The sequence below is a fragment of the Ruminococcus sp. NK3A76 genome (assembly GCF_000686125.1).
Lineage (GTDB): Bacteria > Bacillota > Clostridia > Oscillospirales > Ruminococcaceae > NK3A76.
The window spans coordinates 2,768,231-2,998,916 of the sequence record NZ_JMMA01000002.1; the positions used below are offsets into that span (position 1 = coordinate 2,768,231).

Below are 230,686 nucleotides of genomic sequence, written 5' to 3' on the forward strand. Positions count from 1 at the left end.
CGCATCGTCCTCGGGCAGCTTTATCAGTATGTCAAGATAAGCCGTTCCCTCCGGGGCATTGTCCCAGCTGACATCGGCCTTGTAAGGGTCAAAGTCAAGCGCTGCGGCCGAAACCGCCAGCAGCACGCTTACAGCAAGCACCGAAAGCAGAGCTAAGACCCGCCTCATCTGTTCACCACGTTTATCGGTACACCGTCACGCCATGCACGCAGGTTCTCAGCGACACGCTCAATAAGGCGCTCTCTTGTTTCCCTCGGTGCCCACGCAACGTGCGGAGTTATAAAGCAGTTATCTACCCCCTGCAAAGCGCAGTCCTCACGCATAGGCTCCAGGGTCAGCGCATCAACGCAGGCAGCGGCTATCACGCCGTCTTTAAGGGCTTTTGCAAGCGCAGGCTCGTCAACGAGCCCTCCCCTTGCGGTGTTCACAAGAAGTGCCGAGGGCTTCATAAGGCTAAGTGTCTCGGCGTTTATCATCTTGTCATTCTCTGCTGTCAACGGACAGTGGAGCGATACGATATCCGAGCGCTTCAGCAGCTCCTCTAAGCTCACACATTCGGTGCCGTCTGTCACCTTCTGCGGAGAACGGGTGTATGTTATCACCTTCATGCCGAAGGCTCTTGCTATGTCTGCGACCTTTCGCCCTATGCTGCCGTAGCCGACTATACCCATAGTCCTGCCCGACACCTCGGCGGTCGGTATGCAAAAATTTGAAAACAGCTTATAATTTATCCAGCCGCCGTCAGCGGTCATTTTTATATACTGCGATATCTTTGAATAGTATTCAAGAATGAACGCAAATGTATGCTGTGCCACCGCGTCACGCGAATAGCTCGGCACGTTGCACACCACAGCGCCGTGCTTTGTGGCAGCAGCGAGGTCGATATTGTTATACCCCGTTGCGAAAAGCCCGACGTATTTTAAGTTCTCACACGCTGAGAACACCTGCTCGGTAATAAGGCACTTGTTGCAGATAACAGCATCTGCATCACCTATCGCCTGCGCTATGTCCTCATTTTTGGTAAAGCCGAAGACCTTCGCCTCGCCGAGTTCGGTTATAGCATCAAGCCTGACATCGTCACGGGTCACTGTCTCGGCATCAAGGATACATATCTTCATATCAGTCATCAAACGCCTTTTCCACAGCGTCTTCCTTCTCCTGTGCAGGAGGTGTATGGTCATCGTCAGCGCCTGATGAAGCCTGCTCCTGAGCCGGCTTATTCTCCTTGCCGGCTCTGAAAGCTATCACGGCTGCTGCTATCAGCATAGCCACCTCGAACACCCCGAGCAGGGCAATAAATATCGAATCGGTATTTATCTGTGTGAGGAATGTGCCGTCTACTGCAAGTGCGAGCAGCAGGTAGTGCGACGAGTGCTTTCTGTAATACTGTGTGCAGTAAACTGCGGTCGCAATTAGGCAGAATATCAGGTGCGGCCCGAAATTGAGCGGCGTATAGACATTCTGCATCTGTGATTCTGCGAATAAAGTTGTCAAAGAGATCATCTCCGGAAAATATAGAATTTATTTGGGTAAACGTAATTAAAATATCAGCCCTGCGGGACTTGGTTTCGCTCGGTTATGAACTTTATAAAGTCCTCTCTCGGCAGCGGCTTTGAGAAATAGTAGCCCTGGATATACTCACAGCCAAGCTGAGAGAACCGCTCCAGCATCTCCTTTGTCTCAACGCCCTCGACGACTATCTTCATCTGCAAGGCCTTTATAAGGTCTATCGAATGCTCAACGACGACAGTCATCTTTTTGTTGTCTTCAAGGCTCGCAAAGGTCTTGTCGAGCTTGGTTATGGTAAGAGGGAGCAGTGCTATGCTCTGCATATTGGAGTAGCCTGTTCCGAAATCATCGAGCGAAAATGTTATCCCGGCCTCGGTGAGCTTTCTTATGTTTGCCTCCATAACGCTCTGCGATTTGGCCGCAAATGTCTCGGTTATCTCCAGGTTTATCCTGTCATGGGATATGCCGAAGCGTTCGAGGGTGCTTATAATATCGTCAGCGAGCGTATCTCTCATACACTCGACGACTGAGAGGTTTATCTCGATGTAATCAAGCCCGAGCTCTGAAAACTCGTCGCTTGCTATCAGGTCGCACACGCTCTCGAACACGAACCTGCCTATCTTGTGTATCTGGCCGTTTTTCTCCGCCTCGGGGATAAACAGGTCAGGCGGCACGAAGCCGTATTTCTCGTCTTTGAGCCTTATCAAAGCCTCGGCCGAGGTAAAGCGCTTTTCGTTTATAGAATATATCGGCTGGTAGTAGACCTCCAGCGTGTTTTCAGACACAGCCCTGCCGATTATCGACTCCATATCTATGAGCATATCGTACCTGCCGGAGCTCAGGATATCCTCAGCCAGTGTCACCTCATCGTCCGCCGGGATAGCCTTGTTGATAAAGTCAAACAGCGCCGTTTTGCTGCCAAGATCCTCCGGGCAGTGTATCAGGCAGACGTAGGTTATCAGGTTTATATGCATACTGCTGACCTTGATAGGCAGCTTCATTTCCTTGTTGAGCGCATGAGCAAGCTCCATCGACTGCTCACGGTATACATCATCAAGTGTGAGCGCAAACACGCCGCCACGCAGGTAATACACCTCGCAGTAAACGCCAGTCTGCTGGCTTAATTTGCTGACATTCTCTATTGTGCGGCGCAGCAGCTTTATCCTCTCCTCGTAGCTGAGCAGGTCGCCGAAGGAGTGGAGGTTGCTCTCTTTGAGGATAATGATATCAAACGCTTTGTGGTTGTCATACGAGCGCTGCATATCCTCAGCAAATGCCGAGCGGCTCTTTGCCCCCGATTCTACGTCCATTATCTCCTCGGGGCGCTGCACCATTGCCGAGATAAACAGCAGACCCACGGCTGTAGCGAACATCTCGACCGGGTATCTCGGGAAGAACATCTGCAAAACGATAGCCCCGAGCATACACACAAGCAGTATCAGCAGCGACACCCACCGTGCCACGCCGACAGAGCGTTTGAACCGGAACAGGAAAAATATAAGATAGCATATATACACCGCAGCCACGACATAAAGCAGCCAGAACCACTCGCCACGGGCGTAGTGCATAGTCTCGTCAAAATAGAACGTCTTCTTGTTTATGGGGTTTATCAGCAGAGCGCCTGCCGCTGCTATCAAGGGCAGCGAGAGCAGATGCCTGAGCACCGGGTGCCGCCTTACAAGATGACGTGTATCCGTAAGCTCGGTCGCATACATACAGAAAAGAGGTGTCGTCACTATATGGAACAGCAGATACACCTCGTGCTCGATCATACGCACGGCGATGTTGTCATAGAGCATATTGTCATGCCTTACGGCGTAGCAGTCAGCAGCCGATGCTATAAACGCCGTTACACTGAGCGCTATGAACAGCAGATTGAGCCTGCCCTTGGTCATCTTTCTCATGACCGTCGAAACAAGTATCATGGCAAGCACTATACAGGCACTGTAGTCAAAATACACGAGCTTCAGAAGCTCGGTTCCGTCGTGAAACACAAGGCAAGCCCCCTTTCGTAAAACAAGATAGTTATACATCTTAAATTATATCATAAAGCCGCACTAAAGTCAAGCAAGAGCATATCATATCCTGAATTGTTATCTTATTTACGATAGGGGGGTTGACAAATATGAAATTATATGGTATGATATCAAATGTCAACGACAATAAAGTTATGAGGTGACATAATAATGAACAGTTCGTCAGCGATAGACAAAAGAAAAGACAAAGGCCGCTTTTCGCCGGAAAGGATAGCCTTTGCGGCGATGTTTGCAGCGCTCATATGCATCTGCTCGTGGATAGCAGTGCCAAACCCCTTCTCCGCCGGGGTGAGCTTTACGTTACAGACCTTCGGCGTTATACTCGCAGGGCTGCTTTTAAGCCCGTTCGAGGCGTTTCTGGTGGGGCTTGTTTATATGATGCTCGGCATTGTCGGGCTGCCTGTCATGTCAGGCTTCGGCACTCTGTATACACGCTTTCCGACAGCAGGCGGCGGATATATCATAGGCTTTTACATCACGCCGGTGCTCATAGCTCTTGCAAGGACAGGTATCTTCAAGATAACAGACCCCCGCTTCACAGGCGCTAAGCGCAAAACGGCACACTTTGCGGTATACCTCACACTTGCGATAGTCATAGGCATACTTGCAGTCGATATCCCCGGTATCATACAAGGCATATACTACACAAAAATGGGGCTTAAGCAAGCGATATTCCCCTTTGCGCTGGCATTTCTGCCGACAGACATAGTCAAATGCGTCCTCGCCGCCCTCACCGCCTCCGCCCTCGAAGAACCGCTTATGAAGATACGGTCAACAACAGGTAACAAGTAACAAGTAACAGGTAACAGGTAAGGTGTGCGCCAAAGGCGCACGGATATAAATAATAATGCCCCTGAGGTTTTGATACATGACCTCAGGGGTGATCTTTATGCCGGTATCAGCCCACCTGTTACCTGTTACCTGTTACCTGAAAACAAGTCTCCCCTCTCCCGTGGCTTAGTCGGGAAAGGGGGGATATCTTGTTTGTGGTAGGTAGTATGCTTAAGGCAACACCGCACAAAGACCGCCTGAAGGCTTTGTACGCAACTTACTTGCATCTTTTCCGTCATATTACACATTTTTTCCTTGAAATACGGTAGTATTCCTTCGGAAAATCTGTGCAATCTGACGAAAAAGCTGACTGCGCAATTTGCGCACAATCTTCGTGCGGTGTTGCCTTAAATATTTTATCCTTTATTGAGGAGGTAGGATATCATATCTTTTTTTAGCTTTTATTGTGTGCTTATCAGACTGCGTCGAGAGCTTCCTTGATGTCAAAGAGTATGTCATCAATGTGCTCTGTGCCTATCGAGAGCCTGATGGTGTTGGGCTTGATGCCCTGGTCTGCGAGCTCCTGCTCGTTGCACTCGGAGTGAGTGGTCGATGCCGGGTGGATAGCAAGGCTCTTAACGTCTGCTACGTTTGCAAGCAGTGAGAACAGCTGGAGGTTGTCGATGAACTTCTGTGCCTCAGCAGCACCGCCCTTTATCTCAAATGTGAAGATAGAGCCGCCGCCGTTCGGGAAATACTTCTTATAAAGCTCCTGCTGTGCAGGGTCTGTGGATACAGAAGGGTGATTTACCTTTTCAACCTTGGGCTGCTCGCTTAAGAACTTGACTACCTTGAGTGCGTTCTCAGCGTGACGCTCAACTCTGAGAGAAAGTGTCTCAAGACCCTGTAAGAACACGAATGCGTGTACCGGGGAAAGTGTCGAGCCTGTGTCACGAAGGAGGATAGCTCTTATATATGTTACGAATGCAGCAGGGCCTACAGCCTTTGTGAAGCTGACACCGTGGTAGCTCACATTGGGCTCTACGAGCCACGGGAACTTGCCGCTTGCTTCCCAGTCGAACTTGCCTGAATCTACGATAACGCCGCCTATTGTCGTGCCGTGGCCGCCTATGAACTTTGTAGCCGAGTGAACAACGATATCAGCGCCGTACTCGATAGGTCTTACAAGGTAAGGAGTAGCAAAGGTGTTGTCAACGATGAGCGGTATCTTATGCTTGTGTGCGATATTTGCGATGCGCTCGATATCGACTACCTCGGAGTTGGGGTTGCCGAGAGTCTCTATTTCTATTGCCTTTGTGTTGTCCTTGATAGCTGCCTCGATGCCGTCATAGTCGAAGGGGTCTACGAATGTCGTGTCAATGCCGTAGTCCTTAAGTGTGTGAGCGAGCAGATTGTATGTGCCGCCGTAGATGTTCTTTGCTGCTATGATGTGGTCGCCTGCGTGAGCTGCTGTCTGGATAGCATATGTGATAGCTGCTGCACCGGAACCGACTGCGAGTGCTGCCACGCCGCCCTCTAAAGCTGCGATACGTCTTTCAAAAACGTCCTGTGTGGGGTTTGTAAGTCTGCCGTAGATGTTGCCTGCATCTCTGAGGCCGAAACGGTCAGCTGCGTGCTGGCTGTTGTGGAACACATAAGACGATGTCAGGTATATCGGAACGGCTCTTGCATCTGTTGTCGGGTCAGGTGACTCCTGGCCTATATGAAGCTGCTTTGTTTCAAACTTTAAATTTCTTTCTGTTATCTTACTCATTTTAAATGACCTCCGTTAATGTACTGAACTTTTCATAAAGGGTGTTTTGTTTCTCTTTCTTTTTTATCTGTATCTTTTATGTATCTGTAGCTTTAACATCAACATCGGTACATTCGTTTGGTCTCGCTTATCTTGTCTGCATATCCGAATCTCATTTCGTTCTCTCCTTGTGCGCATTTTCCGACGGAAATATGGGTGCGTTATAATTCCTATCGGTTTTCTATGTTTTTACTGTGATTACATTCTACCACACATTACCCACAATGTCAAGTAGTTTTGTAGGATTTGTAGGAATAAACAACCGCAGCGCAGCTATTTCCTATCACGATTGTAGGTGTTGAACAAAAAAGGCGGCTGTGACAGCTTATTTCCTCTGTCTCCCCACACAAAAAAAGAGGTACCGACCTGCGGCTGATGATTTTAGATCTCATCAGCGCAGCCGATACCTTGATTATTCTTTATTCTTTTAGCCGGTGAAAGCCGCAGCTCATCACCACTTCCACTCCTCAAACAGCCTGCCCTTTTTTTCGGAGCCCTGCTGCGGGTCATTGCGGTTTTTGAGGTATTCGTTGGTAACGGCTATCGCTATGAGCGTGATGCCGATAACGAGCAGATATACCCACCAGCTGAGGTCTGAGAGGAATTCCTGACAGATGTAGATAGTAAGTCCTACCAGCATACAGGAGGATATCAGGAACCAGCGCTTTCTCTTGATGATGAACGAAACTATCATAACACAGGTCGCAACGCTCATGACTATAAGCGTGTTTGCGAGCGACTGGTGGACGAGTGCATCGCCTATGAGAAGCACCATTGCGAAAACGTGTACCGCAGTAGCGAAATTTTCGGCGGCCATTTTGTTTTTCTTAAGTATGTACTTGGCTGCAAAGCCGAATATCGTTATAGCCACGACTGTGACCTTGAGCTCGACAGTCTCCTGATCCGACACGAGGAAAGGCCTTTCGATAAAGGCGACCAGCAGCGCACCGGCTGATGCGAGCCTGAACACGGTATTCTGCAGCTCGCTGCTTTTCTTTCTTATGAGCATAAAGGCGTAGAAGCCGACTGCAAGGAAGAATACGAACAGCTTTGTCTGGAAATAAGGCTGCCCCGAGCCGTTGTCTGCTATAAGGAATAACCTGTGAAGCGCTGCCAGTGCCGATATTGCGAAGAAATCGGGCACGATAGCGTCCTGCTTCTTTGTATAGAGCATCTCGCTGAATATAAAGCGTGAGAGAATGCACAGGCATACAAACACGATGCCCGACGAAACGAGCAGGCCAAGGCCGTGATTATCCGAGATGAACTTGTTGATAAAGGATATCAGCGAATCGCACACGCCGAGCGATGTGATCGATGCGCCCACAGCAAACACGGTGTTGGCTGTTTTGGGGTTCTTCTCCCTGATAAGCATGACGATAAGAAGTGTCAGGCATACCCACGAAAGCAGAGGAACTGCGAATTCTATCCTGTCGGGGGCTGTCATACCAAAATCAACAGCCCTCTTGTTTGCATAGAGCACATAGTCAGCGCTTATAGCAAACAGCTGAAGCACCGCAGAAGCAGCACCGAATATGAACACGTCTATCCTGAAGGATCTGGTCTTTATCGGTCTCATGCGCTGCATGGGCGAGCCCTGCATATAGACCATTCTTGCCTGCTCCTCGGGGGTGAGGGCTCTGGGCTCGTAGAAATAGACCATTTTCGGGTAATATATCTTAGAGAGCACCACAAATGCCGCATACGCCGCAATCGAGCCTATCAGCTTGCCTGCATAATGGCTGTCTGGTGTCACGCTCTGGCCGCAGAGTGCCACGAGCGCCGTACACATAAATGCCGGAACTGCCGTGAGCGGCTGTATCTTGCCCCTGAACACTGCGACAAGTGCGAATATGCCTGCTGCAAGTGCGAGAGCTCTCTGGGCGACAGAAGCTCCCGAAACATCGACAAGTGCGAATGTACAAAGCGCTGCTGCGACGAGAAATGCGCCGCTTATATAGTGAAGATCGACCTTGCGTGGGGCTTTGCTGAGTGCCGTGAGCCCGAGGGCCGCTGCCGAGTAGATGACTGATACGAGTATTATCATATAGCCGCCGGTGGAAACGTCCTGAACATAAGTAAGGTATGAATCTAAGCACGCACCCATATATGCCACTGTCAAGGGAGCGAGCACGGCATAGATCGGCGAATAGGGCTTTTTTTCGAGTGCATAGATGCAGAAACAGCCTATCATGAATACAGAGCATACAAAGGGAAGAATGCTGTTGTCTGATAAGTCCGCCATGAGTATGAGCGTCAGACCTGATGCTATAGAGAAGATATTGTCAGACACAGATGTGCGCAGTGCCGCAAAGGCTCTGTATATAAGTCCCATGCATATGAATGCAAAGAATGCTGCTGTGAGCTTATCAAGCTCGCTGCCGTCCTCACCGAATATCTGCAATACTACACTTAAGGTGACAGCGAGCATATACACGCTGTGGAAAGCCTGCATGGGCTTTGAGTCACGCTTGAAGGCGTAGAGCGAGATTATCGCAAAGAGTATTATTGCCGTGAAATAATCGGCCACAGCCCAGTCGCCGATATTATAAACAAACGGCGAGAGGACGGATATCACGCCCGAGATGCCTGCGCATACTATAAGCGTGTCGCAAACCCAGTCGGGCTTGCCTTTTGCGATATAGATGACTGCTGCAAGGCAGGCTGACAGACCGACAGAGCCGAGAAGTGAGAATACACTTATGCTGCTGCCCGAGATATCCCTTGCGATGAGCAGGTAGGCCGCAAAGCCGCCTGCGAGCGACATGATCGCAAGGTATTTCTTTTTATAGAGTGAATAGCCCTTATACGCCAGCGCCGAGACGATTGCCGACGCTCCGCCTATAAACAGCCATTGGTGAACGCCGTCAAAGCTGAGGGCTTCACCAAAGAGCTCATAGTAGCCTGCCGTCAGGTAGGTTATGACTGTGAATACCGAGCCGAGCGTATAGAAGGCATTCGATGAATCCTTGATACCGAGCTTTTTATACGAAAACAGTGATATTATAAAGAAGAATACCGCTGCTATGCCTATGATGCCTGTTCTTCCCGAGCCTCCGAGAGACGCCCAAAGAGCAGTCGCAAACACAAGGCCTGCTATTGATACGAGTATAACGCCGACTGTCAGCATGACTGACGACGAGCTTATCTTTGTTTCCTCGTGGGGCGGCGTATAAGGCACGCCCTGAGGCGGCACCATGCCCTGATAGCCGGGACGCTGCGCAAAGTCAGGCTGCATATTCGGCTGAACAGGCATTCCCTGAGGGGGAACGTTCATTGCAGGCTGCGGCTGAACATTTGGCTGAACAGGTACACCCTGCGTTCCCTGCATTCCTTGCAGGGGGATATTCTGTGCAGGCTGCGGCTGGATATTGGGCTGAACAGGTACACCCTGCGTTCCCTGCATTCCTTGCAGGGGGATATTCTGTGCAGGCTGCGGCTGGATATTGGGCTGAACAGGTACACCCTGCATCCCTTGCGGAGGTGTGTTCGGGATAAACTGCGGCTGCATATACGGCGGCACAGGCGCTCCCTGCGGCCCACGAGGGGGAACATCAGGCGCTCCCTGAGGGGGAACGTAAGGCGTTCCCTGCGGAGGCGGCTGCATACCGTTTGCCAGGAAGCTCGGGGGTGTCTTTCCAATAGCACGGAAGTATTCCTGCGCATTTATCCTGCCCTGCCTGTAAAGCTGATTAAAAAAGTGTTCGAGCTTGTTGGCTTTACTGTTCAGGTGGATACACAGCGGTATAAGCAGTATCGGAAGTATCATCCAGATATAGTATAGCTTCATTTTATTTTCCCTTCCCTTTTTCTGCGAGCCGGGCGGCTATCTGTTGTTGCTTATAAAGGAATTTACATATGTCATGAACTGATAGCCGAGATATATTATCATGACAACATTTAAGAATACTGCCCTTGTGCGCTCGCCCGAGGTGAGCAGGAATGTCCTCTCTTCCTTCGGCTTTATCTCGTTCAGATACACAAAAAGCATATACATACCGGCTATGCCGCATATTATAACAACGCTGTAGTAGAGATTATCTGATATCGCATCGCTGACATTGAGCACATCGGTGAAATCGCCGATGCTCGCAACGGTGTTGTTTAGCATATGCATGACTATCGTAGGCACGATAGAGTCATACTTGACGGCTATTGCGGCAAACACAAGACCGCCTGCAAAGGCAGATGCGAACTGTGGTATATTGCCGTGCATATAGCCGAACAGGAATGCCGAGAAGAACACTGCGAGCCCCTTGCCGTAGGGTTTTAGCAGGCTGATTATCAGCCCTCTGTATAACAGCTCCTCGCAGAGAGGCCCCAACACGATAACATACAAAAACTGCATCACCAGCGCACCTGTGCTGTTGTCTGTCAGCGAGAAATCCTGCTCCGGCACGGTAAGGCCTGCTGTACTGAGGATAGATACGATCATAGACACGACTATCGAGACTGCTATATTGACACTCATCGACAGGGTGAACCATTTAGCGCCGCCGAGCGCCTTTTCCTTGCTGGGCTTCAGCATCGGGCGCAGGTCTACCTTGAGCAGCAGCGTGGCGACTGCGATAAGTATACCCATAGACACGAGCACTATAGACAGGTTGCCGAGCATCGTGACAAAGCTCGAATTTGCGAATTCCCTGTGCTTTGAGAAATATTTCCTTATCTCATCAAAGCTGAATGTGAAAGAGCCCGACTTCACATAGTAGAGAATATAGTAATAAACATAGCCGAAAGCCGTTGTAAGCAGCTCATATAGTATCAGCAGAGCGCCGAGCTTTGCTGCGGCTACGAACAGCCCGTGCTTTTCGGCCTTTTTCTGCTCCTGAGCCATCATCATGGGGTCGTTGTTAAACGGCGGGCCGCCGTAATACTGCCCCTGATAAGTACCATACTGTGAAAACTGATCCATTATTATTAAACCTCATTTTATTCCGTAAAATATCTAATCATAAATTATTATAACATAATATAAAGCATTTTTCAAATGCTCTGGTGATGCATCTGTTAATTGTTTGTAAACAAATCATTTATATTGTTTTAAGTCTATTGATTTTTACGGGTGAGGGTGTATAATATATTTAGCACTCAGGTAAAGAGAGTGCTAACAATGTACACGACGGGGGCTCGCCTCCGCTGATCTATATAATAGTAAGGAGATAATGACAATGGGCACAAAACAGTTCAAGGCAGAGAGCAAAAAGCTGCTCGACATGATGATAAACTCTATCTACACGCACAAGGAGATATTCCTGCGTGAGCTGATATCGAACGCTTCCGACGCGCTCGACAAGCTGTATTTCAAATCGCTGACCGACACATCGGTAGGTCTTAACAAGGACGACTTCGCTATCATGATAGAAGCAGACAAAGAGGCACGCACCCTTAAGATAACCGACAACGGCATAGGCATGACCGAAAAGGAGCTCGAACAGAACTTAGGCACTATCGCCAAGTCCGGCTCGCTTGCATTCAAGAAGGAAAACGAGCTCGGCGAGGACGTTGACATCATAGGCCAGTTCGGTGTAGGCTTCTACTCGGCATTCATGGTCGCAAAGGAAGTCAAGGTAAAGTCCAAGGCCTACGGCGAGGAGCAGGCTTTTGAATGGCGCTCGAAGGGTGCCGAGGGCTACACAGTCGAGCCCTGCGATAAGGAGACTGCCGGCACAGAGATAACACTTATCCTCAAAGACAACACCGAGGAGGAGAACTACGACAAGTATCTTGACCAGTATCAGTTACAGATGCTTGTAAAGAAGTATTCCGACTATATCCGCTTCCCTATTAAAATGGAAGTAGAGCACACCCACTACGAGGAAGAGGGCAAAGAGCCGACCGTCACAAAGGAGATAGAAACGCTCAACACCATGACACCTATCTGGAAGCGCTCTAAATCCGAGCTGACAGATGATGATTACAACAACTTCTACATCGAGAAGTTCATGGACTACGAGCCGCCCATAACTCACATTCACGCAAAGAACGAGGGCACAGCCACATATGATGCTCTGCTCTACATTCCGGCAAGAGCGCCTTTTGACTACTATTCAAAGGATTATGAAAAGGGCTTGCAGCTCTATTCGAGCGGCGTTATGATAATGGAGAAGTGCGCAGAGCTGCTTCCTGACTGGTTCAGCTTTGTAAAGGGCGTTGTTGATTCGGAAGACCTCTCGCTCAACATCTCCCGTGAGCTTTTACAGCACGACAGGCAGTTAAAGATCATCGCCAAGAACTTAGAGCGCTCGATAAAGAACGAGCTTGTCAAGCTCTTAAAAAACGACAGAGAGAAGTATGAGAAGTTCTTCTCGGTATTCGGACTTCAGTTCAAGTACGGTATCTATCAGTCATACGGTGCCTGCAAGGACACGCTCAAAGACCTTATCATATTCCCCTCGTCCTTTGAGGGCAAGAACGTAACGCTTGCTGAGTATGTTTCCCGTATGAAGGAAGGCCAGAACGAGATATACTACGCCTGCGGCGAGACAAAGGAGCGCATAGACCTTCTGCCGCAGATGGAGACATTCAAGGACAAGGGCTTTGAGGTGCTCTATTTCACTCAGGAGGTAGACGAGTTCGCTATCAAGGTGCTCATGGAATACGAGGGCAAGAAGTTCGTTTCCATAAGCGACGCAAAGCTCGACCTTGACACCGAGGAAGAAAAGGAAGAAGCAAAGAAGCTTGCAGACGACAGCAAGGAAATGCTTGAATATATGCAGAAAGCGATAGAGGACAAGGTGAAGATAGTACGCCTTTCAAACAAGCTGAAGACACACCCTGTATGCCTTGCATCTGACGGCAACATAACTATAGAAATGGAGAAGGTGCTCAATTCCCTCCCCCAGAACGAGAACAAGGTAAAGGCGCAGAAGGCTCTTGAGATAAACCCCAACCACGCTATCTTCGGAAAGCTCAAAGCCCTTTATGAAAACGACAAGGACAAGCTCTCTGACTACACCAAGCTGCTCTACGCACAGGCACAGCTTATAGAGGGTCTGCCGATAGAGAACCCGGTGGAGTTTGCAAACTTAGTTTGCGACCTTATGGTATAATAATCAGGAGCAAAAGCCGCTCACTAAAGCCAAAAACACCCTTGACAAAACGTCAGGGGTGTGGTATACTTGATTTAAGGGAATAGCCCGAGCCCCGGAGAGAACTGCTACATTACTCTCCGGTGTTATTGGATTCCCCTTGTTGATTTTAGATGCAGTAAGCACCGCCAACCGTGCAAGGTTTTTGGCGGTGCTTTGCTTTTATAATAAGCTCAGCTTACTTCTTTTTACGGAAGATAAGGTAGCATAGCGTAACAACAGCCACGAGCAGTTCCATAAACGAAAACAAGCTCTCGTATGTAACATAGTCCTGCATAGCCACCACCCCCTTGACCTTTTTGGGGGAATACCGCCTATTCCATAGATGAAACTCAGACTGTCTGTATTATAGCATATAAATTCGCAGCTGTCAATATATGCCTTTCCCGTAGCCGCCGGCTACGGCCGATATATTTGAAAATATGACAATATTAACCTGTCATTTAACATATCCCATTGTCCGCCGACAATGGGATATGTATTCTTTTTGCACGAAAAGGTTTTCGTCACTAAATATTTAAACTTTTTGTTCCCGACCCCCTTGTAAAGTTTTGCATAATATGTTAAAATAGACTTGGGCTTTATGCCTTAAAATATGAAACCAATGCAGCAGCTGCTGCAAATATATTTTTAAGGAGAGTGTGTACCAATGAAGTACGGATATTTTGATCTTGAAAACAAGGAATATGTCATCACAAGACCCGATACGCCTGCACCCTGGGCAAACTACTTAGGCTCGCCCGAATACGGCGCTATCGTTTCACAGAGCGGCGGCGGCTACAGCTTTGTAAAGAGCGGCGCTAACGGAAGAATTGCGAGATACCGCTTTAACTCAAACATCGGCCTCCCCGGCAGATATGTCTACATAAGAGACAATGACGCAAAGGACTACTGGGGCGCTACATGGCAGCCTGTAGGCAAGCCGCTTTCAAAGTACAAGACAGAGTGCCACCACGGTACTGCTTATACAACTGTCAAGAGCGAGTATGCAAACATAGCTTCCGAGCTTACATACTATGTTCCGAGAAATGCTACATACGAGGTATGGAGACTCAAAGTCACAAACAATTCCGACAGAGCAAGGAGCCTTTCGACATTCGGCTTTATCGAGTTCACTAACGAGAACAACTACGAGCAGGATCAGGTAAACCTCCAGTACACCCTCTTTATAACAAGAACTTCCTTCGAGGGCAACAAGATAGTTCAGCACATCAATGAGAACAGCGGCAAGGACGAGACAGGCTCCAACCACAGAGAGCGTTTCTTCGGCGTTGTCGGCGCACCTGTTTCGGCATACAACGGCAGCCTTGACAGCTTCATCGGCTCATACAGAGACTACGGCAATCCCGTTGCTGTAGAGAGAGGCTTCTGCGACAACAAGCTAAACTTCAACTCCAACGCCTGCGGCGCACTCCAGAACGAGCTCATGCTCGACCCGGGCGAGACAAAGGAGCTCATCTATGTTCTCGGCCAGAAGGACCCGAAGACATCTGCTGAGATACTTGACAGCTACAAGGCAGCAGGCAAGGTAGATGCAGAGCTCAAGGAGCTTGTTGACTACTGGCACGGCGAGCTTGACAACTTCCAGGTAAAGACTCCTTCCGAGGAATTCAACAACATGGTTGACGTATGGAACGCTTATCAGTGCTTCATCACCTTCATTTGGTCAAGAGCTGCTTCCTTCATCTACTGCGGCCTCAGAAACGGCTACGGCTACAGAGACACAGTTCAGGATATCCAGGGTATTATCCACATCAACCCCGAGCTTGCAGCTGAGAAGATACGCTTCATGCTTTCTGCTCAGGTCTCAAACGGCGGCGGCTTACCGCTCGTTAAGTTCGACCACAACGCAGGACACGAGACCTGCCCCGACGAGAACGACGAGAACAGCGTATACGCTAAGGAAACAGGCCACCCGTCCTACAGAGCTGACGATGCTCTCTGGCTCTTCCCGACAATACTCAAGTACATCGGCGAGACAGGCAACACAGCATTCCTCGATGAGGAGATAGTTTACGCAGAGGAAGGCGGCGGCAGCGCTACAGTTTACGAGCACTTAAAGAACGCTATCCGCTTCTCGCAGGAGAGACTCGGCGCTCACAAGATGCCGGCAGGCCTGCACGCAGACTGGAACGACTGCTTAAGAATGGGCAAGCAGGGCGAGAGCACCTTCGTTGCATTCCAGCTCTACTATGCTATGAGCGTTATCAAGGCATGGGCAGAGGAAAAGAACGACACAGAATACATCGCATACATAGAGAAGGCACAGGCAGAGCTTGGCAAGAGCCTTTCTGACTGCTGGGACGAGGACAGATTCATCAGAGGTATCCGTGACAACGGCGTAGTTGTCGGTGCAAAGAACGACCCCGAGGCTTCAATGTGGCTCAATCCTCAGTCATGGTCAGTTATCTCCGGCTTTGCTACAAAGGAGCAGGCTGAGACTGCTATGGACAAGGTACACGAGATACTCAACACCCCCTACGGCGTCAAGATCATGGAGCCGCCTTATGTAGATCACTACTTTGACGGTGCGCTCATGCACATCTTCAACCCCGACACAAAGGAGAACGGCGGTATCTTCTCGCAGACACAGGGCTGGGCTATACTTGCAGAATCTCTGCTCGGCAGAGGTGACAGAGCATTTGAGTACTTCCTCGAATCCGCTCCGGCTTCCATGAACGACAAGGCAGAGGTCAGGATCATGGAGCCCTACGTTCACGGCCAGTTCACCGAGGCTACACGTTCACCCTATGCAGGACGTTCACACGTTCACTGGCTCACAGGCACAGGCTCTACTGTTATGGTAGGCTGCGTTGAGGGTATCTGCGGTATGAGACCCAACGCCAAGGGTCTTGTTATCAGCCCCTCTATCCCCCACGAGTGGGACGGCTTCTCGATAGAAAAGAACTTCAGAGGCAAGCACCTCTCCATCGAGATCAAGAACCCCGATCACGTTCAGTCCGGCGTTAAGTCGATGACTGTTAACGGCGAAGCAATTGAAGGCAACTTCGTATGCGAGTGCAAGATGACAGAGAACACCAAGATCGAGGTTGTTCTCGGCTGATAGTTTTCAAGGCATGATTAAAGACCAGTCCGGTTCGGGCTGGTCTTTTTGTTATCTGTTCAGGTATTCCGTCGGCGTCAGTGCCGGCACAGGGCTGTTTTTATAATCACGGACATTGCGTGTGACGATATGGTCAGCGCCTATGCGCTTGGCCTGACACATCTGCACAGCATCTTCGTAATCATCCGTATACATAGCTGCGGCGGCTTTAAGGTCACTTTCTTTAAGCTCAACGATTTTAAATATCATTGTTATACGTTCGATAAGCTGACAAGTTTTTTGAGGATCAAGCTCTTTTCTCATAATATATATTATATTTGGAATAGACAAAGCAGAGATATATCCCTCTGTGTTTTTTGCTTCACAAATATCCCATATAGCTGAAGAACTCTGAAAAAAATCTTCTCTGTTAAAAAGGACATCAAGTATCACATTTGTATCAATCAGGATCTTCATATTTTTTCAGCCTTTCCTCACGAATAGCTTTTTCATCACGATCATTTTTTAATATACCTCTTAACTGCTGTGAAAGAAACTCAACACTTTTTTCGTGCGAGATAAGCCTTGCTGTTTCTTTTCCGTTTTTGAGAATTATGACCTCCTCGCCCTCCTGGACTGCTTGCAGATAGCGCCCGAAGTTATTCTGAAAATCCGTTGCATTTGCTATCATCATAAAAAGCACCTCCCTGTATTTTAGCTAAGTTTATTATACCTCATTTTAGCTAAAATGTCAAGAGGTAAAGCCAAAGGGGCTGTTGCAGCCCCTTTTTATATCACTTCTTCTCAAACGTCAGCGCAAAGTACCAGTCCTGCGTGCCGGAGGGGGAATAGTACATCTCTATCGTGTCCCTGGCAACGGGTGTGTCGCCGCCCTGGTCGGTGCCTTCCTTGGCGAACATGAACCACACAGGGCCTTCGTAATCCTTGTGGCAGAACTTTCTGTCGCTGTTGTGCGGCTTTTCGTCGTAGCCGCTGTCCTTGGCGATCACCATGTATGTGTAGTAAAGGTTCTCGCTCTTTTTGGCATTAAGGCTGAAGCTGCTGCCTTCCATTTCGAGCTTGTCGCCCTCGAGCTTTATGGTGCTGCCCTTAAAGCGCTCCTCGACCTCGCTGGGGCGGTAGCCTGCGTCAGAACCGTTGAAGTTGGTGATAACGTCAACGCACTCGTATTCGCCTGCCATATCGTCAAACTTCGACATATCAACACTTGAAGATGAAGACTTGTCCTTTTTGCTCTTTTTCTCGCTGCTGTCATCATCGCCGCAGGAGACGAGCGCTAAGGTCATGGCTGCTGCCAGTATTACAGCAAGTAATCTTTTCATATCACGAGCCCTCCTTTTTGGGATCAGTATTCTTTCTGAACACGAACAGCTTGCTGAGCACATAGTTAGCTATGAATATGAACACCTGGCTTGCAAAGGTTATCACAGTCTGATTCATATCGCATATGTCGCAGCAGATAAAGAATATCAGCCACTCCATAACGAGTGTCGCAAGCCTCGCCCCGAAAAACGATGCCATGACCCTGAAAAACTCAGGCCATGTCTTTGTCTCGTTTTTGAAGACGTATTTCTTGTTTGTGAAAAACGCAAACGTCACAGCGCATATCCACGACACGACAACGCCGCAGGTGTTCTCCCACTTGGGGTTGCCGGGCACAGCGTGGAATATGATCAGCTTTGTGACTATAGAAACAAGGGTCGTCAGCGCACCGAACACGAGGTAGAGCCATTTCTCCTCGTACTTATAGTATATGTCCTGTAACTTTTTCGGCAGCAGCGAGACGAACCATTTGATAAGTGCTTCCATTTATGCTCCCCTCGGGCTGTAGGTAACTGTGAACTCTGCCTTGTGAGGCTCGCCGTCCTTTGTTTCGAGCATAACTGCCTTGTCTATAGTTATCGGGTAAACAGGCGATGCCAGCTCGCCCATAGAGTTTGCCGTTCTCTCGCATTTTAAGAACTCGTCTACCACGTCCATGCCCTCAACTACCTCGCCGAAGGCTGCATATCTGCCGTCAAGAGAAGCGCTCTTGTCTGCAAAGCAGATAAAGAACGAGCTTGAGCCGCTGTCATTTCCCTCGCCTCTTGAAACGCCTACTATGCCTCTCTTGAAGGAAAGGTCGTTCTTTACGCCGTTGCCGGAAAACTCGCCCTTGATAGTGTCTGATGTCTTGCCGTCAACGCCTACGCCGCCCTGAGCCATAAAGCCCTCAACTATCCTGTGGAAAAGCGTTCCGTCATAGAAGCCGTCATTTACGAGCTTTTCAAAGTTCTCGCAGCTTATCGGCGCATATTCGGGGTAGAGCGCAATAACAAACTTGCCTGTCTTCTCATAGCCTGACTTTTTCTGCGATGATGCCGAGCTGTCCGAGTCACCGCACGATGCCATGCAAAGCCCTATAGCCGCTGTAAGCACTATAGCTATTACTTTTCTGAAAAGTTTCATGATAATTCCTCCTTAGTTGTCTCCTATCCTCTTTACCAGCTTTACCGTGCAGAGGATGCCAAGTATCATCACGGCTATCATGCCGAAAAGAAGCGCTGTCCATGTTCCGGAAAGCGTTTGCAGATACTCTGTCTCCGAGCTGCCGCCGATTATCTTCTTTGCAGTCTCAGTCTTTCCAAGCCCCTCAAAGAACATAACAAGGAAAAACTGTAGATTGACTATGTTTATGACAGTAGTCGCCGCAAGCACCACACCGTGACCTACACCTGCAAAATGCTCGGTCTTTCTGTAGTAGTTGAATGCCAGTATCATCTGCACGACTACGAATACAAAGTATGCAAAGAATATCGCCGACATGACTGTTGCAAGCGTTCTGTTCTCAGTCTCTGTCATTTTAGGGAATATCACCGCACCTGCGCCTGCACAGCCTACCGTGTACGCAAAGAGCCCTATTCCCAAGCCCCTGTATGCCTTCTCTGCCCCGGTCAGGGGCTCCTTCTTTATCTTTTTGCCCATTATGTGCTGCCTTCTTTCTCTTTGTCTATTATCCTTACCTTTATGCGGTCTATGCGCTGCTCGCCCTCCATTACGGCGGTGAGCTCGAACCTGCCCGCACAGGTCACTTCGTTGTTGTCAGGCACATGGCCGCAGACCTCCATGAGGTAGCCGCCCATAGAGTTCATATCGCTCTCTATCTCGTCCTCCTCTGCGCCTATGCGTTCAAGGAAGTCGCTGACCGACAGCTCTGCCGATATATCAAAGGTGTCGTCGCCAAGGCGGATAAACGAGGTGTCCTCCTCGTCGCTCTCGTCGTATATCTCGCCGACGAGCTCCTCAATGATGTCTTCAAGGGTGCATATGCCCTCTGTTCCGCCGTACTGGTCAACGACCACCGCCATGTGTACCTTTTTGCGCTGCATCTGCCGCAGTGCCTGCGAGATGAGCTGCATCTCGCTTATGTATATAGGGGCGGTCATGATATCGGATATCGTCTGCCCCTCCTCGTGGTTTATGTAAAACTCGTAGAAGTCGCTTTGCAGGAGAATGCCGACTATCTTGTCTATCGTCTTTTCAAACACGGGTATTCGTGAGAATTTTGATTCTACGAATATCTCCCTGACAGTCTCGGGGTTCTCGCCTGCCTCGACGCCTATTATATTTATCCTCGGCACGAGTATCTGCGAAACGGCTGTCTCGTCAAATTCGAGCGCCGAGCGCACAAGCTCGCTTTCCGACTCCTCTAAAACGCCCTCGTCCTCTATCTCGTCGATGATGTATTTGAGCTCCTCCTCAGTGACGGAGGGCTCGTCGTTTTTAGCGCCGACAAGTGCCGACACGCCGTTTTTTATCATTGTGAATATCCACACAAGCGGCGATAGTATGAGCATTGCTGCTTTTAGCGGCGCTGCCATGAAAAGCGAAAAGCTCTCGGAGTTCTCTTTGGCAAGGCTTTTAGGGATTATCTCGCCGAAGATAAGCACCAGCACTGTCATGACAAGTGTGGCTATACCGACCGAGCCGCTGCCGAACTTATCGGTGAATATCACGGTGGCAAGTGCAGATGAAGCGATGTTCACGACGTTGTTGCCTATGAGTATACAGGTCAGCGCCTTGTCAAAATTCTCGGTTATCTCCAGCGCACGCTTTGCACTTTTATTGCCCTCGGCGGCGTAGTTTTTAAGCCTTATATGGTTTACCGACGAGAACGCCGTCTCAGTCGCCGAGCATATCGCCGACAGTATGAGAAGTATCGCTATAATAAAAATGTCCATTTAAAAACGACCACGACCCCTTTTTTATAATGCATAATGCATAATTAAGAATGCATAATTACGGTATCGCCCTTACGGGCGATGGATCTTTAGCCGCCGCAGGCGCACCTTCATTATGCATTGTGCATTATGCATTTTGCATTCATTTTTGCATATATACATTTATAATAGCACTATTTGTCTTTTTTGTCAATCAATAATTGACAAAAGCTCTGTTTCGTGGTATTATAGAATGGTATTTGATGTTTTTTGACTTAATTGGAGGGTAAAGCTAATGATAACAGTTTCAGACGTGAGCCTGAGCTTCGGCGGACAGGTACTTTTTAAAAACGTTGACCTTAAATTCTCAGAGGGCAACTGCTACGGCGTTATTGGCGCAAACGGCGCAGGCAAATCGACATTCCTTAAAATACTCAACGGCGAGCTTGAACCGACAACAGGCACGGTTTCCATGCCCAAGGACAAGCGTATGTCGGTATTAAAGCAGGATCACTTCGCATTTGACGAGTACACGGTGCTCGACACAGTTATAATGGGCAACAAGCGCCTTTATGACATCATGCGGGAAAAGGACGCACTCTATGCCAAGGAGGATTTCTCCGAGGAGGACGGCGAGAAGGCAGGCGCTTTGGAGAGCGAGTTTGCAGAATTAAACGGCTGGGAGGCTGAGTCTGACGCTTCCAAGCTAATTCAGGGCTTAGGTCTTGATGAGGGGATACTCTATTCTCAGATGTCGGGTCTCTCGGGCAACGAGAAGGTAAAGGTGCTGCTTGCGCAGGCGCTTTTCGGCAACCCTGACGTGATACTCCTTGACGAGCCTACCAACCACCTCGACATAGACGCTATACGCTGGCTGGAGGATTTCTTACAGGAATATTTCGGAACTGTCATCGTTGTATCGCACGACAGACACTTCCTAAATAATGTCTGCACCCACATCGTCGATATCGACTACACCAAGATAAAGATGTATGTCGGCAACTACGAGTTCTGGTACGAGTCGTCACAGATGATGCAGAGACTTATGAAGCAGCAGAACAAGAAGACCGAGGAGAAGATAAAGGAATTACAGGAATTCGTTTCACGCTTCTCGGCCAACAAGTCAAAGTCCAAGCAGGCTACGGCAAGAAGAAAGCTGATAGACAAGCTCAGCGTAGAGGAGATGCCTGCTTCTTCAAGAAAATACCCCTTCATCGGCTTTGACATGGACAGAGAGCCCGGCAAGGACATAGTTCAGGTAGAAGGCATCTCAAAGACAGTTGACGGCGTAAAGCTGTTAAATAACATATCCTTCACCATAGGCCGAAACGACAAGGTGGCTTTCGTAGGTGAATCCGAGCAGGCTATCACGATGCTTTTCAAGATACTCATGGAGGAGGAGCAGCCTGACGAGGGCACATTCCGCTGGGGACAGACTATCACCACATCGTACTTCCCCAAGGACAACAGCGAGTTCTTCAACGGCCACAAGGAGAGCATAGTTGACTGGCTGCGCCCCTATTCAAGGTCGGAGATAACTGACACATATCTGCGTGGCTTCTTAGGGCGTATGCTTTTCTCGGGCGATGACATCTACAAGCCCGTTGAGGTGCTCTCGGGCGGCGAAAAGGTAAGGTGTATGTTCTCACGCATGATGCTTTTCGGCTCTAACTGCCTTATACTTGACAGACCTACAAACCACTTAGACCTTGAATCCATCACCGCTGTAAACAACGGTCTTCGTGACTTCAAGGGCGTTGTGATATTTGCTTCCCACGACCACGAGATAATGCAGACAGTCGCAAACCGTGTCATCGAGATAACCGAGGACGGCTGCATCGACCGTGCAGGCACATACGAGGAATACCTCGAATGGAGACGTGAGAGAGGCATGAAGAGTTTTATAGAGTAATTGAAGATCGATAATTTACTCTTCATGTTATAGCCGAAAGGAAAAAAATATGGAAAACAAGATCGGTGAAATCGAATCTAATATATCTTATGAGGAATATAAACTTGGTGTAAAATGCAGAAACAAGCATTGGGACACGTGTATCATAATAATTGCGATTATTTATATCCTGTCTTCTATTATGATCAAAGTATTGAACCCGGTTTTTAATTCTTGGAGCACTCTGCTTCTGATCATTGGCACATTTATTCTTATGGGATTTATCTTTTTAGCACGAAACATAAAAAAGGCATATAAGGTTTTACAGGAAAACAAAAGCAATATAAACCATTACATTTTTTATGACGATCATATTTTCAGAGATAATGAAACATCCACCTCAAAAATCTACTATAACAAAATAAGCGAAGTATTTGAAGACGGAGAATATATTATTTGTTTTACCGAGATCAATAAGATGATGATCTTCAAAAAGACCGACTGCTCTGAGCCGATCCTTAATAAGTTAAGAGATACTATAACAGAAGAAAAGAGATCTGAACAGAAACAACATAAAAATAAAGGTAATATCGCCTTTATTCTGCTCGGACTAATGCCAATAATCGTTACAGCACTTGCTGCAATTTTGTAAATTCAGTTTGCCTACTGATTTCAAGGAGGAATAACTATGCTTAAAGTCGCTAATATTTTCACAGATAATATGGTGCTCCAGCGTGACAAGAACATAGCCGTTTGGGGGCTTGATGACAAGGGCAGAAAGGTCACTGTCACCCTTAACGGCGTGTCGGTTTCGGCTGCGGCAGACGATAACAACAAGTGGATCTGCACGCTTCCGCCTATGAGCGCAGGCGGCGAGTACGAGATGACCGTTTCTGACGGCTTCAACAGCTTCACCTTCAAGGGGATTATGATAGGCGAAGTATGGCTCTGCGGCGGACAGTCGAACATGGAGCTTGAATTGCAGAACGAGGTACACGGCAAGGACGTGCTCAAAGACCTTGACGAGAGCTGCAACGTGCGCTTTTACTACACACAGAAGCGTGGCTATATTGATGAGATGTTCTATGCTGACGAGGCAAACAACTGCTGGGCAAAGGCAGGCGCTGAGAGCTCGAAGGCGTGGAGCGCTGTGGGCTTTTACTTTGCAAGAAAGCTCGCCAGAGAACTCGGCGTGACTGTAGGCCTTATAGGCTGCAACTGGGGCGGCACATCTGCTTCTGCTTGGGTAGACAGAGCGACCCTTGAGCGTGACAGCGAGCTTAGATCATACCTTGATGAGTACGAAGAAAAGATAGCAGGCAAGAGCCTTTCACAGCAGCTCAAAGAATACCGTGACTACGAGCGCTATGCTGCCGAGTGGGATAAAAAGGCCGGAGAGGTCTACGCTAAAGAGCCGAAGATAGGCTGGGACGAGCTTCAGGAGCGCATAGGCAAGAACCTCTGGCCGGGGCCGATGTGCGAATACAACCCCTTCCGTCCGACAGGGCTTTTTGACACTATGATAATGAGGGTATGCCCCTACACCGTAAAGGGCTTTCTCTACTATCAGGGCGAGAGCGACGACCACAAGCCTGACAGCTATTACAGGCTGCTTTGCTCGCTTATCGGGCTGTGGAGAGAGAAGTGGGGCGACGACGAGCTGCCCTTTATCATAACACAGCTGCCGATGTTCAAATACAAGGCAGACCCCGACTACAAGCACTGGTGCAAGATAAGGGCTGCACAGATGAAGGCCTACAAGACAGTAAAGAACACAGGTATCGCCGTGATACTTGACTGCGGCGAGCTTGACAACATTCACCCGGTAGACAAGATACCCGTCGGCGAGAGGCTTTGTTTGCAGGCAGAGAAGCTGTTCTACGGCATGGACGTGGACGCTTTCGGGCCGATGTACCGCTCGCATATTTTCAAAGACGGCGGCATAGAGCTTAGCTTTGAGCACGCCGAGGGCGGCTTTGACCTGAAGGGCGAAGCGCAGGGCTTTGAGATAGCCGGCGCTGACGGCGAATTCGTTTCTGCCGATGCAAAGATCGACGGTGAGAGGATCTTCATATCCTCCGACAAAGTAGCAGAGCCCAGGAAAGCAAGGTATAACTACTTTAACTACGCCGAGGTGACTATATTCGGCAAGTCGGGCATACCGCTCGCACCGTTTGAGATATGATAACAGCACAAGCCCCCTCACTTTATGACAGGTGAGGGGGCTTGTTGACATATTGGTAAATATATGCTATAATACAAATAGTCTGAGTTTCAACTATGGAATAGGCGGTACTTCCCCAAAAAGGTCAAGGGGGTGGTGGCTATGCAGGACTATGTTACATATGAGAGCTTGTTTTCACTTATGGAACTGCTCGTGGCTGTTGTTACGCTATGCTACCTTATCTTCCGTAAAAAGAAGTAAGCTGAGCTTTTTATAAAAGTAAAGCACCGCCATAAACCTCAGAAGGCTGGCGGTGTTTTACATCGTTCATTCTTAATACAGGGAGGCCAATAACACCGGGGAGCAATGTAGCAGTTCTCTCCGGGGCTCGGGCTATTCCCTTACATAAATTATACCACACCCTTGGCTTTTTGTCAAGGGCTTTTTGCTTGGCAAGACGCTTTGGCAGACGCTCTGAACGGTGTCAATATAAATAAAATCACCACACTAAATTTATAATATATCTACAAAAACCGCCGGCTCGCTCAATTGACAAAACGGGTGAAATATGCTATTATATTAGTGTATGCATTATACTTTACAACGTGTATTCTTTTCTTTCGGGAGGCATTTTAAATGGGTGGATTTTTTGGTGCAGTCTCTAAAACGAACTGCGTGTTCGATCTTTTCTACGGTACGGATTATCATTCTCACCTCGGCACAAGGCGTGCAGGCCTTGCAGTTTACGGTGACAAGGGCTTTGACCGCTCGATACATAATATCGAGAACTCGCCCTTCCGCACGAAATTCCAGGACGAAGTCGATAAAATGGAAGGCTTTATCGGTATCGGCTGTATATCCGACTATGAGCCGCAGCCGCTGATAGTCAGGAGCCACCTCGGCACATATGCTATCACAACTGTCGGCAAGATAAATAATACAGATGAACTCGTTGAGAGCGTTTATAAGGGCGGCACATCGCACTTTTTAGAAATGAGCGGCGGCGATATCAACCCCACCGAGCTCGTGGCTGCACTTATCAATCAGAAAGACAGCATCGCAGAGGGCATCAGGTATGTTCAGGAGAGCGTAGACGGCTCGATGACTCTGCTCGTTATGACAAATAAGGGCATCTATGCTGCCCGTGACAGGCTCGGCAGAACACCCTGCGTGCTCGGCCAGAAGGAGGACGGCTACTGCGTTTCCTTCGAGAGCTTTGCATACCTCAACCTTGGCTACACTCACCTTAAGGAATTAGGCCCTGCTGAGGTAGTGTTCATCACCCCTGAGGGTGTTGAGCAGATATATGCCCCCCAGAAGAAGATGAAGATATGCTCATTCCTGTGGATATACTACGGCTACCCCTGTTCGAGCTATGAGGGTCTTTCCGTTGAGGAGATGCGCTATAACTGCGGCAAGCTGCTCGCAAAGCGTGACGACGTAAAGCCCGACCTCGTTGCAGGCGTTCCCGATTCAGGTACGGCACACGCTATAGGCTACGCTAACGAATCCGGCGTGCCTTTCTCAAGACCGTTTATAAAGTACACCCCCACATGGCCTCGTTCTTTTATGCCGACTAACCAGTCAAAGAGAAACGAGATAGCCAAGATGAAGATGCTCCCCGTTGAGTCACTCATAAAGGACAAGAGCCTGCTGCTGATAGACGACTCTATCGTAAGAGGCACACAGCTTCGTGAGACTACCGAATACCTCTACGCAAGCGGCGCTAAGGAAGTTCATATCCGCCCTGCCTGCCCTCCCCTGCTTTTTGGGTGTAAGTATCTCAATTTCTCACGTTCAAGCTCGGAGATGGACCTTATCACAAGGCGCATAATCAGAGAACGTGAAGGCGACGATGTCTCAATGGAGACACTTAAGGACTACGCAGACCCCGAGAGCCAGAACTACAAGGAAATGCTCGACGAGATATGCAGGCAGCTCAACTTCACATCGCTTCGTTACCACAGACTTGACGATATGATAGAATCTATCGGCATGGACAAGTGCGAGCTCTGCACATATTGCTGGGACGGCGAGGAATAACGCTTACATATGCCCGCTCAGCGGATAGTGAATAAGTAAAAAATCAGCGGGCAGCGAACACGATAAGGACTAATCAATGAGAATAAATATCAGACTGAGAAAGCTTGCAGCAGTGCTCCTTTGCGGAGTGCTGTTTGCAAGTCTTTGCATAAATGCCTGTGCCGATGAGGAAAACGGCGACCCCGACACCGAGCTTATCGCCGAGATAGACGATGAGGTGGTCGATGACGATGAATCGCCCGTGTTCACTGTGGCATTCGGCACACACGAGAAAATGCCCGAGGGCACATCGGCAAAGCTCACCCTCGAAGCTGAGGGCGGCGAGCTTATAACGAGCGAGCTTTTCGGCTACTCGACCATTGCTCTTGACAAATACGTCTGCACCCAGAGCACGAACGGCGGATATTACCCCAAGTACGGCGAAAAGGTGCAGTTCAAAGCAGATGCCGACAAGGGCGTTATCAAGGCGCACCTTGACATCAAAGACAGCAGCGACACAGTTATCCGCCATAAGGACCTGGATGTATGCTTTATCAGGCGTGACGGTGCGATAGCTCTTAGCGACGAGGGGTATGAGACTTGCGAAAAGAGCCTTGACAAGCCGCTTTACAGATTTCTGCTGTTTATGAACACACCTGCCGGCACGGTGACAAAGATATTTCTGATAGTGCTGCTCGGCGGCGGAATGTACTGCCTGCTGCACTATAAGGATATAAAACGGCGCATTCGCTCACGCAAGGCGCTGAAACTTGAAAAGAAGAATAAAGGCGGCAACGCCTGAAAAAAGGAGAGAAGACCCGAATGGATAAGACCGCATTCTTAAAAGAGCTTAACGAGACGCTCAAAAACAAATTTGACAGCAACCTTAAGAACGCCCCCTCGTGGCAGCTGCACGACGCAGTTTCCGAGGCTGTAATGGGGCTTATTGACGACAACTGGGACAAGAGCCGCAAGGCGCACCTTGCAAGCAGACGTGCCTGCTACCTTTCTATGGAGTTTTTGGTGGGCAGGGCTGTTTACAACAATCTGCTATGCCTTGGCATCAAGGACGAGGTGGACGCTGTGCTCAAAGAAAACGGCAGATCCCTTGCCGATATGGAGGACATTCAGGACGCAGCGCTCGGCAACGGCGGACTTGGCCGACTTGCTGCCTGCTTCCTTGACTCGGCAGCAGCACACGACCTGCCGCTCGACGGCTACGGCATAAGATACAAATACGGCCTTTTCAGGCAGACTATAGAAGACGGCTTCCAGCGTGAGTATGCTGACGACTGGCAGAGATACGGCGACCCGTGGAGCAGAAGATGCGACACTCAGGCGGTAAATGTAGTATACAGCGACATGACAGTTAAGGCTGTTCCCTACGATATGCCTATTATCGGCTTCGGCACAAAGAACGTCGGCACTCTGCGCCTGTGGCAGGCTGAGGCTGACGATGAGTTTGACTTCACAGCCTTCAACGACGGCAGGTACGAAGAAGCGGTCAAGGCAAAGACCGCTGCCGAAAACATCTCAAAGGTGCTCTACCCCAACGACAACTTTGACGAGGGCAAGGTGTTAAGGCTCAGGCAGGAATATTTCTTCTCGGCGGCTTCGCTTGCTGATATAACAAACAAGCACAAGGCAAAATTCGGCACGCTCGACAACTTATATGAGTATGTCACCATACAGCTTAATGACACACACCCTGTTATCTCTATCTTAGAGCTTATGAGAATACTTGTTGACTTAAACGGCTACGAGTTTGAAAAGGCATTTGAGATAACGAGGAAGACCTTCAACTATACAAACCACACGGTAATGCAGGAAGCTCTTGAAAAGTGGAGCACCAAGCTCGTTGAGAAGCTGCTGCCGAGAGTGTTCAAGTTTGCCCTTATGATAAACGAGCGCTTCTACTGCGAGATGTACAAACTCGGCAAGGACAAGAAGTTTATCAAGGAGCTTGCGCCTGTTGACGGCGGCCAGCTCAAAATGGCTAATCTTGCTGTATATGCTTCGAGCTATACAAACGGTGTAGCGCAGATACACACAGAGATACTCAAAGCAGACACCCTCAAGGGCTGGTATGAGCTTTATCCCGAGAGGTTCCAGAACAAGACTAACGGCATAACACAGCGCCGCTGGCTCGCACTGTGCAACGAGGAGCTCTCCGCACTTATAACAAGGCTGCTCGGCAGCGATGCTTGGGTAAAGGACTTAAGCCAGCTCAAAGCGCTTGAAAAGTACGCCGACGACGATAAGGTGATAGATGAGTTTATCAGCATCAAGCAGCTCAAAAAGCAGCAGCTTGCAGACTACATCTTCGCTCACGACGGCATAAAGATAGACCCGAACACTATATTTGACACGCAGATAAAGAGACTTCACGAGTACAAGAGACAGCTTTTAAACGCATTCTCTATCCTCTATATCTACTTCGGGCTAAAGGACGGCTCGATAAAGGACTTCACACCCACGACATTCATCTTCGGCGCTAAGTCTGCCCCCGGCTACAGGCGTGCAAAGGCAATAATCAAGCTGATAAACGAGATAGCAAGAGTGGTAGAGAACGACCCTGCCACCAAAGACCTCATAAAGGTAGTGTTCGTTTCAAACTACAATGTCTCCTACGCTGAAAAGCTCGTGGCAGGCTCTGACGTTTCCGAGCAGATATCCACAGCAGGCACAGAAGCATCCGGCACAGGCAACATGAAGCTGATGTTAAACGGCACGGTAACTCTCGGCACATACGACGGCGCAAACATCGAGATAGCCGAGGAAGCAGGAGAGGAAAACAACTACATCTTCGGCGCAAGGGTCGAGGACTTAGAGAAGATAATGCCCGAATACGACCCAAGAAAGCTCGCATTTGAGAACGACAGGATAAACCGTGTCATAAACGTGCTGATAAACGGCCTTGTGACCGACGGCGGCGTTCCCTCAGACGAGGAAGGCAGCTTTGAGGAGCTTTACAAGGCTCTGACAGACGGCGCAAGCTGGCACGTTCCCGACCACTACTACCTGCTGGGCGACCTGGAGGACTATGTTGCAACCAAGCTCAGGGTCAACAAGGACTTCACCGACAAAAAGGCATTTGCAAGAAAATGCTGGCTCAATATGTGCAACGCAGGCAAGTTCTCATCTGACAGAACGATAAAGGATTATGCGGAGAATATCTGGAAGATAAGCCCCGTGACAGTTTAAAACAACACACTCTCTCCCCGAGATATCGGGGAGAGCATCTATATCAGGTAACAGGTAACAGGTAATAGGTAACAGGTAATAGGTAACAGGTAACTGATATGCCCCAAGGAGTAACTATGCCCACCCCCGAACAGATCGAAACTTCAATAGTCAAAAAATACAAAAAGAACATCTGGCACCGCTTTGTCAAGGCAGGGCGTGAGTATTCGCTCGTAAATGACGGCGACAGGATAGCCTGCGTGGTGCGTGGCGATATCTCATCGCTGCTTGTCGCAAAGTGCTATCAGCGGCTGCATAAATACAGCGAGACGCAGTTTGAGCTCAGCTTTGTCGGCAGCGGCGAGCAGCAGGCAAGGGTCTTCGGGCTCGACATCATACCGACAGACGACCCGGCAGCTTATGCCATAGAGCACGGCTTTAACAAGCTCGCACTGCCCGACTGCTTTGATGACTGCATAGAGCATACGCTGAGCTGTCAGCTCTATGACGGCAGGCTGGAGACTCTGCCGCCCTGCGAGCAGGCAGACGGACTTACGCTTATCAGGGCAGGCGTGCTGATAAGGCGTGCGGATATCGAGGCCTTTGCACGCTACAACAGCCTTGAAGCCCTCGCTCCCCTGTCCTCTGAAAGTGAGGATATGCGCACGCTGCGGACAAGGGCGCTTATCGCAGAGCTTGCAAAGGATAATAAAAACTTAGAGATAAATATCCTGCGCTCCTGCGAGGAGGTAAACTTGGAAACAGTCATCTCCTACATTCAGGACGGCGAGGTAAAAAGCGTGCTTGATACTTTCTGAAAGGACAGTCACAACAATGGACATAAGATTTACCCGAACAGAGCTTATCTACGGCGATGCGCTGCAAAAGCTGGCAGCAAAGCGTGTTGCAGTGTTCGGCATAGGCGGTGTAGGCAGCTATGCAGCAGAGGCGCTTGCAAGAAGCGGCATAGGCGCTATAGACCTCATCGACAGCGACACGGTGGATATCACCAACATAAACAGGCAGCTCTACGCCCTGACAAGCACTGTCGGCCGGTATAAAACAGAGGTCGCAAAGGAGCGCATACTCGATATAAACCCCGGCTGCAGGGTCACGGCGCACACGCTGTTTTATAACGCCGGGACGGCAGACAGCATACCGATAGCCGAGTATGACTACATAGTAGACGCTATCGACTCGGTGACTTCAAAGCTGCTGCTGATAGAAAACGCCAAAAAAGCAGGGGTAAACATCATATCCTCAATGGGCACAGGCAACAAGACAGACCCCTCACGTCTGGAGATAGCAGATGTGTTTGAGACAAGCGTCTGCCCCCTTGCGAGAGTCATGCGCCACGAGCTCAAAAAGCGTGGCATAAAAGGGCTGACTGTGTGCTATTCCAGGGAAGAGCCGGTAAAGCCGCATATACTGCTCGATATGGCGGCTGACAGGCGCCCCGTGCCCGGCTCGACATCCTTCGTGCCGCCGGTGGCAGGCATGATGATAGCCGGAAGGGTGATAAACGAGCTTGTGTTCAGCACTTAAATTCAAAACCAAACAGAGCTGCTGCAAATGTGCGGCAGCTTTATTTGCGCAGGCAAAAGCATTATTTGCCTATCAGGAGATGATCAATATGGATAAGCAGCATATTATTCATAAGATATATGACTATTTAATGAGCACGCTGGCAGCGGTGGCTTCGGTGCTGATACTTCTTGACACAATACAGTCGCTCAGAAAATGGGAGTGGGTGCTGTTTATAGTTATATATCTTATCTTCACTGCCGACCTTATAACACGCCTTGCCAAGGCAAAGGACAAAAAGCGCTTTTTAAAGCACAACTATATGGACGTGATAGCGCTTATACCGATACACGGGGTATTCCCGCTGCCCTTCGGCGGCAGGGCTGACAGCGTGCTTCGGGTAATAGGACTTTTGAGGATAATCGCTTTTTTGTCAAGACCATTAAGAAAGCTGCGGCGGTTTTACAACACCAACGGCTTCAAATACGTGGTATTTGCAACGGTCATGACGATAATCACAGGCGGCGTGCTCATACACTACGCCGAGGGCATGGCTTACAACGACGGCATATGGTGGGCATTCGTCACCGCCACCACCGTGGGCTACGGCGACATCTCCCCTCACACCGTTTACGGCAGGATCATAGCAATGGTGCTGATGCTGGTAGGTATAGGGCTGATAGGCTCGCTTACCTCGACTTTGACATCGTTCTTCCTTTCAAGGCACAAAAAGAGCAGCGGCTCGGCAGTCATCGCCACGGTAAAGGACGAGCTTGACCGCTTCGACGAGCTGTCAAGCGATGACGTAGAAAAGCTGTGTGAGGTCCTGAGAGCGCTGAAGAAACAGAAATAATGAATAATGCCCGTTGACGATTTGTCAAGGGCGTTTTTTTCGCCCCTGTCATTCGCCAATATTTTAACAATATGTAAAAAATCCGGCAGATTATTGCAATATGGGCGAAAACGGAGTATAATTAATTTAATGGGGCTTTAATACGGCTGCCCCAAATGTTTGATATGGAGGATATGTAATTATGTTAGTTTCAGCTACAGAAATGCTCAAAAAGGCAAGAGAAGGCAAGTATGCAGTAGGTCAGTTCAACATCAACAACCTTGAGTGGACAAAGGCTATACTCCAGACAGCAGAGGAGCTCAAGTCTCCTGTTATCCTCGGTGTTTCTGAGGGCGCAGGCAAGTATATGTGCGGCTTTGAGACAGTTGCAGCTATGGTAGCAGCAATGGACAAGAGCTTAGGCATCACAGTTCCTGTTGCACTTCACCTTGACCACGGCTCTTACGAGGGCTGCTACAAGTGCATCAAGGCAGGCTTTACATCTATAATGTTCGACGGTTCACACTTCCCGATCGACGAGAACGTTGCTAAGACAACAGAGCTCGTAAACGTAGCTCACGGTCTCGGCCTTTCTATCGAGGCTGAGGTAGGCGCTATCGGCGGCGAAGAGGACGGCGTTATCGGCAAGGGCGAGTGCGCTGATCCCGCAGAGTGCAAGATGATCGCTGACTTAGGCGTTGACTTCCTTGCAGCCGGTATCGGCAACATCCACGGCGTATATCCCGACAACTGGGAAGGTCTCAGCTTCGAGACACTTGAAGCTATCAACAAGACAGTAGGCGATATGCCCCTCGTTCTCCACGGCGGCACAGGTATCCCGGACGATATGATCACAAAGGCTATCTCTCTCGGCGTTGCTAAGATCAACGTTAACACAGAGTGCCAGCTCGTATTTGCTGAGGCTACAAGAGGCTACGTTGAGGCAGGCAAGGACAAGCAGGGCAAGGGCTTTGACCCGAGAAAGCTCCTCGCTCCCGGCGCAGAGGCTATCAAGGCTAAGGTAAAGGAAAAGATGGAGCTCTTCGGTTCTGTAGGCAAGGCATAATTACAAGAATACATAAATACACGAGTGTACACCGGAACACCACTCTAAAAAACACCGGCGCAAATGTTTAGAGTCAGGGTGTGTCTGCTAAAGGCACGCCCTGTTTATCTGTCAGCAAAAGAGGTATTTGCAGCATGGAAAATTTCAGCTCCAGAAGAATAACGAGGATAGGGCTTATCGCCGCCATGTATGCTGTCATGACGATAGCCATAGCGCCAATAGCCTACGGCAGCGTACAGTTTCGTGTATCAGAGGCTCTGATGCTCCTGTGCTTTTACAACAGGGATCACATAGCTTCTCTTTCGATAGGCTGTTTTATTGCGAATATGTTCTCAACTATCGGCATAATAGACACGATAGTCGGCACCTCGGCGACTGTCGCAGCAGGGATATGCATATATCTTTTCCGCAAGGAGGGCAGTTCGACAAGGCTGCTTTTATGCTCGCTGTTCCCTGTGATATTCAACGCTTTATTTGTCGGGGCTGAGATAACGATACTGTCCAAAGAGCCTATATCGTTCTTTATGACGGCCGCCAGTATAGCGTTAGGCGAGCTGATATGCGTAACGGTCATCGGCACGACGCTTTTCAAGATACTCGAACGCAACAAGGCGATAATGACTGCGATAACCGAAAAATACTAAAAGTCAAAGGCACTTTTTGTCAATCTTCTGACAGGAGTGCCTTTTTACTGCATATTATCATAGCATGGCCTCGCCTTTCGGAATCGGCTTACCGCAAAGGCGGTCACCGCCTTCGGCGAGTTCCCTGTTTGCCGCCGGGGTCGGGCTTACGCCCGATATGGAGCTCTGCTCCGTTTCAGTCGAGCTTGCGAGAATGAAACAATCCACGCCGGGGCCAGCCCCGGACCCTGCAAACTTTTTTGAGGAAAAAGTTTGACAAAAACCTTTTTGTCTTTTGGGCTTTACTACTGCTTTTTCTTTTACACATCGAGGTCATACGTTTTTATGACCTTCATTGCTATCTCATATCTTGTCATACGCAGATCCATAGCCTGTTTCTCGATATATCTATGCGCCTGTTCCTCCGAGAATTTAAGGTACTGCATAAGCACCATTTTTGCTCTGTTTACGGCCTTTATCTCATCAAGGCGGCGTTTGAGCTTCTGGTGGTCACGTCTGATACCCTCCAGTCGTCTGCGGCAGGCGTCCACAAGTCTCACCGTCCGGCAGAATTTAGTCTTATCGAGCGGCTTATCGAGCAGGAAGACCCCTGCATCTGCGAGCTTATCCGCCACAGCGTCAGACTGTTCAGGGGCGGCTATTATGAGGCAGCCGGAGTTTGTCTTTTCCGTTATCATCACAGCAAGCTCGAGCACCGGCTCGCCCGGCAGAGTGCCGTCAACGATCACGATATCATATTCACCGGAAAGCACGGCGTTTTTAGCATCAGCGCAGCACAACGAAGCACTGACCGCAACGCCCTGCCCGACGCTGCGCAGCAGCAGCTTCATATCAGCTATAAAGCCCTTATCAGGCGAAACGATGTGCGCTGCACGCATAAAAGCCACTCCTTTCCGTGGTATTGACTTAAGGTTCAGAAGCCCTTTTCCTTAAGCTCGCTTACCAGGCCTACGAAGAATTCTCTCACGTCAAAGCCCTTTATGTTCTCACGGTTGAGGTCGATAACGTCGGCGTGGGTTATCCCTCGCCTGCCCTCAGGCTCCAAGAAGATAAACCTCTCGCCCCACTTCATCGAGTCAGCCGACACGAGCCCGTCGTTCGGCCCGTCAAAGTATTTCACGAAATGATATGACAGGTTGAGCGGAAAGCGCCCTCCGAGCGCCGACACCGAGCACGAGCCCACGCTCTGGTAGTAAACGCCCTCAGCGTCCTTGCAGACCTTGTTTCTCTCCTCGCAGGCCGAGGCTGTAAGGTCGGTGACAGCGGCTATAAAGTCCGGCTGCTTATCGCCGAGCTTTCTGAGCGCTGCGTTATACTTGTTTGCGACTGCATTCTTAAAGCCGTCGGGCGCCTTTGAAAGCAGGAAATCCGCAAACTGACAGCCACGATGCGGCGTATTTATAGTAGTAAGGCTTGCGACCCTCTTATCAGCGCCGAGCATGGCCACAGCATAGCGTGAATCAAGGCCGCCCTTTGAATGGGCTATGATATTGACCTTTTCGCAGCCTTCCTTTTCCACTATCTCGTCAATTTTCGCTTTCAGTTCGGCCGCACACCCTGCCACCGAGTCTGCCGACTGCTGCGAGCCGTAGAATATCTTAGCGCCGTTAGCTTCGAGCGCCTTGGGTATCCTGCCCCAGTAGTTTATCAGCTTGGCATCTCTGAAAAACACCCCGTGTACCATTAGCAGGGGGTATTTCGTAGCGCATATCTGCTTGCTATGGCGTGAGCGGTCAAGCGCTGCCTTGCTGCTTTCAAACAGATACTCCTTACGGCAGAGGCTTATTATCTTTGAGAGCATTATAATATTGAGCGGCGGTATATAAGCGCACAGCAGCCCCAGAACACGCCACCTTATGCCGAGCTGAACAGAGCTTGCATACACTCTGACTATCGACACGGTAAATATGAGCGCCACGCACAAAAACCCCGTCACGCTGTTTATAAGCACCGTTTTCCAGCCGCTGCCTGTTGCCCCGAGGTAGATATCCACAGCCCCGGCTGCCGTTACTGCTATTATGAATATACCGAGCCCGTAATAGCCACGCCTGAGCATTCCCAGCCTGCCGCCCTCCTTCGAGCCGCAGGGGCGTATGCACAGCACGAGCACGGCTATCACGCCTGCCAGTATCGCAAGCACGGTGCCTGCGCCCTCTGTGCAGGAAAGTGCCAGTATATACATATCAGCCGCCGCTGCCGCAATGGCTGCCTTTACTATCAGCGATACCGCACTCATAACTTTCTCCCTCCGTCAGAACAGCTTTGCTATATTCGTGTGGTAAAGATAAAGCCACATTATCACCGAACCCGAGCAAGCAAGCGTGAACAGGACGCTCAGCACCATTCTCGGTATGCGCTTTATAACATACATATTCCTGCCGTCTTCCTTTTTGAGCGATGCTGATTCAAAAAAGCACGAGCCCCAGAATATAACTATCGCCGTAGGCACAGCCATCAGAAAGCCCTGCATATAGGGCATTTTCTCCGTCTTGCACATATATACATATACGCCCTCAGCCGTTATGCCGCCAATGCATACAAGCATAAACAGCACCGAAAACGCAAGGCGTGTATAAAAGCTCCTTTTTGACATCCTGTCACTCCTTTATCTCAGCACAGCCGCAGCAATGCCGGGTGTGATACATACCTATTATTAGCTTACCATTTTCCCCCTTTGTTGTCAAGCAGAGAAAGAAATTTTGAGGTTTTTTGTAAATATGTCTAAAATCCTCTTGACATTTTTCCCGAATTATTATACAATAGTATTATGCATTATAATTTTTTTAATGGCGCTTTGTCGCTTTAAATAAAATCAATTTTGCAACTTGTATCTTTACAATTTAATATCGGCGGAAATAAGAGTGTTTGGCGTCATGAACACGCTTATTTACCGTACTTTCTAAGAAGGAGGAAGGCTATACTATGGAAATAGTAACAGCTATCATTCTGTGCGTGCTGACGTTTGCTATCGGTGCAGCGGTGAGCGGTTTTATCTGCTTTAAGCAAGGCATAAATCACAGAATGAAAACGGCAGAAGCAGCGATAGGCTCGGCAGAGCAAGAAGCCGAAAAGATCGTTGACGAAGCTAAGAAAAATGCAGAAAGTCTGAAGAAAGAAGCCCTCGTTGAAGCTAAAGACGAGATCTACAAGGCAAGGCAGGAATCCGAAAAGGAGATCAAGGACAGACGTGCTGAGGTCTCAAGGCAGGAAAGGCGTATCTCCCAGAAAGAGGAGAACGTTGACAAGAAGCTCGACAACTTAGAAAAGAAAGAGGAGACCCTGCAGCAGAAGCTCAAAGCAGCCGACGAAAAGGTCGAGGAAGCTGACAGGATCAAAAAGAGCCAGCTCGATATGTTAGAGAAGATATCCGAGTTCACGGTCGAGCAGGCAAAGGAATACCTTCTTTCAAGCCTGGATACAGAGCTTATCCACGATAAGGCAGTAAAGATCGCAGCTTATGAAGCCCAGATCAAGGAAGAATGCGAAGCAAAGGCAAGACAGTACATTTCACTGGCAATTTCAAGATGCGCCGCAGATCAGGTATCTGAGACGGCAGTATCGGTCGTTGCACTTCCCGGTGATGAGATGAAGGGAAGAATAATCGGCCGAGAGGGACGAAATATCAGAACTATCGAGACCCTTACAGGTGTCGATTTGATAATAGATGACACTCCCGAGGCAATTACACTCTCATGCTATGACCAGGTAAGACGAGAGATAGCAAGAATAGCTCTCGAAAAGCTCATCCAGGATGGCAGGATACATCCCACAAGGATAGAGGAAATGGTCGATAAGGCAAGACGAGAGGTTGAGTATAAGATCAAGCAGGAAGGCGAAAGGGCAGTCCTTGAAACTAACGTTCACGGGCTTAACCACGAGCTTGTCAAGCTGCTTGGCAGACTGAGGTTTAGGACCTCATATAAACAGAATGTATTAGACCACTCGATAGAGGTGGCACACCTTGCAGGTATGATGGCGTCAGAGCTTGGCGTTGATGCAAACCTTGCAAGACGAGCAGGACTTCTGCACGATATAGGAAAGGCTCTCAGCTACGAGATAGAAGGCTCTCACGTTCAGATAGGCGTTGATGTCTGCAAGAAGTATAAGGAAAGCCCTGAGGTGCTCCATGCAATAGAAGCACACCACGGCGACGTTGAGATAAGAACTGTCGTAGCAGCTCTCGTTCAGGCAGCCGATGCTATCTCGGCAGCAAGACCGGGCGCAAGAAGCGAAAATTATGAAAACTACATAAAGAGACTGCAAAAGCTCGAGGAGATCTGCACGTCGTATGACGGCGTTGAGAAATCCTACGCTATTCAGGCAGGCCGTGAGGTAAGAATAATGATCTCACCCGAGAAGATAAACGACGAGAAGATGACCCTTGTTGCAAGGGAGATCGCAAAGCGTATCGAGGAAGAGATGGATTACCCGGGTCAGATAAAGATAAACCTTATCAGAGAAAGCCGAGTAGTAGAATACGCAAAATAAAAACTTGTTCCCCTGTCGGCAACGGCAGGGGAAATGTATAACTCTTAAGGAGAACCAGTATGGAAGCAAAAAAGCATTTGTTCGGTTCGACCGAAAAATCTGATTTTATACTGAATATGACCAAGGAATCTACCCAGAAGATGATGGGTATGTTTAGTATCATATCTATGTGGGTGCTCGCACTGTGCGCCCTTCCCTACTACCTCACCAAGGACACCATACGGGAGACTGAGGAGGTAAACGGGTTCGTTGTTACGCATTATATGACCGAAAATACCGTAATCATAATGTCAACAGTGCTTATAGCCATAGGCTTCCTTTGCGGGCTGATGTTCCTTATCGCAAAGATGAAGGAGGAAGTCACCCTCAAAAACAAGAAGGGTCTTGTGACACTTGTGCTGTTCGTTGCTATGAGCTTTGTGACCCTTATGTCCGCAGTAAGCCTCAGAGCCGGCTTCTTCGGCCACAGCTACAGAAACGACGGCTTCCTGCAATTCTTAGCCTGCTGCGGCTTCGTGCTCATGGGTATGCTCGTGACAGGCGAGACATGGAGAAGACGCTTCTGCGACAACCTCGTAGCTATAGGCGCATCTCAGGCGCTGTTCGGTATACTCCAGGTAGTATTCCCCAAGCTGCCGAATTACTTTAACGAGCTGTTTTTAGGCTTCCCGGCAGGACTTACCAATGAGAATGTAAACGACAGAGGCTATCTTATGGACGCATACCCCTGCGCTACAGGCCTTCTCTGCTCACCGCAGGCGCTCGCAGCGGTGCTCACAGTGATATTCGCCTTCGCAGCCGCAGGCGTTATGTACGCTAAGGGCGGCAAGAGAAAGGTGCTCTACCTCGCAGCGTGCGGCCTTATGGCAGCAGCAAGCATTCTTACGCATATACTGCCCGGCCTTATCGGTATCCCCTGCGTGCTCGGCGTGCTCCTCGTTATCGAGATAATAAGACTTGCACGCAAGAACGTACTCTGGAGCAAAAAGGCTCTTGAAAACTCTATAGTATGGTGCGTTATCGCTATAGCCATATCGGGCGCTGTATTTTTAGGCTTCAAGCTGGGCGGCGGCATCGAGCTGCGTGATGAGGACGTAATATTCACCGAGACATTTACGAGACTCTCGACAAGCTACCACGTCAGGTCGAACACCGATATGAATATCTATGCCGATTACAGAAACGTCGGCTCCGCAGCTGTTACCTACGAGCTCGACCAGAAGAAATACTTCGGCCTCGGCCAGGATAACCTTGACACAATGTACGGCGTTGTAACAGGCTTCAGAAACGACAGGACATATAACGACTACCTCGATATGATACTTCAGAGAGGTGTCATAACATTTGCGACATACTGCCTGTTCCTGCTGTATGCGCTCTATAACGGCGTGAAAGCTACCGTTGCATTCTACAAAAAGCAGCAGCCCTTCTACGGCGCAGCTGCCCTCGCCGGTATGATAGGCTACCTCGTGGTCATGTTCTGGAACACGAGCGGCCCGACGCTGACATATTACCTCTACCTTTGCATAGGCATGGCGGTAATGTACGGCGAGCAGAAAGCCCTCTCCCCCAAGGAGAAAAAGCAGGCCGCAAGACAAAAGGCCGCAAAGAGCAAGTAAATAAACAAACAACGGCTCCCTTATGCGCAGTGGCGGTAAAGAAGTATTTGCATATCAGGCTATATATGCGACACTGCTAAAAGAATAAAGAAGAAAAAATAAATAAGAAATAAAAATAAAGGTATCGCCTTCGGCGATGATATTTTTGATCATCGACCGCTTACTCGATACCTTTATTATTCATTATTCTTTTTTCTCTATTCTTTCTTCTTTTAGCAGGCGCTGAACAAAGCTCTGCCCATTAAACTTCTTTATTGCGCCTGCGATTAATGGGAGCCGTTAATTGTTTCAAAAGTCTGTATTATTGTGATATATACGAAACAGTTTGCCTTAAAGGGAACTCTCTCACCTTGCTGCGCTGCCCGCCCCTTAGGATATGCGTCTAAATCATTTCGGCTTTATCGACTGCCCCAACAGCTCCCTTTATAGGAGCTGTTTTTATGCGTACTTTTCAATGACCTCTCTGACCTCATCAAGTGTCGGAGGGTTTAATGGCAGAGGAAAGCGTGATATAGCCACCGCCGAGCAGGCGCTCGCAAAGCGCACAAGCTCATCATCTGCCATGCCGTGCAGCACGCCGTATACGCACCCTGCCTTGAATGTGTCGCCTGCGCCGAGAGTGCTCTTTACCTCTGCCGGCAAGGCAGCCATGCGGTGTATCTCGCCGCCCCTGCGGCCGTAGAGCATCTCACCGCCGCCCTGGGTGATCACAGTCAGTCCGTCCGACCAGGCCTGCATAAGAGCCATTACCTCCTCGACAGTCTTGCCGGGGTAGCGCATATCTATGCACTCGTGAGAAATCACATCTACCGCCGCATTGCGGTGCAGGTATGAATCATGCACACAGTCGATAGTCACATAAGGTTTCCCGAGCCTTACGCATATCTCGGCCGCCGAGAGCGATTCGTTATAAAAATACGGGTCTATCGCCGCAGCCTTGCAATGAGCTATGTGCTCCTCCTTAGGTATGCCCCACCAGCGCTCCCCTGTTGAGAAAAGCGTCTGAAATCTGCCCATAGGCGAGCGCACAAGCCCTGCTATCACCACCGTGTCGGTCACACCCGGGTCATCTGTGTATGTCAGCAGCGAGAGGTCAACGCTCTTGTCCTTGTAGAAGTCCTTTATCACGGGGGCTACCTCTGTGCCTATATGCGTGCCGTCCATTATCACGCTCACCCCGAGCGAGCTGAGCACCGTTGCCGCAGTACCTGTTTCACCGCCCGGCAGGAAATACTGCTCGCTTATCTCGGAATACTCATCAGGCTTTAAAAACCCGTCACGCAGCAGTATAGAACGTGTAGCAAGTATCTGCCCGAAAAGATACACCTCAGCGCCTTTGTTCATATCATACACCCCTTTATATATTCATCATCAAGGCAAAGCCTATGCCATATGCTCCCATTATATCAGCACTTGCAGCTTTTGTCAACACCATAAAAAAGAAAAGACCTCACGGCCGTGGATCTTCACGTCGTGAGGTCTTTAGTTTCAAGCGTTTATGCCGTTACTTAACAACTACCTTCTTGGAAGCCGAGTAACCGCTGTAGTACTTAGTACCGCTTACTGTCTTGTAAGAGCGTACCTTGACATAATATGTGCCCTTCTTGAGCTTGCTTATTGTCTTGGAAACCTTCTTTGCACCCTTGACATTAACTGTCTTTGTGCTCTTTGTGTACTTGCTGTTTGTAGAGTAGAGTATCTCATAACCAGTTACGCCTGCAACCTTGGTGTATGTTACCTTAAGCTTCTTAGCCTTGAGGCTTGTTGCGCTCTTGAGAGTTGTCTTCTTGGGGTTGATCTTGAATGCCTTGCTGATCGTGCCCGCATAGTTGCCCTTACCGGTTATAGTTACTGTAGCCTTGCCTATAGCCTTGTTATTCTTGTAAGAAAGAACATAATCAGTGCCCTTGACAAGAGTCTTTGTGCCGAGCTTTACTACAGGAGCCTGGCCTATAGCCTTGCCTGTGTAGTACTTGTTGGCAATACCTGTTACTGTTGCCTTGCTTATAGATGCACCCTTGATAGTGAATTTCTTGGTGATCTTGCCGCTGTACTTAGCCTTACCTGTAACTGTTACAGTTGCAGTACCGGCCTTGGTGTTGTTAGTGTAGGAAACAGTATAGTCTGTGTTGTTCTTAAGTGTTGTCGAGCCGTTCTTTACAGTTACTGTAGGTCTGATAGCAGAGCCTGTAAATGTAGCGGTCGAGCTTGAAAGTGTGCAGGTAAACTTGCTGAGATCAGTCTTGGGGAGCTTAGCTACTGTATCAGTCTTGTAGCTTGCGCCGCACTTTGTACACTTGTGGAGTGTGTAGCCCTCTGCATCATATGTAGCTGCTACCTTAGTCTCCTTGTAGTCGTGGCTGAGCTTTGTCTTAGCGTCAACAACTGTGCCGCAGAGCTCGCACTTGCCGTTCTTGATGCCGCTGCACGGATGCTCGCAGTAGATCTCGAAGGTCACGCTTGTGCTGCCTGTGTAGTTGCCCTTACCCTGGATGGCTATGAGAGCTTCCTTTGTGACCTTGTTGTTGTTTGAATATCTGAGAGTGTAATCAGTATCCTTCTTAAGAGTGATACCGTTGAATGTGATCTTGGGCTCGGGATTGATAGCTGCATTCTTAGCCTGCTGACGGGGTATAGCTGCGATCACGATGTCGCTGTCAGCAAGAGACTTGGCAAGAACAGAGAAAGGCTTTACTACTGTGCCTGTGTAATTGCCAAGACCTGTGATAGTCACCTTGGCGCTGCCGATCTTGGTGTTATCAGAATACTCAACTGTGTAATCTTTGCCCTTTACGAGCTTCTTGCCGCCGATAGATACTACCGGTACAGGTGTATATGTCTTGGAAGTAGGAGAATATACACAGTTTTCAACAGTCACCTCAAAGAGAGTAACAGGAGCCTTGACGATCACCTGAGCCTTTGTGCTCTTGTCGCCGCTTGCAGCAGTGATTATAGCCTCGCCGACGTCAACAGCAGTTACGTTGCCCGACTCGTCAACTGTTGCAACCTTCGGGTTGCTCGATGTCCACTTGACCTTGGAGCCTGCGATAGTCACAGCCTTGGGGTTTGCAGGATTGTTTGCACCCATAACTGTAACAGCAAGTCTTGTTGTACCTGTTGTAGTGCCGTCATTATTCTTTCTGAGGGTTATCTCAGCTGTGGGAAGCGACTGGCCGTCTGTGGAAGCCTTTGTGCCGCTGCTGAAGTAGATATCGCTGGGTATGAAGCCTGTGATATTGATCTTCTGTGTTACGCCCGAGAGAGTTGTGCAGGTGATAAGTGCTGTGCCGTAGCCTACGCACTTGACGCTGCCGTTATCGCTTACTGTAGCGACCTTCTCGTTTGAAGATGTCCAGCTCTTTACTCTGTCATCGTGGTTGTAGGGGAAGTCCTTATTGGTAGTTGTAAGGTCAGCCTCGATGCTTGCTGTCTCGCCTATCCTGAGTGAAGAATAGCCCGTGACGTTCTTAAGTGTCACTCTCTCGCAGGCACGGATAACGCTTACTGTGAACTGCTTCTTGATAGAAGGATTAGCTGTAGAAGAAGCTGTAATAGTTGCAGTACCCTCAGAGAGGCTGTTTACTGTAAGAATGTTGTTGCTCTTCTCGCTGTATGTGATGTAGTTGCCGGAGTTGTTGGTAACTGTCCACTTGATCTTGTCATCAGGTGTTGTACCGTCCTTAGCAGTGAGAACAGCCTTGATATCAACAGATCTGTTGTTGAAGAGGTTTACGTTCTCGCCGTTTGAGATAGGATTGTTTGTAGAATCCTTATCAACGCTGTAGAGGTCTATGCTGTCGGAGTTGATCTTGTCGTTTACAGTTACTGTACACTTAGCCTCAACGCCCGAATACTTAGCTCTTGCTGTGATAGTAACAGTACCCTTCTTTGTGCCGCCTGTAACGATAGCCTTCTGAGTAAGGCTGCCGAACTGGCCGGGCTCTGCCTCAACTGTAGCTATCTCAGGATCAGAGGAAGTCCATACTACCTCGTCCTCTGCGTTGTCAGGTGCAAGAGTAGCTGTAAGGGATACCGGTATACCAAGTCTTGTAGATGCCGGTGAAGGGCTGATCTTGATGCCTGTAGCCTTGGAGTATACTCTGATGATAACAGATGTATATACGCTGGGGTTCTCGCCCTGTGCTGTGATAGTAGCTTCGCCCTTGCCTACTGCTGTGATAAGACCCTTTTCATCGACTGTAACTACCTTCTCGTTTGAAGATGTCCACTCAACAACATCTGTAGCGCCGGTGTATTCTGCACCTGTGTAGCTGGGGGTCATTTCAAGGCTGAGCTGTGCTGTCTCGCCGAGCTGCATTCCTGCGGGCGGGTTCTTGAACTTCATGTTCTTAGCAGGGTTTTCCTTGATGATAGTTACCTGAATGAACTTAGGACCCACATGGTTATCAAGACCCTCTTTATTAGGTCCGTCTATGGTAACGCCAACGGGCTTGCCTGTTTTCTTATCTAATGCCTTGAAACTGAATTTAGTCTTAGGAACATCGATCGAAGTTCTCTTGAACCTCTCTGTATAAGAGTTGTTGTTGTAGGTCTTGCTTGCGATACCCTCTTCTGTATCAGTTTCCTTGCACTGATAAGGAAGTGTAGGCATTGCATCTACCATAATGGTGACTGTGCCGTTCTTCTTAGGTGTGAAAAGGCCGTCACTGTTTATCTCTGCAAGAGTTGTCTCCTTGCCGGAGTTCTCAATGCCGGGGTAATATGCGCCGTCAAATACCTTCCACTGCGGCTTGTCAGTTCCGCCAATGGTAGCAGTGAACTGCTGCTTGTGATTAGCTATAGTAGAGATATAGGACACATAGTCAGACGGAGCGTACTTAGTTGCATAGTAGTTCTCAGCATATTTTCTCTTGAGCATTTCTACAGCAGATATCGTCTTTCCATCTGCGTCCTTTGTTTCCTCATATGGTGTGCCTGGGCCTATCTCTATAAGCTGATTTCCCTCATCAAGAGCAGGAACATACTTTTTAAATGTCAGATCAGCCTTGCTCTTTCCGTATGCCATGCTGACACCGAAATCACCTGACGGCTGGTATACAACTATGAAGACCTTTCTGTATACAGTACCGCTCTTTGTCGAGAACGAAAGAGTAGTAGTGCCGGCTGCACACGACTTACCGTCCGGCATGGCATCGATAGTTACCTTCTTCTCGTTCAACTTATTGCCGACAGAGCTTATTGTGACCTTAGGCTTATTCTTATTGCCGATGTCCTCACTGCAGAAGAGCTCATCATCTGCGCTGTCAGACTTGACTGTGATAAATGTCGATGTCGCACCGCCAGCCAGCGTACTGTTATCAAGGTAGATATAAGCATCCTTGCCGTTCGATATGTCTTTGCCGAGCTCATCATATACGTTGATAGCCTTAGCATCAGCATATACCGACTGTGCAGCGCCCGAGCTTATCACTTCGTTCTGCTCGAAAGCAAGTGCTGAATCAGCGAGCATTGCAGAACACATCGTTACAGCTGCAAGCAATGCAACAAAACGTTTTGCGTTATAACGCATTTTCCTTCCTCCTTTAAAATTTCTAAGGCAATACCACACGAAGATTGTGCGCAGATTGCGCAGTCAGATTTTTCGTCAGATCACCTTAATTCGCCGCAGGAATACTACCGTATTTCAAGGCGAATTGGGGTGATATGGCGGAAAATCTGCAAGCAAGATGTGTACAAAGCCGACAGGCGGTCTTTGTGCGGAATTGTCGTGAATTGGTTGAAAAATATAGCAACCGTTATCGTACTATACTTCAGATTAAGTATAGCACAAGCCATTAAAAAAGTCAATAGAAGTTTTTTATTAAACGGCAACAAACCATTCAAAATGTCCCTGTCAGGGGTTCGTCTTGATTTACGCAAAGGCAGGCGGTTTTATTGGCACTATAGCACAGCTTCAAAGCGCCTGAAATGTGCAGTATAAACAAATCTTTTCTGTTCACAAAAAGTTCATCTCAAATGTTGCATTAAAATATGCAATTTTACCCCGTTTTTGCGCTATTAGTAGAGGGGTATGATCACGATCAGAATGGAGGTGAGCGAAATAAAATACATCATAATGCTGCTGATAGTCATAGGCCTTGCCATAGCCGACCTTGTCACCGGCTGGATAAAGGCCTGCGTGTGCGAAGAGCTGCGCTCGTCAAAAATGCGCCGTGGCGGCCTTGGCAAGCTGGCCGAGGTGGTGGTCATGGCGGCTGCCGTAGGCTCGGAGATAGGCTTTTCTGTCCTCGGCAGATACTACGGGCACGAGCTGCTCGCATCAGTGACAGGCGAGCTTACGGCGTTTTCGGTGTTCGGCTATATCTTTGTCATGGAAGCCGTCTCGATAATCGAGAACTACGCCCGTATAGACCCCAAGGCACGCCGCATAAGAAACATAATAAAAAAACTTGCGATATTCAAGGAGGATAATGATAAAAATGAGTAATTCACCGCTTATAAACTACACCCGGCTCTCGCCAAACTGCAACAAGCCGAGAAACCACAGGATAGACACGATAACCATACACCACATGGCAGGCAATATGTCAGTCGAGCAGTGCGGCGAGCTGTTTGCCGACCCCGGCAGGCAGGTGTCGAGCAACTACGGCATCGGCTCTGACGGCAGGGTAGCACTCTATGTAAACGAAGCCGACCGCAGCTGGTGTTCTTCATCGCCCGAAAACGACAACAGGGCTGTCACGATAGAGGTCGCAAACGACGGCGGCGAGCCCGAATGGCACGTCTCCGACAAAGCGCTTGCTAAACTCATCGAGCTTTGCACCGACATCTGCAAAAGAAACGGCATAAAGAAGCTGATATACACAGGCGACAAGTCAGGCAATATGACTCTCCACAAATGGTTCGCTGCGACAGGCTGCCCGGGGCCGTATCTCAGCAGCAGGCAGTTCTGCATAGCGTCCGAGGTCAACAAGCGCCTTGCCGCAAAGACCGCCACCCTTAAGGTGCTTGACAAGACAGGCTACACAAAGGGCAAAAAGACTATCGGCGTGCTCGCTTTCAAGCAGCTGCTAATCAATGCAAAGGCAAAGGGCATCATCAGACAAAGCGTCAACAACGACGAGGTCTTCGGGCAGGGCACCGAAAAGGCCGTAAACGAGCTGCTCAGCAAATGGGGCTATAAGCAAAACGGCATCGCCGGGGCAAACTTCATCGCCCGGCTCGGCAGGCAGCTTTCAGGCACAAAATAACAGGCAGCCCGAAGACTGCCTGTAAAAGATTATTTTCTTACGGACCTGAAAACATTGCCCTTGTCGTCATCTGACATACCGCTTATGTAATCAAGGTATTTTTGGGTGACGTAGTCGCCCTTGCCCGAGTCGATCATGGCCGTGAGCTCGGCCATGGCTTCGTCTCTGCGCCCGAGGTGGAAAAGCCTTACCGCTTCACGCATCTGCGAGCTGTTGGCTGTGCGCTTTTGACGCTCCTCCTCAGGCAGACAGTCAAGCACCTCGTAGACCGCCTTGACCTCGTTTACGCCTGCTACCTGTATAAGGCCCAAGTAGCGCAGCCCCAGCGAATCAGGGTCAGCGAGCCTGTCAACTGTATCCTTTGATACGAGCATACCCGTCTTGTACTGCTTGGTGAGCGTTTCAAGACGTGAGCTCAGGTTAACAGTCTCGGATATGACCGTTCCCGAGAGTCTTTCGCTCTCGCCTACTATGCCTATCATCGCCATGCCCGTGTGAACGCCTATGCCTATCTTTATGCTGCTGACATTTAGCTCCTTTGCAGTCTCCGGGTCGAGCACTATCGCCTGATAGAGCTCCTGGCCGCATCTTACTGCATCGTCGGGGTCTTCAAACAGCGCCATTACAGCATCGCCTATGTACTTGTCAACAAAGCCGTTGTTCTTTCTGATTATCGGGCCTGCCTTGCCGTAGACCACATTTACGAATGCGAAATTCTCCTTCGCCGTCATTATCTCGGAATTGATAGAGAACGAGCGTATGTCGCAGAAAAGCACAGTCAGCTTCGGCTGCTCGCATCGCCGAGCGACAGGTCGCTAAAGCTTTCCTTGCCGAGCAGCTCCCTGAACTTCTCAGGCACGAACTTGTAGTAGAAGCTCTCGGTCTTGTCCTTCTCCATACAAAGACCCCGACTTCAATCAGGACGTTGACAAGCAGACAGGCTGCCTCACAAAATCGGTGCTCGTTATGCCGGTGTCTGACATCAACGGCGAGTTCATAGGGGCTTTTCAGGCTATAAACAAGCTCAGCATCGACGGCGAGTTCACCGAGGAGGACGTAAGCAGACTGTCTCTGGCTGCTGTTATCTGCGGCATAATCCTTGAATCAGACCTGTTCATGAACGACTCGCAGACGACAAGCTCTACACCGCTAAGGACAGCGGCAGAAATCAGGTAGTATTCTGATGCTCCCCCACCTAATAAAACTAAAAGACCCCTTCATCTGAGATATCTTTCAGATGAAGGGGTGATTTATTTGTTTAGGCAATACCGCACGACCATTGTGTGTCAGATGCGCAAGTAGATGGCACACAAAGGTATCCGCCGGTGGTTGTGCGGTGTTGCCTTTATTTTACCTTTATGCTCCTTACAGCAGAGTAGCCGCTGTAGTACTTAGTGCCGCCTACAGTCTTGTAGCAGCGTATCTTGACGTAGCAGTTCTTGCCGGAGGCAAGACCCTTTATCGTCTTGCTGACTGTCTTGGCGCCTGTCACTGTGGCTGTCTTCTTGGATGCGAACTTCTTGTCGTTCGAGTAAACTATCTGATAGCCTGTGACAGTGGAGTTCTTGTTCCACTTGACAGTGATCCTGCCGGCCTTTGTGCTGGTCAGCTTTGAGATATCCGTCTTCTTGGGGATTATCTTGAAGGACACCGACTTGCTGCCCTTGAAGTTGCCTGTTCCCTTGACTGTCACCTTGGCTGTGCCTATCGCTTTATTTGAGGTGAAGCTGACGGTATACTCAGAGCCTAAGCCCAGTGTTCTTGAAAGAAGCGTTACCTTTACTGCCGGGGTGATGCCCTTGCCTTTGTAGGTGTAGCTCTTTTCAACGCCTGAGAGCACAGCGCCGCTTAAGTCAGCCGCTGTTATAGTGAATGCCTTCTTGACGCTCGATGCGTAGCTGCCCTTGCCCTTTATTGTGACATAGCCTGTGCCGGTGTTAGTGTTGCTCGTATAGGAAAGCGTGTAGTCTGTACCCTTTGTGAGCACCTTTGTGCCGTCCTTGACCGTTACGTCCGGGGTCTTTGCCTTGCCGTCGTAGGTGAAGTTATTCGATGCAAGCGAGATGCTCATCTTTGATATATCCTTCAGCTTCGGCAGAGTCTTTGTGAGCTTCTTGCCGCAGAGGGTGCAGGTATATGTGATGCTGCCCTTTTCTGTCAGGGTGGCTTCCTTTGTGACCTTGCCGCTGTCAAACTTATGCGCAGCGCTCTTGGGAACAACAGTATCTATCTCAAGGCCGCAGCCCGAGCATACATAGTGCTTGAGCCCTGCGTGCGTGCAGTCGGCTTCCTTTATCACCTCGGCCTTGCCGAAGTAGTGGTTGCCTGTTGCAGGTATCTCCTCAGTTCTCTTAAGGCCGCAAACCTCGCAGGTGAAGGTCTTGACACCTGCCTTGCCGCAGGTGGGCTGAGTAGTTACCTCGCCTTCGTTCCACTGGTGGTCTTCGGTCCTGGGCATCTCCTCTTCCTTGGTGGTGCCGCAGAGAGTACAGGTATATGTAGTTATTCCGGGCTCCTTACAGCTGGGCAGCTTTGTCACCTCGCCATCGCCCCACTCGTGAGCGTCAGCGTCAACAGGCAGCTCTCTGTCAAAGGTCGAGCCGCAGAGAGTACAGGTGTATGTGACTATACCCTTCTCGGTGCAGGTGGCCTTTTTCGAGACAACGCCCTCATCGAGCTGGTGCGAAAGCGCCGGTATAGTCTCGGTATAAGACCTGCCGCATATCTTACAGGTATAAACGACCTTGCCCTCAACGCCGCAGGCAGCCTCTGTTATCACCTCGCCCACGCCGTACTTATGCGATGTGGCCTTGGGGATAGTTTCAACGTAGCTGTCGCCGCACTCGCAGGAGTAGACCATCTCGCCCTCCTCGGCACAGGTGGCCTCCTTAGTCACAACGCCGGTATAGGAATGAATATGCTCCTCTGTTATCCCGGTATCCGGCACCTCAGTATCGAGTGCCGTCACAGGCAAAGCCTGCGTGAACACAGCTGCCGCCGCACAGACGAGCGCTGCTAATCTTTGATTTATCTTCAATGCTTTTCACCCTCCAAAATGCGTGAATGATCTCACCGGGTCAGACACGCCCGGTATTGCACATACTATTATATAACATTTCACACGGCCTGTCAATCGGTAGTTTTACCATAATTGCCGCCTATAAATTTACACACCAGCTCGTCATAATGCTCAAAGCATATATCCGCAAGTGCGATCATCTCGCCCCTGTCCTCGGCAACTGCTCCGCAGAGCGCCCCGACGCAGAAAAAACCGCCGGCTTTAGCGCCCCTTATCCCCTCGGGGATATCCTCAAACACGGCGCAGTCTTTTGCTTCAAGGCCGAGCCCTGAAGCTGCGTGCAGGTAAATATCCGGAAAGCCCTTTCCACGCCCGACCTCGCTTGTCTGCGAGAAAAAGTCAAGCAGGTCATAAAGCCCTGTCCTTCTGAGCGCCGGCTCGTAGAACACCCTGTCGGAAGCTGTGGCAAGGGCTGTCTTTATGCCAAGGCTCTTAAGCAGCCGCAGCAGCTTCTCTGCCCCTTCAAAGGGCTGCACGTTGTCACGGTATTCGTGCAGAGCGCTCGATTTCCATTCTTCTATTATATCGTCACAGCTGTCGCTCAGCTTAAAGCGCTCCTTGGTGTAGACCGCCGCCTGTTCGAGGTTCATAGTGCAGATGCTCTTGCAGTAGTCATCGGGCAGCGCAAGCCCACGCCTGCCGAGAAACACCCTGTCCACCTCGCTCCAGACATACGCCGAGTCGAGCAGTGTGCCGTCGAGGTCAAATATTGCGCCTTTAATGGCTGTTATATCCATGTTCTGCTCCTGTTTTGTTTATTATCGTCCTTTTTTATAAACTCCTGTTTCACAAAAGTGTTCCTGCTATAGATCAGGATTTAGGCAACACCGCACGACCATTGTGTGTCAGTATGCGGTTGTTCAGCTTTGCTGAACACTCCGAATTTTCGTCAGAATGCCCATTTTTGCCGCAGTTTTACTGGCGTAAAACAAGGTGAAATTGGGTATTATGACGGAAATTCGGCAAGCAGATGGCACACAAAGGCCAGAGCCGGTGGTCGTGCGGTGTTGCCTTTATAGTTCTAAAACCATAAAAACATCTGAATACTTACTTGAATTGTATTTTTCAGTATCAATAAATCCAATCTTTCGATATAGGGAGATCGCTTTTTTACTTGTTGACAGGGAATCCAAATACATCTTTTTATATCCGTAATTTCTTGCACTATTGATAGCGTGTAAAACCATCATTTTTCCGTATCCCATACCGTGATATTTTTCTAAAAGATATAATGATTTTAATTCACAGTTTTCACTGCTCAGTTCTGAAATTGCCACTGTTCCAATTATTCTGCTGTCATCAAAAACACACCAGAATCCTTTGAAATATTGTCCAATGTTCAAATAATAACTATGCCTGCCGTTTATATCCAAACATCTATGAGATTCAGGCAAGCATCTTTCCAAAAAAGGAATCAAGAGATGTTCATACCCATTTTGGTATTCAATTATTTCAAAGGGTTTTAGGTTCATCTGTTTACACCTCTGAATTCCGATCTATCTTATTAAGGCAACACCGCACGAAGCCTTCAGGCGGTCTTTGTGCGGTGTTGCCTTAGTCTTCGACTGGCTCAGGCTCAGTCTGCACGTCCGCCTGCTCTGTCTGTTCCGTCAGAGCAGCAGTCTCCTGCGGCTCGCTGTCATCGCTGTCGTCATCATCGTCAGTTATCATATCCTTAGTCTCGGTGTAGAAGTTTATTATGATAGATGTAATGAGCGAGACTACTATGATACCGTAAACGCCCAGTATCATCGAGAGTAGCCGCCCGATAAGCGACTCAGCCGTATAATCGCCGAAGCCTATAGTCGTGACTATCGCAAAGCAATACCACACGCCGTCGAAGAAGGTTTCAATGCTTTCCTCCATAGCCCTGAAGACGAACGAGAAAGACACTATAAGCAGCGCAAGGCCTGAAAGTATCTCGACTGCCATTGATTTCTCGACTATGCGCTTGAGTATATCAAAGCGTATCTGCGAGAGCGATATGCCGATTATCCTGATAAGCGACTGGAACATAAACATCAGCAGCAGTATTATCGGCAGAGCCCTTTTGCTGTCATCGTCAAGCTGGTAGTATGAGAGCGGCAGCAGGAAAAGGAACAAAATCATAAAAAACAGTATGATGTTTATGAATACATTGCGCTTTTTATGCTTTTTTATAAGCGAGCAGACACGCCCGACCACAAGTGTCAGGCTATAGGATGTATATGCTGCGAGCATCATGATATGTATACTGCCGGCCGCAGCGGATAATACAAAGCCCACTATATAAAGTATTGCAACGATGATATATTTTACAAAATCAACGCCTGCTTTCTTTCCGATCTTTGCGGCCTTTATGATATCAGCCACCGCCGCTGCACCGAATATCGTCAGTATAGGCTGTTTGAGTACACCGAGCTCATAATCGCAGTCCAAATAAGCGAGTGCGGTTATCATCGTTATCATGATAAGCAGCGACTCAAAGAGGGTATGCCTGCTCTTTTTCTTTTTCTTCTTTTTTACCGGCTTTTCATCGTCTACAACACATACACGGCCGCCGGCCACAAAGGCTTGGGGGCTTTTTTTCTTTTTTTGCTTTTTCATAAGAATGTCACCCTACCATATCTATTCCCCGTAATAATAATTCATGATAACATCGCAGGCAGCCTGGAATGCGCCGTCAAAGTAGATAAGAACTATCAAAACGACTCCTGCCAGGGGGATAATTATATCTATTATAATGCTCTTATGCTTTTTGGTGTATGAGAAGAGCAGCAGCAGCGGTATTATCAAAACAAGCTCTGCCGTATTGCCGATACCCCAGCTCCACGCTCTGTCGAGCGACAGAAATGTTGCTTCCTCACTTGCATCACCGACATTGTTCATTACCATTTCCACAGCTGCGATGAACACCAGAAGTACAAGGTCAAGCACCGCAAAAACGATTATTCTCTTGATGAACATCTTTGACACCTGCATGGCGTTATAGTTGGTCTTAAGATACTCCTGATATTCCTCCTGGGTCTTGCCGTTTTTAAGGAATCTCTTCTCACGCCTTTTGAAAAAGCAGGCGATCGAGATAAACATCAAAAAGCACACAGGCGGCTTTGTAGTGAGCAGCGGGAAAAGGTAAATAGGCAGCCTTATCTCGTCCTCAGTTACGAGTATCTTTACTATGATAGAGCCCACCTCATACGCTATCGGGAAGATGATAAACGAGCGGAAGATGATCACCTTCCTGCCGGTGAAGATCTTCTGCGGAGTGTAGTTTATAAAAAACATAGTAAGCGTACAAAGCAGCAGGTCTATAAAGATGTTGAACGCTAAAAAGCCGTGGTCGGTCTTTTGTGAGACGAACTTTTGCAAAAACATCGCTCCGGCTTCCCTGTCGCCGCCCATTAGTGACGATGCGATACGCATTAAATATCTCTCATAGACAAAAAGTGTGAGCAGGAAAAGCAGCACCGCCAGTCCTGCGTTTTTGACAAGCATACGCTTATAGTTATCATGCCCGTTCATGATTATAGCAAGGCAGGAGATAAGCAGCAGCGGCACAGCGAAGCCGGCAAAAGTGCCCACCACAAACGACACTGCCTTATGTCCGACAGATGATGTACCGTCAGGGTAGAATTTCTCCATGACGAGCCGGAGCTGCGTCAGCACGAGCAGCAGCCACGCTATCAGCTTGAAATGCCTGTAGGAAAGCGGCGGCTTATACCTGATATCGTTTGCCGTCGTGACATTGAACATTCGCTCACGTTTTCTTTTTCGTCTTTCTCTGAAAGACAGCCTGCCGGCAGGGGCTTCATCTGTCTGCGCCTGCTCTGTCTGCGAAACGGCGCTTTCCTCTGCGACTGTTTGCTGCTCTGATATTTCTGTTGTATTTGTTACTTCTTCTATTTCTGATACTTCCGATAATTTAGTCACATATATCCCCCCCGGTCGTGCTTTATTCACATAAAAGGTGTTTTTTCTTTACATATTATTTTAACACATTTTGAAGATAAAGTCAATTATTATTATCGTCATAATACGAAAATACCGGGCAAAAGGTGTATTGAAAAACGGGTGAAGATATGCTATAATAAAAATACCGACAATACCACCAAAAGGAGGACATCACCATGACAGACCATGAGCTTTCAGAGCTTGCAAAGGCGGCATCAAAAAAGGCCTATTCAAGATACTCGGACTTTTCGGTAGGGGCTGCCCTGCTCACAAAGGACGGAAGGGTATTCACAGGCTGCAACATAGAAAACGGCTCATACTCGCTGACCGTTTGCGCCGAGAGGGTGGCGATATTCAAGGCGGTGTCCGAGGGCTGCACAGAGTTTGCGGCGATAGCCATTACAGGCGGTGCCGGCGGCGACACTTCACAGCCCTGCTATCCGTGCGGTGCCTGTCTACAGGTCATGAGCGAATTCTGCGGCGGCGGTTTCCGCATTATCCTCACCGACGGCGTTCACACGCTTGACGAGCTGATGCCCAAGAGGTTTGGGTTGTGAGGGGGAGCAATTTGTTATAGGTATCCGAGGTCGGAGGCGGAGAGGAATGAAGCTGCTTTCATTAAGTGAGGTGTGAAAAATTGGCGAAACTAAGAGGGTTTAAGTTTACTAGTAATGGATATAGAAAGGACAATATAGTTAGACGTTATCTTCTGGATAATGAAAGAAACTATCTGGAGTATGCTATATTATCTGAATCTGACGGCAGATTCTTTATTGACGATTATTATAATGGGACAAATCATCGTTATGATATTACAGATAAAATGGATGTTTTCTACAATGGAATCAAGGATTTGGGGATTGAAAAATGGAATATGAAAACATACGAATCTTCGATGTGTTGGACACCGCCAGCCGACTACTGGACACTCGAAATACATATAGAAGATATATCAGTAATTTGTAAAGGTCAAGGTACAGCTCCGGAAGGCTGGAACGACTTTTGGAAAGCATTTCATCGTATGTGTAACAATGGATAAACAAAAAGAGCTATCCGATTCAAATACGAATCAGATAGCTCTTATCTTTTCAGACAATTATTTTTATACTTTTGCCGATGATAGAGAAATGTTGCCAAATCGTTGCCATGATAACGATTTGATAACGGCATTCGGCGTGTTTACGCCCTATTTTTCGGGGCGTTTATCATTCCCACTCCACCGTTCCCGGCGGTTTTGAAGTGATATCATACACTACTCTGTTAACGTGATCCACCTCGTTGGTGAGGCGGTTGGAGATGCGTGCAAGGATATCATATGGTATCTTAGCCCAGTCGGCGGTCATGAAATCGTCAGTCGTTACCGCACGAATGGCTATCAGATGATCATAGGTGCGGTGGTCGCCCATAACGCCTACTGTCTGTACATCAGGCAGCACTGCAAAGAACTGGCTGAGCTGATCCTCGATGCCGCTCTTCTTTATCTCGTCACGGAATACTGCATCTGCCTCCTGCAGCACCTTGATCTTCTCCTCGGTTATCTCGCCGATGATGCGCACGCCAAGACCCGGGCCCGGGAAGGGCTGTCTCCATACGAGCTCCTTCGGTATGCCGAGCTTCTCGCCGACACGCCTTACCTCGTCCTTGAACAGGTCGCCCAACGGCTCGATGACGCCGTCAAAGGTTATGTCCTCGGGCATCTTTACCTGATTGTGGTGCGTCTTTATAGTTGCAGCGTCGCCCTTGCCGCTCTCTATCCTGTCGGGGTATATGGTACCCTGCGCAAAGAAGCCGCCGTCAGCCTGCTTTCTTATCTCGTCCCAGAAGACCTTGTAGAATTCCGAGCCGATAGTCTTTCTCTTCTGCTCGGGGTCGGTGATGCCCTTTAGCTTGCTTATAAACTGTGCGCCGCAGTTGACACGCACAAAGTTCATATCAAAAAGGCGGGTGAATGTCTCCTCAACAAAGTCGCCCTCGTTCTTTCTCATAAGACCCTGGTCAACAAATACGCAGGTGAGCTGCCTGCCGACTGCACGGCTCAGAAGACCTGCCGCAACAGACGAGTCAACGCCGCCTGAAAGACCGAGCACTACCTTTTTGTCGCCTATCTGCTCACGCAGGCTCTCGACTGTGCGCTCGATGAAGTCGTCCATCACCCAATCGCCCTTGCAGCCGCACACCTCAAAAAGGAAGTTATGCAGAAACTGCTTGCCGAACTGCGAGTGTGTCACCTCAGGGTGGAACTGCACGGCGTAGAGCTTTCTGCCCACATTCTCCATAGATGCGCAGGGGCAGTCTGCCGAATGCGAGGTTATCTCAAACCCCTCGGGCGGAGCGGATATAAAGTCAGTATGGCTCATCCACACGATGCTCTTTTCATCAACGCCCTTGAAAAGCAGGCTGTCACGCTTTGTATTCTCTATCTCTATCTTGCCGTATTCGCTCTTGACGCAGCTTTCCACCTTGCCGCCGCCCATCCATGCCATGAGCTGTGCGCCGTAGCATATGCCGAGCACCGGCACGCCGATATCGAGTATATCCTTTGTATAGTGGGGCGAGCTCTCGTCATAGACCGAGTTGGGGCCGCCGGTGAATATTATTCCCTTATAGCCTGCCGCCTTTATCTCGTCAAGCGGCGTTTCATAGCTTTTTATCTCGGCATACACGCTCTCGTCACGCACACGCCTTGCGATAAGCTGGTTATACTGCCCACCGAAATCGAGGACAAGTATCTTTTCAAAAGACATAGGCTTTATCCTTTCTCAATAAATCAAATCAGCACCCATTCTTTGTCGGGTGCTGATTTCATTATAGCATATTCTCTTGTTATTTGCAAGGGGGTTTACAAATCGTTAAGAGTTAGGGGAGGAGGGTCCGGCCTTACGCCCGAAATACCTGACCTTGTAGTATTTCTGCCCCTTCTTTAAGAACACGCTGCCGATAACGTAAGCAATTATCGCAAGCACGCAGAAGACAACGAACTCCGGCTTTATCATTATAAGCGCACCGGGGTCTACCTTCAGGCCGTCTTCCTTAAGCTCTTCAAGAACGGATATATACGAGCGGTCTATTATCACTGCGAAAATAAGCTGGCTAAGATTTCCAAGAAGCACAAGAGCCGCCGATGACCTTGCACAGCTGTACAGCCTGTTGTCATCGCCGTCATTCGTGACAAGCTGCGCAAAGGCTACCGCAAGTGCTATGAGTGCTGCAAAGTATGAAAGAAGAGTAAGTATATAAAACACCGTTATCACCGTAACGATAGCCGGCGACATATCCACTGACCCAAGATTTGTGTGCGCAAGGTCGATATCGTATTTTTCGCTGAGCCTTTCGGTAGGATAGCTGCTTTTATCATCATCGTCGTCGAGCTCCTTGCTGCCGGTAATGTTTTTGGCAGTTATATCAGAGCCGATATCTGTGATGCCTATAAATGAAAACGCCGGCTGTTTGTCGATGCCAAGCGTAGTAAAGTCAAAATAAAACAGCTTGAAAAACGGTGCTGCTATCATGGCTATACAAAGTATCAGCGTCAGTATAACAGGCTTCTTGTTCTCCTTGTAGTTATAGGCCACAAGCCCGTCGCCCGACTGTTCGAGAAGGTTCTGCTCCCTTCCGCAGTTATGGCAGAACTGCTGTCTCTCGGTGATCGCCTCTCCGCAGAATTTACAGTGTACGGTCGAATTGACAGGATCCATCTGCTGTTCTCTGCCGCATCTGGTACAGAATTTGAGATACGGGTCACGAACAGCGCCGCAGTATTTACAATACATTATACATCCCTCCCGAAAGAAATTATAACACAAATGTATTCAATTGTCAACATATGTATTCATAATTCGGCTCATATTATAGTATCCTAATACTTGAGGTGATAATATGAACGAACCAATGCTTGACCCTGTAATCGTAGGAAACACCATATCACAGATAAGGAAACAAAAAGGTCTCTCTCAGGAGGTAATGAGCGGTCTTGCAGACATCGGCCGGACACATCTGAGTGCCATTGAAAGAGGTGAGCGCAAACCGACGCTTGAAACACTTTACCGTCTCGCCATAGCCCTCGACATGAAGATGAGCGACATTGTAAAACAGATAGAATGCCGCATAGAACAAAAGTAAAAGACACGGCCTTCGGCAAGTATCAACTGCCGGAGGCCATATCTTTTTTAAACCTGTAATACTCATTCACCAAGCTCCTGTACCCGAGCTGTTTGAGCTTTTTGTAGCGCACATCAAAGCGCTTTTTGGTGCGGCGGCCGCTGATGATATAGCGCAGGCAGTCCTGCATATAGGCATCTATCACACGAAGGCTGCTGTCGGTGTTCAGGAGCGGGAAGAACCACATCGCCCAGCACAGCTCGTTGTCGCCGCTCTGTTCAAACAGCTTTGAGTTGAATATGCGTATAAACGCTGCCGCCGCCTTTTCGCTTGGCAGGCCACGGCGCTGCGCCCAGCGTGCGAGGGAATCCGCCTTGCGCTTCATTTTCTTCTTTAGCTTTTTAAGCGTCGCAGGGGCGATGTCCGTCACACCGTCCTTGTAGCAGAAGCCTAAGAACACCCACCCCTCGCCCGGCGAGAAAAACTGCTCCTTGTCGGGGTTTATGCAAAGCCCCATGTCCGACAGGTACTCCTTTATCCTGACAGCGCAGTCTCTTATCTGCCCGGCGCTATGGGCAAATACTATAATATCATCTGAATACCTGACATACAGCGCCCCCTCCTGCTCAAACAGCTTATCGAGCCCGGCGAGGTAAAGGTTTGCATAGAATGCCGACAGCGGCGTGCCTGCCATTATGCCCTTTTGCTCTGCGAGCGGACGACCGTCCTTTATAGCGCACGGCTCGCTCACAAGTGCTGCGAGAAAGCCTGCAAGCTCCTTATCGTCAAGGGCGCTTTCTATCATCGGCAGCAGCTTATCCACAGGCACAGAATTGAAGTAATTGCTGATATCCGCCTTATACGCATACAGCCCGTCTATGCCGCTGTGCCGTGTCAGCAGCCTTACTGCGTCCTTGGCGTTCCTGCCCGGGCGGAAGGAATAAAGCCCCCGTGAGAACAGCCCGTCGTACTTTCGCAGCATAAGGTATGTAAGGAGTTTGAGCACGGTATTCTCAGCGTCGGGGTAGGTATATACCACACGCTTTTTTTGCTTGCCGAGCTTGCTTACCTCGCTTCTTTTTGGCAGAGGGAAAGGCGTGCCGTTTTTTATGTTACGATACACCGGTCTATAGCCCTCGCTGTCGATAAATCTTCTGAGCTCTGCCGGAAACGACTTATCACCGCACAGCGAGAGCTTATATTCATAGAACTTCTCCCAGCACTCTTTATCGCCGAGCTTATCCAAAAGCGTCACGTTATCCCTCCCTATCGCTATTCACTGCATATATGGCAACAAGCTCTCAAAGCAAAACACCCCTCCGTTCCGGGAGGGGATATCACAGCAACAAGAAGATATTAAAACCAAGAAATTCTTGGTTTTACCAGACCGTACAAAGGGCGGCTGTCTGCGAAGCCGTTAGATCGCCCTGTGCCTGATCCGCCGCAGACGCACAGCTTAATGCGCATTCTCATTGCCGTTTTGCAAAGGTCATCAAGGCATTACCTCACGGCCGCTGCCTTATCTCAATGCACTTCTTGTGCGCTCGATGACATAGCTGCGTGTATTCCACCAGCCGGGGTTGTTGTGGTAGAAGCGTGTATAGCCGATACCCTGCGATTTACAGGCGCTGCGCTCCTTATAAGCGCCGGTCGTCCTCGACAAGACCTCGACCTTAAGCGCAACTCTGCCGCCCTGAGTGAATGTAAACAGGCAGTAGCTCTCTCCCCGGGGCATCTCTCTTGTCACGATATAGTCAGGGAATTCCTGGCGGTATATCTTATCAAAATAATCATAGTATTTAAGACCCGAATTAAACTGGTTCTCCTCATCGGGCATAGTTTCGCCCCACGACACGCCCGAGGGCCGGAAATTTACCGCAGCCGCATTCTGCGCCGGTGTCGGAGTGTAGTTTGTATACTGTACCGTTTGCGCATTATCCGCATTATCATTACTGCCGCCGACAAGGCTGTTAAAAAAGCCCTTTGCCTTTCGATCAAGGTCATCGTCGCCGAACAGTTTACCGAGCAGTCCCATTATGATTCCTCCTTTGGCTTTATGTGATTATTATAGCACATTTCAAAAGGGTTGTAAATAGTTTTTGTTTGGATTTTCTTTAGGGGGGCTCTCTTGCTGCCCGGGGGGTACGGGAGGGGCGTTGATGCCCCCCGACCCCTTACACTCCGCCTTCGGCGGCTGCCGCAAAGGCGGTCAACGCCATTGGCGTTTCCCTGTTTGCGGCGTTTGGGCGGCGAACATATTCGTTCCGGAATGGGCTTTATAGCTCAAAGTACTGAGCGTTTCTTTACGTTGTTCGCCGCCAGGGTCGGGCTTACGCCCGATATGGAGCTCTGCTCCGTTTCAGTCGAGCTTGCGAGAATGAAACAATCCACGCCGGGGCCAGCCCCGGACCCTGCAAACTTTTTTAAGGAAAAAGTTTGACAAAAACCTTTTTGCCCTTTTATTCTTTATTACGCTGTTTTTTCTTTTCTTCTTTTTATCTCTTTATCTGTATACTCTTTAATGCCGTGAATTCTTTCAGGCTGACTTCTATCTTACTGTCATTTACATCATCGAGCTTTATCTCATATTCCTCAAAATCATCTGCACTCAGTCCGGGCTTAAGCATCACATCAAAGCTCTTATCCCCCACTCTCACCGTTATCGGGCGCTCGCCATAGCTGCTTACAGCACTTACAACGAGAGCCTTAGCCCCTTCAAGCGGCACGCCATCATAGCTAAGCTCATTCACCCAGCCTGCCGCCTTGACATACTCGGTCCTGAAGCGTTTACTATAGGCAAGCTTTGCACCCTCGCACTTATCAAACATATTCGCCTTTATAAGGTCTCCTCTTTGCGAGAGAGCGAAGCCGCCGACCTTGACATCACCGCTCAGTCTGACATCTGCCGAAGAAGCCGCCGCCATAAAGGTATAAACGCCGCCCTCGACGATCATTCTTTCAGACCTGACATCGAACACACGCAGTATATCGTGAGGTATCTCTATCGTGACCCTTTTGCTCTCGCCGGCAGCAAGGTGGACTCTCTCAAAGGCGCAGAGCTTCTTCTCAGGGCGTGAAACGGCGCTGTTTTTAACTGTAAAATACATCTGCACGACCTCATCGCCGGGGATAGCCGAATCGTTTGTGACGTTAAGCTGTGCGGTGACGCTGTTTTTATCAGCTGTCAGGGTCATATCACTATACTCAAAGTGCGAGTAGGAAAGCCCATGCCCGAAGGGGTAGAGCGGCTCGCCCTTAAAGTACATATATGTAGCACCTGCCGACTCGATATCATACTGCATTATATCCGGCAGGTCGTGCTCTGATTTATACCATGTAAGGGGCGTTCTGCCCGAGGGGTTATTCCTGCCGCTTAAGGTATACGCCACAGCCCTGCCGAGCTCTGCGCCTGCGTGGGAGGTATAGATGACCGCCGCTGCCGCCTTGCTCTCATCAACTACCGAATAGGGATAGCTTGAAATGACGGTCAGCACGGTGTTTTTATTTGCCTTGCAGAGTGTCTGTGTCATGCCCGGCTGGATATTGAGTGCGAGCGTTTTTCTGTCATAGCATTCCTTAGCCGTCTGCACGGGGTAGTTGCCTGTGCAGTATATCACGGTGTCGGCCTTGGCGGCTATGTCGGCTGCCCTGTCTGCACCCTTGCTCACTGTCTCTATCACAAAGCGCATATCATCGCTCACGCCACGCTGTGCGGTAAACTCCAATCTGCCGTCAGCACCGCAGACAAGTCTCTTATGGTGGAGATATTCCTCAATAAGCGTGCAGCCGCAGTAGTCAAAGAGGTTGAATGTCTCTCTTGTGAACCAGTCATAGATACGCCTGTTATGCAGCTTAAGGCTGCCGTCTTCACTCAGGCGAATATACTTTTTATACTTGCATGAGAAAAGGTTCTGCCAGTTCTCGCCCCAGTCCTGAAGCTCAAAGAGTGCGCCGTCCTCGGGGGTGTCGGCATCTGCTCTTACGCTGCCGTCTTCACAGGCGCAGAGATACTTGCCGTTTGGGGCTTTTACTGCTACTATATCCCAAAGCGAGTCATAAAGCACCTCGCCGCCGAATTCCTCCCTGACACCGTCAAGCACGGTATGCTCATACGAGCTGTAGCCTGTATACCAGTCCATAAGGCAGTCATCAGCCAGAGCGCCGACAACTGCGAGCCTTCCCTTTTTATCGGCAAGAGGGAGTATGCCGTTATTTTTGAGCAGCGTTACCCCCTCACAGGCGGCACGAAGGTTCACTTGCTTGCTCTCTTTAGTGTCTATCACGCTCTTGTCGATACCGTCAAACTCGGTCTTGTCGAGCTGGCCAAGGCGAATGCGTGCATAAAGGGTATCCAGTATGCTCTCATCAATATCCGCCCATGTGATGAGCCCGTCAGCAAGCGCTGCTTTGGCGGCGGCCTTTACCATTTTATCCTCGTCGGTCATGGTGTTGCAGCCGGCTTTAAGGCTAAGCTCATAGGCCTCGCTGTGTGTTTCGGTGAATTTATGAGCAAGGACGTTTTGCGAGAAATCTCCGCCGTCGCTGACTGCGAACCACAGCCCCCACTCGTCCTTGAGTATATCACGGATATCGGTGTTCATTATAGCAGGCAGGCCGTTTAGCTCATTATAGGCCGCCATGATGCTTTTGGCACCGCCGTTTCTTATGGCGTTTTCAAATGCGGCGTAGTAGTATTCGTGCCGCTGGCGTGGGGTGAGGTATGCCGAGCAGCTGCCCCTGTCTGCTTCGTTATTGTTGGCGCAAAAGTGCTTAAGGGTGGGTATAGTCTTATAATACCCATCATCATTTACGCCTGCCATGCCTTTAGTGTAGGCAGCAGAAAGCTCGCCTGTCAGGCAGACGTCCTCGCCGTAGGCTTCCTCAGTTCTGCCCCAGAGAGGGTTTCTCACCATATCGACAGTCGGCCCCCAAAGTGCAAGGCCGCCTTTTTTGTCGGCGTTATAGTAAGCCCTCGCCTCGTTGCCGGCTATCTCGCCGAGCTTATACATAAGCTCCTTGTCAAAGGTCGATGCAAGCCCCACCGGCTGCGGGAATACGGTGGACACTTTCTCCCTTTCCCTGCCGACATAGCCTCTTGCGACCTCTGTGCCTATAAAGAATTCCCCGAGCCCGAGCCGCTCGACAGCCTCGTGGTGGGTAGTGAGCAGGCCGAGCTTTTCCTCCTCGGTGAGTTTATCCAAAAGCTCCCTTGCACGGGATAAGAATATATCATTTTCAAGCATAGCAGGTGCCTCCCAATTATTTCTTTCTAACATTTTACCACATTTCGTCACGCATTTGCAATAGCATATCCTATCGTCAGTTTATCAAATCAAAGCCTTATGCGCCGTTGCTAAAAGAATAAAGAAGAAAGAATAAATAAGAAATAAAAATATAGGTATCGGCTACGCCGATGATTTTAAAATATCATCGACCGAAGGTCGATACCTTTATTATTTATTATTTATTATTCATTATTCTTTTTTCTTTATTCTTTATTATTTTAGCGACAGCGCATACAACTGTTCACTGCTTCGAGAGCTTGTCCGAATGCAGGATGATTATATCCCCTGTTCTGACCTTAAGCTCGCCACGAGCGATAAGTGTCAGGTCATCACGCAGCACCATGTATATCCTTGCGCCGTGATCCCTCTCGATGTCGGAAATGAACATACCGTCAAGCCCGCTCTGCTCATCAACAAGTATCTCGCCGAGCTCTCTTATGTCGGTGAAGCCCTTTTCCTTGTTGAGCTCTCTTGAATACCTCTCGACAAATCCGGCGCTGATGATACCTGTGGGTATAGCCACGACCCCCACACCAAGCAGGGCTATTATCATGCCCATTATCCTGCCGGCGACGGTTATCGGGTAAACATCGCCGTAGCCGACGGTGAGCAGCGCTGAGATGCTCCACCACATACCCGAGAATGCATTATCGAACGCCTCGGGCTGCGCTTCGTGCTCGACGCTGTATATGCCGAGTGATGATGCTATCATAAGCACGACGATTATAAACAGCGACGAGAGTATCTGGTTTTTCTTCTCCACCAGGACGCTGAGTATGACCGCAAAGGAATCGCTGCCGGTGTTTATGCGGAACAGGTGGAATATCCTTGCGACCCTGAGTATACGGAAAACGATAAAGCCTGTGAAATACACCGACGGCAATATAGTCAGCAGATCGACCACGCCGTCAAACGACACTAAAAACCGCAGCTTTGCCTTGCCGGGTGAGAGGTCGGGATACAGCAGCTCCGCTGTCCAGATGCGCAGTATATACTCTATCGCAAAGAAGACGACCGTTACTATCTCCACGCCTCTGAAAAGCGAGGAATACTCCTCAAAGCCGTCAAAGGTGCTCAGCAGCATGACTGCTATGTTTGCAAGTATCGTCAGCACTATTATGATGTCAAATGCCAGGCTCGGCAGGTCTTCCCTGCTGCCTATAGAGATTATCTGGAATATTCTCTTTTTTGCCTTGTTCAAGCAGTCACCGCCCTTCTGTTATATTCTGTCGGCTTTAAGGCAATACCGCACGACCATTGTGCGTCAAATGCGTTGTTTCAGCAAAGCTGAAACGTCAGATTTTTCGTCAGATCGCATAGAAAATTCGCAGGCATACTACCGTATGGCAAGAATTTTCTGTGTGATATGACGGAAAATATGCAAGCAGATGGCGTACAAAGGCGTTAGCCGGTGGTCGTGCGGTGTTGCCTTAAGTAAGGCCGCCGTTTACGCTGATATTCTGTGCAGTGATATAAGATGCTGCATCTGACACGAGAAATGCCACGACATCTGCCACCTCATCTGCCTTGCCTGCACGCTGCAGCGGCACGTCTTCAAGAAACGCCTTTCTGTCCTCGGGTGAGATAGATGCATTCATCTTGGTGTCTATAAACCCGGGGGAAACGCAGTTTACTCTGACACCGCTCGGCCCGAGCTCCTTGCCGAGAGCCTTTGTAAAGCCGATAAGCCCTGCCTTTGCGGCAGAATACACCGCCTCGCAGGAAGCCCCCTGCTCGCCCCACACGGAGGATATGAAGATGATGCTGCCCTCCTGCTTGTTTACCATGCGTGAGACAAAAGCCCTCGCTGTGAGTATCGAGCCTGTAAGGTCGGTATCTATCAGCTTTTGTATCCTCGAAACAGACTGCACCGAGAAAACGGATATGTCGGCAGTCCCTGCTGCGCACACTACGACTGACGGTGACGAGAGCTGCTCTTCTATAACTCTTTTTGCTGAGTCTATCGAGCTCTGGTCGGTCACGTCGCACCTGACGCTCATAGCCGTGCCGCCGTGCTGCCTTATAAGCTGTGTTACTATATCTGCGGTGGTCTTGTTGGTGTTATAGCCGACTACCACTGCATAGCCGAGTTCAGCGAGCTTTAAGCACACAGCCTTGCCTATGCCGCCCGAGCCGCCTGTTACGAATGCTGTTTTCATACCCTGTTCAACTCCCCTGTCATGGTCTTTGGTGAAATGATTTTGTAACCCGGTGTTATTATATACAGATATCACATTCATTATATCACAATAACTTCATAATTGCAAGTATATTATTGCTTTATACGCCGCCGTAATCGTTTTACTTTTTAACCGGGTATTAATAAAAGCAAAGCCTTGTAAAAAAACTATTAAATGCAGTATAGGCGCTGTTATCTGTTGATTTTCGGGCGTAAATATGGTATAATATACTTGATGTTATCAACTTTATCTGGGCAGGTGAAAATCATGAATATAAAGCCTCTTGAATATATCAATGCACTTAACAGCTTCAACAGATCTATGGACACAATACAGAATACTTTTCACCCTGACAACAAGACGATATACAAGCCGATAGCCGACGCTCTCGGCATAAGCAGGATAGAAGTCACATTCACCGAGAGTGACAGCAAGCCGCAGAATGGCACTATTTACGGCGCTGAAAACCCGGTGAACAACACGCTTTTCAGGCAGACGGAGCACGCACAGAACGGCTCGGTGGCTGATTACAGGCTCTACAAAGACCCCTCCTTCCCCGAATGGGACGATGAGGACAGGGAGATAATATCGGGCTTTGTAAAGATAATGTTCGTCTACAACGGCAGGGCTGAGATAATAGCTATGGCCAAGAAAATGATGTTCGTTGACTGGGCTATGGAGACAGGCACGATAAAGGCATTCTTCTTCACTTTAGGTGAGATGATAATAAAGAAGGAGCTTGCTGACTACGGCATATGCCGCTTCAACATCAAGCGCTTTTCTGTTGTCAACCGCAACTACGGCCGTGATAAGGGCACAGAGATAATGAAGCGCTATGTCACCGGCTTTATCGAGAAATACCCAGGCAGCTCGGTGTTCAGAATAGGCGGCGACAACTTCATTCTCGTATTCAGAAAATGCGACTATGACAATGTCGTTTCCGGCATGAAGTACACATCAGTCGATGCAGGCATACCCGGCGAGCCGGCGATAAGGATATCGTCAAGTGCAGGCATCTATCTCTGCAGCGGCAGGGAGAAAAACGCCGACGAGATAATGACAAAGATAACCGCAGCCAACGCAATGGCAAAGACTATGAGCAAGGACGGCATATTCTTGTTTGACGAAAAGGCCGAGGAGCGCATAGACCACCGCAAGATGATAGAGGCGCAGTTCGTCGCTGCTCTGGAAAACGGGGAGTTCGCTGCATTCTACCAGCCGAAGGTGGATATAAAGACCGGCAGGGTCGTAGGGACTGAGGCTCTCTGCCGCTGGATAAAGGACGGGCGTGTGATACCGCCTATAGAGTTCATACCTATACTGGAGCAGTCAAACGCCATATGCAAGCTCGATTTCTATATGCTCGACAAGGTGTGCCAAGACATAAGAAACTGGCTCGACAAGGGCAACATGGGCGTGAAGGCTTCCGTAAACCTTTCGAGGATGCACCTTGGCGATGACAGGCTGCTCGAAAAGGTCATAAACATAATCGACCGCAACCGTGTGCCGCACGACCTTATCGAGATAGAGCTCACCGAGACAACGTCTGATGTTGACTTTGACGAGCTGCGTGATATAGTAAACGGCTTCCACAAAAACGGCATAAGCGCATCGGTGGACGATTTCGGCGTGGGCTATTCATCGCTCACACTTATAAAAGACCTCCCCTGGGACGTGCTGAAAATAGACCGCAGCTTCCTGCCGGACGGCAGCGAGAACGACGGGCAGAAGCTCATTATGCTGCGCCATGTCGTATCTATGGCACAGGGGTTAGGCCTTCAGTGCATAATCGAGGGCGTTGAGACTCCCGAGCAGGTGAGCCTGCTTATGGACATAAACTGCTTCCTTGCGCAGGGCTTCTACTTTGACAAGCCGCTCCCGAAAGAGGAGTTTGAGAAAAAGCTCGTATCGCTTTACAACGTATAATACATTCCCGGCTTCTTGATACATTCGACCGACTCTGCGAAGGAGCTTACACTATGGATACATCTACTTTTGAAACGGCACACACGGCGGCTGCAAATATGCACGCCGGCATAAACATCGGCAATTCCTTTGAAGCACACGGCAGCTACACAGGCGACGACATAACACAGTACGAATTGCAGTGGGGCGAGCCGGCTGTCAGGAAAGAGCTCTTTGAAGCTATGGCAGCCGAGGGCTTTGACGCTATTCGCATACCCGTGACCTGGAAGCACCACTTTGATGAGCAGGGCATCATTGACAAAAGGTGGCTCGACCATGTGGCAAAGGCAGTTGACGACGTGCTCTCGCTCGGGCTCTACTGCATAATAAACATTCACCACGACAGCGGCGAGGGCTCGTGGATAGTCGCCTCGAAAAAGGGCTTTGAGCAAAGCGGCGGGCTTTTCGGCAAGCTGTGGGAGCAGATAGCAGAGCGCTTTAAAGACTACGGTGAAAAGCTTCTCTTTGAGGGCGTGAACGAGCCGATAAACGACGCACGCAACTGGACAGCCAACGACCCCGATTCGGTGAGCGGCGTGCTGCTGTATAATCAGCTTTTCGTTGACAAGGTGAGGGCAACAGGCGGCAACAACGCACAGCGAAACCTCATAGTGATGCCATACGCAGGCGCATGGTCATACGGCAGGCTGGAGAGCTTCAAAATGCCCGATGACACCGCACAGGGGCATCTGATGATAGAGATACACAGCTACGACCCCGAAGGATTTTGCTGGTACAAAGCACCCTGGACGACCGTTCGTGACAGCTGGGGCACCCCGGAGGACTACGGTCAGCTTGACACCCTAAAAAGCGCCCTGTCGGCCTTTATCGACAAGTGGGACGTGCCTGCGATAGTCGGTGAATTCGGCTCGCAGGACAAGCAAAACGAAGGCGCAAGAGCCCTGCACGCAATGGAATTTATCAAGGCCATGAGAGAGATAGGTGCCACCTGCTTCTGGTGGGAATGCGGCTCCTACTGTGTATTTGACAGAAAAAACTGCACCGTGCGCTTCCCTGAGATAGTCAGGGCACTGACCGGCAAATCAGGTAACAAGTAACAAGTAACAGGTAACAGGTAAGGTGTGCGCCAAAGGCGCACGGATATTAGAATACAAACAGCCCCCGAGGTTTTATCAAAACCCGGGGGCTGAAACTATTCAGATAATATCGTGTCTTATCGGCGAAAGCCGATAAGACACGATTCATCAACTGTTAACTGTTAACTGTTAACTGATCACTGCGGTACGCCCTTCATAGTCAGGGATATGCGGCCTTTCTGCACGTCAACGGAGAGCACCTTGACCTTGACTATCTGGCCTACCTTGACAACATCGAGGGGGTGCTTGACATATCTGTCTGCAAGCTGCGAAATGTGTACAAGGCCGTCCTCGTGAACGCCGATGTCTACAAAAGCGCCGAAGTCGATGACATTTCTCACTGTGCCGACAAGCTCCATGCCTTCCTTCAAGTCCTTAAGCTCCATAACGTCTGCACTTCTCATGAGCGGAGGGGGCAGCTCGTCACGGGGGTCACGGCCGGGCTTTACAAGCTCGCCGATTATGTCTTCAAGCGTCGGTATGCCTGCGCCTGTCTGCTCCGAGAGGGCTTTAAGGCCTATCTTCTTGGCTTTCTTAGGCAGCTCGGAGAGAGCGCCTATGCCGTCAAGCGTATAGCCGCAGCTTTCAAGCAGACCCTTTGCAGCATCGTAGCTCTCGGGGTGAACGCCTGTGTTATCAAGCGGGTTCTTGCCGTCACGCACACGCAGGAAACCTGCGCACTGCTCGTATGCCTTGGGACCGAGCTTTGCGACCTTTAAAAGCTGCTTGCGGTCGGTAAACGAGCCGTTCTCCTCACGGTATGCGACGATGTTTTTAGCCACCGTCTTGCTGATGCCGGATATGTACGAGAGCAGCGAGTAGGAAGCTGTGTTTAAGTCAACGCCTACAGAGTTTACGCAGTCCTCAACAACGCCGGTGAGCGCTTCGTCCATTCTTGCCTTGGGCATATCGTGCTGATACTGGCCTACACCTATCGCCTTGGGGTCTATCTTTACAAGCTCTGCAAGAGGGTCCTGAAGTCTTCTTGCTATAGACACTGCCGAACGCAGCGATACGTCGTATTCCGGGAACTCCTCAGCTGCGAGCTTTGATGCCGAGTAAACGGAAGCGCCTGCTTCAGACACCACCATGTAAGATACTCCGCCGCCTATCTTGCCAAGCAGCGATGCGGTAAACTGCTCAGTCTCTCTCGAAGCCGTGCCGTTGCCGATAGCTATAGCTGTGACGTGGTGCTTTTGTATCATGCCGCTTATCACACGCTCTGCCCTTGCTGTGTCCTTTCTCGGGGGGGTTATGTAGATTATCGCCGTGTCGAGCACCTTGCCTGTGTCATCGACTACTGCGCACTTGCAGCCGTGTGCATAGCCGGGGTCAAGGCCGAGAGTGACCCTACCCTTTATCGGCGGCTGCATAAGAAGCTGTCGCAGGTTCGATGAGAAGACCTTTATAGCGCCCTCCTGAGCTTTTTCGGAGAGCTCATTCCTTATCTCACGCTCGACCGAGGGGTAGATAAGGCGCTTATAGCTGTCAAGAGCGGCTGTCTCGACATACTCAGAGCACCTGTTCTTTGCATTTACAAAGCGGCTTACTACCGCACGCTCTGCAACGCCCTCAGGAAGCGTCACGCTCACCTTAAGGAAGTTCTCCTTCTCGCCCCTGTCGATAGCAAGTATACGGTGGCCGGCTATCTTTGAAACGCCCTCGGAAAACTCGTAGTAGTTCTCGTAAACGCTTTTCTGTGTCTCGTCTGCCGCTGCGGAAACCACCTTGCCCATGTCGTTAAAGAGCGCACGCAGGTATTTTCTGAGCTCTGCGCTGTCAGAGATATCCTCAGCGATTATATCCATAGCGCCCTGTAAGCAGGCTGCTGTGTCGGCAAGCTCCTTTTCCTCGTCGATGTAGCTCTCAGCTTCCTTTTCGATATCTGTGCTGTCCTGCTGTGCAAGCATCAGCTCTGCCAAAGGTTCAAGACCCTTTTCTCTTGCGACAGATGCCCTTGTCTTGCGCTTCTGCTTATAGGGCAGGTATATATCCTCTACCTCGACAAGCGTCATAGCCTTGTCAATAGCGGCGGCGAGCTCGTCTGTCATCTTGCCCTGCTCGGTGATGGAGTTTGTTATCTCCTCCTTGCGCTTTTGCAGGTTCCTTAAATAACCCAGCCTGTCAAAAAGCTCTCTTAAGGCCGTATCATCAAGCGAGCCTGTGAGCTCCTTACGGTATCTTGCTATAAAGGGTATCGTCATGCCCTCGTCTATCATCGAAACTGCGTTATCCACCTGCTCGGGCTTAAGCGACAGCTCCTGTGCTATTATCCTGTTTATCTCCATATGATTTCTCCTTTTGGTTTGATATATCTTGGGGTAACATATCTATTATACCACATCTGATAAGATTTTACAAGTGCAGCCGGGCGGTGTGGGTATCAGGGGGCGTTATCCGTTATGCAAAGTCTACAGGTTTGCGCCACCTATTTTGTGCAAAATATAAATATTTAAAGTAATACTTTAAATTCTTATTGACAGGCTTGAAAAAGTATGCTATTATACACTTACAGCAGCTGCAAAAGATTTAAAAACTTAAAGTGAGACTTTAAATCAGAGGAGAGGATATTATGAAAAAGACAGACAACAACGAAACACGCTCGACAAGATTTATAAGAACAGTCGGTATATGTATGCTGCCGTTTTTTATAGTCTGCCTGTCGCTCAACATGGTCAAAGACCTTGTAAAAGACATCATTGCAGACAGCAACAGCTACGAGCTGAGATACGAGGAAGTCACCGTGACGGACACTGACGGCAACGAGACAGACATGAGCAACGGCCAGAAGGTATACGCCCTCTACCGCAACGGCGAATACTTTGACGAGGTCGATTACAACGAATTCACTCTCAAAGACGAAAACGGCGACACCGACCTGAGATACTGCGTACTCATAAAAGACGCAAGGAGAGTTGCATACACAGCGATATTTGCAGCCATCACGATAGTTGTGATAATGATAACTATAAGCATCACAAACGGCAGGACTCCCTTCACACCTGCAAATGCAAAGCGCATAAAAGCAATAGGCATACTCCAGCTCTCGCTTGCTATAGTTCCCGGGCTGGTAGTGCTGATAATGAAAATGGCGAGGTATTCATACATCCACTCGACATTTGACATAGGGTCTGTTTATATGTTCATCATCGCCTTTGTCATAATGATAATCGGCATGGTATTTGACTACGGCGTGAAATTACAGCAGGACAATGACCTGATAGCATAAGCGGAGGTTATCAAAATGGCTATAATCGTAAGACTTGACAGAATGATGGCTGACCGCAAGATGTCCTTAAACGAACTTGCCGACAAGGTAGGCATGAGCAATGTCAACCTATCGAACCTAAAGACCGGCAAGATGAAAGGCATACGCTTTGAAACTATGGAAGCGATATGCAAAGTCCTCGACTGTCAGCCGGGGGACTTATTTGAATATATCAAAGAGGAATGAACCGCCGTTTTTCAGTTAAGAGTTAACAGTTAACAGTTAACAGTTGAGGTGCGGCTTACGCCGCTTATGGCCATTCGGCCGTTCCAACCTGACGATTTCAGCTAAATCGTAGGACTTGCACCCGAAGGGGGTGGCGGCAGCTTCGCTGCCGCAGGGGGGGCGCATGAGCTGTCTGCGACAGCTCGAAAGCCCCCCTACAGTAGCGTGAGATAAGTGAGAGACTACCCTTGAAGCTATTCTGTAGGAGAGATTTTCCTTCAAGGCGGCTCTCTCGTTTCCCAGGCGCACCTCAATTATGCATTCTTAATTCTTAATTCTGCATTATAGAAAAAGCCCGGCAGCTAAGAAAGATACTCATATAGAAGTTTTGCCCCTGAGTGTTACAAAGCACTCAGGGGCATTATAAATATTCATGTTGCCTTAATGCTCTATGATTTTAAGGTCAATGCTATTATTTACCGATAAACGAACTCTTCCACCGATAGGAAAAGAGATCATCGGAAATACATGACCGAAATCTACACCAAATACAATTGGAATGTCAGGAGATACTTTGTCCTTGACGATTGCTTTTACAATATCTTCGGTCATTTTGCAGCTTTCATCAAATCTGCCGAACACGATTCCTCTTATCGTGTCTGCTCCGCTGATTTGAAGAAGCGATTGCAGATTACGGTCAAATTCGCACACGAAGTAATCGCCCATGATATTATCATCTTCAAGGAACAATACTCTATTTTCAATCTCAGGCATATAAGGCGTACCCTGCAACAGATTCAACGTACAAAGATTTCCTCCTATTATCTCGCCCTCACATTTTCCTTTCTGAATAACTGTATAACTTTGCGAAGCTACTGACGGTGTGACAGCGAAAGAAGCGTCACTCATTATACATTCCGAAAAGTATTTTTCCGTATATTCACGCTCGTTAAGAAATCCGAGTGCCGCAAGGTGAGGTGCATGGTATGTCACCAAGCCCGTTTTTGCATAAACTGCATTAAGTAAAGCTGTTATATCCGAATATCCGCAAAGTATCTTCGGATTTGCTCTTATCAGCTCATAATCAAGATACGGCAATATTTCATTTGCATTAAATCCACCGATACAAGCCATTACTGCCTTGACGTTTTTATCTGCAAATGCTTCATGTATATCATCGACACGAGAGCGAATAGACGAAGATAAAAACATATTAGTTTCTCTGCAATTTTTGGAAAAGGTTACATTGAAGCCCTTGTCCTTCAGAAAAGTGAATGCGCTGTCATAAATATCAGGACGAACCCTCGTCAAACTGCTTGACGGAGCGATAATGCGAATCTCATCTTCTGGGTTCAATTTTTGGGGTATCATTCTGTCACCGCCTTATTAAGGCAATACCGCACAACCACCGGCGGATACCTTTGTGTGCCATCTACTTGCGCATCTGACACACAATGGTCGTGCGGTATTGCCTTAAATTCCGATTTTCACGAGCAAGCCGTGTGCTTGCTCTTACTTCTTTATTGTACCACACCTCCCCCGAAAAAGCAATACTCATTTTCATCAAACATAAACTTGAACAGTCACACAGCTCCAAATGCTCTGACGAGCGAGAGAGCGACTATAAGAGATCATTCAGAAATATTTTCATAGAAACGATGATAACAAATCATCCCGACCTGAACGGTCGGAAGAATATCAAAATCAAACCCAGCAAGCACGGTATTCATGGGGTACATTTTGAAAAATGACCACCCTGAATACAACAGCTTGTCAGAGGGTTTTGGCTAACCGCCCCGTCCCCTCTGTCTCGTTCCTCGACATCTCCCCGCACTGTGGGGAGTCACCCCTAAGACCCCGCTTGAAAAAGTGATATAATAGACAATGAAAATGGGCGAATACTATTATTTTGGAGGTTTGTCTATGAATGTAAAATCAGACGAGGAACAGAAGTCAAAGGTGCTGAGAGTCCGCTTAAATGACTGTGAGTTTGCCAAGCTGAAACAGTACACGGAGGAAAGCGGAGTGCGTATACATTCAGCTACTTCACTGGCTTGACGAGTGCAGTGATGAGGACGAATAATCAGCAGGGCAAGCTGTTTCGGCAGCTCGCCCTTGCTATGTCCTGTGACGAACGGAAATGCCCATCAACGCCGTTCGAGCCTGCGGAGCGAAACTATACTAAACGCATAAAATCACCCTCAAAACGCTTGTAAACGCTTTGAGGGTGTGCATTGAAATCAATATTAGATATTTTGGGGGTTTCATAATCTTTCGACGATCGGTACTACATTCTTTTCTATGAAATCCACTCGGTCGAATATCCTCGGTTTAAATGTGCCTGTGATACCTACCGATATTCTTTTTTCGGGGTCGGCATAGATGATATTGCCGCCGTCACCGATAGCTGCAAATATCGGTTTATCCTTATACGGTCTGTACCAAAGATAACAATACCCCATATTGCCAAACATCTCACCCAGCTGCAATTTTGGCGAAGTCATCTGCGCTACCCATTCGCCTGACAGCACTTGAATGTCACCGTATCTGCCCCCGTTCACCAACATCCACCCTATCTTCGCCATATCATAAGCCGAGAGTGTCAGCCCCCATCCTGCGGTGACAGTATTCTGTGGATCGGAATACCACTCATTTCCACGGGGGTTCTTATTCATCAGGAAATCAAACTGGTCGTCCTTGTCGCTTGCGCCGTGTATCTTGTGCTTTGGAATATCCATAGGTAAAAAGAGATACTCGTTTGCAAAGTCTATGCACTTCATTCCCGTTGCGTTTTCGATGACACCTGCAAGTATCTGGATACCAAGCGTCGCATACTTAAATTCACCTGTTATTCCCGATCTTCCACCGAGCAGATCAAGTGCCGCCTTCGTCCAGTCGTCTGAGGTGCAGACCTTTGTCCACGGCTCTGAACGATATTTGTATGGTGCGGTCATTGTCAGCAAATGCTCAAGGGTGACATTATAGATAGTTTTTTCTCCTTGTTTAACAGTGTAATCAGGAAAAAAATCCAGCACCTTCTGCTCTGTGCCTTTGATAAAGCCCTTGTCAACGGCTATCCCTGCAAGTATAGCCATTACTCCTTTAGTGACAGACATTACATTTACAGCACTGTCAATATGAAAGCCGTGCCAGTTGTCGCTGTATACAATTTCACCGTTTTTTATAGCACATATCTGACAGATGTTGCTCTCGTTTCCCTTGCTTTCCTCTACATACTTATGAAGCTCGTTCTTTGTCATAACATACCTCCGACAATAAGTTCTGTATATTCGATCGAAGTTTCATACAGTATCTTTATTGTATCAAATCAAATTTTTAATGTCAACAGCTATTTAAAAAAGAATTGACAGGATCCTGCAAATGCCTGTATGAAAAGAGAAAGCTCTCTTAAAACGCTTACGGAGCATTTCCGAGAGCTTGCAGTTATTCGTTCCAATTGGGATTTGAGGGTTTGTGTCCCGATATGATATGAAACTTGTCCACATTATCAATGATATTAGCAGTGCAATCGGAGCCGTTTATCGCAGCGCTTTGCATAGCAAGACCGTATATCTCCTGAATGCTGTCATACTGTTCGATAATATCCTCGACAGCACTCATGTGAACAGCCGTTTTTGCCGAGCCAGCCGTTCATATCAAGCACGATACCGCCGAACACTGTCAGAAACGCCGCTATGAGGCAAACCGCAATATAATGCCGCTTACTGCTCAACAACTCTCTTACCGCAAGAGAAATGGTCAGACGTTTAAGGTCAAGGGTATGCTTTGAAACGGTCTGACGACTGTTTTCTCTGTCAAGTATCGCACTGACAGGCGTTATCCTGTCAAGTCTGCGGCATGGCAGAACTATGATGATTGATATTATGACTATCCAAACAGCCGTAAATATTGCTGCAAACGGCAGGGATATTTCAGCAGGCACAATAATTCCCAGCGAGGTCACAGCATTTGCGGAAACCATCTTAGATACGGGCATTGATATTATTATCCCGAACAGCAGCCCAAGCATTGCCGCTGCACCGTATTCACAAAGATACACACGCTTTATAGATCCGCTCGTGCAGCCGATTGCCTTTAGTATGCCGATATTGCTCTTTTCCTGCCCGATTGTAAATGTGATCGTGTGGGATAGCCTATAATGACATCCGGCTTGAAATTGGAGAGCTTTTTAATAAGCTCATATGTCGGTATCTGAACATCAAGCACCAGTTTTTCAAAGCCGAGATCGTCAAGCCCGTCACCGACAGCCATTGCTCCGCCATACCTGCCGTCTGCTGCGGCTATATAGAGTATCTTTGGCTTCTGCTGCTTGAAACGCAGTATTTCAGGCATTGACATATTCCACAGCGCCGCACGGATAATGCCGATCAGCATTGTATCCCACGCCTTATCATCATAAAGGAAATAGGCAGGCTTTCCCGTACTGCCCGAACTGTGAACGATGTGATATTTACCGCCGAGATTTTTGCCTGCGTTTTTTTCGGTGTCAAAACGGCGCATCTTTTCCTGTGTGATACCCTTGACGGTCACTATATCCTCAAAGCGGTCGATAAGTACCTGCTTGTCGATAGTCGGGAAGCGCTCTATCGGCATTTTGTCAATGTTCTGTCCGGTTATTCCTGCCGCACGAAAAGCCGCCCTGTAATAGCGGGAGTGCTCAAAAGCAAACCTAAGCATTCTGCGAAGCCGCCTTTGCTGTATATCGAGCACCGCTTTTCGTGGCAGCCTTGCAGCTGCCTTTGCCGCTGTCAGCCTTAAAGCGACTTCTGCAAATGTCATAGCTATTCCTCCTGACCATTTATGCTGAATGTGTATTTTTTATCATAGTTTTCTCTGTGGCAGTATACTGCTTCACCTGTCTTCTGATCGAATACTGCGCTCCATTCAGTTGTCTCGCCGTCATTATAGTGGTGCTTTGAAACGCTTTCAAGTGCGCTCATTACACTTTCCGAGTCAAAGCTCTCGGTATCGGAGATCGTCTTCATCAGTATATCGTACCTCTCGTGAGACTGCTGCGTTCCTTTGCCGTTTTTCTCGCCCTCGGCAAAATAGAAATTCGTCACAACGGGAGTGTCAGTAACTATCATCTCATCGTTCAGATATTCGACAGCCACGCATTTTCCGCTGTTATCCGCAACAGCAAAATGCACCGTCATTCCCTTTGAAGCGTGCATATCGTACTGTCCGAGAAGCTGTATCGCTTCATCAACAGTTGCTGCCTTGTCAAGCAGCAGCCGCACCGCTGTAGTCGTAGTTATATCGGGCTTATCTGTATTCTGATCTACCGCTTCATTGTCCTCGATCATGTTGACCGATACGCACAAGCCCTTTTCATTCATTCCGTCGAGGGGCGCATATATAGCTGCTGTAACAAGCGACTTATCAGACAGCAGACCGTCAATGCCGATAAAGTTTGTGTTGGTCGTGCATATCGAGGAATAGCCGCTGTCGTGGTGTGAAATGACAACAAGAGCATCACAGTTATACCAATCAAAATTGCGCCCGAAGTAATATCCGTTTTCACCCTTTGCAGAAAAAGCCGAGCAGCCGAAGTTATCACCGCCAAAGCTGCCTGTGATATCTCCGAGCATATTTTTGCTTAAGAAGGCAATAACGCTCATGTCGCTTTCTGCACCGCCCTCGGATAAGAACTTATCAAACCGGTAGTCGCCTTCAAACTCAGCATAGGACAGACCGCTTTCAAGCTCCGTTATATCACCTGATACAGTTTCTTCAATTTTCACCGTTTCCGCCCCCGAGGAATCCGTTTGGATATCCGTGGTGACGGAGCTGCTGTTTCCGCTTTCTGGTGAGTTACCGCAGGCGGTCAGCATGAGCGTACACACTACCGCAGTAATCATCTCTTTCCTCATTATGTTCTCCTATTCTGCCGAAAAGCGCACCGTAACGCTCCCTGTGCCGACTGCATTTTCAAGCCCCTCAGTGTTTTCTATGTACCCAAGTTTTGTATAGCTGTAAGGTGTTGAAAAGCTGTCATAGAACAGCACTACACAGCTGTCGCCGTACAGCAGAAGCTCGCCCTTGCTGATATATTCTACAGCTTCGGCAGAGGTGGTAAAGCTCGTATCGGTGTAGATGTATTTCTCATTTCCGTTAAGCTCGCTCATCTCAAAAGAAAGCGGAAGCATTGATTTAAACTCCTCTGCTGCGTGTGTGTCGTAGAAACTTGCAGAAAATGGTGTGCCGTTTACGGTTATTATCAGAGCTTCTACCGCAGTAGCTTCCTCGGGAACGGCTGTAGTAGTCGTTTCCGGTGGTACTTCGGTTGTTATTTCAATTTCCTGCGGAGTAGTTATTATATCAGTTTCTGTCTGCACAGCAGAGCTTGATATTGTTTCTGCTATACTGCTTACAGGCTCATCGCCGTCAGTATCTTCCATATTCCCGCAGGCTGTAAGTATCATTGCGGCTGCAAATAAGAGAAATAAATATTTTTTCATACCTGCCTCACTTAGCTTCAAAAGTCATCGTAACGCTGCCGCTCCCGAGGGCTTCTTCAAGACCGTCAGTGTCCTCGATATATCCGATGTTCGTATAGGAATAACCGCTTGTGAAGCTGTCATAGAACAGCACGATGCAGTCATCACCGAACAGCTTTATATCTCCTTTTGAGATATGCCCGGCAGGAGAACTTTTGCTTGGGAGTGATTTATCAAGATCACAATACTTCTCATTGCCGTTGAGTTCACGCATATCAAGCGTCAGCGGAAGCCGGCTATAAAGCTCATCAGCCGTTTTATTATCATACAGTACAGCCGCAAAGGTCTTGTCACCGACAGTAACTGTCATATGCTTGTCGCTCTTTCTATCCTTCGGAATAAACATAAATATCACCACACCTATCAGCAGTACAGCTATAACTGTCAGAACGATCTTTTTCTTTTTGCTCATATCATTCTGCCCATTTCATATGCTTCCTTCAGCTTGCCGCTGCTCTCTATCTCACCTATATTTGTTACTCCTCCGCAGAACAGCGAGCCTGCAAGCCTTGCCTTTTCAAAGCATTCTATCCAGCCCTCGATACCGCTGACTGCACGTTTCGGAACATTCTCATCGTCCTCTGCGGCAGTCGTCAGAACGTAGATGTCTCTGAATGCGTAGTCTGCCGTAAACAGCGGATTACCACGGTCAAGCATTGTCTTTAGCTGACCGCTCATCTCGTAATAATATATCGGCGTTGCGAACACAAGCACATCGGCGGTCAGCATCTTCTCACGGATAGTGTCTGCATCGTCATGTATCACACAGCGCTGCGTTTTCTGACAGGCAAAGCAGCCTTTACAGAATCCGATCTGCTTGTCGTGAAGTGAAACAAACTCGACCTCATTGCCTGCTACCTTTGCGCCCTCTGCAAAACTAAGTGCCAGCCTTGCGGAATTGCCCTTTGCCCTCGGGCTTGACGATATGATAAGTACCTTTTTGCTCATTTAAAACAGCTCCTTTATTACTTTGATATATACTGCTGCTCCGAAGCCGATCATTATCAGTCCGAACAGCCTGTTCATTATTGCAAAGCCTTTCTCTCCGGCTTTTTTCTTTATAAGCTGCGACAGAAATGATAGTGTTATCCACCAGATCTGTGTTCCTGTGACTATACCAACAACAAGCAATGCTCCGTTAGCTGCACCCAGCGTTCCGTTTATCCCGAAATATGAGAATGCAAACAGATATGTTACAACAGCCGCAGGATTAGTGATACAGACTGCAAAGGCTGACAGATACATTCCTGCATATCCGGCTTTGGCATTATCCTCCTGCTGCTTTGGCGCTTTCAGAATCGTCATAACACCCATTGCAATAACAAGTGCTCCGCCGATGATATTTATAACTGTGCTGTGCCGTTCAAGGAATCCCGAGATCACAGTTATCCCGAAAGCCCCAACTATCGAATAGAAAAGTTCGGCAGTTGAAGCACCAAGCCCTGTCACGATACCGCTTTTCACACCATATTGCAGACTTCTTGAAACGCACAGCGTACCCACAGCCCCGACAGGAACGCCGAAGATCAAGCCTATCAGCAGTCCTTTTATAAGGTAGATCATAGTGATAGTGTCCTGACTGCCTTCAACAGCCGTTCAAGTCCGTCCTGCACCATAGCTCTCGGGCAGGCGATATTCATTCTTAAAAAGCATTCCCTGCTGCCGTAGATGTCTCCGCTTGAAAGATAGAGTCCCGTGCTTTTACGGATATGCTTTGCAAGTTCCCTTGATGTGATACCCAGCGATGTGCAGTCCAGCCACATGGGCAGTTCACCTTCGGCAATGTCCCACTTGTAGGAGTTGGTGCCTGTTCTGTCGATCACTTCATCAAAATTATACTTCATATCACACCGCCACACTAACGCTTTTGCTGACAATTTCGGTCTTGCTCACATCGACCTTGTCTTCCTCCATGATAAGCTCACCAATGCCGTCACATTTGATGACACCGCCCGAGGGATTCTTGATACTGTCCACCGTTCCGATAATATCGGCATTTACGGTAGAATACTCAAAGGCAAGGGTCGTATTCACGAGCCTGCAATTTATGAGCGTCAGGTTTTCGCAGAAACAAAGCCCCTGCAAGCTCTCGATCATGCAGTTTATAAGTGTGAGATTTTTGGAGTTCCAGCCAAGATATTCTCCCGAAATATAGCAGTTCTCGGCGGTGATATTTTCAGAGTTCCAGAATGCGTCCTTGCTCATAAGTCTTGAATTACGGATAGTGATGTTTCGTGCTCCGTCAAAGCTGTAATTGCCGTCAAGGTCGAGATGCTCTATCTCCATATCCTCACAGTTCATCGCAAGATAATCGCCCTTTGCAGTCACGTTTTTCATTCTGACGTTTCTGCACTGCCAAAGTGTTTCGGAAGCATTCGGGAAGTTCACATTAGTGATCGTCACACCGTCACATCTGCGGAAGCCCTTTGGTGCGATGTATTCACAGTCGCTTACAGAAATATTTTTTGTGTACCAGATGCCTGCTCTGCCCATTTCAAAGAATGTGCAGTTTTTGACAATAATATCCTCGCTGTACCAGAGGGGGTACTTCCATTTGAACTGTGAACCCTCAACCTCAATATGTTTGCTGTGCTTTAAGGGCGACTCGCCGTCTTCAAACACGCTGTCCTTTATATGCTTATCCTGCGCCATAAAGAGAGCACGCTCACCTGTGAATATCCCTGTTAATATATCTTTCATTTCAAGCCCTCCTTTTTCATCATAAACACCAGATAGTCAAGACAGCTGATGTTGTCCTCTTTTTCGTGTACCTCGTCAAGCAGCTCACGCCTGTGCTGTGCAAGGAGCTTTTCGCATTTGCTCCTGTCGCAGATACAATCCTCGAATCTGCGTATAAAATCCTCATCACAGCCTGCATCTATCAGGTTTTGCCTTATGCTGTCGTTCATTTAAGAACCACCTCTTTTTCTTTGTTGTATCCATTATACCACAGATTCTGTTTAATTACAAATACTTATATTGAATATGCGTTTATGCTTGACAGTAATATGAGCTTGTGGTATAATAGATAAAAAGGGGGCATTACAATGGATATTCGTGTACTCAGATATTTTCTTGCCGTTGCAAGGGAGCAAAGCTATTCGGTCGCAGCGGAGCGGCTTTATCTTTCACAGCCCACGCTATCCCGTCAACTGAAAGAGCTGGAGGAGGAGCTTGGAAAAACTCTGCTGATAAGGTCAAACAAGGGTGTTACGCTCACCGAGGAGGGCATGATACTCCGCAAGCGTGCCGAAGAGATAGTCGAGCTGCTCGACAAGGCAGAACAGGAGGTCAAAAACAGCAGTGACAGTGTGACCGGAAAGGTCTATATCGGTGCAGGAGAGACCTATGCTATAAAGCTCATCGCTGACACCGCAAAGCATTTGCAGGCTGACAATCCCGGAATTTCCTACAACCTTTACAGTGCTGACGGCACTGACGTTCTGGAGCGTCTTGACCGTGGACTTATCGACTTCGGTATCATCTTCCAGCCCTATGACAGCACAAAGTATGAGGGTATAAAAATACCGCTTAAAGACACCTTCGGCGTGCTTATGCGCCGTGATATGCCGCTTGCGGAAAAAGATATCATAAAGCTCTCTGACCTAAAGGGTCAGCCCCTTATCGTTCCGAGACAGCAAAATCACAGCACACAGCTGTCACAAAGGATCGGAATAGCAGAGGAGGATATAAAGATCGCAGCCGAATACAATCTTGTGTATAACGGCTCTGTCATGGCGGCGGAGGGTATGGGCTACTGCCTTTGCTTTGACAGGCTTATAAACACCGAGGGCGGCAATATGTGTTTTAAATCTATAGAACCCAAGATCGAAGCGGAAAGCACTTTTGTCTGGAAGCGCTACACCGTTTTCACAAAAGCCGCAAGCCTGTTCCTGTCGCAGTTCAGGCAGGATATTGATAATTACAGGGAATAAAAAGCAAGCGCCACACCTCATGAAAAAGGTATGGCGCTTATCTTATTTATACTCCTCCCACCAATGCTCGGTGAAGGAAGAAATATCATCATAGCTTACGGTCTGGCCGATTCTCGGAGTTGCAATGTTGGCACCCTGCTCCTTGGCAGCTTTTACTGCAAGCATTAGATCTGTTTCGCCGAAATGCTCATATACCTGTGAAAACACCTCATAATAACCGCTGTCGCCTGTGTAGTAAAAACTGTGCTTGTCGGTCTTTATGTACAAGCCGCCCCATTCAGTTGCATTTTGCTTCATAGGATTTCTGCCTGTGTAGTGCTGTGAGGGAACGACGGTATATGTCACGCCGTCAAGCGTGGTGCTCTCCCACCAGCCGAGTGGGTGGAGCTTGCTTTCATCAACGCCCCAGCCCTTCAGTATCACGTCAATGCCAAGCGGTGTTACATAGTGGCTCACCTTGCTGTCAATGTCCTTGATAGTCTGATAGTCAAGGTGGTCGTAGTGATCGTGGGATATAAACAGCACATCAATATCGGGAACATTTTCGGCATCTAATGCTATATCCGAAAAGCGCTTCGGCCCTGCAAAGCTGACGGGAGAGGAACGTTCGCTGAGCACAGGGTCGATAAAGATGTTTTTCTCGCCCATCTGTACCAGCGACGAGGAGTGACCCAGCCATGTGACCTTCATTTCATCAGCGCCTGCACGGTCTATGCTGTCGATCTTCTGCACAGGGATACGGCTTTCGGGCTCGCTGCGTTCACTTTCCTTGGAGGGAGTGCCTGTCATGACCTCAAAATCCTTCTCGTTATGGAACCGCTTGTCATAGTAAAGCTCCGTCAGCTTTTCATATTCTTTCTGCTTTTCCTTGTTGGGGGTATCTCCGATCGACGGATAAAAGTTCAGAAACAGCAGACCGATGATAAGTATTATAATAACGATGATTACAAGTATCAGCAACACTTTGCCGCATATTTTTAAAGCCTTCATAAGATCACACCTTTCTTTTCTATGATCTTATTATATCACTGGTGCAGCCGAATTACAAATACTTATATCAAATATACTTCTATGCTTAAACAGAATATAAGTGAGAAGCCCTGCTCAAGAAAAGCAGGGCTGTCTATTACATATTTTCCTTGAAAAAGCTCTCCAGTTTATCAAACGGTATCTTATCCACCTGATCGTAGAGGTCGATATGTTCTGCATCGGGGACGGAATACAGCTCCTTTGGTTCGTTTGCAAGGGCATAAGCCTTTTCGCTGAAAGGCTTGGAGTGAGCTTTGTCACCTGTAACAAACAGTATCGGTCTCGGAGATATCTCACTGATATACTGGAGTGCCGAAAACTGCATCATGGCAAGCATCGAGGTATCAGTAAAGCCGCCGCTTCCGCAAATTCCTATAACACCTATTCTTTCACGGTCAACATAGGGAACTTTCGCTCCGACTCCTGTTATTTCAGCATTCCGTAATCCTCGTCCGAAACAGGCTCGCACCACTCGGTGCTACCGTCCTCGCCCTCAATTTCAATTGCAAGGTGAGAAAACCACGAATCAGGTGCGGCACCGTGCCAGTGCTTGACATTTGCAGGGATATTCACCACATCGCCGGGACGGAGCGCTCTTGCTTCTTTGCCCCACTCCTGATAGTAGCCCCGACCTCCTATGCATATAAGCATCTGACCGCCGCCGCTTTTAGCATGATGTATATGCCAGTTATTTCGGCAGGAAGGCTCAAAGGTCACGTTGTAAATCGCAAGCTGTTCGGTCGAAACAGGCGCAAGATAGCTCTGTCCGACAAAGAACTGCCCGAATGGGTTTTTCTCGCCTATGGGGAAGAAGATGGTGTTTTGATACCTGTCTTTGTCGGTAAGCTCCTCGGCCTTTTCGTTCCATACCTCTTTTGCAAGGTTAAACACTGCCCAGGCGTGCGGCCAGCCTGCATAAAAGGCTGTGTGCGTGATGACTGCTGCGATCTCCTTCTGCGAAACGCCGTGATTTTTCGCATTCATCAGGTGGAATTTCAGCGCGTCACTTGTCACGCCCTGCGACATCAGAGCGACCACCGTGATGATGCTCCGAGTTTTCAGGTCAATGTCGGTGTTGTTCCAGTTTTCCCCAAACAAAATATCATCGTTGTAACGGGCGAATTCGGGAGCAAACTCACCGAGGGCATCTCTGCCTGCGGTCTGTACTATCTTTTCTGCCATTGTATATTCCTCCTGTCACATACTTGCTTTCAGTATCTTTATAACTTCGTTTCTGTCAAGCACCTTATACCCGCCGTTTAGGATTAGAGTTGCATCGGCAATCCCCTCTATCATTTCATCGGTCGCTCCAAGCTCGGAAATTTTCATCACAAGACCAAGCTCGTTCATCCAGCTTTCCATAGCCGATAATCCTTCATTTGCAAGCTGTTCATCGGTCTTACCGTCGGGAGAGATGCCCCATACGTTCACTGCAAAGCGTGCAAACTTCTTCAAGCCGTAAGGCATGATATATCTGTAATACGGCAGGGAGACAGCAGCCAATGTCATACCGTGGGTAGCATCGGTGTAAGCGCCCACAGCCTGACCCAGCATATGCACCATCCAGTCTGTGGATTTTCCCCTTGAAACAAGGGTGTTCAGTGCCCATGTTGCCGTCCACATGATGTTTGAACGTGCCTCATAGTCCTGCGGATCAGTGACAGCCTTTCTGCTGGAAACGATAAGCGAGCGCATAAGTCCTTCGCTGATATAGTCGGAAGTGTTGTCGTCCTCGCCCGAGAAATACTGCTCGCAGATGTGGTTCATGATATCGTAGATGCCTGCACACATCTGATACTTCGGCAAAGTCATGGTGTATCTGGGATTGAGTATGGAGAACTTAGGCATTACCTCATCGCCGAAAACGTGCCCGATCTTCAAATGCTGTTCGTGATTGGTGATGACAGCTCCGCCGTTCATCTCCGAGCCTGTTCCTGCCATTGTGAGGATACAGCCCACAGGGATTATCTCGCAGTCAGGCTCCTCAAAGCGTGCGTAATATTTTTTCCACGGGTCATCATCGCAGTGAACGGAAACTGACAAAGCCTTTGAATAATCGCAGACTGAGCCGCCGCCCACAGCAAGGATAAAGTCAGTGTTATGCGCCTTGGCAATTTTTACTCCCTCTCTGAGCTTTTCTGCTGTGGGGTTTGGCATAACGCCCGATACCTCAGCCACGTTTTTTTCGCACTCCGCAAGTACAGCGATTATCTCATCATAAATACCGGTTTTCTTGACAGAACCGCCGCCGTAGACAAGCAGAACGTTTTTGCCGTAATTTGCAAGCTCATCATTCAGATAAGAGAGCGAGCCCTCGCCGAAATAGAGCTTTGTGGGGTTGTGATATGAAAAGTTACCTAACATGGGTGTACCTCCTGATCTTTATTTTCTTTATTATAACACACAAACGAGGCTATGACAAATACTTATTGAGAATAAAGGATTATTACAAATACGCATATAAAAACAGAGCTATGCTTTCCGTATGCGGTCACGGAGGACATAGCCCTTTCCTTATGCTGTGATTATATCAGTCCTTGATCTCCTGCATCATAGTTGCACCGTCCTTGAAGCCTACCTTGTAGGCAGCCCTCATCTCAGCAGCGGCGGTATCGATCACGCAGTCGAGGAGCTTGTGGAAGGATGTGAGATGTACTTTGGTCAGCGACTCCTCGAACGAGATAGCAGTCTTCTCTCACTCATCAGAGAAATGGCAGGTTTTGATAGCACCAAGCCTGCTGTATAGATCTCATTCGGTTACTCTTTGCACCTGCTTTCCTATTCATATTGCCATTATTATAGCATCGAAAGATGAGAGAGAAACACAAAAAAGTCGCACAGCTTCCATTCTCGATACACGAGAAATGATCCGAGCTGAAAAGCTCGGAAATGCAAATCGCCCCAGAGGGGCGAAAGAAGAGTAGCAACGCTGAGCTGATATGTGCGCTTTGCACCGGACTGGTTTTTGAAATTGCTTCGCACTTCACAAAAATGGTTACGATCACTTCGCAGAGCCGGACTCCGGCATGATTTTGGGGCAACACCGCTGGGCCATTGTACGTCAGACACGCAGTCAAATTTTTCGTCAGATTGGCTAAATTTACCGCAGGAATACTAACGTATTTCAAGGTAAATTTGGGTAATATGACGGAAAATTTGCAAGTGGATGGCGTGCAAAGGTATCCGCCGGTGGTTGTGCGGTATTGCCTTAAATGGATAATAGAGGAAAGCTGTGAGAAAGCTCATAGCAGGACACATGATCGTGACGGTCGCACAAATAATGGCAGTCTCAAAAATGAACGGGTGTGTTGTTTTCATATCGAATATCCTGCTTGCGATCTTGAATGAAAAAGGACTTCCTACTGTCACTTCCAGCGTATAGGCAAGGACGAACTCCACAAGCACGACTGCCCATATCGGCAGATCGTGACCGAGCATATACACGCCGCCCATTGCGTCGATCGCTTTTAGCACTCCCGTCTGTTAAGGACGATCTATCCGTGTTTGATTCGATCATTACTGTACAGACTGTCTTTTCTTCATTCTCTGCCAGCTTATAAAGCCGTATATGTCATTGACAAGGAACACGACAAAGCATATTAGAACCGAAATATAATGTATATCTTCTATACTTGCCAAATTCCAAAGTACAATCAGCACTATATCATTTGCTGCGTAAGCGACCGCAAAAAACGGTATCCTGCGAAAAGTAAGATAAACTGCTATAAAACTTGTTGTTACGGATATTGTACTCGGAATGAGATTGGCTGTATGAAAATGTCTCAAGATAAAGTAAAACAGCACAGTAACCGAAGCAGTAAGGAACAGCATAAAAACAGTTTCAGTCTTGCTGATACTCCCGACCTTAACTTCAGATTTCTTCCCATTAAAAGGATTATTGAGCCATGATACCAAAGCAATGACTGCCATAGGCATTGTCATACCGACATAGGTTATCATTTCGCCGTAATATGAGAATGAGTACGAAATGATACCGTAAAGCACGCTGAATGTGACCATTAGAACCTGACCTATAGGATTTCCCTTAGCGTTGAAGATCAATGAAGTCGCACCAATCAATGAAGCAACCAGCGATAAGCAGTTCGTCCTGTCGAAAGCGAAAAAAGCTGTTATAACAAGCAATACTGACGAAAGCCATAATGCTATTTCAAATCTCGAAAAATAGGCAGTTATTCTGTTGAGCATATCGTTTCCTCCCAAAAAAAGCATCCGAACACACATCTTCTAAGACCTAACGATGTGTATCGAATGCTTACGCATACTACCCGGTGGCAGTTTATAGTTATTTTTTTCGCAGTTTTTTGACCGCCTATTCTTTGTTATCCATGTTATTTGCTCCTTAGTCCGAAATCGGATACTGATATTATAGCACAGGGCAGTCGCTATGTCAAGTCATAAGTCCTGCGCCTCCGGAAGTATTGCAAGAAAAAAAGACAGATACCTCTTGGGAAGTATCTGTCTTTCCTTGTTATAGCCTGCTGTATAGGTCTTTACATAATAGTTGCCCTAAAACTTCTATATTAGTACCGACCTTAAGCTGTCGGGCTTGTGTTATTCAAGGTGTATTATTTGCCTCTCTTAACGTATGTTGTGTGAAGGAGCTCGTGTGCCTTGTGTGAACCGGGCTTCTCGAAGTACTCATCATAGAGGAGCTTCATAACAGGGCTCTCGTGAGACTTTCTGAGTGTGTTTGCGCTGTCAGCGTCATAGAGTGCCTTAGCTCTCTCTGTCTTAAGGTCAACGTAATTTCTTACGCTGTCGCTTACTACAGGCTGACCGCCGCCGTTGATGCAGCCGCCGGGGCAAGCCATGATCTCAACAAAGTTGTAATCCTTCTCGCCGCTGATGATGCCGTCAACGATAGTTCTTGCATTAGCAAGACCGGAAGCAACTGCTACCTTGACATCCATGCCGCCTACCTTGTAGGTAGCTTCCTTGATGCCCTCAGTACCACGGACTTCCTTGAACTCTATAGCCTTGCACTCGCCATCGAGCTTGACAGCAGCTGTTCTGAGAGCTGCTTCCATAACACCGCCGGTAGCGCCGAAGATAGTGCCTGCACCGGAAGCGATCTCGAACGGATCGTCAAACTTCTCGTCCTCGAGGTCTGTGAATACGATGCCTGCTCTCTTTATCATTCTGCCGAGCTCTCTTGTTGTGAGTGCTACGTCAACGTCCTCTAAGCCGTCTCTGAACTGCTCTTCTCTTGTTACCTCGAACTTCTTGGCTGTGCAGGGGATAACGGAAACAACGAACAGATCCTTAGGATCGATGTTGTTCTTCTGAGCATAGTAGCTCTTTATAACTGCGCCGAACATCTGCTGAGGTGACTTGCAGCTGGAGAGGTGGGGCAGGAACTCAGGATAGTAATGCTCACAGAACTTTACCCAGCCGGGGCAGCAGGAGGTGAACATAGGAAGTGTGCCGCCGTTCTGTATTCTCTCGATGAGCTCGTTAGCTTCCTCAACGATAGTAAGGTCAGCAGTAACGTCCATGTTGAATACCTCGTCAGCGCCGAGTCTTCTGATAGCGTTTACCATCTTGCCCTCAACGTTTGTACCAACGGGCATACCGAATGCTTCACCGAGCTGTGCTCTTACGGAAGGAGCTGTGAAGAATACTACCTTCTTCTTCTCGTCAGCGATAGCGTCCCATACAGCCTGCTCGCTGCTCTTTATTGTGAGTGCGCCTACGGGGCATACTACTGCGCACTGGCCGCAGCCTACGCAGGGGTTCTCTGCAAGAGGAGTATCGAATGCGCAGCCAACGTGTGCATTGAAGCCTCTCTGTATAGAACCGATAACAGCGATACCCTGTACCTTCTTGCAGACAGCTGTACATCTGCCGCAGTTGATGCACTTGTTGTTATCTCTTACGAGGTATGCAGAAGAATCGTCTATCTCCTTTGTCATTTCCTCGTGCTGGAACTTGTCCTCATCTACGCCGTAAGCTGTGCAGAGCTTCTGGAGCTCGCAGTTCTCAGCTCTTTCGCAGGAAAGGCACTTCTTGTTGTGGTTGGAAAGAAGAAGCTCTAAAGTTGTCTTTCTTGACTTTCTAACCTTAGGTGTGTTTGTCTGAACCTCCATACCCTCAGAAACGGGGTGTGTGCAGGCAGCCACAAGGCCTCTTGCGCCTGTAGCCTCAACAACGCAGATACGGCAAGCGCCGATACAGTTTATATCCTTGAGGTAGCAGAGTGTAGGTATCTCTACCTTAGCCACCTTAGCAGCGTCAAGTATAGTAGAGCCTGCGGGAACCTCAACGGGGATACCGTTTATTTTACAATGAATCATCTGATTTTCCATTAGTTAATAACCCTCCTATACCTTACTTCTTGACAACAGCCTTGAGCTTGCAGTTAGCAACGCAGACGCCGCACTTGATGCACTTGCTCTGGTCGATCTCGTAAGCTGCGAGCTTCTTGCCGGGTGCTACATAATCTGTCTGAGTGATAGCGCCTGCGGGGCAGTTCTTAGCGCACATACCGCAGCCTACGCACTTATCCTTCTCGATCTGATAGCTGAGAAGATCCTTACATACACCGGAAGGACAGCACTTGCCCTCGATATGAGCAAGGTATTCATCCTTGAAGTAATGGAGAGTAGAAAGAACAGGGTTAGGAGCAGACTGACCGAGAGCGCAGAGAGAGGAGCTCTTCATGTGGTTTGCAAGCTCGTCTATTGTGTCGAGGTCTTCCATTGTAGCCTGACCCTTTGTTATCTTTTCAAGAAGCTGGTGGAGCTTTCTTGTACCTATACGGCAGGGAGTACACTTACCGCAGGACTCATCAACTGTGAATTCGAGGTAGAACTTGGAAACGTCAACCATGCAGTTGTCCTCGTCCATTACGATAAGACCGCCCGAGCCCATCATAGAGCCGAGCTTGGAGAGTGACTCATAGTCGATAGGTGTATCTATATGCTCAGCAGGGATACAGCCGCCGGAAGGGCCGCCTGTCTGAGCTGCCTTGAACTTCTTGCCGTTCGGGATACCGCCGCCGATCTCCTCGATGATCTCACGGAGAGTTGTACCCATAGGTATCTCAACGAGACCTACGTTTGTGATCTTACCGCCGAGAGCGAATACCTTAGTACCCTTGGATGTCTCTGTACCCATGGAGTTATACCATGAAGCGCCGTGTCTGATGATCTGTGCGATATTTGCATATGTCTCAACGTTGTTGAGAAGTGTAGGCTTGCCGAAAAGACCCTTGACAGCCGGGAAAGGCGGACGGGGTCTGGGCTCACCTCTGTTACCCTCGATAGATGTAAGGAGAGCTGTTTCCTCACCGCAGACGAAAGCACCTGCGCCGAGTCTTATCTCGATATCGAAGTTAAAGCCCTTGCCGAAGATATTCTCGCCGAGCAGGCCGTATTCTCTTGCCTGGTCTATTGCTACCTGAAGTCTGTGTACAGCAACAGGATACTCAGCACGAACGTAAACGAAGCCCTTCTGAGCGCCTACTGTGTAAGCAGCGATAGCCATAGCCTCGATAACAGCGTGGGGGTCACCCTCAAGGATAGATCTGTCCATGAATGCGCCGGGGTCGCCCTCGTCAGCGTTACAAGCAACATACTTCACATCGCCGGGAGCGTCCTTTGTGAACATCCACTTTCTGCCCGTGGGGAAGCCTGCGCCGCCTCTGCCACGGAGGCCGGAGTCGAGCACTTCCTGAGCCACCTGGTCAGGTGTCATGGAATCGAGTACCTTATAAAGAGCCTGGTAGCCCTCTGTAGCGATATACTCCTCGATATTCTCAGGGTCGATAACGCCGCAGTTACGGAGAGCTATTCTCTTCTGCTTCTTATAGAAGTTTGTCTCATAGAGAGAGATGATAGAGCCGTCTTCCTTAACGGTCTCCTTATAGAGAAGATCCTTGCATACCTCACCCTTTACAAGGTGCTCGTCAACGATCCTCTTAATGCCCTCGGGAGTAGCCTGTGAATAGAAGCTGCCCTCAGGGTAAACGATAACGATCGGGCCAAGTGAGCAAAGGCCGAAGCAGCCTGTTCTTACAACGAGTATCTCGTCCTGAATGCCCTGAGCCTTGAGCTCATCGTTAAGAGCGTCAAGTATCTTCATGCTGCCCGAAGAAGTACAGCCTGTACCGCCGCAGACAAGGATCTGCTTACGGTACTGAGTCTCTTTAGCGAGCTTTTCGCCTTCCTCAGCTATTATAGTTCTTACCTTAACGATATCCGCACGGGAATCTCTTATTTTATTAAGCTGTTCAATTGTCATAGCGCTGTATTCCCTCCCTTATTCCTTGTAGCTGTCGAGTATCTTGCCGACTTCTTTAGCTGTGAGCTTACCGTAAACGTCCTCATCGATGGTCATTACGGGTGCAAGGCCGCAAGCACCTACGCAGCGGCAGGAATCGATAGAGAACAGGCCGTCCTCTGTGCATTCACCGCTCTTGATGCCGAGCTTCTGCTCTACTGCCTCGAGCACCTTATCGGAGCCCTTTACATAGCAGGCAGTACCAAGGCAAACGCTTATCTTATGCTTGCCCTTAGGTGTGAGTGAGAACTGGGAGTAGAATGTAGCTACACCGAATACCTCGGAGAGCGATACTCCAAGACCGTCTGCGATCTTTGACTGTACCTCGACAGGAAGGTAGCCGTAAATGCCCTGTGCCTCCTGAAGTGTAGGCATAAGGCCGCCGGGCTGGTCATGATGCTTAGCGATGACTTCCATCAGCTGCTTTTCCTGCTCGGGTGTACCGTTAAATGGAACCGAGTTCTTTTCTGACATAATATTCCTCCTCAATAAAATAAAATGTACAAAAATGGTATACTTTTATGCCCATACTCAGGCACAATTATATAAATCTATTATATAACAAAATCCGCCGAATTTCAAGCGTTTTTAGGCACTTATTACAGTTTTACAAAAATTTCAGCACTTTGACAAAGTTTTGTCAATATTTTTGTGCAAGACTCTGTTTCGAGTAAGCAGCCGCTAACTGCAAAGCGCCTATCTACGGGCATTTCTATGCTTTATCACCTTAAATCGGTAAACAATATGGATAGAATCAGTCTGCTTTAGAACAGGTAACAGTTAACAGGTAACAGGTAACAGTTGAGGTGTGCGGCGACGCCGCTTATTGCAAGTTTCGCTTTGCGAAACTTGGCTGTGAAGCGCAAGCAGACGAGCCCCATATCGGGCGGAAACGCTGCGCTCAGTGAATAGTGAAGAGTGAAGAGTGAAGAATGAATAATTGAGTGAACCTGTATAATAAAACTACACATTTGAAGTTAATAATGATATAATATAAAAAAAGGAGTTGGCTTCAAATGAGCACACATGGAGAAAACAGTCGGGAATTCAAATTTAAGATCATGGAACTGCACTTCAAAGATAACATATCTGTGAAAGTGTTATCCGAAAAATTCGCAATACCGGAGCAAACGATCTACACATGGCGCAGAGAGTACAGAAAGTACGGCGAGGATGCATTTGTAGGCTGTGGGAAACAGCGTCCGCAGGATGCAGAACTTAGGCGATTGAAGAAAGAAAACGAAAAGCTCAGGATGCAGGTAGAGATCTTAAAAAAAGTTGCGGCATATCAGGCAGAGCAAGAGTCAAAGAAAAGATAGATGACTTGCGGGCGAGAGGATTGGATAAATATCCGATCAATCTGGTATGTCAGACTCTCGGGATAAGTACAAGATCATATTATGACCGAAAGGAAAACCCTCGCAGCAACAAAGAAAAAGAAGATCTGGAGCTTGTAGAGAAAATGCAGACGATCTTCGCTGAAAGCTATGAGGAGTATGGCAGAGTGCGTATGAAAAAAGCACTTGAAGAAGCCGGATACCCGATGAGTGAGGGGAAAGTCGGAAGGCTGATGCGTCAAGGAAATATGTACCCGAAAAAATGCAAAAAATATAGGGCAACGACCAACAGCAGGCACAAGTATCAAGTTGCAGAAAATCTTCTTGACCGCAATTTTAATGCTGATAAGCCAAACCGAAAGTGGTGCGGAGACAGCACTTACATATGGACAGACGAAGGCTGGCTGTACGCAGCAGGGATAATAGACCTATGTGCACGTGATTGTGTCGGATTAAGCTTTAGCAGCAAACACACGCAGGAACTGATGATCGATTCGCTTGATCAGGCATTCAAAAAATACAAGCCGGGCGAAGGACTGCTGTTCCATTCTGACCGAGGCGTGCAATATGCTTCCAATGCATACAAAAACAAGCTTCATAAGTACAAGATGATCCAAAGTATGTCTCGAAGCGGTGTGCCATATGACAATGCACCTATGGAAAGCTTCTGGGCAACGGTCAAAAATGCCTGTGTACATGGCTGTAGGTTCAAAACGAGGAAGGAAGCCGAGCTAAAAATATTTGAATACGTCTTTGGCTTTTACAACACACATCGTTATCACAGCTCAAACGGCTTAAAAACGCCATATGAGCTCAGAAATGAAAAGCTTTCTATTGGCTGATATCAATAGTTTTATTAACTTTATGTGTGCAGAAAACTTGACAGGTTCAGAGGTGCGCCTGACGGCGATTATGCCCATTCGGGCAATATGTGACCGAGGAAAGGTCAGTCCGAAGGGGGTGGCGAAGGCGAAGCCGGAGCAGGGGGGCGACCGGAAAGCCCCCCTACCGTAGCGTAAGAACAGTGAGAGCCTACCCTTGAAGCTATTTTGTAGGAGAGATTTTCCTTCAAGGCGGCTCTCTCGCTCCCAAGGGGTACACGAGGGGCTTTCCGGTCGCCCCTCGACCCTTCGGAAGCACGTCCTGCGGTTTTAACAATACCGTCAGGTCTGCACGCCCGAATGGGCATAAGCGGCGCAGCCGCTCCTCACCTGTTACCTGTTACCTGTAACCTGTTACCTGAAAAAAACCTCCCCCGAGGAAAGCCTCAGGGGAAGAATAACTGTTTTATATCCATGCACCGTAAGGCGCATATCTTTGAACCTGTCAAGTTTTCTGCACACATAAAGTTAATAAAACTATTGATATCAGCCAATAGAAAGCTTTTCATTTCTGAGCTCATATGGCGTTTTTAAGCCGTTTGAGCTGTGATAACGATGTGTGTTGTAAAAGCCAAAGACGTATTCAAATATTTTTAGCTCGGCTTCCTTCCTCGTTTTGAACCTACAGCCATGTACACAGGCATTTTTGACCGTTGCCCAGAAGCTTTCCATAGGTGCATTGTCATATGGCACACCGCTTCGAGACATACTTTGGATCATCTTGTACTTATGAAGCTTGTTTTTGTATGCATTGGAAGCATATTGCACGCCTCGGTCAGAATGGAACAGCAGTCCTTCGCCCGGCTTGTATTTTTTGAATGCCTGATCAAGCGAATCGATCATCAGTTCCTGCGTGTGTTTGCTGCTAAAGCTTAATCCGACACAATCACGTGCACATAGGTCTATTATCCCTGCTGCGTACAGCCAGCCTTCGTCTGTCCATATGTAAGTGCTGTCTCCGCACCACTTTCGGTTTGGCTTATCAGCATTAAAATTGCGGTCAAGAAGATTTTCTGCAACTTGATACTTGTGCCTGCTGTTGGTCGTTGCCCTATATTTTTTGCATTTTTTCGGGTACATATTTCCTTGACGCATCAGCCTTCCGACTTTCCCCTCACTCATCGGGTATCCGGCTTCTTCAAGTGCTTTTTTCATACGCACTCTGCCATACTCCTCATAGCTTTCAGCGAAGATCGTCTGCATTTTCTCTACAAGCTCCAGATCTTCTTTTTCTTTGTTGCTGCGAGGGTTTTCCTTTCGGTCATAATATGATCTTGTACTTATCCCGAGAGTCTGACATACCAGATTGATCGGATATTTATCCAATCCTCTCGCCCGCAAGTCATCTATCTTTTCTTTGACTCTTGCTCTGCCTGATATGCCGCAACTTTTTTTAGGATCTCTACCTGCATCCTGAGCTTTTCGTTTTCTTTCTTCAATCGCCTAAGTTCTGCATCCTGCGGACGCTGTTTCCCACAGCCTACAAATGCATCCTCGCCGTACTTTCTGTACTCTCTGCGCCATGTGTAGATCGTTTGCTCCGGTATTGCGAATTTTTCGGATAACACTTTCACAGATATGTTATCTTTGAAGTGCAGTTCCATGATCTTAAATTTGAATTCCCGACTGTTTTCTCCATGTGTGCTCATTTGAAGCCAACTCCTTTTTTTATATTATATCATTATTAACTTCAAATGTGTAGTTTTATTATACAGGTTCACACAATTATGCATTATGCATTCTTAATCTGCAAAGTACTCATTGTACCATACAAGGAATGTGTATATCGTCCAGATCTTTCTCCACAGGTCGGAGTTGCCGCCGACGTATTCGTCCCAGATCTTCTTTACTTCATCAGCATTGAAGAACTTGTCGGCTGTCTCGGAAAAGAGCATATTCTTTACCGGGGCATTGTATTTCTCGTCGGACATCCAGTATCTTATCGGAACGACAAAGCCCAGCTTCTTGCGGAATGCTATCTCCTCGGGGAGCACCTTTGCGGCAGCTGTTCTGAATGCGACCTTGTTCTGCTCCTCGTTTACCTTGAAGCGTGAGGGCATACGGGAGGCTATGTCAAATATGCGCCTGTCGGTAAGGGGCATTCTTATCTCTAAGCCTGCGGCCTCGCTCATCTTGTCAACGTTTAAGTAAATGTCGCCTTCGAGCCATATCTGTATGTCAACATCGCTCATCTTGGTAAGCGGGTCAAGACCCTCTGTCTCCTCGTAGATATTCTTGACAAGGTCTATCGGGAGCACGCCCTCGACATAGTTTTTGAGCAGTGCCTTCTTCTCGTCTTCCTTCATGATGTTGGTGTTGCCGACATAGAAGGTCTTTAGATTGTCGCCGTAGCGCTCGGCGTTGCGGTACATATTGTAGCCGCCGAAGAATTCATCAGAGCCCTCGCCCGAGTAGCAGAGCTTTGTGTGCTTTGCTGTCTCCTTGCAGCCTATAGCGAAAACTATGGCCGAAGCATCGCCCAAAGGCTGCTCCATGCCCTTCATAACGTAAGGCACTGCATCAAAGTACATCTCAGGTGTTATGCGGCAGCGTGAGAAGCCACGGCCAAGCAGCTCGGCTGTCTTTGCTGCGAGGGGGGATTCGTCAAAGCGCTCGTCGTCATAGCCGCACGAGTCGGTCATCTGAGCGTCGCTCATAGCAAGCACATAGGAAGAATCAACACCGCCCGAAAGGAAGCTCTCGGCAGTCTCCTCAGGGAGCTTTACCTGCGGCATGATAGATGCAAGGGTGTTGTGTATCTCGTCAGCCCAGTCTTCAAGCGACTTGCTCTCATCGGGCTTGAAGGTAGGTGTCCAGTAGCGTGTTACTGTAAGCTTTCCGTTTACAAATTCAAGATAGTGGCCGGGCATGAGCTTTTTAACGCCCTCGAAGAAGGTCTCCTCGCCTGCCACATAGGTGAGTGTCATATAGAGCTGGAGCGACTTAGGGTTCAGCTTTTTCTCAAAGCCCTCACCCTCCAAGATGCTCTTGATAAATGTACCGTAGAGCAGCTTATTATCCTTAGTCACATAGTAATAGAAGGGCTTAGTGCCGAAGTGGTCACGAACAGCAAAGAGCTTATCGCCGTCCTCGATAGCGAATGCGAACATACCGTAGAGGTGGTCTGCGATATCCCTGCCCCACTTCTCATAAGCTGCGACTATAATAGCCTTTTCTCTGTCCTTAGGTGCGAGTTCCTTAGAAACGCCGAGCTCCTCACAAAGCTCCGCCCAGTTTCTGATATGACCTCTGTATTCCTTTAATATGATAGCCATAAAATATCCTCCGTTCAGGTGTGATTTTGTACCTTTATTATTATAGCAAAAAAAGTATATGCTGTCAACAACATAAAAATGCACCTTTGTCAGGTAACAGGAGAAACGCTGCGCTCAGTGAATAGTGAAGAGTTACCGCCCGAATGGGCATCTCGTCGGCGTAAGCCAAGTTATGCGAAGCGAAACTTGCGTCCTTTAAGCCTTTGGCTTAAAGACAATACACCACAACTGTTACCTGTTACCTGTTAACTGTTAACTAAAAAAAGCTCGCCCCCGGCAGATGCTCGGGGGCGGTGTGTGGTACTGATGTCAGTACACAGAGGTGTTTTATTATGGGGCTGCCGCAGCGTCTGCCTGTGCCTGTGAAGCAGGCGAGATAGTGCCGTGCTGCTGCTGCCTTGCTATCCTCTCGGCTTCCTTGAAGGTCTTGCCGAGGTCGGATATCATGGGTATGACCTCTTTGATGAGGCTCACGTCCTTGTGAATGTTGCCTGTGGTTATACGCCAGATGAAGTAATCATAAAGCCTTGCATAATCCATTGCTATCTCGTACTGCATATCAAGCGTGCTGTCAAGATAACGGATTATCCGCTCTGCTTTTTGCAGGCTCTCGTTTGCCTTGGCGTAATCCTTCTCCTCGATGTATATAACGCCCTCATTAAGACGCTTTACACAGGTCTCGAACAGCAGGACGAGCATCTCACCCTGCGTCATTGTGTTTATTGACTGTTCACGGTACTTCTTGTATGGGTTTTCAGCCATAGCCTAAACACTTCCTTTTATAGTTTTTTAGAAGCCCATCATCTGACCGAGATATGTGCTTGTAGAATTCATGTTTGCAAGTGCTGTCTCCATCGAGTTGAACTGCTTCCAGTATCTGTCCTTGTTGGAGTCGTACTTTGCCTGAAGACGCTTGATGTACTCGTTTATCGTGTCCATCTGCTTCTTCATGTTGTTGGTCTGCTCGCTTACCTTGCCCTTGACACCTGCCATCTGAACAAGTGTACCGGGTGAAGCCAGCGACGTGCTCGCCGTGTTCTTGCAGGCGGTGTTGAGCTTTGTGGCAACGTTTGTGAAGGTGGATATAACGTCATCACCGTTCTCCTCTATCGCCTTTCTGAGCTTATCCTCGTCTATTTCGAGCTTGCCGTAGTCCTTCCAGTCGCTTGAAGAATCTATGCCGAACATCGAAAGCGAGAAGCCGTTGTCAGCCTTTGAGTAGAGCACCTTTCTCATGTTGGTGAGGAAGGAATTTATATCGCTGTCGCCGCTTAAAAGACCTGTCTTGGATTTCTCCTCCCACTTCTTTATCTCGCTCTCGCTCATCTCGTCCTTCTGATCGTCGGTAAGCGGTGCGTAGTCCTTGTAGGACTTTGACTCGTGGGTGAGCTTGTTGAGGTCTCCGATAAGGGTGTTATAATCATCCACGAAGCTCTTTATCGTCTTGACTATCTCGTCGGTGTTCTTTGAAGCCGTGAGCGTTGCCGCCTTGTCCTCAGTGCCGTTTGCAGCCTGGAGCTTGCCGTCAGGCGCTGTGAGCAGGTTGCCCCGGCCGTCAAAGTAATCGCCCGTAACAGCCTTTGCCTGGAAGGATATGCCGTTTACCGAGATATTGTTTGACATTCTCTCGACAGTCACGCCGTCGATATTGACGATAGCGTTCTTGCCCTCACTGAGTGTCGCACCTGCAAAGAACTTCTGTGCAAAGCCGCCCTCAACGTTTATGTCGAAGCCCTCGCCTGTCTGTGTGCTTTCAAGAGTGAAGCTGTCAGAAAGCGAGTTGTAGCTCATCTTGACACCTGCATCGGACGAGTTGACCTGCTTGATGACATCAGCGATCGTGGTGTTCTTATCAAAGGTGAATTCCTTGCCGTTCACCGAGAAGGAATAGTCATCCATACCCAAAGCGCCGAGCTTTGTCGATGTGGTAAGTCTCGTGCAGGAGCCTGCCTCGATACCTATCGCCTTGCTGTCGCCCGAGAAGCTGAGCGTCTGGCCGTTTCTTGCACTTATAGTGTCGCCGTCAATGGTGACGTTGTTGCCGAAAGCGCTCTTAAGGCCTGATGCAAGGCTTGCCTTTACCTCATTGGCCGTGCCGTTGGTAATAGTTATATCCTTGCTCTTGCCGTCAAGAGTAACTGTTATAGTTGCGCTCTCCGGCGGTGTTGCCGAGAGCTTGGAAGCGTCTGCCTCGGTCTTTGACTCATAGGAGTAGCTGTTGCTCTCGCTGAGTGTCATAGCCTTAAGGCCGAGCGTTGAAAGCGCATTTGACGTGCCGCCTATCTCAACATTGCCCTCGACAGTGCTATCAGCCTTGACGGTTATCTTGCCCTCTTCGCTCTTTTCAAGAGTAACGCCGCCGAGGCCTTTTGCTGCAAGAGCATCGTTTATCTTGGTTATCATATTATCGACACTGTAGTTGCCGTCCTCGCCCTTTTCGGAATCAACGAGGTCAACATCTACCTTCACATCGCCCACAGTGAATGTGATATTCTGTGTAGGTGTCGAGAAATACGATTCAAGGCTGCTGCCGATATCATTCATCTGAATAGAGCCCTGGCCTATCTTACCGGTCGTGAGCTTTGTAGCAGATGCCACCTGAGCGACCTGGATATTCATCTCCTCAGCCGCATCAGACGATGCACTGATGATCTTTACAGCCGAGCTGGAGCTCTCAGTATTCATCTTACTATAAGTAGAGGTAAGGCGAAGGCTGGTGCCTGATGAGATATCAAGGTATTTGCTCTGGAAAGAATTTATCTTTGAGATAACGTCTCTGTACGCATCCTGCTTCCATTCAAGCTGCGTCTTCTTCTGGTTCTGCTGGTCGATCTTGGTCTGTATGCCTGAGAGCATGGATTTGACCATACTTTCGGTATCAACGCCAGATGCAAGGCCTGAAAGTCCCGAGCTTGAATACGAATAATTAGAAGAAGTACTGTTATTATCCGATGAAACTTTCATACTATCACCCTTTCGTAATACTTTAAAACTCTTATCCTCCCTGACAAGAGGCTATTATCCTTGTAATATATATCGGCACCACATTTTTAAATTAAATAGCCGGAATAAGATTTTTTAATAAATTTTTACAGGCGCTTTTTCAATGCAGAATTAAGAATGCATAATGCATAATTGAGGTGTCGGCTTATGCCGACGGATGGCCATTCGGCCGGTTGGTCGGACGATTTCAGCTAAGCCATAAGATAATTGCACCCGAAGGGGGCTGTCTTCGTCTTCGTCCTTGTCGTAAGTGTCAGGCTATACCGAAGGGGGGTGCGGCAGCTTCGCTGACGCAGGGGTGGCGCATGAGCTGTCTGCGACAGCTCGAAAGCCCCCCTACACCGTAGCGTAGTAATAAGCAAACAGTTGCCTTACGCTGTTTTGTGGGAGTGCTTGCCTTCAAGGCGACTCTCTCGTCCTCAGGGGGTACACGAGGGGCTTTCCGGTCGCCCCTCGACCCTTCGGTTCGCCGCCTTCGGCGGCTCTGCCCGAATGGGCATAAGCGGCGCCAGCCGCACATCAACTATTCACTATTCATTCTTCATTATTCACTATTCACTGAGCGCAGCGTTACCGCCTTCGGCGCACCTTAACTGTTACCTGTTACCTGTTACCTGTCACCTGTATTCTACGCCATTTTTCCGCCTGAGCCCATGTAGCGCTGGTGGCCGTCGTTGGTGCCGACAATGAATTTCACTGCCTTTGCTCCGGCACCGGTGTTCTCGGCCTTTATCTTGCCGAGCAGCGCTTCCTTTTCAAGGCCTATGCGGTCGATAGCCTGTACGTCGCTGTCCTTTATGCGGTTTATCAGCGAGCCTATCTCCTGCATCTTGAAGTATATCGCTTCCTCGTCGGGAGCTATCTCGGTCAGGTCACGGCTCGACCTGACTATGCGCCTTACCCTGTCGCCGTCCTCGTCCATTTCGCTGCAAAGCAGCTCGATAAGACCGAACAGCTTGTCGAGCTCGGCGGTTATCTTTACCCTGTTGTGGCTGTGCTCCTCGATATCGTCAACGTCACAGCTCATTATATCTATCGTCTCCTGCTCGAAGACAAGCAGCTTCTGCCTTATCACTTCAAGCAGCTCGATTATTTTCTTTTCATACAGTTTGTTCATTTTATCATTCTCTCCAATACGCTTTCCAATACACTTGAAAAAACTCAAAAACTATGCTATAATACATTTAAGGCAACACCGCACGACCACCGGCTCTGGCCTTTGTGTGCCATCTGCTTGCCGAATTTCCGTCATAATACCCAATTTCACCTTGTTTTACGCCAGTAAAACTGCGGCAAAAATGGGCATTCTGACGAAAATTCGGACGGCGCATCTGACACACAATGGTCGTGCGATGTTGCCTTATAAGACTAAAAAGGAGTGAGCGCTTTATGAATCTTTCTCACCTTGAAGCAGTTCTGTATTTTGACAAGGTGACTGTCAAGGGCATAGCTGACATATCCCTTTCCGACCGTTCATGTGCATTCAGAAGTGACTTTGTACCGATACTGCATTTCGGTTCTGAGGTAACAGTCGTCACAAAGATAGGCGGCATACCCTTTTTAAAGGTCACAGGCTCGGTATATCTCTCATCAAAGCGCTTTATGAGAGTACAGCCGATAACGCTTGCGCTGTTCAAGAACGCCGAGCGTTTATGCGAAGTGCCTGTTGAAGTCTACGCCGAGAAGATATCAAAAGGCTTTCTCTCAGGCAGAAAGCGCACCGACTGCACGATAGTCGCCTGCTCTGCCAAAACGATGGTACTCACGGGGGACGTTTATCCCGAGCGTGGTGACAACACGATAGAGCTGATAATCGCCGACCCGATGTTTTACGATGAAACGAGCGTAAGGCTCAAATATTCCGGCGACGGAATGCTCTTTGGCAAAGGCAGCAAGAAGACCCGGTACATTTACAAGATAGTCAAGATAGAAAAGCGCAGTTACAGTGATTATATGCGTTTTATCCGTGCCTGCACGATTGACAGGCTGGCAAAGAGCCTCAGATGACAGGTAACAGGTAACGGGTAACAGGTAACAGTTGAGGTGCGCCTGACGGCGGTTATTGCAAGTTTCGCTTTGCGAAACTTGGCTGTCTGCGTAAGCAGACGAGCCCCATATCAGGCAGAGCCGCCGAAGGCGGCGAACCAAAGGGTCGAGGTGGCTTTGCTGCACACCTCAACTGTTAACTGTTAACTGATAACTGATAACTAAAACAAAGCAGCAAGCGAAGTGATTCCGCCTGCTGCTTTTTTGTCATTATAAAAGCGAAACGCCTTGCGTCCTGCGGGCGCTATTTTTTATTGAGAAGACCGGCAAGAGCCTCCGGTGTGAGCACCTTGGCCGCTGAATCCTTGTTTTCATCTGCGGTCAGCTTGAGCTCTGCTCTTAATACGGAAACATCACCGGGAGCCTTGATGCCGAGCCTTACCTTATCGCCTGCAACATCTACGACAGTGATCTCGATATCACCGCCGATGATGAGCGACTCGCCTTTCTTTCTTGAAAGAATAAGCATTCCCTGTCACTTCTCCTTTCCGCCGAAAATTGCAAAGCGGAAAGGAAGATCATCTTCACTTACAGCCTGAACTGCGGTAAAGCTGTTCATATTGAAAAGAAGCGGGCTCTTGAGGTTGACAGTCGTCTTGGCGACCTCCTCCTTTATAGATGCCATGAGCCACATCTCGGTATATTCTCCGCCCAGTGCATCGAGCGTCTCCTGATCTACCGAGGGCTTATAGCCTTCTATAAGTGCTGCATTTGCGATTATGAAGCAAAGCTCCTTTTCCTCTGTGCTCTGGAGCCACGCAAAGCCCTGGATATCCTGATCCATTATCATCACAAACTTTGTGTACTCCTCAAAGCCGAGTATAGGCTTAACAAAAGTGACAACGTCCTTTTCATCTATCTCCGCCAAGCCAAAATCTCTGGTTTCTATCTGCATACAAAAAACCCTTCTTTCTTTGTTAATTTTTTTATAAAGGGCACTCATTTCCTCCCCAGTGCAGCACCGCCGTGCGCATGACAGATAAGCAAAGGTTTACAAGCAAGCGCCATTTTAAACGGTGTTAAAGCTGCTCGGTCATATCCTGATCGCCGAGATATTCTATCGTGACCTTGGGATACTGGGTTATCTCCATCTGGAAGCGGCCGGGCACAAACTCCATTTCCCGGCGTGAGCTGTTCCATTCGGTGTTCCAGTCGTTCTTTACGCTGCTCTGCATAAGCGACGAAAGGTCGAACTTGGTCACAAAGTCCGAGCTGTCATAGTCTGCAAAGTGCAGCACCGAGGTGAACACGTTATCAAAGCTGTTCGAGTTAGCCTGAAGCTGGTCATCGCTCGTGATGCTCTGGCCTGAAAATCTGGTTATCTCGGCAGAGGTGGTGCTCCTGACACCCGAGGAATTCACTCTTGCTCTTGCAAGGTTCTTGAAATTCTCGTTAAAGCGTGCAGCCTGCTGTGCTTCCTTGACTATCGACGGGTCGCTCTTATATTCGGCGGACTGCTGTTTTCTTATCTGCGCCGCCTGAGCTCTTTTTATCTCAGCTACGTCCTGCTCCTTGGCACGCAGCTTGGCACGCTCGATCTTTATCTCATATTCGATCGGCGTTGTTGTGATCTTAAGCAGTGACATATCTTTTCCCTCCCTCTTTAATTCAGGTAACAGTTAACAGGTAACAGTTAACAGTTGAGGTGTCGGCTTACGCCGACGGATTTTGAAACTCCTCCGCAACGGCAGCCTTCCTTCAAGGCATCTCTCGTCCTCAGGGGCTGCACCGAGGGGCTAAGCGCTGTCTCGACCCTTCGGTCATGCGCTGACATAATTGACTTGCTATCTTATATAATCCAGCAAGCTCTGCGGGAGTATCTGGCTGCCGAATTTAAGGGTGAGCAGCCAGGAGTAGTTATACTCCTGCATCTTGGTTATCTCCTCGGTATCGTTTATGCCTTCGGTGTTGGCTCTTACGATATCAAGCTCAGTTGCCTCGTCCTCGAGCTTCTCGCTCTTGACCTCCAAAAACTGTGAGCGTGTTCCGAGGTTTGCGATACCCACGAGAAGGTTGTCAAACTGGTCGTCAAGGTGGTCTCTAAGAGCGCCTAAGCGTTCGTTGTCGTTAGCCTTGATAGCCTTCTGCATCTCTGTGAGTATATCGTACATATTATTTGAAACTGTCTCTGTGACCTCAACGCCGCTTGCGTCTTCGTAGGTCATCTCAGACTTGCCGTAGCCCGTCCATTCAAGGCCGGGGAAGCTCATTTTAAGCACCGAGTTCTCATCAAAGCTCTCGCCGTCGGGAGTAAGCCGCAGCCCCAAGCCAATATCCACATAGGTATCGCCGCTAAGGTCCACCTGCTCGCCGTTTGCGTCATAATACTTGCCGTCAGTCCTGGTTATCTCGCTGGCCTTTACGCCGTTATATACAAGCTCGCCGTCTTCGTTGGGTATATAGGGCATCTCGCCGTTTGTACCGCCGAGGATATACTTATCCATATAGAGCGAGTTCATATTATCAACAAGGCCACGCTTTGTCTCCTCCAGGCTCTCCTCGAAGATAGCTCTTGAAGTCGGGTCGGTATTTGGGCCGTTTAACGCCTTCTCTGCGAGTGCGGAAACGTTCTGCACCTGCTCGTTTATCGTCATGAGAGCGTTCTCGGCAGCTGTCATCTGTTCTCTTGCGGCCTCTACGTTTGCCTTGTACTGGGCGTTGCGGTAGATAGCCGTGCGGTTTCTCAGAGCCTTTTTGCCGAGTGCCACGTTCTGCGAGAGCCTTTTGAAGCCCTTGCCTGTTTCGAGCTTTTCAAACTGCTCGGCATATCTGCTCATAGTATTATTGGCATTGTACAAATAGGTATTCGTCATCTGCCTTGAAGTTATCCTCATAAATTATCACCCCTTAGGCTCAGACGGCCATCTGGTTGATGATGACATCAAGCAGGTCGTCCATAACAGTCATCATTCTCGAAGCAGCCTGGAAAGCACGGTTATACATAAGCATATTGGCGGTCTCCTCCGTCTCCGAAACGCCCGTTACGGAATCACGCATCTCAGAGATATTGTTGCCCACGGTCACTGCCGCCTCATAGTTCTCGTTAACATAGCTCAGGTCGCTTCCGAGCGTTACCACATAGTCATCCACGAAGTTTTCAAACGTACCCGTATAGCCGTCAAACTCAAACTTGGAGTTGGTGAGCTTTGCGGTGAGGTTCAGAAGCCCCGTGTTGTCTATATTCTTGCCGTTGTCGTTCAGCAGGTATCTTGCGCTCTCTGAGAGCTCATCGGTTATCCAGATATTGTTTGCATCGACGTGCATATCGGGATACACCTCGCCGTCTGGCATCTCACAGCCGACGAGCTTCTTATAGCTGAGCACTGTGCCGTCGGTATCCACCTGGTCGGGGATAGTATTGTTACATATCGCCGCAAACTGCACTGCGAATGAATTTATCTTATCCTTATAATATAGTATACCTCTGTCAGCGCTCTCGGTATTGCTCTGCATATTCACGCCACGGCCGTTTAACATCTTCTGCTCGGCGCTGAGTATGCCCTTGCCGGTGTCAGCAGGCTGTGCAGAGGATTTCCAGAGCACGTTTACTGTGCCGTCGGTATTCTCGCTGTACATAAGGTCATCGACTTCAAGCCCCTTGACAGCGGTCTTCGAGCCGAGCGACACGTTGATAGTGCCGTCGCTGTTATACGAAACGCCTATCTCGCCGTAGGCAGCGAGCTCATCGAGCACCTTGTTTCTTGCATCCAACAGCTCGTTGGGGCCATACTCTGAGGTATAGTCATTTGAAACGAGGGCGTCTTTTATTCTTCTGTTATAGTCAGCTATCTCCTTGAAATACTGGTTGACATCGTCAACGTCAGTCTTAAGGCTGTCCTTATACTTATCAGACAGGTTATCAAGAGCCTCGGTAGTCTCACGGATACTTCTCACAACGTTCTCAAACGCATCGCTTGTAACAGCCGCAAATGTCGGGCTGCCGGCGTCTGTCGAGAAATCCTCCAGAGCTTCAAAGAGCTCGGACACAGCGTTTCTCAGGCCGTAGCCGTTGCCGTCAACGCCCGTATCGAATTCCTGCAAAGCGTCCTCGATATCCGTCATGATAGCCGAACGTGTAGAATAGTCGCCGACATCAGCGCTCTGGTTACGGAAAGCCGTATCGAGCAGCTTATCTCTTGTCTGCCCTATACCTATAACGCTTGTGCCCTGGCCTGCTATAGCCACCTGATTATGCAGGTAGCCTGCTGCTGTGCTGGTATTCATATAATTGACAGAGACTTGATCGACACGCTGTCTTGTATAGCCTATCGAATTGATATTCGCAAGGTTATTACCTGTTATATCGAGCGCTTTCTGGCTTGCAAAAAGCGCAGTCTTGCTGGCTTCAAAGCCCAAAAACGTAGGTCTCATTCAGATCATCCCTTCTTATCACACATGTGCTTTGGAATACACCCCGAAGCATCATGCGCCAAAAACAAAATTTTACACTCGGATCCGCTCAGATAGATTTATTGAGCAGGTTGGAATTTGAAAGGTGGCTGTCTGCAAGCCCCTTGGTATTATATATCGCCGAGATAGACGCTGCCTGCTCTATCTCCCCGAGCTGAACATTCACAAAGTCCATAGATCTCTTATTGAGATACTTTATATTCTTGACAATAGAGGTGAGTCTGTTCTTCTGCTCGGTGAGCTTAGTCTTCTCATCATCGTCAAAATGCCTGAGCACTTCCGAGAACGCCATATTTTCAAAGCCCAGCTTCTTACAAAGCTCTATGCGTTCTTCCTCATACGCCTGAGCCTTCTTTATCACAGACTGGTAGTTGTTCATAGCCTCCTGTATACGGGGGAGCTCGCAGCTCATGAGCGCATCGAACTTTTCAAGCTCGCACTTCTGCGCCTCGATATAAAAGGCTGTAAATCTTTCCATAAAGCCATAGTATTCCTCAAACGCTGTCAAAGCCATCACCTCTTAACAGCCTTAAGCAAGGCGTTCGAGTATGCTGCCTGCTATATCCTCGGAGGACACGAAATAGCTTCCGTCAGCGATACTTGCCTTAAGTGCATTTATCCTGTCAGCAGAGCTTAAGGAGTTGACATTGGCAGCGATAGTGCTTCTCACCTTTGCTGCTGCAACGTCTGATGCGTCTGCCTTGATAGACACCACATCGTTTTTGAATGACGCACCCTGAGCCCTCACATCACCGGAAGGCCTTACAGGTGCCTGAGGGGTCTTGAGCCCCTGAGTGCTATAATTACGCATTGCATCAAATCTGATATTCATAACATCACATCCATCTTTAATTAACACAAGATCCGCCGCAAGGCCTGAATGGGCATTACGGTGCTATCGTTCACAATACATATCGGTCATAAATGAAAATATTAAACTTATAACACGCCCCTTAAAACCATTTTCGGCGTTTTGCACAAAAATGTGTACTGCTTTTATTCAGGTAACAGTTAACAGGTAACAGGTAACAGTTGAGGTGTCGGCTGGCGCCGACGTATGGCCATTCGGCCTGTCGGTCGGACGGTTTCAGCTAAACCGTTGGGCGTGCATACCCGAAGGGGGTAAGCGGCAGCTTCGCTGACGCAGGGGTGGCGCATGAGCTGTCTGCGACAGCTCGAAAGCCCCCCTACCCGTAGCGTGAGCATAGCGAGAGACTACCCTTGAAGCTAAACCGCCGGATATGCCCCCCCGACGACTATCTGAAAGAAAAATACTCCCGACACTCGACGACAAGACGACGAAGACGACATGGACGACTGTCATTGTCTTCTTCATTTTCATCTTCATCTTCATCTTCATTGTCATAGTCATATTCATTTACATTATCATATTCATTTACATTATCGGCATTTTTGGTATGCAGTCGTATGCGGCCGCATACATCTTCGTCTTCATTTACAGTGTCAGATACATTTACATTTACATTAACAGCTAGTTTTGCTATAGTTTGCTTAGCATTGCCTAGCATTACTTAGCATTGCTTAGCACTACTTAGCATTGCTTAGCATTGCTAACCTTTGCTTGTTTTAGTATCCCGGAAAAACCGGTGGGTTTTTAGGGGCTTGCTTTCAAGGGGACGCTCTCCCTATCCCTACGCTACGGTTTAGGGGGGCTTTCGAGCTGTCGCAGACAGCTCATGCGCCACCCCTGCTTCGGCTTCGCCTACGCCACCCCCTTCGGGGATATCCCCACACGCTGAGTTGAGGACGAAGACGACGAAGACAGCCCGAATGGGCATCTCGTCGGCGCAAGCCGACACCACAACTGTTACCTGTTAACTGTTAACTGACCAAGCGGCGCACCTCAACTGTTACCTGTTACCTGTTACCTGAGATACCTGCATTGTAAAAGCGCTTGACAAGCGGCGGTCGGGTATGCTATAATATGATGATGGATAGGTATCATTGATTGGAGGAAATAAAAATGGAAAAAGAACAGTTTCTGGAAGTTTACAGACACTCGCTGGCTCATATACTCGCAAAGGCAGTTATCGAGCTTTACGGCAAGGAAGTCCAGTATGCGATAGGGCCGCAGATAGCTGACGGCTTCTACTATGACTTCACCTTCCCCGAGGGTGTGACTGTGACTACCGAGGACTTTGCAAAAATAGACAACAAGATGCACGAGATAATCAAAAGACGTGAGGACTGGAAGCGTGAGGAAGTCTCAAAGGCTAAGGCTGCTGAGATGTTCGCTTCGCAGAAGTTCAAGATGGAGATAATCGAGGGTCTTGCTGATGACGAGACTATCATCGTTTACTATACAGGCGAGGATTATGTTGACCTCTGCCGTGGACCTCATGTTGACAATTCGCAGGAGCTTATGGGTGCGGCTTTCGAGCTTCGTGCTGTTTCCGGCGCTTACTGGAAGGGCGACGAGAAAAACGACAGCCTGACCCGTATTTACGCATACGCATTCCCGGACAAGGCAGCTCTTAAGGCTCACAAGCAGCTTATAAAGGAGGCTCTGGAAAGAGACCACAAGAAGCTCGGCAAGGAGCTTGACCTCTTTATGTTTGACCACACAGCACCCGGTATGCCCTACTGGCTGCCAAGAGGCTGGAAGCTCTTTAACTCGCTCCTTACCTACTGGAGAGAGGTTCACGAGCGCCACGGCTACACAGAGATAGCAGGTCCTGTGATCTCGAAGAAGGAGCTTTGGGTAACATCGGGTCACTGGGCACACTATATGGACGGAATGTTCGTTATTCCCGGCGAGAATGAGGACGACCCCGACACATTCGCACTAAAGCCCATGAACTGCCCCAACGCAATAAAGGTATACATGAGCAAGCAGCGCTCATACAAGGAGCTGCCTATCAGGATAAATCAGGTAGACACTATCCACAGAAAGGAAAAGTCAGGCGAGTTAAACGGCCTGTTCCGTGTTCAGCTTTTCAGGCAGGACGATGCGCATATCTTAGTTACCGAGGAGCAGATAGCTGACGAGATAATGGATATCTTAAGCATAGCTACCGAGCTTTATGACACATTCGGCCTTACATACACAGCAGAGCTTTCAACACGTCCTGACGACTACATGGGCGACATCAATGTATGGAACAAGGCTGAGGCTGACCTTAAGGCTATACTTGACAAGGTATACGGCGAGGGCGGCTATGAATTAAACGAGGGCGACGGCGCATTCTACGGCCCGAAGATAGACCTTAAGATGAAGGACGCTTTAGGCAGAGAATGGCAGATGGGTACTATACAGCTTGATTTCCAGCTGCCGCTCAATTTCAAGATGAAGTACATAGCAGCAGACGGCTCAGAGAAGCAGCCTGTAATGATACACCGTGCTATATTCGGCTCGTTTGAGAGATTTATCGGTATCATAATAGAAAACTACAAGGCACTGTTCCCCTTCTGGCTCAATCCCTTCCAGGTTGGCATCGTGCCGATAAGAACAGAGCACAACGAGTATGCAAAGAAGGTATTTGACCTGCTCACAAAGAACCATATCCGTGCCGAGGTGGACTATACCGACGACAACATGAAAAACAAGATCAAGAAGTTCAAGAACTACAAGGATCCCTACATCATCGTGCTCGGCGACAGCGAGGCTGAGAATGAGACAGTTTCGATAAACATCAGAGGCAACAAGAAATTAAACGACGTGCCGCTTGACAAGTTTGTTGAGATGTGCGTAAAGATGAACGAGGAAAAGCCGCTGGAAATAACAGACACGCTCCTATAACAGCGCAGGCGCATTAGCGCCTGCTAAAAGAATAAAGAATAAAGAATAATGAATAATGAATAATAAAGGTATCGACCTACGGTCGATGATTTAAAATATCATCGCCGAAGGCGATACCTCTATTTTTATTTCTTATTTATTCTTTATTCTTTATTCTTTATATAAGTCTCAGCAGCAGTTCCCCTATATTGCCTATCTCCCCGGTGCCTGAGACGGTTATAATGCCGTCACGGCGCTTTTGTACGTTGGCGGTGTCGGTGTCGGTCACAAACACGGTCTTTAGGTTCACCCCGGCGGCTGTTTTGCAGGGCTTTGCCAAACGGTCTGTGCCGCATTCTACAAAAAGTGCCGAGAAGCCCTTTGTGAGCACGCAGTCGGGCGTTATGCCGCCTATCTCGCCACGGCTCTTTACATCGTCAAAGCCGCCTGTTTCCTTTGCCTTGTGGTAGGTGTAGACACCGAGCACCCTCTCGCTTTCCGAGAGCAGGTCTTTTATCTGCTCTGACGCAAAGGTAAAGCTGACACTCCCCTCTGCCTTGCTTACGGTGAGGTTTGTAAGATACCCCATGCGCCCAAGCCCGTCAAGCAGCTCATACACATCTGCCGGAAGTGTAGAGAGGTCAAGTGCTCTTACTATCAGGTCATTATATATCACACGGACAGCGTGCGATGCAGGGTCAGTCTCGGTGCTGACAAGGTCTGTCTGCATAAGTATATCCACCCGTGAGAAAAGCTCATCGAACGCCGCCCTGTTGCCGTGGTCATCGCTGATACTTATCTCACACGAGCGTGTGGTAAAGCTCCTGACAGTGCCCTGAGTGCCTGTAAGCCCTGCGGCAGCGAGTGCGCCGAGAATGCGTTCGGCACTCCTGCGGCAGGCGGTGGGTATGATATATCGGCAGAAGCCTTTTTTGCCTGCACGGCGCTTAAAAACTGCGGCTGTGTCGTTTGCCTGAAAGTAGCTTGAAAGCTGCGAGCAAAGGCCTTTCCACGCATCGGTGTGGGCGCAGTAGAGCTCCCACAGTGCTGAGATATCGCCGTAGAATTCAGGGGCGGCGTGTGTTTCGCTGTCAGAAGATAAAAACATATCCTCCGCCGTGATGAAGGGTCTGGCTTTTATAAACCCGAGCAGGTCGCAGCCGTTTATCAGGGTAAAGCGCATCTGTGCCGGGTCATAGCTGTAGGAGTCAAAGCGCTCATAAAGCCCTGCGCCCTCCATAACGCAGGAAAGGGGCGTAGAGTTCAGCTCCAGCATCAGGTCATCAAAGCTCTTTCTCCGTTTTTCAAGCATTGCCCCGAGCGTGGCAGCAAAGTCCTTTCTCGACCCGGCTTCTGTGAGTTTTACTTTTGTGACACGACGGCTTTCTGCATCACAAAGCTCCTTCTCTGCCTGCGACACACTGTATGGCAGCACACCAGGGGTGAAGCCTATAATGAGCTCGACCGAGGCTGCGAACTGCTTTTTCTTCATATAGGCGCAGATGCGTGGCAGGCTCTGCCTTATGCTTTCAAGCTCATCGCCGCTCCGGCAGTAAGCCGTGTATATTATGCGTGAGGGGTTGACGACAGTCGGGGCTGCAAGGTCTGAAAGGTCAAGGCTCGCCCCGAGTGACATGGGTATCACCATGCAGACAGACTCAGAGTATGTGAGAATGAACGGTATGCCGTCAACGAGCGCTGCGTCGTCGAGCTTATAGTCACGGTAGACGCAGCAGGCAAGCACCGGGTAGAACCTGTCATACAAAAGCTCGGTCAGCCGCCTTGCTGTGCGCCTGTCGCTCTCGGAGAAAGCCTTTGATGCCTTTATGCGCTCACAAAATGCACGCTTTAGCCCCTCGCAGCGCCGCCACTGTTCATTGCCGCCGTGCCACACCGCCCTCATGCAGGCGATAAGCTCACGCAGTGCCACAGCACACGCAGCGTCCTGCCCCGCAAGCCCTGTAAGAGCCGAGACTATCTCGCCGCCTAAAAGGTCAGTGCGTTTTGTCTGTGCGGCGTGCTTCATATGCATAAGGTGTAACTCAACAGACATTCTGTCGAGCTCGTCGAGCCTGTCAAGGTCTGCCGGGGTGGGGCTGTCCCACTTGCGCTTATTTATCTGCCCGTCAGGGGTGAGCCAGTCAAAGCCCGAGAGCCCCTTGTCAGGCGTGCTTGTGACTATGCAGACATGGCGTTTGCGCTTTTCGTCACGCATAAGGCCGCCTGCGCAGTCATCGAGGTCTTTTATCTGCCTGTAGCCAAGGCAGAGCTTTTCTGTAAGCCAGCGGCGGTGTTCGAGGTATATGAGCATATCCCTCTGACCCTCGTGGGTACCAAGAAACTCTGCATACTGCCTTGCCAAAGCGGCAGGGTCGGCACTGTCGGTGTCGATTCCAAGGCCTTGCAGCTTATACTTCATCGCCAGCACGAACGACACGCAGGAGTCATGGTTATAGGGCTTTTTGAATTCACGCTTTACCTCTGCGAAGTTGATATTGAGGTTCTTGTTCCAGATAAGGTGGACATTGAGCGCCATTCGCTCAAGCTCTGCAAAGAAGGGCAGAGCGCTCATATCCTCGCAAAGGTCTATGCACTCAAACGCTGTCTGCTCTGATATATGTCCTCTGTCTACAGCTGCAAAGGTATGGCAGAAGCTGCTTACCGTGCCTGCTATGAAGGCGTTTTTCTCATCACGGCCGCACGCCACAAAAGCCCTGTCCGGCTTCGGGTCGCCAGAAAAGAGCTTATCAAGATATTTCGCATTTTGCTGTGCATCATTTTCAGAGAAAGTGTGCGTTACAAAGCGCAGCTCACCAAAGCCCTTACCGCTGCCAAGCGAGCCGTCTATGTCAAAGAACCTGCAAAGCTCCGGCCTTTCGGCAAGGTAGACTGCCTTATCGTCAGCCGATGCCGAGATTACCGTGACACGCAGCCTTATCCCCGGCATCTGCATTATCTGAAGTGCTAAATCTGCATATATCTGCCCGTATCTGCCAAAGCCTATGAGCAGCAGGTCGAGCGTGTCCCTGCCCTTCTTAAGCGATGAGCAGAGCGGCTGTGTGTAGAGGTGATACTGCATAGCAAGGGTCGAGTTTTTCTCCTTGTCCGCATCAAAAACGTCGAGACTGTCGGCATCTGCAAGCACCCACTGCTCGCCGGCGCTTCCCCTGTCGGCAAGCTCTGCCGGCACGACGTAGTAGAGGGCTTTCTGCACGTCTTCAAGCAGCTCCTCGCAGCACTGGTAGCGCTCGTCACGGCGGCAGAGGGTCTTTTGCAGTATCCTTGCAAGCAGCGCACGCAGGTGCGGGTGAGAGTTCATCTCGCAGGCGCAGATAAGCTCTGAACCGTCAACGAGCTCCTTTATTCTCGGGTAATACGAGGGGTTATAAAGATAGCCCGAAGCTGCCGTTTCGTCGGTAACTATTACAGCATAGAAAAGTGTAGCGCCTATGGCGTAGATATCCGTCAGGTTATTTGCTCTGCGGCTGAGTGCTTCCGGCTCCATAAAGCCCTCCGAGCCCCTTGCGAAGTCAGCCGGCACGTTATACACCGAGCATACAGTATCGACATCAAACAGCGATATCGTCTGTGTCAGCAGCTCGCTGCCACGCTTTAAAAAGCCGAAGTTCGAGGGCTTTATGTCTCTGTGGATAAGCCCCTCGCCGTGCATGGCGCATATGCATTTTACAAGCGACTCTACAGAATAGAGCACTCGCAGCAGGTTCACGCCGGGCTTGTCTGCCGCATTCTCGTGGATACTGCGGCACACCGCATCAAACGTTTCAAGGCATGGCTCGGGCGTCCATATATACGCAGTCGCACGGCTGTCATTCCCCGTCACGCCGTAGTATATCTCGAAATTCGGGAGGAATGTCGCAAGCTCGTCATGCTGCCTTGCTTTTAGCAGCATCTCATACGGCTCGGTGTATTCCTTAAGCAGCCTGTCAAATCTTTCATTCTCCTCAGGCGCCCCGGGGTCGCAGACAAGCTGGCCGTCATCCCTGCGGTAAAGCGAATGCACCGTAAGCGGATAGAATTCCTTTAGCACGCCGTTGCCGCTTTTTTCGTGCCTTGCCTTGTAGCAGACAGCCGAAGCCCCCGATGCACTTATCATTTCCTTTACGGTAAATGTCCTTAAAAAGCTGCCGTGGCCGCTGTCTGAGCACAGCGTCACAGAGCCTTTCAGGCAGCTCCTGTCGCTCATTGAGTGTTCCTCCCTGATAGATTAGTTTTATCCATTATTATCACGGTGCAGTCATCAGCACGCTCCTGTGATAAAAGCGCTTTGCCAAGTGCGGCGCAGTCGCCTTTTTGCAGCAGCTTTCCAAAGGCCGGCAAAAGCCTGCTGCGGCGGTACATTATCCTCCACGCCCCGTCCGAGCATAGCATGACAGAGCTTATGCCGTGAGCGTCGATCACCCCTGACTTTGCCGCCGATGCCGCATCTACAGTAGTCGTCACACAGCACCCCTCACGGCTGTCAGAGGGCATGGCGACGATGTACAGATCACCGTTTCGGGCGGCTGTGATAAGGCTGTCGCCGACGCTGAAATAGAGGATATTATCATCTTCCCTGTCAAGCAGCACGCAGGCCAGGGTGCTTGAATATTCCTCGCAGCTTACACCGCTTTTTGCCGACAGCTCCCTTAAGCTGTAGAGCACATAGTCGGTCAGCGTGTGCGAGATATCCTGCCCTGTCATTTTAAAGAGCCTTTGTGCATGAGCGAGCATAAACTCAGCCGATGCCCTGCAGGCATTCTCAGCGCCCTGCTTTGCCTGTATGCAGGCCGAAACGCCGTCTGCAAGGCATATTACGCTGTAGCGCTCATCGTGGCAAAAAAGAGCTGCGTCCTGATTTTCGGCGCTGTCATGCCCGTGGCGGCTGCCGGCGGCGGTGAAGATGTTTACCTGCGGCTGTGTATACCCCTTGCCCATATCACACCGAAAGATATGCGTATGATGAGAACATCACAGCAAGGTCGAAGATATTCCTGTCGTTTACCGGCTGATAGCCTGCCGCTTCAAGAAGGCTGTTTAAGCCTGTGGAGGGGTCGGTGTAATCATCAAACACCTCGGTGAAGCACTTTGTCCTGCCGTGGTGCTCGTTGGTGTGGTTATACCAGTAGTAGTAGGCCGTCACGAGGGCTGTCCTTGTCATATCCGAAGGCGAGGTGATATCCATAGTCCTTATCACACGGGAGGATATGGCGTTGTGCTGCTGGTTCTCATTAAGCTCGCTCTCCTCCTCCGAGAAAAGGTGGCCTATGAACATATTGATGCCGTAAAGCAGCTTAAAGAACCTGTCCTGCCTGTCCTTGTCATCATCATCTGCAAAGGAGCCGTCAAAGGCCGCTCTGCCCGACTTTTTATCCATAGATATATCGGTAAACCACAGGCCGTAGTTGCAGTTTTTCCTTGAAAACTCGCTGTCCTCTACTCCGTCCTGCCACATATCCTGCTCCATGTCGTCTATCAGCCGTCTGTATTCTCTGAAAGCCGTGTTCTGCGAGGTCTGCACCTGCATATCGCCCATGATGCCCGAGTGCTTCCTGCCGTCCTCGTCCTCATACTCATAGGCTACGCTGCAGTCGTAGTTATCTGCTACAAACTGCTCAAACTCCTCCTCGGGCATATCGAGTATATCCTCGGTAAAGAGCGTCTCATAGTATCTTGTTGAGGTGTCGTCTGACAGCAGGGGGCTTTTTGCGTTTTGTCTGAGCCTTGCTATCATATCGGTCGAGCGCCTGAGCTTTTCGGTCGGGCTTAATTCCTTTGCGATGAAGTAGACATACACCATCTCTGCGAAGTTTTTATAGTTTATGCCGTGCCCTGACGGGTCGAGCTCGTAGGCATTGGGGTTCCCCTCGTATGCCGAGGTGATAAAGCGCATGAGGTTGTTGGTGTAGTAGTCTTCAAAGAGGTTTTTTTCTATATCCGAGCTGTAGTCGATCATCCTTGTCGTTTCAAGCGGCGCATTGCCTGCACCTGTCGAGTAGGTCATATCAAATGCCATTGCGAACATATAAAGGTCACGCCTTGTCGAACCGTTTGACCTGAACCTGCCCTGCGCCAGGTCATCTGCAAGCCTTACTATGCCGTATCTGCTGCGGATATCCTTGAGCTTTCCCTTGGCGCTCTCTGTCTGCTTGTTAAGCTCTTTGAGCCGGCTCTCTTTGCCGGCAAGCTCTGCCTTTATCCGCTCTGCCTCTGCCTTGTCGGCAGTCTTGCCCTTCTGTGCGGCTTTAAGCTGTTTTTTTTGCTCCTTTATCTCGTCACGCAGTCCTCTGATCTCGGGGCGCTGCTGGCACTCATTGAGCGCTGCCTGCAGCTTTGCGGTGTTGTCATAATATTCCTCGAATATCCCCTCGTCTACAAGCTGCGCCGCATCGGAAATGCTCTTAGGTTTAGCGCCTGTCTTCTCCTTGACATACGCCTTTATCACCTTTTCCCAGCCGAACACCGAGACTGTCTTGCCGGCGGAGTTTTTATATGTGCCGCATTCAAGATATTTGACAAACCGTCTGAGTATGCGAAGCCGGAGCGGCTCGTCGTCCCAGCCGTCACCGGGGTCTGAAAGGCGGTCAACTATTCGCTTCATATAGTCTGCCGGCGTGGGGTATTTATCAAAGCAGTCGTACATGACCTTCATTATGCTGTTTTCTACATCTACAAAGTCAGGCAGCTCAGTCTTGTCAACGAGCTCGTCGTAATACTCAAACTCTCTGCCGCCCTCGCACTCCACACCTATCGCTCTGAACATCTCGCACAGTGCCGCACAGGCAGAGGGGCGCTGCGAGCCTTTGGCGTTTCGCAGTGCTGCGAGCTTGTTTTCAAAGTCATCTCTTGTCAGCAGAGCGTTATAGACCTCGCTCCTTGTTGACCTCATTCTTCTGGTTATAGTTCCCTGATACATAATATCACTCCCGTAAAAAGGCTGCAAAAGACGCATCTTCTGCTCACATATATGATACACCCCCACGCCTTTGCCGTTTGAAGGGGGGCAGATCCAGAATAAATAAAAAGGAACAAAAGAGGTATCGACCTGCGGTCGATGATCTTAAATATCACCAGCATAGCCGATACCTTCATTATTCAGTATTCATATTTTAGGGCAAGCGCCCTGTTTTATCACTTGAACCATTCCTTTACAGGTCTGCGGCCGTTTAACTTATCGACGATGATAGGCAGCTCGGCATCTATCTTGTCATTGTCGAGCTGGCAGGTGCCTGCATTGGTGTGACCGCCGCCGCCGTAGGTAAGGCAAAGCTCGCCTATATCGAACTTGGAGCTGCGGTTTACTATCGACTTGCCTATCATAACGGCTGTGTTCTGCTTTCTGAAGCCCCACGCAACGTGTACCGAGAGCTCTACCTCAGGCCACATAGCATATACCATAAAGCGGTTGCCGGCGTATATGGTGGATTCTTTTCTCAGGTCGATAACTGCCACCTTGTCGTCTATCTTGGTAAGTCTTCTGAGCTGCTCCTTGAAAAGCTCCTGCTGCTCGAAGTAAAGGTCAACTCTCTCCTTGACGTCGGGTAGCTTCAATACGTCCTCTATCGAGTGGTCAACGCAGAACTTGATGAGCTGCATCATAAGGTCATAGTTTGAGATACGGAAGTCATGGAAACGGCCAAGGCCTGTTCTTGCGTCCATAAGGAAGTTCATGAGCACCCAGCCGGTGGGGTTGAGTATCTCATCGACTGTGAAGTCAGCACTGTCGCCCTTGTCAACAGCGTCCATTATCTCCTGAGAAACGTTTGTGAAGACCATTTCGCCGCCGTAGTAGTCATAAACCACTCTTGCAGCGCTTCTTGCTGTGCCGTCGATTATGTACTTGCCGAGGTAATCCTCGAGATTGTTTCTTATAAGCTCGCTCTCGTGGTGGTCAAAGGCAAGGCCTACCCTCTTGTCAAAGGGGAGGTTGGTGGTGATATCGTTCTCGGTGAGCTCTATCTTCCCGTCCTGCACGTCCTTGGGGTGAACGAACTTTATCTCGTCTATTATACCTATCTCGTTGAGGAGCATTGCACATACAAGCCCGTCAAAGTCGCTTCGTGTAACAAGTCTTTTCATTGTCAAATCCTCCGATCAGTTTATGCTATAGGCGGTATTGCCTCATATAAGGCTCTCGCCCACGCCCATGACTGCTATATCAACAGCCGTGGCGTTTTCAAGGTGGAACACCATCATTTTATTCCCGGTCTTTTCATTGTATATATCTCTAAGATACGGCATCATGTCAAGCATAGCCTCGGCGTACTTCTCATCTGTCTCAAACACAGCCTCACCTGTATATCTGAGCCAGTGGCCGTCAGGCTTTGCTGCGGCTATCTCGCACTTCGGGTTGCCTACGAGCTGCCTGTAGACTGCCTTGAAATCGCCCACTCCAAAAAACAGCCTGCCGTCCATCTCCATATGCGCGCCGAGAGGACGCAGCTTCGGCTGGTCGCCGTCAACTGTTGCTAAAAAGAACACCTTGGCCTCGTCAAGAAAATCATTTATCTTACTCATTTCAGACCCTCCGATAATAAATGTCTGACTTTTATCTTTTTTCAGCGGCGGAATATCTATATATACGCCTACCAATATATTATATCATATATTTTTCAAAATTTCAAGCATTTTTACCATAAATATTTAATATTTCTTTTGATTAACTGTGTAAACTGACTCCGGGTATTTATACCCCTGTTTTTTGCATAAATGACCTGACATATCCTTTGTATTCTTCGGGGGCTGTGAGTATGCTCTCGGCGTGGGCAGCGCCCTTTATGATATGCACCTCGCTGTAGCCGGCGGTGGCGTCTGCCATGCGCTGTGAGTTCGAGGGGTCTATCAGTTCATCGTCCTCGCCGTGGATAAAGAGCATCGGCACCTTGTTGTCTGTCAGCTTATCGACAGGGCGCATATCCGAGAGCCTGCAGCCGTAGCGAAGCCTTGCGCCGAGGTTGCCCAAGTTATACAAAAACGCCGGCAGGTGGGCTGCCTTAAAGCCGCCCTTAAGTACATTCTCTATGTCAGCAAAGCCGCAGTCGCACACTGCAAAGTCCACCTGCGGCGAATAGCCGAGAGAAGCTGCCGTAGATGCAGCGCCGAGCGATTCACCGTGCAGCCCGAGCAGGGATATGCCGCCGAAGCGTGAGCGTGTGTCCTTTACAAGCTCTGCTATGTCCTGCCCCTCACGGATACTGTAAGTGGTGAAGGTGCTTTCATTCTCGCCATGCCCCCGCAGGTCGTAGATCACGCAGTTAAAGCCGAGCTCAAGATACATCGGCACATATTTCAGCGCCCCGTATCTGTTGTCGGTGTAGCCGTGGGAGATCATAATGTATTTATCAGTCGGCTCGGGGTTTTTGAGAAGCTGTGCGTGCAGCTCGTAGCCGTCATAGCTTTGCACAGTGTAGTCCTGCTTTTCAAGCCCCTCGTAGAATGATGTGTCGTAGTGCTCGCTCTGCCATTTCATAGCCTCGTCAAGCGTCTGCCTCTTGCCTGTCATCACCAGATACGGCAAACACGCCGCAACTATCCCCGATGCGACAAGTGCCGTGATACCCAGAGCTATCGGAAGCCTTATAAGCCTTTTTTTCATACGTGGGGTCATATATCTTCTCCTTTCTTTACCCATTCAAGCAGCCTGTCTCTTGAATCGGGTATGTCGTCGCAATAGATGCTCATGACCTCCGTCACCTCAGCGCCGGGGGCGAGCTTTTTTATAGTAGCCGTGCTCGAAGAAAAGCCGCTGCTGCCCTGCGTGGCTATAAGGAATATCCTCTTGCCGGAAAAGTCATTGCTCTCCAGGAATGTCGCCACGGGCATGGGGATATCTCCCCACCACAGCGGATAGACAAGTATTATATCGTCATAGCCGCTTATGTCTATCTGCTCGATATCAGGGCGTGCAGATGAGTTCTTTTCGTCCATTGCTACGCCTATGGTGTCGTTGTAGCCTGAAGGGTATCTCTTGCCGGTCAGGGTTATCGCCTTGCTCTCGCAGCCGGTGATACTTGACAGCATAAGTGCAAGCAGCTGGTCGTTGCCCATAAGCTCGCCGTCAGCAAGCATGAGCGATGCGCCCGACACGGCATCAACGTCCGCCTCAAAATCTGTGTTGCCGACTCTTGTGAAGTATACTGTCAGCATCCTGCCGCCCTGCCAGTCGGCCTTTTCGCCGCTAACCTTATCTTCAAGATCTATCTCGACCTTTTTCAGATGCCTGTTCATATACGGCACGAGGGCAAGGCCTATAGCCGCCGATGCTGCAACTGCCAGCACGGTGAGCACGACCTCCCTTTTGCTGCCCTCCTTGGCACGGAGTATAAAGCGCATACCGCCGTGAGCCGATGCCAGCGAGAGCACGGCCGTTGCGAGGTATCTGTGCAGGTCGGCACTCCCGAGGTGGTCAAACCACGGAAAGAGAAACCTTGACACACCCATACTGCTGAGTGCCAGCGCAAAGCAGCAGGCTATCAGCAGCGCTGTGATGATATCAAAGAAAAGCCGCCCCTTTGAGCGCTTGCTGCTGCGCTTTTTTATCAGCGAGGGCAGCCACCAGCGCTTGATGACGCAGTGGGTCACAAGGCAGGCAAAGAACGCCATGCCGAGCAGCTCGTGAACGATATTTCCTGTGAATATATAAAGCATCTGCACAAGCAGAATAGCATACATCATCACATCTGCGATGATGCCGAGAGTTTTCTTTTTGTTTTCCAATGCGTTTGCTCCTTATGTATTGTCGGGTCGTTTGTCTGATGATATGATAAGTATAGCATATATCCTGCCTTGTTGCAATATTTTTACGGTAATTTGCACAAAAATCACTAAAAAGCATATTGACTTTGGGGCAATATAGCGATATAATGTTATCATAACGACCCCATAAGGACATTCAGACAAGGAGGAACCGACCATGAACGAAACACTGAAAACTTTACAGCAGCGCCGCAGCATAAGGTCATTCACAAACGAGATGCCAAAGGCTGAGGACATCGACGCCGTGATAAACGCAGGCCTTTACGCCGCAAACGGCAGAGGCAGGCAGGCGGTCATCACCATAGCAGTCACCGACAAGGCTATGCGTGACAAGATATCGGAAGACAACCGCAGGATAGGCGGCTGGGACGAGGGCTTTGACCCGTTCTACGGCGCACCTGTGATACTGATAGTGCTCGGTGACAAGAGGGTCAACACCCACGTCTACGACGGCGCACTTGTCATGGGCAACATGATGAACGCCGCACAGTCTTTAGGGCTTGGCAGCATATGGATACACCGTGCGAAGGAAGAATTCGAGCTGCCGGATTACAAGGAGCTGCTTAAAAAGCTCGGCATCGACGGCGAATGGGAGGGAATAGGCCACTGTGCTTTAGGCTTTCCGGCAGGCGACATACCAAACGCAGAGCCGAGAAACGAGGGCAGGGTATACCGCATCTGAGCTGAGGGCATTGGTTTTTCCCACGCTTTGATATGACCGGCCGGGCGGCGACTCTTGGGCAACACCGCACAAAGACCGCCTGAAGGCTTTGTACGCAATTTGCGCACAATCTTCGTGCGGTGTTGCCCTTGTTTTGCTTATCTGCCGGCGATACAGCAAGGGAAATGCTCACATACGTTCACACAGCAAACTGCCAAGAAAGGAGATATCTTATGTTTTTATTCGGAAGGAAAAAGGACGAAGACCCCGACACCGTAACAGACGATGATATCATCGTGGTACACAAGCCGCCCCCGAATGCCTGCGGCGGAACATACGCCACACAGAGAAAAAGCGCCCCGACTGAGATAGAGTCTGAGGATATGGTGTCTTTCTTCGCTGAGTGCTCATTCAGGGTGTGCTCCTTCTCGGACGAGATAAGCGAGGACGAGCGGATAACCTTTATCTCGGCATCTGCCGAAAAGGCTGCAAAGGGAACGCTGCTCGTGCTTGACAAGAGCATAGGCTACGGCAGCGAGCGCAGCAGGCCGCAGTGCGTGCTGATAAAGGAGGATATTTTCCCAAGGCTCGTGCAGCTTGTTCGTGAGCAGCAGCTTGCCAAGGGCAACGGCTATCACTCAAACACCGCAGGCCTGCCCGAAAACTTCGGCGGCAGCGTTGACATTCGCTTCTCAAGCGGCGAGAGGATAGACTACTCAAACAATCAGTGCCCCATTTTCGGCTTAGATACGGCAATAGCTATAGCAAATGTGTTTGACACTGCCATGCAGGGCGAAAAGGTGCCGCTGCCTGATGTTAAGGATATCGAAAAGATAGTATATGACGAGGAGAGAGAGAACGGCGGCTTTACAAAGGCGACTCTCACGCTGCTGCCTGACGGCACAGGCACAAACGCCAAGACCAGCCGCTATGAAGACGAAAAGGTCTATGAGAGCGAAAAGCCTGTCGATGCCGAGACTATACTGAAAATGAAGCAGAACATCACAAACTGCCTGCTTTTTGCATGGGAAGGTCTGCCAAAGAGAGAGCCTGTCATCAGCAATGTAAGCAAGAAGCTGACATTCCTTTTCAAGGACGGCAGCGAGCTGACAGTGCATGACAACTGCCGTCTGCCCTACAGCATCAGCAACGGATTTTTTAACATCGAGCTTGAAATGACTACAAAGCACTAAGCGCTGGCGCTAAAATAAAAAAGAATAAATAATAAAGAATAATGAAAAATAGAGGTATCGGCTGCGCCGATGATGTTTTAAATCATCGACCGCAAGGTCGATACCTCTATTATTATTTCTTATTTATTGTCTATTCTTTCTTCTTTTAGCAGGTGCTGAAAGTCCCTGCGCATCAGTCTTCCTTATGCTGAATATCCTCGATCGACTCTATCTGGCCGTCAACGAGCCTTACGAGCTTTGTGCCGTACTGAGCGGACTTCTCGGAGTGAGTTACCTGTACTATAGTCTTCTTGTACTTCTGGTTTATCTCACGGAAAAGCTCCATGATGCTCATACCTGTCTTTGAATCGAGGTTGCCGATAGGCTCGTCAAGGAAGATTATCTTGGGGTCGAATACCAGCGAGCGTGCTATGGCAACTCTCTGCTGCTGACCGCCCGAGAGCTCACGGGGGGTCAGCTTTCTCTTGTCCTCCATGCCGATTATCTTTAAGCACTCATCGAGCTTGTCGGCATAGTCAGAGCGCTTTTTGCCTGCTATCATAAGAGGGAGCGAGATGTTGTCCTCAACGCTCAGGTTGGGAACGAGGTTGTAGAACTGGAACACGAAGCCCACTTCTTCATTTCTCATCTTGCAAAGCTGCTTGTCTTTGAGGGAGCTCAGGTCTGTACCGTTTATCTTTACAGAGCCCGATGTCGGCATATCAAGGCCGCCGAGCAGGTAAAGGAGAGTAGACTTGCCGCCGCCCGAAGGACCCATGATAGATACGAACTCGCCCTCCTCGACATTAAGGTTTATATCCTTTAAAACGTGTGCTATCTCCTTGCCGTTTTGAAACTTTCTGTTTACGTTGGTAACTTCTATAACATTCATTTTCTCTTCCTCCTGTTCTTATTCGTACTTAAGCTCTTCTACTACCTTCAGCCTGCCTATGCTCTTCATCGAGCCGATAGATGCAAGGAAGATAACAAATGCAACTACTGCTATGTATACAGGGAACTTAGCCCATGCAAAGTCTATATCGAAGCCCATGCCGGAGCTTGTGAGCAGCTTCTGGGAAAGGATACACAGAAGTATCGTGTAGGGTATAGATGCGATAGCGCTCCATACAACGCCTGTGATGCTCTCGGTGAGTATCATCCTGCGCCTGTTGGGTATGTCCATACCTACAGATGCCATTACAGCGAATTCCTTCTTGCGCTGTGCAAAGCTGATGGATATGTTGTTAAATATACCTATTGATGCGATAACGAGTGCGAGGTAAGTGAATATCGAGAGAATGTCGATTATCATCTCGTTGCTCTTTACGTTGTCGTCTACCATTTCCTGCTTGGAGTAGTAGGTAGCGCCGAGGTCGCTTATCGACTTTTTGAGTTCCTCCTCGACCTTGTCGGAGTCTGCGCCGTCCTTAAGGAAGAAGGTTATAGAGCCTGCCTCTTTGAGCTTGTAGATCTCCTGTATCTTGTCCTCGTGCATAAGGATTATCTTGCCGCCGCTTAACTGGCCGCCGTCAAACTCGCCTATGATGTGGAATGTATCCTTGATGCCGTCGATGTCTATGTCGATATCATCGCCGACGCTCTTGTCTATATCCTTAAGGAAGCTGGTGGATACCATAGCGTCCTTGCCTGTCGATGCAGTGTAGTCCTTGTACTGCTCGCCCGTCTTGCCGACTGTGAGCTTTAAGTATTCGCCCCACTCGGCAAAGAGTGTCGGGTCTGCCGCCATAACGACAGCTTCCTTGCTGTTTACTGTTGCCAATGCATCTGTCTGTGTGCAGAGCCTTGTTGAGTCGATGCCGTCTATAGCCTTTAGCTTGTCAAGAAGCATAGAAGTTGTCGTCACATCTGTGTTGCTGGGTATTGGGTTATTTACCATGTAGTCGTAGTGCAGCTCCTCATAAGCGCCCTTTACAAAGTCTGTCATGCTCGAACCTATTGAAGCTATGAGCATTACAGAGGATATGGTGAATACCAGCAGTGTGATGTTGCCTCTGAGCAGCTTGGAGGTCTTGATAGCATTGAGCGAGAGGAATGTCGTTGTGTGGCCTCTGAAAGCGCCTGCTATCTTGCCGGAAACGAGCTTGATGAACTTTCTTGACATCATAAGCATACCCACCATAGCAAGTGCCATGAACAGGCCGCTGAGCTTATCTATAGTCTCGTTGTTTACAAGTGCGCCTATTACTGCAAGACCGAGGAAGATGATACCTACTGTAAATCTTACAGAGCCCTTCTTGTGCTGTGTCTCCATGCGGTTTAAGATAACGTCCTTAGCCACGAGCTTTCTTATGCTGCGTATCGGTATCCATGCAGAAACTACCGACAGGACGCAGGCAAACAGAACACCTATAAGAATATGCTGGCCGTTTATCCTCATCGGCATATAGATGCCGTATTCCTTAAGAGGAGATACGAGCCTTGTGAGCACTTTCAGGCCGCCAAGACCTGCGCCCACGCCGAATGCCGAGCCGAAGAGGCCGTAGAGCAGCGCCTCTAACATAAGAATATGCTCTATCTTCTTCTTTGTAGCGCCCTGGCTCATGAATGTACCGATAACTGTGATACGCTCGGTGATTATGAGCTTGAATGCGCCGTAGATGATGATCATACATACAACGCACACGATAGAGAGCATTACATAAAGACCCATAGTTATAGTCTCAGAGCCATCCTTGCTGTCGTTTACAAGGGCAGATGCTGCGACCTTTTCGTTAGCGTCGTTGAAGTCATCTATAAGACCCTTGATGTGGTCATAGCTCTTGTCATCGCAGTCGAGCTTGGCTGTCATGCCGTTGTACTTGCCGTTTGCGCCGAGCAGCTGGTTAAAATACTCATAAGGCACAACGACCTCGAAGCTCTTCTTTGTATCGGAATAGAATATGCCGTTGTTCTTGGCGATACCCTTGATCTCGAAGTCTGTCTTCTCGCCGTTTACAGCGATAGTGAGCTTGTCGCCCATCTTAAGACCTCTCTCATCAGCGATACGGTCAGAGATAACGCATATCTTTTCATTGACGTTTTCCATACTGCCCTCGGCCATATCTGTGTCATAGCCCTTGCGGCCTGCCATTCTGACGTAGATTATCTCGTCCTCATTCAGAACACCCGTAACGCCTATAGTGCCCTTAAGATCGGATATGCCGTCAGTATTGATGTCCTTTTCATCAAAGAACTGTTCGTCGGTCGCAGAATAGATAGTGATATCCTGCCCCTCGGCGGCTATCCTTGCCGGCTGTGTGTAGCTGTCGAGCAGCACGTCAACGAGACCCAAGCTCATTATCAGCAGCGCTGTACAGCACATGATCGAAAACAGCAGCAGGAACAGCCTGCCCTTTTTTTCGAGCATATTCTTTGAAATGTACTTTAAGAAAACTCCCAAACCATTTCTCCCCTTTCCAAATTGTCCGATATATCAATGATATCACGGAAATTCTTAAATAATCCTTAAGACAATACCGCACAACCACCGGCGGATACCTTTGTGTGCCATCTACTTGCGGATTTTCCGTCATATCACACAGAAAATTCTTGCCATACGGTAGTATGCCTGCGAATTTTCTATGCAATCTGACGAAAAATCCGACTGCGCATCTGACACACAATGGTCGTGCGGTATTGCCTTGAATCCTTACGGCAGGCACATGAAAAAACATCACATTCCCGTCCTTGTTTTATATTATACAACGTATAATATTGTTTGTCAATACAATATATCGCATTTTATAATATTTGTCGGAATGTAATAACCCGGAGCAGTCTATCGCTGCCGGATTTGGTAAAACATTGCAATAATGAAAACATTTTACTGTTTTTTAAGGCAACACCGCACGAAGATTGTGCGCAAATTGCGCAGTCAGCTTTTTCGTCAGATCGCACAGATTTTCCGAAGGAATACTACCGTATTTCAAGGAAAAAATGTGTAATATGACGGAAAAGATGCAAGTAAGTTGCGTACAAAGCCTTCAGGCGGTCTTTGTGCGGTGTTGCCTTAAACGTTTTCACTGCCTAAGAGCACCTTTTGATTATACCACATCTTAATATATTTGTAAAGATGTTAGCAAATGAATAATAAATTGTTACTAAAAGTCATATAAATACTCCCCTGCATATTTAGCATATTAGGCAACACCGCACGGCCGCCGACCGATGCCTGAATTGTAAAAACAAAAAATATTTGCGAAAACCTCTTGACAAAGCAAGATATATTTGATACAATATAGTTGGAAAAGATATTTATCGACCAGACGCAGCAACACATATCCTGAAAGGAGAATGCTTTATGAAGACAGTCTACGATTTCACAGTTACCGACCGCAATGGCAGCAAGGTAAGCCTTGATGAATACAAGGGCAAGGTGCTGCTTATAGTCAACACCGCTACGGGCTGCGGCTTCACACCGCACTACGAGCCGCTTGAAAAGATGTACCGGGAGCTTAAGGACAAGGGCTTTGAGATACTCGACTTCCCCTGCAACCAGTTTGCCAACCAGGCACCCGGCAGCGAGGAGGAGATACACCAGTTCTGCACGCTCAAATACGGCACGGATTTTCCGCAGTTTGCAAAGGTCGATGTAAACGGCGACAATGCAGAGCCGCTGTTTGAATATCTTGCGACACAAAAGCCGTTTGAGGGCTTCGGCAAGGGCGTTAAGAACGCAGCGCTCAAAAAGTTCTCAGACCTGAACAACAAAAAATACGGCGACAAGGCTTACATCAGGTGGAATTTCACAAAGTTCCTCGTTGATGACAAGGGCAATGTAGTAGGCCGCTTTGAGCCGACCGTCGATATGCAGCAAGTAAGAAAGGCAGCAGAAGCACTGCTGGGGTGAGGAAAAATGGATGAGCAGACAAGTCGTGACAAGATAATAATAAGAACGAGCATAACAGGCATACTCGCAAACCTGCTGCTGGCAGCTTTCAAGGCGGTAGTCGGCATAGCTTCAAACTCTGTGGCTATAGTTATGGACGCTGTGAACAACATATCGGACGCTGCAAGCTCGGTGATAACGATAGTCGGCACCAAGCTCGCCGCAAGGCAGCCTGACAAGAAGCACCCCTTCGGCTACGGCAGGATAGAGTATTTAAGCGCTATGGTGATATCGCTTATAGTGCTTTATGCCGGCGTGACTGCGTTTGTCGAGTCGTTCAAAAAGATAATCGAGCCCCAAACGCCTGACTATTCGACCGCTTCTCTTATAATAGTAGCGGCGGCAGTCGTGGTGAAGATAGTTCTCGGGCAGTATGTCAAGGGCGTGGGCGAAAAGGTAAGCTCGGATTCGCTGATAAACTCGGGCGAGGACGCACGGCTCGATTCGGTCATCTCGCTCTCGACTTTAGCAGCGGCAGGAATATATCTTTTAGCTGACATATCAGTCGAGGCATGGCTGGGTGCTGTTATCGCCATTGTTATTATCCGTTCAGGACTCGGAATGCTCAAGGATACTCTCTCAAAAATTCTCGGCGAGGGCTTTGAAGCGTCCCTTGCAAGGGAGATAAAGGCCACCGTATGCAGCTTCCCGGAGGTAAAGGGAGCTTTTGACCTGGTGCTGCACAACTACGGGCCTGATGCTTATCAGGGCTCGGTACACATCGAGGTGCCTGATTCCATGAGGGCTGATGAGATAGACCACCTGACAAGGAGCATTTCCGCCGAGATATTTGATAAATTCAACATAGCCATGACGGCTATAAGCGTATACTCCTTCAACACCAAAGACCCCGAAGCGGCTTCTGCAAGGGAAAAGGTATCAAAGCTCGTTATGGAGCAGCCGCACGTTTTACAGATGCACGGCTTTTTCATCGACAGTGAGAGCAAGATGCTGCGCTTTGATGTGGTAGTCAGCTTTGATGCGCCCGACAGGGCTGCCGTACACGACGAGATACAAGAGAAGGTATCAGAGCTGTTCCCGGGATACACGGTAAACATCGTGATCGACGCAGACTACAGTGAATAAGGGCAACACCGTACAAAGCCTTCAGGCGGTCTTTGTGCGGTGTTGCCAAAGACAAAAGAACCGGCTCCGCCATTTATGACGGAGCCGGATATGTTTGTTTACTTTACTTTGATCTTCTTTACTGCTGTATAGCCGCTGTAGTACTTAACGCCGCTTACAGTCTTGTAGGTGCGCACCTTTACATAGTATGTCTTGCCCTTTTTGAGCTTGCCTATAGTCTTGGAAACGTTCTTTGCACCCTTGACGGTCACGGTCTTAGTGGTCGCCTTTGTGAACTTGGAAGATGTCGAATAGGTTATCTGATAGCCTGTGACATTTGACACCTTGCTGTAGGTGACCTTAAGCTGCTTTGTCTTGGGGCTCGTTACCTTCTTAACTGTTGTCTTCTTAGGTACTATCTTGAAGGTCTTGGAGATACTGCCTGTATAAGCGCCCTTGCCTGTGACAGTAACAGTTGCCTTGCCTATGGCCTTGTTGTTTTTATAGGCAACTGTATAGTCAGTGCCGTTTTTCAGCGTCTTGCTGCCTACCTTGACGGTGAGCGCCTGTGTAACAGCCTTGCCTGTGTAGTACTTGTTCTTGATGCCTGTTACAGTGGCAGTCTTGATGCTTGTGCCTACTATCTTATAGGTGAGCTTCTTCTCGCCGCCGTAAGCGCCTCTGCCTCTGATTATAACAGTTGCCTCGCCTATCTTGATATTATCCTCATAGCCGAGAGTATAGTCTGTGCCTTCCTTAAGCACTGTAGAGCCGCTCTTTACAGTAACGCCTGCCTTCACGGGGCTGCCTGTATATGTCACAGAGGTCTTGTCAAGAGTGATAGAGAGCTTTGTGATATCCTTGAGCTTATCAAGTGTGCCTTCCTTCTTCTCGCCGCATACAGCGCAGGTATAGGTTATCTTGCCCTCGCTTGTGAGTGTGGGCCTGACTGTTATCGAGCCGTTATCAAAGGTATGTGTATAGCCGGACTTCTGAGCCTTTAAAAGGCCATTTAAGTATGTCTGGTCATCGACCTTAAGCTCTGAACGGCGGATAAGGCCGAACTTCTCGTTGAACTTATTATCCTTTGCTGTGATATATGCGTTATTATCCCATACGCAGCAGGCAACGCCCATTTCAGCGAAAGCGCCTGTGAAGTCTGATGCCCACTTTGCTCTTTCCTCGGAGTTTTTCTTATTTGTAGCGCCGAACTCACCGATAACGACTGCATTGCCCTTATCAACGAGCTGACCCTTGACGCTCTTGATTATACCCATGAGCTCATTTCTTGTAGACTCGGTATAAACAGCAGAGCCGTTCTCATTCATAGCGAAGTTATATGGCGAATATGCATGAACTGAAACAGCCACCATATCTGCCTCGTCCTTGGGCAGCTTATAATAAGGTGTGGTAGCGCCGTCCAAAGATGCGTCATAGCCGGGGCACATGATAAGTCTGTTAGCGTTGCTGCCGCCGGAAGCTCTTATGATATCGACTGCCGACTGGTTAAGGTCGTTGATGATATCGATCGCTGTCTTTACCTTTGTCTGGGGGTTTGAGGCCGTGAACCACCACTCGTTGTTATCGCCGATAAGTCTCGGCTCGTTGAGTGTTTCAAACACAAGGTGCTCATCGTAGTCCTTGAACACCTCGCTCACCTGAGTCCACACGCTTGAAACAAAGGTCTTGGATATCTCCTCATGCTCCTTGTCCGGGAAGAAGTAGTTGTCGTTTTTATTCTTTATATCGTTGTCGTGGTGTATATTGATTATAACATACATACCGTCGTCATACGCATAGTCAACGACTTCCTTTACTCTTGCCATATAGCTCTCGTCTATCTTATGGTCGCTGTCCATATGATAGCCCCAGGTCACAGGTATACGGATAGTCTGGAAGCCCTGGTCGTGAACGAAGTCTATCATTTCCTTCGTGGTCTTGGGGTTGCCCCAGTAGGTCTCAGAGCTGCTGCCGCTGCCGTTTGTGTCGAGTGTGTTGCCTAAGTTCCAGCCCACACCCATAGCCTTTACCACATCAAACTTTGTCAGAGCCTTTTCCTCAGCAGCCGAAGCAGGCAGAGCGGTCATAAGCGAAGCAGCTATCGCCGCAGCAGACAGCCCGGCGAGCATCTTTCTAAAACTCTTCATTTTGCATCACCTTTCCTTAAATTATACATAACTTTTTATCACGACCCGTTATGGATCATAGGTCTATTGTATTATACCACAAAAAAGCCGCCCCGTCAAAGGAACAGGGCGACAAAATTTTTTCTTCTACTATTTTTACAAAGACTGCACTCTGTTTTTGTGCAATATAAGCGAGTGAATAATCAGATATATTAAAATATTATACTGATGCACACGGCTGTTCGTCATCGGCGATATCCCGCTCTATTGCATCTGCGATAACGCCGCTTATCACCTCGGCGGTGCTGTCAGATGCCGGATCAAGCCCGTTTACGGCCTGCCGGATATCATCAAGCAGCGAGCCGCCCTGAGTATCAGAAGCCTGGCGCTGCGCAGGCTCGGTGAGCGAGGGCTTTATCACAAGTGTGAATATATTGCTTTTTTTAACGAGGCGGCAGGTCTGCGTTCCGGTGATATGAGCCTTGGCTGCGACCTGGCATCTGACCTTGCCGGTGTGGCGGAGCACCTGCTCTGTTACGGTGAAATAGGAATTCTCCACCGGCACCTCTATTGTCACGCCGTCCTCATATTCGAGCAGGCAGGAGAAGCTGTCGGCTCCGTCAAGCCAGAGTGCGTTGAACACCACCCTTCTCGTGCCGAGCTCACCCATATAGCCGAGCAGCTCGGTATCAGGCTTTGCATAGAAGCCTTCATCAAGATATACGTTCATAGTTTTCCTCCTTTAGTTGGTATTATCAAGGATAAGAGCTCAGGCTCATGCCCCCTCCTTTCAAGACAAAGGTAACACGAAAACCGGCAGACATCAATAGGTAAACGGAACAAATTTTCGGTAATCTGATATGCAACAAATATACTGCGTGACCAAAAGTGATAAAGCTATAAACCCAGTAAATTCCAGTAAATGTAATTAATGTTAACATTTGTTCCGTAATGTGCATATTTTGTGATATCTCTTGCAAATGGGGAATGCATGTGATATAATATATGGTGTTTTATTTGTGAAACTTATAAGGAGTGAGACAATGCTTGAACTAAAAGGGATAAAGAAGGATTACCCTGCCGGCGACGGAACTGTCCATGCGCTGAAGGGTATAGACCTTAAATTCAGGAACTCGGAATTTGTGGCGATACTCGGCCCCTCAGGCTGCGGCAAGACCACGATGCTCAACATCATAGGCGGCCTTGACAAGTACACCGAGGGCGACCTTGTGATAAACGGCCGCTCAACCAAGGACTTCAAGGCAAGAGACTGGGACGCTTACAGAAACCATTCGATAGGCTTTGTGTTCCAGAGCTACAACCTCATACCTCACCAGACGGTGCTCAGAAACGTCGAGCTTGCGCTCACGCTTTCGGGTGTTCCAAAGAGCGAGAGGAGAGAAAGGGCAAAGAAGGCGCTGGAAGACGTTGGTCTTGGAAGCCAGCTAAACAAGCGCCCGAGCGAGATGTCGGGCGGTCAGATGCAGCGTGTGGCTATCGCAAGAGCTTTAGTAAACAACCCTGACATAATACTTGCAGACGAGCCGACCGGTGCGCTCGACACTGAGACGAGCGTTCAGGTAATGGAGATACTCAAAGAGATATCCAAGGACAGGCTCATAGTTATGGTAACGCACAACCCTGAGCTCGCCGAGCAGTACGCATCACGCACTATCCGTATGCTCGACGGTGAGATAAAGGACGACACACAGCCGCTCACCGATGATGAGGTAGAGGTATTAAGCAAGGAAGACGCCAAAAAGCGTGAGGAAGACAGCAAAAAGAAAATGCCTTCGATGAGTTTTGCGACGAGCTTTTCTTTATCGCTCAAAAACCTCTTTACCAAAAAGGGCAGGACGATACTTACATCTTTTGCAGGGAGCATCGGTATCATAGGCATAGCGCTGGTACTCTCCATATCCGAGGGCTTTACGACATACATCAACGAGGTGCAGGAGCAGACGCTTTCATCGTATCCTCTGACGATAAGAGACAGCGAGATGGACCTGTCTGACATCATGGAGACATTCATGGGCATCGACAACAAGGAGCTGACCCACGAAAAGGACGCTGTCTACAAAAAATCGGCTATCTACGAGATAATAGATGCATTCAATCACTTAGAGGCAAAGGAAAACGACCTGCGCACCTTCAAGAAATACATCGACTCCGAGCGAAACCGTGAAGACAGCAAGCTCGGCAAGGCTTTGAGCGGCGTTCAGTACAGCTACGGGCTCGATATGCTCGTATACACAAAGAACGTTGACGGCAAGATACTCCACTCAGATGTGAATGAGATCATGAACGATATCATCAAGGAGCATATGGGTATAGATATGCAGGCTATGAATCAGGCGGAGAGCCAGATGATGGGCGGCATGAGCTCTATGGATATGATGTCGTCAATGGGCGGCGGCGCATCACGCAGCTGGAAGGAAATGCTCCCGAAAGACGACGGCACGGGCATAAACGAGGTGCTCAAAAAGCAGTATGAGGTCGTTTACGGTCAGTGGCCGAAGGAATACAACGAGATAGTGCTTGTGCTCGATGAAAACAACGAGCTCGATGACCTGACACTCTATGCGCTGGGTCTTGAAACAAAGGAAGATGTTGACAACATCATGAAGGCTTCCATGAAGGGCGAGGAGCTCAACATGGATAACGCCGATATCAAGTGGAGCTACGAAGAGGTCTGCGGCAGGACGTTCAGGGTGATACTCAACTCCTCCTGCTATAAGTATGACGAGGAAACGGGCACATACACCGACCTGAGAGACACCGATGCAGGCTTGCAGTATCTCTACGACAACGGGCTTGAGCTGAAGATATCGGGTATCATCAGACCTGACCCCGATGCAACAGCCACAATGCTCAACTCCTCAGCGGCATACACCGCAGACCTTACAAGGTATGTGGTAGATGAGATGAAGGGCTCTGAGGCTATCAAAGCACAGCTTGCCGACGAGACAAAGGACGTTATCACAGGCCTGCCCTTCAAGGACAAGGACACTGTGCTCGATGACAAGCAGAAGACAGAGGCCTTCAAGGAAAATGCTTCCAAGCTCGACGAAAAGGGCAAGGCGGCTATGTATCACAAGGTGATGACCACACCTGACGAGGCAACGCTTGCTTCTATGGTCGAGGAGAACATGAAGGGTATGTCGGCTGACGACATGAAGAAGGCTCTCGGCCAGGTAATGAGCACCCAAATGGGCATGGGCGAGGACGAGATAAACGGATACCTTGGAAAGCTCAGTGAGAGCGAGGTAAGAGAGAGCTTTTCCAAGATGATGTCAGAGCAGGTAAAGGGCGAATACGCTTCCAAAGTAGAGGAGCAGCTCTCAAAGATGACACAGCAGCAGCTCGCAGCAGGGCTTGATGACATAGTAAAGGCTCTTGAAGACGAGAAGCAGGGCGCATTCCTTTACGACAACGTGCTTGAATTCTCCGACTCGGATTACGAGAGCAACCTGTTGAAGCTCGGCTACATCGACCTTGAAAAGCCCACAGCGATAAACCTCTACGCTGCGACCTTCGAGAACAAGGACATCATCAAGGAAGAGATAGACAGCTACAACGACGGCAAGGACGAGGTAGACCAGATAAAGTACACCGACTACATCGGCATCATGATGTCGAGCATAACAACTATCATAAACGCCATAACCTATGCGCTGATAGCCTTTGTAGGCATCTCGCTGGTGGTATCATCTATCATGATAGGCGTTATCACGCTGATATCCGTTCAGGAAAGAACCAAGGAGATAGGCATTCTGCGTGCTATCGGTGCATCGAAGCATGACGTTTCGAGTATGTTCAATGCCGAGACTATTATAATAGGCTTTATCTCGGGTCTTATAGGCGTTGTGGTGACATACCTGTTATGCATACCGATAAACATAATCGTTCACACGCTGACAGGCCTTAACAACCTGAGCGCACAGCTGCCGATACTTGCAGCGCTGATACTCATAGCCATAAGCGTTCTGCTGACACTCATTGCAGGCATCATACCTTCAAGAAGTGCGGCTAAGAAGGACCCTGTTGTGGCACTGAGGACAGAATAAGCGCCAAACAGCCAAACAGTTAAAAATACAGGTGCCGGCTGTGCCGATGATATTAAGATCATCGACGCAGCCGGTATATCTTTTTTATTATAACCATTTTCGCCCCTGCAAACCGGGGTGTTTTTGTGCTTACCGACAGAAAATGGCGAAAAAGCCTGCTGTCGGCTTGAAAAACAAGGGAAATAAGAGTATAATTATAATGTTAAGGACAAAGAAAAAGGAGGATATAAATGGAAGATAATTCACAGGTAACGAACATCATACCCGATGCCCCCGCTGACACGGCCGAGGCTAAGGAAAATGATAGCACGGCCGCAAATGAAGCTGTCACACCGGAGAATAAAAAACGGGCTGACAGGTTCAGCCTTATGTCGCCGTGGCTTTTCTATCTGCTGGCGGTATTTGCCTTCATATTCCTGCTCGGAGCGAGCGGATTTGCAGATTACGCAAACGAAAACAGCGGCCAGCTCGGCTTTGTGGCAGCTATCTGCTGCACAGCAGGCATCGCAGCTCTCGCCGGAATGGCGGTATTATGCATCAAAAAAGGCAAGCCGGGCATCAACAGATATGCTCTTGCAGGGCTGCTGGCGATGAACTTCTACTTCGTCAACGAGTTCTGTCTGTACATAATACCTACCGACCTTGCAAACGAGGGCGAGCATCTGAGGCGGTTTATAAAGCCATATCTGCCCAATATCCTGGTCGGGATACTTATGTACTTCATATTTTTCTTTGTATCGGTCGCTTTTATAAAGAACAAGATAGTCACAAGGATACTGCTGACACTTTTCTCGGCGTTCTTTGCGTTCTATGCGATTATACAGTATTACATCATACAGTTCCGTGGCGGCCCGATACGCTTCTCAGACCTTGCAAACATTTCAAGTGCCGGCGAGATAAGCGACGAATACAAGTTCAGGATATCATTTATCGTGGCCTTTGCAGGGCTTGACACGCTGCTGATGATAGCTGCGATATGGCTGCTTGATCTGAGCGAGATGAAAAGCCCCCTCAAAGCACGCTCGGCAGGTCTCGGCACGCTCGCTGCTATGTGCGTGGGCTTCTACTTCGCAGCAGAGGGCGTATACAGCTACGACATAAACAACAGGATAATGCTCCTCAACTTCTCTATGGGCGAGGACATCGACACATATCAGGACACCGGCGGGCTTTTATGCTTCTACTACGACGGCATAAAGAACCGTGTCATAGTGCCTGACGGCTACAGCGCAGACGAGGCAAAGAGCAGGCTCGGGGAATACCACACATCTGAAAAGACCTCTGACCGCAAGCCTACTATCATAGCAATACTCAACGAGTCGTTCTCAGACTTTGAGCATTTAGGCGACATTGACGTTAGCATGGACTATATGCCCAACTACCATGCGCTCAAGGAAAACTGCCTTAAGGGCTATGTGACGGTATCTCCCTACGGCGGATACTCCTGCAACTCGGAATTTGAGTTTTTGACAGGCAACTCGATGTACTTCCTGCCTTCGGGAAGTGCTGCATACACCCAATTTATGGACAACGACCAGCAGAGCATAGTGAGCCACCTTGACTCGCTTGGCTACGAGACTATAGCCTTCACCTGCTGCCGCAGAGGTCTTTGGAAGATAGAGAACGCCTACGAGCGTTTAGGCTTTGACACCTGCTTCTTCAAAGACAACATAAACATGAAGAACATAGAGTACGTTGACGGCAACATCGCTGACATCAGCCTTTATGAAAGGCTCTTTGAGGAGTATGACAAGAGAAAGGACGGCGACAGCCAGTTCTACTGGATAACCACCATGCAGAACCATGCCCCCTACACAGAACACCTGACCGAACCTGTCACCCTCAACTCGCCCAAGAGCGACCAGGCAGAGAGCTACTTAAACTCTATCTACGAATCTGACAGGGCTATAGGCGAGCTGATAAAGCACTTTGAGAACGTTGACGAGGACGTTGTCATCGTAATGTTCGGCGACCACTATCCGCACATCGCAGGCTACTACGACGAGATGCTCGGCCAGAACATCAACGACCTGCCGATAGAGGACTTCTGCCGCTCGCACCAGACACCTTACTTCATCTGGTCAAACTTCGACTCGGAGAGCCGTGAGGACAGCGAGATAAGCCTCAACTACTTAAGCCTTGAGCTTATGGACATATGCGGCCTGCCCAAGAGCGGCTACATGAACTTCCTTGAGGAGCAGAGGCAGAACCTGCCGATAATCACATCCTTCGGTTACGTTGACGGCGACGGCAAGTGGCACAAAAAGAGCGATTCGGCTGACGACGACACCGAGGAAATGAAGAAGTACCGCTACTTACAGTATTACAGGATATTTGATGAGAAGAACAACAAGGTACAGCAGGCTTCATAACAATTAAATACCGAACGTTTTGCCCCGGAGCATTTAAAAGTGCTCCGGGGCGCTTTGTCAGTTAACAGTTATCAGTTAACAGTTAATAGTTATGGTGCGCCTGCGGCGCAATATGCCCATTCGGGCGTGTTACCGAAGGGTCGCCCCGTGCCTGCGCAGCTGGCATCACCCTTTCGCAGCAGCGGCAATACCTCTGTAACCCCCGATTTGCAGAGGTAAAACAGGGCTTTTTTGCGCCTGTATCTATGAACTTTTTGTTAAACTTTCAAAGTATACGTTTACATCATTTTTTTAAACGTTTTCACCTGTCAGGGGGGGCTTGATTATTTTTTCAAAATATGCTTTAATAGTTTATGGAGATATTCCAAGGGAAAGATCTTACAAAAATTAAGTGATAAAAATTTATGAAAGGCGGAGTTAAAATGAGCGTAAAGATCATTAACGGCGAGTCGATACCGAACATCCCGTGGCAGGACAAGCCCGAGGGCTGCAACGATGTAGTATGGAGATATGATGCAAACCCGATAATCAAGAGAGATCATCTTAAGATGTCAAACTCTATCTTCAACAGCGCTGTTGTTACATTCAACGGCAAGTTCGCAGGCGTGTTCAGAGTTGATGACAAGCAGAGAAACATGGAGCTGCACGTTGGCTTCTCGGACGATGCTATACACTGGAACATCAGCGAGGAAAGAATAGTTTTCGAGCAGGCTGACAAGTCTACCGAGGACGTTAACTCCTGGGGCTACGGCTATGACCCGAGAGTTTGCTTTATAGAGGACAGATACTGGGTAACCTGGTGCAACGCTTACGGCTGGAAGCCTACTATCGGCGTTGGCTACACATATGACTTCAAGACATTCTATCAGTGCGAGAACGCATTCCTCCCCTTCAACAGAAACGGTGTTCTCTTCCCGAGAAAGATAAACGGCAAGTACGTTATGTTCTCCCGTCCTTCTGACTCAGGCCACACACCTTTCGGTGATATGTACATCTCGCAGTCGCCCGATATGAAGTACTGGGGCGAGCACAGGCACGTTATGGGGCCCCTCAAGGGCTGGGAGTCCAAGAAGATAGGCGCAGGCCCGATCCCGATCGAGACTGACGAGGGCTGGCTCTGCTTCTACCACGGCGTACTCGAGAGCTGCAACGGCTTTGTATACAGCTTCTCAGCTTGCATACTCGACAAGGACGAGCCCTGGAAGGTAAAGTACCGCTGCGCTGAGTACCTCATCAATCCCCGTGAGATGTACGAGACAGTAGGCGATGTTCAGAACGTAACATTCCCCTGCGCTACTCTCTGCGATGCTGACACAGGCAGGATAGCTATCTACTACGGCTGTGCTGACACCTGCGTAAGCCTTGCATTCACAACTGTTGACGAGGTAGTTGCATACGTAAAGAGCCATTCAAGCGTTTGATATTGCAGATGACGCCTAAATAATTATACACAAGCCCCCGGACTGTAATAAACAGTCCGGGGGTCTTGCGTTATAGGATATGTAAAGAGTGTAAATAATAGAATATGTAAAGAATGTGATAGTATAGACTATGTTTTTATCTTATGATGTATGATATAATACATAAACGTAATGACACGTTATTAGAAAATAAGTTAAGGTGATGCTATGTTCCAGTTCAAATGGCTATGGGAAAATATGAAGGGCAGCAGGAGAGGCTATATTATCGCACTTTGCCTCTCGATACTTTGCAATGCGCTTTATATCACCTCGCCGTATTTTCAGTCAAAGCTGATAGATACATTTATTTCAAACGACAATGCGATAGAAAACCTCAAAAACGACCGCTCGTATCTTTACTGGCTGCTTGCCGGCATGATAGGGCTCACGTTTATAAGGACTGTGTTTCAGTATGCGTGCAATATGTATTACGAAACAGCCTCGCAGGGCATGATATACAATATCCGCACAAAGCTTTTCCGCAGGATAGAAAACCAGGACATCGCCTTTTACGACCGCTTCCGCACAGGCGACCTTATGACAAGGCTCACAGGCGACCTTGACATGGTAAGGCACATGGTGTCGTGGGTCATCAAGGGCGCTGTCGAGAGCATTGCACTGTTTACTGCATCTATGGTGTATTTCTTCACTATCGACTATGCGACGGCGCTGTGCATACTGGCTATGACGCCGCTGATACTCATTATCAGGCGAAAGCTCTCGGCCTTCGCTGGGCCTGCTTACAGAGAGGTAAGAGAAAAGTCCTCTCAATTAAACACCGCAGCTCAGGAGAACATCTCTGGCAACCGTGTTGTAAAGGCCTTTGCAAGAGAGGAGTTTGAGAAGGAGAAATTCCGCAAGCGTGACGAGGAATACCGCAAGGCCAACATAAAGGCTGCAAAGGTATGGCTCAAATACCAGCCGTTTATCGACGTGCTTGCAGGGTCTCTGAGTGTCGTGCTGCTGCTCGCAGGCGGTTACTTTATGATACAGCGCCACCTGACAATGGGGCAGTATGTGGCTATATCAGGTCTTTTATGGGCGGTAAGCAACCCCTTAAGGAACTTAGGCGCTTACATAAACGACTTCCACCGCTTTGTGGCATCGGCAGGCAAGATAATCGAGATATACTACTTCGCACCGATGATAGTTGACCGTGAGGACGCAGACACGCCCACCGAGCGTCTTAAGGGCGACATAGAATTCAAAAACGTAAACTTCTCGATAGAGGGCAAGAGGATACTAAAAGACATAAGCTTCACCATAAAGGCCGGCGAGACTGTCGCTGTAATGGGGCCTACCGGCTGCGGCAAGACCTCGATGATAAACCTGATACCGAGATTTTACGACACAGACAGCGGAGAGGTGCTCGTTGACGGCAGGAACGTAAAGCTGCACCGTCTGCACTCGCTCCGCAAGAACATAAGCATAGCAACGCAGGACGTACTGCTCTATTCCGACACGATAGATTCAAACATAGCCTTCGGCGACAGCTCGCTTGACGAGGAGTATGTAAGAAAATGCGCAGAGCTTTCCTGTGCGAGCGAATTCATAGAAAGGCTGCCGGAGAGCTATGACACGATAGTCGGCGAAAGAGGCGTTGGTCTTTCGGGCGGCCAGAAGCAGAGGATATCGCTTGCCCGTGCGCTTGCTGTAAGGCCTTCGGTGCTCATTCTTGACGACACGACCTCGGCCGTTGACATGGAGACAGAGGCAGCGATACAGAAAGCGCTTGCCGAGGAGCTTGACTTTGAATGCACGAAGATGATAATAGCACAGCGCATATCATCAGCCAGAAATGCCGACAAGATAATCATTCTTGACAATGGCAGGATAGCCGACATAGGCACGCACGACGAGCTGATAAAGCGTGAGGGCTATTACAAGCAGATATATGATCTCCAGTGCGGCGAGCAGGAAGGGGCGGTGGTCTGAATGGCAAGGAACAGATACGACATTGACGAACAGCTTGAAGCCCCCTTTGACTTCACCCACTTAAAGCGCTCATACAGATACATCAGAAAATACAAGGGCAAGATGATACTTGCGCTCGTGCTGAGCATATTTGCGGCGATAACGGGGCTTATAGCACCGCTCATCACAAAGCACGCACTTGATGTGACGATACCTGAGAAAAACGTCGGCGAGCTGGTTTTACTGGCACTGCTCGTGCTTATATTCAACATAGTAAGTGTCGCCCTCGGCAACATACGCTCACGCATCATGACAGTTGTCGGGCAGAACATTATCTTTGATATAAGAGAGGATCTGTTTGCGCACCTACAGGAGCTCCCCTTTACCTACTACGACGACAGGCCGCACGGCAAGATACTCATAAGAGTAATAAACTATGTAAACTCGGTATCCGATATGCTGTCAAACGGCATCATCAACTTCATCATGGAAATACTCAACATGGTATTCATACTCGTTTTCATGCTGATAGTCGATGTAAGGCTGACACTTGTTGCGCTGTCGGGTCTGCCGCTGTTCATGCTGGTTATGTTTGCGATAAAGAAGCATCAGCGCCGTGCATGGCAGGACGTTTCAAACAAGAGCTCGAACATGAACGCATACCTGCAGGAGAACATCACCGGCGCACGCATCACGCAGGTGTTCACCCGTGAGGAGGAGAATGCGCAGATATACGACAATCTCAACAAGAAATACCGCAAGAGCTGGATGAGGGCGGTAAAGTTCTCAAACCTTGTATGGCCGGCGACCGACAACATATCGACGCTGGTAAGGGCTGCGATGTTTGTAGTCGGGCTTCTCGTACTTGACCCGGCGACGGTGTCTCTCGGCACGCTTTCGGCGATGACGGGCTATGCTTCACGCTTCTGGCAGCCGATAATGAGCATATCTAACATCATAAACACATTTATAAACAACATAGCATACCTCGAAAGGATATTTGAAACGCTCGACGAGCCTGTGACCATAACCGACAAGGAGGGTGCAACAGACATCGGCGTTATCGAGGGCAATGTGAGCTTTGACAGTGTCACCTTCGGCTACGAGGAGGGCATAGATGTGCTCAAGGACATATCGTTTGACGTTAAGGCCGGGCAGAGCGTGGCTCTTGTAGGGCCGACAGGTGCAGGCAAGTCAACTATCGTCTCGCTGATATCACGCTTTTACGACATCGACAAGGGCAGGATAACCATTGACGGCACAGACATAAGCGAGGTAACGCTAAAGAGCCTGCGCTCGCAGATGGGCATAATGCTTCAGGACAGCTTTATATTCTCAGACAGCATACTTGAAAACATACGCTACGGCAGGCTCGATGCTACCGACAGGGAGATAAAGGAGGCCGCAAAGGCCGTCTGCGCCGACAGCTTCATAAGGACGATGTCTGACGGCTACGAAACGCAGGTAAACGAGCGTGGCTCGAAGCTCTCGGGCGGCGAGAAGCAGCTGATATCCTTTGCGAGAACGCTGCTTTCTGACCCGAAGATACTCGTACTTGACGAGGCGACCTCATCAATAGATGCGAAGACAGAGGTACTTGTACAAAAAGGCCTTGCAGAGCTTCTTAAGGGCAGGACTTCGTTTATCATAGCGCACAGGCTGTCAACGATAAGAAACTGCGATATGATAATGTTCATAGACGCTCAGGGCATTGTCGAGCAGGGCTCACACGATGAGCTCATGGCAAGAAAGGGCGCATACTACGAATTATACACGGCACAGACCTGATGCCCTTACGGGCAGTTAACAGGTAACAGGTAACAGGTAACAGTTAAGGTGTCCTGCTTACGCAGGACAGATGTCCATTCGGGCTTATACCCGGAAAATGCCTGCCAAAAAAACAATCAAAAAAGGTATCGGTTTACAGACGATGATCTAAATATCATCGTAAGAGCCGATACCTTTATTTTTCACTATTCTTTATTATTTATTATTTTTTATTTTAGCAGCGGCGATAGCCGATGCGCTCTTTATGCGTAGCATCTTGCGATTATATATGCTGTATATGCGCAGTAGCAGGATACCATTATGATGCCCTCGATGCGTGAGGTGCTCTTGCCGGTCTTGGCAAAGCAGAAGGTCATTACCGAAACGGCTATGAGTATAGCTGCATCTATCAGAAGATCCTTATCGACTGCTATAGGCGAGAGGGTCGATGCGATACCGAGGATAAAGAGGATATTGAATATCGACGAGCCGACTGCGTTGCCTATCGCAATGCCGGAGTTGCCCTTCTTTGCAGCGACTATACTTGTCACAAGCTCAGGCAGCGAGGTGCCGATAGCAACTATCGTAAGGCCTACGAGCGTCTTGCTCATGCCGAAGTTCTCGGCTATCTTTGATGCGTTGTCTACTACCATATCGCCGCCGAACATTATCGCAGCAGCTCCGCCTATGATATATATGATACTCAGCCATATGGGGATTATCTTAAGCTCCTCATCATCCTGCCCTGACTTAAGAGCCGAGCGGACGAGCACGATTATATAGGCAACTATGCCTGCAAGAAGTATGATACCCTCATATCTTGCGACCTTGAGTCCTATCATTGCAACAAACATCAGTATTGAGCAGGCGATGTTCCAGAACATATCACGCCCGAGTATTTCCTTTGGCGAGGGCACGGGCTTGATTATTGCACATATGCCTATTACCATGAGCAGGTTGAAGATATTCGAGCCGATGACGTTACCGAGCGAGATATCTGCATTGCCCGAGAGGCCTGCCGATATGCTGACCGCTGCCTCGGGGCAGCTGGTGCCGATAGAAACGATAGTCAGACCCACTATAACAGAGGGGACTTTGAGGATACCTGCAACTGAGGAAGCGCCGTCTACAAAGAAATCAGCGCCCTTGATAAGCAGGACAAAGCCGACTATCAGCAGAAGATACATCATATATTTATCAGATCCTTTCTTTTGCAGCAGGACATAAAAATCAAGACTCCTACTGCACAACAAAAATGCGGTAAAAGTCTCGTCATAATGAAAACACCCCCTGCCGCCCGGCTCGTAAAGAGCGTGCTGACGAACGACAGGACGAAAGGAAAGACCTTTCGCTGACTACTCCCAATTATCAAGGAAATTATAACACATTGTCAGTCAATTGTCAAGGATTTTTTATGTCCGTGGAGATGTATGCTTAGTCTTTGCAAAATACTGTATAATTCTGTTAATATTTGTTACAATTTTGACATTGCATTATCAGGAAAATGGTGCTATAATAAATCGTATATAAATAAAACATCAAACCAAAAGGAGACAACTATGATTACTCACATTTTAAAGGCTGTATGCGTGCTTTGCACGGCGGCGTGTGCGGCGGCGGCTTTTGCTTCGTGCGGTGACAGCTCATCATCAGGTTCTTCGGGATCATCGGGCTCATCATCGGGCTCGTCTCATATAAGCCATGAGTCAGGCAGCACGTCTGACGGGCAGCAGGAGGAGCTCACGGCAAAGGAGTACATCGACAAGGTGCTCGAAAACTTCCCGGATCACTTATTTGACACGACAACTGCCAAGGGCGACACGGCGGCAGACGGGTTCGATGCCTACTGCAAGAAGCTGTATCTCGGCACGATGCCTGACGATCTTTCAGACGGTGCGATAAGCTACGCTACGCAGGGCGGCAATGCTGACGAGGTGTCGGTCTTAAAGGCAGCCGACCCCGACAAGCAGTCAGAGCTCACAGACATACTGAAACAGCGGCTCGATATGCGCCACCACGACTTTGAAGGCTACAAGCCCGAGGAGCTGCCGAAGATAGAAAAAGCAAAGATATTCGAGGCAGGCGGCTACAGCATTCTCGTTATAGCAGACAATGCCGAAGACATTGAAAAGGCCTTTGAGGAGACCGCAGGCAACTGACGGATCATAGGAGAAATGACAAAGGAGATATGACAAATGAAAAAGGCACTGGTATTCAGCGTATGTCTCGGGCTGGTAATATCGCTCTCAGGATGCTCGAAGGCAGAGAGCAGCGAGGTTTCCAAGGAAGAAAGCAGCTCGTCCGCAGCAGCTTCGCAGGAGGATAACGTAGAGCTGTTAAAGAGGATAGACGACCAGCAGAAGCTGATAGACGAGCAAAGCAAAAAGCTCGACAAGGCTGAGGAGATACTCAACAAGATGTTTGCTCCGGAGGGAACGCAGAGCGTATTCTCCGAGGATTTTGACATAAACGAGCTAAGCTCCCTGAGCGGTGATGTTCACCCGATATACGACGACACGGCTGTAGTTGAAGCATACAAGAGCGGTGATGACTCAAAGCTGACAGACGACAAGGACAAATTCATTCTCAAAACGGCTGCCAAGGCCATAAAGGACAACATCAAGGACAAGATGACCGACTTTGAGAAGGAAAAGGCTATATACGACTATGTTTTCTCGCAGGGGCGCTATGACGAGGGCAACCTTGCGGCTATCCCCCACACGGCAGATTACAGCCACACCCCCTACGGCGTACTGCACGACCACACGGCCATTTGCGTCGGCAATGCCACGACCTTCAAGCTGTTTATGGATATGCTCGGTATCGACTGCAAGATAATCCACTCGACAGAGACAGGCGAGCACGCTTGGAACATGGTTAAGTTAGACGATGAATGGTATCACGTTGACATAACCTTTGACGGCGGCTCTGCAAAGCCTGCTTACTCACAGTTCAACGTCACAGACGAGACCAAGGAGCAGGCCGGCTATCCGTGGAGCAGGGACGAATTCCCGGAGGCCAAGAGCGTAAAATACAACTTTGCTGTAATGAACGCAAAGAAGGTAGACTCCTTCTACGACACAGCAGCGCTTTTCCAGAAGGCGATAAAAGACAAGAAGCAGTTCTGCTACTTCAAGCTGAAGCTCACCGACACCGAAAAGAAGACCGAGGGCGTGGCTTACTACTACAACTCGATAATGTCTGAGATAGGCTATCAGATAGGCGGCGGTGTATGCGACTGCAACGCCATACAGGGCTTTGTAAATGACGGATACTACTACGGCGGCATCTCGATAGTTTATGCAGGCGAGTACCAAGCCGACCTGGAGGACGAAGGGCAGAGATACGACTTCTCAAGCATTCAGCTTGATTACGGCAAGCTATATGACAGCTACTTAAACACCTTCGGCGTCTCGATAGACACATCGCTTTTCAGCACTGAGTACAACGGTTAACGAACATATAAAAATAACCCCCGTGGGCTTTCATCACAAAGCCCACGGGGATACTTATTTTTATCAGCTTTCAGAGAGCATATCGCCCATATCGTACATACCGGCTTTTCTGCCTGCGAGGAAAACTGCGGCGTTTACCGAGCCTGCTGCGAAAACGCTCTTTGAGTGCGCCTCGTGCTTAAGGCTTATCACCTCGTCACGGCCTGCAAAGAGTATCTCGTGCTCGCCGACTATCGTGCCGCCTCTTACAGCGTGCATACCTATCTCCTGGGGCTTACGCTTTGCCCTTACCGAGTGGCGGTCATAAACGAGCTCGTAGCGGTCGTTTGCTTCCTCGTTTATTGCGTTTGCAAGCATTATAGCTGTGCCGGAGGGAGCATCTATCTTCTGGTTATGGTGCTTCTCTATTATCTCGATATCGAACTGCTCGCCGAGCACGCTTACTGCCTTTTTAGCAAGCTGTGCGAGAAGGTTTATACCGAGCGAGAGGTTGAATGTAAAGAACACGGGGATAACAGCAGCAGCCTCGTTTATCTGAGCTATCTGCTCCTTGCTGTAGCCTGTTGTTGCTATAACTACCGGCACGCTGAATGCCTTGCAGTAGTCAAGCAGGCTGTCAAGCGCTGCGGGGTTTGAAAAGTCGATGATGACATCGGGCTTTTCAGCGAGCTTTGTGTATGTATCAACTATCGGGAAATCAGCATACTGCTCCCCTGCTACGTCAACGCCTGCGATGACTTTGATATCGTCACGGTTTGCGCATATATCTGCGATAACTCTGCCCATTTTGCCGCAGGCACCGCTTATAACTACATTTGTCATTTTGATTACTTCCTTTCCGGATAACAGGTCACAGGTCACAAATGCCCATTCGGGCGTGTTTGGGAAAAGCATTCCTACGGTTAACAGGTAGTGTCGGATAAACAGACCGAATGGCCATAAGTCCTGCGCTGAGCAGAACACCATACTTGTTACCTGTTACTTGTTACTTGTTACCTGAGAATAGTCCTGTCAAGTCTTAAACTTATAAAACAGGGGCGGAAGACCGCCCCAATTGTCTTACTTTACCTTGCCTACAAGACCAAGCTCGTTCATCTTGGCTGTGAGCTTTGCTATCTTGTCGTCAGACATCTTTGTAAGAGGAAGTCTGCACTCGCCGGCCTTGAAGCCCATGATATTGAGAGCTTCCTTTACAGGTATCGGGTTTACGTCGCAGAAAAGGCCGTTTGAGTTTGCAAACTCTAAAACCTTGTTCATCTTTGCCTGTGCCTCGGGGAACTTGTTATCAAGGCAGAGGGCAGCTATCTCGTGAGTCTCGGCAGGCATAACGTTTGAAAGAACGGATATTACGCCCTTGCCGCCGAGAGCCATGATAGGAACTATCTGGTCGTCGTTGCCCGAGTAGATAGTAAGGTCATCGCCGCAGAGGGCTGCAACACGGGCTATCTGTGAGATATTGCCGCTTGCTTCCTTGACTGCCACGATATTCTCTACCTTTGCAAGCTCCTTTAATGTCTCAGGAAGGATATTCACACCTGTCCTGGAAGGAACATTATAAAGGATTATCGGGATATTTACAGCATTTGCGATAGTTGTATAGTGGATAATAAGACCCTGCTGTGAAGCCTTGTTATAGTAAGGCGAAACGAGCAGGAGTGCGTCAGCGCCGAGCGCCTCAGCGTCCTTTGAGAGCTTTACTGCGAAAGCTGTGTCGTTTGAGCCTGTGCCTGCGATAACAGGAACTCTGCCTGCTGTCTTCTCGACTGCATATTTGATGCAGGCAACGTGCTCTTCCTCGGTCATTGTTGCGCTCTCACCTGTTGTACCGCAGATGATGATAGCGTCTGTACCGTTTTCGATCTGAAAATCTATAAGTCTGCCGAGCTCATCGTAGTTGATAGAGCCGTCGGCAAACATAGGTGTGACGATTGCAACGCCGGCACCTGTGAAAATTGTCTTTTTCATTGGTATTCCTCCTTATCTGAAATGCATAAATTTTTGTGTGGGCTTCGCCCACGTTATGCCCATTCGGGCTGCCGCCTGACGGCAGCGTTTTTGTGATCGGATATACTATGGTCAATGATAGCTTTAAGATCCGTCCTGCGCAGCAGGACACATTCATTATGCATTATGCATTCTTAATTCTGCATTAATCAAAGTAGCCCTTAGCAGCAAGAAGCTCTGCGAGCAGAACTGCGCCGCCTGCTGCACCTCTTAATGTGTTGTGCGAGAGGCATACGAACTTATAGTCATACTGAGTATCTTCTCTGAGTCTGCCGATAGATACTGCCATGCCGCCCTCGAGGTTACGGTCAAGTCTTGCCTGAGGTCTGTCGTTCTCCTCGAAGTAATTTAAAAACTGCTTGGGAGCAGAGGGAAGCTGGAGCTCCTGGGGAACGCCTGCGAATTCCTTCCAGCACTGGAGTATCTCCTCCTTAGTGGGCTTCTTCTCGAAGCTGGCAAATACAGCAGCAGTATGGCCGTCGGAAACGGGAACTCTTAAGCACTGTGCAGTGATAGAAGGCTCTGTTGCGTCAACTATCTTATCGCCCTCGATATGACCCCAGATCTTCATAGGCTCCTGCTCGCTCTTTTCTTCCTCGCCGCCGATATAGGGGATAACGTTATCGAGTATCTCAGGCCATGTCTCGAAAGTTCTGCCGGCACCGGAGATCGCCTGATATGTGCAGGCAAGAGCCTTGGTTACCTTGAACTTGTTATGGAGAGGTGCAAGTGCAGGAACATAGCTCTGGAGCGAGCAGTTGGACTTGACTGCGATAAAGCCTCTCTTTGTGCCGAGGCGCTTTCTCTGAGCTGCGATGATCTCGATATGGTCGGGGTTTATCTCCGGGATGACCATAGGAACATCGTCTGTATGTCTGTGAGCGGAGTTATTGGAAACTATCGGGCACTCAGCCTTTGCATACTTTTCCTCTAAAGCTCTTATCTCGTCCTTCTTCATGTCAACAGCGCAGAAGCAGAAATCTACCATGGAAGCTATCTTCTCAACATCTTCCTCAGCGTTGAGTATCACCATATCAGCCATAGACTCAGGCATGGGGTCTTTGAGCTTCCACTTAGAGCCTGCTACCTCTTTATATGTCTTACCTGCCGATCTTGCAGATGCAGCAAGACAAACTACGTCAAACCACGGGTGCTTATCAAGAAGCAGAGAAAATCTCTGACCTACCATACCCGTTGCGCCGATGATACCCACCTTGTACTTTTTCATCTTAAAATCTCCTTTCGCCGCTGCACTTGACTTTACAGCTATAATATGCTATAATTGGTTTTTAGTGCAGAGGTCACATAAAAAAAATAAACCGACTGCGAATAGTCGGTCACCAAATGCATTTTTTGAAATGTCACACTTATTGCGGCAGCACTCCATCATACATAATGATGACAGCCGACAGCCTGTTAAGCTGGCGTCCAGCAAAGAAGCTCCCACACTCCATGCTTCGGCAATCTCGCCTTTCACACTCAGCCTTGGGGGCTTTTGATCGAGTGCTACTGATCTTGACTGCGCCTCTATCCGTACTAATATAATAGCAGATTATTTTTCATATGTCAATAGCTTTACGGATTTTTTTGTTTATTTGCAGGAATTAATTGCCTTTATCGCACAATGCACATTGCACAATGCACAATTCTGGGGCGGTTTGTGGGAAAAATCCCCCGGCAATGTTGTCGGCGCAGTATGCGAAGGGGGTGGCGGCAGCTACGCTGACGCAGGGGGGCGACCGCAAAGCCCCCAATAAGCCGCCGCAGGCGCACCTCAATTGTGCATTGTGCATTGTGAATTGTGCATTGAAACACATCATCAAGGAGGAAAACTCATGGATATATCAAATATGCTCCGCTCGGACTTTTACTATGAGCTGCCGCAGGAGCTGATAGCGCAGACACCGATAGAGCCGAGAAACGCTTCAAGACTGCTCAAAGTTGACAGGCGCACTGGCAAATGCACGCACGACCGGTTCTACAACCTGAAAGAATATCTAAACCCCGGCGACCTGCTGGTAGTCAACGACTCACGAGTGCTGCCTGCAAGGATATACGGCGAAAAAGCTGACAACGGCACGTTCATAGAGTTCCTGCTCGTCGAGCAGCGTGGCGAGAACGAATGGGAGATACTCTGCCGCCCGGGCAAAAAGGCAAAGATAGGCACACGCTTCGTTTTCGGCGGAGGGATACTCTCGGCCGTGATAACCGACGTGCTTGAAGACGGCAACCGCATAGCAAAGTTTGAGTGCGAAAAGGGCAGCTTCTTTGCAACGCTTGACCAGATAGGCCAGATGCCGCTGCCGCCCTACATAACCGAAAAGCTAAAGGACAAGGAGCGCTATCAGACAGTCTACTCAAACGAGCCGGGCTCGTCTGCCGCACCGACAGCCGGGCTGCACTTTACAAAGGAGCAGATGGCTGACATAGAGGCTATGGGTGTAAACATAGCATACGTCACACTTCACGTCGGGCTTGGCACATTCCGCCCGGTAAAGGAAGACAGGGTGCTCGACCACAAGATGCACCGTGAGCATTACGAGATACCCGAGCGCACAGCAGAGCTTATAAACAAGACAAAGGCAGCAGGCGGCCGTGTGATAGCAGTTGGTACTACAAGCTGCCGCACACTTGAGAGCGTGGCGACCTTTTACAAGGAGATAAAGCCCTGCGAGGGGTATACCGACATATTCATCTACCCCGGGTATGAATTCAAGGTGCTCGACGGGCTGATAACCAACTTCCACCTGCCGGAGAGCACGCTTATAATGCTCGTATCGGCATTCTTGGGGTATGAGAACACGATGAACGCATACAAGGTGGCTGTCGAGGAGAAATACAGATTCTTTTCCTTCGGCGACAGTATGTTCATCAGCTGAGGAGGCAAGCTATGCAGTTTAAAAAAGGTACAGGCTGGAAGGCCTGCTATGACGAAGAGACTTTTACATTTACCGCCGAGAGGGGCTCTCGGGGCTTTTATCAGCTCTACGAGATAACAAAGGACATTTACGACCGGCTCGGAGCAGACGATGAAGCCGCCGGCAAGCTGATAAGCAGCGGCAGGTGCCTGTTCGAGGCTGATGATGATTACTACACGCCGCCTTATTATATGGTATTTGACGAGCGCTATGCAGATATTGCCCCGTGGGCAGATGCAAAAAGGCGTGCAGAGGCAACAGACGAGCTTAACAGAAGATCCAGAGAACGTGAGGAAGCCGCAAAAGCCGAGCAGGAAAAGCAGCTTAAACTCCTCCCCTTTTACAAGGCCATACTTGATGCTGATACAGCGCCGATAGTTGTCTGCACTCCGGGGCACGAAATAGTGTACATGAACCCTGCCGCCTGCGAAAGGTATGCAAAACGGGGCGGAAAAGACCTTATCGGCAAGAACCTGCTCGACTGCCACAACGAGAATTCAGCAAAGATGATAGACAAGGTGGTTGATTTCTTTCTGCTGTCAAACAAGAACAATATCGTCCACACATTCTACAGCGAAAAGGAAAACAAGGACGTATACATGGTAGCCCTGCGTTCTGAGATCGGCGGACTTATGGGCTACTACGAAAAGCACGAATACCGCACAAGGGACACCTCAAAATTTTACGACATGGGAGACTAAAGATGTTTAAACTTCTCAAAAAAGACGGCTATGCAAGGCGTGGAGAATTTACAACTGTTCACGGCACTATACAGACACCTGTTTTTATGAATGTCGGCACGGCGGCGGCTATCAAGGGCGGCGTTTCGTCCGTTGACCTTAACAACGAGCTGAAAACTCAGGTCGAGCTTTGCAACACCTATCACCTGCACGTCCGTCCCGGCGATGAGATAATCTACAAAATGGGCGGCCTTCAAAAGTTTATGAACTGGCACAAGCCGATACTCACAGACAGCGGCGGATTTCAGGTCTTCTCGCTCGCAAAGCTGAGGCGCATCAAGGAAGAAGGCGTATACTTCAACTCGCACGTTGACGGGCGCAAGATATTCATGGGGCCTGAGGAGAGTATGCAGATACAGTCGCACCTTGCATCGACCATCGCAATGGCTTTTGACGAATGCGTTGAGAACCCGGCCGAGCACGCCTACTCAAAGCAAAGCTGCGAGCGCACGACACGCTGGCTCGAACGCTGCATAAAGGAAATGAAGCGCCTAAACTCACTTGAAAGCACCATAAACCGTGAGCAGATGCTCTTTGGCATAAATCAGGGCTGCACATACGACGACCTGAGGATAGAGCACATGAAGGTGATAAGAGAGCTTGACTACTGCGCAGGCTTTGCAATAGGCGGCCTTGCCGTCGGCGAGCCGACCGAGGTGATGTATCACGTCATCGAGCAGGTAGAGCCATTCATGCCGGTGGACAAGCCGAGGTACTTAATGGGTGTAGGCACCCCCTCTAACATAATAGAAGCCGTATACCGTGGAATTGATATGTTTGACTGCGTAATGCCCTCACGAAACGCAAGGCACGGAACTATCTTCACATGGAACGGCATCATGCACGTTGCCAACAGGCGCTACGAGACAGACCCAAGGCCGATAGACGTTGAATGCGACTGCCCTGTATGCCGCAATTTTTCGAGAGCATATGTAAGGCATCTGTTCAAGGCAGGCGAGCAGCTGGGCGGAAGGCTGGCGGTCATGCACAATCTGTATTTCTACAACACGCTCACCGAGAAGATACGTCAGGCGATAGACGAGGGCAGGTATGAGGAATTCAGAAACACCTACTCACCAAGGCTTGCATCGCATCTTGAAGACTGAGCACGCATAGGCCGTGTGCATACGGAGAGTTTGTATTCTGACTGTAATATGTTGCACGGATCTGCGCAGGGGGACGACCGCAAAGGCATATACTGATATATCACAGGAACACTTTTGTAAAAATGTAAAAAGAATAAAAAAATCAGCGGCAAAACTGTCCGGAAGGCGGTTTTGCCCTTGAAATTTTACAGCGTTTATGTTATAATAAACGAGGCGGCCTTTCTTTGCTGTTAAAGCGGCAGAAAAGGCCGGGCAACTGCATCTTGCGGCAATGCCGCACAAAGGAAGTGAGAGCGCTTGGGAAAGATAATATCCGTAATAACCCAGAAGGGCGGTGTCGGCAAAACGACGACCGTCAATGCCCTTTGCGCCACACTTTCAAGGAAGGATTACAGGGTGCTCGCCATTGACATGGACCCACAGGGCAACCTCTCCTTCTCGACAGGTGCCGAGACTGACTCAAAGCCCACGATATACGAGCTGATAAAAGGCGATGTGACTGTCAAGGAAGCGATACAGAGAATGAGCATGACGGACATCGTGCCGTCAAACATACTCCTCTCGGGCATCGAGCTTGAATACACCGGCAAGAACAGAGAATTCCTGCTATACACAGCCTTAAAGGAAGCGCAGGCGTTTTACGACTACATCATAGTCGATTCACCGCCGGGGCTTGGCATTCTCACGGTAAACGCCCTTACTGCGTGCGATTACGTCATCATACCGATGATGCCGGATATCTTTTCACTACAGGGTCTTACCCTCGTTTACGAGACGATAGACTACGTCAAGCACACGATAAACCCCGGTATAGAGATAGCCGGCGTTCTGATAAACCGCTACGTCAAGCGCTCAAAGCTGCACAAGGAGGTATACGGCACGGCAAAGATGATATGCCAGAAGCTGCACATACCCCTTTTCGAGACGGTGATAAGAAACTCGACCGCTCTCGCCGAAGCGCAGGCTTTACAAATGGACATAACCGAATACGCAAGGCGCAGCACCGGCACGAAGGACTTCTCAGCGCTGGTGAGCGAGCTTGAAAGATACGGTATGGTAAAGCACCCGTATTAGTCAGGTAACAGGTAACAAGTAACAGGTAACAGGTATTGTGTCCTGCTTACGCAGGATGTATGCCCATTCGGGCTTATAGGGCATAGAGTTTACCTAATATCTGAAATACTGTAGGGTACAAGGCCGAATGGCCATAAGCGCCCGCAGGGCGCACCTTACCTGTTACCTGTTACCTGTGACCTGTTACCTGAAAGAGAGGTGTTACTATGGCAAAGACAAGGAAAGATATAAACAAGCAGGCGATGTTCTCAAAGATCATGCCGTCGGGAGATTCTGCGCACACAGTAGCGCCGAATGTCAAGAATATGCAGCCCTTTGACCCGTATGAGGACGAGAGGGACAAGCGCTCTGCCGAGGTAAAAGAGGAGCTTGCAAGGCAGCACCTCACCCCGGAGGAGATAGAGGCTATGAAAAAAGCCGAGGAGGAAGCTGCCAGGAAAGAACAGCAGCAAAGCGCTCCCAAAGCCGAAGCGCCCGATGTCGAGGAGATAATAAGCACCTACTCGAAGGACGGCAAGCAGGAAGCAGCAAAGCCTGCCGCACAACCCGACGCAGAAGACAAACCAAAGCCCCAGAAGCAGCCCGAGCCTGCACCGGCTCCGGCACCTGCACCGGCACCTGCCCCTGCGCCCGAGCCGCCAAAGCCTGACACGACAGTAAAGGTGATAAACATTCACGAGCGAATGGTGGCAAGCAGGATAGAAGCGGCGCTCAAGAAATTCGGCTGCTGCTCATGCACGCTATGCCGCAACGATGCTATGGCAATGGCGCTCAACACCGTCAGCCCGAAGTACATCGTGACGACTGAGGCGGACGTTGAGGCTCTGCTCAAAAACGAGAGCCCTGACGAGGTAACGCAGGCGATTTCCAAGGCTATACTTCACGTCAAGGCCAACCCGAGGCACTGAAACGCTGCTGCGCAGCTCAGTGAAGAGTGAATAGTGAATAATGAATAGTTAAGAATAAGATGAACCTGTATAATAAAACTACACATTTGAAGTTAATAATGATATAATATAAAAAAGGAGTTGGCTTCAAATGAGCACACATGGAGAAAACAGTCGGGAATTCAAATTTAAGATCATGGAACTGCACTTCAAAGATAACATATCTGTGAAAGTGTTATCCGAAAAATTCGCAATACCGGAGCAAACGATCTACACATGGCGCAGAGAGTACAGAAAGTACGGCGAGGATGCATTTGTAGGCTGTGGGAAACAGCGTCCGCAGGATGCAGAACTTAGGCGATTGAAGAAAGAAAACGAAAAGCTCAGGATGCAGGTAGAGATCTTAAAAAAAGTTGCGGCATATCAGGCAGAGCAAGAGTCAAAGAAAAGATAGATGACTTGCGGGCGAGAGGATTGGATAAATATCCGATCAATCTGGTATGTCAGACTCTCGGGATAAGTACAAGATCATATTATGACCGAAAGGAAAACCCTCACAGCAACAAAGAAAAAGAAGATCTGGAGCTTGTAGAGAAAATGCAGACGATCTTCGCTGAAAGCTATGAGGAGTATGGCAGAGTGCGTATGAAAAAAGCACTTGAAGAAGCCGGATACCCGATGAGTGAGGGGAAAGTCGGAAGGCTGATGCGTCAAGGAAATATGTACCCGAAAAAATGCAAAAAATATAGGGCAACGACCAACAGCAGGCACAAGTATCAAGTTGCAGAAAATCTTCTTGACCGCAATTTTAATGCTGATAAGCCAAACCGAAAGTGGTGCGGAGACAGCACTTACATATGGACAGACGAAGGCTGGCTGTACGCAGCAGGGATAATAGACCTATGTGCACGTGATTGTGTCGGATTAAGCTTTAGCAGCAAACACACGCAGGAACTGATGATCGATTCGCTTGATCAGGCATTCAAAAAATACAAGCCGGGCGAAGGACTGCTGTTCCATTCTGACCGAGGCGTGCAATATGCTTCCAATGCATACAAAAACAAGCTTCAAAAGTACAAGATGATCCAAAGTATGTCTCGAAGCGGTGTGCCATATGACAATGCACCTATGGAAAGCTTCTGGGCAACGGTCAAAAATGCCTGTGTACATGGCTGTAGGTTCAAAACGAGGAAGGAAGCCGAGCTAAAAATATTTGAATACGTCTTTGGCTTTTACAACACACATCGTTATCACAGCTCAAACGGCTTAAAAACGCCATATGAGCTCAGAAATGAAAAGCTTTCTATTGGCTGATATCAATAGTTTTATTAACTTTATGTGTGCAGAAAACTTGACAGGTTCAAAGAATAAGAGGTACCGCTGCTGCGATACCTCTGTTTTTGTTTATTCTTTAATCCTGCCTTTTGGCACAGTGTACTTATGTGTGCATACAATGAGCAAGCAGTTAACAGATGGTTAATTCAAGAAAAAGCCTTTTGGGGTATTTAATTTTAAATATTCCGGCCGATTACTATTATGTAAGTTATAACCACTTTCCCCAGAGGGGGTGACTTTATGAACGTAAACAGCATATCAGGCGGCAGGCCTGTGTTTTCTGCTGCGGCATTATCTAAAGTCACCGCTGCAAAGGGTGACATCAAGTCCGGCACCGAGGTAAAGGACTCAGTCGAGATATCGGCGGAGGGTATGGAAAGGTTTCAGGAAAGTGCGGCTGTGCAGCAAAACGACTATTCGGCGGCACTTGACAGGCTGAAAGAGCAGTTCCCCGGCATGAAGTTTTCGGTCGGCACGGGGCTTACAGGAAAGAGCGCTGCCAACAGCGGCGACAATGCTGACCGCTGGGCTTTCAAGGTAAGCGAGGGCTTTCTTGAAAAGGCAGCCGGCGACCCGGCATACACGCAAAAGCTGCGTGACATTCAGAAAGCCACAGCGTTTGCCGAGAGCTTTTCAAAGGCGCTCGGAATGAAGACCACATACTGCGAGAACTTCATTGACGACGAGGGAAACCTGCACCATGCATCAGTCCTTGTGAAGAATGACGAGCTTAACGAGGAGCTTCGTGCGCAGGCGCAGGAGAATGCTGAGAAGCTGCTTTCCGCTGTGCGTGAGAAGAACGCTGAGGCTGCCGACAGGCTTGCTTCACTCATGAGCGAGGCGCAGCAAAAGGGCGTACTTATCCTTGACGAGGAGGACATGAAGCTATTCGGCGAGGCTGCAAAGGCGCTTGAAGCCACAGAGGGCGAAGCCGAGGACGTGGGCGGCGACGAGGCCATTGGATCGGAAAAGGTAAGCGGCTGTGTTGCGATAAACGCACAGAAGCTCGCACGAATGCTCGCTGCGGCCAAAACACGCAGTCAGATACGGGCGATAATGGCGAAGATACAATCAGACCTCAAAGAATGCGAGACCGGCAAGGCGCAGGGGCTTGACGTAGACGAAGCATCAGTCTCGGCGGCAGAGTCTCTGCTTTCGCAGGCCAAGTCGCAGATGGCGACGGCTGATGACCGTGAGCCGACCCCGGAGGAGGAAATGGCGCAGGCTATGGCGTCTTTAATGTAAGAACAGTAAACAGTTGAGCACTACTGTTAACTGAATAAAATGCCAATGATTTTACAGGGAGGTGAAATTTATGGAGGTAGGCGGTGTATTCTTTAGTACGAATGCGGCCACTGTCATGAAGACGGGCGAAGCGCTCGCAAACTATGAAAAGTATGAGGAAAAAGTCGAGAGCGAGGAACAGGCTTCCTCCACGGCAGTAAAGCAGGACACCTACACCAAGAGCGAGGAGCAGGTGCAGAGCGACAGCGGCATCTACAGCAGAGAGACCATTCAGAAGACCGTTGAGCAGATGGAGGAGCAGCGTGCTGCGGCTATGCAGTCGATGATCCAGGAGATGCTCGGCGAGCAGGCCAAGGCGGCAGGGCTCAAATACTTCGGGCCTGACAAGACGCTCTCGCTGTCGGACATCACGCAGGAGGACATCGACGAGGCGCAGAAGTCGATCGAGGACGGCGGCTACTGGTCGGTAGACAGCGTTGCCACGAGGATAATGGACATGGCAAAGCTGCTTGCAGGGAATGATGCGAGCAAGCTGTCAACGCTCAAGGATTCTATCATCAAGGGCTTCGGCGGTGCGGCAGAGCTGCTCGGCAAGAAGGGTCTTGACGATATGCCCGACATCACAAGGCAGACCTACGACGAGGTCATGAAGCGCTTTGATGAATGGGAGGCTGAGCTCACCGGCGGCAGCGCCGAATAATGATTTGCCTATAGAATTATGCCATATAAAAGACACGCAGGGCGAGAGCGTTTTGAACCCTGCGTGTTTTTCTTTGCCCCGGTGCATTGTGAATTGTCACGAAAACTGCCCCTGCCTATTTATGCAATACTCCGAAATACTGTGGCGGCATTGAAAAGCAATAGGTTTTATGATATAATCAATATGCAAAACACCACACCGAAAGGGGAATATGCATGAAGTTATTCAAAAAGCTGACCGCACTTATCTCGGCGGCGGCTATAGCTGCGGCGGCCATTCCTGCGATGCCTGTGACAAAGGCTGATGCTGCCAACAAGACCGCTTCACAGATACTATACGAAATGGGGCTCGGCTGGAACCTTGGCAACTCGCTCGATTCGACAGGCCCGGGCGACAACTCCGAGGAAAACTGGAGCAACCCGAAGATAACTAAAGACCTTATAGAGTTCGTACACTCGCAGGGGTTTTCAAGCATACGAATACCTGTGACCTGGGGCTATCACATGGACAGCAGCCACAAGATATCCGCCTCATACATGAAAAGGGTCAAGGAGGTAGTTGACTACGCATACAATGAGGGAATGTACGTCATCATAAACATCCACCACGACAACGAGGTAAAGAGCGACGGCAATTACTTCTACCCGGACAATGCGCACAAGGACGTTTCCGAAGCGTTTGTCAAGAGCGTATGGACACAGGTGAGCGAGACATTCAAAAACTACGACGAGCACCTTGTATTTGAAACGCTCAACGAGCCGAGACTTAAGGGCACGGGCGAAGAATGGTGGTTCCCGGTGGACAATCCGCCGTCTAACGTACAGGAAGCTGTAGGCGTTATAAACACTCTCAATCAGGACGCAGTAGATGTGATAAGAGCATCGGGCGGCAACAACAAGACAAGGCTCATAATGTGCCCGGGCTATGATGCATCGCTTGACGGTGCGACTGTTGCAGGCTTCAGACTGCCAAATGACAGCAGCAGCATGACAGGCGTATCCATTCACGCATACACGCCATATGACTTCGCCATGAACACCAAGGAATGGGAAGGCGCAGTATCCGTATACAACGACAGCATCAAAAGCCAGCTTGACTGGTTCTTCTCACAGGTAAAGAGCAAGGTGCTCGACAAGGGCATGGTCTGCTACATAGGCGAGTTCGGTGCAACGAACAAGAACAACGACTCTGAGCGCTGCAAGTGGGCAGAGGACTACACCTCGAAGGCAAAGGCTCTCGGCATACCTGTATATCTATGGGACAACAATCTGTACGGTGTCGGCGAGGAGAACTTCGGCATGATACAGCGAAACAGCCTGACAGTTGCTTACCCGAGCTACCTCAAGGCTCTTTCCAAGGCTTATCCTGTGACGGCTCCGGCGAAGATACCGGGCGATGTTAACGGCGACAAGACTGTAGACTTAAAGGACGGCCTGCTCTTACAGCAGCATCTTGCCGGCTGGAAGGTGGCTGTCAACAAGACAAATTCCGATGTTAACGGTGACGGCGTGATAGATCTCAAGGACGGAATACTGTTAAAGCAGTATCTTGCCGGGTGGAAGGTAACGCTGAAATAACATAAAAAATCAGACCGCACTCGTAAAAAAAACGGGTGCGGTCATGTTTTATTCACTTATCAGAAGCGGCGTAGATTTTTACGATTTTACTGTAGCTTTATCCAACAAAGCTCTTAAGGCAATACCGCACAACCACCGACGGATACCATTGTGTGCCATCTACTTGCGGATTTTCCGTCATATCACACAGAAAATTCTTGCCATACGGTAGTATGCCTGCGAATTTTCTATGCAATCTGACGAAAAATCCGACTGCGCATCTGACACACAATGGTCGTGCGGTATTGCCTTAAGCATCGGAATGATGATCTGCGGCTCGTTTATCAGAAAATCCCCGGTCGAGGTCAACAGACACGATACAAAGCAGGCAGAGCCTATGCCCTGCCTGTTTTTACCTATATCATATCATGCTGTGCGCTCATATCATGTCATCTGATGCTCCATATGATGCTCCAAGGTACTTGCACGCTCAGGGGCGTTCTCCTGTATAGCCTGCTCGTTTATCATGGTCTTTGCAGTGTCTGCAAGGCGCTTGAAGATACGGTTGCCGACACCCTGCACCTCCTGGGTCATTATCTTAAGATCCGTCCAGCTCTTGACATCGCTCATCATTCTCTGGAAATCATCTCTTGTCTTGATATCATTGGCGGCAGCTTCGATATTTGCGCCGTTCTCGCCGTACATATCCTTTTCAAGCTCTTTTCTTTCCTCGACAGTCATAGTTCCATCTGCTGCCTGATAGCTCTTTATCGTTCTGCCGATAGTCTTTACAGCGAGTGCCTTGGCTATCTGATCTTCGACCAGTTTCTTTGCATCGGCAAAATCTTCAGCCGTGTCCTTCTGGAACTGAGCAGGGTCTGTGCCGGGAGGGCATTCCTTGATGTCTATCTCTGAGATAGCACCGTTTATCTTGTTTATCTCCTTCATTTCGGTATCGAGGGTAGACATATCATCGACCTGCTTTTCAGCAAGCTCGTTCTCGTAGTTCTGAAGCATCTTTATCTCATCTTCTGACAAGGTGTTGTTCTGCACTACCTGATCGACATGGTCCTTTACTTCGGGGTCAAGCATATTGCCTGATGCCTCCTGAAGCTGGTTGAGAAGGATAACTCTCTCGATAAACGCTGCTGCTATCATCTGCTTTTTCTTCTCGTCGTCCTTCCTGGTATAGCCTGCTGTGCTGAGGTCTTTATTGAGGAATGTGATATCATCGTATTCCTTGTTCTTGTCGCAATGCTTGATGAGCTTATCTACACTTTGTGTAAGCAGGTCATTACCCTTGACGTTCTTCTTTAATGCTTTGAGTTCCTGTAAAAAGCTGTTTATTGGCTTTGGCATATTGATACACTCCTTCTAAGGTTTTGTTTTTGGGGTCTTTCATAAGTAATACCCCCAAAATGCTCTATCGGGTGCAGAGAAAATACAAAAACTATCCTGTTGCTATATACATTATCCCGAGAAGCAGCAGATACGCCGCCGGCGGAATGGCAAACACCCACCACTTCACACGTTTTGTCTGTATCTCGATGCCCTTTGACCTGGCGTAGCGCTCAAAGTCAGAGCGTGCCGTCATATACGCTGCGACCACAAGGAGATAGATGATGACCATTACCGGCAGTATCCATATCCTGCGGCTGTTTATCTTGCGTGAGCGCTCTGAGCACTTGACGCAGACAAGCTCTGTATAGCCGGGGACAAGCAGCTTTTTCTCGGCAAACTCATGCCCCTCGGCAGGTATCTCCTCGTCCTTAGCTATGCCGCCGCAGCGCTCGCAGTATTTTACACGCCTGCCGGAATTGACACAGCTGCTCTCAGACAACACCTGCCACTCGCCGCCGGAATGGGTCACAAACTCGCCTGCCTCAGACACACACACTGTCTCCCACTCGCAGACAAAGCCGAAGTTTATGCAGTTTTCCGCCTCGGAGCTTTGAGAGCCCGAATAGGTCTGTGCGACCCAGCGCCCCTTATCGTACTTATCAAGGCTATTGTTTATGGCTGCAAAATACGCATCATTGTCTTTGTTGTTGGGCTTTTTAGTTGTCCAGTCGTGAAAACGCTCCATACTGTCGCCGTTTTCCCACGTCCAGCCGTCCTTGGCGAGCAGAGCGCCTATCCAGTACATATTGCTGCTGCCGTTTTTGTCTATCAGGTCATTTACAAACTTCTGCTCGTCCTTGTTGTTTACGCAGGCAAGGTGGCCGCCTAAGCTCTTGCATAGCTTTGATGCATCGCCACGTTCGAGATGGATATCAAACACCATATAATAGCTTTTGCCAAGGCGCTTGCTCTTGCCGTTCTCGACCCACTCCTCGCCCTTTTCTGACGAAAAGTCCGAGACCTTGGTGCCGCTGTCCCACTCGCAGATATACGCAGTGCCGTCCTTGCCGAAGGTGCCGCTTTTCCACGAGCCGTCTTCAAAATCATCAGAATACTGTGCCACGCTGCCCGACTTGCCGCCCTGCTTATCGGAAGCCCAGTTTGTGTAGCTTGACTTTTCGCCGTTTGCCCACTTCCACTTGCCGTCGGTCATGGTAAGGCCAAAGAAGACATTGCTATACCCCTCATCCACGCAGAGGTCATGAAGCAGCTCGTCTTCCTCCTCGGAGGTTATCGTAGCGAGGTGGCCGCCACGCTTTTCGCAGAACTTCTCTGCCTTGTCGGCTGTGGCTTTTTTGAAGCCTGCGAGGTCATCATATATTTTATAGTAATGCCCGCCAAGCTGCACCGCATCGTCAGGCACAGCCGTCATCACCTGCCCGGCCTTACAGCCGATTCTGCAAAATGACGACATCAGCAGCATCACCGGAAGAATAAGTATAAGTATCTTTGCTGACGCTCTTTTCATCATGCGCCTCCGTTCATTGGGTCGCAGGCAGCCTCGCCGCCCGGAAGGTCAGTGCTTTTTACCGAAGTGGAAGGACGGCTTTCTGCCGGCTGCGCTGCCTTCTATATCGTTCATAAGTTTGTTAAGGTCTGCTTTACGCTCCTGTGGGTCATCGCAGTTTTTTGAGATATACTGCATCACCTCGGGGCTTTGCGTGCTGCGCCTTACATCGGCGAGCTTTACCCGAAACTCCGAGAGCAGCCTTCCGACAGCCCTTGCATCGAGCTTACATTCCTTTACCGACATTGCAAGTGTCTCGCCTATGAGCACCGGCGCATTCTTGCCGCCACGCTCTGCGAGCACGGTTATCCACTCTAAAAATACATCGCTGAGTATTTCCTCGCTGCTTGCGTCCTTTGTATCGACGAACATATCATAATTTACCTCGAGCGCCGTGCCGATGGTTATGCTCCTCAGTGCAAAAGCGCCGCCGAGCACTCTTATGCACTCGCTTCTGCCGGGCTTTTCTAAAATATCAAAGTTTATCTTCATTATCGAGCTTGGCGCAAGGCACATTCTGCGCACGTCTGGCTCGTCGGCATAGCGGCTGACAAACAGCAGCGTGACCATATTGCCAAGGTGCCCTCTCAGCTCCTCCTGAGGGTATTCAAGCTCTGATGCCATTTCAAGCAGGTGCAGCGCCGGACGGCCTGTAAGACCGTATGCGCCGTATTCCTTTGCGGCGATGCTGTAGTAGTCTGCGCAAAGCAGTGCCATATCGACACAGTCTGTCTTGCCGCAGCGCCTTGCAAAGGAGAAGACAAGATATATCCCCTCACAGCTGGGCTCGCCGCCGTCGATATGCTCTTCAAGGTCGGTGATGAACATATCAAAGCAGTCATCAAGTATTCCGTCTGAGCGGCAGACTATCCTTTCAAACACCTCTGCCCTTTCTGCCGCCTCGTCAGGGAGTGACGGGGCTTGCAGGATACAGGCGCAAAGCCTTTCACGCTCGCCGACCCTGCCGGCAAAAGCCGCCGCATGGTGTATCATCTCGGCAGACGTATCGTTTATGCAGAGTGCGGCTGTGCTTCTTATTATCTCCGGGCATATATCGGGGCGGTGCATAGATTTTAGGTACATATCCTCCAGGAATGCCGCTTTGTCAGCCGGGGCTTCGAGCATTTCGGCAAAGCCGTCTATCACCTTCCGCCTGCTGTCGCCGCTTACAAAGAACAGCTGCTTGAGTGCGAGGTCATCAAAAGCCTCGATAAGCTCCTCATCTGTGCCGTAGAAACGGCTGCTGTCGCAAAGGCTCCTGTAGATGCAGTCGGCAAGCTCTGTGAACTTCCAGCCGGAGTCCTCGGCAGGTGTCATCTGCAATATGCCCTCGACCGTGAATGCCGTCACGAGCGCCTGGCCGATGCTCTCGCTGCTGCGCTCAAACAGGCAGGCTATCTGCTCTTTGAGCCTGTAGTAATCGTCGCACGCCGTGCCCTTAGTCGTGATAAGGCTTATAAGGAAGGAGATATAGTGGGTCTTTACATACTCCTCGTCCACCTTGCCGTTTTCGATACCCTGCTGCGAAACGCTGAGTATATCGGCAAATGAAGCGCCCTCCCTGCCTGCGTCTATCGTACAGGCAAATGCTATGCCAAGCAGCTGGCGGAGCGCATCTGCGTCCATATATTTAAGTGCAAAGTCAAATGCATCGGGCAGGTATTTAAGGCTGTGCTCATTTCTGAGCTGGAATATGGTATAGCAGCTGTAGCCCTTTGCGTAGTCGCTGCCGAGCGAGCGGCAGGTCGTTTTGCTGACGATGAAATCGTGGTAGCTTTTAAGTATACGCATATCAGTGCTGAATGCGCTCTCTATGAAGGTGCTGAAATATGCGCAGCTGTCGCCGCTGTCGTGTACATAGCCATGTTCAAGATCAAACACAGCCGATGCAGGGTTATCACGTTCATAGGCAAAGCTGTAGTTGGTGGCTCTTGACGACTTGGGGTCGCCGTTGACCGAGGGGGTATATGCGCCGCAGAACATCACGTCGTCATACACCGCCGAGAAATCATCGGAATTACAGCCGAAAAAGCTATATGTCCTGAAGGTAAAGCGCTTTGCAGTCTCGGCCGGGAACACGAGCGACAGTGCGGCTATCCAGAAGATGATGTTTTCCTTTTTGTCGCACACTATCATGCGCTTAAGGTCGCCGCCGTCGTTTATCTGCATCAGTGAGCCGATCATCGAGCAGAGAGCCGGCAGGCGGTCTTCCTCCTCCAGAAAGCTCTCTATATCCTCTGCTGTCGGGGCAGCGTCGCCGGGCGTAATGCTTGCAGGGGGTGTAAGGAAAGGTGCAGGCTCGTCGGGGGCATTAAGGAAAAAGCTGCGCTCGAAGTCTACAAACAGCTCACGGCTGCCGCAGTATTCATACGGGTAGCCTTCAAGCTCGTCAGCCGGCAGCACAAGGGTGTTTACAAGTATATTGCCGTCACGGGTGAGCGGCGAAAGGTCACGGCCTAAGTTCCTGCCGAAGGTAAGCGCTGCAAGCTCTTTGCCGCCGGCATCTGCCGTGGTGTATCCAAAGCAGACAGGGTGATGCTCCCTTATACGCTTTGCTTCTATCTCGTCACGCTTGCTAAGCTCCTGCTCGTCCTTTTCCCACCAGCAGTCGGAATTTCTCGGCGAGATATAGCCTGAAGACACAGCTGCGAGCCTGCTGCTGTCATGAAGCAGCCTCTCCATGCCGGGGGTGGTCGAATAATACCCGAACCCTGTGGAACGGGTATCACGCCGCACCTTTGTATGAGTGTAAATTGCCTGTTCGATATTCATGTTATCACCTTTTTGTATAGGTCGGAAACATCACGGCAGCACAGCATTTAGCGTGTGCCGCCTTATCTTACAATTATGCCAAGCTCGTTGAGCAGCCACAGGAACGGATCCTCAACACGCTTGGGAACTATCGCCGGGACATTGCCCCGCTCGTCTACATCAGCGCCTATTGCCGAGAAAGCAAAGAAATTGACGTTTGTGAAATTCTGTCTTAGCGTGACGATGAAGTTTTCATATCCCCACGCTGCGAGCAGACCTTCTATCTCCAAATTTACATTCTCGCAGTCCATTTTCTGAAAGCCCTTTGAAAAGTGGGGGCTTGGCTGCAATATGCTGCTGCCCTCGTCGGGGCGGAGCATGGGGGAATTCTCTATCAGATCCCACTTTGAAAAGCCGACTGCGAGAGGTATCTTTATCCTGCCTGTAGAGCGTGTGTGGTTATGAATAACTTCAATGGTGTTTTGCAGTATCGTCTCATACGACACATCTCTGTCAGTCTCCCTCAGCCTGAGCCCCCGGTTCTCCTCACGCAGGGTGCTGTTGACATATGGTATCTGCGTCGGGTCGAGCAGCAGTATTATAGCGCTCGAATGGCTTATATAGGGGGCAACATATCTCATGATGCTCTCGTTTTCAAAGTTCTCGCCTGCCGCATCGAAGAATGTGAATGTGCGCTTTCTGAGCTTCCTGTCTGTCAGGTCGCAGAGGATAGGCAGGTTTGCGCCGACGATGTTTATATTCTCAGCCGGCGGCTTTGTCGCAGGGATAGGCACGCCCTGCGCAAAGTTTTTCTCAAACTTGTTTTCATACATCTCTCTTGCCTCGGTGGTGGTGAACTGTATGCTGCACCCGAAGGCATTGAGCTTAGCACGCAGCTGTTTTAAGAGCGTGCCTACGAAATAACTCTTGCCTGTGCCTGTCGCACCGACTATGGATATGATGATATTCTCATCTGTCTTCGGCAGCGCACTGTGGCAGACAGGGCATATCTTCATATTTGAGTTATCGCCGCACTTATCGCACACCACAAAGCCGTTTTTGGGCTTGGGGTCGTTTATGATATGCGGCATACGCCTTGCTGCCGAGCCGTGTACATCGTGATACTCGCTGTAGCGTGTATCCTCCTCGAGCTTATCGGGGCTTTTGCACCTGCCCGAGTTACACCGCCACTCTATCTTAGACGGCGCAAATTTATTATAGCAGTAGGGGCATATAGTTTGTCTGAATAATGCCATAAGATCACACTTCTCCTTGTCATCGACCCTTTAGCTTGGGGCTTTTTCCCTCATCGAGCAGAGGCAGATAGCGCCCCTTCTCCTTCGGGTCTTTTACAAACACCTTGGCATACATATTGTCATGCAGCTTTACATCGCACAGCTTTGATAGGTTTATACAAAAGCTCTTTGCCTTTTCACTCACGGCAGGCACTGTGCAGAGCTCTGCGCCGAGGTCGTCGTTAACCGGTATTGCGCCCATAAGAAAGCGCACCGAAAGCTCCGGCAGCTCGTTTTCCTCGATAAATCTGACATTGAGCCTGAGCCCTGATATAACGTTGTACGAGAAGGAGTATATAAGCTCTGTCCTGCCGCTGTTTTTATACAGCGCACGGAAGACTGTGCTCTCCTCGCCGCCTGTCCTTACAAAGCCGCTGATATAGTAGTCACGCTCCTCAAGGCTCTTGATGATTATATTCTCACGCTCGTAGGCCGAGCGGTTTATCCTGAGTTTTGTGCCGTCGCTTATGCTCTCGGGGTAGCCGTCAAAGCGGTATATGACAAAGAGCATATCGGCATTCTTCGGGAACTGTTCAAGCTCGATATGAAGCGACGTGCTGTCGTTTCTGAGATGCTTTACAGGTATGAGGGGCAGGTTCTCCGCAAAGATGTTATCCCCCATTACCGCCATATTGTTTCGCACGCTCACGGCATACAGATAGCCGCTGTCGTCCTTGTCTATCGGCACCGAGTATTTGCCGGGGATTATCTCGTCTGCGTGAACACGCCTGATATCAAGCCGCTTTGACAGCTGCATGAGCGGCACGGAGCTGCCCTTTGCAAAGCATCTGCTCTCGCACAGCCAGAAGCTGATATCGCTGCCGTGCTCGATGCCGTCTGTCACGGTGATATCGTATATGCCGTTCTCAGCGCATATCGCATCAAAGCTCACCGGGCTGCTCATCTTTACCGTGAAGCCCGAACAGCACACAGGCTCGCTGCAAAAGCTCTCGCCCTGCGAGCGCACGGTGAAGAAGATATTATAAAAATACCTCGTGCCGACGCAAAGCCCTGTGTCTTTAAAGCCGCCGTCGTAGACATCTATTACACGCACGCCCTCACCGTAGCGCTTTTCGCTGCCGTGGTCAAGGCGGAAGACCTCGCACTGGGTACTGCCGCTGCTGCCCTCCCAGGAGACTTCGACTGTGCTCTCGCCGCAGACGGTAGTCAGCTCCTTTATCCTCGGGAAAAGCACTGCCGGCTCACGGCAGGCACACAGCCTGCTCTTTCTGCTGCCTCTTGCGGCATACACGGCGTAGTAATACACCTGCCCTGTCTGCGCACCGCCGTCGGAAAAGGCTCTTTCAGAGGTGCATGCAGCGACCTCTGCGCCGCCGTCGTCAGCGCTCACCGGGGGCGAGTCGGCCTTTCTGAGCACAATGTATTCCGCAGTGCCGGGCTCGTTCTGGCAGTCCCACTTTACGCTTATCCTGCCGCTGCTCTGCTCGGCTTCGGCTGTCACTCTTGCCACCTGCGAGAGCGGCATCTCGCCGAAAAGGCTGTCGATATCCGGAAAGTCGGCCGCAATCGCAGATATCTGCATAAGCAGCCTCAGCCGCCCTGCGTTTGAAGTCTGCTCCTTATACTGCTCAAAGAGCCGCTCTGCCTCGGATATCTGGTCGTTTATCTTGTTTTCAAGCACCGGGTCTGAATACCCCGGGAGCTTGGTCTTAAGTGCTTCATACTCTCTTGCCGCAGAGTAGACACGGTGCTCGCTGATAGCGCTGTTAAGGCTTTGCAGCAGCGAGTCGGCGAGCTTTTTATTTGCATCAATGACCGCACGCACCTGCGCTGTCTGCGGAAAGCCCTTCCACAGCCTGTCGGCATCGGCAAGCAGGCTCTCGGCATACTCTATGTCGAGCGACCTTGCAAAGCTCTCGGCATCGGCGCACAGGCGCTCTATCATCGGGTAGATATCGAAATTGAAGCCGCAGCATTCACGCTTGCCGGCGTAATTGACCTGCCGCCCGCACCTGGGGCAGACGAGCATAAAGCTCCTGTTGCAGCTGGGGCAGCGCTCGGGAGTGCCGCCTGACTTATCAAACGTATTCTCGCAAAACGGGCACACACCGACGCTCGGCAGCGGCTTTTGCAGGGTTATCTTCTTTTCCTCGCAGTATTCTTCAAGTAGCTGGGTGGATGCCTCCCTGTCGGCTGTCACCTCGGTAAGGCGTGTTATCATGTCTGCCTTGACCTTGGCATCTATCGCCCTTTTTGACTCCTCGACAAGCGACATGGCGCTCCAGAAGTCAGAGAATATATCCTTTATTGCGTGCCACACGAGATACTTATTATAATTCTCCTGCGAGCTTGCCTTATCGCCGCTGTCAAAGCGTGCTATCTGGTCGCACACCTTGTCAACTGCCGACTTTTCGCTGTCTTCCTTTTTGCCGCTCCAGGCCTTTTCGATATCCCTTGCAGCGGCAGCGCACTTTCTGCTGTCGGTATGCTGCGAGAAGGCAACACTCTTGCACGGAAGGTCTGACAAACGGGAATACTTTCTCAAAAACTCATAGTAATCGGCACAGCCAACTATCTGCAGCTGCTTTGCAGGGGCGGAAAATCTCACATGGCTCTCGGGCTCATAGTCTTTGAGAGTTATGCGCCTTTTTGCCTGCTGCTCCTGCTCTGCCTCTTTGCCGCCGAGCGATATGCCGAGCCTTTCGGCTATGCCCTCGGCGTATTTCAAGCTGACAGACTTTTTATACTTATACTTGCCGAGGATATTTTCTATATCCTCCTGCGATAGCACGCCGCCGAGCGATGCCGCAACAATCGAGAGCCTGTTGCCGAGGTCGTTCTCGACTGTCTCTTTGGCCTCCTTGTACACATTGCTCCAGACGGCCTTGTCGGCTGCTGCTTCCCTGATAACGCCCGAGGTGATGAACTGTGTGATCTTAGCCTTCACCTGCGTGTTGTTAGAGCTGTTCCACTCACGCTGCTTCTTGTCAAGAGCGTTGGTGACAGCGGCCATGTCAGACACCTGCTTTTCTATCGGCAATTCAATTACAAGATAATAGTTCTCCATAAGTATCCTTCTTTATCAGAGTCTTACTGCTGTATGATCTTTGCTATCCTCAGCATCATGCGGTCAAGGCCTGCTATATCCTCGACCTCTGCTAAGTCCTCACGGGTAGACAGCTCCCTTAAAAAGCCGTACTTCGCTTTTCCGAAGCCGAGGGCGACTATCTCTATGCCGTTTCGCACATACTCCTCCTTGAGCCTGAGCGCCTTCAGGTCTGCGCCGTCGTACCAGCTGCCGTCGGTGAGTATCACGGCGTATTTGAAGCCGGAGTAGCTGTATTTTCTTATCCTCGGCAGCATGACTGTCAGCGGCTCGGCGTTGGTGCCACGCCCGAGGTCTGTCTTCTTGTCTATGCTGTCGATAGCTTTTCTTATAGCTTTTTTATCCCACGTCGCATCGAGCCTTATCTTTGCTTTTTCGGCAAAGCAGGCGATGCCTATGTTTATGCGGTCGGTGTCAAACTGCTCGACGAAATCCTTCATGGCGTCCTTTGCCATTTGCAGCGGCCCTCCCTCCATGCTGCCCGAAAGGTCGAGCGCAAGATAGAGCACGCCGTCGTTTTTGGCGATCGGTGTGAGCATACTGCTCTCAGGCACGCCGTCTGTCCAGCTCATATCATCAGGCACCGGCTCCTCACGCCTTAAAAGCTGCCGCCCTGTCTCTGTCTGCACGGCTGTTATGTCGATAGTGCCGTCTACCGTGTAGCGGTAGGTTATGTCAAGGAGCGTCTTCCCTCCGGGGACGTAGCCAACGCCGCTGAAAACATACTTTTTAGCTGCCGTGCAGTCTGACGGCCTTTGCGAGTCGCCCTGCAAGAGATATATCTCCAGCTCGTTGCCGCTCATAGACACCGGCAGCTCACGCCGCTTGACGACCTTTGCTTTGCTAAGGGGGGTGTTCTTTTTTATCATGATGTCATTGACAAAGCGCCTGCCGTCTTCGCTTACGGATATCATTCCGAGCGAGTGCGCAGTCACGTCGCTTATGAATTTCGCACCACGCAGCAGCGACATATCATATGCGCTTCTGTCCTGCCCTGTAAGAAATCCTCTCGGCTGAACGCTGAGCGACCCCAGAGTCTTCACAGCGCAGTATTCCTCTGTCTGAGCCTGTATGGCAGCACCTATCGCCACCGCCTCATCAGCGTCAACGCCCTTTTGCGGCTCTCTGCCGGTCATGCGCCTTATGTAGTCGGGCACCATTTTCATCTTGGTCGAGCCGCCTACGAGTATAACGCCGCCGATATCCGTCCACCTGAGCCCTGTGTCGTCAAACATTCGTGATATCGTCTTGTGGGTGATATCGAGCAGGTCTGCTGACAGCTCCCTGAATATGCTCTCGGTCAGGCGGTATTTACCGCTGCCGCCCTCATAGGAGACTGTCACATCTGCATACTCAGACGATGACAGCAGCTTTTTGGCCTTCTCGGCCTTGACCATGAGCGAGTTATAGGTCTCCTTGTCCTCCGACGGGTCAGCGCCGAACTCCTCCTCAAACTGCTCGCACAGCCAGGTGCATATCACCTCGTCCCAGTTCTTGCCGCCGAGATAGTGGTTGCCGGCGCTTGCTATGACCTTTATCGAATCATGTGAGACATCTGCGACGGTAACGTCAAACGTACCGCCGCCAAGATCGTATATGAGTATTTTCCTTGCCTGCGGCGTATCCTTAAGGCCGTAGGCTATCGCTGCGGCTGTAGGCTCGTTTATAACGCCTATCACCTCTAAGCCTGCCTGCTTGCCTGCCCGGATAGTAGCGTTGCGCTCGGGGTCTTCAAAGTACGCAGGCACGGTTATCACGGCTCTTTTTATGTTCCTGCCGACACTTTTCTCGCACTGGGATATAAGCTCACGCAAAAACTTGCCCGAGATGCACGATGCATCCATATCCTCGCCGAAAAAGCTCACCTTGTAGCTCCGGCTGCCCATTTCGAGCTTGTAGAATGATGCGGTGTTGGGGTCTGACATTTCCGAGCGTGTCTTGGCATCGCTGCCGATGATAACGCTCCCGTCAGGTGAAAAAGCTACGACTGAGGGGGTAGTCCTCTGGCCGAGCTTGTTTGGTATGACGACAGGCGTTTTTGTGGCAGGGTCGATATACGCCACCACAGAATAGGTCGTGCCGAGGTCGATACCTACTGTCAGGCCGTCGGTGAACATCAGCTTCTTTGCTCCACAGCGTCGCTGACGATGTCGGCCTCTATCATCGCATTATGCGTAAGGTCCTTGCCTATGACGTGTACGCAGCCGTCCTCTGCGAGCGAGAGTGTGACTTCGATAGGCGAGTTTTTCGGCAGTGTGCCGTCAAGCTCGAGCATGGCTGTGCCTATCTGCAGGTCCTTGTCAACGTCATAGTATTTTTCAAAGTTATTTACCTGGAAAAGGTCTATCGGAATGAGCTTTGCGTTGTCCTCGTTAGTTCCGTATGTCTCGGAGACGGAAACAGGCAGCTCGGTGTCCTTCATTATGAGGTTGTTTATCTTAAGCTCGCCGTTTAAGTAGATGCGTATGCCTAAGCTCTTGTTGGCGACTGTGATTATCTTTGACGGCAGCTTTGCCATGATGCCGGGGAGCGTGGCGATATTCTCGTAAGTCTCTATCTTCTCGGTAGGAAGTGTAGCTGTGTCGCCCGGCACGCTGCCCTCGGGGGCTTCGCCGCTCTCGCCGAACTCAACGCCCTGGATATACTTCATAAATGCATATATAGATGCGCCCTTTGCAACGGCAGTGTTGGGCTCGTTGAAGAATATCTCAAGCTGCGGGAAGTTTTCCTCTATCGCCCTTCTCACCTGCGGCATATATGTCGAGCCGCCGACGAGAAGTATCTTTGTAAGCGGCAGGTCAACTCTGTCGATGACCTTCTTTGTGAGGGATACCGCACTTTCGAGCAGGCTCGATGTTGCATCGTCAAATTCCTGCCTTGTGATGTTTATAGCAGCCTTGTACTGACGGTCAACCTTGACAGGAACTACCGTGCTCTCAGCCTGAGTGAGTATCTTCTTGGCCTCCTCGCAGGCGATGAGAAGGTCCTGCTCAATATCGGGGTCGTATTCGTCATCAAAGCCGGTCTCCTCACGGAACTTTTCCTTTACGAGGTCGATGAGGGCCACGTCCCAGTTCTTGCCGCCGAGGTCGTGGTCGCCCTCGGTGGTGATAGTGCGAAAGCTCTTATCCTTTATCTCCATTGCAGTTACATCGAATGTGCCGCCGCCCAGGTCGAAGACGATAACATTCTCTGCCTGCTCTGATTTGTTCATGCCGTAATATATAGCCGCAGCAGTAGGCTCCTCGATGATACCGAGCACATCAAGGCCTGCTTTCTCGCCTGCCTCCTTGGTCGCACGCTTCTCGCTGTCGCCGAAATATGCAGGAACGGTTATGACAACACGCTTTACGTCTGAATTGGTGTATACCGAGCCGTCGTTGGCTATCTTTTTGAGTATCTCAGCGGAGACATCAACAGGGGTGGTGGTGTAGCTCTGGTCGGGGCCGTAGGCAAACGACTGGTCGATGCCTATCCTCGACTTTACAAACTGTATAGTCAGCTCGGGGTAAAGGATAGCCGTGTTCTTTGCGGCATTGCCCACTATCGGGTCAGAGCCGGGCTCCATTCTGACGACTGAGGGGATAGTCGATTCGCCCTCTAAGCTCTGGCAGGTGACACACTGCCCGTTCTCATCAAAATAACCTATGCAGGAATATGTCGTGCCAAGGTCGATACCAAATACATATTTTTCAGCCATTTTCTTTTCCTCCTAAACTTTATACACTACGACCTTTGCAGGGCGCAGAACTTTTCCGTTGTAGATGAATGCGTCAGACCTTGCCTCGGCCACGCAGTCACGAAGTGTCTCATCGTCGGTGGGTATTGTCTTTGAGATGCGCTGCTCCTTGTAGTCATAGCTGCTGCCGGGCTCAGGGGTCTTTATCTCGACGCCGTTGTTTATAAGCGCACCCTTTACCGAGTCGGCGTAGTAGCCAAGACTGTCGAGCTGGGTCTTAAGATATTCCTTTTCAGGGGCAGCATCGTGCTCCTCTTTTATCTCAGCCATTTCTTCGCTCAGGTCGATATAAAGCCCTATAAACTGCATCAGGAACGGCGTTGCGAGCTTGTCGTAAAAATCGTTTTTGTAGCGCTGGAGCTCGTTATTCAAGTTCCGCTCTATCTCCTCATGCACGGCTATCGCCTTGTTGCCTGCTGCTACCTGTGAGGACAGCTTTTCTATAAGCTCTGTGAGCTTTGCTATCTGCGATGACTGCTCGCTTATCCTGTCAGAAAGCTCGGACAATACGTCGGGCTCATTGGGCTCGTCAGGCTCAGCTGTTTCATTTACAGCAGTATCATCAGCCGGCCCGGTGACAGCCTCCACGGGCTGCTGCTCCGGGATATCCTCTGCTTCTTCGGGGGGGAAAACTATCTCATTTATCTCATCCATAGAGCTTTACTCCTTTCGGTCTAAATATCGCTCTCGATATACTTTGCATAATCGCCCCGGTGCTCTGCCCAGACCTGCTTATGCTTTTCTGTCATATCATTTACCGGCTCGTCACGCCACACGGTGCCGAGAGCCTTGTCTGAGCGTGTGAGCAGCCAGTGGACTATGTTGGTCACGTTTTCCGGCACGAACCTTGCCACTGCGTCCTTTGGCACATAGCCCATAGACGAGCAGGAGAAGAAATGAACGTGCTTGAAATTCTGGTCAAGCAGCATGACTGCGTTGCTCTTGTCGTTTGATACAAGGAAAGAGCGGCAGAGGTAATCCATAGTGTCGAACTTTTCCTTATATGTCTCGGGATCTGCCTTTTGCAGCTTTGCGATGGCGATAGAGCCTATGAGCGATTTGAGCTGCGGTGTATCTACCTTGTTTATAGCAACAGCTATCGGCAGGATATATTTGCCGCCTTCCTTTTTGATATTCTGAAGGCCGCTGAGCGTTTCGAGGAACACCTGTATCAGCACGTCAAAATCCATATGCCCTATATCCATGCTGCCAAGCCCGTCGGAATTGTCTATGACCGACTGCATAGAGTAGGGGTCTACCACGAACACCACGCCCTCGCTGAATGCAAAGTGGCGCAGGCGCTCCTTTGAGTTGTTTGTCTCGAAAACCTCGCCCGGCATATCGTAAAGGTGCAGATAGCGCTTGATGTCGAGTCTTTTATGGTCGATAAAGAAATTGAACGACACGACGTCATATTCCTGCCCCGGCTTGGTAGCCGTTATCGGGCGCATACCCTTGAAGCTCTTTTCTATCTCGCCGAAATTGAACTCCGTCGCTTCATCGGGGAACTCTGTTTCGATATTGAACCTCACGGCATCCTCGTTTATGAACTTATAGAGAAAAGCCGTCTTGAATGTCGTCTTGCCGACTGCAACGCCGCCTATCAGCGCTATGCCGAGGGGGCGTGAAAGCCTTGACTTATCGCTTCTTGCGCACTGGGGGCAGACGGCTGAAAGCTCCTCACGCTTTTTGCCGTCGTTGGTCTTTGAAACGGCAGTTGAGGGGAGCAGCGTGCCGCAGGTACAAACTCTGTGGAACACGCCGAATTTCGACGGCCGCAGCGACCTGTGGGGTATGCCGCACTCGGGGCAGAGGTATACAGGCAGGCGGTAGCTCTCCTTGCAGAAATCGCAGCGGTAGGATATCTTTCTAACACGGAAGAATATCCTCTCAGCCGAGACACACACTGCAAAGAACAGATGATACCCCAAAAACAGCAGCATATACCCAAACGCTATGATAAGCGTGACCGCCGCCGATGCTATACCGCCGAAGACCACCGTGCTGGCTATCATTATAGTATACAGCAAGAACGCTCCGGCCTTTTTGATGCCCTCGGCGTAGTTTATATTGCTTAAAAAATCCTGCACGGCGCTGCCGATATTTTTCCACGCATTCTTTACAGCGCAGACCATATCCTGTATAACACGCTTGTTGAAATACCCCGGCGCTGCTATCTGCTCGTAGCTTTTAAGGCTGCCGTCGTCACCCCGTGGCAGGGCGTCTTTTGAAAACTGCGGCTTGTGCTCACGGATCTTCATATCATTATTGGTGAGGATAAATGCAAACAAAAAGCATCTTATTGCATGGAACACCCCGGCTGAAATTATCAGTGCGGCGATACAGACAAGCACCCAGCCGAGTATGCCGAACGACGTCTGTGCGTGCTCGGAAGCAGTGCTGGCATACCGCTCTGCCAGTACATCTGCACCTGAAAGGACAGACCTCATAGCTTGTCATCACCTCGCAAAATAAAAGTTAAGTAACCATTTATTATTTTATCACAAAGAACAAAATATGTCAAGTTTTAACAGTATTTATATAAGAAAATGAAATAAATCAGCTATTTATCACAAATGGGACAGGGCTGATTTAGTGCTTTTCACAATGCATTATCCGGCAGGCAGGGTCGTAGTTTGTTTTGGCGTATAAAGCGTAAAATTGCTCTTGGGCAACACCGCACAACCACCGGCTTGCGCCTTTGCACGCCATACACCTGTAGGTTTTCCGTCATATCACCCAAATTCACCTCCGCATACTTTAGTATACGGAATATACGATAGTATTCCTGCGGTAAATTTAGGCGATCTGACTAAAAAACTGACAGCGTGTCTGACGCACAATGATTGTGCAGTGTTGCCCTTGTTTTTTATGCTGTAATGTGGTAGAATATAACCTGGCGACTGCCTTATGGCAACGGCAATAACAAAAGGAACGGTGACAGCTATTGGATAACGCAAAAATAATAGGCATGAGGGTGCTCATAATGTCAGTGATACTGATAATAGGCGCTGTATGCTACAAGAGAAAAATAATAACCGCCTCGGGCACAAAGCAGCTTTCGGCGGTGGAATTAAACATCGTAAACCCGCTGATGATATTCATGTCATACCAGTCGGAATACGACCCGCAGAGGCTAAAGGGGCTGCTGTGGTCATTCATGCTGGCGGCTGTCAGCTTTGCAGTGGTGATACCGCTTGCAGGGCTGCTAAAGAGAAGCAGCAATGAGAACTACGCCGTCGAGCGGTTTTCCTGCATATACTCAAACTGCGGCTTTATGGGCATACCGCTTATAAACGCCCTTTACGGCAGTGACGGTGTGCTGTATCTGACGGCATACATAACCCTTTTTAATCTGCTGGTATTTACTCACGGATATATGCTGATGAAGGAGGAGCACGATATGTCGGCTTTCAAGAAGGCTGTCACCTCGCCTACTATCATCGCTATCATAATAGGCGTGATATTCTATGTGCTGGGCATACGCCTTGCCAACATGACTGCCGTCGGCGGAGTGGTGGCAGATGCGTTCATGTTCATAGCAGACATGAACACTCCCCTTGCAATGCTGATAGCCGGCGCTACTGCGGCACAGAGCGACCTTTTAAAGTCGCTGCTCGACAAGCACATCATGCTCACGGCATTTTACAAGCTTATGCTGCTTCCTGCGTGCGTTGTGGTGCTTATACACTTTCTGCCGCACTCGCAAAACCTCATGCCGGAGCTGGTGGTCTGCATCGCCTGCGCCTGCCCTGCCGCAACCACTGGAACGATGTTTGCGCTGCTGTTTGACAAGAATGCAAAGCGGTGCTCTGAGATATTCGCCGTGACGACTATCCTTTCAATGGCGACGCTGCCGCTTATGACTGCCTTTGCAACGGCGCTGGTGTGATGATATGAATACTGATAAAGCTGTCGGGTGCTTATCCCGGCGGCTTTTTGCTTTAGGGGCAAAGTGATGCGGTTGACTTGGCAGCCTCTATTTGATATAATTATATCGGGCATCTGCTGCCGATAACAACAAAGAAGATGATAGATATGAAAATAAAAGACCTGCCGGCAAGGCTTGGCAGAAAAAGGGCTGTGGCGCTTTTGATACTGCTTTTGCTGTGCGTCGGTGCGGTGATATTTGCCGAGAATGACTATTTTCTATACGACAAGACGATAGCAGAGGTAGTCTCTGTATCGGAGGAGCTGACAGCGACCACGCCTGCGCTTATCAATTCGACCGAATACCAGTACACCCAACAGCTGACCGTAGAGATAAAAAACGGAGAACACAAGGGTGAGCAGGCGGTGATGACAAACAGGTATTCCTCCTCGCTCGTGACTGATGAGAAGTATTCAAAGGGCGACAAGCTGTTTGTCGAGGTGACAAGCTCTGACGGCACGCTGAAAGCCGTCTGCACAGGCATCAAGCGTGATGTTTACGTCGTGTGCGTCACCATGCTTTTTATGCTCACGATAATCATAGTCGGCGGAAAGAAAGGCGCTTTGTCGCTTGTGAGCGTGACTTTCAATGTGCTCATATTCGCTGCCGCTATCGAGCTCTACCACAGGGGGCTCGACCTGTTCGGGCTGTGCCTTGCGGCATCTGTTCTGTTCACAGCCGGCTCTCTCGTGCTCGTAAGCGGCGTAAACAAAAAAACTGCGGCAGCGGTAGTATCAACACTGTGCGGAACTGCCGTGACTATCGCCATAGCATACATCGTGCTTAAAGTAACAAATGGCAAAGGCGTGCGCTTTGACCAGATGCAGTATCTCATCAAGCCGTATGAGGAGATTTTCATATCCGAGCTGCTCGTGGGCGGCCTTGGCGCTATAATGGACATCTCGATAACCATGTCCTCCTCGATGTCGGAGCTTATCGGCAGAGACAGCCAAATCACATTCTCAGCGCTCAGACACTCGGGGCGTGAGATAGGCAAGGACATAATGGGCACCATGACGAACGTTTTGCTGTTTACATACGCCTGCGGCTGCATACCGCTCATAATCCTCGCATTCAGAAACGATGTGACCCTCTCGGACGTGCTCAACAACTATCTCGACTTAGAGATAGTCAGGGCATTCGTGGGCGGCATAGGAATAGTCATAACTATACCGACTGCGATATTCATATCAGCCAGAATGCTCAGAGGAACGGACAAGACCGCTCAGCCGAAAGTGGGTGATAAGTAATGGAATTCATTCTCGGGACGATACTGTTTGTGCTTATGATAGCAGTCGGCGGCAAAAGGGGTGCCAAGACCTTTGCTGCTATGTATGCAAACATCATCATACTGATACTTACCGTCTTTCTGATAGCCTGCGGCGTTAATGCTATCGCCGTGACGATAACAGGCTGTGCGGTGATAGGCGTAGTCATCCTTTTCTGGATAAACGGCATCAACATAAAGACCCTGACTGCGTTTGCTGCGATAGCGGCGGTGCTCGTGCTTCTTGCGGCGGTCATGCTGTACATCGGGTCAAGCTCACACATACAGGGCTTTGCCGATGAGAACACCGACGAGATATGCTGGTACAGCTACGACATAGGGCTCGATATGCGGCAGGTCACACTTGCCATGATGCTGACAGGGCTTATCGGCGCTATAACCGACACGGCTATCGCCATCACCTCGGCGCTTTACGAGGTATATGAAAACAATCCCGGCCTTCGCATGGGCGAGCTTTTTGTATCGGGCATGAACATCGGAAAGGACATAATCGGCACCACGACCAACACGCTCTTATTTGCATACATAGGCGAGTTCATGACGCTTGTGATATGGTTCAGGGAGTATGAATACCCCTTATCCGAGATAATCAACTCAAAGATATTCTGCCAGGATTTCTTGCAGATAGTTTCAAGCGGCTCGGGGTGCATGATAATAATACCCGTATCAGCACTCTTTATGGCATACGGGCTTACGCACAGAAAGGCTGAAAAGCCCCGGACCCGGCCAATAACTGAGACAGCTGAGAATAACGACCGGGCATGAGAAAAAGGCTGCGCAGCGTGATGCTGTACAGCCTTTTTTCTTATCTTTTCAGGAGGAGTAATATGTCTTGCTTTTTATCACATCTGAGCACCGAGCTTGGTGTTAAGGTGTGCATTCTTCATTTAAGGCAACACCGCACGAAGATTGTGCGCAAATTGCGCAGTCAGCTTTTTCGTCAGATTGCACAGATTTTCCGAAGGAATACTACCGTATTTCAAGGAAAAAATGTGTAATATGACGGAAAAGATGCAAGTAAGTTGCGTACAAAGCCTTCAGGCGGTCTTTGTGCGGTGTTGCCTTAAGCCTTGCCGCAGCAAAAGACCCCCTTGCCTTTAAAAAGCAAGAGGGTCTTGTTAGTCATCATTTATTCTTCTTCATCTTCCTCGTTATCTTCGTCAGCTTCATTAGCTTCATCAGCGCCATCGTTCGGATCTGAAAAGGTGATCTTTCCGTCATCGTCAATGGTGAATATTACAGGCTCTGTAGTAACTGTTCTGCCGTAAGCATCTTCTATGTTAAAGCCATAGAAGTAGTTCGACGCAGGAAGGTATGCATACATCAGGTCAGAATCCTCTTCCCAGACGTATTCTTCGGCTGTCTCCTCGTTGACATCGTCGTTGTCGGAATTTATAAGATAATATATCGGGGCTATCTTGTCGCCTTCTTTGAGCTTTGTTACCTCACGGGCTGCCATACCGTTTTCGTCGATACCGTCCCATATGCCTTCAAGGCTTATGCCCTCGCTGTCTCTTACTATACGAAGGTTCGTGCGCTGGCCGTTTAAGAGTATGGGCGATGTATAAACATAATGCTCTGAATCGCCGCCTGCTATGTATATTGCAAGAAGCTTTCCGTTTGGCAGTGCCAGCCACAAGCCGTCAAAATTATCTGCGACCTCGCCCGACTCCCAGTCTGTATTAACATCATACGTCTCGCCAAGCTCGACTATTGTTTCTTCATCGAGCATCATATAGATGTATGCCGAAGCGCCTGCTGTGTTGTTCAGGCCGTTCTCGTCGAGCTTGAAGCTGTATACGCCATTATCGCTGAGGGTCGGCTCCTGCTCAAAGGTTATAAGGTCGCTCTTTGTATCAAGATCATCTGCGTAATCAAAGTAGCCGGAATCCTCGTCAGAGCCGCCGTACTCCCAGCTGCCTTCGCTGTCAAAGATACCTGAGTTGCTGTATCCGTCCTCAGAATAGCCCTTTGCTATCATATCTATTATGGAGAGATAATACGGGCTTATAGTTATTCCCGAGAATACCTTAAGATCGGAAGAATCCTCTATCTTAAGCGGATAGTAGGTCGAAAGCCCTGATGCGCCGCTGTGGGCAGAACCGTTTTTGTTGTAGATCACGCAGTTTTCAAGCGCTTCGAGTGCAGCTGTGCCGTCTGCGCAGCTTGAACACTGCTTGATAATGCCGCCTATGTCCACCATGTTGGTGTAGCCTACGGATTTGTTATTGCCGCCGAAGTTGTCTGCCTTGCCGATACCTCTTACTATACCTGAGAGGCTGCTGCCGGCACTGTCAAAAAGCTCCTTTGAGAAGTCGTTGAATGCGACAGTAAACTCATCGAACTTGGAAAGATCGATCACCGAGAGCGTGCAGTCTTTTTCACGGTCGATCAAGCCGCATTCATCGTAGAAGCTGTCTGATACAACTTTTCCCAACTCGGCGCCGTCAGCACCCGGGTGCTCGGCAAGGTATGTGCCGCAGGTCGCATAGTCCCAGCCCGAGCCCGGCTCTGTTTCCTGCGAGCCGTAGAAATATCTTGCATATGATGCAAGGATATTTGCAGTCTCGACTGTACCCATAAGGCAGCAGTCAAAGCCTATGAACTCAAATTTATCGGTCATATCCTGATATACATCCGAAAAGGCAGTGTTTATCTCCTGAAGACTAAGCGAGTCATCCTCGTTGAGCTCGTCAACGCACGCACCGCTTATGCTTCCGCCGCCGTGATCCCAGAGGATAACGCCCATTTTCGCAGCAGGATACTCTGAAACGCCCCATTTGAGGAAGTCTGCAAGATTGTCGCTCGAACCCATGTTGGTATTGTCGGTCGATTCGACCAGCTCCATATTATTGTTCTGCACCACCCAGCGCTCTGCCTTCTCGTCGCCGAAATATTCGTTAGACCAATCCTTTGTGCCGCCCGTCTGCACAACAAATCTTACATTGTCGCTGGCCTGAGCTCCGATCATCTGCTTAACGTCATCGGTCGCCGAGCCATATCTGCTTTCAAGGTCTGTTCCGCAGAGGTATACGAATATCGTCCATGTGTCGGGGTCGCCCATGGGTGTTGATTTATCATCTGCACGGGTTATGGACATTTTTCCGTCCGAGCTGTTTACCGACATCGAGAGCCCTTTTACATTGCCTACATTGCCGGAGCTTTCCGATTCCGGGCTTGATTCCGCAGCAGCCTGCTCCGACGATGCGCTCTCGGAGGAGGACTCGCTGTCTGCGCAGCCTGTCGATGCAGCCATGACAAGCGCTGCAAGCCCTGCTAATAATCTTTTCTTCATATCTATCTCTCCTTAAAATACTAATTACCAATGTATTGATTATATCATATGTGAAATTCTTTTTCAAGGGGGCACATATTTGCTTTTATCAATATTTCATATATTTTTTTAACTCCGTGTTTTTGGCAAAAACAAACCCACCATCAGGTCTTCTGACAGTGGGGCTTTCCCTATCATATCCGGACACTCACTTGCCCGACAGCACAAAATCCGCTATCTTGTCAAGCGTCATCTCATCAAGCTCGGCGCAGAGTATCATTGCGGCTTCTCCTGCCTTTTCGGCAGTCAGCCCGACCCGGCTCTGAAAAAAATCCTGCAGGATAATACTTGTCGTAAAGAGCATATTCGCTTCATTGATGCCCTTTTTTGTAAGGGTTATCGGGCGGTAGGGCTCTTTGATTATCAGCCCCTCGTCTGTCAGCTTTTTCTCCATTTTCACGGTGCTTGCCTTTGCGACGTGCAGGTATTTTGCAATGTCAGTCGTGCGCACGCTGCCGCCGTTCTGGCCTAATATGTAAATGGTTATAAGATATTTTTTTTGCTGCTCTGTGAGCATTTTTGTCACTCCTTAATTCTAACCCGATTATATCACCGGATACCACAATATGTCAACGTGCGGCAGGGGCGTTTTGTAAAAAATCTATCTATTTCACAAAAATGTGGTTAGTTTATGCTAACCAATTTTGCTATTCATACAAAATATCAGCCAAAATGAATATTTTACTTGACATTGCAGAGAATAGATAGTATAATATAAGCATAGAAGTTAGCAGCTGCTAACCAGCAAAAGAAAGGGACACACCATGTCTGTAAATGATAAAAAAAGACTGGAGAGCGTGCTCGCATTTCACGCAGCACCTACCCTTATGGGCGTAAAATGCGGCAGCCTGCTCTCGCTCTCAGCGGAGGAATATGACAGAAATGAGATATCGGCGCTGTTTGAAAGCGGCAGCTTAGGGCGGTGCTCGGCACTTATCACGGGCGGTCACGCCGGGCGTATACTTGTCTATATCTACGACAGGGGCGCACTTGAAGGGCTGCTCTCAGATGATGACGTAAGAGAGTTTCTGTCGCACTGCGGCTATGAGCGGTCACTTGGCTGCGGCGAGTGTCTGGACATACTCAGCAAAAGGCTCTGCGAGCGTGATTTTCCGCACGAGATAGGCATTTTCCTTGGCTATCCGCTTGAAGATGTCAAAGGCTTTATCACCAACTGCGGCAAGCGCTGCAAGCTGTGCGGCGTGTGGAAGGTCTACGGCGATGTCGAGCGTGCGAAGGCGCTTTTTGAATGCTATGAGAATTGCAGGGTGCGCCTGTGCAGAGAGCTTGAAAACGGTAAACAGCTGCGCTCATGCGTAGCTTAATAGATGGAGGTCATACAATGAAAACAGCAGTAATTTTCTGGAGCGGAACAGGCAACACAGAGGCTATGGCAAACGCCGTCGCAGAGGGCGCAGGCGTATCGGCCGTGCAGGTATCGGCATTTGACGGCGATGTGTCGGAATATGATGCCCTTGCACTCGGCTGCCCTGCAATGGGCGCAGAGGAGCTTGAAGACTCTGAGTTCGAGCCGTTCTTCTCAGGGATAGAAGGTAAGATAAGCGGCAAGAAGATAGCCATTTTCGGCTCATACGACTGGGGCGACGGCGAATGGATGCGCCTGTGGGCTGACAGAGTAAAAGCAGCCGGTGCAGAGCTTATCGGCGGCGAGGGGCTTATCTGCAACAACACCCCTGATGATGATGCGCTTGCAAAGTGTAAAGAGCTTGGCAGCAAGATAAAATAACACAGCCATTTAAGGCAACACCGCACGAAGATTGTGCGCAAATTGCGCAGTCAGCTTTTTCGTCAGATTACACAGATTTCCCGAAGGAATACTACCGTATTTCAAGGAAAAAATGTGTAATATGACGGAAAAGATGCAAGTAAGTTGCGTACAAAGCCTTCAGGCGGTCTTTGTGCGGTGTTGCCTTAATATCCCTTCCTCAATAAATATGTGAAAGCTGTCGGGAACACAACCCGGCGGCTTTTGCGGTTAGTCATAACTAACAAAATTAAGGTTGTCATAAGCTAACCGTTTTGGCAATAATACGAATATAGAGTAAAACCCTTGACAAAACGGCAGTTAGCAGTGTATAATTATGTCAGAAAGTTAGATTTAGCTAACCAAATAGAAGGAGGGATACGTTATGCCTTTGCTATCAGCAAATAGAGGCGAAAGCTACACGATAACCCGTATAGGCGGCTCTGCCGAGGTAAAAAAGCATCTTGAAGACCTGGGCTTTACTGTCGGCGGAAAGGTGACTGTTATCTCAGAAATGGCAGGCAACCTGATAGTCAACGTCAAGGAAACAAGAGTAGCTGTGAGCCGTGAACTGGCTATGAAGATAATGGTTTGAGGAGGGAAAGAAAATGACACTCAGAGATGCGAAGATAGGCGACACCGTGACTGTCAAAAAGCTCACGGGAGAGGGCGCAGTCAAGCGCAGGATAATGGACATGGGGCTTACCAAAGGAACAGCCGTATCCATCCGCAAGGTGGCACCGCTCGGTGACCCGATAGAAATAACAGTAAGAGGCTATGAGCTTTCTATAAGAAAAGCCGATGCCGAAATGGTCGAGATCCTTTGAGATCTTTATTTTTTGCATATAAGTTAGCTTAGGCTAACATTTTGAAAGGAAGGAAAAAGAATGAGTATCAAAATTGCGCTTGCCGGCAACCCCAACTGCGGCAAGACAACGCTTTTCAATGCACTTACAGGCTCGAACCAGTTTGTGGGCAACTGGCCGGGCGTTACGGTAGAGAAAAAGGAGGGCAGGCTCAAAAAGCACGACGATGTGATAGTCACCGACCTGCCGGGCATCTATTCTCTGTCGCCCTACACGCTTGAGGAGGTAGTTGCGAGAAACTATCTTTTAGACGAGCGCCCCGATGTTATACTCAACATCATCGACGGCACGAATTTAGAGAGAAACCTCTACCTTACAACACAGCTGACAGAGCTCGGCATACCTGTAGTGTGCGCTGTAAACATGATGGATATAGTGCACAAGGTCGGCGACAAGATATACTTTGAAAAGCTCTCGGAAGCGCTCGGCTGCAAGGTAGTCGATATCTCGGCACTCAAAGGCAACGGCGTAGAAAAGGCAGCAGAAGCGGCTATCGCAGCTGCAAACGAGGGCTGGTCGGGCGCTGTTCACCGCTTTGACGGAAGCATCGAGCACGCACTTGCACATATCGAGGAGGCGTGCATACACGACCTGCCCGAGGAGATGCAGAGGTGGTATTCGATAAAGCTCTTTGAGCGTGACGACAAGGTTATAGAAAAGCTCGGCATCAAGGGCGACAGGCTCGCACACATCGAGGCTGACATCGCAAAGGTAGAAAAGGAAATGGACGATGACAGCGAATCTATTATCACCGGCGAGAGATACAATTACATCGCAAGCATCATCGGTGACTGCTGTGTCAGAAAAAGCAAGGGCACGCTCAGCACATCCGACAAGATAGACAGGGTTGTAACAAACCGCTGGCTGGGTCTGCCGATATTCGCAGTCATCATGTTCGCTGTATACTGGATAGCAATGGTGGGCATCGGCGCTCCGCTTACAGACTTTACAAACGACAACATCTTCGGCGACGGCTTCCACCTGTTCGCCATAGGCACCGAGGAATATGAAGCAGATGCCGAGGAATATGCATCAGCAGATGCTATAATAGGCGGCTATGAGGCTTATGTTGAGGAGAACGGCGCTGCCCCGACAGGTGAATTCACCTATGAGGTAGAGGACGAGGAGACATTAGAGATAACAGAAGAAACAGCCACCCTCACTGACTATGAGGACGCTCTCGCAAGTATGGAGAAGTTTGAAGCCGAGCCCGACCCGGCAGATTACGGCACCTTTGTCCCCTCTGTACCGGCACTCGCAGAAAAAGGCCTTGACAAGGCAGGCGCTTCCGACTGGTTAAAGGGTCTTATCATAGACGGTATCATCGCCGGTGTCGGCGCTGTACTCGGCTTTGTTCCGCAGATGCTCGTACTCTTTGCAATGCTCGCATTCTTAGAGGCCTGCGGTTATATGTCAAGAATAGCATTCGTGCTTGACAGGATATTCAGAAAGTTCGGCCTTTCGGGCAAGAGCTTCATACCTATGCTCGTAGGTGTCGGCTGCGGCGTTCCCGGTATCATGGCAAGCAGAACGATAGAGAACGAGCGTGACAGGCGCATGACTATAATGACGACTACCTTTATCCCCTGCGGCGCAAAGGTGCCCTTTATCGCAATGATAGCAGGTGCTATATTCGGCGGCTCGGCTTGGGTATCGACCTCTGCCTACTTTATCGGCATGGCGGCAATAATCATCTCGGGCATCATGCTCAAAAAGACAAAGATGTTCGCAGGCGACCCGGCACCGTTTGTTATGGAGCTTCCTGCATACCATATGCCGACTGTCAGCAACGTGCTCCGCTCGATGTGGGAGAGAGGCTGGTCGTTTATCAAGAAGGCAGGAACCGTTATCCTTATCTCGCAGATAATCATATGGTTCACAAGCCGCTTCGGCTTTGTTGACGGCGGCCTTGAAATGCTCGAAGAAGACCAGCTCGACGCATCTATCCTTGCAAAGATAGGCAGCGCTGTTGCGTGGATATTCACTCCCTTAGGTTTCGGCAACTGGCAGGCAACTGTCGCATCAATCACAGGCCTTGTGGCAAAGGAAAACATCGTCGGCACAATGGGCACGCTCTACGGCGGCGGAGACCAGACAACATGGCAGGCACTTGCTGCGGCATTCACAGGCGTTACAGGCTTTGCATTCTTGGTATTCAACCTGCTCTGCGCTCCCTGCTTTGCGGCAATGGGTGCTATCAAGCGTGAGATGAACAGCGCTAAGTGGACGGCATTCGCAATAAGCTATCAGTGCGGCTTTGCATATGCAATAGCTCTTATGATAAACCAGTTCGGCGGTCTGTTCACAGGTGATGTGAATGTTTTAGGTCTTGTATTTGCTATAGCTCTGCTTGTCGGCATCATCTATATGCTCGCAAGACCCTACAAGGAAGCAACAAAACTCGGCGGAAAACTCAGCCTCGCAGGCAGCAAGGTATAAACAGGAGGAAATGTTATGTCAGCATTCTTAAGCGCAAATATAGGGAATATAGTAGTTATACTGATACTCATAACAGTTGTAGCGCTTAGTATTCGCTCGATGATAAAGAGCAAAAAGTCCGGCAAGGGCGGCTGCGGCTGCGGCTGTGCGAGCTGCGCTATGAAGGGCAGCTGTCATACGACCAAAAAGTAAGCGTCGGGAAGAATTTTCCCTTTTCATACTTGTTTCAGGCTGTCGGTATCCCGTATACCGGCAGCTTGTTATTTATCAGATAATACTTGACATTATGCGTGATGCGTTGTATAATGATAGTATGAAAAATGCTCTCGGGGCATTAATTTTTTAGACATAAGTTAGCCTTGGCTAACACAGTGTCTTACTGTTTAAAATGCGTAAGGTCATCTCACGCAAAAATATAAAACGAAAGGAAGTATCATTATGTCATTATGGGTAAAAGGTGCATTGTTTGTAGGAGGAATGGCGGCAAGCACGCTGGGCATCAAGGCTCTCACAAGCAGAACTGCAAAGAAGGTCTACACACACACCACAGCGGCAGCTTTAAGGGGCAAGGAGAGTGTGATGGAAAGCGTAACTAAGGTAAGAGAGAGCTGCGGCGATATACTTGCAGATGCAAAGGACATAAACGATAGACAGGCAGCAGAGGAAACGGCAGACATCATCGAGGACACAGCAGAGGCCGCAGCAGAGGAGAATGAAAACTGATGAAATGTCAGATACTTCACAGCTCAAAAAGCCGTATGCGAGTGCATATGTCACAAAAGAAAATGACGCTTGCTCAGGCTGATATGCTCGAATACTATTTGCGTGCAAAGCCATACGTTTGCGATGTCAAGGTCTATGACCGCACGGGTGATGCAGTCATTATCTTCACAGACAGAGCAAGGGTGATAAGGGCGCTTGCGGCGTTTTCTTATAACGACAAGCGCACAGCCGCCCTTGTTCCCGAGCACACGGGCAGGCAGCTGAGCCGTGAGTTTGAAAACAGACTGTTTAATATGCTTGCACGGCGTGTTGTTTTCAAGCGTCTTGTGCCGGCACCGCTGAGGCTTGCGCTGTCGGTGATAAAAGCATCAAAGTATGTGCGTGAGGGCGTGCGCTCTCTTTCAAAGGGCAGGATAGAGGTCAGCCTGCTCGATGCGGTGGCGATAACCGTATCACTTCTGAGGGGCGAGTATAAGACGGCATCTTCTGTTATGTTCATGCTGGGGCTCGGTGAGCTTTTGGAGGACTGGACGCACAAGAAATCAGTCGATGACCTTGCACGCACAATGTCGCTCGGCGTTGAAAAGGTGTGGCTAAAAAGCGGCGGCACGGAAACTCTCGTCCCGATAAAGGACATAAACGAGGGCGATGAGCTGATAGTGCGCACAGGCAGCATGATACCCCTTGACGGCAAGGTGATATCGGGCGATGCCGAGGTAAATCAGGCAACTCTCACAGGCGAAGCCCTGCCTGTTCACAAGACTGCGGGCAGCTATGTCTATGCGGGAACAGTTGTTGAGAGCGGAAGCTGTGTCATTAGTGTTGACAAGGTAACAGGCAGCGGCAAATACGACCGCATCGTAAGAATGATAGAGGAAAGCGAAAAGCTAAAATCAGAGGTCGAGAGCAGGGCATCACACCTTGCTGACAAGTTGGTTCCCTACTGTCTGGGCGGCACGCTGCTCACATATCTGCTTACCAGAAACGCCACAAAGGCCGTGTCAATACTTATGGTCGATTTTTCATGTGCGCTCAAGCTCGCAATGCCCATTTCTGTGATATCCGCAATGCGTGAGGGGCAGACGCATGGAATGACGATAAAGGGCGGCAAGTTCTTAGAAGCCGTTGCCGACGCCGACACGATAATATTTGACAAGACAGGCACGCTTACCCATTCAGAGCCGAATGTCGCAAAGGTGATAACCTTCGGAGAGAATGACGAGGACGAGGCTCTGCGCCTTGCTGCCTGCCTTGAAGAGCACTACCCCCACTCGATAGCAAACGCCGTAGTCAGGGCTGCAAGCGAGCGTGGGCTGGTTCACGAGGAGCTTCATTCAGAGGTCGAGTATGTTGTGGCGCACGGCATAGCGAGCTCCATTCAGGGTGTCAAGGTCGTGCTCGGCAGCTTCCATTTTGTGTTTGAAGACGAGGGCTGCACTCTGCCCGAAGGCGAGCAGGAGAAGTTTGACACGCTGCCCGAGCAGTATTCACATCTTTTCCTTGCGGTAGGCGGTGTGCTTGCGGCGGTCATATGCATTGAAGACCCTATACGCACGGAAGCAAAGGACGTTCTCTCAAAGCTGAAAGCGCTCGGCATCAGCAAGATAGTTATGATGACAGGCGACAGCAAAAGGACTGCGCAGGCTGTTGCAAAGGCAGTGGGCGCCGATGAATTCTACGCCGAAGTGCTGCCGGAGGACAAGGCTGAATATGTAAGGCGTGAAAAGCGTGCCGGCAGAAAGGTTATAATGATAGGCGACGGAGTAAACGACTCCCCTGCTTTGTCAGAAGCCGACGCAGGCGTTGCGATAAGCTCGGGGGCAGCCATTGCAAGAGAGGTCGCAGACATAACCATATCTGCCGATGACCTTAACTGTCTTGTTACGCTGAGGGAGCTGTCATCTGCCCTTATGAAGCGCATAAATGCAAACTACCGAAGCATTATAGGCTTTAACTTCGGGCTTATGGTGCTGGGTGCTGCCGGTGTGCTTGCCCCGACAACATCAGCGCTGCTGCACAATTCCTCAACGCTTGCTATCTCTCTTGCAAGCATGAGGGATTATCTTGGATAGCATATAAGCATTTAAAAAGCAATTACCGCCCGACAGAACCGATTATCTGTCGGGCGGTTTTTATTGCATGGTACAGCAAAGACCGACTCTGCTGAAATTGTCATATCAAGAGTCTTTTCTGCGCTGTCCCTCTGTTTTTGGCAAAAATCATCACAAGGCTCATGCCAAAAGCCGGAATGATATAATAACACAGCCTGCACTAAAACTAAGGCAACACCGCACGAAGATTGTGCGCAAATTGCGCAGTCAGCTTTTTCGTCAGATTGCACAGATTTTCCGAAGGAATACTACCGTATTTCAAGGAAAAAATGTGTAATATGACGGAAAAGATGCAAGTAAGCTGCGTACAAAGCCTTCAGGCGGTCTTTGTGCGGTGTTGCCCTAAGTACAGGCTGCTTTTGCTATTCATTTAAAAGTCCTTCAATGCCATCTTCTTTAAAGACCTTTTTGTAATGCTCAAGCTGTTCTGATATAAGGTCGTCTATCACCTGCATACCAAGCAGCTCAACAGGAGCTTTATCGTCAGTCAGAACATTTCCTTCACTTTCATACCATTCAAGCCCTGTGCCGACTTCCTTCATAAAGCCTTTCAGCTCATCGTCGGTAAGCGCTTCTGTGTTGCTTTGAAAGCGCATCAGCATATCCTTGCTGTTTGATGCAAAAAGCTCACGGTTTGTGGCGTTCTTTACCGGGATAGTGTAAACATAGTCAAAAACCTCGCAAATAGTGTCACTTAATGCGTAGTTGATGCTGCCCTTTTTGTCGGAATGCATATTCATATTGACTACCATCACTCCGCCGGGCTTTAAGCAGTCGTTTACCAGCCTGAAAAACTCCACCGAAGACATCTGAAACGGGATAGTTATATCCTGGTAGGCATCTACCATTATAACATCGTACTTCTTATGCTCCTTATCCCTTCTGAGCCCGTTAAGATAAGCTCTGCCGTCATATGTTACGACGTTTATATCATCATCAAGGTCAAAATACCTGTAGGCAAGCTCTGTGATGCTTTCGTCTATCTCTACGGCATCTATCTCCGTTTCGGGGAAGTACGCCCGGCACTGTGTCGCATATGTTCCCGTACCGTTTCCAAGTATCAGTATATCGCTGCTCTCGCCTGCTTCCGACATGAGCGGTGCTGCCATTGCCGTATCATAATACAGCCCGGAAAGGCCGCCCTGCTTCATATATACAGACTGCACGCCGAAAAGCACATTCGTGGATAATACTGCCCTTTGGCCGTCTTCCTTGACCTGCAGGTAATTATATACGCTCTCGCCCTCGTAGGCAAGCGTTTTTTCCCAGAAAGCAAAGCCAATAGATGTACTTAGAATACACAGCGCTGCGAACATGACCGCTGTTACTGCAACGAATATCTTCTTTCTTTTGCAGGACACAAAGTAAATAACACCGAGAACAAACAGTATGCCCGAGAATATAAGAAAAGTCACGGCTGTTCCTACTGCCGGTATGGTAATAAAAGTCGGGGCAAATGTACCTATTATACTGCCTATGGTATTGAATGCGCCGAGTGTGCCTACCGTCTTGCCGTTGTCATCAAGGCTGTCGGTGGTGTATTTTACAAGCGAGGGCGTTACCGTTCCAAGCAAAAAAAGGGGGAACACGAACACCGCCATACATGACAAAAACGCCGCCCATATCAGGAAATTGGTGCTTATGCTGACTAACAGCAGCGCAGATACCGCAATTATTATCAGCTTGCCGAAGAAGGGTATCGCCGCTATCCATACTGCTGATATTATCATTCGCTTGTAAAGTCTGTCGGGGTCGGGGTCTTTATCAGCCCATTTGCCGCCGAAATAGTTGCCGAGCGCCATAGCTATCATTATCGTGCCTATGATCATCGTCCACACTATCTGCGACGAGCTGAAATACGGTGCCAGCAGCCTGCTTGCACCAAGCTCTACCGCCATTACCGACATTCCGGCGAAAAACTCGGTAAGATAAAGGTATATCTTCTTTTCAAGTAGTTTACTTTTTTCTTTCATATAAAGCCTCTTTTACGGTTTATTAAGAGTTATTTTATCACATAAATAAGGTTTAGTCAACAAAATTGACATCATTTTCCTGTGTACACCCCTAAACGCTCTTGAACTGCGTCGGTGTCATGCCCTCATACCTTGCAAACAGCTTGCAGAAATAACTTCCGCTGCAAAAGCCGACACTTTCGGCGATATCCTCTATCGACATATCGGTAGACCTTAACAGCTCCTTTGCGGCCTGTATGCGGCGCTTGGCTATGTATTCCATAGGGCGTGAATTGAGATAGCGCTTAAAAAGCCTGCAAAGCTGCTGCTTTGAAAGATCCGTCACCTCGCAAAGCTCCGACATTGTTATCTTGTTCTTAAAGCAGTTGTTGATATGGTCTATCGCCGTCACTATCGCCTTGTTTGAAGTCCTGACAACACGCTCGCTGTTTTTCTGTCCTGCAAGCTCTATGAGAAAATTATACAAATACCCCGACGCTCTCATATTGCCGTTTATGCTGTCACCGATTATCGACTGGTGCATTCGTGAAAAGAAATGCTCAAGCAGAGCGATATCCCTTATCTCAAACACCATTGGCCTGTCAAACCCGAGATAGTCAAGCACCCCCTTGCAGGCATACCCGTCGGGCACTACCCAGTGGATATCCCAGTCATCAGACGTGGGGTAATACTCGTGCGGATATAAAGCAGGCAGGAATATGGCGGTGTCGGGCAGAATGTCAGTGCTCTTGCCGTCGATGCACAGCACACCGCTCCCCCTTGTACAGTAAAGCACCTGCGAAAAAGCAAAGCCGCTGCTGCGTGCGGTGTGTGGCTGGCAGGTGTGCTTGCCTATGTTGTCTATAAACAGCGGCAGTCCGAGCTCGTTGTTCTTTATCGGGTAGTCACAGAAAAACATTTACAATTCCCTCCTTGATTGATGATACTATTGTTATATTACAATACTATCATTTATTGACTTTTCTGTCAAGAGATATATAATATATACAACAGGTTCTTTGTCACAGAAATAATTGGAGGCTACTATTATGAAAGCAAAAAGATTTATAGCAGCAGTTATGACATCGGTCCTGGCATTCGGTACAGTGCTTCACGCAAGCGCTATGACAGAACTTACAATGAGCAGCGTTGCACACAAATTCGATATTGGTTCAGATGAAGCAGGCGGCTCGGGAGTTGAAAAAGACGACGAGAGCGGCAGAGGCCAGAACTGGATAAAGGTCATACAGCCATTTAACGAGGCAAAACCTCACCGAAGAGTTTGCAGACCCCGATGTGGCGGCCGTTGCGGTCACTTTTGAGATATCAAACTGGTCGGGCAAGGAATTTAAGGCAATACCGCACGACCATTGTGCGTCAGACACGCAGTCGGATTTTTTGTCAGATTGCCCAAATTAACCGCAGGAATACTATCGTATATTCCGTATACTAAAGTATGCGGAGGTGAATTTGGGTGATATGACGGAAAATCTGCAAGTGTATGGCGTACAAAGGCTTGTGCCGGTGGTCGTGCGGTATTGCCTTAATGTCGGCTGGGGTGCGCTGATAACATACTACGACGAGTCGGGTAACTGGTACGGCTTTGACGATTTCAAGGGCATTTCCGACTACGTTATAAATGCAGAGGGCGAGTATACCTGCGTGTGCGATCTCGGCTCGCTCTGCATCAAAGAGAACCAGCCCTACGGCATATCGTATCTTCAGGCGCTCGAAATGGTGATCGACGGCGTTGACGAGGGCGACAAGACAAACATTGAAGTCAAGGGCGTAAGAGCCTACTACAACGGCGAAGCAATAGAAGACGCAGTAATGCCCGACGGCACAAAAATACCGATAGCAACAGCCGCACTTATAGTTGAGGGCGATGAGAGTTCAGACGATGCTTCTTCCTTAGACAGCTCGCAGCAGGACAGCAGGACAGCAGAAAGCACCACCGAAAGCAGCGCACCCGACAGTTTATCGGCAGCAGACAACTCTTCCGTTGCCGAAAGCTCAAAGACAGACGGATCATCAAAGAAAGAAAGCGACAGCAGCTCGTCAATGCCGGCTATACTGACAGCGGCAGGTGCAGCGGTGTTTGTTGCAATTATTGCAGTTATCATAAAGAAAAAGAAATAAAGGACGGTACATATGAACATTAAAACTATATCCAGACCCGGCAGCCCCAAAAGCTATATGACCTGCCACGAAGACCCGGAGACGCTTCACATAGGCACGCTTGAAAGCCACGCATATTTTATTCCCTTTGCAAAGGGGCAGGACGCATTTGCAGAGCGTGAAGAGTCAGCTCTTTTTGAGCTGTTAAACGGCGAGTGGGACTTTGATTATTACAACAGCATAATAGATATGCCCGATGATTTTATCAAGCAAGGCAGGGGCAGGATACCCGTGCCCTCAAACTGGCAGCTTCACGGTTTTGACAAGGCGCAGTATACGAACATAAACTTTCCCTTACCCTACGATCCGCCGTATGTTCCCGATGATATACCCGTAGGAGTTTACGGTACAGACTACCAGTACTCCTCCAACGGTATGCGCCGTATCCTCTGTTTTGAAGGAGTTGACAGCTGCCTGTATCTTTACATAAACGGGCAGTTTGCAGGCTATTCGCAGGTATCGCACCACACGTCGGAATTTGATATAACAGACCTTCTTCACGAAGGCACAAACCGCATAACCGCAGCCGTGCTCAAATGGTGTGACGGCACCTATCTTGAAGATCAGGACAAGTTCAGGCTCTCAGGCATCTTCCGTGATGTGTATATGCTCTCACGCCTCGAAAACAGGCTTGAAAATTACCGTATCACCGCCGATGACCAGGGCAGGCTGGCTGTATGCGCCACCGGCGCAGCGGCAAAGCTCAGGCTTTATGATAAAGACAGACTTATCAGTGAGGGCGAGGTGTCGGAAGAAAACAGCTTTGAAACGACAGTTGAAAACGCAAAGCTCTGGTCGGCCGAGAGCCCTTATCTCTACCGCCTGGAAATAGAAACAGATAATGAGCTTATCGGCGAGCGTGTGGGTTTTAGAAAAGTTGAGATAACAAACGGCATTTTCAAGCTAAACGGCAGGCATATAAAGCTGCTCGGTGTCAACCGCCACGACAGCTACCCCGACACGGGCTACTATGCCGACAGGGAGAAAATGCGCCGTGACCTTACACTGATGAAGCGCCACAACATAAACGCCGTTCGTACCTCGCACTACCCGAATGCACCTGAGTTTTACGCCATGTGCGACGAGCTGGGGCTGTATGTTATAGACGAAGCCGACCTCGAAACACACGGCTGCGTGAATGTATATAACGACCTTAAATGGTCGCGGGAAAACAGCTACAACGGCATAGCACTTATAGCAAAAGACCCGATGTTCAAAACCGCTATCCTTGACAGAGAGCGGCTGCTCGTAAGCCGTGATATAAACCGTCCGTGCGTTCTGATGTGGTCACTCGGCAACGAGTCGGGCTGGGGCGAGAATATGCGAGAGGGCGCAAAGCTGATAAAATCGCTTGACAGCACTCGCCCTGTTCACTACGAGAGCACACACAGGCTCGATGACACATCAGACGATGTTCTCGATATGGTGTCGGAGATGTACACAAGCACCGAAGACATACGCAAATTCCTTGACCGAGAAGACGAAAAGCGCCCGTTTATCCTCTGCGAATACTGCCACGCTATGGGCAACGGCCCCGGCGACTTGGAGGATTACTTTGAGGTCTTCTCATCAAGCGACAGGCTGATAGGCGGCCTTGTGTGGGAGTGGGCAGACCACGCCGTTATTTTAGGATACACCGAGGACGGCAAGCCGAAATACGGCTACGGCGGCGACAGCGGCGAGCGCCACGACGACGGCAACTTCTGCATGGACGCACTCTGCTACCCTGACAGGACACCGCACACAGGGCTGCTCGAAGTAGGGCAGGTATATCGCCCCGTGCGTGTTACAAAGGGCAGCACGGCTGACAGTTTTATAATAAACAGCCAGCTAAGATTTATAGATGCAGGCGAGTATCTTTCCTGCAAGTGGGAGATAACTTCATCTGACGGAAAGATGTCAGAGGGTGAGTTTAACTTCTCCGTGCCGCCTATGGGCAGCAGCGAGATAGTTATACCCGAAGTATCGGGCAGCTTTGAAAAAGACAGCTATATCCGCTTTATCTTCACCGCCAAAAACGGCTACTCGGTATTTGCTGACGGTGAGGAAATATGCTTTGAGCAGATAAAGATATTCACATCGCAAAAAGCGATTTCTCCCACCAACGGCAAAACGCCCGAATACACCGAAACGCCGCTTGAATACACCATAACCGCAGGCGATAAGAGATATATCTTCAACCGCCGCACAGCGCAGTTTGACGGCATTTTCAAGGGAGATAAGAACATTCTCGCAAGGCCGATGCAGTATAACTTCTTCCGTGCGCCTGTTGATAACGACACTATGAAACAGGACTGGTACTCAGCGCACCTTAACGACTACATCATAAAAGTATATGAAACAAGCATTTCGCAGGAGCAGGGCTGTGTTGTCATCAGCACAAGCCAGTCATTCGGGTGGAGCATTCACCAGCCGTTTGCAAAAATGCAGGCAGTCTACCGCATTGACGGGAGTGGCATAAATGTCGGGTGCGAGGCCGAGTTTTCAAACAAGGTCGAGTTGCTCCCACGCTTCGGGCTAAGGCTTTTTGTTCCGAAAGACTATGATGATGTGGCGTACTACGGCTACGGCCCTTATGAGAGCTACATCGACAAGCACTATGCAAGCTATGTTGGCTTATTCAGGGCTGATATCGCCGATATGCATGAGGACTATATCAGGCCTCAGGAAAACGGCTCGCACTACGGCTGCACGGAAATGAGTGTGAGCGACGGAGCAACGAAACTCACATTCACACAGCCCGAAGGCTTTTCGTTCAGCGCATCACAGTACACGCAGGAGGAGCTTGCAGCAAAGCGCCACAACTTCGAGCTTAAAAAGTGTGAGCACAATGTCATCTGCGCAGACTTCAAAATGGCAGGCGTCGGCTCGGCAGCCTGCGGCCCGCAGCTTGCCGACAAGTACAGGATCCCCCTGCCCAAAGTCTCGGGCAGCATAAGGATAGAAATACGGTAGGGAGCGAAATGAAGATAAGGCCATTACTTCTTGCAGCGGCTATGCTGCTCTTTACAGGCTGCGGCGCAAATGACAGCAGCTCGCAGCAGGATATCCCGAAGGCTGAGGAAAACAAGCTCACCGCTCTTGAAGCGACAAAGCTCATGGGCAACGGCATAAACTTAGGCAATACGATGGAGGCCTACGGACACGAGATGTTTATCAACGACCCCGATGCCGATCCGACAGACTATGAAAGCCTGTGGGGTATGCCATACACAAATCAGCTCGTCATAGACGGCATGAAGGCTTCGGGCTTTAAGGCAACACCACACGAAGATTGTGCGCAAATTGCGCAGTCAGCTTTTTCGTCAGATTGCACAGATTTTCCGAAGGAATACTACCGTATTTCAAGGAAAAAATGTGTAATATGATGGAAAAGATGCAAGTAAGTTGCGTACAAAGCCTTCTGGCGGTCTTTGTGCGGTGTTGCCTTAACACTTTGCGAATACCTATTGCGTGGACAAACGGCATGAAATACGAAGAGGGCGACTATACGATAGACGAGCGCCTTTTCAAGCGTATCGAAGAGGTAGTCGGCTATGCCGAAAAGAACGATATGTATGTTATCATCAACGACCACTGGGACGGCGGCTGGTGGGCAAAGTTCGGCTCGGCATCGGAAGAGACACAAAAACAGGCTATGGATATGTACACATCAATGTGGACACAGATAGCCGAGCGTTTTCGTGACCATAACTACAAGCTCATATTTGAATCCGCAAACGAGGAGCTTGGCGACTGCCTGAATAACAAAGAACTCTGCGAGGATTCGGGCACGCTCTCAGAGGACGAGGTATATGAAAAGATATATGAGATAAACAGCGCCTTTGTAAAGACCGTGCGCTCGACAGGCGGTAACAACGAGCAGCGTTTTCTGCTCATTGCAGGCTACAACACTGACTTTGACCACACCTGCGATGACAGATACAAAATGCCCGAAGACACAGCAGACAGCAAGCTGATGATATCGGTGCACTACTACGGCCCGTGGGATTACTGCGGAACAAAGGCGGTCAACTCGTGGGGCTCGCCCATACAGTACGAGGAGCAGAACGAAACGCTCAAACGAATGACCAAGTTCACCGAAAAAGGCTGCGGCGTTGTAATAGGCGAATACGGTGTTCTCACAGACAGCAAGCCGGAACCCAAGCCCGACACAGATATCTACTACACAAACTTCCTGGACAACTGCGACCTTTACAACTACTGCCCCGTGCTGTGGGACTGCAACGGCATATATGTACGGCGTGAGGGAAAGATAGCAGACGAAACTATCGCAAAGCTCTTCCTTGACAGGAGCTTATCGGCATACTCATCGCTTACCGATGAGCAGATAAAACAAAATGCCGAAAAGAGCATGGCACAGTCGCTTGAAAATGCGCAAAACAGAATGTCTGATGACGGCGATATCCCCGTAAGCGATGACACGGCAGTTGCTTGGATAATGTATCAGAGCAGCGACTACTCCGTTTCCTACTGCGTAGGCGATATTTACGACCCGACAAACAAGACCGTCGGCGTAAAGGCTAAAAACGCCCTTATAACAGGAAAGGGGAGATATACCGTCAGCCTTGACCTCACAAAAGCTGGCGGGGGGAACGGTGTAAACTTCTCGGCACTCGGCATATACAACGGCGAGGAGTTTTACAAGGACTATGTTATAACCCTCAAAGACTTCAAAGTAAACGGCGAGAGCATAGCCCTTGACGGCAAGGGCTACACCTGCACTGACGACGGGAGCTGCACAAGAATGAACCTCTGCAACGGCTGGGTGACAAGCGTTCCGAAAGACATAAGAATAAACGACGGCACCCCCGAAGAAGCTTCAGCACAGATATGGAAGACAACTGAAAAAGACAAGATAGAAACAATCGAGATAACCTTTGATTATGAGCCTAAGGCTTAAGGCAACACCGCACGAAGATTGTGCGCAAATTGCGCAGTCAGCTTTTTCGTCAGATTGCACAGATTTTCCGAAGGAACACTACCGTATTTCAAGGAAAAAATGTGTAATATGACGGAAAAGATGCAAGTAAGTTGCGTACAAAGCCTTCAGGCGGTCTTTGTGCGGTGTTGCCTTAAAAATAGCAGGCAGGGCGGCTTTTCTCAGGCAGACAGAGCTTATGACAGGGCAGCCCAAACAGCCGCTCACCGTTGTGCTGCTCGACCTTGACGGGCTCAAATACATCAACGATACCTTCGGGCATCTTGAAGGCGACTACGCAATATCAGCCGCCGCAGGCTGTCTGCACAGGGTATGCAGCGACGGGATATGCACTCGCTACGGCGGTGATGAATTCGTTGCCCTGTTAAAAGGCGAGGCCGACTGCGAGAACCTGCGCCGGGCACTCGCAGAGCAGCTCGATGCCTGCAACTCGGGCTCGGGCAAGCCGTACACCATATCTGCAAGCATCGGCATATACACAGGTACCGGCGAGAGCATAGATGTAATGATCTCCAAAGCTGACGAGATAATGTATGAGGAAAAATCACACAAGCCGAACAGGCGGAGATGAAATAAAAAGCAGACCCACCACTCAAAGGTCAGCACCACGACCGACTATTATTCCCATATGCTCAAAGACGCAGACGACATCTCGGCTGAGACAATAGCCGATGTTATGCTAAGGCACAAGGGGGGCGTAACCCCCACCGACAAATATTTACCGCCCGACAGAAATAATAGATCTGTCGGGCGGTATTTTCTACATACAGCAATATAAATATTTAAAACCTCCAAAGTCCCTATCAGCGGCATCTGCCAAGAGCCAAAACCAAAAATAGTGTCCTAATAGTGCCCTGAGGCCAGAAAAGCAGGCGGGAAACTATATGGATTTATGAAAGCATACATCATATTTAGAAAACATTACTCCGCCCTCTGATATTTCGCTTTCAGCTCTGCCATGATCTGCCGGAAACTCGCCTGACGGCCGGCATATCGGTCGAGGTTGCGTTTGCTTGCTTCGCTCAGTGTGAGCCCCTCGACGCCCATGTTCCGGCAACGCTTTGGATCATCTTTTTGTGTTGTTCAGGGCTTACAGGGGTTATCTGTGCTTGTGTTTTCATATTCATACACCCTGTTTGGTTTTTGTGGTTTTGAAATAATTATACTGCCTTAATAAACAAGCAATTGAAACTTTCGGGAATTTGTGCTATACTTTATAGGATAAAGATCATTGCAAAGAGAAGGCACTTTAATGAAGTATAGATCATTAGCATTGACTCTGACCCTTGCGCTTCTGACAGCTCCGCTGGCAGGCTGCAACGGAAAGTCATCAAGATCGGAGACGGTTTCAGGCAAGATTAATACATCACAAACGGAAAGTCAGCCTGCTTCTGAAAAGCTCGAGGACAGCACTCTGTTCATCTATATGTGCGGCTCAAATCTTGAAACAAAAAAGGGGCTTGCAGGAAAGAATATTGATGAGATACTTTCCGCCGATATAAGCGAAGATCTGAATATCGTTATAGAGACAGGCGGTGCGCTTGAATGGCAGTCTTACGGTATTGACAGCAGCGTTCTTTCAAGGTATGAGGTAGTTGACGGGCAGCTCTCTCTTGTTGAAACGCTTGACGGGGCAAGCATGGGCAATGAAAGCACGCTTTCCGGTTTTCTTGTCTGGGGGCAGGAAAACTATCCAAGTGAGCATAATATGTTTATATTCTGGGATCACGGTGCAGGACCGACAGAAGGTGTCTGCTTTGATGAAAAATATGATTATGATTCCCTAACGCTTCCTGAATTATCATCAGCCTTTGAAAATGCAGGGCTTTCAAAGAGATTTGACATCATCGGCTTTGATGCCTGCCTTATGGCATCTATTGAGACCGCCGCCATTGTCAAGGACTATGCCGATTTTATGATAGCATCGGAAGAGATAGAGCCCTCGGGCGGCTGGGATTACAAGGCTCTTATCGAAGCCCTGGGTTCGGATAAGGAAAGCCTTGAGATCGGCAAAAAGGTCTGCGATTCATATATGGAAAAATGCAAAGCAAACGGCAAGGAGCTGCTCTCGACGCTGTCGGTATTTGACCTGTCCTTTACAGACGATATGCTGAAACAGCTCGAATTTACAACACAAAGTCTTATTGAGGATAGAACAGGCACTTCACACTTTTCGAGCGTTCTTGCGGCAATGAGAAAGAGTGAGAAATTCGGCGGTTCAAATTCATATCAGGGAAGCTCGAACCTTATTGACCTTGTCAACTTTGTAGCTAATGTCACTGAATATGAATCGACCAATGCCACTGATGTTTTTATCACTGCAAGTCAGTTTATTCCATATACCGTAAACGGCGGAACAAGAAAAACAAGGGGAGTATCATTCTTTTATCCGCTGGTCTATGACAGGCAGGCGATAGCTGACTATATTTCCGTAGGTATAAGTGAGGATTACAATAGCTTTCTTACAAGATACTTTTTAAATGCTCCGGATACGACAATAGAATATGCCGATAAAGGCAGCATAGCTGATGACGGAGCATTTTCCGTAGCTCTTACACCCGAGAGCATTTCATACATAAGCTCTGTTGATTTTATTCTTTCACATACAGATGATGACGGCACACAGCACATAGTATGCACAGATAATAATATTGACAAGAACTGGGAAAACCTTGTATTCAAAAGCAATTTCCGAGGTGTAGATCTTGCGCTTGACGGACACAGGCTGTTTTACTCCTCTTTAAGCGACAACGGTGAATACATAAGCTTCTCCTCTCCTGTATTGGTAAACGGCGAGCATACTGATCTTCTGTTTACATTTGTCATCAATGAAGAATACTTAAACGGCGGCTATTATGAGATCCTTGGAACTTGGGACGGCTATGATGAAAACGGTCTGCCCGACACGGATATCAAGCCCCTTAAACAGGGCGACAAAATACAGGTAGTGACTGATGTTACTATGGAAAAAGGTATGCCGAAGGAGCACTACGGCAAGGAATTTACAATAGGTGAAAACGGCGGCGAAATAAGAGAGCAGCCCCTTGAAGAAAAACAGTATCAGTACACCTATGTAATGACGGATATTTTCGGTTACACTTTTATTTCCAATATGGCGACATTTGAGATGACTGTGAGCTATGATGAGCTTTCGAAAGATCCCCTGCCCGACGGGAGCTATGCCGCAAAGGTGATCGACATAAGCCCCAACACAATACAATATGAAGCAGGAAGCTATTGACAACACAAAACTGCCCCTCCGCAGATATTTCTGCAGAGGGGCAGTTTGTCGTAAATGACAGTTATTCTAAGGCAACACCGCACGAAGATTGTGCGCAAATTGCGCAGTCAGCTTTTTCGTCAGATTGCACAGATTTTCCGAAGGAATACTACCGTATTTCAAGGAAAAAATGTGTAATATGACGGAAAAGATGCAAGTAAGTTGCGTACAAAGCCTTCAGGCGGTCTTTGTGCGGTGTTGCCTTTATGTAATAAGCCCCCGAAACAACAACACAAGCCTCCACGCCGTTTGAAGTGTCAAAAACTGCTGCAAGCTCCTTGTTTTTCTGATTCTCCCATTCCTTGTTGCCGTCGGCATTGATAACTTCAAGCGTCAGCTCATATACCCCTTCGGGGTGAGTGATGTGAAGCGCATCATTATCAGGTAGTGTGAACTTGCTGTAATCGGTGTCATACGCTGCATCTATCCCGTCAAGCATATGCTTGGCTGTCGTGTAGTCTGCAAGGTCTTTCTTAACCTCAGTAGTATTGTCTGTCACAAATGAGCAGGCACTAAGGCACAGAGCAGACAGGCATAAAAGAGCTGCCGCTATTCTCTCGGTCAACATACTATCACCCCTCTGCTATAAAAACGCACAGCCGCCCCGAAATGCGACAAGCCTGCCGAAAGATCGTTTATATGCACAAACAAGGTGCTTACTGTTTGTGCAGAGTGCTAAGTACCCATATCATCATATTTCACCTCATGCTCTCTGTCCTCCCCGATACCATTCCGCTCGTTGCCGTTTTTGTATAGTCTGCCTGATTCTTTCTGATAGTAATAATAGTCCCCCGTTATCGCATCAACATAGAATTCGTCCTGTTCAAACGGGTCGACCATATACTGATAGCCGTCTCTGTCCGGATTGGGAGCATCGCCTGCGCTTCCGAGTTTAAACGCCCACATCGGCGTATAGCTGCGCTCCTCTGTGTCATAATGCGTTATGCAGACGTATTTAAGCTCGCACTCGGTAACGGTCACATCAAACTTCTGCGCAAGCACATCTGCGGCGAGCTTTTCCGCCTCGCTCAGCGGGATAATATTCTCGGCTTCCTTTTTGTCCTTTATCTCGCAGCTGCGGTTTAGCGCTATATAAAACCTGTCTTTATGCCTTATCTCAAAAAACAGATATTTGCCCCAAGTATAATCATAATAGGGCGAAGCATCGCCTACCTCACCAAGCCGCACACCCTCATAGGTGTTGTAGTATTTGAGCAGATAGGAATATTCATCAGCCTGCGTCGAATGTACTACCGCCGCCGCACACAGCACGGGCTTATTCCCACCGAGATACTTGTCGGTTATTGTTGCAAGCCTGCTGTCGGTAAAGGCAACAGCATCGCTTAGACGATAATCCTCGCCGCCTACGTTGTAGGAAATATCATCTGTTATCTCATCAGGGCGCAGCCGCTTGATTATTGCTGACCCCTCGCCCATAGGGTCTGCCTCACCCAGCCAGTCGATGATACAGAAGGAATTGTCAAAAAACACCTCAACGCTCAGCTCGTTGTCTTTGCAATAATAAGCATCATACACCTTATCCGGATCTTGTATTGTTTCATAGTTGCTGTGTTCAGTCTTATTAAGCAGCATCCCGTCTATGTCCTTGTTAAAAAACAGCTTTAAAATGTCAACGCCCTCGCTTCTGAGTGTATCAAGCCCCTTGCTGCTGTCACAAAGAGCCGTAATATCAAGCCGCTCATACACCTTATCAAAGCCGCTGACTTCGCAGTCGAATTTCAGGTTATCATATGTGCCGAATTTGTAGTCCTTAAGCTCCTCACGCGCCTGCTCGACAGGTACAGCTTTGGCACTTATATTATCATTCTTGTGCAAGAGCTTATAGCCCGTAAACACCACCGCTGCCGCAGCTAATATGGCGGCGGAGAGTTTTATTATGCTGCTTTTTTTCATGGCTGTCATTCCTTATTCGTTCTTATATTCTTCAAACGTATCATCCTTGTTGTTACTCAGATATACATCACCTGACTGAGCATCGACAAAGGCAGTTGTCTTTGGGAAATATTCAGTATCATTTCCGTTAAATTCATCAAGAGTAAAGCACCACATAGGAACATATCTGAGTTCAGTCTCACCCTGACAGGTTTTACAAACATATTTCAGACCGACCTCCGTGACCTTGTATTTCAGATACGGAGCAAGTATCTTAGATAAATTATCTGCCGCATCAGAAATACTGATAATATCGGATACCTCGTTAGTATCAATTATATTAAAGTAATAGCTGTTGCTTATTCTTATAATATCTTCATTATCATCAACCAAAACATCAATAAAGCCGGGTCTGATAAAAGAGTCATCAGTACTCGGAAAACCGCTGTCATTGAATTCAAGCCCCTTAAAGGAGTGAATAAATCTAATGACTATAAACTCAAAGCCATCTGTGTTTTTAGCTTTCACGGCATATTTAGGTATTATTGTATCATCTTTGTTTATGTATTCCAAGTAATCTTCTTTAAGTATTTTACTGATTTTTGTTTCAAGCTCAGCAATATCTATCTGCTTGCCATTTAAAGAAACAGAACCCTCATCAAGAGAGAACCGATCGTTCTTGTTAGCTGTGATCTCGGACTGATACATAATATCAGACAAAGAATTGTTCCACACATTAAAAGTCCCTGAGCCGTAATACTGAACACCGAATTCTTCATCGTCATATTCATACATATACCCATTGTCTTCGGGAATGCTTTTACTGTAATCTTTTTTTGAGAAAATACCGAGCAGCTCCATACATCTGCTTTTATCACTTTCGGTCACGGTATTTCTTACTTCGGCACTTATTTCATATAATCTGTCGGTATCGAACAAGTCAACATCACACATAAAATCAAGGTTTTCATAATCACTAAAGCTAAAGTCATTCAGTTCCTCCCTCGCCTGCTCTACCGAAACAAGTCCGGAATTATGCCGCGCATACAGCCTTACTCCGATGACTGCTGCAATTGCCGCAGCAGTTGCCGTTATTGCGGCAATTATCACTTTCTTTTTGTTCATTCTGTCTGTCTCCCGTTTCAAAAAAATTGTGCGGGGCATCACACCCCACACAAATATAAACTGCTATTATCTCCCTTTTGTGAGAACTCTTTTTAATTATCCCGCAATTTCAGCGTTTTGCACAAGTTTATAGTCTCATCTTTGTTCATATTAGCATCAACTAAGAACACATATCCGTCCTGATACCATATCACCGAAGTAAAGCTCGTGTCTTTGTCGTCTGGCGTAACGATAAAGTATTGTATGCCGTTTTCCTCAGTCACAAGGTATTTTTCATCCTTGTCGCTTATATAGATATTCCTGTATGCCGCAGGGATATACTGCCCGAAATAGACATCAATAAGCCCGTTGCCCTTGCCGTCAAAGGTACCCCACGCTTCGGAATATAAATAATCTGTATTGAGCCATGACTGATCATCAAGTTCAAGCCCCTCGGGAATGCCCGCAAGGGTGTATTTTTCCTCAATGCTCTTTTTCGGGTCTTTTATAGTGGAAACATCAAATGTCAGATATATTCCCTCATCGACCTGCCTGGAAGTATAGCCCCACTTTGGCTTTGCAGCCATTCCGAGCAGAAAGCCGATGCTCAGTATCGCCGCCGCCATAAACGCAAGCTTCAGGCGATTTCTTATGTGTATCCTGGGGCTGCCCGTTATCTTTTGCATACGCTCTTCAAATCCCTTTGAGAATTTAAAGCCCTTAGGCAGCCTTGCATCGTTCTTGCTGATAAGACTGTTTTCATAATTCTCAAAAAGCTCCGATGAAAGCATATTTTCTTCCATACACATCTCACTCCTTTAAAAGCTCAGTTCTGAGCTTGGCTTTGGCATACCTCACACGCTGACGTGATGCCGCCTCGCTTATGCCAAGAGCCGACGCTATGTCGCTGTATTCAAGTGCAAGGTCATAACGCAGGTAAAGTATCTCCCTGTCGGTATCGGAAAGCCTTTCCATACACTCTTTGAGCCTGCTGACATCTGCATCGGGCAGCGGCTCGTCTGTATACAGCTCCTCATCAAACGGGAGGGTCTGCTCGCGCTGCTCCTTTCTCAGCATATCAAGAGAAACATTCCTTACTATTATAACGAAATATGCCTGCAATTTGTGAGAAGGTAAATCATGAACTTTTTGAAAACATTTGGCAAGCCGCAAAAAGCCCTCCGAAAGCGCGTCCTCTGCAAGTGCCTCATTACCGAGTATCGCATAAGCCTTGCCCATTCCGAGCCGTCTGTTTTTGCGGTAAAAGGCTTCAAATTCCTGCCGCTCCGTTTTGCCGTCAATTAGCGCCATACAAGCTGAAAGCATTTTGGTTCTCCTTAGTTTTTTATCAGTTTTATTATAGCACGCCTGAATCGGTTTGACAAGAGAGGAATAACAAACAGCCCTCAAGTCGTACTTGAAGGCTATAATTCATTTATTGTGATACTATCTCCCCGTCCGATATCTCAATAACTCTCCCGCACTGCCTTGCGACTTCATCATCGTGCGTGACGATAATGACAGTTTTCCCCTTGCCGTTGAGCTCTTTGAGCAGCGCCATTACCTCCTCGCCCGAACGCTTGTCAAGGTTGCCTGTCGGTTCGTCGCAGAGCAGCACGTCGGGAGAATTTATCATAGCCCTTGCGATAGCCGCCCTTTGCTGCTGGCCGCCCGATAGCTCGGAAGGGTAATGCTTTATCCTGTCATTTATGTCGAGTGCCGAGTAAAGCCCCTCTGCGCCCTCGCCCTTTTTCTTTGCGAGCTTTGAGGGGAGCAGAATGTTTTCCTCCGCCGTCAGCTCGGGGATAAGGTCAAAAAACTGAAACACAAATCCCACATTGTTGAGCCTGAACTTCGACAGCTCGGTGTCGTTCATTCTGCCTATTTCGGTGTCGTTGTAAAAGATCTTCCCCTCGGTCGGCGCATCAAGACCGCCTATGAGGTTAAGCAAGGTCGATTTGCCCGAACCCGATTTGCCGATTATCGCCACCATTTCGCCGTCATTTATCGTCAGGTCAACGCCTTTGAGGGCAACCACCTTGCCTTCGCCCTTGCCGTAGGTTCGGGTGAGGTTCTCTGTTTTTATCATTGTCTTTTCCTCCCTTTTGAAAGTGATGAGGCTATGTCGGGGGTGAAGCGCCTGAAGGACTTTCGTGTGAGCAGTATCGTTATTATGCTCATTACTGCAAATATAATTATTATGGGTATTACCGGATTGACTTTCCACAGCTCATCATCAAGGAAAAAGTTGTAGTGCAGCTTATCCCTATAGCTGTCAAGCTGCATTTCCTCTACTTGCAGGCTTTCAAGCGCCAAACCGCCGTCATCCTGCCCTAAAGCATCAAGCTGCTTGGAGTTAAATGACCAGAAAGAATTTATATATGTGTCATACACTTTTGATGTGACGATCTGTATCAGTTTAACGATCATAAATGCGGCAGACGCTGCTATAAGCGGTATTTTCACACCGTCAATAAGCAGCTTTTTTCTAATGAGCTTAAGCGGTGTTCCCACAGCACGCAGGACTGATATCTCATATTCCTTTAAACGTATTTTCATACCTATCCCGTTAAAGTATGCCGCAAATCCGAGCAGCGACATTATGCCGATGATCATTACAGCGCTGCCGTACTGCGAGGCCTTTGCAAGAAATCGCTCACGCTTTTGCTCGCTGTATGATAAAAGCTCCATTTCGCTTGACATAGGTATCAGTCCGCCGTCAATATGCTCAGATGAAAATATTTCGGTATATGCCGCATTGTGAAGAGAAAGCGCTTTTGCGCCGCTTGCTGTTGTTAAGACATTATAAAACTCATTCCCCGAGACCGAGTATTTCAATATCTTTTCAACGCTTGAAGGCAGCCTTACAACTGCTCCTATTTTTGTTTTGCTCCTTGTAAGCTCATCAATGCCAAAGCCCGAGCTGCCCATAGCAGAGCAGAGAGTTATCTCACCGCTTAAAACGGGTGCGCTGTCGTGCTTGATAACATAGATGACCTCTTTTCCCGAATTGAGCGCATCTATATCTATCCGCCCCGATGTGACGTATTTTTCAAGACTTTGTATAGTTTTAGCATCTGCAAGCTTTGTTTCAAGGGCATAGAGCGTGTTTTGCTCTTCAAGGAAAGCCTTGCCCTTTGGTGTGCTGCTTTCAGCCATTATATCACGCTGCTCTTTGTTTCCGGTTGATATAGTTGTATTTATCTCACACCCGTCATTGTCGATTATGAAAGTATTTGGCAAAGTGCCCGTTGAAATGCCGTCAATCTTATCGGCAGTTTCATCATTTATGCCAAGCTCGGCATTTGCAGGTGTAGCAATTTTGAATGTGCCCACCGAATATGACTGGGGAGGAACAGCGTGGTAAAATTCCTCTATATTATCCTCATCAAACTTAAAGTCCTCATAAAAGTTGGTTGACTGCGGCGGCTGATAGCCAAGATCCTGCAAAAATTCCTTTCCGTTATCAGTTATCGACATATAGCCAAGCATTGTGCCCAAGCAGATAAGTGTAAGTGCCAAAAGCTGTATAGCCGTTACCGAGCGAGTAGAGAATGTTTTAGCAAAGCTTTTGCTAAGTGATGCTGCCTTTTTGTTTTTGTGCCTTACCTTAAGCCTTGATGTAAGTGATGCAAAAATATACCCAAGCGGCATAACTATTCCCGAAAAAATAACCGCTACCTTAAATGGTGAGATAGTGTTATCGGTAACAAGTGTATAATCGGTAAGCCCTGAATATGCTGCTTTTGAAAGCACCCCCACCTCAAAGCTGTATATTCCCTGATAGAAAAGTACACCAAGAGCAATGCCTATCAAAGCCTGCAAAAGAATAAATGCAAAACATTCGATATCATAAATAGTTCGTATATCCGATCTGGAAAGCCCTATTTTTCTGAGCATAGAAAAGGTATTTTCACGCTCGGCAAAAATATTTCGGAGTACCGCCACTACGGACAGCACAGCAATAATTGTCGCTATGCCTGCGAATACAAATATATGGCGGTTGTTCATCAGCATTTTTCTTCCCGAGCCTGCATTTTGCGCAGAAATTTCTTTATCAGAGCCGGGTATCTGCCCGAAAACGCTTGTATACTTTACAGCCGTTCTGTAATCTGTCGCAATATTATCAAGCATCGTAAGAGTGTATTTGGGCTCGGTGTTTTTCTCGCTTACAAATATCACGGGAATAGGATAATCGGTCTGTGCGGCTCTGTCAAGATTATACGCAGGCTGCAGTTCCGACCAGAAACGGCTCTTACCGTAAACCTCATCAATTATTCCGCAAAGGGTAAATGTTCCTATATCAAGCCCTATACTGTCACCGACTCTGCCCGAATAGCCGAGGCGGTTCAAGACCGTTCTGTCAACAGCAATTTCGCTGTCATCTAAAGGCAAGCGCCCCTCTTCAAAAGGAATATGTGCAAGGTTTTCGGGGTCATTAACTGCGCCATAGGTAAAGGTCTGCTCGCCAAAGCCTGCCCTGCCGTAGACATACATATGCCCTTTGGCGGTCTTGTCCGTGCTGACGGACTTTTCAAAATCACCGTTATCAACGGGCAGCATTACCGTATAAAACCCAAACGCATCATAGCTTTCATGGAGCTGCCTGTGAAAGCTGCCCCTTATCATTAAGAAAGCACAGCACACCACCGCACAAAGCAGCACGCCCGAGAAAAGCAGCGCCGCAAGGCTTTTCTTGTGCTTGGACCAGTATTTCCTCGTGATGTATAAAAGCACATCACCAATGCCTCCGCTTGCCTTGTTGAGCCCTGCGGTCAGCCCGACAGCGAGGGCGGTGCCTGCGGCTATCCATACCCCGTCGCTCAGGTTTTCAAGCACGGTACTCATGGGAACGGCGGCGAAAAGGCCGTCTTTTCCGATGAGCTTTTCGACTTTTTCCTTTATGCGCTTTCTTGCCTTATAGAGCTTTTGGCTGACATTGTTCTCGTTTGTTTCAAGCGCCTCAGCCACCTCGGGGATAGTCATCTCATCGTAGTAATACATAATAACCGCCGCCCTCATATCGGGTGACAGGCTGTCGATTATGCTTTTTAGCTGCTCCTTTGTTTCCTCGTTTTCGGTGTAGTCGTCGGGGAGCAGGATAGGCTCGTTCAGCCTGCCTGCCTCAAGCAGATATTCAAGCTCGTCATTGCTTATATTCCTTGAAAGCTCCTTAAGATGTTTCGCACATTTGCTGTATGCGATAGAATACAGCCACCCGACAAATGACTCGCCCGACTTAAGCTGTGAAATATGTTCAAAGGCTGTTGTAAAGGTCTCCGAGGTAAGATCCTCCGCCGTGTCGGGGCTGTCAACAATGCGAATAATGAAAAAATATACCTTCTCATGAAATTCCTGATAAAGCTTTTCAAATGCCGCCTTGTCGCCTTTGCCAAAGCTCTCCGCAAGGGCTTTTATGTCAGCTCTCTCCACCTTCACTAACCTCCTCCACCAAAGAAAATACCCTTTTGTATATTCTTGCCTTCTGCTGCTCAGTCATCTTTTCCTGCTCATATATCAGCCGCAGCATTAATACAATAAGCTCATCTGTTGTTAAACGCATATATTTCCTCCTAAAAGCTTTTATATATATGGAGTTTTCAGAAGTATTATGCTTATCCGTTTAAAGGATAATTCTCCCTTTTGTATAGATTTCTATGACTATGTTTAGGTAGATTTACTAATATGCTTGTCTTGATCTAATTGTAGCATAAATGTAGCCTTGGTGCAAGAGGCTAAGGCCGAAAAAGAAATATCGTATGTGGACGGAACAGATGTATATATAGATTATAATATAATCCGATTTGATAGCATTGTTAAGGGACTGTCATCAAGCTCGTCCATAGAGGTACCCTCATCAAGCTCGACGTAGTTATCTTTTTACTCGTCATACCACATAAACATCAGAGCATCGGGGCGAACACCGTTCAGCTCATTTTTCAAGGCCTTGAAAAGCAGAGTGCCGCCCTTAACCTCATCGGGGTCAAAATCGACCTCGATAGGTGCGCCGACAAGACCTACCACACGGCTATGCATCACATGAACGCCGTAAAGGTCTTTGAACCTCACCTTGCCGTCAAGCGGTTCATCAGTAGAATACATACACACCTCATATACTGCCGCCGCACCGTTGTTGCCGACCTCTGCATGAGCGCCGTTTTCGATCATCGGCTTTTCATTTTCATTTGAGCTGCTGTCTATTACCTGATCCTTTACAATGCTTTCTTTTTCGCTGCTCGAAACTCGTTCAAGAGACGGTCTTTTGATCTTGCTGCTATCAGTATCATCACCGCAGGCAGTCATTCCAATTGTCATTACTGCTGCAAGCATTGCTGCCGTTATCTTTTTTATACATTTGAATTTTCCTTTGCTGTCTATGACGGGTATTATTTATACTATATTTCCGTCACTTATTTCAATTACCCTCTGACACTGCTCGGCGACCTTCGGATCGTGCGTTACTATGACCACCGTTCGCCCCTGCTCATTAAGCGACTTGAACAGCTCCATTATCTCACCCGATGTCTTAGTATCAAGCGCACCCGTGGGTTCGTCAGCAAGTATCATGCTCGGTTCATTGACTATTGCTCTTGCAATAGCCACCCTCTGCTTTTGTCCTCCCGAGAGCTTGTTGCAGGGCTTCTTCGCTAAGTCCTCAATACCGACAGAGCGCAGGGCGGCAAGGGCTTTTTCCTTTTTGCCATTAATTTTTTTCTTTGAGAAGTTGAGCGGTATCATCACATTTTCAAGCGCCGTAAAATCCTCAACAAGCGCAAAATCCTGCATTACCATGCCTATCTTTTCATTCCTTATACGGGCATATTTACGTTCTGACAAGCCCTTTACAAGCGTGTCATCAATTCGGTATTCCCCGTCCTGATAGGAATCAATGCAGGCAAGGATATGCAAAAGCGTACTCTTTCCTGCGCCCGACTTTCCTATTATGGCCACCAGCTCGCCGTCCTTTATCTCGGCGGAAATACCGTGCAGAGCCTCGAATTCGTTGGCTTTCTTGGGGTTATATATCTTAACTATGTTATCAAGTTTTATCATAGCTATCCTCCTATTCGTTGGCTCTGAGGTTTTCCTTGGGCGAGGTGTTGTTTATGCACACAAGCGGCGAAATTAGCGAGCAGAGCATATACATCGCAAAGGCTGTCAGGCAGAACAAAAGCTCCTCCTTGCCAAAATCAAAAACCGTGTTTTTCAAAATGCCCTGAATTTTCATCACCGAGACCGCAATTACACAAACGCAGACCGCAGCAAATGTTGTGAGCATTGCATTTACAAATGATATCATAATGCTGCCTTTCCATGTGCAGCCGAGAGTGTAATATATAGCGTAGGTTCTCAGGCTCATTTTGGTGTTTAGGGTCGAAATTGAAACCGTGCTTACCACCATAAGCAGCGCTATGCAGATCAAGATCGGCAAAAGCTGCACTATCTGGTCATAGACATACAGCTTTGAGCGCTTTGAAAATTCATTCAGCGGTATCTGCGAACCGAAAAGAGCAAGCTGTGCGCATAACTTATCATACTGCTCATCGCTTATGCTGTCATCAAATGTCACAAGATATTTTGTGCTTGTAAGTGCGGCTTTGAGCTTACCGCCTGTCAGCCTTTCAAACTGGCGCTGTGATATGTACAGCCTGTTTACCTTTCCCGAGGAGTAGATGTCGTCTTTGTCACTGCTCGGTTCAAAAGTACCGTAGAGGTTTCTGAAATCATCCTTTTCGGTGAACGTTCTGTCAAGCCCGAAAAGCTTTGTGCTTTTGTCTGATATGCCTATTATTTCAAAGCCTATATTCAGCCTTATCTCGTTTTCAAATTTTACATCTTCGGGCGCATAATAATAGGTTTCAAGTGTGAATTTATCACCGACTTCAAAGCCGCTGCTCTCGTCTGCAACGGCATATATAACATCGTGGTCTTTGCAGTCAAGCCACCTGCCTTCTTTAAGTTTCGGCTCATACATCTCTATAATTTCATCGGGGCAGCCTAACACCTCGTTATTGACCGATTGGTCGCTTAAAAACGAGCAGTATGTTATACCGAGAACTTCCTTTATCTCGGGGTATTTTTTCATCAGATCATCAGGCGTTGCAGCGTCAAGATTGCCTGTGCCGCTTACCGAGAGATAAACGCCGTCATTTTCAAGCCTGTCCCTAATCGGCAGATAAAGCTCCGTCCTTGAACTGACACTTGAAACGATAGCTATGATAAGAAAGAACATAGCACCGAGCTGGAGGGCTATGAAGATGTTTGTGAAAATACGTCTTTGGAATTCCTTTAAGCCGAGTCCTATCATACCGCTCACCTCCTGAACATATTTACAGGCTGCTTATCAAGCTGGGTAGATATCATTATATTTATCACCACAAACAGCACGCCTATAAATACTCCGTAGATATAGAGATAAGTGTTCAGCGAATATACCTCATCTATCCTGTCTAAGAAGTAGGTGAGTTTTCCGAGGATCAGCTTATGATAAGCATAAGCACACACAGCAAAGATAAGCGATGCGCTGCCGATTATCTCCAGGAGATACATAAGCCTTATCTTGCCCCTTGTGCAGCCGCAAAGGCGCATTACGGACATAGTCTTTCTCCTTGTGAATATGATATACCGGTAAAGGATAGCGAGTATTATCGCCGCCAGCACCGACAGCACCACCGATATCATCATAATAGATACATAAAAGGTTTTTTCCTCGGTATCTACCGTGTACATCTCGGGGAAGTTAACATAGTCGCCGTAGACCTCTTCAAAGGCCTGCTTCATATGGCGGTAGGCGTAGGTGCTTATGGGCTTGTTAGGCATAATATTTACTTCTTTTATTATTACATCATCGGGGATACTGGAAAAGGGCACATACAAAGTATCGCCCATTGAACCGACCAAACCGATGACCTTATAATCCTTGCCCAAAAAGCGCACAGTCTTGCCTATTATATCACTGTTCCACGATTCGTCGGAAAGCACCATAACATTATCACCATTCAGCTCATGTTCATCACTTATTTTTTCACCCGATACTGCATCGCCAACATTTCGGGCAGCAAACTCATTAAAACTAAATATACCAAGCTCTTTTCTGTATTCTATTCTTATGTTTAACATAGGCATAAAGACAGGGGGCTTTTCTTTCACCTTGCTAAGGTCTTCGTCCTCGTGCTGCTGATAGAACCAGTCATCATCTAAAAAGTATTTATAATACTCTCCGCAGTCAAAGTCATAATCAGGGTATTCCCTGAAGGTATCGTCAATATCGCCCCACACAAAAAAGCCGCCAAATTCCGTTTTTGTTCTTTCATCAAGCATAGAAAGCACTTTTCTGAAATCTCCGACAGTTGTTGTTCCGTCAGCCTCATAGTATTTATACGGTTCATACACCTGACCATTCATATCGGTACCGGGATCATCTATATGCTCAGCGGTTATGTTACCGAAGCAAATCGGAGTGTAAGCCATTATCATATTTCCGCTCGGGCCTACGTTTTTACCCTGTTCAAGCTCTGTTGCCTTTGTCTGATAATTCTGATATACGCCGTGTGAGAACATAACTACCACCACAGACACCATGCAGGATAACACATACATAATAAACACAGCAGGAGATTTCCTTGCTGTTATTCTGATGTTTTGAAATATATAGCGCATAGCAGCACCTCCCCTTTTATTGCTTTTATTATAAAGACGCACAAGGGAGTTAAAACGTGGCACTTTAAAAATGTTTTTGTAAGCCTGCACAAAAACGGCTGGGCAGTTTTGTGCATCAGAACGACTAAATCTTCTCGATGCACCCCTTATCCATCTCATGCACCGTCTCGCACAGCACATCAATATCCTCCGCCGAGTGCGAGCAGATAAGTATCGTTTTGCCCTGCTCTTTGTAGGAAAGCAGATACTCACGCATCTCCCCCACACCGTCCTTGTCAAGCCCGTTGAACGGTTCATCAAGTATCAGTATCTTTGGGTTTTCCATTATCGCCTGTGCAAGACCTAAACGCTGGCGCATACCTAAAGAATACTTGCGGACGTGCCTGCGCAAGTCGGGGTCAAGACCTACTTGTTTCATACTTTCCCTGACTTGCTCTTTCCCTATTTTGTTTTTTAACCCTGCAAGGAGCTTTAAATTCTTGTACCCCGAGTAGTAAGGGATAAATCCCGGCGTTTCGATTATGATACCCATATCATCAGGGAAGTCAACGTCCTTGCCGACACGCTTCCCGTCAACTGCTATTTCGCCGCTTGTTGGCTTTACAAAGCCGCAGATACACTTCATAAGCATGGTCTTTCCCGAGCCGTTGCGGCCTATCAGCCCATGTATTTTGCCCTCCTCAAAGCTGACGTTTATGTGCTTTAAAATCTCGGTTTTGCTTAGTGTCAGGCACACATCATTCACTTCAATAATACTCATATTTACTCCATTTCTGCGCTTGCGAAGCAAGCAGTCACATCGCAATCTCCGTCACGTTGTCGTAATTGAATTTCTTTATCGCCGTCAGACAGAAAACACTTAACCCGACAATCATAGTGCAAAGATAAAATATCGAAAACTCCATAGTTACAACAGGCTGCCTGAAATACTTTGTGTAGTGCAGCCAGATGATACTGTTTGCCATTGGCATTGACCACATCAGGTTTGTTTTTATCGAGCAAAGCGCTGTACCGATAGAGATTATCGCCGCACAAGCCACAAAGCCTGCGGTCTTTTTCTTGACGATCGAGAATGAAAGCAGGATAAGTCCGAGTATCAGCAGATACGCAAACACAAGCAAATAACTGCGTATTGCCGCATTGTAGATAGACAGCTGATTATACAGGTTTTCGGGCAAAAGCTGCACGCCGAAGTTGCCTGCCTTGTCGGGGAACATTATCTTGTACTGCGTAGCGACCTTGCTCCAGTCATCAGACCAAAAGCTGCGCCCGAGCATTGGCACTACAGCGCCTAAAAAGATGACAGCAAGATATGATGCCGCCATAAACACGAGTTTTATCATCTGCCCGACTATCCAGTTGAGGCGGCCGACACGCATTATGTAAAATACGGTATTCGTATCTATCTTCGGGAAGTCTGCGATTAGTGTGAGGAACACAAGCGGCAGTATCAGCATTATTGCACCGCTGTTTGCTATGGCGATAAACGGCTCTAAGGTGTTGAGCTGCTCGCCCATTTCCTCTGCATTTTTTAGCAAGGGCTCTATTGCAAAGCTGTAAATGAAGATAAGCAGAACTGCGAGGATTATCATTCGTGCGTCGTTTATCCATTTGATGTATTCGGTCTTGGCGGTGGTGAAGCATTGTCTAAGGTTTAATCGTCCGAACATATCACACACCCCTATCCTTACGAAGATTCATTATCACCGAAAACAGCACAATAACTCCCACAACAAGCACTCCGTTAAAGATAACTATGCGCTGTGCGCTGTCATTCCACTCGGTGATAAAGGCAAGATGACGGGCGCTGTCGGGCTGAAAATCAAACAGCTTTTCCGCAAACTCGTTATTGTCAGTTTCCCAAGCTTTTAGGACAAGCTTATTTATTGCTGTATTCCAAATATACACCATTAAAAACGGCACGCAGGTGATAAGGTATGGGTTGCGTGAGAAAGAACTGATAAGAAATGCAGGCAGCGTTGTAACAGCGCCGTAGATAAACGCACTCAACAGCATTTTAAGCGCCTCAACAGTCTGGCTGTCGGGGTGCATTTCATAGTAGAATTCATCAAGCTCATAGCTGTTAACATTCGGGAAAAAGCCATAGACCACCGCACCGTAGATAGCATATCCGAGCATGGCAGCAAGGCCGCCGCCTATCATCACTGCGAAGAATTTCGAGAGATAATAGCGCAGGCAACCGGTGCGTGATATGGTAAAGCGCATAAGCCCACTGTTTCGCTCGGCGCAGAATGAAACCATAAACGGGAATGCAACGATTATCGGCAGGAACATTGTTATGTAACCGCCGAGGCCGTTTTGAAACACATTTATTGACGCAAACTGCGTATCGCTCTCGATAAACTCACGCTTGAACGAGAAGAACGACTCAAAGACAGAATAGCTGCGGTCGGTCGTCAAATCGTGGTAGGTGGGGGCGGTGAAGCAGAGCAATGCTGTTAATAGCACAGCACCTAAAAAGCCGATGTTCAGGAGGGTTTTGTTTAGGTCTTGTTTAAGAGAATATATCATTTCCATTATTCCACCATCACACTATTAACATAATAACACTTATCATAAACCGAGCCCATATACCGAATATCATCAGCATTGACCGTAACGCTCATACCGGACTTTAAGTCATTTATATCTATCTGCTTGCCGTTTTTGTCGATTATCGTCTGTGTTTCAAGCTTGATCTGCTCGCCGTTATATGAAATATATATTGCAGGAGTTTTGTCCTGTGTCGATGTATAAATGATCTCGCCCGTTATATCTCCTGCCGGAAGAATAACACACATGGTCTGTTCGCTTGTCTTTTCATCAGCATCATTGCCGCTGAGCAGTGCGTAGAAAATGTGTTCACCGTTATTAAACGAAACCACGTCAGGATACATTGCTGCTGTAAAAACGACATCTTGTCCGTTATCGTTTCTTGTTGCCGTAACGACTGCTCCGTCTTTGCTTTTTACTTGGGCACAGATGTATTTTGGTATGATATCGCTTTCTTTTATACTGTAATGATTCGTGCCGTTTTTTTCGGCTATTTTCGGAAGAATATCTGATACCACGCAGTTATTACTATCATAAAAGCATATGCCCGTAACACCATATTCGCCTTTTAAACGTTTGTTGTCAAATACCCCATATCCATTCTCGGCAAGTGTGTGTACATCGACAGTATATGTCGCACCATTATTATCAAGTATGGCAATATTATCTGTAATACTTTTTATAGTATAATCACCTGTCATTTGCTTTCCGTTTGGTGTTATGACATCAAGTTTAATAAGCTCATTATTATCATCATAGTATGATAGCTTTGCTTTTATTTTTATATTGAATGAATTATTTATAATGCTTGTATCAACTTCCCTGTTCCCGCCTTTTTCATAATAAGGAACTGTATCAAAATCAAGTCTTGTTCCGTTATTATCTATTGAAAGTATATCATTATCAAATGATATTATATCAGCATTGACAGAGATAACAGAACATTCGGGTTCATTTATCTGTTCTTGCTTTTGAGACAGCGTTTTATTCTTATTATCATTTACAGAATTGCTGCTTTCAGAACTTTTTGAACAGGCTACCAGCATACATATAACTACCAAAGGCATTAGAAAAACAGCCTTTTTCATATAAGCTCCTCCTTATTTGTTAAGCATAACCGTTATTTCCCCTGTAAGTGCATTAACTCTTACAGTTGACGGGTGTTTAAGATCATTTTCAACTTTTGAATCCTGCTTTATATAAAAACACCACGTTGGTTCAAACTCATAAGTCACGGTCGTATCATAAATATATGACGATGCATCGTGTTTTTTGCCGTCAGTTTCATCTGTCTTTATGCAAGTATATATTAGCTCTGCGTCATCAAATTCCAAATACAGATTATCGGCGAGCTCATTTTCAAGTATATCAACGGCCCCTTCAAATGACACCATTTTCTCTATTTTCTTCTTATCTTTAAGCACAAACCTGGAAACAGAGTTTATATAATCCGGTGATTTATCATTAGTAATATACACCGAAGATGAAGCATCAAGATAATAAACAAGAGTTTTTGTATCCTCAGTCAGAAACGGCGAAAGGCTGTAATCTATTGGTATCTTATTAAAACAAAACGCATTAAGCACAAAAAGTCCCTTTTCACCGTTTGAATCATAGCTGCATATTCTTTTGGGGAGCAGTTCAAAACCACCCTTTACATCTGAAAGCTTGTTATTCAGTGTATCATATATCATATCACAGCATTTTTTGACTGTAGTATTTCCACCTGAAAGCTCTATCGTTTTTTCATCTGTGGAATCTGTAAATACTTCATTTATATTGCAATAATCAAGCTCCGGCATTGAGCCTGTTCTTATTATATATCCGTCAAAAAGATCATACAGGCACTCAATATCTGCATCGCTGTATTCGTATCTGAACGGATCACCGTTTTCTGCGGTAACGATTTTTCCACCGTCTTTTGATTCTCCGCATATTCCTTTTATAAGCAACTCTCCGTTTTCCCGAAGCTTATCTTCACTTTTTTCGGTATTTGTATAACCTAAAGTTATTACATACAGCTCGTTTGTATCAACAACATCTATACTATCAGGCAGGGTAAAACCACTATGCTCCTCATTTAGAACGGCCTCATAGTTCTTATAAGAATCTTTTGTTTCAACATATTCGACGCTTTCCACAGACTTAGTATTTCCGTCATCTATAAACGAACACGAAGTCAGGAATATCAATCCTGCAACGGCAAATATTGTTTTTATTGTGCGCATAAATATGCCTCCATAATTTGTATTCAAAAATCAAAATAGGCGCAGAGCCTTTCTGACCCTGCACCCATATAAACGTAACCCCCACCCAAAACGTGAGAAAAAAATATCATTCCTCTTTAATTTTCACCGATCTGCACAAATCAAGCGCTTCGTTTTTGTCTACTGTGCCCGAAACGACCATTACATAGCCGTCCTGGTACCATATAACGGCGGTGTAACCCTCTCTTGGCTCGCTGATGTAATACTGAATGCCGTCCTCAACGATAATGCTTCTTTTGCCCTCGTCGCCTAAAAGAATATTCCGGTAATAATAGGGCGTGCAGCAGCAAAAGCTGACAGTCTGCCAGTCATCATCGCTGCCCGTGTCCTTTGCATAAATATATGAGATGCTTTGCCCGAAGGGCTGGATGTATTCCTCGATCTGCTCGTATCCCTGCGGCACAAAGCCAAGCTCGTAGCGGTCGGTGACTTTCTTTTTGGCGTCCTTGACGGAATCAACGTTGAAGCTCGCATAAATGCCGTCTTCATTCTTGTTTATGTCAAAGCCCCATTTGCCGCCCGATGACATACCGAGCAGAAAGCCTGCCGAAAGCGCGTCCTCTGCAAGTGCCTCATTACCGAGTATCGCATAAGCCTTGCCCATTCCGAGCCGTCTGTTTTTGCGGTAAAAGGCTTCAAATTCCTGCCGCTCCGTTTTGCCGTCAATTAGCGCCATACAAGCTGAAAGCATTTTGGTTCTCCTTTATCCTTTTTTACATCAGAACTATTATATCACGCCGGGCGCAGTTTGACAAGAGAGGAATAACAAACAGCCCTCAAGTCGTCATTGAAGGCTGTAATTCATGTAACAAAACGCAGCAATGCCCCAATACAAACACTATTACATTTTATTAAAGCATAATAAAAAACCGAAGCCGACTGAAATGAACTGACCCCAAAAAGTTAGACAAACTTTTCAAAGAAAACTTGTGCAAAGCGACTAAGAGAGATCTTGGTCGCTTTTGTCATGCAGCGTTGAGCCTGTATTCAACAGGTGACATTCCATCAAGCTTAAGCTTGATGCGCTTTGTGTTGTACCAAACGATGTATGAATGTAGTTCTGAAATGAAGTGCTCAACAGATGAGAATTCCTGTAAGTAGAGAAGTTCTGTTTTCAGCAATCCAAAGAAGTTTTCTGCGCAGGCGTTATCAAGACAGTTTCCCTTTCGTGACATACTTTGTCTTATGCCTTTATCTTTGAGCATTTTCTGGTACTGCTTGTGCTGATACTGCCAGCCCTGATCTGAATGCAAAATGAGTCCGGTGTTTTCCGGTATCTTTGCAAATGCTTTATTCAACATATCGGTCACTTGATTCAAATTAGGGTGGTAACTCAGGTTGTAGGACACAACCTCTCCGTTGAAAAGATCGATGATGGGCGACAGATACAGCTTGACACCAAACAGAGCAAACTCTGTCACATCTGTGACCCACTTCTGATTTGGCTTATCCGCTTTGAAATCACGTTCCAAAAGATTTGGTGCTATTCTGCCGACTTCACCCCTGAATGAGTTGTATCTCTTCATGCGAACGCGGCAGAATATACCCATTTTACGCATTAAACGCTGTACCGTCTTGTGGTTTATCCTATGCGTTTTTCTCAGTTCTTTCGTTATCCTGCGATAGCCATAGCGTCCTTTGCTTTCATCATATATCCTGCGTATATCCTCCTTGATCGCTGCATATTTATCCGGTTTTGGATCATTGAGTTGCTTGCTGTAATAGTAATAGGTGCTGCGAGGGATACCGGCAACATCAATGAGCAGACCTATCTTGAATTCATGCCTCAGTTCCCAGATCACTTGTGCTTTTTCTCTTGCCGTACCCTTTCGGAAACCAAGGCATTCAATTTTTTTAAGTATGCATTCTCCGCACGAAGACGCTGAACCTCGGCTATGAGGTCTTCTTCGACTTCTTTTTTCAGTTTTGGAGGACGACCTGTTGATTTGCGCCCACGACGTTCAACATAAAATCCTTCTTTGCCTTCTTCAAGATAGATGCGCTCCCACTTCGCAACTGTCTTATCTCCTTGTGGAATGTCAAATTGTCTTGCAGTTTCCATATAACTTAATTTCTCGTTCTGCATTGTTTCAACCACTTTGATCTTAAATTCGGGTGTGTATCTCTTATTGGGTATTCCTTTAGGCATAAAAATGCCCCCCTTTCGTTAGATTCCTAATTGGTATGTTTCTATTATACCACATTGTCTAACAAAAGGGGAGCATTTCAATTCATCATTAAGCTCTTTTATTCTTTTTTCACATTCAGCCTTTTCTTTTTCGGACGGCAGCAGATCTTTCAGCTTGTTACGGTGTAATCTTATCTCAGCATCTATCGGAGATAATTCCTTCTCAAGGGCGGGTATATCGCTGATGATATTGATCTTTTTGAATTCACATTCTTTGAATGCATTATCTGCTATTTCAGACACTGTAATAGGAATAGTGATCGATTCCAGATTTTCACAGCAAGCAAAGGCAACATTACCTATTCTTTTAACACCCGAGGGTATCTCAATGCTCTTTAAGCTTTTGCAATTGCACATCACACCTCTAGGTAGTTCTGTTACATTTGCAGAAATATTGATTTTGGGGAGTTTATGACAAGACAAAAATGCATCTTCTCCTATTTTGTTGACTGTTTCGGGTAATACAAGTTCTTTTATCTCATAACAACCACTAAAAGCCTCCTTGCCGATTTCTTCAAGTTTTTTATTCATTTCAACTGATTCAAGCTTTCCACAATTGCCGAAACAGCCTTCCTTTAATTGCTTTATTTTTGACGGGATATTTACTTTGCGAAGCTCAGTGAAAGAATAGCATTTCGGAATGTCTATCAGCGACTCAGGAAATTCCAATATCCTGATAGTTTTAGAACAATTTGTAAAAGCATTGTCATTAATACGCTCTGTACCTTCACGGACCTTATACTCGGTTAATTCTGACGGAGTCAAGACAAGTTCTTTTTTATCCTTACTATAAAGCGAACCATCAATACTGCAATAATCCTTGCTGTCTGGTGATACTATAATTTTCTTGATAGCGTTACATCTGTAAAATGCTATTGGTGAAAGAGACTCCAGCGATGCAGGAATGTTTATATGCTCAAGCTTACCGCAATCAACAGCGATATCATCCTCAATACTCTTTACACCCTCACCAAATGTCAGCTCTGTAAGCTTGGAACAGCCTCTGATCGTTCCAGTATGGATAACACTTATACTTCCGGGAATATAAAGTGCAGTAATCTTATTACAATCCTTTAATGCACTTTGTCCTAACTCTGTAACCGAATCCGGTATATCAATACTTGTCAGATGGATACATCCGGCAAAAGCCCTTTCTTCTATTTTTGTAACAGTATTCGGTATAACGACAGAAAGAAGATTCTTTCTGTTGGAAAACGCTCTTGCACCGATAGTTGTAACGCCTTCTGGAATCACTGCGGATGTTCCGTCTTTAGAATACCCTACAAGTACGCCATCTTTAATATCATAATGGTCGGACGAATCTGCAACAGGTTCAATCTTGCGTTTTGAGGTTTTCTTATTCATCTGTGCTACTGTATCTTTATTTATCGTAACAATCGTCTTTTTCTTTTTCGGAGTGTCTTCGGAATACTTGTTGCTTGCAGGACTGCTCTGGTATTCACTTTCTTTCATAACCGAATTAAGAAGCTGCTCGATTATCTTTCTGGAAGCATCTTCACTTCGGGACTTACAGTCAAAAAACTGGAAATAATACATATTCTTTCTTGTAAGAATAATCCCGCTGAATTTAAAGGTTTTATGACTTCCCTCTACTAAAGGCTCATCAGATCGATAAGACACAACAATATCCGAGTCCTGGCGTATTAGATGCCTTGGTGCATTTCCCATGATCATTCCGCACATCAGCTGAATCCTTATCATTTCAGGCGAATCAAGCGGTGCGCCGCTAAAATTATCCATTCTGGCAATTGCCGAAAAATTGATAGTGCTGCTAAAAGGCATACTAAGATCAAGAGTGCCGTCATCGAGTCCCAATACAATTTTTCTGTTGCCTATCTCGTCAGGATCTGTGCTAAACTTATAGCCCTTAGGAACTGTTATTGACCAGCTGTCGTCAACGAGCACATTGGTATTCTTATCACAATGAACTCCTTTTTTAGCAAGTGTTTGCTCATCCGTACCCGAAAGCATTTTAAAGAATTCATCAAGCTTTTTGCTGTTATCTCTACAATGAGCCGTTTTATTATTATTCATAAACTTGACTGTATCAAGTAATGAAAGAGCTTTTTCTATATCTTTCCGGTATAATTCATATAGGCCTAATCCGCCTCTTTCATACTGTGCCTTAATAAACACTCCATATTCACCCGAACGAACGCCAAACACCATACTAAAACCGGATTTAAAAAGTCCACTCATAACTGATTGTCCAAATAGCCCTATCTCATTATCTGACGAAGAATATAAAACTGTATATGCACTGTCGCCTTCTAATGCATTATTAAAAATGGTGTCAAGTGTATCTTTATCCCTTACTTTTAATTCTTTAATTATAAATTCTAATTCTTCATTGTCAGACAATGTAAGAGTTATCTGATTATAATTCTCATCCGTTTCTTTTTTAAAGCTACTATTTGCAGGAAGCTTGATAGTAAAAGCATCATCAAACTGCAAAATATTTCCCTTTTGGCTAATATCTAGCTTTGGAGTTTGATCCTGCAGTGCGCTAAGTAATGCATCAACAACAAGCTCCTTTATATCTTTCCTTAAATCATCTGAATCATATTCTTCATCAGTTTGATCTTTTTCAAATTCATCAAAATCATTTAACATAAACTATCCCTCCTGTTACATTTAATCTATAATAAAACAAAATAAAAAACAACTATAACGCCTTTATTGTCCAGAGTGAACTATCGGATAAAACAAAGTGAAACTTGTTATTTCACCGATTACACTTTCCATCTCATCTTCTAACCTCTCCATGTTTTCTGCTTTTCCCATTTCATCATAACTAGATGTGCCATTTCCGTTCAACTTATGTTCCATATAAGCACCTTCTATCAGTCAACCCTATTAATTCATTTCGGCAATCTCTTTTATCCAATAGCAGACAATAAGAATAATAAAAGGCAACACATTTATTCAAACGCATTGCCTACAATTCCAATATTTACAAAGATTCATGTCCTCGGCAACCGGCTGTCATACTCATAGAGCTTAGACCCTGTGGCTTTGCGTCGCTGCCTTACGGCAGGTTTGCCTAGTATTATTTATAATTATACCACGCCAAGCATTTTATTGTCAACGATTAACAAAATATGTTTACAATTATTGTCACATCATATAAAACGGCCGCTTGGGAATTGTGTATGATGCTATGACCGATAGAAGCAGCCCCTGTTCATACCTCTGTGGTAAGAACAAGGGGCCGTATTTATTACTCTCACCTTCGATAAAGCGATCCAAAAATATGTACTCAAACTCATTATCTAATAACATTTCTCCGGATCATATTGACACTCCAGAACAAATATGCTAATATAAATACAAAGCCCCCGGCACTCATACTTACATAAGACCAACCAAGGCAAAGGAAGGAGAAAGTATGAGGATATTTAATTACCACTGCTTTGACAACTGGAGTGTCGTAAAGGGGCTGCCTACACCGATACAGCTGTTCAAAAGAGGGCATTCCGACGAGGAATACAGAGAGCTTATCTCATTCTTTTACAGCGAGAAATGGAAAAAGGTCGAGCGGGATCATATCAATTCGGACAGAAGATATTATGAGAAAAGGAAAGACTGGTATTTATCGGTTGATGATCCACAGTTTGTCTGCAAAAGCAAAGCTGTCAACTCGTCTGCAGCAATCAGAAGGTTAGAAAACCGCATCATTGAGCGCTTTGAAGACCGCTTCGAGGACGGTTTGCTTGCCGAATGTGTGAAAGCTCTTTCACCCGGACAGTATCAGATAATCAGGCTGTTTAGCAAAGGCTTAGACAACGGAGAGATAGCCAAAAAGCTCGGAACAACTGCAAACAATGTATGCAAGCAGAAAAACCGGGCGCTCGCAAAGCTCAAAAAGCTTTATCTTAATAAAGCCGAGCAATCAAGTGATTATCTTTGCATTATTCCTTTTAACATTCCAAAAGCAGTATCGGTATATATTTAGTCAAAGCGTAGCAAAGTGTCCGCACAGAGTTTTTCTGTGCGGGCATTTTTTATTCAAAATCGTGAATTTTATGCAAAGTTGTCACTTTTTGTTGTCTCCCGGCGGTTATAAGGTAGAAATTATTTAAGGAGATGATAAAATGAGACAATTAATAACCAAAACCAGCGAGGAAATAATGTCCACGCTGTACAAGCCGACAGTCTTTGCAGTCGAGGGTCTGCTTGCACAGGGACTGTTCATTCTCGCAGGCTCGCCGAAGGTGGGTAAGTCGTGGCTCGCCCTTGAACTTTGCCTTGCGGTAGCCAAGGGAGATAAACTGCTTGATAGAAAAACGATGCAGGGTTCTGCGCTGTATTTTTGTCTGGAGGACAGCTACAAGCGAATACAATCCCGCCTGTATGAGCTTACAGACGAGCCTTCGGACAAGCTGTTCTTTTCAATTAAGGCTGATACTATCGGCTGCGGTCTTGAAGAACAGATAGCAAAGTTCGAATCGGAGTGTGATGACCTAAGACTCGTTGTTATCGACACCTTGCAGATGATAAGAAACGAGGTTGATTCCGGCTACGGCAGTGATTATGCAGAGCTAATCCCGCTTAAAGCTCTTGCAGAGCAGCTCGGGATAACTATTGTTTTAATACATCATTTACGCAAGGCGGCCGACAATGACCCGTTCAATATGATCTCGGGCAGCACAGGTCTTAACGGCTGTGTGGACGGCTTGCTTGTTCTTTTGAAGAACAAGCGCAGCGGCGGTCAGGCGGTACTTCATGCAACAGGGCGTGACATCGAAGATCAGGAAATTGCGATCAAAAAGCAGGGTGTTCTATGGGTGCTTGCTGATGAAAGCGAAGACAAGCCAATTGAGCTTTTTCCTTTTGCAATACACGACTTGATGACAGAGTTGTGTTCGTTCAAAGGCTCGGCAACAGAGCTGTGCGAACTACTGAAGGACAAATTCGGCGGCGAGTATTTTGCAAACCGTCTGACAAGAGGTCTGTTCCGCTTCGCTTATGAATTGCAAAACTATGGTGTGACTTTTACCCCGAAACGCAGCAACGGCCAGCGGCTTTTACTGCTGCAATACGATAAAAACAGTGACAGTAGTGACGGTAAAAAGCTGATGCCCGAGCAGCATATTTCTTCTGTCCCTGCTGTCTCTGCCGAGAATGATAATACTTTGCAAAGCCCTGAAAATACGTTAAATAGTGAAAATGGCAGTTCAAAGATAGGATCAGAAGTTACTGTCCCTTATGCTGATTCTACTGTTCCTGCTGAACAGTTTACTGACCCTGTTTTATCAGAAAACTTTATTGACGCTGTGGCGCATATGCTTTCAAACAAGCTGCTTGCGCAGGGAATAAAGGTCAGGCCGTTTGAGGAGCGCAAATGAGCCGCCTGTCGGGCGCCGTGTGCCCTCCGAGTGCTGAAATCGGGTAAACAGCCGAGAGCACCCCAAAAGCCCCACACAGGCGATTTGTGAGCGTGTGTGAGCAAAACTCAGGCACACAAATATCTCTCCCTTTCGCCTTAAAAGAGAGCAAAGAAAGGAGGAAAAAGGCAGCCCATTTTAAGGCTCACAGCGTGGGTGATTTGAGAAAGCAAGCATAGCAGGTGGCATTCCGCCACCAGCCTGCTTGGCGGGGCTAAGCCCCACACCCCATATATATCGAAGGAGGAATGTGATGAGAAAGAGAAATAAAACGATATCTATCAGATGCACAGAAGATGAGTACAATCGTGTGCATAGTCGGGCTGAGAAATATGGACTAAAGCTCAATGAATTCATTCTTAAAACAGCGCTTGGCAGGAAGATAATTGTAGCAGAAGGGCTTGCTGATGTTGTCAGGCAGCAAAAAGCAATTGGCAACAACCTCAACCAGCTTACCCGACTCGCCCATGAGGGTAAGATAAAAACTGTTGACTTAAAGGCATTGCTTGATGAATATATGAATGCAACTACTCTGCTCGCCAAAGCGCTTCAGGAGGTGAAGTGAGTGGCAACGGTAACTGCAATATCAACTAAAGGCGGCGGAGGCGGCAAGGCAACGCTTGAATATATATGCCGTGATGACAAGACCGAAAACGGCAGGTGGATAACTGCCCTAAACTGCACTCTGCCGACTGCCTATGATGAGTTTCGCAACACTAAAAATCTCTACAAAAAGCCAGGCGGTATTCAGTATTATCATTTTGTTCAGTCGCACCCAAAAGGCTATGACATCTCGCCGGAGCTTGCTCACAAGATTGCTTTGGAATTTGCAGACAAGGCGTTTAGTCAGTTTGAATGTGTAGTCGCCACTCATACCGATGCATACCATATCCACAGCCACATAGTGTTTAATTCAGTCAGCTTTGAGGACGGGCACAAGTATCATTCAAACAAGTTTACTCTGAACGGCTTGCGTGAGCTGTCAGATGAGATCTGTATTAAATATGGTGTGTCAATTCTGGACAAGCCCGATCTCAAACGTCAGACCAATGGCATCACCACAGGCGAATACCGCACTGCTATGAAAGGGCAGAGCTGGAAAATGGATCTGATGAACACCATTGACCTTGCTATGAGGCAGGCTAAAAGCCGTGAACTTTTTTGCAGGCTAATGAAAAACAAAGGCTACTCGGTCAGGTGGGAGGAACATAGAAAGTACATCACCTACACCTGCCCGAACGGAATGAAGTGCAGAGACAATCGCCTGCACGAGGACAGATACAGAAAGGAGAAGATGCAGCATGAATTCGAGATTAGAAGAAATGAGGCGAGCCTCGCAAGAGAGCGCAGAGAAAGCATTAGACACAAGTCGGGCAACGCTCGTATTCGACAGCAACTGGAAAGCATTGATAGCTTTGAGCAAGCAGACAGCGGATACGCAACTGGAAATACTATCATTTCAGGACGAGCTGTTGCAGAGGGACGATATGAACTATCTGCTGAACCGGATAGAACAGAAAACAGAATCGGTAATAGCCGAACAGAAGCAGACACTCAGGGAGCTGACCTCACAGGCTGGGAGACTGAACGAGCAATTCTCTTCGCAGATGAAGCAGCTCGAAGAATTCAGGCACGGGCTGACCATAAGGCTTTGGAAAGTAGTCATAGCTTCGCAGGCGGGCTTGGCGATATTGCTTGTGGGCTTGGGGCTCTGGGTGAGATGACGGAGGATGAGCCTGTCGAAGATAATCACTATCCAGTATCTGACCGCAAAACGCTCGCAGAGGAGATAAGGAAGAAGGAAGAGCTTGGGATGAAGATGTGAGTTGGTGTTGTGTTTTATGACACAAGAGATGAACAAAGGGTACGGCAGACAGTCGTACCCTGAAATTATAAGAAAGGACTGAGAATAATGTGCAATTATAATCATCACAGGAATACAGATAGAACGATCATAACAGGGAGGACGATAACAATATGGTTAACAATAACACAGAAACAAAAATACAAATGCTTACAATAAAGGAAGCCGCAGCACTCGTTGACGGGCTGACCGAATACAGAGTGCGTGAGCTGTGCCGTTCGGGTGAACTGCCGACTGTAAAGGCAGGCAAGAAATACCTCATCAACAAGGATACACTTATCCGCTTCTTAGGGGGTGCGGCGGAATGATAACTTTTTATGTTGCGTCTGCAAACTCTTTCGGATACGCTGGATATTGCAAAGAAAGTGTGGTATCCTTGTCAGTCAGGGAGGTGATAGAATGGCATATATAGAGCCAAGAAAAAACAAGCAAGGCGAGATAATCGCCTATCGGATACGAGTCAATAAAGGCTATGACAAGAACGGCAAAAAGCTAAAGCCCTATGAGCTCAACTTCAAGCCCGACCCCGACAAAACAGAGCGGCAGAATATGAAAGCGCTCAACGAAACTGCGGTCGAATTTGAGAAAAAATGCAAGCAGGGGTATGTGGCTGACAGCAGACAGACCTTTGCCGAGTATGCGGAATATGTTATCGCATTAAAAGAGCGTACAGGAATAAAGCGCCGTACCATTGAGGGATACAAAAAGCTTATGCCCCGCATAAACGAAGCGATAGGTCATATGAAGCTCAAAGACATTCGCCCCCAGCATCTCAATATGTTTTACGAGCAATTATCAAAGCGAAACTCCCGCCGTTATGAAAATGTGGCTGCTGCAAAAACCGACCTGAAAGCTATAATAAAAGAGAAAAATCTGTCACAGCAGAAGATAGCCGACAGCACAGGCATAGCAGTAAACACAGTCGCCCAAGCGTGCAAGGGCAGGAACATCAAAGAAAGCAAGGCAAGAGCGATAGCAGATGCGTTAGGGCTTCCGATAACAAAGCTCTTTATAATCTCGCACGACAGCAGCCCGCTGTCAAACAAAACGATACTCGAATACCACAGGCTTATAAACACTATCTTCAAGCAGGCAGACAAGGAGCTGCTAATACCATACAACCCTGCAAGCAAGGCCACGCCGCCAAAGGCAGGCAAGTCAAAGATAAACTACTTTGAGATAGAAGAGCTTGATGCTATACAGCGTGAGGCCGAGACGCTGCCGATAAAATGGAAAACGATAATC

General features: G+C 48.4%; 197 protein-coding genes, 1 pseudogene and 2 riboswitches (2 of these 200 cut by a window edge). Of the genes and pseudogenes, 79 read left to right on the forward strand and 119 right to left on the reverse strand.

Annotated elements, in window-relative coordinates:
- The 4 genes in view from CD05_RS0112835 to CD05_RS19975 are tightly spaced (at most 53 nt apart) and all read right to left on the reverse strand, a layout consistent with a single transcriptional unit that may run on beyond the window.
- On the reverse strand, window positions 1–168 hold the start of the coding sequence (locus CD05_RS0112835) for a hypothetical protein (protein WP_028510826.1). The gene continues 573 nt to the left of window position 1, outside the view; 168 of the gene's 741 nt are visible here — the first part of the coding sequence; it begins with the start codon at window positions 166–168; the stop codon falls past the left edge of the window.
- Window positions 165–1,127: a D-2-hydroxyacid dehydrogenase gene (locus CD05_RS0112840; protein WP_242841267.1), complete on the reverse strand. Its 963-nt coding sequence runs from the start codon at window positions 1,125–1,127 to the stop codon at window positions 165–167. The genes CD05_RS0112835 and CD05_RS0112840 overlap by 4 nt, the downstream gene beginning before the upstream one ends.
- Window positions 1,120–1,494, reverse strand: a complete 375-nt coding sequence (locus CD05_RS0112845) for a hypothetical protein (RefSeq protein WP_051589009.1) — start codon at window positions 1,492–1,494, stop codon at window positions 1,120–1,122. The genes CD05_RS0112840 and CD05_RS0112845 overlap by 8 nt, the downstream gene beginning before the upstream one ends.
- Before the next feature lie 53 nt (window positions 1,495–1,547).
- Window positions 1,548–3,503 (reverse strand): EAL domain-containing protein, encoded by a 1,956-nt coding sequence (locus CD05_RS19975; protein WP_051589010.1) that lies wholly within the window; start codon window positions 3,501–3,503, stop codon window positions 1,548–1,550.
- A gap of 192 nt (window positions 3,504–3,695) precedes the next feature.
- Here CD05_RS19975 and CD05_RS0112855 point away from each other — a divergent pair, with 192 nt between their 5' ends.
- Entirely contained in the window at window positions 3,696–4,337 is a 642-nt protein-coding gene (locus CD05_RS0112855; protein WP_028510829.1) for a biotin transporter BioY, read from the forward strand.
- 454 nt (window positions 4,338–4,791) lie between these two features.
- Here the strand turns inward: CD05_RS0112855 and CD05_RS0112860 are convergent, their stop codons facing one another.
- The 3 genes from CD05_RS0112860 to CD05_RS0112870 all read right to left on the reverse strand — a co-directional run bounded on the left by CD05_RS0112860 (window position 4,792) and on the right by CD05_RS0112870 (window position 11,044).
- Window positions 4,792–6,090: an O-acetylhomoserine aminocarboxypropyltransferase/cysteine synthase family protein gene (locus CD05_RS0112860; RefSeq protein WP_028510830.1), complete on the reverse strand. Its 1,299-nt coding sequence runs from the start codon at window positions 6,088–6,090 to the stop codon at window positions 4,792–4,794.
- Window positions 6,091–6,580: 490 nt separating this feature from the next.
- Window positions 6,581–9,919 carry a hypothetical protein gene (locus CD05_RS19980; RefSeq protein WP_051589011.1) on the reverse strand — a complete coding sequence of 1,113 codons (3,339 nt, stop codon included), beginning with the start codon at window positions 9,917–9,919 and terminating at the stop codon, window positions 6,581–6,583.
- A 36-nt stretch (window positions 9,920–9,955) separates the two neighbouring features.
- Complete coding sequence (locus CD05_RS0112870; RefSeq protein WP_028510831.1) at window positions 9,956–11,044, reverse strand: CPBP family intramembrane glutamic endopeptidase; 1,089 nt, start codon at window positions 11,042–11,044, stop codon at window positions 9,956–9,958.
- A gap of 256 nt (window positions 11,045–11,300) precedes the next feature.
- Here CD05_RS0112870 and htpG point away from each other — a divergent pair, with 256 nt between their 5' ends.
- Both htpG and CD05_RS0112885 read left to right on the forward strand, forming a co-directional pair.
- Window positions 11,301–13,181: a molecular chaperone HtpG gene (htpG, locus tag CD05_RS0112875; protein ID WP_028510832.1), complete on the forward strand. Its 1,881-nt coding sequence runs from the start codon at window positions 11,301–11,303 to the stop codon at window positions 13,179–13,181.
- Window positions 13,182–13,869: 688 nt separating this feature from the next.
- Window positions 13,870–16,284: a glycosyl hydrolase family 65 protein gene (locus tag CD05_RS0112885; RefSeq protein WP_028510833.1), complete on the forward strand. Its 2,415-nt coding sequence runs from the start codon at window positions 13,870–13,872 to the stop codon at window positions 16,282–16,284.
- Between the two features lie 51 nt (window positions 16,285–16,335).
- On the opposite strand, the gene CD05_RS0112890 is transcribed toward CD05_RS0112885, so the two are convergent.
- The 7 genes from CD05_RS0112890 to CD05_RS0112920 form a co-directional block, all read right to left on the reverse strand.
- Entirely contained in the window at window positions 16,336–16,740 is a 405-nt protein-coding gene (locus tag CD05_RS0112890; protein WP_028510834.1) for a PIN domain-containing protein, read from the reverse strand.
- Window positions 16,724–16,957 carry a type II toxin-antitoxin system prevent-host-death family antitoxin gene (locus CD05_RS0112895; RefSeq protein WP_028510835.1) on the reverse strand — a complete coding sequence of 78 codons (234 nt, stop codon included), beginning with the start codon at window positions 16,955–16,957 and terminating at the stop codon, window positions 16,724–16,726. Before CD05_RS0112895 ends, CD05_RS0112890 begins: the two co-directional genes overlap by 17 nt.
- A gap of 100 nt (window positions 16,958–17,057) precedes the next feature.
- Complete coding sequence (locus tag CD05_RS0112900) at window positions 17,058–17,606, reverse strand: hypothetical protein (protein ID WP_028510836.1); 549 nt, start codon at window positions 17,604–17,606, stop codon at window positions 17,058–17,060.
- A gap of 1 nt (window position 17,607) precedes the next feature.
- A complete protein-coding gene (locus CD05_RS0112905; protein ID WP_037323011.1) occupies window positions 17,608–18,093 on the reverse strand; it encodes a GtrA family protein in 486 nt (161 codons plus the stop codon).
- A complete protein-coding gene (locus tag CD05_RS18650; protein WP_037323012.1) occupies window positions 18,094–18,732 on the reverse strand; it encodes a peptidylprolyl isomerase in 639 nt (212 codons plus the stop codon).
- A 12-nt stretch (window positions 18,733–18,744) separates the two neighbouring features.
- Window positions 18,745–19,248: a hypothetical protein gene (locus CD05_RS0112915; RefSeq protein ID WP_028510838.1), complete on the reverse strand. Its 504-nt coding sequence runs from the start codon at window positions 19,246–19,248 to the stop codon at window positions 18,745–18,747.
- Window positions 19,248–20,504: a hemolysin family protein gene (locus CD05_RS0112920; protein WP_028510839.1), complete on the reverse strand. Its 1,257-nt coding sequence runs from the start codon at window positions 20,502–20,504 to the stop codon at window positions 19,248–19,250. Before CD05_RS0112920 ends, CD05_RS0112915 begins: the two co-directional genes overlap by 1 nt.
- Before the next feature lie 274 nt (window positions 20,505–20,778).
- On the opposite strand from CD05_RS0112920, the gene CD05_RS0112925 reads away from it, so the two are divergent.
- The 11 genes from CD05_RS0112925 to CD05_RS0112980 all read left to right on the forward strand — a co-directional run bounded on the left by CD05_RS0112925 (window position 20,779) and on the right by CD05_RS0112980 (window position 33,809).
- Window positions 20,779–22,395 (forward strand): ATP-binding cassette domain-containing protein, encoded by a 1,617-nt coding sequence (locus CD05_RS0112925; protein WP_028510840.1) that lies wholly within the window; start codon window positions 20,779–20,781, stop codon window positions 22,393–22,395.
- Between the two features lie 49 nt (window positions 22,396–22,444).
- A complete protein-coding gene (locus CD05_RS0112930) occupies window positions 22,445–23,026 on the forward strand; it encodes a YcxB family protein (RefSeq protein ID WP_028510841.1) in 582 nt (193 codons plus the stop codon).
- Window positions 23,027–23,062: 36 nt separating this feature from the next.
- Window positions 23,063–24,559, forward strand: a complete 1,497-nt coding sequence (locus CD05_RS0112935) for a sialate O-acetylesterase (protein WP_028510842.1) — start codon at window positions 23,063–23,065, stop codon at window positions 24,557–24,559.
- A 615-nt stretch (window positions 24,560–25,174) separates the two neighbouring features.
- A complete protein-coding gene (locus tag CD05_RS0112945) occupies window positions 25,175–26,581 on the forward strand; it encodes an amidophosphoribosyltransferase (RefSeq protein ID WP_028510843.1) in 1,407 nt (468 codons plus the stop codon).
- 76 nt (window positions 26,582–26,657) lie between these two features.
- A complete protein-coding gene (locus tag CD05_RS0112950; protein WP_028510844.1) occupies window positions 26,658–27,362 on the forward strand; it encodes a hypothetical protein in 705 nt (234 codons plus the stop codon).
- Between the two features lie 20 nt (window positions 27,363–27,382).
- Entirely contained in the window at window positions 27,383–29,764 is a 2,382-nt protein-coding gene (locus CD05_RS0112955) for a glycogen/starch/alpha-glucan phosphorylase (RefSeq protein ID WP_028510845.1), read from the forward strand.
- A 116-nt stretch (window positions 29,765–29,880) separates the two neighbouring features.
- Entirely contained in the window at window positions 29,881–30,561 is a 681-nt protein-coding gene (locus CD05_RS0112960; RefSeq protein WP_028510846.1) for a hypothetical protein, read from the forward strand.
- A gap of 16 nt (window positions 30,562–30,577) precedes the next feature.
- A complete protein-coding gene (locus CD05_RS0112965) occupies window positions 30,578–31,288 on the forward strand; it encodes a tRNA threonylcarbamoyladenosine dehydratase (protein ID WP_028510847.1) in 711 nt (236 codons plus the stop codon).
- A gap of 88 nt (window positions 31,289–31,376) precedes the next feature.
- Window positions 31,377–32,120: a potassium channel family protein gene (locus CD05_RS0112970; protein ID WP_028510848.1), complete on the forward strand. Its 744-nt coding sequence runs from the start codon at window positions 31,377–31,379 to the stop codon at window positions 32,118–32,120.
- A gap of 181 nt (window positions 32,121–32,301) precedes the next feature.
- Complete coding sequence (fba, locus tag CD05_RS0112975; RefSeq protein ID WP_028510849.1) at window positions 32,302–33,165, forward strand: class II fructose-1,6-bisphosphate aldolase; 864 nt, start codon at window positions 32,302–32,304, stop codon at window positions 33,163–33,165.
- 134 nt (window positions 33,166–33,299) lie between these two features.
- The gene (locus CD05_RS0112980; protein WP_028510850.1) at window positions 33,300–33,809 is read left to right on the forward strand and encodes a QueT transporter family protein; all 510 of its coding nucleotides are present in this window, start codon (window positions 33,300–33,302) and stop codon (window positions 33,807–33,809) included.
- Window positions 33,810–33,866: 57 nt separating this feature from the next.
- Here CD05_RS0112980 and CD05_RS20700 read toward each other — a convergent pair whose 3' ends face one another.
- The 4 genes from CD05_RS20700 to CD05_RS0113000 all read right to left on the reverse strand — a co-directional run bounded on the left by CD05_RS20700 (window position 33,867) and on the right by CD05_RS0113000 (window position 36,402).
- A complete protein-coding gene (locus CD05_RS20700) occupies window positions 33,867–34,016 on the reverse strand; it encodes a hypothetical protein (protein ID WP_156947483.1) in 150 nt (49 codons plus the stop codon).
- A 92-nt stretch (window positions 34,017–34,108) separates the two neighbouring features.
- Window positions 34,109–34,687 carry an ANTAR domain-containing protein gene (locus CD05_RS0112990; RefSeq protein WP_051589012.1) on the reverse strand — a complete coding sequence of 193 codons (579 nt, stop codon included), beginning with the start codon at window positions 34,685–34,687 and terminating at the stop codon, window positions 34,109–34,111.
- A gap of 35 nt (window positions 34,688–34,722) precedes the next feature.
- The gene (locus CD05_RS0112995; RefSeq protein ID WP_028510853.1) at window positions 34,723–36,045 is read right to left on the reverse strand and encodes a hypothetical protein; all 1,323 of its coding nucleotides are present in this window, start codon (window positions 36,043–36,045) and stop codon (window positions 34,723–34,725) included.
- 15 nt (window positions 36,046–36,060) lie between these two features.
- The gene (locus CD05_RS0113000) at window positions 36,061–36,402 is read right to left on the reverse strand and encodes a hypothetical protein (protein WP_028510854.1); all 342 of its coding nucleotides are present in this window, start codon (window positions 36,400–36,402) and stop codon (window positions 36,061–36,063) included.
- A gap of 329 nt (window positions 36,403–36,731) precedes the next feature.
- Between CD05_RS0113000 and rny the strand changes: the two genes are divergently transcribed.
- Window positions 36,732–38,297: a ribonuclease Y gene (gene rny / locus CD05_RS0113005; protein WP_028510855.1), complete on the forward strand. Its 1,566-nt coding sequence runs from the start codon at window positions 36,732–36,734 to the stop codon at window positions 38,295–38,297.
- Window positions 38,298–38,356: 59 nt separating this feature from the next.
- Window positions 38,357–39,916, forward strand: a complete 1,560-nt coding sequence (locus tag CD05_RS0113010; RefSeq protein ID WP_028510856.1) for a hypothetical protein — start codon at window positions 38,357–38,359, stop codon at window positions 39,914–39,916.
- 438 nt (window positions 39,917–40,354) lie between these two features.
- Here CD05_RS0113010 and CD05_RS0113015 read toward each other — a convergent pair whose 3' ends face one another.
- Both CD05_RS0113015 and CD05_RS19985 read right to left on the reverse strand, forming a co-directional pair.
- Complete coding sequence (locus tag CD05_RS0113015) at window positions 40,355–41,260, reverse strand: carbohydrate kinase family protein (RefSeq protein ID WP_028510857.1); 906 nt, start codon at window positions 41,258–41,260, stop codon at window positions 40,355–40,357.
- Window positions 41,261–41,420: 160 nt separating this feature from the next.
- Window positions 41,421–45,446 carry an Ig-like domain-containing protein gene (locus CD05_RS19985; protein ID WP_051589013.1) on the reverse strand — a complete coding sequence of 1,342 codons (4,026 nt, stop codon included), beginning with the start codon at window positions 45,444–45,446 and terminating at the stop codon, window positions 41,421–41,423.
- A gap of 501 nt (window positions 45,447–45,947) precedes the next feature.
- On the opposite strand from CD05_RS19985, the gene CD05_RS0113025 reads away from it, so the two are divergent.
- Both CD05_RS0113025 and CD05_RS19990 read left to right on the forward strand, forming a co-directional pair.
- Window positions 45,948–46,364 carry a phage holin family protein gene (locus tag CD05_RS0113025; RefSeq protein ID WP_084262185.1) on the forward strand — a complete coding sequence of 139 codons (417 nt, stop codon included), beginning with the start codon at window positions 45,948–45,950 and terminating at the stop codon, window positions 46,362–46,364.
- Window positions 46,357–47,127 (forward strand): peptidoglycan recognition family protein, encoded by a 771-nt coding sequence (locus CD05_RS19990; RefSeq protein ID WP_084262268.1) that lies wholly within the window; start codon window positions 46,357–46,359, stop codon window positions 47,125–47,127. Before CD05_RS0113025 ends, CD05_RS19990 begins: the two co-directional genes overlap by 8 nt.
- Window positions 47,128–47,156: 29 nt before the next feature.
- Here CD05_RS19990 and CD05_RS18665 read toward each other — a convergent pair whose 3' ends face one another.
- The gene (locus CD05_RS18665) at window positions 47,157–47,903 is read right to left on the reverse strand and encodes an adenylate/guanylate cyclase domain-containing protein (RefSeq protein WP_051589015.1); all 747 of its coding nucleotides are present in this window, start codon (window positions 47,901–47,903) and stop codon (window positions 47,157–47,159) included.
- A gap of 190 nt (window positions 47,904–48,093) precedes the next feature.
- Here CD05_RS18665 and CD05_RS0113040 point away from each other — a divergent pair, with 190 nt between their 5' ends.
- The gene (locus CD05_RS0113040; protein ID WP_028510859.1) at window positions 48,094–48,303 is read left to right on the forward strand and encodes a hypothetical protein; all 210 of its coding nucleotides are present in this window, start codon (window positions 48,094–48,096) and stop codon (window positions 48,301–48,303) included.
- 169 nt (window positions 48,304–48,472) lie between these two features.
- Here CD05_RS0113040 and CD05_RS0113045 read toward each other — a convergent pair whose 3' ends face one another.
- From CD05_RS0113045 to CD05_RS0113065, 5 genes are all read right to left on the reverse strand, one after another.
- Window positions 48,473–50,164, reverse strand: a complete 1,692-nt coding sequence (locus tag CD05_RS0113045; protein WP_028510860.1) for a hypothetical protein — start codon at window positions 50,162–50,164, stop codon at window positions 48,473–48,475.
- 92 nt (window positions 50,165–50,256) lie between these two features.
- The gene (locus tag CD05_RS0113050) at window positions 50,257–50,943 is read right to left on the reverse strand and encodes an HAD family phosphatase (RefSeq protein ID WP_028510861.1); all 687 of its coding nucleotides are present in this window, start codon (window positions 50,941–50,943) and stop codon (window positions 50,257–50,259) included.
- A gap of 276 nt (window positions 50,944–51,219) precedes the next feature.
- On the reverse strand, window positions 51,220–51,678 hold the full coding sequence (locus CD05_RS0113055) for a GNAT family N-acetyltransferase (protein ID WP_037323015.1): 459 nt from the start codon (window positions 51,676–51,678) through the stop codon (window positions 51,220–51,222).
- Between the two features lie 82 nt (window positions 51,679–51,760).
- Window positions 51,761–52,792, reverse strand: coding sequence for a potassium channel family protein (locus CD05_RS19995; protein WP_051589016.1), 1,032 nt, complete (start codon window positions 52,790–52,792; stop codon window positions 51,761–51,763).
- Window positions 52,793–52,813: 21 nt separating this feature from the next.
- Complete coding sequence (locus CD05_RS0113065; RefSeq protein WP_028510863.1) at window positions 52,814–54,115, reverse strand: hypothetical protein; 1,302 nt, start codon at window positions 54,113–54,115, stop codon at window positions 52,814–52,816.
- Window positions 54,116–54,312: 197 nt separating this feature from the next.
- Between CD05_RS0113065 and CD05_RS0113070 the strand changes: the two genes are divergently transcribed.
- Both CD05_RS0113070 and CD05_RS0113075 read left to right on the forward strand, forming a co-directional pair.
- Window positions 54,313–54,693 (forward strand): cytidine deaminase, encoded by a 381-nt coding sequence (locus CD05_RS0113070; RefSeq protein WP_028510864.1) that lies wholly within the window; start codon window positions 54,313–54,315, stop codon window positions 54,691–54,693.
- Window positions 54,694–54,773: 80 nt separating this feature from the next.
- Window positions 54,774–55,175, forward strand: coding sequence for a hypothetical protein (locus CD05_RS0113075; RefSeq protein WP_028510865.1), 402 nt, complete (start codon window positions 54,774–54,776; stop codon window positions 55,173–55,175).
- Window positions 55,176–55,341: 166 nt separating this feature from the next.
- On the opposite strand, the gene guaA is transcribed toward CD05_RS0113075, so the two are convergent.
- A complete protein-coding gene (gene guaA / locus CD05_RS0113080) occupies window positions 55,342–56,880 on the reverse strand; it encodes a glutamine-hydrolyzing GMP synthase (protein WP_028510866.1) in 1,539 nt (512 codons plus the stop codon).
- A 105-nt stretch (window positions 56,881–56,985) separates the two neighbouring features.
- A complete protein-coding gene (locus tag CD05_RS0113085) occupies window positions 56,986–57,906 on the reverse strand; it encodes a zinc ribbon domain-containing protein (RefSeq protein WP_028510867.1) in 921 nt (306 codons plus the stop codon).
- 106 nt (window positions 57,907–58,012) lie between these two features.
- On the opposite strand from CD05_RS0113085, the gene CD05_RS0113090 reads away from it, so the two are divergent.
- Window positions 58,013–58,255: a helix-turn-helix transcriptional regulator gene (locus CD05_RS0113090; RefSeq protein WP_028510868.1), complete on the forward strand. Its 243-nt coding sequence runs from the start codon at window positions 58,013–58,015 to the stop codon at window positions 58,253–58,255.
- A gap of 22 nt (window positions 58,256–58,277) precedes the next feature.
- On the opposite strand, the gene CD05_RS0113095 is transcribed toward CD05_RS0113090, so the two are convergent.
- The 5 genes from CD05_RS0113095 to CD05_RS0113120 all read right to left on the reverse strand — a co-directional run bounded on the left by CD05_RS0113095 (window position 58,278) and on the right by CD05_RS0113120 (window position 65,678).
- On the reverse strand, window positions 58,278–59,489 hold the full coding sequence (locus tag CD05_RS0113095; protein ID WP_028510869.1) for a reverse transcriptase/maturase family protein: 1,212 nt from the start codon (window positions 59,487–59,489) through the stop codon (window positions 58,278–58,280).
- A gap of 264 nt (window positions 59,490–59,753) precedes the next feature.
- Window positions 59,754–60,269 carry a hypothetical protein gene (locus tag CD05_RS0113100; RefSeq protein ID WP_028510870.1) on the reverse strand — a complete coding sequence of 172 codons (516 nt, stop codon included), beginning with the start codon at window positions 60,267–60,269 and terminating at the stop codon, window positions 59,754–59,756.
- Window positions 60,270–60,729: 460 nt separating this feature from the next.
- Entirely contained in the window at window positions 60,730–63,477 is a 2,748-nt protein-coding gene (locus CD05_RS18675; RefSeq protein ID WP_051589017.1) for a glycoside hydrolase family 3 C-terminal domain-containing protein, read from the reverse strand.
- A 283-nt stretch (window positions 63,478–63,760) separates the two neighbouring features.
- Complete coding sequence (locus CD05_RS0113115) at window positions 63,761–64,720, reverse strand: ion transporter (RefSeq protein WP_028510872.1); 960 nt, start codon at window positions 64,718–64,720, stop codon at window positions 63,761–63,763.
- A 229-nt stretch (window positions 64,721–64,949) separates the two neighbouring features.
- The gene (locus tag CD05_RS0113120; RefSeq protein WP_028510873.1) at window positions 64,950–65,678 is read right to left on the reverse strand and encodes an SDR family oxidoreductase; all 729 of its coding nucleotides are present in this window, start codon (window positions 65,676–65,678) and stop codon (window positions 64,950–64,952) included.
- A gap of 288 nt (window positions 65,679–65,966) precedes the next feature.
- Here CD05_RS0113120 and CD05_RS18680 point away from each other — a divergent pair, with 288 nt between their 5' ends.
- On the forward strand, window positions 65,967–67,625 hold the full coding sequence (locus CD05_RS18680) for a GGDEF domain-containing phosphodiesterase (RefSeq protein ID WP_051589018.1): 1,659 nt from the start codon (window positions 65,967–65,969) through the stop codon (window positions 67,623–67,625).
- A gap of 53 nt (window positions 67,626–67,678) precedes the next feature.
- Window positions 67,679–68,722: a glycoside hydrolase family 5 protein gene (locus tag CD05_RS0113130; protein ID WP_028510874.1), complete on the forward strand. Its 1,044-nt coding sequence runs from the start codon at window positions 67,679–67,681 to the stop codon at window positions 68,720–68,722.
- 176 nt (window positions 68,723–68,898) lie between these two features.
- On the opposite strand, the gene CD05_RS0113135 is transcribed toward CD05_RS0113130, so the two are convergent.
- Window positions 68,899–71,049 carry a Tex family protein gene (locus tag CD05_RS0113135; RefSeq protein WP_028510875.1) on the reverse strand — a complete coding sequence of 717 codons (2,151 nt, stop codon included), beginning with the start codon at window positions 71,047–71,049 and terminating at the stop codon, window positions 68,899–68,901.
- A 284-nt stretch (window positions 71,050–71,333) separates the two neighbouring features.
- Here CD05_RS0113135 and CD05_RS0113140 point away from each other — a divergent pair, with 284 nt between their 5' ends.
- Window positions 71,334–71,990: a DUF2975 domain-containing protein gene (locus tag CD05_RS0113140; protein WP_028510876.1), complete on the forward strand. Its 657-nt coding sequence runs from the start codon at window positions 71,334–71,336 to the stop codon at window positions 71,988–71,990.
- A gap of 15 nt (window positions 71,991–72,005) precedes the next feature.
- Window positions 72,006–72,215, forward strand: coding sequence for a helix-turn-helix transcriptional regulator (locus tag CD05_RS0113145; protein ID WP_028510877.1), 210 nt, complete (start codon window positions 72,006–72,008; stop codon window positions 72,213–72,215).
- 420 nt (window positions 72,216–72,635) lie between these two features.
- On the opposite strand, the gene CD05_RS0113150 is transcribed toward CD05_RS0113145, so the two are convergent.
- Window positions 72,636–73,565, reverse strand: a complete 930-nt coding sequence (locus tag CD05_RS0113150; protein ID WP_028510878.1) for a S66 peptidase family protein — start codon at window positions 73,563–73,565, stop codon at window positions 72,636–72,638.
- Window positions 73,566–74,117: 552 nt separating this feature from the next.
- Between CD05_RS0113150 and CD05_RS21360 the strand changes: the two genes are divergently transcribed.
- Window positions 74,118–74,252: a hypothetical protein gene (locus CD05_RS21360; RefSeq protein WP_278244781.1), complete on the forward strand. Its 135-nt coding sequence runs from the start codon at window positions 74,118–74,120 to the stop codon at window positions 74,250–74,252.
- 206 nt (window positions 74,253–74,458) lie between these two features.
- Here the strand turns inward: CD05_RS21360 and CD05_RS0113160 are convergent, their stop codons facing one another.
- The 11 genes from CD05_RS0113160 to CD05_RS0113210 form a co-directional block, all read right to left on the reverse strand.
- Window positions 74,459–75,454: a serine hydrolase gene (locus CD05_RS0113160; protein ID WP_028510879.1), complete on the reverse strand. Its 996-nt coding sequence runs from the start codon at window positions 75,452–75,454 to the stop codon at window positions 74,459–74,461.
- A 326-nt stretch (window positions 75,455–75,780) separates the two neighbouring features.
- Window positions 75,781–76,335 (reverse strand): FtsX-like permease family protein, encoded by a 555-nt coding sequence (locus tag CD05_RS0113165; RefSeq protein WP_084262191.1) that lies wholly within the window; start codon window positions 76,333–76,335, stop codon window positions 75,781–75,783.
- Complete coding sequence (locus CD05_RS18685; protein WP_051589019.1) at window positions 76,290–76,994, reverse strand: hypothetical protein; 705 nt, start codon at window positions 76,992–76,994, stop codon at window positions 76,290–76,292. Before CD05_RS18685 ends, CD05_RS0113165 begins: the two co-directional genes overlap by 46 nt.
- Before the next feature lie 2 nt (window positions 76,995–76,996).
- Window positions 76,997–78,088 carry a C45 family autoproteolytic acyltransferase/hydolase gene (locus CD05_RS0113175; RefSeq protein ID WP_028510881.1) on the reverse strand — a complete coding sequence of 364 codons (1,092 nt, stop codon included), beginning with the start codon at window positions 78,086–78,088 and terminating at the stop codon, window positions 76,997–76,999.
- Window positions 78,089–78,097: 9 nt separating this feature from the next.
- Window positions 78,098–78,676, reverse strand: a complete 579-nt coding sequence (locus CD05_RS20000) for a cyclophilin-like fold protein (protein ID WP_051589020.1) — start codon at window positions 78,674–78,676, stop codon at window positions 78,098–78,100.
- Between the two features lie 7 nt (window positions 78,677–78,683).
- Window positions 78,684–79,127 (reverse strand): cyclophilin-like fold protein, encoded by a 444-nt coding sequence (locus CD05_RS0113185; protein WP_242841269.1) that lies wholly within the window; start codon window positions 79,125–79,127, stop codon window positions 78,684–78,686.
- Window positions 79,124–79,663 (reverse strand): flavodoxin family protein, encoded by a 540-nt coding sequence (locus CD05_RS0113190; protein ID WP_028510883.1) that lies wholly within the window; start codon window positions 79,661–79,663, stop codon window positions 79,124–79,126. The genes CD05_RS0113185 and CD05_RS0113190 overlap by 4 nt, the downstream gene beginning before the upstream one ends.
- Window positions 79,664–80,278 carry a LysE family transporter gene (locus CD05_RS0113195; RefSeq protein WP_051589021.1) on the reverse strand — a complete coding sequence of 205 codons (615 nt, stop codon included), beginning with the start codon at window positions 80,276–80,278 and terminating at the stop codon, window positions 79,664–79,666.
- Window positions 80,275–80,559 (reverse strand): hypothetical protein, encoded by a 285-nt coding sequence (locus CD05_RS18695; RefSeq protein WP_051589022.1) that lies wholly within the window; start codon window positions 80,557–80,559, stop codon window positions 80,275–80,277. The genes CD05_RS0113195 and CD05_RS18695 overlap by 4 nt, the downstream gene beginning before the upstream one ends.
- 1 nt (window position 80,560) lies before the next feature.
- Window positions 80,561–81,415 carry a DUF3737 family protein gene (locus tag CD05_RS0113205; protein ID WP_028510885.1) on the reverse strand — a complete coding sequence of 285 codons (855 nt, stop codon included), beginning with the start codon at window positions 81,413–81,415 and terminating at the stop codon, window positions 80,561–80,563.
- The gene (locus CD05_RS0113210; RefSeq protein WP_028510886.1) at window positions 81,412–81,624 is read right to left on the reverse strand and encodes a hypothetical protein; all 213 of its coding nucleotides are present in this window, start codon (window positions 81,622–81,624) and stop codon (window positions 81,412–81,414) included. The genes CD05_RS0113205 and CD05_RS0113210 overlap by 4 nt, the downstream gene beginning before the upstream one ends.
- 138 nt (window positions 81,625–81,762) lie before the next feature.
- On the opposite strand from CD05_RS0113210, the gene CD05_RS0113215 reads away from it, so the two are divergent.
- Window positions 81,763–82,650 (forward strand): LysR family transcriptional regulator, encoded by an 888-nt coding sequence (locus tag CD05_RS0113215; RefSeq protein ID WP_028510887.1) that lies wholly within the window; start codon window positions 81,763–81,765, stop codon window positions 82,648–82,650.
- A 42-nt stretch (window positions 82,651–82,692) separates the two neighbouring features.
- On the opposite strand, the gene CD05_RS0113220 is transcribed toward CD05_RS0113215, so the two are convergent.
- The 5 genes and pseudogenes from CD05_RS0113220 to CD05_RS18700 form a co-directional block, all read right to left on the reverse strand.
- Window positions 82,693–83,640: an MBL fold metallo-hydrolase gene (locus tag CD05_RS0113220; RefSeq protein ID WP_028510888.1), complete on the reverse strand. Its 948-nt coding sequence runs from the start codon at window positions 83,638–83,640 to the stop codon at window positions 82,693–82,695.
- Window positions 83,641–83,776: 136 nt separating this feature from the next.
- On the reverse strand, window positions 83,777–84,151 hold the full coding sequence (locus CD05_RS20955) for an alpha/beta hydrolase (RefSeq protein ID WP_198021597.1): 375 nt from the start codon (window positions 84,149–84,151) through the stop codon (window positions 83,777–83,779).
- The gene (locus tag CD05_RS0113230; RefSeq protein WP_028510890.1) at window positions 84,106–84,861 is read right to left on the reverse strand and encodes a carboxymuconolactone decarboxylase family protein; all 756 of its coding nucleotides are present in this window, start codon (window positions 84,859–84,861) and stop codon (window positions 84,106–84,108) included. The genes CD05_RS20955 and CD05_RS0113230 overlap by 46 nt, the downstream gene beginning before the upstream one ends.
- A 15-nt stretch (window positions 84,862–84,876) precedes the next feature.
- Window positions 84,877–86,043, reverse strand: coding sequence for an iron-containing alcohol dehydrogenase (locus tag CD05_RS0113235; protein ID WP_028510891.1), 1,167 nt, complete (start codon window positions 86,041–86,043; stop codon window positions 84,877–84,879).
- A gap of 166 nt (window positions 86,044–86,209) precedes the next feature.
- Window positions 86,210–86,404 (reverse strand): annotated as a pseudogene (locus CD05_RS18700) (DUF6809 family protein).
- Window positions 86,405–86,911: 507 nt separating this feature from the next.
- On the opposite strand from CD05_RS18700, the gene CD05_RS20705 reads away from it, so the two are divergent.
- Window positions 86,912–87,061, forward strand: a complete 150-nt coding sequence (locus CD05_RS20705; protein WP_156947485.1) for a hypothetical protein — start codon at window positions 86,912–86,914, stop codon at window positions 87,059–87,061.
- Between the two features lie 134 nt (window positions 87,062–87,195).
- On the opposite strand, the gene pnuC is transcribed toward CD05_RS20705, so the two are convergent.
- The 4 genes from pnuC to nuoE all read right to left on the reverse strand — a co-directional run bounded on the left by pnuC (window position 87,196) and on the right by nuoE (window position 92,454).
- On the reverse strand, window positions 87,196–87,885 hold the full coding sequence (pnuC, locus tag CD05_RS0113250; protein WP_028510892.1) for a nicotinamide riboside transporter PnuC: 690 nt from the start codon (window positions 87,883–87,885) through the stop codon (window positions 87,196–87,198).
- Window positions 87,886–88,265: 380 nt separating this feature from the next.
- Entirely contained in the window at window positions 88,266–90,005 is a 1,740-nt protein-coding gene (locus CD05_RS0113255; RefSeq protein ID WP_028510893.1) for an NADH-dependent [FeFe] hydrogenase, group A6, read from the reverse strand.
- A 22-nt stretch (window positions 90,006–90,027) separates the two neighbouring features.
- A complete protein-coding gene (locus CD05_RS0113260; RefSeq protein WP_028510894.1) occupies window positions 90,028–91,941 on the reverse strand; it encodes an NADH-ubiquinone oxidoreductase-F iron-sulfur binding region domain-containing protein in 1,914 nt (637 codons plus the stop codon).
- Between the two features lie 18 nt (window positions 91,942–91,959).
- Complete coding sequence (nuoE, locus tag CD05_RS0113265) at window positions 91,960–92,454, reverse strand: NADH-quinone oxidoreductase subunit NuoE (protein WP_037323020.1); 495 nt, start codon at window positions 92,452–92,454, stop codon at window positions 91,960–91,962.
- Between the two features lie 542 nt (window positions 92,455–92,996).
- Here nuoE and CD05_RS0113270 point away from each other — a divergent pair.
- Both CD05_RS0113270 and CD05_RS0113275 read left to right on the forward strand, forming a co-directional pair.
- Entirely contained in the window at window positions 92,997–93,299 is a 303-nt protein-coding gene (locus CD05_RS0113270) for a helix-turn-helix domain-containing protein (RefSeq protein WP_028509370.1), read from the forward strand.
- A gap of 5 nt (window positions 93,300–93,304) precedes the next feature.
- Window positions 93,305–94,159 (forward strand): IS3 family transposase, encoded by an 855-nt coding sequence (locus CD05_RS0113275; RefSeq protein WP_242841261.1) that lies wholly within the window; start codon window positions 93,305–93,307, stop codon window positions 94,157–94,159.
- A 525-nt stretch (window positions 94,160–94,684) separates the two neighbouring features.
- On the opposite strand, the gene CD05_RS0113285 is transcribed toward CD05_RS0113275, so the two are convergent.
- The 6 genes from CD05_RS0113285 to CD05_RS0113310 form a co-directional block, all read right to left on the reverse strand.
- Entirely contained in the window at window positions 94,685–95,524 is an 840-nt protein-coding gene (locus tag CD05_RS0113285) for an IS3 family transposase (RefSeq protein ID WP_028510669.1), read from the reverse strand.
- A gap of 20 nt (window positions 95,525–95,544) precedes the next feature.
- A complete protein-coding gene (locus CD05_RS0113290) occupies window positions 95,545–95,847 on the reverse strand; it encodes a helix-turn-helix domain-containing protein (protein WP_028509370.1) in 303 nt (100 codons plus the stop codon).
- Between the two features lie 93 nt (window positions 95,848–95,940).
- Window positions 95,941–97,473, reverse strand: coding sequence for an asparagine synthase-related protein (locus tag CD05_RS0113295; protein WP_037323021.1), 1,533 nt, complete (start codon window positions 97,471–97,473; stop codon window positions 95,941–95,943).
- A 330-nt stretch (window positions 97,474–97,803) separates the two neighbouring features.
- The gene (gene fliS, locus CD05_RS18710) at window positions 97,804–98,235 is read right to left on the reverse strand and encodes a flagellar export chaperone FliS (RefSeq protein WP_051589023.1); all 432 of its coding nucleotides are present in this window, start codon (window positions 98,233–98,235) and stop codon (window positions 97,804–97,806) included.
- Between the two features lie 27 nt (window positions 98,236–98,262).
- Window positions 98,263–100,437, reverse strand: coding sequence for a flagellar filament capping protein FliD (gene fliD, locus CD05_RS20005; RefSeq protein WP_028510898.1), 2,175 nt, complete (start codon window positions 100,435–100,437; stop codon window positions 98,263–98,265).
- 667 nt (window positions 100,438–101,104) lie between these two features.
- The gene (locus CD05_RS0113310) at window positions 101,105–101,593 is read right to left on the reverse strand and encodes a hypothetical protein (protein ID WP_028510899.1); all 489 of its coding nucleotides are present in this window, start codon (window positions 101,591–101,593) and stop codon (window positions 101,105–101,107) included.
- 272 nt (window positions 101,594–101,865) lie between these two features.
- On the opposite strand from CD05_RS0113310, the gene CD05_RS0113315 reads away from it, so the two are divergent.
- Window positions 101,866–102,483 carry a hypothetical protein gene (locus tag CD05_RS0113315; RefSeq protein ID WP_028510900.1) on the forward strand — a complete coding sequence of 206 codons (618 nt, stop codon included), beginning with the start codon at window positions 101,866–101,868 and terminating at the stop codon, window positions 102,481–102,483.
- Between the two features lie 283 nt (window positions 102,484–102,766).
- Here CD05_RS0113315 and csrA read toward each other — a convergent pair whose 3' ends face one another.
- The 8 genes from csrA to CD05_RS20710 all read right to left on the reverse strand — a co-directional run bounded on the left by csrA (window position 102,767) and on the right by CD05_RS20710 (window position 108,461).
- Entirely contained in the window at window positions 102,767–102,991 is a 225-nt protein-coding gene (csrA, locus tag CD05_RS0113320; RefSeq protein ID WP_028510901.1) for a carbon storage regulator CsrA, read from the reverse strand.
- A gap of 6 nt (window positions 102,992–102,997) precedes the next feature.
- Window positions 102,998–103,417, reverse strand: a complete 420-nt coding sequence (gene fliW / locus CD05_RS0113325) for a flagellar assembly protein FliW (RefSeq protein ID WP_028510902.1) — start codon at window positions 103,415–103,417, stop codon at window positions 102,998–103,000.
- 124 nt (window positions 103,418–103,541) lie between these two features.
- Window positions 103,542–104,108 (reverse strand): hypothetical protein, encoded by a 567-nt coding sequence (locus CD05_RS0113330; RefSeq protein ID WP_028510903.1) that lies wholly within the window; start codon window positions 104,106–104,108, stop codon window positions 103,542–103,544.
- Between the two features lie 198 nt (window positions 104,109–104,306).
- Entirely contained in the window at window positions 104,307–105,356 is a 1,050-nt protein-coding gene (locus tag CD05_RS0113335) for a hypothetical protein (protein WP_028510904.1), read from the reverse strand.
- 19 nt (window positions 105,357–105,375) lie between these two features.
- Window positions 105,376–106,893, reverse strand: coding sequence for a flagellar hook-associated protein FlgK (flgK, locus tag CD05_RS0113340; protein ID WP_084262193.1), 1,518 nt, complete (start codon window positions 106,891–106,893; stop codon window positions 105,376–105,378).
- Between the two features lie 88 nt (window positions 106,894–106,981).
- Window positions 106,982–107,440: a flagellar export chaperone FlgN gene (gene flgN, locus CD05_RS0113345; protein WP_028510906.1), complete on the reverse strand. Its 459-nt coding sequence runs from the start codon at window positions 107,438–107,440 to the stop codon at window positions 106,982–106,984.
- Between the two features lie 21 nt (window positions 107,441–107,461).
- Window positions 107,462–107,764 (reverse strand): flagellar biosynthesis anti-sigma factor FlgM, encoded by a 303-nt coding sequence (locus CD05_RS0113350; protein WP_028510907.1) that lies wholly within the window; start codon window positions 107,762–107,764, stop codon window positions 107,462–107,464.
- Between the two features lie 424 nt (window positions 107,765–108,188).
- Entirely contained in the window at window positions 108,189–108,461 is a 273-nt protein-coding gene (locus CD05_RS20710) for a hypothetical protein (RefSeq protein ID WP_156947487.1), read from the reverse strand.
- Between the two features lie 455 nt (window positions 108,462–108,916).
- Between CD05_RS20710 and thrS the strand changes: the two genes are divergently transcribed.
- Window positions 108,917–110,692 (forward strand): threonine--tRNA ligase, encoded by a 1,776-nt coding sequence (thrS, locus tag CD05_RS0113365; RefSeq protein WP_028510908.1) that lies wholly within the window; start codon window positions 108,917–108,919, stop codon window positions 110,690–110,692.
- A gap of 157 nt (window positions 110,693–110,849) precedes the next feature.
- On the opposite strand, the gene CD05_RS0113370 is transcribed toward thrS, so the two are convergent.
- The 7 genes from CD05_RS0113370 to CD05_RS20010 form a co-directional block, all read right to left on the reverse strand.
- Window positions 110,850–114,875, reverse strand: a complete 4,026-nt coding sequence (locus CD05_RS0113370) for a hypothetical protein (protein WP_028510909.1) — start codon at window positions 114,873–114,875, stop codon at window positions 110,850–110,852.
- A complete protein-coding gene (locus tag CD05_RS0113375; RefSeq protein WP_028510910.1) occupies window positions 114,872–115,606 on the reverse strand; it encodes a protein phosphatase 2C domain-containing protein in 735 nt (244 codons plus the stop codon). Before CD05_RS0113375 ends, CD05_RS0113370 begins: the two co-directional genes overlap by 4 nt.
- 1 nt (window position 115,607) lies before the next feature.
- Window positions 115,608–117,584 carry a hypothetical protein gene (locus CD05_RS0113380; protein WP_028510911.1) on the reverse strand — a complete coding sequence of 659 codons (1,977 nt, stop codon included), beginning with the start codon at window positions 117,582–117,584 and terminating at the stop codon, window positions 115,608–115,610.
- A 215-nt stretch (window positions 117,585–117,799) separates the two neighbouring features.
- Window positions 117,800–118,747 carry an exopolyphosphatase gene (locus tag CD05_RS0113385; RefSeq protein ID WP_028510912.1) on the reverse strand — a complete coding sequence of 316 codons (948 nt, stop codon included), beginning with the start codon at window positions 118,745–118,747 and terminating at the stop codon, window positions 117,800–117,802.
- Between the two features lie 42 nt (window positions 118,748–118,789).
- Window positions 118,790–119,185 carry a pyridoxamine 5'-phosphate oxidase family protein gene (locus CD05_RS0113390; protein ID WP_028510913.1) on the reverse strand — a complete coding sequence of 132 codons (396 nt, stop codon included), beginning with the start codon at window positions 119,183–119,185 and terminating at the stop codon, window positions 118,790–118,792.
- A 169-nt stretch (window positions 119,186–119,354) separates the two neighbouring features.
- Window positions 119,355–120,275, reverse strand: a complete 921-nt coding sequence (locus CD05_RS0113395; protein WP_051589024.1) for an alpha/beta fold hydrolase — start codon at window positions 120,273–120,275, stop codon at window positions 119,355–119,357.
- Window positions 120,272–121,384, reverse strand: a complete 1,113-nt coding sequence (locus CD05_RS20010) for a flavodoxin (RefSeq protein ID WP_051589025.1) — start codon at window positions 121,382–121,384, stop codon at window positions 120,272–120,274. The genes CD05_RS0113395 and CD05_RS20010 overlap by 4 nt, the downstream gene beginning before the upstream one ends.
- Window positions 121,385–121,580: 196 nt before the next feature.
- On the opposite strand from CD05_RS20010, the gene CD05_RS0113405 reads away from it, so the two are divergent.
- Window positions 121,581–122,105 (forward strand): nitroreductase, encoded by a 525-nt coding sequence (locus CD05_RS0113405; RefSeq protein ID WP_028510915.1) that lies wholly within the window; start codon window positions 121,581–121,583, stop codon window positions 122,103–122,105.
- Window positions 122,106–122,317: 212 nt separating this feature from the next.
- The gene (locus tag CD05_RS0113410) at window positions 122,318–123,277 is read left to right on the forward strand and encodes a hypothetical protein (RefSeq protein ID WP_028510916.1); all 960 of its coding nucleotides are present in this window, start codon (window positions 122,318–122,320) and stop codon (window positions 123,275–123,277) included.
- 172 nt (window positions 123,278–123,449) lie between these two features.
- Here the strand turns inward: CD05_RS0113410 and CD05_RS0113415 are convergent, their stop codons facing one another.
- Both CD05_RS0113415 and CD05_RS0113420 read right to left on the reverse strand, forming a co-directional pair.
- Window positions 123,450–124,148 carry an ABC transporter ATP-binding protein gene (locus tag CD05_RS0113415; RefSeq protein ID WP_028510917.1) on the reverse strand — a complete coding sequence of 233 codons (699 nt, stop codon included), beginning with the start codon at window positions 124,146–124,148 and terminating at the stop codon, window positions 123,450–123,452.
- Between the two features lie 18 nt (window positions 124,149–124,166).
- Complete coding sequence (locus CD05_RS0113420; RefSeq protein ID WP_028510918.1) at window positions 124,167–126,656, reverse strand: ABC transporter permease; 2,490 nt, start codon at window positions 126,654–126,656, stop codon at window positions 124,167–124,169.
- Window positions 126,657–127,556: 900 nt separating this feature from the next.
- On the opposite strand from CD05_RS0113420, the gene CD05_RS0113425 reads away from it, so the two are divergent.
- Both CD05_RS0113425 and CD05_RS0113430 read left to right on the forward strand, forming a co-directional pair.
- Window positions 127,557–128,105 (forward strand): glutathione peroxidase, encoded by a 549-nt coding sequence (locus CD05_RS0113425; RefSeq protein WP_028510919.1) that lies wholly within the window; start codon window positions 127,557–127,559, stop codon window positions 128,103–128,105.
- 6 nt (window positions 128,106–128,111) lie between these two features.
- Window positions 128,112–129,230, forward strand: coding sequence for a cation diffusion facilitator family transporter (locus CD05_RS0113430; RefSeq protein WP_037323025.1), 1,119 nt, complete (start codon window positions 128,112–128,114; stop codon window positions 129,228–129,230).
- Between the two features lie 98 nt (window positions 129,231–129,328).
- On the opposite strand, the gene CD05_RS20015 is transcribed toward CD05_RS0113430, so the two are convergent.
- Both CD05_RS20015 and CD05_RS0113440 read right to left on the reverse strand, forming a co-directional pair.
- Window positions 129,329–131,356 carry a glycoside hydrolase family 5 protein gene (locus tag CD05_RS20015; protein WP_051589026.1) on the reverse strand — a complete coding sequence of 676 codons (2,028 nt, stop codon included), beginning with the start codon at window positions 131,354–131,356 and terminating at the stop codon, window positions 129,329–129,331.
- A 199-nt stretch (window positions 131,357–131,555) separates the two neighbouring features.
- Window positions 131,556–132,065 (reverse strand): hypothetical protein, encoded by a 510-nt coding sequence (locus CD05_RS0113440; RefSeq protein ID WP_028510921.1) that lies wholly within the window; start codon window positions 132,063–132,065, stop codon window positions 131,556–131,558.
- A 313-nt stretch (window positions 132,066–132,378) separates the two neighbouring features.
- On the opposite strand from CD05_RS0113440, the gene CD05_RS0113445 reads away from it, so the two are divergent.
- The 5 genes from CD05_RS0113445 to CD05_RS0113470 all read left to right on the forward strand — a co-directional run bounded on the left by CD05_RS0113445 (window position 132,379) and on the right by CD05_RS0113470 (window position 142,936).
- Complete coding sequence (locus tag CD05_RS0113445) at window positions 132,379–135,402, forward strand: ABC transporter ATP-binding protein/permease (RefSeq protein ID WP_028510922.1); 3,024 nt, start codon at window positions 132,379–132,381, stop codon at window positions 135,400–135,402.
- Between the two features lie 230 nt (window positions 135,403–135,632).
- Window positions 135,633–137,774 carry a sulfatase-like hydrolase/transferase gene (locus CD05_RS0113455; protein ID WP_028510923.1) on the forward strand — a complete coding sequence of 714 codons (2,142 nt, stop codon included), beginning with the start codon at window positions 135,633–135,635 and terminating at the stop codon, window positions 137,772–137,774.
- Between the two features lie 422 nt (window positions 137,775–138,196).
- Complete coding sequence (locus CD05_RS0113460) at window positions 138,197–139,195, forward strand: glycoside hydrolase family 130 protein (protein ID WP_028510924.1); 999 nt, start codon at window positions 138,197–138,199, stop codon at window positions 139,193–139,195.
- A 207-nt stretch (window positions 139,196–139,402) separates the two neighbouring features.
- Entirely contained in the window at window positions 139,403–141,169 is a 1,767-nt protein-coding gene (locus CD05_RS0113465) for an ABC transporter ATP-binding protein (protein WP_028510925.1), read from the forward strand.
- Window positions 141,170–142,936: an ABC transporter ATP-binding protein gene (locus CD05_RS0113470; RefSeq protein WP_028510926.1), complete on the forward strand. Its 1,767-nt coding sequence runs from the start codon at window positions 141,170–141,172 to the stop codon at window positions 142,934–142,936.
- A gap of 242 nt (window positions 142,937–143,178) precedes the next feature.
- Here CD05_RS0113470 and CD05_RS0113475 read toward each other — a convergent pair whose 3' ends face one another.
- On the reverse strand, window positions 143,179–144,105 hold the full coding sequence (locus tag CD05_RS0113475; RefSeq protein ID WP_028510927.1) for a calcium/sodium antiporter: 927 nt from the start codon (window positions 144,103–144,105) through the stop codon (window positions 143,179–143,181).
- Between the two features lie 369 nt (window positions 144,106–144,474).
- Here CD05_RS0113475 and CD05_RS20020 point away from each other — a divergent pair, with 369 nt between their 5' ends.
- Together CD05_RS20020 and CD05_RS20025 are read left to right on the forward strand one after the other, a co-directional pair.
- Complete coding sequence (locus CD05_RS20020) at window positions 144,475–145,074, forward strand: DUF4358 domain-containing protein (RefSeq protein ID WP_051589027.1); 600 nt, start codon at window positions 144,475–144,477, stop codon at window positions 145,072–145,074.
- Between the two features lie 36 nt (window positions 145,075–145,110).
- A complete protein-coding gene (locus tag CD05_RS20025) occupies window positions 145,111–146,370 on the forward strand; it encodes a transglutaminase domain-containing protein (protein ID WP_028510928.1) in 1,260 nt (419 codons plus the stop codon).
- A gap of 63 nt (window positions 146,371–146,433) precedes the next feature.
- Here the strand turns inward: CD05_RS20025 and dapB are convergent, their stop codons facing one another.
- The 3 genes from dapB to asd all read right to left on the reverse strand — a co-directional run bounded on the left by dapB (window position 146,434) and on the right by asd (window position 149,602).
- Window positions 146,434–147,192 carry a 4-hydroxy-tetrahydrodipicolinate reductase gene (gene dapB, locus CD05_RS0113490; RefSeq protein WP_028510929.1) on the reverse strand — a complete coding sequence of 253 codons (759 nt, stop codon included), beginning with the start codon at window positions 147,190–147,192 and terminating at the stop codon, window positions 146,434–146,436.
- Between the two features lie 237 nt (window positions 147,193–147,429).
- Window positions 147,430–148,335 carry a 4-hydroxy-tetrahydrodipicolinate synthase gene (gene dapA, locus CD05_RS0113495; RefSeq protein ID WP_028510930.1) on the reverse strand — a complete coding sequence of 302 codons (906 nt, stop codon included), beginning with the start codon at window positions 148,333–148,335 and terminating at the stop codon, window positions 147,430–147,432.
- A 184-nt stretch (window positions 148,336–148,519) separates the two neighbouring features.
- The gene (gene asd / locus CD05_RS0113500; RefSeq protein ID WP_028510931.1) at window positions 148,520–149,602 is read right to left on the reverse strand and encodes an aspartate-semialdehyde dehydrogenase; all 1,083 of its coding nucleotides are present in this window, start codon (window positions 149,600–149,602) and stop codon (window positions 148,520–148,522) included.
- Between the two features lie 140 nt (window positions 149,603–149,742).
- Window positions 149,743–149,912: riboswitch (Lysine riboswitch) on the reverse strand.
- Between the two features lie 297 nt (window positions 149,913–150,209).
- On the opposite strand from asd, the gene queA reads away from it, so the two are divergent.
- The 11 genes from queA to CD05_RS0113555 all read left to right on the forward strand — a co-directional run bounded on the left by queA (window position 150,210) and on the right by CD05_RS0113555 (window position 160,392).
- Window positions 150,210–151,253 carry a tRNA preQ1(34) S-adenosylmethionine ribosyltransferase-isomerase QueA gene (gene queA / locus CD05_RS0113505; RefSeq protein WP_156947489.1) on the forward strand — a complete coding sequence of 348 codons (1,044 nt, stop codon included), beginning with the start codon at window positions 150,210–150,212 and terminating at the stop codon, window positions 151,251–151,253.
- A gap of 11 nt (window positions 151,254–151,264) precedes the next feature.
- Complete coding sequence (locus tag CD05_RS21185) at window positions 151,265–151,993, forward strand: PAS domain-containing protein (RefSeq protein WP_242841270.1); 729 nt, start codon at window positions 151,265–151,267, stop codon at window positions 151,991–151,993.
- A 2-nt stretch (window positions 151,994–151,995) separates the two neighbouring features.
- Window positions 151,996–153,138 (forward strand): tRNA guanosine(34) transglycosylase Tgt, encoded by a 1,143-nt coding sequence (gene tgt / locus CD05_RS0113515; RefSeq protein ID WP_028510933.1) that lies wholly within the window; start codon window positions 151,996–151,998, stop codon window positions 153,136–153,138.
- A 297-nt stretch (window positions 153,139–153,435) separates the two neighbouring features.
- On the forward strand, window positions 153,436–154,212 hold the full coding sequence (locus CD05_RS0113520) for an AAA family ATPase (protein ID WP_028510934.1): 777 nt from the start codon (window positions 153,436–153,438) through the stop codon (window positions 154,210–154,212).
- 206 nt (window positions 154,213–154,418) lie between these two features.
- On the forward strand, window positions 154,419–155,120 hold the full coding sequence (locus tag CD05_RS20030) for a late competence development ComFB family protein (protein WP_051589028.1): 702 nt from the start codon (window positions 154,419–154,421) through the stop codon (window positions 155,118–155,120).
- 130 nt (window positions 155,121–155,250) lie between these two features.
- The gene (locus tag CD05_RS0113530; protein ID WP_028509370.1) at window positions 155,251–155,553 is read left to right on the forward strand and encodes a helix-turn-helix domain-containing protein; all 303 of its coding nucleotides are present in this window, start codon (window positions 155,251–155,253) and stop codon (window positions 155,551–155,553) included.
- A 5-nt stretch (window positions 155,554–155,558) separates the two neighbouring features.
- Window positions 155,559–156,413, forward strand: coding sequence for an IS3 family transposase (locus CD05_RS0113535; protein ID WP_242841255.1), 855 nt, complete (start codon window positions 155,559–155,561; stop codon window positions 156,411–156,413).
- A gap of 261 nt (window positions 156,414–156,674) precedes the next feature.
- Window positions 156,675–157,679, forward strand: coding sequence for a DUF6033 family protein (locus CD05_RS20035; RefSeq protein ID WP_051589029.1), 1,005 nt, complete (start codon window positions 156,675–156,677; stop codon window positions 157,677–157,679).
- 70 nt (window positions 157,680–157,749) lie between these two features.
- The gene (locus CD05_RS20040; protein ID WP_028510935.1) at window positions 157,750–158,379 is read left to right on the forward strand and encodes a hypothetical protein; all 630 of its coding nucleotides are present in this window, start codon (window positions 157,750–157,752) and stop codon (window positions 158,377–158,379) included.
- A gap of 215 nt (window positions 158,380–158,594) precedes the next feature.
- Window positions 158,595–159,956, forward strand: a complete 1,362-nt coding sequence (locus CD05_RS18765) for a cellulase family glycosylhydrolase (RefSeq protein WP_051589030.1) — start codon at window positions 158,595–158,597, stop codon at window positions 159,954–159,956.
- Window positions 159,957–160,185: 229 nt separating this feature from the next.
- Window positions 160,186–160,392 carry a hypothetical protein gene (locus tag CD05_RS0113555; protein ID WP_028510936.1) on the forward strand — a complete coding sequence of 69 codons (207 nt, stop codon included), beginning with the start codon at window positions 160,186–160,188 and terminating at the stop codon, window positions 160,390–160,392.
- Here the strand turns inward: CD05_RS0113555 and CD05_RS0113560 are convergent.
- From CD05_RS0113560 to CD05_RS0113600, 9 genes are all read right to left on the reverse strand, one after another.
- Window positions 160,380–161,294: a hypothetical protein gene (locus CD05_RS0113560; RefSeq protein WP_028510937.1), complete on the reverse strand. Its 915-nt coding sequence runs from the start codon at window positions 161,292–161,294 to the stop codon at window positions 160,380–160,382. The two genes, CD05_RS0113555 and CD05_RS0113560, sit on opposite strands and share 13 nt — an antisense overlap.
- Window positions 161,295–161,385: 91 nt before the next feature.
- A complete protein-coding gene (locus CD05_RS18770; protein WP_037323027.1) occupies window positions 161,386–162,804 on the reverse strand; it encodes a C-type lectin domain-containing protein in 1,419 nt (472 codons plus the stop codon).
- A gap of 48 nt (window positions 162,805–162,852) precedes the next feature.
- Window positions 162,853–165,615, reverse strand: coding sequence for a hypothetical protein (locus tag CD05_RS0113570; protein WP_028510938.1), 2,763 nt, complete (start codon window positions 165,613–165,615; stop codon window positions 162,853–162,855).
- 62 nt (window positions 165,616–165,677) lie between these two features.
- Window positions 165,678–166,850: a hypothetical protein gene (locus CD05_RS0113575; RefSeq protein WP_028510939.1), complete on the reverse strand. Its 1,173-nt coding sequence runs from the start codon at window positions 166,848–166,850 to the stop codon at window positions 165,678–165,680.
- 19 nt (window positions 166,851–166,869) lie between these two features.
- Entirely contained in the window at window positions 166,870–169,917 is a 3,048-nt protein-coding gene (locus CD05_RS0113580; protein WP_028510940.1) for a hypothetical protein, read from the reverse strand.
- A 23-nt stretch (window positions 169,918–169,940) separates the two neighbouring features.
- Window positions 169,941–172,073, reverse strand: coding sequence for an Hsp70 family protein (locus tag CD05_RS20045; RefSeq protein ID WP_051589031.1), 2,133 nt, complete (start codon window positions 172,071–172,073; stop codon window positions 169,941–169,943).
- Complete coding sequence (locus tag CD05_RS0113590) at window positions 172,073–173,656, reverse strand: Hsp70 family protein (protein WP_028510941.1); 1,584 nt, start codon at window positions 173,654–173,656, stop codon at window positions 172,073–172,075. Before CD05_RS0113590 ends, CD05_RS20045 begins: the two co-directional genes overlap by 1 nt.
- Window positions 173,657–173,668: 12 nt before the next feature.
- A complete protein-coding gene (grpE, locus tag CD05_RS20050; RefSeq protein WP_028510942.1) occupies window positions 173,669–174,349 on the reverse strand; it encodes a nucleotide exchange factor GrpE in 681 nt (226 codons plus the stop codon).
- Window positions 174,350–174,369: 20 nt separating this feature from the next.
- A complete protein-coding gene (locus CD05_RS0113600) occupies window positions 174,370–176,145 on the reverse strand; it encodes a hypothetical protein (RefSeq protein WP_028510943.1) in 1,776 nt (591 codons plus the stop codon).
- Window positions 176,146–176,642: 497 nt separating this feature from the next.
- On the opposite strand from CD05_RS0113600, the gene CD05_RS0113605 reads away from it, so the two are divergent.
- The 3 genes from CD05_RS0113605 to CD05_RS18790 all read left to right on the forward strand — a co-directional run bounded on the left by CD05_RS0113605 (window position 176,643) and on the right by CD05_RS18790 (window position 179,679).
- Entirely contained in the window at window positions 176,643–177,587 is a 945-nt protein-coding gene (locus tag CD05_RS0113605; RefSeq protein ID WP_242841271.1) for an AEC family transporter, read from the forward strand.
- A 146-nt stretch (window positions 177,588–177,733) separates the two neighbouring features.
- On the forward strand, window positions 177,734–178,876 hold the full coding sequence (locus CD05_RS18785) for a YibE/F family protein (protein WP_051589032.1): 1,143 nt from the start codon (window positions 177,734–177,736) through the stop codon (window positions 178,874–178,876).
- The gene (locus CD05_RS18790; RefSeq protein WP_051589033.1) at window positions 178,876–179,679 is read left to right on the forward strand and encodes a YibE/F family protein; all 804 of its coding nucleotides are present in this window, start codon (window positions 178,876–178,878) and stop codon (window positions 179,677–179,679) included. The genes CD05_RS18785 and CD05_RS18790 overlap by 1 nt, the downstream gene beginning before the upstream one ends.
- Before the next feature lie 364 nt (window positions 179,680–180,043).
- Here the strand turns inward: CD05_RS18790 and CD05_RS18795 are convergent, their stop codons facing one another.
- Both CD05_RS18795 and CD05_RS0113630 read right to left on the reverse strand, forming a co-directional pair.
- A complete protein-coding gene (locus CD05_RS18795; protein ID WP_051589034.1) occupies window positions 180,044–182,209 on the reverse strand; it encodes a clostripain-related cysteine peptidase in 2,166 nt (721 codons plus the stop codon).
- A 187-nt stretch (window positions 182,210–182,396) separates the two neighbouring features.
- A complete protein-coding gene (locus CD05_RS0113630) occupies window positions 182,397–182,765 on the reverse strand; it encodes a metal-dependent transcriptional regulator (protein ID WP_028510945.1) in 369 nt (122 codons plus the stop codon).
- 247 nt (window positions 182,766–183,012) lie between these two features.
- Between CD05_RS0113630 and CD05_RS0113635 the strand changes: the two genes are divergently transcribed.
- From CD05_RS0113635 to CD05_RS0113670, 8 genes are all read left to right on the forward strand, one after another.
- A complete protein-coding gene (locus tag CD05_RS0113635) occupies window positions 183,013–183,573 on the forward strand; it encodes a DUF3793 family protein (protein WP_028510946.1) in 561 nt (186 codons plus the stop codon).
- 17 nt (window positions 183,574–183,590) lie between these two features.
- Window positions 183,591–183,995 (forward strand): flavodoxin, encoded by a 405-nt coding sequence (locus CD05_RS0113640; protein ID WP_028510947.1) that lies wholly within the window; start codon window positions 183,591–183,593, stop codon window positions 183,993–183,995.
- A 403-nt stretch (window positions 183,996–184,398) separates the two neighbouring features.
- Window positions 184,399–184,608 (forward strand): FeoA family protein, encoded by a 210-nt coding sequence (locus CD05_RS0113645; protein WP_028510948.1) that lies wholly within the window; start codon window positions 184,399–184,401, stop codon window positions 184,606–184,608.
- A 13-nt stretch (window positions 184,609–184,621) separates the two neighbouring features.
- Complete coding sequence (locus tag CD05_RS0113650; protein ID WP_028510949.1) at window positions 184,622–184,840, forward strand: ferrous iron transport protein A; 219 nt, start codon at window positions 184,622–184,624, stop codon at window positions 184,838–184,840.
- A gap of 60 nt (window positions 184,841–184,900) precedes the next feature.
- Complete coding sequence (gene feoB / locus CD05_RS0113655) at window positions 184,901–187,318, forward strand: ferrous iron transport protein B (protein ID WP_028510950.1); 2,418 nt, start codon at window positions 184,901–184,903, stop codon at window positions 187,316–187,318.
- A gap of 15 nt (window positions 187,319–187,333) precedes the next feature.
- On the forward strand, window positions 187,334–187,510 hold the full coding sequence (locus CD05_RS20400; protein ID WP_084262199.1) for a FeoB-associated Cys-rich membrane protein: 177 nt from the start codon (window positions 187,334–187,336) through the stop codon (window positions 187,508–187,510).
- A 246-nt stretch (window positions 187,511–187,756) separates the two neighbouring features.
- Entirely contained in the window at window positions 187,757–188,041 is a 285-nt protein-coding gene (locus tag CD05_RS0113665; RefSeq protein WP_028510951.1) for a DUF6110 family protein, read from the forward strand.
- Complete coding sequence (locus CD05_RS0113670) at window positions 188,041–190,113, forward strand: heavy metal translocating P-type ATPase (RefSeq protein ID WP_028510952.1); 2,073 nt, start codon at window positions 188,041–188,043, stop codon at window positions 190,111–190,113. The genes CD05_RS0113665 and CD05_RS0113670 overlap by 1 nt, the downstream gene beginning before the upstream one ends.
- A 401-nt stretch (window positions 190,114–190,514) precedes the next feature.
- On the opposite strand, the gene CD05_RS0113675 is transcribed toward CD05_RS0113670, so the two are convergent.
- The gene (locus CD05_RS0113675) at window positions 190,515–192,125 is read right to left on the reverse strand and encodes a fused MFS/spermidine synthase (protein WP_028510953.1); all 1,611 of its coding nucleotides are present in this window, start codon (window positions 192,123–192,125) and stop codon (window positions 190,515–190,517) included.
- Window positions 192,126–192,216: 91 nt separating this feature from the next.
- The gene (locus CD05_RS0113680; RefSeq protein WP_028510954.1) at window positions 192,217–193,023 is read right to left on the reverse strand and encodes an AraC family transcriptional regulator; all 807 of its coding nucleotides are present in this window, start codon (window positions 193,021–193,023) and stop codon (window positions 192,217–192,219) included.
- 130 nt (window positions 193,024–193,153) lie between these two features.
- On the opposite strand from CD05_RS0113680, the gene CD05_RS0113685 reads away from it, so the two are divergent.
- From CD05_RS0113685 to CD05_RS0113715, 7 genes are all read left to right on the forward strand, one after another.
- A complete protein-coding gene (locus CD05_RS0113685) occupies window positions 193,154–193,426 on the forward strand; it encodes a hypothetical protein (RefSeq protein WP_028510955.1) in 273 nt (90 codons plus the stop codon).
- Window positions 193,427–193,583: 157 nt separating this feature from the next.
- Window positions 193,584–194,243, forward strand: a complete 660-nt coding sequence (locus CD05_RS0113690; protein ID WP_156947492.1) for a hypothetical protein — start codon at window positions 193,584–193,586, stop codon at window positions 194,241–194,243.
- A gap of 12 nt (window positions 194,244–194,255) precedes the next feature.
- Window positions 194,256–197,237, forward strand: a complete 2,982-nt coding sequence (locus CD05_RS18800; protein WP_051589035.1) for a glycoside hydrolase family 2 — start codon at window positions 194,256–194,258, stop codon at window positions 197,235–197,237.
- Window positions 197,238–197,245: 8 nt separating this feature from the next.
- On the forward strand, window positions 197,246–197,650 hold the full coding sequence (locus CD05_RS18805; RefSeq protein WP_037323031.1) for a hypothetical protein: 405 nt from the start codon (window positions 197,246–197,248) through the stop codon (window positions 197,648–197,650).
- Between the two features lie 8 nt (window positions 197,651–197,658).
- Window positions 197,659–199,185: a glycoside hydrolase family 5 protein gene (locus CD05_RS18810; RefSeq protein ID WP_278244792.1), complete on the forward strand. Its 1,527-nt coding sequence runs from the start codon at window positions 197,659–197,661 to the stop codon at window positions 199,183–199,185.
- A 157-nt stretch (window positions 199,186–199,342) separates the two neighbouring features.
- The gene (locus CD05_RS0113705; protein ID WP_028510957.1) at window positions 199,343–199,795 is read left to right on the forward strand and encodes a GGDEF domain-containing protein; all 453 of its coding nucleotides are present in this window, start codon (window positions 199,343–199,345) and stop codon (window positions 199,793–199,795) included.
- A gap of 681 nt (window positions 199,796–200,476) precedes the next feature.
- Window positions 200,477–202,465 (forward strand): clostripain-related cysteine peptidase, encoded by a 1,989-nt coding sequence (locus tag CD05_RS0113715; protein WP_028510958.1) that lies wholly within the window; start codon window positions 200,477–200,479, stop codon window positions 202,463–202,465.
- 148 nt (window positions 202,466–202,613) lie between these two features.
- Here the strand turns inward: CD05_RS0113715 and CD05_RS0113720 are convergent, their stop codons facing one another.
- The 22 genes from CD05_RS0113720 to CD05_RS20720 form a co-directional block, all read right to left on the reverse strand.
- Window positions 202,614–203,072, reverse strand: coding sequence for a hypothetical protein (locus CD05_RS0113720; RefSeq protein WP_028510959.1), 459 nt, complete (start codon window positions 203,070–203,072; stop codon window positions 202,614–202,616).
- Between the two features lie 107 nt (window positions 203,073–203,179).
- Complete coding sequence (locus tag CD05_RS0113725) at window positions 203,180–204,418, reverse strand: hypothetical protein (RefSeq protein ID WP_028510960.1); 1,239 nt, start codon at window positions 204,416–204,418, stop codon at window positions 203,180–203,182.
- Between the two features lie 12 nt (window positions 204,419–204,430).
- Window positions 204,431–205,522, reverse strand: a complete 1,092-nt coding sequence (locus CD05_RS0113730; protein ID WP_028510961.1) for a hypothetical protein — start codon at window positions 205,520–205,522, stop codon at window positions 204,431–204,433.
- A gap of 92 nt (window positions 205,523–205,614) precedes the next feature.
- Complete coding sequence (locus CD05_RS0113735) at window positions 205,615–206,304, reverse strand: DUF4367 domain-containing protein (protein WP_028510962.1); 690 nt, start codon at window positions 206,302–206,304, stop codon at window positions 205,615–205,617.
- 7 nt (window positions 206,305–206,311) lie between these two features.
- Window positions 206,312–206,827 (reverse strand): sigma-70 family RNA polymerase sigma factor, encoded by a 516-nt coding sequence (locus CD05_RS0113740; protein WP_028510963.1) that lies wholly within the window; start codon window positions 206,825–206,827, stop codon window positions 206,312–206,314.
- 109 nt (window positions 206,828–206,936) lie between these two features.
- Window positions 206,937–207,590: an ABC transporter ATP-binding protein gene (locus CD05_RS0113745; protein WP_028510964.1), complete on the reverse strand. Its 654-nt coding sequence runs from the start codon at window positions 207,588–207,590 to the stop codon at window positions 206,937–206,939.
- Window positions 207,587–210,940 (reverse strand): sigma-70 family RNA polymerase sigma factor, encoded by a 3,354-nt coding sequence (locus CD05_RS0113750; protein WP_198021598.1) that lies wholly within the window; start codon window positions 210,938–210,940, stop codon window positions 207,587–207,589. Before CD05_RS0113750 ends, CD05_RS0113745 begins: the two co-directional genes overlap by 4 nt.
- Window positions 210,921–211,064, reverse strand: a complete 144-nt coding sequence (locus CD05_RS20715) for a hypothetical protein (RefSeq protein ID WP_156947389.1) — start codon at window positions 211,062–211,064, stop codon at window positions 210,921–210,923. The genes CD05_RS0113750 and CD05_RS20715 overlap by 20 nt, the downstream gene beginning before the upstream one ends.
- 317 nt (window positions 211,065–211,381) lie before the next feature.
- On the reverse strand, window positions 211,382–211,831 hold the full coding sequence (locus tag CD05_RS0113760) for a hypothetical protein (protein WP_028510966.1): 450 nt from the start codon (window positions 211,829–211,831) through the stop codon (window positions 211,382–211,384).
- 60 nt (window positions 211,832–211,891) lie between these two features.
- Window positions 211,892–212,554: an ABC transporter ATP-binding protein gene (locus tag CD05_RS0113765; RefSeq protein WP_028510967.1), complete on the reverse strand. Its 663-nt coding sequence runs from the start codon at window positions 212,552–212,554 to the stop codon at window positions 211,892–211,894.
- 10 nt (window positions 212,555–212,564) lie between these two features.
- Entirely contained in the window at window positions 212,565–213,809 is a 1,245-nt protein-coding gene (locus tag CD05_RS0113770; protein ID WP_028510968.1) for a hypothetical protein, read from the reverse strand.
- A 5-nt stretch (window positions 213,810–213,814) separates the two neighbouring features.
- Window positions 213,815–215,161 carry an ABC transporter permease gene (locus CD05_RS0113775; RefSeq protein ID WP_028510969.1) on the reverse strand — a complete coding sequence of 449 codons (1,347 nt, stop codon included), beginning with the start codon at window positions 215,159–215,161 and terminating at the stop codon, window positions 213,815–213,817.
- Between the two features lie 124 nt (window positions 215,162–215,285).
- Window positions 215,286–215,921, reverse strand: coding sequence for an ATP-binding cassette domain-containing protein (locus CD05_RS0113780; RefSeq protein ID WP_028510970.1), 636 nt, complete (start codon window positions 215,919–215,921; stop codon window positions 215,286–215,288).
- Between the two features lie 34 nt (window positions 215,922–215,955).
- Window positions 215,956–216,831, reverse strand: a complete 876-nt coding sequence (locus tag CD05_RS0113785; protein WP_028510971.1) for a hypothetical protein — start codon at window positions 216,829–216,831, stop codon at window positions 215,956–215,958.
- A gap of 1 nt (window position 216,832) precedes the next feature.
- On the reverse strand, window positions 216,833–217,699 hold the full coding sequence (locus CD05_RS0113790; RefSeq protein WP_028510972.1) for an ABC transporter permease: 867 nt from the start codon (window positions 217,697–217,699) through the stop codon (window positions 216,833–216,835).
- Window positions 217,699–218,802 carry a hypothetical protein gene (locus CD05_RS0113795; protein WP_028510973.1) on the reverse strand — a complete coding sequence of 368 codons (1,104 nt, stop codon included), beginning with the start codon at window positions 218,800–218,802 and terminating at the stop codon, window positions 217,699–217,701. Before CD05_RS0113795 ends, CD05_RS0113790 begins: the two co-directional genes overlap by 1 nt.
- Before the next feature lie 12 nt (window positions 218,803–218,814).
- Window positions 218,815–219,942 (reverse strand): hypothetical protein, encoded by a 1,128-nt coding sequence (locus tag CD05_RS0113800; protein ID WP_028510974.1) that lies wholly within the window; start codon window positions 219,940–219,942, stop codon window positions 218,815–218,817.
- Between the two features lie 106 nt (window positions 219,943–220,048).
- Window positions 220,049–220,672, reverse strand: a complete 624-nt coding sequence (locus CD05_RS0113805; RefSeq protein ID WP_028510975.1) for a DUF4367 domain-containing protein — start codon at window positions 220,670–220,672, stop codon at window positions 220,049–220,051.
- Between the two features lie 274 nt (window positions 220,673–220,946).
- Window positions 220,947–221,783, reverse strand: a complete 837-nt coding sequence (locus CD05_RS0113810; protein ID WP_028510976.1) for an IS3 family transposase — start codon at window positions 221,781–221,783, stop codon at window positions 220,947–220,949.
- Window positions 221,780–222,130 carry a helix-turn-helix domain-containing protein gene (locus CD05_RS0113815; protein ID WP_028510136.1) on the reverse strand — a complete coding sequence of 117 codons (351 nt, stop codon included), beginning with the start codon at window positions 222,128–222,130 and terminating at the stop codon, window positions 221,780–221,782. Before CD05_RS0113815 ends, CD05_RS0113810 begins: the two co-directional genes overlap by 4 nt.
- Window positions 222,131–222,148: 18 nt before the next feature.
- Entirely contained in the window at window positions 222,149–224,803 is a 2,655-nt protein-coding gene (locus CD05_RS0113820) for a leucine-rich repeat domain-containing protein (protein WP_028510977.1), read from the reverse strand.
- A 63-nt stretch (window positions 224,804–224,866) separates the two neighbouring features.
- Complete coding sequence (locus CD05_RS20720; protein WP_156947498.1) at window positions 224,867–225,019, reverse strand: hypothetical protein; 153 nt, start codon at window positions 225,017–225,019, stop codon at window positions 224,867–224,869.
- A gap of 141 nt (window positions 225,020–225,160) precedes the next feature.
- A riboswitch (cyclic di-GMP riboswitch) is annotated at window positions 225,161–225,244 on the reverse strand.
- Window positions 225,245–225,578: 334 nt separating this feature from the next.
- Between CD05_RS20720 and CD05_RS0113835 the strand changes: the two genes are divergently transcribed.
- From CD05_RS0113835 to CD05_RS0113860, 6 genes are all read left to right on the forward strand, one after another.
- Window positions 225,579–226,145 carry a sigma-70 family RNA polymerase sigma factor gene (locus CD05_RS0113835; protein ID WP_028510978.1) on the forward strand — a complete coding sequence of 189 codons (567 nt, stop codon included), beginning with the start codon at window positions 225,579–225,581 and terminating at the stop codon, window positions 226,143–226,145.
- Between the two features lie 139 nt (window positions 226,146–226,284).
- Window positions 226,285–227,538 carry an AAA family ATPase gene (locus CD05_RS18815; protein ID WP_084262204.1) on the forward strand — a complete coding sequence of 418 codons (1,254 nt, stop codon included), beginning with the start codon at window positions 226,285–226,287 and terminating at the stop codon, window positions 227,536–227,538.
- A 292-nt stretch (window positions 227,539–227,830) separates the two neighbouring features.
- Window positions 227,831–228,142 (forward strand): plasmid mobilization relaxosome protein MobC, encoded by a 312-nt coding sequence (gene mobC, locus CD05_RS18820; RefSeq protein ID WP_051589037.1) that lies wholly within the window; start codon window positions 227,831–227,833, stop codon window positions 228,140–228,142.
- Window positions 228,143–229,402, forward strand: a complete 1,260-nt coding sequence (locus CD05_RS18825) for a relaxase/mobilization nuclease domain-containing protein (RefSeq protein ID WP_051589038.1) — start codon at window positions 228,143–228,145, stop codon at window positions 229,400–229,402.
- Window positions 229,403–229,554: 152 nt separating this feature from the next.
- Complete coding sequence (locus CD05_RS0113855; RefSeq protein ID WP_028510979.1) at window positions 229,555–229,749, forward strand: helix-turn-helix domain-containing protein; 195 nt, start codon at window positions 229,555–229,557, stop codon at window positions 229,747–229,749.
- A 91-nt stretch (window positions 229,750–229,840) separates the two neighbouring features.
- On the forward strand, window positions 229,841–230,686 hold the 5' portion of the coding sequence (locus CD05_RS0113860) for a tyrosine-type recombinase/integrase (protein ID WP_028510980.1). 567 nt of this gene lie beyond the right edge of the window; the window shows 846 of its 1,413 coding nt (coding positions 1–846); the start codon lies at window positions 229,841–229,843; its stop codon lies off the right edge, out of view.

What these genes read in the sequence shown, in the direction of transcription:
- CD05_RS0113765 (WP_028510967.1), bottom strand. Translation starts at nt 212,554, where the DNA reads ATGATAAAACTTGATAACATAGTTAAGATATATAACCCCAAGAAAGCC.
- CD05_RS0113100 (WP_028510870.1), bottom strand. Translation starts at nt 60,269, where the DNA reads ATGGGACTGCTCGGTAAACTGTTCGGCGACGATGACCTTGATCGAAAG.
- CD05_RS0113050 (WP_028510861.1), bottom strand. Translation starts at nt 50,943, where the DNA reads ATGGATATAACAGCCATTAAAGGCGCAATATTTGACCTCGACGGCACA.
- CD05_RS0113600 (WP_028510943.1), bottom strand. Translation starts at nt 176,145, where the DNA reads ATGAGGTCTGTCCTTTCAGGTGCAGATGTACTGGCAGAGCGGTATGCC.
- CD05_RS0113690 (WP_156947492.1), top strand. Translation starts at nt 193,584, where the DNA reads ATGACGGAAAATCTGCAAGTGTATGGCGTACAAAGGCTTGTGCCGGTG.
- CD05_RS0113150 (WP_028510878.1), bottom strand. Translation starts at nt 73,565, where the DNA reads ATGATACCCCAAAAATTGAACCCAGAAGATGAGATTCGCATTATCGCT.
- CD05_RS0113445 (WP_028510922.1), top strand. Translation starts at nt 132,379, where the DNA reads ATGCTTGAACTAAAAGGGATAAAGAAGGATTACCCTGCCGGCGACGGA.
- CD05_RS19985 (WP_051589013.1), bottom strand. Translation starts at nt 45,446, where the DNA reads ATGCGTTATAACGCAAAACGTTTTGTTGCATTGCTTGCAGCTGTAACG.
- CD05_RS18810 (WP_278244792.1), top strand. Translation starts at nt 197,659, where the DNA reads ATGCAAGTAAGTTGCGTACAAAGCCTTCTGGCGGTCTTTGTGCGGTGT.
- CD05_RS0113560 (WP_028510937.1), bottom strand. Translation starts at nt 161,294, where the DNA reads ATGCCAAAGCCAATAAACAGCTTTTTACAGGAACTCAAAGCATTAAAG.
- CD05_RS0112840 (WP_242841267.1), bottom strand. Translation starts at nt 1,127, where the DNA reads ATGACTGATATGAAGATATGTATCCTTGATGCCGAGACAGTGACCCGT.
- CD05_RS18765 (WP_051589030.1), top strand. Translation starts at nt 158,595, where the DNA reads ATGAAGTTATTCAAAAAGCTGACCGCACTTATCTCGGCGGCGGCTATA.
- CD05_RS0113395 (WP_051589024.1), bottom strand. Translation starts at nt 120,275, where the DNA reads ATGACCCCACGTATGAAAAAAAGGCTTATAAGGCTTCCGATAGCTCTG.
- CD05_RS18685 (WP_051589019.1), bottom strand. Translation starts at nt 76,994, where the DNA reads ATGACATTTGCAGAAGTCGCTTTAAGGCTGACAGCGGCAAAGGCAGCT.
- CD05_RS0113570 (WP_028510938.1), bottom strand. Translation starts at nt 165,615, where the DNA reads ATGAATATCGAACAGGCAATTTACACTCATACAAAGGTGCGGCGTGAT.
- CD05_RS0112870 (WP_028510831.1), bottom strand. Translation starts at nt 11,044, where the DNA reads ATGGATCAGTTTTCACAGTATGGTACTTATCAGGGGCAGTATTACGGC.
- CD05_RS0113130 (WP_028510874.1), top strand. Translation starts at nt 67,679, where the DNA reads ATGGATACATCTACTTTTGAAACGGCACACACGGCGGCTGCAAATATG.
- htpG (WP_028510832.1), top strand. Translation starts at nt 11,301, where the DNA reads ATGGGCACAAAACAGTTCAAGGCAGAGAGCAAAAAGCTGCTCGACATG.
- CD05_RS20015 (WP_051589026.1), bottom strand. Translation starts at nt 131,356, where the DNA reads ATGAAGAGTTTTAGAAAGATGCTCGCCGGGCTGTCTGCTGCGGCGATA.
- CD05_RS0113335 (WP_028510904.1), bottom strand. Translation starts at nt 105,356, where the DNA reads ATGAGGATAACTTCAAGGCAGATGACGAATACCTATTTGTACAATGCC.
- CD05_RS0113775 (WP_028510969.1), bottom strand. Translation starts at nt 215,161, where the DNA reads ATGCGCTATATATTTCAAAACATCAGAATAACAGCAAGGAAATCTCCT.
- CD05_RS0113025 (WP_084262185.1), top strand. Translation starts at nt 45,948, where the DNA reads ATGATCACGATCAGAATGGAGGTGAGCGAAATAAAATACATCATAATG.
- CD05_RS0113650 (WP_028510949.1), top strand. Translation starts at nt 184,622, where the DNA reads ATGACACTCAGAGATGCGAAGATAGGCGACACCGTGACTGTCAAAAAG.
- CD05_RS18675 (WP_051589017.1), bottom strand. Translation starts at nt 63,477, where the DNA reads ATGCTTGAAAATGATATATTCTTATCCCGTGCAAGGGAGCTTTTGGAT.
- CD05_RS0113645 (WP_028510948.1), top strand. Translation starts at nt 184,399, where the DNA reads ATGCCTTTGCTATCAGCAAATAGAGGCGAAAGCTACACGATAACCCGT.
- CD05_RS18770 (WP_037323027.1), bottom strand. Translation starts at nt 162,804, where the DNA reads ATGAAAAGAGCGTCAGCAAAGATACTTATACTTATTCTTCCGGTGATG.
- CD05_RS0113040 (WP_028510859.1), top strand. Translation starts at nt 48,094, where the DNA reads ATGCCGGTGTCTGACATCAACGGCGAGTTCATAGGGGCTTTTCAGGCT.
- CD05_RS0112860 (WP_028510830.1), bottom strand. Translation starts at nt 6,090, where the DNA reads ATGAGTAAGATAACAGAAAGAAATTTAAAGTTTGAAACAAAGCAGCTT.
- CD05_RS0113590 (WP_028510941.1), bottom strand. Translation starts at nt 173,656, where the DNA reads ATGGCTGAAAAATATGTATTTGGTATCGACCTTGGCACGACATATTCC.
- CD05_RS19980 (WP_051589011.1), bottom strand. Translation starts at nt 9,919, where the DNA reads ATGAAGCTATACTATATCTGGATGATACTTCCGATACTGCTTATACCG.
- CD05_RS0113190 (WP_028510883.1), bottom strand. Translation starts at nt 79,663, where the DNA reads ATGAGCAAAAAGGTACTTATCATATCGTCAAGCCCGAGGGCAAAGGGC.
- CD05_RS18695 (WP_051589022.1), bottom strand. Translation starts at nt 80,559, where the DNA reads ATGAAGTATAATTTTGATGAAGTGATCGACAGAACAGGCACCAACTCC.
- CD05_RS0113390 (WP_028510913.1), bottom strand. Translation starts at nt 119,185, where the DNA reads ATGAGTAAGATAAATGATTTTCTTGACGAGGCCAAGGTGTTCTTTTTA.
- CD05_RS0113380 (WP_028510911.1), bottom strand. Translation starts at nt 117,584, where the DNA reads ATGTATCAGGGAACTATAACCAGAAGAATGAGGTCAACAAGGAGCGAG.
- CD05_RS0112950 (WP_028510844.1), top strand. Translation starts at nt 26,658, where the DNA reads ATGAGAATAAATATCAGACTGAGAAAGCTTGCAGCAGTGCTCCTTTGC.
- CD05_RS0112885 (WP_028510833.1), top strand. Translation starts at nt 13,870, where the DNA reads ATGAAGTACGGATATTTTGATCTTGAAAACAAGGAATATGTCATCACA.
- mobC (WP_051589037.1), top strand. Translation starts at nt 227,831, where the DNA reads ATGAGAAAGAGAAATAAAACGATATCTATCAGATGCACAGAAGATGAG.
- CD05_RS0113410 (WP_028510916.1), top strand. Translation starts at nt 122,318, where the DNA reads ATGTTTTTATTCGGAAGGAAAAAGGACGAAGACCCCGACACCGTAACA.
- CD05_RS0113295 (WP_037323021.1), bottom strand. Translation starts at nt 97,473, where the DNA reads ATGGCTATCATATTAAAGGAATACAGAGGTCATATCAGAAACTGGGCG.
- CD05_RS0113835 (WP_028510978.1), top strand. Translation starts at nt 225,579, where the DNA reads ATGAGGATATTTAATTACCACTGCTTTGACAACTGGAGTGTCGTAAAG.
- CD05_RS20030 (WP_051589028.1), top strand. Translation starts at nt 154,419, where the DNA reads ATGGCAAAGACAAGGAAAGATATAAACAAGCAGGCGATGTTCTCAAAG.
- CD05_RS18815 (WP_084262204.1), top strand. Translation starts at nt 226,285, where the DNA reads ATGAGACAATTAATAACCAAAACCAGCGAGGAAATAATGTCCACGCTG.
- CD05_RS18650 (WP_037323012.1), bottom strand. Translation starts at nt 18,732, where the DNA reads ATGAAACTTTTCAGAAAAGTAATAGCTATAGTGCTTACAGCGGCTATA.
- CD05_RS20020 (WP_051589027.1), top strand. Translation starts at nt 144,475, where the DNA reads ATGATTACTCACATTTTAAAGGCTGTATGCGTGCTTTGCACGGCGGCG.
- CD05_RS0113215 (WP_028510887.1), top strand. Translation starts at nt 81,763, where the DNA reads ATGGATATTCGTGTACTCAGATATTTTCTTGCCGTTGCAAGGGAGCAA.
- CD05_RS0112960 (WP_028510846.1), top strand. Translation starts at nt 29,881, where the DNA reads ATGCCCACCCCCGAACAGATCGAAACTTCAATAGTCAAAAAATACAAA.
- CD05_RS0113230 (WP_028510890.1), bottom strand. Translation starts at nt 84,861, where the DNA reads ATGGCAGAAAAGATAGTACAGACCGCAGGCAGAGATGCCCTCGGTGAG.
- rny (WP_028510855.1), top strand. Translation starts at nt 36,732, where the DNA reads ATGGAAATAGTAACAGCTATCATTCTGTGCGTGCTGACGTTTGCTATC.
- CD05_RS0113235 (WP_028510891.1), bottom strand. Translation starts at nt 86,043, where the DNA reads ATGTTAGGTAACTTTTCATATCACAACCCCACAAAGCTCTATTTCGGC.
- CD05_RS0113820 (WP_028510977.1), bottom strand. Translation starts at nt 224,803, where the DNA reads ATGTTAAATGATTTTGATGAATTTGAAAAAGATCAAACTGATGAAGAA.
- fliS (WP_051589023.1), bottom strand. Translation starts at nt 98,235, where the DNA reads ATGGCTGAAAACCCATACAAGAAGTACCGTGAACAGTCAATAAACACA.
- CD05_RS0113740 (WP_028510963.1), bottom strand. Translation starts at nt 206,827, where the DNA reads ATGCTTTCAGCTTGTATGGCGCTAATTGACGGCAAAACGGAGCGGCAG.
- CD05_RS0112930 (WP_028510841.1), top strand. Translation starts at nt 22,445, where the DNA reads ATGGAAAACAAGATCGGTGAAATCGAATCTAATATATCTTATGAGGAA.
- dapA (WP_028510930.1), bottom strand. Translation starts at nt 148,335, where the DNA reads ATGAAAAAGACAATTTTCACAGGTGCCGGCGTTGCAATCGTCACACCT.
- nuoE (WP_037323020.1), bottom strand. Translation starts at nt 92,454, where the DNA reads ATGTCAGAAAAGAACTCGGTTCCATTTAACGGTACACCCGAGCAGGAA.
- thrS (WP_028510908.1), top strand. Translation starts at nt 108,917, where the DNA reads ATGGAAAAAGAACAGTTTCTGGAAGTTTACAGACACTCGCTGGCTCAT.
- CD05_RS0112945 (WP_028510843.1), top strand. Translation starts at nt 25,175, where the DNA reads ATGGGTGGATTTTTTGGTGCAGTCTCTAAAACGAACTGCGTGTTCGAT.
- queA (WP_156947489.1), top strand. Translation starts at nt 150,210, where the DNA reads ATGGATATATCAAATATGCTCCGCTCGGACTTTTACTATGAGCTGCCG.
- CD05_RS0113670 (WP_028510952.1), top strand. Translation starts at nt 188,041, where the DNA reads ATGAAATGTCAGATACTTCACAGCTCAAAAAGCCGTATGCGAGTGCAT.
- CD05_RS0113350 (WP_028510907.1), bottom strand. Translation starts at nt 107,764, where the DNA reads ATGAATATCAGATTTGATGCAATGCGTAATTATAGCACTCAGGGGCTC.
- CD05_RS0112990 (WP_051589012.1), bottom strand. Translation starts at nt 34,687, where the DNA reads ATGCGTGCAGCGCACATCGTTTCGCCTGATAAGGGCTTTATAGCTGAT.
- CD05_RS0113135 (WP_028510875.1), bottom strand. Translation starts at nt 71,049, where the DNA reads ATGGAGATAAACAGGATAATAGCACAGGAGCTGTCGCTTAAGCCCGAG.
- CD05_RS0113015 (WP_028510857.1), bottom strand. Translation starts at nt 41,260, where the DNA reads ATGAACAAAGGCGCTGAGGTGTATCTTTTCGGGCAGATACTTGCTACA.
- CD05_RS21360 (WP_278244781.1), top strand. Translation starts at nt 74,118, where the DNA reads ATGAATGTAAAATCAGACGAGGAACAGAAGTCAAAGGTGCTGAGAGTC.
- CD05_RS0113405 (WP_028510915.1), top strand. Translation starts at nt 121,581, where the DNA reads ATGAACGAAACACTGAAAACTTTACAGCAGCGCCGCAGCATAAGGTCA.
- CD05_RS0112980 (WP_028510850.1), top strand. Translation starts at nt 33,300, where the DNA reads ATGGAAAATTTCAGCTCCAGAAGAATAACGAGGATAGGGCTTATCGCC.
- CD05_RS0113070 (WP_028510864.1), top strand. Translation starts at nt 54,313, where the DNA reads ATGACAGACCATGAGCTTTCAGAGCTTGCAAAGGCGGCATCAAAAAAG.
- CD05_RS0113465 (WP_028510925.1), top strand. Translation starts at nt 139,403, where the DNA reads ATGTTCCAGTTCAAATGGCTATGGGAAAATATGAAGGGCAGCAGGAGA.
- CD05_RS18790 (WP_051589033.1), top strand. Translation starts at nt 178,876, where the DNA reads ATGGAATTCATTCTCGGGACGATACTGTTTGTGCTTATGATAGCAGTC.
- feoB (WP_028510950.1), top strand. Translation starts at nt 184,901, where the DNA reads ATGAGTATCAAAATTGCGCTTGCCGGCAACCCCAACTGCGGCAAGACA.
- CD05_RS0113160 (WP_028510879.1), bottom strand. Translation starts at nt 75,454, where the DNA reads ATGACAAAGAACGAGCTTCATAAGTATGTAGAGGAAAGCAAGGGAAAC.
- guaA (WP_028510866.1), bottom strand. Translation starts at nt 56,880, where the DNA reads ATGTCTTTTGAAAAGATACTTGTCCTCGATTTCGGTGGGCAGTATAAC.
- CD05_RS0113385 (WP_028510912.1), bottom strand. Translation starts at nt 118,747, where the DNA reads ATGAAAAGACTTGTTACACGAAGCGACTTTGACGGGCTTGTATGTGCA.
- CD05_RS0113000 (WP_028510854.1), bottom strand. Translation starts at nt 36,402, where the DNA reads ATGTCAAAAAGGAGCTTTTATACACGCCTTGCGTTTTCGGTGCTGTTT.
- CD05_RS0113745 (WP_028510964.1), bottom strand. Translation starts at nt 207,590, where the DNA reads ATGATAAAAACAGAGAACCTCACCCGAACCTACGGCAAGGGCGAAGGC.
- CD05_RS18785 (WP_051589032.1), top strand. Translation starts at nt 177,734, where the DNA reads ATGAAAATAAAAGACCTGCCGGCAAGGCTTGGCAGAAAAAGGGCTGTG.
- CD05_RS0113635 (WP_028510946.1), top strand. Translation starts at nt 183,013, where the DNA reads ATGTCTGTAAATGATAAAAAAAGACTGGAGAGCGTGCTCGCATTTCAC.
- CD05_RS0112920 (WP_028510839.1), bottom strand. Translation starts at nt 20,504, where the DNA reads ATGGACATTTTTATTATAGCGATACTTCTCATACTGTCGGCGATATGC.
- CD05_RS0113475 (WP_028510927.1), bottom strand. Translation starts at nt 144,105, where the DNA reads ATGATGTATCTTCTGCTGATAGTCGGCTTTGTCCTGCTTATCAAGGGC.
- CD05_RS0113415 (WP_028510917.1), bottom strand. Translation starts at nt 124,148, where the DNA reads ATGAATGTTATAGAAGTTACCAACGTAAACAGAAAGTTTCAAAACGGC.
- CD05_RS0112855 (WP_028510829.1), top strand. Translation starts at nt 3,696, where the DNA reads ATGAACAGTTCGTCAGCGATAGACAAAAGAAAAGACAAAGGCCGCTTT.
- CD05_RS0113760 (WP_028510966.1), bottom strand. Translation starts at nt 211,831, where the DNA reads ATGCTTGCAGCAGTAATGACAATTGGAATGACTGCCTGCGGTGATGAT.
- CD05_RS0112915 (WP_028510838.1), bottom strand. Translation starts at nt 19,248, where the DNA reads ATGGGCAAAAAGATAAAGAAGGAGCCCCTGACCGGGGCAGAGAAGGCA.
- CD05_RS0113530 (WP_028509370.1), top strand. Translation starts at nt 155,251, where the DNA reads ATGAGCACACATGGAGAAAACAGTCGGGAATTCAAATTTAAGATCATG.
- CD05_RS0112935 (WP_028510842.1), top strand. Translation starts at nt 23,063, where the DNA reads ATGCTTAAAGTCGCTAATATTTTCACAGATAATATGGTGCTCCAGCGT.
- CD05_RS0113685 (WP_028510955.1), top strand. Translation starts at nt 193,154, where the DNA reads ATGAAAGCAAAAAGATTTATAGCAGCAGTTATGACATCGGTCCTGGCA.
- CD05_RS20000 (WP_051589020.1), bottom strand. Translation starts at nt 78,676, where the DNA reads ATGAAAAAATATTTATTTCTCTTATTTGCAGCCGCAATGATACTTACA.
- CD05_RS0113085 (WP_028510867.1), bottom strand. Translation starts at nt 57,906, where the DNA reads ATGTATTGTAAATACTGCGGCGCTGTTCGTGACCCGTATCTCAAATTC.
- CD05_RS0113630 (WP_028510945.1), bottom strand. Translation starts at nt 182,765, where the DNA reads ATGCTCACAGAGCAGCAAAAAAAATATCTTATAACCATTTACATATTA.
- CD05_RS0113255 (WP_028510893.1), bottom strand. Translation starts at nt 90,005, where the DNA reads ATGGAAAATCAGATGATTCATTGTAAAATAAACGGTATCCCCGTTGAG.
- CD05_RS0113140 (WP_028510876.1), top strand. Translation starts at nt 71,334, where the DNA reads ATGAAAAAGACAGACAACAACGAAACACGCTCGACAAGATTTATAAGA.
- CD05_RS0113680 (WP_028510954.1), bottom strand. Translation starts at nt 193,023, where the DNA reads ATGTTTTTCTGTGACTACCCGATAAAGAACAACGAGCTCGGACTGCCG.
- CD05_RS0113805 (WP_028510975.1), bottom strand. Translation starts at nt 220,672, where the DNA reads ATGCTTTCAGCTTGTATGGCGCTAATTGACGGCAAAACGGAGCGGCAG.
- CD05_RS0113455 (WP_028510923.1), top strand. Translation starts at nt 135,633, where the DNA reads ATGGAAGATAATTCACAGGTAACGAACATCATACCCGATGCCCCCGCT.
- tgt (WP_028510933.1), top strand. Translation starts at nt 151,996, where the DNA reads ATGTTTAAACTTCTCAAAAAAGACGGCTATGCAAGGCGTGGAGAATTT.
- CD05_RS20035 (WP_051589029.1), top strand. Translation starts at nt 156,675, where the DNA reads ATGAACGTAAACAGCATATCAGGCGGCAGGCCTGTGTTTTCTGCTGCG.
- pnuC (WP_028510892.1), bottom strand. Translation starts at nt 87,885, where the DNA reads ATGCTCAACAGAATAACTGCCTATTTTTCGAGATTTGAAATAGCATTA.
- flgK (WP_084262193.1), bottom strand. Translation starts at nt 106,893, where the DNA reads ATGAGACCTACGTTTTTGGGCTTTGAAGCCAGCAAGACTGCGCTTTTT.
- CD05_RS0113675 (WP_028510953.1), bottom strand. Translation starts at nt 192,125, where the DNA reads ATGAAAGAAAAAAGTAAACTACTTGAAAAGAAGATATACCTTTATCTT.
- CD05_RS0112970 (WP_028510848.1), top strand. Translation starts at nt 31,377, where the DNA reads ATGGATAAGCAGCATATTATTCATAAGATATATGACTATTTAATGAGC.
- CD05_RS0113010 (WP_028510856.1), top strand. Translation starts at nt 38,357, where the DNA reads ATGGAAGCAAAAAAGCATTTGTTCGGTTCGACCGAAAAATCTGATTTT.
- CD05_RS0112900 (WP_028510836.1), bottom strand. Translation starts at nt 17,606, where the DNA reads ATGAAAAGATTACTTGCTGTAATACTGGCAGCAGCCATGACCTTAGCG.
- CD05_RS18795 (WP_051589034.1), bottom strand. Translation starts at nt 182,209, where the DNA reads ATGAAGAAAAGATTATTAGCAGGGCTTGCAGCGCTTGTCATGGCTGCA.
- CD05_RS0113785 (WP_028510971.1), bottom strand. Translation starts at nt 216,831, where the DNA reads ATGTTCGGACGATTAAACCTTAGACAATGCTTCACCACCGCCAAGACC.
- CD05_RS0113580 (WP_028510940.1), bottom strand. Translation starts at nt 169,917, where the DNA reads ATGGAGAACTATTATCTTGTAATTGAATTGCCGATAGAAAAGCAGGTG.
- CD05_RS0113055 (WP_037323015.1), bottom strand. Translation starts at nt 51,678, where the DNA reads ATGAACCTAAAACCCTTTGAAATAATTGAATACCAAAATGGGTATGAA.
- CD05_RS18800 (WP_051589035.1), top strand. Translation starts at nt 194,256, where the DNA reads ATGAACATTAAAACTATATCCAGACCCGGCAGCCCCAAAAGCTATATG.
- CD05_RS0113185 (WP_242841269.1), bottom strand. Translation starts at nt 79,127, where the DNA reads ATGAGCAAAAAGAAAAAGATCGTTCTGACAGTTATAGCTGTACTGCTG.
- CD05_RS0113575 (WP_028510939.1), bottom strand. Translation starts at nt 166,850, where the DNA reads ATGGCATTATTCAGACAAACTATATGCCCCTACTGCTATAATAAATTT.
- CD05_RS0113715 (WP_028510958.1), top strand. Translation starts at nt 200,477, where the DNA reads ATGAAGTATAGATCATTAGCATTGACTCTGACCCTTGCGCTTCTGACA.
- CD05_RS0113800 (WP_028510974.1), bottom strand. Translation starts at nt 219,942, where the DNA reads ATGCGCACAATAAAAACAATATTTGCCGTTGCAGGATTGATATTCCTG.
- CD05_RS0112895 (WP_028510835.1), bottom strand. Translation starts at nt 16,957, where the DNA reads ATGATGATAGCAAATGCAACGGATTTTCAGAATAACTTCGGGCGCTAT.
- CD05_RS18680 (WP_051589018.1), top strand. Translation starts at nt 65,967, where the DNA reads ATGAATATAAAGCCTCTTGAATATATCAATGCACTTAACAGCTTCAAC.
- CD05_RS0113290 (WP_028509370.1), bottom strand. Translation starts at nt 95,847, where the DNA reads ATGAGCACACATGGAGAAAACAGTCGGGAATTCAAATTTAAGATCATG.
- CD05_RS18805 (WP_037323031.1), top strand. Translation starts at nt 197,246, where the DNA reads ATGAAGATAAGGCCATTACTTCTTGCAGCGGCTATGCTGCTCTTTACA.
- CD05_RS0113375 (WP_028510910.1), bottom strand. Translation starts at nt 115,606, where the DNA reads ATGGGCAAGGGGTATACACAGCCGCAGGTAAACATCTTCACCGCCGCC.
- csrA (WP_028510901.1), bottom strand. Translation starts at nt 102,991, where the DNA reads ATGCTTATTCTTTCAAGAAAGAAAGGCGAGTCGCTCATCATCGGCGGT.
- CD05_RS20720 (WP_156947498.1), bottom strand. Translation starts at nt 225,019, where the DNA reads ATGGAACATAAGTTGAACGGAAATGGCACATCTAGTTATGATGAAATG.
- CD05_RS0113815 (WP_028510136.1), bottom strand. Translation starts at nt 222,130, where the DNA reads ATGCCTAAAGGAATACCCAATAAGAGATACACACCCGAATTTAAGATC.
- CD05_RS0113460 (WP_028510924.1), top strand. Translation starts at nt 138,197, where the DNA reads ATGAGCGTAAAGATCATTAACGGCGAGTCGATACCGAACATCCCGTGG.
- fba (WP_028510849.1), top strand. Translation starts at nt 32,302, where the DNA reads ATGTTAGTTTCAGCTACAGAAATGCTCAAAAAGGCAAGAGAAGGCAAG.
- CD05_RS20710 (WP_156947487.1), bottom strand. Translation starts at nt 108,461, where the DNA reads ATGCTAGGCAATGCTAAGCAAACTATAGCAAAACTAGCTGTTAATGTA.
- CD05_RS20715 (WP_156947389.1), bottom strand. Translation starts at nt 211,064, where the DNA reads ATGCGTTTAACAACAGATGAGCTTATTGTATTAATGCTGCGGCTGATA.
- CD05_RS0112905 (WP_037323011.1), bottom strand. Translation starts at nt 18,093, where the DNA reads ATGGAAGCACTTATCAAATGGTTCGTCTCGCTGCTGCCGAAAAAGTTA.
- CD05_RS0113735 (WP_028510962.1), bottom strand. Translation starts at nt 206,304, where the DNA reads ATGGAAGAAAATATGCTTTCATCGGAGCTTTTTGAGAATTATGAAAAC.
- CD05_RS0112995 (WP_028510853.1), bottom strand. Translation starts at nt 36,045, where the DNA reads ATGAGTGCGGTATCGCTGATAGTAAAGGCAGCCATTGCGGCAGCGGCG.
- CD05_RS0113370 (WP_028510909.1), bottom strand. Translation starts at nt 114,875, where the DNA reads ATGAGCGACAGGAGCTGCCTGAAAGGCTCTGTGACGCTGTGCTCAGAC.
- CD05_RS0112925 (WP_028510840.1), top strand. Translation starts at nt 20,779, where the DNA reads ATGATAACAGTTTCAGACGTGAGCCTGAGCTTCGGCGGACAGGTACTT.
- CD05_RS0112965 (WP_028510847.1), top strand. Translation starts at nt 30,578, where the DNA reads ATGGACATAAGATTTACCCGAACAGAGCTTATCTACGGCGATGCGCTG.
- dapB (WP_028510929.1), bottom strand. Translation starts at nt 147,192, where the DNA reads ATGACAAATGTAGTTATAAGCGGTGCCTGCGGCAAAATGGGCAGAGTT.
- CD05_RS20400 (WP_084262199.1), top strand. Translation starts at nt 187,334, where the DNA reads ATGTCAGCATTCTTAAGCGCAAATATAGGGAATATAGTAGTTATACTG.
- CD05_RS21185 (WP_242841270.1), top strand. Translation starts at nt 151,265, where the DNA reads ATGCAGTTTAAAAAAGGTACAGGCTGGAAGGCCTGCTATGACGAAGAG.
- CD05_RS0113790 (WP_028510972.1), bottom strand. Translation starts at nt 217,699, where the DNA reads ATGGAAATGATATATTCTCTTAAACAAGACCTAAACAAAACCCTCCTG.
- CD05_RS0113425 (WP_028510919.1), top strand. Translation starts at nt 127,557, where the DNA reads ATGAAGACAGTCTACGATTTCACAGTTACCGACCGCAATGGCAGCAAG.
- CD05_RS0113175 (WP_028510881.1), bottom strand. Translation starts at nt 78,088, where the DNA reads ATGAGGAAAGAGATGATTACTGCGGTAGTGTGTACGCTCATGCTGACC.
- CD05_RS0113430 (WP_037323025.1), top strand. Translation starts at nt 128,112, where the DNA reads ATGGATGAGCAGACAAGTCGTGACAAGATAATAATAAGAACGAGCATA.
- CD05_RS0113270 (WP_028509370.1), top strand. Translation starts at nt 92,997, where the DNA reads ATGAGCACACATGGAGAAAACAGTCGGGAATTCAAATTTAAGATCATG.
- CD05_RS20040 (WP_028510935.1), top strand. Translation starts at nt 157,750, where the DNA reads ATGGAGGTAGGCGGTGTATTCTTTAGTACGAATGCGGCCACTGTCATG.
- CD05_RS0113720 (WP_028510959.1), bottom strand. Translation starts at nt 203,072, where the DNA reads ATGTTGACCGAGAGAATAGCGGCAGCTCTTTTATGCCTGTCTGCTCTG.
- CD05_RS0113195 (WP_051589021.1), bottom strand. Translation starts at nt 80,278, where the DNA reads ATGATCTACCTTATAAAAGGACTGCTGATAGGCTTGATCTTCGGCGTT.
- CD05_RS19995 (WP_051589016.1), bottom strand. Translation starts at nt 52,792, where the DNA reads ATGAAAAAGCAAAAAAAGAAAAAAAGCCCCCAAGCCTTTGTGGCCGGC.
- CD05_RS0113665 (WP_028510951.1), top strand. Translation starts at nt 187,757, where the DNA reads ATGTCATTATGGGTAAAAGGTGCATTGTTTGTAGGAGGAATGGCGGCA.
- CD05_RS0113220 (WP_028510888.1), bottom strand. Translation starts at nt 83,640, where the DNA reads ATGAAGGCTTTAAAAATATGCGGCAAAGTGTTGCTGATACTTGTAATC.
- CD05_RS20045 (WP_051589031.1), bottom strand. Translation starts at nt 172,073, where the DNA reads ATGTTCACCGACGGCCTGACAGTAGGTATCGACCTCGGCACGACCTAT.
- CD05_RS0113310 (WP_028510899.1), bottom strand. Translation starts at nt 101,593, where the DNA reads ATGAACAAACTGTATGAAAAGAAAATAATCGAGCTGCTTGAAGTGATA.
- CD05_RS0113120 (WP_028510873.1), bottom strand. Translation starts at nt 65,678, where the DNA reads ATGAAAACAGCATTCGTAACAGGCGGCTCGGGCGGCATAGGCAAGGCT.
- CD05_RS0113440 (WP_028510921.1), bottom strand. Translation starts at nt 132,065, where the DNA reads ATGAACGTATATCTTGATGAAGGCTTCTATGCAAAGCCTGATACCGAG.
- CD05_RS0113555 (WP_028510936.1), top strand. Translation starts at nt 160,186, where the DNA reads ATGCAATCTGACGAAAAATCCGACTGCGCATCTGACACACAATGGTCG.
- CD05_RS0113470 (WP_028510926.1), top strand. Translation starts at nt 141,170, where the DNA reads ATGGCAAGGAACAGATACGACATTGACGAACAGCTTGAAGCCCCCTTT.
- CD05_RS0113315 (WP_028510900.1), top strand. Translation starts at nt 101,866, where the DNA reads ATGAATCTTTCTCACCTTGAAGCAGTTCTGTATTTTGACAAGGTGACT.
- fliD (WP_028510898.1), bottom strand. Translation starts at nt 100,437, where the DNA reads ATGAAAGTTTCATCGGATAATAACAGTACTTCTTCTAATTATTCGTAT.
- fliW (WP_028510902.1), bottom strand. Translation starts at nt 103,417, where the DNA reads ATGCAGATAGAAACCAGAGATTTTGGCTTGGCGGAGATAGATGAAAAG.
- CD05_RS19990 (WP_084262268.1), top strand. Translation starts at nt 46,357, where the DNA reads ATGAGTAATTCACCGCTTATAAACTACACCCGGCTCTCGCCAAACTGC.
- CD05_RS0113780 (WP_028510970.1), bottom strand. Translation starts at nt 215,921, where the DNA reads ATGAGTATTATTGAAGTGAATGATGTGTGCCTGACACTAAGCAAAACC.
- CD05_RS0113640 (WP_028510947.1), top strand. Translation starts at nt 183,591, where the DNA reads ATGAAAACAGCAGTAATTTTCTGGAGCGGAACAGGCAACACAGAGGCT.
- CD05_RS0113795 (WP_028510973.1), bottom strand. Translation starts at nt 218,802, where the DNA reads ATGAAAAAGGCTGTTTTTCTAATGCCTTTGGTAGTTATATGTATGCTG.
- CD05_RS0113260 (WP_028510894.1), bottom strand. Translation starts at nt 91,941, where the DNA reads ATGACAATTGAACAGCTTAATAAAATAAGAGATTCCCGTGCGGATATC.
- CD05_RS0113725 (WP_028510960.1), bottom strand. Translation starts at nt 204,418, where the DNA reads ATGAAAAAAAGCAGCATAATAAAACTCTCCGCCGCCATATTAGCTGCG.
- CD05_RS0113330 (WP_028510903.1), bottom strand. Translation starts at nt 104,108, where the DNA reads ATGTCACTGCTTAAGATCACAACAACGCCGATCGAATATGAGATAAAG.
- CD05_RS0112890 (WP_028510834.1), bottom strand. Translation starts at nt 16,740, where the DNA reads ATGAAGATCCTGATTGATACAAATGTGATACTTGATGTCCTTTTTAAC.
- CD05_RS0113730 (WP_028510961.1), bottom strand. Translation starts at nt 205,522, where the DNA reads ATGAACAAAAAGAAAGTGATAATTGCCGCAATAACGGCAACTGCTGCG.
- grpE (WP_028510942.1), bottom strand. Translation starts at nt 174,349, where the DNA reads ATGGATGAGATAAATGAGATAGTTTTCCCCCCCGAAGAAGCAGAGGAT.
- CD05_RS0113205 (WP_028510885.1), bottom strand. Translation starts at nt 81,415, where the DNA reads ATGAAAGATATATTAACAGGGATATTCACAGGTGAGCGTGCTCTCTTT.
- CD05_RS0113090 (WP_028510868.1), top strand. Translation starts at nt 58,013, where the DNA reads ATGAACGAACCAATGCTTGACCCTGTAATCGTAGGAAACACCATATCA.
- CD05_RS0113210 (WP_028510886.1), bottom strand. Translation starts at nt 81,624, where the DNA reads ATGAACGACAGCATAAGGCAAAACCTGATAGATGCAGGCTGTGATGAG.
- CD05_RS0113770 (WP_028510968.1), bottom strand. Translation starts at nt 213,809, where the DNA reads ATGATAGGACTCGGCTTAAAGGAATTCCAAAGACGTATTTTCACAAAC.
- CD05_RS20025 (WP_028510928.1), top strand. Translation starts at nt 145,111, where the DNA reads ATGAAAAAGGCACTGGTATTCAGCGTATGTCTCGGGCTGGTAATATCG.
- CD05_RS0113855 (WP_028510979.1), top strand. Translation starts at nt 229,555, where the DNA reads ATGGTTAACAATAACACAGAAACAAAAATACAAATGCTTACAATAAAG.
- CD05_RS0112955 (WP_028510845.1), top strand. Translation starts at nt 27,383, where the DNA reads ATGGATAAGACCGCATTCTTAAAAGAGCTTAACGAGACGCTCAAAAAC.
- CD05_RS0113145 (WP_028510877.1), top strand. Translation starts at nt 72,006, where the DNA reads ATGGCTATAATCGTAAGACTTGACAGAATGATGGCTGACCGCAAGATG.
- asd (WP_028510931.1), bottom strand. Translation starts at nt 149,602, where the DNA reads ATGAAAAAGTACAAGGTGGGTATCATCGGCGCAACGGGTATGGTAGGT.